This window comes from Pantoea sp. GW821-FHT03E06 (genome assembly GCF_059420725.1).
In genome coordinates, this window is the sequence record NZ_JBWKUG010000001.1 from 2,638,950 (window position 1) to 2,869,635 (window position 230,686).

189 protein-coding genes, 2 tRNA genes, 1 riboswitch and 1 other annotated feature (1 of these 193 running past the window's edge) are annotated in these 230,686 nt (G+C 53.0%); of the genes, 83 read left to right on the plus strand and 108 right to left on the minus strand.

Annotated features, from left to right (window positions below):
- Positions 1-50: 50 nt before the first annotated feature.
- Positions 51-2,147 carry an elongation factor G gene (fusA, locus tag AC07WB_RS12405; protein ID WP_345829096.1) on the minus strand — a complete coding sequence of 699 codons (2,097 nt, stop codon included), beginning with the start codon at positions 2,145-2,147 and terminating at the stop codon, positions 51-53.
- A 211-nt stretch (positions 2,148-2,358) separates the two neighbouring features.
- Here fusA and AC07WB_RS12410 point away from each other — a divergent pair, with 211 nt between their 5' ends.
- A complete protein-coding gene (locus tag AC07WB_RS12410) occupies positions 2,359-3,270 on the plus strand; it encodes a ketopantoate reductase family protein (RefSeq protein ID WP_494940594.1) in 912 nt (303 codons plus the stop codon).
- Positions 3,271-3,361: 91 nt separating this feature from the next.
- Here AC07WB_RS12410 and AC07WB_RS12415 read toward each other — a convergent pair whose 3' ends face one another.
- Positions 3,362-4,129 carry a YdcF family protein gene (locus AC07WB_RS12415; RefSeq protein WP_097096764.1) on the minus strand — a complete coding sequence of 256 codons (768 nt, stop codon included), beginning with the start codon at positions 4,127-4,129 and terminating at the stop codon, positions 3,362-3,364.
- 99 nt (positions 4,130-4,228) lie between these two features.
- On the opposite strand from AC07WB_RS12415, the gene AC07WB_RS12420 reads away from it, so the two are divergent.
- The gene (locus AC07WB_RS12420; protein ID WP_494940595.1) at positions 4,229-5,293 is read left to right on the plus strand and encodes a LacI family DNA-binding transcriptional regulator; all 1,065 of its coding nucleotides are present in this window, start codon (positions 4,229-4,231) and stop codon (positions 5,291-5,293) included.
- A 114-nt stretch (positions 5,294-5,407) separates the two neighbouring features.
- On the opposite strand, the gene tmaR is transcribed toward AC07WB_RS12420, so the two are convergent.
- From tmaR to dacD, 4 genes are all read right to left on the minus strand, one after another.
- On the minus strand, positions 5,408-5,728 hold the full coding sequence (gene tmaR / locus AC07WB_RS12425) for a PTS system regulator TmaR (protein WP_008110563.1): 321 nt from the start codon (positions 5,726-5,728) through the stop codon (positions 5,408-5,410).
- A 161-nt stretch (positions 5,729-5,889) separates the two neighbouring features.
- The gene (locus AC07WB_RS12430) at positions 5,890-6,948 is read right to left on the minus strand and encodes an FUSC family protein (RefSeq protein WP_097096762.1); all 1,059 of its coding nucleotides are present in this window, start codon (positions 6,946-6,948) and stop codon (positions 5,890-5,892) included.
- Between the two features lie 240 nt (positions 6,949-7,188).
- Complete coding sequence (locus AC07WB_RS12435) at positions 7,189-7,653, minus strand: GyrI-like domain-containing protein (protein ID WP_400456383.1); 465 nt, start codon at positions 7,651-7,653, stop codon at positions 7,189-7,191.
- 88 nt (positions 7,654-7,741) lie between these two features.
- Entirely contained in the window at positions 7,742-8,908 is a 1,167-nt protein-coding gene (dacD, locus tag AC07WB_RS12440; protein ID WP_176519162.1) for a serine-type D-Ala-D-Ala carboxypeptidase DacD, read from the minus strand.
- 202 nt (positions 8,909-9,110) lie between these two features.
- Between dacD and sbcB the strand changes: the two genes are divergently transcribed.
- The gene (gene sbcB / locus AC07WB_RS12445) at positions 9,111-10,532 is read left to right on the plus strand and encodes an exodeoxyribonuclease I (protein ID WP_494940596.1); all 1,422 of its coding nucleotides are present in this window, start codon (positions 9,111-9,113) and stop codon (positions 10,530-10,532) included.
- 146 nt (positions 10,533-10,678) lie between these two features.
- Here sbcB and AC07WB_RS12450 read toward each other — a convergent pair whose 3' ends face one another.
- From AC07WB_RS12450 to ltnD, 5 genes are all read right to left on the minus strand, one after another.
- Positions 10,679-12,031: a GntP family transporter gene (locus AC07WB_RS12450; protein WP_494940597.1), complete on the minus strand. Its 1,353-nt coding sequence runs from the start codon at positions 12,029-12,031 to the stop codon at positions 10,679-10,681.
- A 118-nt stretch (positions 12,032-12,149) separates the two neighbouring features.
- Positions 12,150-12,929: an HPr family phosphocarrier protein gene (locus AC07WB_RS12455; protein ID WP_494940598.1), complete on the minus strand. Its 780-nt coding sequence runs from the start codon at positions 12,927-12,929 to the stop codon at positions 12,150-12,152.
- Positions 12,929-13,555, minus strand: a complete 627-nt coding sequence (otnC, locus tag AC07WB_RS12460) for a 3-oxo-tetronate 4-phosphate decarboxylase (protein WP_400456390.1) — start codon at positions 13,553-13,555, stop codon at positions 12,929-12,931. The genes AC07WB_RS12455 and otnC overlap by 1 nt, the downstream gene beginning before the upstream one ends.
- The gene (otnK, locus tag AC07WB_RS12465) at positions 13,552-14,811 is read right to left on the minus strand and encodes a 3-oxo-tetronate kinase (RefSeq protein WP_494940599.1); all 1,260 of its coding nucleotides are present in this window, start codon (positions 14,809-14,811) and stop codon (positions 13,552-13,554) included. The genes otnC and otnK overlap by 4 nt, the downstream gene beginning before the upstream one ends.
- Positions 14,812-14,813: 2 nt before the next feature.
- Positions 14,814-15,722, minus strand: a complete 909-nt coding sequence (gene ltnD / locus AC07WB_RS12470; protein ID WP_494940600.1) for an L-threonate dehydrogenase — start codon at positions 15,720-15,722, stop codon at positions 14,814-14,816.
- Between the two features lie 258 nt (positions 15,723-15,980).
- Here ltnD and ygbI point away from each other — a divergent pair, with 258 nt between their 5' ends.
- The gene (gene ygbI / locus AC07WB_RS12475; protein WP_097096753.1) at positions 15,981-16,742 is read left to right on the plus strand and encodes a DNA-binding transcriptional repressor YgbI; all 762 of its coding nucleotides are present in this window, start codon (positions 15,981-15,983) and stop codon (positions 16,740-16,742) included.
- Positions 16,743-16,826: 84 nt separating this feature from the next.
- Here the strand turns inward: ygbI and AC07WB_RS12480 are convergent, their stop codons facing one another.
- Together AC07WB_RS12480 and AC07WB_RS12485 are read right to left on the minus strand one after the other, a co-directional pair.
- On the minus strand, positions 16,827-18,185 hold the full coding sequence (locus AC07WB_RS12480) for an APC family permease (protein ID WP_494940601.1): 1,359 nt from the start codon (positions 18,183-18,185) through the stop codon (positions 16,827-16,829).
- 373 nt (positions 18,186-18,558) lie between these two features.
- Positions 18,559-19,977, minus strand: a complete 1,419-nt coding sequence (locus AC07WB_RS12485; protein WP_176519214.1) for a glutamine synthetase — start codon at positions 19,975-19,977, stop codon at positions 18,559-18,561.
- A gap of 210 nt (positions 19,978-20,187) precedes the next feature.
- Here AC07WB_RS12485 and puuD point away from each other — a divergent pair, with 210 nt between their 5' ends.
- Both puuD and AC07WB_RS12495 read left to right on the plus strand, forming a co-directional pair.
- On the plus strand, positions 20,188-20,952 hold the full coding sequence (puuD, locus tag AC07WB_RS12490) for a gamma-glutamyl-gamma-aminobutyrate hydrolase (RefSeq protein ID WP_494940602.1): 765 nt from the start codon (positions 20,188-20,190) through the stop codon (positions 20,950-20,952).
- A gap of 74 nt (positions 20,953-21,026) precedes the next feature.
- Entirely contained in the window at positions 21,027-22,304 is a 1,278-nt protein-coding gene (locus AC07WB_RS12495) for an NAD(P)/FAD-dependent oxidoreductase (protein ID WP_494940603.1), read from the plus strand.
- Between the two features lie 62 nt (positions 22,305-22,366).
- On the opposite strand, the gene AC07WB_RS12500 is transcribed toward AC07WB_RS12495, so the two are convergent.
- Positions 22,367-23,194, minus strand: coding sequence for an SDR family oxidoreductase (locus AC07WB_RS12500; RefSeq protein WP_345829071.1), 828 nt, complete (start codon positions 23,192-23,194; stop codon positions 22,367-22,369).
- Between the two features lie 176 nt (positions 23,195-23,370).
- Here AC07WB_RS12500 and hisL point away from each other — a divergent pair, with 176 nt between their 5' ends.
- The 15 genes from hisL (at position 23,371) to AC07WB_RS12575 (ending at position 36,270) form a co-directional block, all read left to right on the plus strand.
- The gene (hisL, locus tag AC07WB_RS12505; protein WP_100396937.1) at positions 23,371-23,418 is read left to right on the plus strand and encodes a his operon leader peptide; all 48 of its coding nucleotides are present in this window, start codon (positions 23,371-23,373) and stop codon (positions 23,416-23,418) included.
- Positions 23,394-23,515: a sequence feature (His leader region), on the plus strand. Its footprint overlaps the gene before it by 25 nt.
- Before the next feature lie 53 nt (positions 23,516-23,568).
- On the plus strand, positions 23,569-24,468 hold the full coding sequence (gene hisG, locus AC07WB_RS12510) for an ATP phosphoribosyltransferase (protein ID WP_097096747.1): 900 nt from the start codon (positions 23,569-23,571) through the stop codon (positions 24,466-24,468).
- A 4-nt stretch (positions 24,469-24,472) separates the two neighbouring features.
- Complete coding sequence (hisD, locus tag AC07WB_RS12515; protein WP_494940604.1) at positions 24,473-25,780, plus strand: histidinol dehydrogenase; 1,308 nt, start codon at positions 24,473-24,475, stop codon at positions 25,778-25,780.
- Positions 25,777-26,853, plus strand: coding sequence for a histidinol-phosphate transaminase (hisC, locus tag AC07WB_RS12520; protein WP_345829067.1), 1,077 nt, complete (start codon positions 25,777-25,779; stop codon positions 26,851-26,853). The genes hisD and hisC overlap by 4 nt, the downstream gene beginning before the upstream one ends.
- Positions 26,850-27,917 carry a bifunctional histidinol-phosphatase/imidazoleglycerol-phosphate dehydratase HisB gene (hisB, locus tag AC07WB_RS12525; protein WP_494940605.1) on the plus strand — a complete coding sequence of 356 codons (1,068 nt, stop codon included), beginning with the start codon at positions 26,850-26,852 and terminating at the stop codon, positions 27,915-27,917. Before hisC ends, hisB begins: the two co-directional genes overlap by 4 nt.
- A complete protein-coding gene (gene hisH, locus AC07WB_RS12530) occupies positions 27,917-28,507 on the plus strand; it encodes an imidazole glycerol phosphate synthase subunit HisH (protein WP_494940606.1) in 591 nt (196 codons plus the stop codon). Before hisB ends, hisH begins: the two co-directional genes overlap by 1 nt.
- Positions 28,507-29,244, plus strand: coding sequence for a 1-(5-phosphoribosyl)-5-[(5-phosphoribosylamino)methylideneamino]imidazole-4-carboxamide isomerase (gene hisA, locus AC07WB_RS12535; RefSeq protein ID WP_494940607.1), 738 nt, complete (start codon positions 28,507-28,509; stop codon positions 29,242-29,244). The genes hisH and hisA overlap by 1 nt, the downstream gene beginning before the upstream one ends.
- Positions 29,226-30,002, plus strand: a complete 777-nt coding sequence (gene hisF, locus AC07WB_RS12540; protein WP_007888882.1) for an imidazole glycerol phosphate synthase subunit HisF — start codon at positions 29,226-29,228, stop codon at positions 30,000-30,002. Before hisA ends, hisF begins: the two co-directional genes overlap by 19 nt.
- Positions 29,996-30,607: a bifunctional phosphoribosyl-AMP cyclohydrolase/phosphoribosyl-ATP diphosphatase HisIE gene (gene hisIE / locus AC07WB_RS12545; protein WP_345829059.1), complete on the plus strand. Its 612-nt coding sequence runs from the start codon at positions 29,996-29,998 to the stop codon at positions 30,605-30,607. Before hisF ends, hisIE begins: the two co-directional genes overlap by 7 nt.
- 118 nt (positions 30,608-30,725) lie before the next feature.
- Positions 30,726-32,042 (plus strand): type II toxin-antitoxin system HipA family toxin, encoded by a 1,317-nt coding sequence (locus AC07WB_RS12550; protein ID WP_097096739.1) that lies wholly within the window; start codon positions 30,726-30,728, stop codon positions 32,040-32,042.
- Positions 32,039-32,374 (plus strand): helix-turn-helix domain-containing protein, encoded by a 336-nt coding sequence (locus AC07WB_RS12555; RefSeq protein WP_097096738.1) that lies wholly within the window; start codon positions 32,039-32,041, stop codon positions 32,372-32,374. The genes AC07WB_RS12550 and AC07WB_RS12555 overlap by 4 nt, the downstream gene beginning before the upstream one ends.
- A complete protein-coding gene (locus AC07WB_RS12560) occupies positions 32,361-32,837 on the plus strand; it encodes a YbaK/prolyl-tRNA synthetase associated domain-containing protein (RefSeq protein WP_097096737.1) in 477 nt (158 codons plus the stop codon). The genes AC07WB_RS12555 and AC07WB_RS12560 overlap by 14 nt, the downstream gene beginning before the upstream one ends.
- 157 nt (positions 32,838-32,994) lie before the next feature.
- Entirely contained in the window at positions 32,995-34,140 is a 1,146-nt protein-coding gene (locus AC07WB_RS12565; RefSeq protein WP_097096736.1) for an acyltransferase family protein, read from the plus strand.
- A 107-nt stretch (positions 34,141-34,247) separates the two neighbouring features.
- A complete protein-coding gene (locus AC07WB_RS12570) occupies positions 34,248-35,045 on the plus strand; it encodes an ABC transporter substrate-binding protein (protein ID WP_097096735.1) in 798 nt (265 codons plus the stop codon).
- 109 nt (positions 35,046-35,154) lie between these two features.
- On the plus strand, positions 35,155-36,270 hold the full coding sequence (locus AC07WB_RS12575; RefSeq protein WP_097096734.1) for a succinylglutamate desuccinylase/aspartoacylase family protein: 1,116 nt from the start codon (positions 35,155-35,157) through the stop codon (positions 36,268-36,270).
- 136 nt (positions 36,271-36,406) lie between these two features.
- Here the strand turns inward: AC07WB_RS12575 and AC07WB_RS12580 are convergent, their stop codons facing one another.
- The 28 genes from AC07WB_RS12580 to wbaP all read right to left on the minus strand — a co-directional run bounded on the left by AC07WB_RS12580 (position 36,407) and on the right by wbaP (position 71,438).
- A complete protein-coding gene (locus AC07WB_RS12580; protein ID WP_097096733.1) occupies positions 36,407-36,793 on the minus strand; it encodes a GtrA family protein in 387 nt (128 codons plus the stop codon).
- The gene (locus AC07WB_RS12585) at positions 36,793-37,734 is read right to left on the minus strand and encodes a glycosyltransferase family 2 protein (RefSeq protein ID WP_097096732.1); all 942 of its coding nucleotides are present in this window, start codon (positions 37,732-37,734) and stop codon (positions 36,793-36,795) included. The genes AC07WB_RS12580 and AC07WB_RS12585 overlap by 1 nt, the downstream gene beginning before the upstream one ends.
- Entirely contained in the window at positions 37,731-39,371 is a 1,641-nt protein-coding gene (locus AC07WB_RS12590; protein WP_141400247.1) for a DUF6311 domain-containing protein, read from the minus strand. The genes AC07WB_RS12585 and AC07WB_RS12590 overlap by 4 nt, the downstream gene beginning before the upstream one ends.
- 49 nt (positions 39,372-39,420) lie before the next feature.
- On the minus strand, positions 39,421-40,827 hold the full coding sequence (gene gnd, locus AC07WB_RS12595) for an NADP-dependent phosphogluconate dehydrogenase (protein ID WP_097096730.1): 1,407 nt from the start codon (positions 40,825-40,827) through the stop codon (positions 39,421-39,423).
- A gap of 134 nt (positions 40,828-40,961) precedes the next feature.
- Positions 40,962-42,077 carry a glycosyltransferase family 4 protein gene (locus tag AC07WB_RS12600; RefSeq protein ID WP_097096729.1) on the minus strand — a complete coding sequence of 372 codons (1,116 nt, stop codon included), beginning with the start codon at positions 42,075-42,077 and terminating at the stop codon, positions 40,962-40,964.
- Positions 42,074-43,240 carry a glycosyltransferase family 4 protein gene (locus tag AC07WB_RS12605; protein WP_494940608.1) on the minus strand — a complete coding sequence of 389 codons (1,167 nt, stop codon included), beginning with the start codon at positions 43,238-43,240 and terminating at the stop codon, positions 42,074-42,076. The genes AC07WB_RS12600 and AC07WB_RS12605 overlap by 4 nt, the downstream gene beginning before the upstream one ends.
- Positions 43,216-44,118, minus strand: a complete 903-nt coding sequence (locus AC07WB_RS12610) for a GDP-mannose 4,6-dehydratase (protein ID WP_097096727.1) — start codon at positions 44,116-44,118, stop codon at positions 43,216-43,218. The genes AC07WB_RS12605 and AC07WB_RS12610 overlap by 25 nt, the downstream gene beginning before the upstream one ends.
- 1 nt (position 44,119) lies before the next feature.
- Complete coding sequence (gene gmd / locus AC07WB_RS12615) at positions 44,120-45,160, minus strand: GDP-mannose 4,6-dehydratase (RefSeq protein ID WP_097096726.1); 1,041 nt, start codon at positions 45,158-45,160, stop codon at positions 44,120-44,122.
- Between the two features lie 42 nt (positions 45,161-45,202).
- A complete protein-coding gene (locus tag AC07WB_RS12620; RefSeq protein ID WP_097096725.1) occupies positions 45,203-46,585 on the minus strand; it encodes a glycosyltransferase family 4 protein in 1,383 nt (460 codons plus the stop codon).
- Positions 46,578-47,795 (minus strand): glycosyltransferase family protein, encoded by a 1,218-nt coding sequence (locus AC07WB_RS12625; RefSeq protein WP_097096724.1) that lies wholly within the window; start codon positions 47,793-47,795, stop codon positions 46,578-46,580. The genes AC07WB_RS12620 and AC07WB_RS12625 overlap by 8 nt, the downstream gene beginning before the upstream one ends.
- Positions 47,796-47,798: 3 nt before the next feature.
- Positions 47,799-48,722 carry an FkbM family methyltransferase gene (locus AC07WB_RS12630; RefSeq protein WP_097096723.1) on the minus strand — a complete coding sequence of 308 codons (924 nt, stop codon included), beginning with the start codon at positions 48,720-48,722 and terminating at the stop codon, positions 47,799-47,801.
- A complete protein-coding gene (locus tag AC07WB_RS12635; protein ID WP_097096722.1) occupies positions 48,719-49,948 on the minus strand; it encodes an ABC transporter ATP-binding protein in 1,230 nt (409 codons plus the stop codon). Before AC07WB_RS12635 ends, AC07WB_RS12630 begins: the two co-directional genes overlap by 4 nt.
- Complete coding sequence (locus AC07WB_RS12640; RefSeq protein WP_370659817.1) at positions 49,948-50,742, minus strand: ABC transporter permease; 795 nt, start codon at positions 50,740-50,742, stop codon at positions 49,948-49,950. Before AC07WB_RS12640 ends, AC07WB_RS12635 begins: the two co-directional genes overlap by 1 nt.
- Entirely contained in the window at positions 50,742-52,121 is a 1,380-nt protein-coding gene (cpsG, locus tag AC07WB_RS12645) for a phosphomannomutase CpsG (protein ID WP_097096720.1), read from the minus strand. The genes AC07WB_RS12640 and cpsG overlap by 1 nt, the downstream gene beginning before the upstream one ends.
- A gap of 9 nt (positions 52,122-52,130) precedes the next feature.
- The gene (locus AC07WB_RS12650) at positions 52,131-53,552 is read right to left on the minus strand and encodes a mannose-1-phosphate guanylyltransferase/mannose-6-phosphate isomerase (RefSeq protein ID WP_494940609.1); all 1,422 of its coding nucleotides are present in this window, start codon (positions 53,550-53,552) and stop codon (positions 52,131-52,133) included.
- Between the two features lie 537 nt (positions 53,553-54,089).
- The gene (gene galE, locus AC07WB_RS12655) at positions 54,090-55,103 is read right to left on the minus strand and encodes a UDP-glucose 4-epimerase GalE (protein ID WP_494940610.1); all 1,014 of its coding nucleotides are present in this window, start codon (positions 55,101-55,103) and stop codon (positions 54,090-54,092) included.
- A 49-nt stretch (positions 55,104-55,152) separates the two neighbouring features.
- Positions 55,153-56,046, minus strand: coding sequence for a UTP--glucose-1-phosphate uridylyltransferase GalF (gene galF, locus AC07WB_RS12660; RefSeq protein ID WP_345829032.1), 894 nt, complete (start codon positions 56,044-56,046; stop codon positions 55,153-55,155).
- 326 nt (positions 56,047-56,372) lie between these two features.
- Positions 56,373-57,713 carry an MOP flippase family protein gene (locus AC07WB_RS12665; protein WP_097096717.1) on the minus strand — a complete coding sequence of 447 codons (1,341 nt, stop codon included), beginning with the start codon at positions 57,711-57,713 and terminating at the stop codon, positions 56,373-56,375.
- Positions 57,710-58,933, minus strand: a complete 1,224-nt coding sequence (locus AC07WB_RS12670; protein WP_097097680.1) for a glycosyltransferase — start codon at positions 58,931-58,933, stop codon at positions 57,710-57,712. The genes AC07WB_RS12665 and AC07WB_RS12670 overlap by 4 nt, the downstream gene beginning before the upstream one ends.
- A gap of 4 nt (positions 58,934-58,937) precedes the next feature.
- Positions 58,938-60,200, minus strand: coding sequence for a colanic acid biosynthesis pyruvyl transferase WcaK (gene wcaK / locus AC07WB_RS12675; protein WP_097096716.1), 1,263 nt, complete (start codon positions 60,198-60,200; stop codon positions 58,938-58,940).
- A 226-nt stretch (positions 60,201-60,426) separates the two neighbouring features.
- The gene (locus AC07WB_RS12680; RefSeq protein WP_494940611.1) at positions 60,427-62,637 is read right to left on the minus strand and encodes a phage tailspike protein; all 2,211 of its coding nucleotides are present in this window, start codon (positions 62,635-62,637) and stop codon (positions 60,427-60,429) included.
- A gap of 57 nt (positions 62,638-62,694) precedes the next feature.
- A complete protein-coding gene (locus AC07WB_RS12685; protein ID WP_097096714.1) occupies positions 62,695-63,729 on the minus strand; it encodes a glycosyltransferase family 4 protein in 1,035 nt (344 codons plus the stop codon).
- A 156-nt stretch (positions 63,730-63,885) separates the two neighbouring features.
- Positions 63,886-64,638 (minus strand): glycosyltransferase family 2 protein, encoded by a 753-nt coding sequence (locus tag AC07WB_RS12690; protein ID WP_097096712.1) that lies wholly within the window; start codon positions 64,636-64,638, stop codon positions 63,886-63,888.
- Positions 64,639-64,710: 72 nt separating this feature from the next.
- Positions 64,711-65,628, minus strand: coding sequence for a glycosyltransferase family 2 protein (locus AC07WB_RS12695; RefSeq protein ID WP_400456416.1), 918 nt, complete (start codon positions 65,626-65,628; stop codon positions 64,711-64,713).
- A gap of 308 nt (positions 65,629-65,936) precedes the next feature.
- Positions 65,937-68,114: a tyrosine-protein kinase Wzc gene (wzc, locus tag AC07WB_RS12700; protein ID WP_345829025.1), complete on the minus strand. Its 2,178-nt coding sequence runs from the start codon at positions 68,112-68,114 to the stop codon at positions 65,937-65,939.
- 12 nt (positions 68,115-68,126) lie between these two features.
- Complete coding sequence (locus AC07WB_RS12705) at positions 68,127-68,561, minus strand: arsenate reductase/protein-tyrosine-phosphatase family protein (RefSeq protein WP_097096709.1); 435 nt, start codon at positions 68,559-68,561, stop codon at positions 68,127-68,129.
- 9 nt (positions 68,562-68,570) lie between these two features.
- Positions 68,571-69,701, minus strand: coding sequence for a polysaccharide export protein (locus tag AC07WB_RS12710; RefSeq protein ID WP_494940612.1), 1,131 nt, complete (start codon positions 69,699-69,701; stop codon positions 68,571-68,573).
- 303 nt (positions 69,702-70,004) lie between these two features.
- Positions 70,005-71,438, minus strand: coding sequence for an undecaprenyl-phosphate galactose phosphotransferase WbaP (wbaP, locus tag AC07WB_RS12715; protein WP_097096707.1), 1,434 nt, complete (start codon positions 71,436-71,438; stop codon positions 70,005-70,007).
- A 791-nt stretch (positions 71,439-72,229) separates the two neighbouring features.
- On the opposite strand from wbaP, the gene AC07WB_RS12720 reads away from it, so the two are divergent.
- Complete coding sequence (locus AC07WB_RS12720) at positions 72,230-73,789, plus strand: TerC family protein (protein WP_494940613.1); 1,560 nt, start codon at positions 72,230-72,232, stop codon at positions 73,787-73,789.
- Positions 73,790-74,000: 211 nt separating this feature from the next.
- Here AC07WB_RS12720 and asmA read toward each other — a convergent pair whose 3' ends face one another.
- The 3 genes from asmA to udk form a co-directional block, all read right to left on the minus strand.
- Positions 74,001-75,800, minus strand: coding sequence for an outer membrane assembly protein AsmA (gene asmA, locus AC07WB_RS12725; protein WP_494940614.1), 1,800 nt, complete (start codon positions 75,798-75,800; stop codon positions 74,001-74,003).
- 144 nt (positions 75,801-75,944) lie between these two features.
- Positions 75,945-76,526: a dCTP deaminase gene (dcd, locus tag AC07WB_RS12730; protein WP_007888946.1), complete on the minus strand. Its 582-nt coding sequence runs from the start codon at positions 76,524-76,526 to the stop codon at positions 75,945-75,947.
- Positions 76,527-76,598: 72 nt separating this feature from the next.
- Positions 76,599-77,237: a uridine kinase gene (udk, locus tag AC07WB_RS12735; RefSeq protein WP_007888949.1), complete on the minus strand. Its 639-nt coding sequence runs from the start codon at positions 77,235-77,237 to the stop codon at positions 76,599-76,601.
- A 229-nt stretch (positions 77,238-77,466) separates the two neighbouring features.
- Between udk and AC07WB_RS12740 the strand changes: the two genes are divergently transcribed.
- From AC07WB_RS12740 to yegD, 3 genes are all read left to right on the plus strand, one after another.
- Positions 77,467-78,081, plus strand: coding sequence for a phosphatase PAP2 family protein (locus AC07WB_RS12740; RefSeq protein ID WP_097096703.1), 615 nt, complete (start codon positions 77,467-77,469; stop codon positions 78,079-78,081).
- Positions 78,082-78,231: 150 nt separating this feature from the next.
- On the plus strand, positions 78,232-80,796 hold the full coding sequence (locus tag AC07WB_RS12745; RefSeq protein ID WP_494940615.1) for a diguanylate cyclase: 2,565 nt from the start codon (positions 78,232-78,234) through the stop codon (positions 80,794-80,796).
- Between the two features lie 77 nt (positions 80,797-80,873).
- Complete coding sequence (gene yegD / locus AC07WB_RS12750; protein ID WP_097096701.1) at positions 80,874-82,226, plus strand: molecular chaperone; 1,353 nt, start codon at positions 80,874-80,876, stop codon at positions 82,224-82,226.
- 74 nt (positions 82,227-82,300) lie between these two features.
- Here yegD and AC07WB_RS12755 read toward each other — a convergent pair whose 3' ends face one another.
- Both AC07WB_RS12755 and AC07WB_RS12760 read right to left on the minus strand, forming a co-directional pair.
- Positions 82,301-83,635, minus strand: a complete 1,335-nt coding sequence (locus AC07WB_RS12755; protein WP_345829016.1) for a carbohydrate porin — start codon at positions 83,633-83,635, stop codon at positions 82,301-82,303.
- Positions 83,636-83,851: 216 nt separating this feature from the next.
- Positions 83,852-84,814: an aldo/keto reductase gene (locus AC07WB_RS12760; RefSeq protein ID WP_097096700.1), complete on the minus strand. Its 963-nt coding sequence runs from the start codon at positions 84,812-84,814 to the stop codon at positions 83,852-83,854.
- A gap of 238 nt (positions 84,815-85,052) precedes the next feature.
- Here AC07WB_RS12760 and AC07WB_RS12765 point away from each other — a divergent pair, with 238 nt between their 5' ends.
- The 8 genes from AC07WB_RS12765 (at position 85,053) to yegS (ending at position 98,706) form a co-directional block, all read left to right on the plus strand.
- Positions 85,053-86,285, plus strand: a complete 1,233-nt coding sequence (locus tag AC07WB_RS12765; protein ID WP_494940616.1) for an MdtA/MuxA family multidrug efflux RND transporter periplasmic adaptor subunit — start codon at positions 85,053-85,055, stop codon at positions 86,283-86,285.
- On the plus strand, positions 86,285-89,407 hold the full coding sequence (locus AC07WB_RS12770) for an MdtB/MuxB family multidrug efflux RND transporter permease subunit (RefSeq protein WP_494940617.1): 3,123 nt from the start codon (positions 86,285-86,287) through the stop codon (positions 89,405-89,407). The genes AC07WB_RS12765 and AC07WB_RS12770 overlap by 1 nt, the downstream gene beginning before the upstream one ends.
- Positions 89,404-92,472 carry a multidrug efflux RND transporter permease subunit MdtC gene (gene mdtC / locus AC07WB_RS12775; protein WP_494940618.1) on the plus strand — a complete coding sequence of 1,023 codons (3,069 nt, stop codon included), beginning with the start codon at positions 89,404-89,406 and terminating at the stop codon, positions 92,470-92,472. The genes AC07WB_RS12770 and mdtC overlap by 4 nt, the downstream gene beginning before the upstream one ends.
- Before the next feature lie 84 nt (positions 92,473-92,556).
- Entirely contained in the window at positions 92,557-93,963 is a 1,407-nt protein-coding gene (gene mdtD, locus AC07WB_RS12780; protein WP_494940619.1) for a multidrug transporter subunit MdtD, read from the plus strand.
- Positions 93,960-95,345 carry an envelope stress sensor histidine kinase BaeS gene (gene baeS / locus AC07WB_RS12785; protein ID WP_400456432.1) on the plus strand — a complete coding sequence of 462 codons (1,386 nt, stop codon included), beginning with the start codon at positions 93,960-93,962 and terminating at the stop codon, positions 95,343-95,345. Before mdtD ends, baeS begins: the two co-directional genes overlap by 4 nt.
- 9 nt (positions 95,346-95,354) lie before the next feature.
- Positions 95,355-96,062, plus strand: a complete 708-nt coding sequence (gene baeR / locus AC07WB_RS12790) for an envelope stress response regulator BaeR (RefSeq protein ID WP_097096694.1) — start codon at positions 95,355-95,357, stop codon at positions 96,060-96,062.
- 145 nt (positions 96,063-96,207) lie between these two features.
- Positions 96,208-97,575 (plus strand): prephenate-dependent tRNA uridine(34) hydroxylase TrhP, encoded by a 1,368-nt coding sequence (gene trhP / locus AC07WB_RS12795; RefSeq protein ID WP_097096693.1) that lies wholly within the window; start codon positions 96,208-96,210, stop codon positions 97,573-97,575.
- A 231-nt stretch (positions 97,576-97,806) separates the two neighbouring features.
- Positions 97,807-98,706: a lipid kinase YegS gene (gene yegS, locus AC07WB_RS12800; protein WP_097096692.1), complete on the plus strand. Its 900-nt coding sequence runs from the start codon at positions 97,807-97,809 to the stop codon at positions 98,704-98,706.
- A gap of 205 nt (positions 98,707-98,911) precedes the next feature.
- Here yegS and AC07WB_RS12805 read toward each other — a convergent pair whose 3' ends face one another.
- Positions 98,912-100,033: a Gfo/Idh/MocA family protein gene (locus AC07WB_RS12805; protein WP_097096691.1), complete on the minus strand. Its 1,122-nt coding sequence runs from the start codon at positions 100,031-100,033 to the stop codon at positions 98,912-98,914.
- Between the two features lie 310 nt (positions 100,034-100,343).
- On the opposite strand from AC07WB_RS12805, the gene AC07WB_RS12810 reads away from it, so the two are divergent.
- From AC07WB_RS12810 to AC07WB_RS12830, 5 genes are all read left to right on the plus strand, one after another.
- Positions 100,344-100,419 (plus strand) — tRNA-Asn (locus tag AC07WB_RS12810).
- Between the two features lie 292 nt (positions 100,420-100,711).
- Positions 100,712-101,722, plus strand: coding sequence for a Zn-dependent oxidoreductase (locus tag AC07WB_RS12815; protein ID WP_400456437.1), 1,011 nt, complete (start codon positions 100,712-100,714; stop codon positions 101,720-101,722).
- A gap of 83 nt (positions 101,723-101,805) precedes the next feature.
- On the plus strand, positions 101,806-103,089 hold the full coding sequence (locus AC07WB_RS12820; protein ID WP_097096689.1) for an MFS transporter: 1,284 nt from the start codon (positions 101,806-101,808) through the stop codon (positions 103,087-103,089).
- Between the two features lie 44 nt (positions 103,090-103,133).
- Positions 103,134-104,594, plus strand: a complete 1,461-nt coding sequence (locus AC07WB_RS12825) for a mannitol dehydrogenase family protein (protein WP_097096688.1) — start codon at positions 103,134-103,136, stop codon at positions 104,592-104,594.
- Between the two features lie 98 nt (positions 104,595-104,692).
- On the plus strand, positions 104,693-105,379 hold the full coding sequence (locus AC07WB_RS12830; protein ID WP_097096687.1) for a GntR family transcriptional regulator: 687 nt from the start codon (positions 104,693-104,695) through the stop codon (positions 105,377-105,379).
- Positions 105,380-105,469: 90 nt separating this feature from the next.
- On the opposite strand, the gene fbaB is transcribed toward AC07WB_RS12830, so the two are convergent.
- From fbaB to thiM, 3 genes are all read right to left on the minus strand, one after another.
- Complete coding sequence (fbaB, locus tag AC07WB_RS12835) at positions 105,470-106,522, minus strand: class I fructose-bisphosphate aldolase (RefSeq protein ID WP_097096686.1); 1,053 nt, start codon at positions 106,520-106,522, stop codon at positions 105,470-105,472.
- 147 nt (positions 106,523-106,669) lie between these two features.
- Positions 106,670-107,470, minus strand: coding sequence for a bifunctional hydroxymethylpyrimidine kinase/phosphomethylpyrimidine kinase (thiD, locus tag AC07WB_RS12840; protein WP_494940620.1), 801 nt, complete (start codon positions 107,468-107,470; stop codon positions 106,670-106,672).
- Positions 107,467-108,252 carry a hydroxyethylthiazole kinase gene (thiM, locus tag AC07WB_RS12845; RefSeq protein WP_097096684.1) on the minus strand — a complete coding sequence of 262 codons (786 nt, stop codon included), beginning with the start codon at positions 108,250-108,252 and terminating at the stop codon, positions 107,467-107,469. The genes thiD and thiM overlap by 4 nt, the downstream gene beginning before the upstream one ends.
- 33 nt (positions 108,253-108,285) lie before the next feature.
- Positions 108,286-108,381, minus strand: a riboswitch (TPP riboswitch).
- A 235-nt stretch (positions 108,382-108,616) separates the two neighbouring features.
- Here thiM and AC07WB_RS12850 point away from each other — a divergent pair.
- A complete protein-coding gene (locus AC07WB_RS12850; RefSeq protein WP_097096670.1) occupies positions 108,617-108,820 on the plus strand; it encodes a hypothetical protein in 204 nt (67 codons plus the stop codon).
- A gap of 68 nt (positions 108,821-108,888) precedes the next feature.
- Here the strand turns inward: AC07WB_RS12850 and ahpF are convergent, their stop codons facing one another.
- Together ahpF and ahpC are read right to left on the minus strand one after the other, a co-directional pair.
- On the minus strand, positions 108,889-110,457 hold the full coding sequence (ahpF, locus tag AC07WB_RS12855) for an alkyl hydroperoxide reductase subunit F (protein WP_494940621.1): 1,569 nt from the start codon (positions 110,455-110,457) through the stop codon (positions 108,889-108,891).
- 71 nt (positions 110,458-110,528) lie between these two features.
- Positions 110,529-111,092, minus strand: a complete 564-nt coding sequence (ahpC, locus tag AC07WB_RS12860) for an alkyl hydroperoxide reductase subunit C (RefSeq protein ID WP_007889514.1) — start codon at positions 111,090-111,092, stop codon at positions 110,529-110,531.
- Between the two features lie 314 nt (positions 111,093-111,406).
- On the opposite strand from ahpC, the gene AC07WB_RS12865 reads away from it, so the two are divergent.
- Positions 111,407-111,859 (plus strand): GNAT family N-acetyltransferase, encoded by a 453-nt coding sequence (locus AC07WB_RS12865; RefSeq protein ID WP_494940622.1) that lies wholly within the window; start codon positions 111,407-111,409, stop codon positions 111,857-111,859.
- Here the strand turns inward: AC07WB_RS12865 and apbC are convergent.
- The gene (gene apbC, locus AC07WB_RS12870) at positions 111,856-112,968 is read right to left on the minus strand and encodes an iron-sulfur cluster carrier protein ApbC (protein ID WP_494940623.1); all 1,113 of its coding nucleotides are present in this window, start codon (positions 112,966-112,968) and stop codon (positions 111,856-111,858) included. The genes AC07WB_RS12865 and apbC overlap by 4 nt on opposite strands.
- A gap of 161 nt (positions 112,969-113,129) precedes the next feature.
- Between apbC and metG the strand changes: the two genes are divergently transcribed.
- From metG to sanA, 6 genes are all read left to right on the plus strand, one after another.
- The gene (gene metG / locus AC07WB_RS12875) at positions 113,130-115,163 is read left to right on the plus strand and encodes a methionine--tRNA ligase (protein WP_494940624.1); all 2,034 of its coding nucleotides are present in this window, start codon (positions 113,130-113,132) and stop codon (positions 115,161-115,163) included.
- A 162-nt stretch (positions 115,164-115,325) separates the two neighbouring features.
- Positions 115,326-115,709: a CidA/LrgA family protein gene (locus tag AC07WB_RS12880; protein ID WP_345828983.1), complete on the plus strand. Its 384-nt coding sequence runs from the start codon at positions 115,326-115,328 to the stop codon at positions 115,707-115,709.
- Positions 115,702-116,394, plus strand: a complete 693-nt coding sequence (locus tag AC07WB_RS12885; protein ID WP_097096664.1) for a CidB/LrgB family autolysis modulator — start codon at positions 115,702-115,704, stop codon at positions 116,392-116,394. Before AC07WB_RS12880 ends, AC07WB_RS12885 begins: the two co-directional genes overlap by 8 nt.
- A gap of 124 nt (positions 116,395-116,518) precedes the next feature.
- On the plus strand, positions 116,519-117,415 hold the full coding sequence (gene cdd, locus AC07WB_RS12890) for a cytidine deaminase (RefSeq protein WP_345828981.1): 897 nt from the start codon (positions 116,519-116,521) through the stop codon (positions 117,413-117,415).
- Between the two features lie 160 nt (positions 117,416-117,575).
- Complete coding sequence (locus tag AC07WB_RS12895) at positions 117,576-119,273, plus strand: NAD-dependent malic enzyme (protein ID WP_345828979.1); 1,698 nt, start codon at positions 117,576-117,578, stop codon at positions 119,271-119,273.
- A 135-nt stretch (positions 119,274-119,408) separates the two neighbouring features.
- Positions 119,409-120,128, plus strand: a complete 720-nt coding sequence (gene sanA, locus AC07WB_RS12900) for an outer membrane permeability protein SanA (protein WP_097097677.1) — start codon at positions 119,409-119,411, stop codon at positions 120,126-120,128.
- A gap of 41 nt (positions 120,129-120,169) precedes the next feature.
- Here sanA and mglC read toward each other — a convergent pair whose 3' ends face one another.
- The 8 genes from mglC to AC07WB_RS12940 form a co-directional block, all read right to left on the minus strand.
- The gene (mglC, locus tag AC07WB_RS12905; protein WP_097096661.1) at positions 120,170-121,180 is read right to left on the minus strand and encodes a galactose/methyl galactoside ABC transporter permease MglC; all 1,011 of its coding nucleotides are present in this window, start codon (positions 121,178-121,180) and stop codon (positions 120,170-120,172) included.
- 18 nt (positions 121,181-121,198) lie between these two features.
- On the minus strand, positions 121,199-122,719 hold the full coding sequence (gene mglA, locus AC07WB_RS12910; RefSeq protein WP_097096660.1) for a galactose/methyl galactoside ABC transporter ATP-binding protein MglA: 1,521 nt from the start codon (positions 122,717-122,719) through the stop codon (positions 121,199-121,201).
- A gap of 70 nt (positions 122,720-122,789) precedes the next feature.
- On the minus strand, positions 122,790-123,785 hold the full coding sequence (mglB, locus tag AC07WB_RS12915) for a galactose/glucose ABC transporter substrate-binding protein MglB (protein ID WP_097096659.1): 996 nt from the start codon (positions 123,783-123,785) through the stop codon (positions 122,790-122,792).
- A 305-nt stretch (positions 123,786-124,090) separates the two neighbouring features.
- Positions 124,091-125,131, minus strand: a complete 1,041-nt coding sequence (gene galS / locus AC07WB_RS12920) for an HTH-type transcriptional regulator GalS (protein ID WP_097096658.1) — start codon at positions 125,129-125,131, stop codon at positions 124,091-124,093.
- Between the two features lie 142 nt (positions 125,132-125,273).
- Positions 125,274-126,434, minus strand: a complete 1,161-nt coding sequence (gene yeiB / locus AC07WB_RS12925; protein WP_494940625.1) for a DUF418 domain-containing protein YeiB — start codon at positions 126,432-126,434, stop codon at positions 125,274-125,276.
- Between the two features lie 52 nt (positions 126,435-126,486).
- Positions 126,487-127,152 carry a GTP cyclohydrolase I FolE gene (gene folE / locus AC07WB_RS12930; protein ID WP_097096656.1) on the minus strand — a complete coding sequence of 222 codons (666 nt, stop codon included), beginning with the start codon at positions 127,150-127,152 and terminating at the stop codon, positions 126,487-126,489.
- 167 nt (positions 127,153-127,319) lie between these two features.
- Positions 127,320-127,637, minus strand: a complete 318-nt coding sequence (locus AC07WB_RS12935; RefSeq protein WP_494940626.1) for a hypothetical protein — start codon at positions 127,635-127,637, stop codon at positions 127,320-127,322.
- A gap of 59 nt (positions 127,638-127,696) precedes the next feature.
- Positions 127,697-128,827: a YbfB/YjiJ family MFS transporter gene (locus AC07WB_RS12940; protein WP_494940627.1), complete on the minus strand. Its 1,131-nt coding sequence runs from the start codon at positions 128,825-128,827 to the stop codon at positions 127,697-127,699.
- 100 nt (positions 128,828-128,927) lie between these two features.
- Between AC07WB_RS12940 and ptrR the strand changes: the two genes are divergently transcribed.
- The 3 genes from ptrR (at position 128,928) to fghA (ending at position 131,887) form a co-directional block, all read left to right on the plus strand.
- On the plus strand, positions 128,928-129,839 hold the full coding sequence (gene ptrR, locus AC07WB_RS12945) for a putrescine utilization regulator PtrR (RefSeq protein WP_494940628.1): 912 nt from the start codon (positions 128,928-128,930) through the stop codon (positions 129,837-129,839).
- A gap of 68 nt (positions 129,840-129,907) precedes the next feature.
- Entirely contained in the window at positions 129,908-131,032 is a 1,125-nt protein-coding gene (locus tag AC07WB_RS12950) for an S-(hydroxymethyl)glutathione dehydrogenase/class III alcohol dehydrogenase (RefSeq protein ID WP_097096653.1), read from the plus strand.
- Between the two features lie 12 nt (positions 131,033-131,044).
- Positions 131,045-131,887 (plus strand): S-formylglutathione hydrolase, encoded by an 843-nt coding sequence (gene fghA / locus AC07WB_RS12955; protein ID WP_400456493.1) that lies wholly within the window; start codon positions 131,045-131,047, stop codon positions 131,885-131,887.
- A 55-nt stretch (positions 131,888-131,942) separates the two neighbouring features.
- Here the strand turns inward: fghA and AC07WB_RS12960 are convergent, their stop codons facing one another.
- From AC07WB_RS12960 to yieE, 4 genes are all read right to left on the minus strand, one after another.
- Complete coding sequence (locus AC07WB_RS12960; protein ID WP_097096651.1) at positions 131,943-132,728, minus strand: ABC transporter ATP-binding protein; 786 nt, start codon at positions 132,726-132,728, stop codon at positions 131,943-131,945.
- On the minus strand, positions 132,728-133,753 hold the full coding sequence (locus AC07WB_RS12965) for a FecCD family ABC transporter permease (RefSeq protein ID WP_494941071.1): 1,026 nt from the start codon (positions 133,751-133,753) through the stop codon (positions 132,728-132,730). The genes AC07WB_RS12960 and AC07WB_RS12965 overlap by 1 nt, the downstream gene beginning before the upstream one ends.
- 197 nt (positions 133,754-133,950) lie before the next feature.
- The gene (locus AC07WB_RS12970; protein ID WP_097096649.1) at positions 133,951-135,417 is read right to left on the minus strand and encodes an amino acid permease; all 1,467 of its coding nucleotides are present in this window, start codon (positions 135,415-135,417) and stop codon (positions 133,951-133,953) included.
- A 136-nt stretch (positions 135,418-135,553) separates the two neighbouring features.
- Complete coding sequence (yieE, locus tag AC07WB_RS12975; RefSeq protein WP_097096648.1) at positions 135,554-136,420, minus strand: DNA-binding transcriptional regulator YeiE; 867 nt, start codon at positions 136,418-136,420, stop codon at positions 135,554-135,556.
- Positions 136,421-136,658: 238 nt separating this feature from the next.
- Between yieE and AC07WB_RS12980 the strand changes: the two genes are divergently transcribed.
- Together AC07WB_RS12980 and nfo are read left to right on the plus strand one after the other, a co-directional pair.
- Positions 136,659-137,705 carry a YeiH family putative sulfate export transporter gene (locus AC07WB_RS12980; RefSeq protein WP_494940629.1) on the plus strand — a complete coding sequence of 349 codons (1,047 nt, stop codon included), beginning with the start codon at positions 136,659-136,661 and terminating at the stop codon, positions 137,703-137,705.
- A gap of 56 nt (positions 137,706-137,761) precedes the next feature.
- The gene (gene nfo / locus AC07WB_RS12985; RefSeq protein ID WP_494941072.1) at positions 137,762-138,607 is read left to right on the plus strand and encodes a deoxyribonuclease IV; all 846 of its coding nucleotides are present in this window, start codon (positions 137,762-137,764) and stop codon (positions 138,605-138,607) included.
- A gap of 84 nt (positions 138,608-138,691) precedes the next feature.
- Here nfo and fruA read toward each other — a convergent pair whose 3' ends face one another.
- The 4 genes from fruA to AC07WB_RS13005 all read right to left on the minus strand — a co-directional run bounded on the left by fruA (position 138,692) and on the right by AC07WB_RS13005 (position 143,154).
- Positions 138,692-140,389, minus strand: a complete 1,698-nt coding sequence (gene fruA, locus AC07WB_RS12990; RefSeq protein ID WP_494940630.1) for a PTS fructose transporter subunit IIBC — start codon at positions 140,387-140,389, stop codon at positions 138,692-138,694.
- A 16-nt stretch (positions 140,390-140,405) separates the two neighbouring features.
- On the minus strand, positions 140,406-141,344 hold the full coding sequence (fruK, locus tag AC07WB_RS12995; protein WP_494940631.1) for a 1-phosphofructokinase: 939 nt from the start codon (positions 141,342-141,344) through the stop codon (positions 140,406-140,408).
- Entirely contained in the window at positions 141,341-142,471 is a 1,131-nt protein-coding gene (gene fruB, locus AC07WB_RS13000; protein ID WP_494940632.1) for a fused PTS fructose transporter subunit IIA/HPr protein, read from the minus strand. The genes fruK and fruB overlap by 4 nt, the downstream gene beginning before the upstream one ends.
- A 428-nt stretch (positions 142,472-142,899) precedes the next feature.
- Positions 142,900-143,154, minus strand: a complete 255-nt coding sequence (locus AC07WB_RS13005; RefSeq protein ID WP_097096643.1) for a YkgJ family cysteine cluster protein — start codon at positions 143,152-143,154, stop codon at positions 142,900-142,902.
- Between the two features lie 152 nt (positions 143,155-143,306).
- On the opposite strand from AC07WB_RS13005, the gene yeiP reads away from it, so the two are divergent.
- From yeiP to yejF, 9 genes are all read left to right on the plus strand, one after another.
- Positions 143,307-143,879: an elongation factor P-like protein YeiP gene (yeiP, locus tag AC07WB_RS13010; RefSeq protein WP_097096642.1), complete on the plus strand. Its 573-nt coding sequence runs from the start codon at positions 143,307-143,309 to the stop codon at positions 143,877-143,879.
- 108 nt (positions 143,880-143,987) lie between these two features.
- On the plus strand, positions 143,988-144,962 hold the full coding sequence (locus tag AC07WB_RS13015) for a CobW family GTP-binding protein (RefSeq protein WP_097096641.1): 975 nt from the start codon (positions 143,988-143,990) through the stop codon (positions 144,960-144,962).
- A 44-nt stretch (positions 144,963-145,006) separates the two neighbouring features.
- Positions 145,007-145,714, plus strand: coding sequence for a phosphatase PAP2 family protein (locus tag AC07WB_RS13020; protein ID WP_494940633.1), 708 nt, complete (start codon positions 145,007-145,009; stop codon positions 145,712-145,714).
- 514 nt (positions 145,715-146,228) lie between these two features.
- Positions 146,229-146,804 (plus strand): bifunctional murein DD-endopeptidase/murein LD-carboxypeptidase, encoded by a 576-nt coding sequence (gene mepS / locus AC07WB_RS13025; protein WP_097096639.1) that lies wholly within the window; start codon positions 146,229-146,231, stop codon positions 146,802-146,804.
- A gap of 284 nt (positions 146,805-147,088) precedes the next feature.
- Positions 147,089-148,654, plus strand: a complete 1,566-nt coding sequence (locus AC07WB_RS13030) for a cyclic di-GMP phosphodiesterase (RefSeq protein WP_494940634.1) — start codon at positions 147,089-147,091, stop codon at positions 148,652-148,654.
- 65 nt (positions 148,655-148,719) lie between these two features.
- Entirely contained in the window at positions 148,720-150,528 is a 1,809-nt protein-coding gene (locus AC07WB_RS13035) for an extracellular solute-binding protein (RefSeq protein WP_494940635.1), read from the plus strand.
- A 10-nt stretch (positions 150,529-150,538) separates the two neighbouring features.
- Positions 150,539-151,630 (plus strand): microcin C ABC transporter permease YejB, encoded by a 1,092-nt coding sequence (locus AC07WB_RS13040; RefSeq protein ID WP_097096636.1) that lies wholly within the window; start codon positions 150,539-150,541, stop codon positions 151,628-151,630.
- Positions 151,630-152,652, plus strand: coding sequence for an ABC transporter permease (locus tag AC07WB_RS13045; protein ID WP_097096635.1), 1,023 nt, complete (start codon positions 151,630-151,632; stop codon positions 152,650-152,652). The genes AC07WB_RS13040 and AC07WB_RS13045 overlap by 1 nt, the downstream gene beginning before the upstream one ends.
- Positions 152,653-154,239 (plus strand): microcin C ABC transporter ATP-binding protein YejF, encoded by a 1,587-nt coding sequence (gene yejF, locus AC07WB_RS13050; protein ID WP_494940636.1) that lies wholly within the window; start codon positions 152,653-152,655, stop codon positions 154,237-154,239.
- Here yejF and AC07WB_RS13055 read toward each other — a convergent pair.
- From AC07WB_RS13055 to rsuA, 3 genes are all read right to left on the minus strand, one after another.
- On the minus strand, positions 154,236-154,562 hold the full coding sequence (locus tag AC07WB_RS13055; protein ID WP_097096633.1) for a YejG family protein: 327 nt from the start codon (positions 154,560-154,562) through the stop codon (positions 154,236-154,238). The two genes, yejF and AC07WB_RS13055, sit on opposite strands and share 4 nt — an antisense overlap.
- Before the next feature lie 390 nt (positions 154,563-154,952).
- Positions 154,953-156,146 carry a Bcr/CflA family multidrug efflux MFS transporter gene (locus tag AC07WB_RS13060; protein ID WP_494940637.1) on the minus strand — a complete coding sequence of 398 codons (1,194 nt, stop codon included), beginning with the start codon at positions 156,144-156,146 and terminating at the stop codon, positions 154,953-154,955.
- Positions 156,147-156,158: 12 nt separating this feature from the next.
- Positions 156,159-156,881, minus strand: a complete 723-nt coding sequence (gene rsuA, locus AC07WB_RS13065) for a 16S rRNA pseudouridine(516) synthase RsuA (RefSeq protein WP_494940638.1) — start codon at positions 156,879-156,881, stop codon at positions 156,159-156,161.
- Positions 156,882-157,044: 163 nt separating this feature from the next.
- On the opposite strand from rsuA, the gene radD reads away from it, so the two are divergent.
- The 3 genes from radD to AC07WB_RS13080 all read left to right on the plus strand — a co-directional run bounded on the left by radD (position 157,045) and on the right by AC07WB_RS13080 (position 163,199).
- On the plus strand, positions 157,045-158,799 hold the full coding sequence (gene radD / locus AC07WB_RS13070; RefSeq protein ID WP_494940639.1) for a DNA repair helicase RadD: 1,755 nt from the start codon (positions 157,045-157,047) through the stop codon (positions 158,797-158,799).
- A gap of 131 nt (positions 158,800-158,930) precedes the next feature.
- Positions 158,931-159,215, plus strand: a complete 285-nt coding sequence (gene rplY / locus AC07WB_RS13075) for a 50S ribosomal protein L25 (RefSeq protein ID WP_097096629.1) — start codon at positions 158,931-158,933, stop codon at positions 159,213-159,215.
- Positions 159,216-159,416: 201 nt separating this feature from the next.
- Positions 159,417-163,199: a S6 family peptidase gene (locus AC07WB_RS13080; protein WP_494940640.1), complete on the plus strand. Its 3,783-nt coding sequence runs from the start codon at positions 159,417-159,419 to the stop codon at positions 163,197-163,199.
- 199 nt (positions 163,200-163,398) lie between these two features.
- Here the strand turns inward: AC07WB_RS13080 and yejK are convergent, their stop codons facing one another.
- Positions 163,399-164,403, minus strand: a complete 1,005-nt coding sequence (yejK, locus tag AC07WB_RS13085; protein ID WP_345828942.1) for a nucleoid-associated protein YejK — start codon at positions 164,401-164,403, stop codon at positions 163,399-163,401.
- 158 nt (positions 164,404-164,561) lie between these two features.
- Here yejK and AC07WB_RS13090 point away from each other — a divergent pair, with 158 nt between their 5' ends.
- From AC07WB_RS13090 to AC07WB_RS13110, 5 genes are all read left to right on the plus strand, one after another.
- A complete protein-coding gene (locus AC07WB_RS13090) occupies positions 164,562-164,789 on the plus strand; it encodes a YejL family protein (RefSeq protein ID WP_007889427.1) in 228 nt (75 codons plus the stop codon).
- A gap of 22 nt (positions 164,790-164,811) precedes the next feature.
- Positions 164,812-166,566, plus strand: a complete 1,755-nt coding sequence (yejM, locus tag AC07WB_RS13095; RefSeq protein ID WP_494940641.1) for an LPS biosynthesis-modulating metalloenzyme YejM — start codon at positions 164,812-164,814, stop codon at positions 166,564-166,566.
- Between the two features lie 70 nt (positions 166,567-166,636).
- Positions 166,637-166,713, plus strand: a tRNA-Pro gene (locus tag AC07WB_RS13100).
- A gap of 357 nt (positions 166,714-167,070) precedes the next feature.
- Positions 167,071-167,274 carry a hypothetical protein gene (locus tag AC07WB_RS13105; protein ID WP_097096619.1) on the plus strand — a complete coding sequence of 68 codons (204 nt, stop codon included), beginning with the start codon at positions 167,071-167,073 and terminating at the stop codon, positions 167,272-167,274.
- A 77-nt stretch (positions 167,275-167,351) separates the two neighbouring features.
- Positions 167,352-168,077, plus strand: coding sequence for a 4'-phosphopantetheinyl transferase family protein (locus AC07WB_RS13110; protein WP_494940642.1), 726 nt, complete (start codon positions 167,352-167,354; stop codon positions 168,075-168,077).
- Between the two features lie 153 nt (positions 168,078-168,230).
- Here AC07WB_RS13110 and AC07WB_RS13115 read toward each other — a convergent pair whose 3' ends face one another.
- From AC07WB_RS13115 to apbE, 3 genes are all read right to left on the minus strand, one after another.
- Positions 168,231-169,883 carry a multidrug ABC transporter permease/ATP-binding protein gene (locus AC07WB_RS13115; protein ID WP_494940643.1) on the minus strand — a complete coding sequence of 551 codons (1,653 nt, stop codon included), beginning with the start codon at positions 169,881-169,883 and terminating at the stop codon, positions 168,231-168,233.
- A 166-nt stretch (positions 169,884-170,049) separates the two neighbouring features.
- Positions 170,050-170,691 (minus strand): DNA oxidative demethylase AlkB, encoded by a 642-nt coding sequence (gene alkB, locus AC07WB_RS13120; protein ID WP_097096616.1) that lies wholly within the window; start codon positions 170,689-170,691, stop codon positions 170,050-170,052.
- Positions 170,692-170,705: 14 nt separating this feature from the next.
- Positions 170,706-171,743, minus strand: a complete 1,038-nt coding sequence (gene apbE / locus AC07WB_RS13125; protein ID WP_494940644.1) for an FAD:protein FMN transferase ApbE — start codon at positions 171,741-171,743, stop codon at positions 170,706-170,708.
- Positions 171,744-172,145: 402 nt separating this feature from the next.
- Between apbE and AC07WB_RS13130 the strand changes: the two genes are divergently transcribed.
- Entirely contained in the window at positions 172,146-172,298 is a 153-nt protein-coding gene (locus AC07WB_RS13130; RefSeq protein ID WP_345828932.1) for a hypothetical protein, read from the plus strand.
- A gap of 6 nt (positions 172,299-172,304) precedes the next feature.
- On the opposite strand, the gene AC07WB_RS13135 is transcribed toward AC07WB_RS13130, so the two are convergent.
- Positions 172,305-172,760: a nuclear transport factor 2 family protein gene (locus AC07WB_RS13135; protein ID WP_097096614.1), complete on the minus strand. Its 456-nt coding sequence runs from the start codon at positions 172,758-172,760 to the stop codon at positions 172,305-172,307.
- Between the two features lie 93 nt (positions 172,761-172,853).
- Here AC07WB_RS13135 and AC07WB_RS13140 point away from each other — a divergent pair, with 93 nt between their 5' ends.
- Positions 172,854-173,417 (plus strand): TetR/AcrR family transcriptional regulator, encoded by a 564-nt coding sequence (locus AC07WB_RS13140; RefSeq protein ID WP_345828928.1) that lies wholly within the window; start codon positions 172,854-172,856, stop codon positions 173,415-173,417.
- 23 nt (positions 173,418-173,440) lie between these two features.
- Here the strand turns inward: AC07WB_RS13140 and ompC are convergent, their stop codons facing one another.
- The 4 genes from ompC to AC07WB_RS13160 form a co-directional block, all read right to left on the minus strand.
- Positions 173,441-174,550, minus strand: a complete 1,110-nt coding sequence (gene ompC / locus AC07WB_RS13145) for a porin OmpC (protein ID WP_345828927.1) — start codon at positions 174,548-174,550, stop codon at positions 173,441-173,443.
- Between the two features lie 596 nt (positions 174,551-175,146).
- A complete protein-coding gene (locus AC07WB_RS13150; protein ID WP_097096611.1) occupies positions 175,147-176,316 on the minus strand; it encodes a beta-barrel domain-containing protein in 1,170 nt (389 codons plus the stop codon).
- On the minus strand, positions 176,313-178,445 hold the full coding sequence (locus AC07WB_RS13155) for a type I secretion system permease/ATPase (RefSeq protein WP_494940645.1): 2,133 nt from the start codon (positions 178,443-178,445) through the stop codon (positions 176,313-176,315). The genes AC07WB_RS13150 and AC07WB_RS13155 overlap by 4 nt, the downstream gene beginning before the upstream one ends.
- Positions 178,446-178,517: 72 nt before the next feature.
- Positions 178,518-180,323: an Ig-like domain-containing protein gene (locus AC07WB_RS13160; RefSeq protein WP_494940646.1), complete on the minus strand. Its 1,806-nt coding sequence runs from the start codon at positions 180,321-180,323 to the stop codon at positions 178,518-178,520.
- 562 nt (positions 180,324-180,885) lie between these two features.
- On the opposite strand from AC07WB_RS13160, the gene AC07WB_RS13165 reads away from it, so the two are divergent.
- From AC07WB_RS13165 to rcsB, 3 genes are read left to right on the plus strand one after another with little or no spacing between them, the layout of a single operon-like run.
- Positions 180,886-182,040 carry an MFS transporter gene (locus AC07WB_RS13165; protein ID WP_097096608.1) on the plus strand — a complete coding sequence of 385 codons (1,155 nt, stop codon included), beginning with the start codon at positions 180,886-180,888 and terminating at the stop codon, positions 182,038-182,040.
- A 20-nt stretch (positions 182,041-182,060) separates the two neighbouring features.
- Positions 182,061-184,724 carry a phosphotransferase RcsD gene (gene rcsD, locus AC07WB_RS13170; protein ID WP_097096607.1) on the plus strand — a complete coding sequence of 888 codons (2,664 nt, stop codon included), beginning with the start codon at positions 182,061-182,063 and terminating at the stop codon, positions 184,722-184,724.
- Between the two features lies 1 nt (position 184,725).
- Positions 184,726-185,376 (plus strand): response regulator transcription factor RcsB, encoded by a 651-nt coding sequence (rcsB, locus tag AC07WB_RS13175; protein ID WP_007889370.1) that lies wholly within the window; start codon positions 184,726-184,728, stop codon positions 185,374-185,376.
- Positions 185,377-185,415: 39 nt separating this feature from the next.
- On the opposite strand, the gene rcsC is transcribed toward rcsB, so the two are convergent.
- Together rcsC and gyrA are read right to left on the minus strand one after the other, a co-directional pair.
- Positions 185,416-188,271 (minus strand): two-component system sensor histidine kinase RcsC, encoded by a 2,856-nt coding sequence (gene rcsC / locus AC07WB_RS13180; RefSeq protein ID WP_097096606.1) that lies wholly within the window; start codon positions 188,269-188,271, stop codon positions 185,416-185,418.
- A gap of 164 nt (positions 188,272-188,435) precedes the next feature.
- Positions 188,436-191,075 carry a DNA topoisomerase (ATP-hydrolyzing) subunit A gene (gene gyrA, locus AC07WB_RS13185; protein ID WP_097096605.1) on the minus strand — a complete coding sequence of 880 codons (2,640 nt, stop codon included), beginning with the start codon at positions 191,073-191,075 and terminating at the stop codon, positions 188,436-188,438.
- Positions 191,076-191,251: 176 nt separating this feature from the next.
- Here gyrA and ubiG point away from each other — a divergent pair, with 176 nt between their 5' ends.
- The 4 genes from ubiG to yfaE all read left to right on the plus strand — a co-directional run bounded on the left by ubiG (position 191,252) and on the right by yfaE (position 196,241).
- A complete protein-coding gene (ubiG, locus tag AC07WB_RS13190; RefSeq protein WP_097096604.1) occupies positions 191,252-191,977 on the plus strand; it encodes a bifunctional 2-polyprenyl-6-hydroxyphenol methylase/3-demethylubiquinol 3-O-methyltransferase UbiG in 726 nt (241 codons plus the stop codon).
- Positions 191,978-192,508: 531 nt separating this feature from the next.
- Positions 192,509-194,794: a class 1a ribonucleoside-diphosphate reductase subunit alpha gene (gene nrdA / locus AC07WB_RS13195; protein ID WP_097096603.1), complete on the plus strand. Its 2,286-nt coding sequence runs from the start codon at positions 192,509-192,511 to the stop codon at positions 194,792-194,794.
- Positions 194,795-194,847: 53 nt separating this feature from the next.
- Positions 194,848-195,978, plus strand: a complete 1,131-nt coding sequence (gene nrdB, locus AC07WB_RS13200; RefSeq protein WP_007889356.1) for a class Ia ribonucleoside-diphosphate reductase subunit beta — start codon at positions 194,848-194,850, stop codon at positions 195,976-195,978.
- A 2-nt stretch (positions 195,979-195,980) separates the two neighbouring features.
- The gene (yfaE, locus tag AC07WB_RS13205; protein ID WP_061717835.1) at positions 195,981-196,241 is read left to right on the plus strand and encodes a class I ribonucleotide reductase maintenance protein YfaE; all 261 of its coding nucleotides are present in this window, start codon (positions 195,981-195,983) and stop codon (positions 196,239-196,241) included.
- Between the two features lie 54 nt (positions 196,242-196,295).
- Here the strand turns inward: yfaE and AC07WB_RS13210 are convergent, their stop codons facing one another.
- On the minus strand, positions 196,296-197,492 hold the full coding sequence (locus AC07WB_RS13210) for a nicotinamide mononucleotide deamidase-related protein YfaY (RefSeq protein ID WP_097096602.1): 1,197 nt from the start codon (positions 197,490-197,492) through the stop codon (positions 196,296-196,298).
- A 145-nt stretch (positions 197,493-197,637) separates the two neighbouring features.
- Positions 197,638-197,946 (minus strand): stress response protein ElaB, encoded by a 309-nt coding sequence (elaB, locus tag AC07WB_RS13215; protein ID WP_007889349.1) that lies wholly within the window; start codon positions 197,944-197,946, stop codon positions 197,638-197,640.
- A gap of 308 nt (positions 197,947-198,254) precedes the next feature.
- Here elaB and AC07WB_RS13220 point away from each other — a divergent pair, with 308 nt between their 5' ends.
- Entirely contained in the window at positions 198,255-199,913 is a 1,659-nt protein-coding gene (locus tag AC07WB_RS13220; RefSeq protein WP_097096601.1) for a glucan biosynthesis protein D, read from the plus strand.
- Positions 199,914-199,941: 28 nt separating this feature from the next.
- Here AC07WB_RS13220 and AC07WB_RS13225 read toward each other — a convergent pair whose 3' ends face one another.
- The 15 genes from AC07WB_RS13225 to lrhA form a co-directional block, all read right to left on the minus strand.
- Entirely contained in the window at positions 199,942-200,394 is a 453-nt protein-coding gene (locus tag AC07WB_RS13225) for a GNAT family N-acetyltransferase (RefSeq protein WP_345828913.1), read from the minus strand.
- A gap of 187 nt (positions 200,395-200,581) precedes the next feature.
- Complete coding sequence (nuoN, locus tag AC07WB_RS13230; protein WP_494940647.1) at positions 200,582-202,039, minus strand: NADH-quinone oxidoreductase subunit NuoN; 1,458 nt, start codon at positions 202,037-202,039, stop codon at positions 200,582-200,584.
- Positions 202,040-202,045: 6 nt separating this feature from the next.
- Positions 202,046-203,566 carry an NADH-quinone oxidoreductase subunit M gene (gene nuoM / locus AC07WB_RS13235; protein WP_097096598.1) on the minus strand — a complete coding sequence of 507 codons (1,521 nt, stop codon included), beginning with the start codon at positions 203,564-203,566 and terminating at the stop codon, positions 202,046-202,048.
- Positions 203,567-203,650: 84 nt separating this feature from the next.
- Positions 203,651-205,486: an NADH-quinone oxidoreductase subunit L gene (nuoL, locus tag AC07WB_RS13240; protein ID WP_345828911.1), complete on the minus strand. Its 1,836-nt coding sequence runs from the start codon at positions 205,484-205,486 to the stop codon at positions 203,651-203,653.
- Entirely contained in the window at positions 205,483-205,785 is a 303-nt protein-coding gene (nuoK, locus tag AC07WB_RS13245; protein WP_007889334.1) for an NADH-quinone oxidoreductase subunit NuoK, read from the minus strand. The genes nuoL and nuoK overlap by 4 nt, the downstream gene beginning before the upstream one ends.
- Positions 205,782-206,333 carry an NADH-quinone oxidoreductase subunit J gene (nuoJ, locus tag AC07WB_RS13250; RefSeq protein WP_494940648.1) on the minus strand — a complete coding sequence of 184 codons (552 nt, stop codon included), beginning with the start codon at positions 206,331-206,333 and terminating at the stop codon, positions 205,782-205,784. The genes nuoK and nuoJ overlap by 4 nt, the downstream gene beginning before the upstream one ends.
- 10 nt (positions 206,334-206,343) lie before the next feature.
- Positions 206,344-206,886 carry an NADH-quinone oxidoreductase subunit NuoI gene (gene nuoI, locus AC07WB_RS13255; protein WP_007889332.1) on the minus strand — a complete coding sequence of 181 codons (543 nt, stop codon included), beginning with the start codon at positions 206,884-206,886 and terminating at the stop codon, positions 206,344-206,346.
- Between the two features lie 11 nt (positions 206,887-206,897).
- A complete protein-coding gene (nuoH, locus tag AC07WB_RS13260) occupies positions 206,898-207,875 on the minus strand; it encodes an NADH-quinone oxidoreductase subunit NuoH (protein WP_007889331.1) in 978 nt (325 codons plus the stop codon).
- On the minus strand, positions 207,872-210,595 hold the full coding sequence (nuoG, locus tag AC07WB_RS13265) for an NADH-quinone oxidoreductase subunit NuoG (RefSeq protein ID WP_494940649.1): 2,724 nt from the start codon (positions 210,593-210,595) through the stop codon (positions 207,872-207,874). The genes nuoH and nuoG overlap by 4 nt, the downstream gene beginning before the upstream one ends.
- Before the next feature lie 102 nt (positions 210,596-210,697).
- Positions 210,698-212,038, minus strand: coding sequence for an NADH-quinone oxidoreductase subunit NuoF (gene nuoF, locus AC07WB_RS13270; protein WP_176519213.1), 1,341 nt, complete (start codon positions 212,036-212,038; stop codon positions 210,698-210,700).
- 2 nt (positions 212,039-212,040) lie between these two features.
- Positions 212,041-212,556: an NADH-quinone oxidoreductase subunit NuoE gene (gene nuoE / locus AC07WB_RS13275; protein ID WP_007889323.1), complete on the minus strand. Its 516-nt coding sequence runs from the start codon at positions 212,554-212,556 to the stop codon at positions 212,041-212,043.
- Positions 212,557-212,558: 2 nt separating this feature from the next.
- Complete coding sequence (nuoC, locus tag AC07WB_RS13280; protein WP_097096594.1) at positions 212,559-214,358, minus strand: NADH-quinone oxidoreductase subunit C/D; 1,800 nt, start codon at positions 214,356-214,358, stop codon at positions 212,559-212,561.
- A 116-nt stretch (positions 214,359-214,474) separates the two neighbouring features.
- Positions 214,475-215,155, minus strand: coding sequence for a NuoB/complex I 20 kDa subunit family protein (locus AC07WB_RS13285; RefSeq protein ID WP_007889318.1), 681 nt, complete (start codon positions 215,153-215,155; stop codon positions 214,475-214,477).
- A gap of 15 nt (positions 215,156-215,170) precedes the next feature.
- A complete protein-coding gene (locus AC07WB_RS13290; protein WP_007889316.1) occupies positions 215,171-215,614 on the minus strand; it encodes an NADH-quinone oxidoreductase subunit A in 444 nt (147 codons plus the stop codon).
- A gap of 658 nt (positions 215,615-216,272) precedes the next feature.
- Complete coding sequence (gene lrhA / locus AC07WB_RS13295; RefSeq protein ID WP_097096593.1) at positions 216,273-217,196, minus strand: transcriptional regulator LrhA; 924 nt, start codon at positions 217,194-217,196, stop codon at positions 216,273-216,275.
- A 969-nt stretch (positions 217,197-218,165) separates the two neighbouring features.
- On the opposite strand from lrhA, the gene AC07WB_RS13300 reads away from it, so the two are divergent.
- The gene (locus AC07WB_RS13300) at positions 218,166-219,383 is read left to right on the plus strand and encodes a pyridoxal phosphate-dependent aminotransferase (RefSeq protein ID WP_097096592.1); all 1,218 of its coding nucleotides are present in this window, start codon (positions 218,166-218,168) and stop codon (positions 219,381-219,383) included.
- 182 nt (positions 219,384-219,565) lie between these two features.
- A complete protein-coding gene (gene yfbR / locus AC07WB_RS13305) occupies positions 219,566-220,165 on the plus strand; it encodes a 5'-deoxynucleotidase (protein ID WP_064739333.1) in 600 nt (199 codons plus the stop codon).
- A 26-nt stretch (positions 220,166-220,191) separates the two neighbouring features.
- Here the strand turns inward: yfbR and AC07WB_RS13310 are convergent, their stop codons facing one another.
- The 3 genes from AC07WB_RS13310 to yfbV all read right to left on the minus strand — a co-directional run bounded on the left by AC07WB_RS13310 (position 220,192) and on the right by yfbV (position 221,963).
- Positions 220,192-220,851 carry a sugar phosphatase gene (locus AC07WB_RS13310; RefSeq protein WP_494940650.1) on the minus strand — a complete coding sequence of 220 codons (660 nt, stop codon included), beginning with the start codon at positions 220,849-220,851 and terminating at the stop codon, positions 220,192-220,194.
- Positions 220,852-220,865: 14 nt separating this feature from the next.
- Complete coding sequence (locus AC07WB_RS13315; protein WP_097096588.1) at positions 220,866-221,360, minus strand: YfbU family protein; 495 nt, start codon at positions 221,358-221,360, stop codon at positions 220,866-220,868.
- A 150-nt stretch (positions 221,361-221,510) separates the two neighbouring features.
- Entirely contained in the window at positions 221,511-221,963 is a 453-nt protein-coding gene (yfbV, locus tag AC07WB_RS13320) for a terminus macrodomain insulation protein YfbV (protein ID WP_097096587.1), read from the minus strand.
- 337 nt (positions 221,964-222,300) lie between these two features.
- On the opposite strand from yfbV, the gene ackA reads away from it, so the two are divergent.
- Both ackA and pta read left to right on the plus strand, forming a co-directional pair.
- Entirely contained in the window at positions 222,301-223,503 is a 1,203-nt protein-coding gene (ackA, locus tag AC07WB_RS13325; protein WP_345828902.1) for an acetate kinase, read from the plus strand.
- Positions 223,504-223,576: 73 nt separating this feature from the next.
- Positions 223,577-225,721, plus strand: coding sequence for a phosphate acetyltransferase (gene pta, locus AC07WB_RS13330; RefSeq protein ID WP_176519158.1), 2,145 nt, complete (start codon positions 223,577-223,579; stop codon positions 225,719-225,721).
- Positions 225,722-225,785: 64 nt separating this feature from the next.
- Here the strand turns inward: pta and yfcD are convergent, their stop codons facing one another.
- Together yfcD and yfcF are read right to left on the minus strand one after the other, a co-directional pair.
- Entirely contained in the window at positions 225,786-226,331 is a 546-nt protein-coding gene (gene yfcD / locus AC07WB_RS13335) for an NUDIX hydrolase YfcD (protein ID WP_097096584.1), read from the minus strand.
- A gap of 110 nt (positions 226,332-226,441) precedes the next feature.
- Positions 226,442-227,083: a glutathione transferase gene (gene yfcF / locus AC07WB_RS13340; RefSeq protein ID WP_097096583.1), complete on the minus strand. Its 642-nt coding sequence runs from the start codon at positions 227,081-227,083 to the stop codon at positions 226,442-226,444.
- Between the two features lie 204 nt (positions 227,084-227,287).
- Between yfcF and AC07WB_RS13345 the strand changes: the two genes are divergently transcribed.
- The gene (locus AC07WB_RS13345; protein ID WP_494940651.1) at positions 227,288-228,184 is read left to right on the plus strand and encodes a TIGR01777 family oxidoreductase; all 897 of its coding nucleotides are present in this window, start codon (positions 227,288-227,290) and stop codon (positions 228,182-228,184) included.
- Positions 228,185-228,218: 34 nt separating this feature from the next.
- On the opposite strand, the gene AC07WB_RS13350 is transcribed toward AC07WB_RS13345, so the two are convergent.
- Together AC07WB_RS13350 and xylB are read right to left on the minus strand one after the other, a co-directional pair.
- Entirely contained in the window at positions 228,219-229,499 is a 1,281-nt protein-coding gene (locus AC07WB_RS13350) for an MFS transporter (RefSeq protein WP_345828897.1), read from the minus strand.
- Between the two features lie 28 nt (positions 229,500-229,527).
- A protein-coding gene (gene xylB / locus AC07WB_RS13355) for a xylulokinase (protein WP_494940652.1) crosses the window boundary here: on the minus strand, positions 229,528-230,686 show its 3' portion. The gene runs 311 nt beyond the window's last position; the window shows 1,159 of its 1,470 coding nt (coding positions 312-1,470); its start codon lies beyond the right edge, outside the window — the gene reads right to left on this strand; it ends in the stop codon at positions 229,528-229,530.

Here is a 230,686-nt window from a genome sequence, read left to right on the forward strand (position 1 = left end):
TGGCGACCTTTATTTACCCGGTGCGCATTAATGCGCACCCTACGACATAATTACGTGCGAGCCGCGATGATGCTTTCGGCCACATTACGCGGCGCTTCGGCATAGTGCGCAAACTCCATGCTGTAGGTGGCGCGGCCTTGTGACATCGAACGCAGCGTCGTGGCGTAGCCAAACATCTCGGACAGCGGCACTTCGGCGCGAATAATGCGGGCGCCAAAGCGCTCATCCATGCCTTGCAAGGTCCCGCGCCGCGATGAGAGATCGCCCATCACGCCACCGGCATACTCTTCCGGCGTTTCCACTTCCACCTGCATCAGCGGTTCGAGGATCACCGGATCGGCCAGCTTCGCTGCGGCTTTAAAGCCAAAGATCGCCGCCATACGAAACGCCATTTCTGACGAATCGACGTCGTGATACGAGCCAAACGTCAGCGTGGCTTTGATGTCCACCACCGGATAACCGGCCAGCACGCCGCTGTTCAGCGCCTCACGAATCCCCTTCTCTACCGAAGGAATGAACTCGCGCGGTACCACGCCGCCTTTGGTGGCATCTTCAAAGGCAAAACCGGCACCCGCCGTTTGCGGCTCCAGCGTCAGCACCACGTGGCCATACTGGCCTTTACCGCCGGACTGACGCACAAACTTGCCTTCCACCTCGCGCACCGTTTTACGAATGGTTTCGCGATAAGTCACCTGCGGCCGACCAATGTTGGCTTCCACGCCGAACTCGCGCTTCATGCGATCAACGATAATCTCCAGATGCAACTCGCCCATACCAGAAATAATCGTCTGGCCGGATTCCTCATCGGTATGCAGGCGGAACGACGGATCTTCCGCCGCCAGCCGCTGCAGCGCCAGGCCCATTTTCTCCTGATCGCTCTTGGTCTTCGGCTCTATCGACAGCGAAATCACCGGGTCGGGGAACTCCATGCGCTCCAGCGTGATTACCGCGTTGGGATCGCACAGTGTTTCACCGGTAGTGACCTCTTTTAGGCCAACGCAGGCGGCGATATCGCCTGCGCGAATCTCTTCAATTTCAATGCGATCGTTAGCCTGCATCTGCACGATACGGCCGATGCGCTCTTTGCGCCCTTTCACCGCGTTCCACACGCTGTCGCCCTTACGCAGCACGCCGGAGTAGACGCGCACAAAGGTTAACTGGCCAACGTAGGGATCGCTCATCAGCTTGAACGCCAGCGCCGAGAACGGTTCGCTGTCATCGGCATGACGTTCGTCGTGTTCGCCCTGCTCATTGACGCCGCTCACCGCCGGTACGTCGAGCGGCGATGGCATCAGCTCAATCACCGCATCCAGCATGCGCTGCACGCCCTTGTTTTTGAACGCGCTGCCGCACAGCATTGGCTGAACTTCACCCTGCAGCGTGCGCTGGCGCAAACCGGCAATGACGTCGTCTTCGCTAAGATCGCCCAGCTCAAGATAGCGATCCATTAGCGCGTCGCTGGCTTCTGCCGCCGCCGCGACCATGTTCTCACGCCACTCGGCCGCTAGCGCCTGCAATTCAGCGGGGATCGGTGCATAGCTAAAGCTCATGCCCTGGCTGGCATCGTCCCAGTAAATCGCGCGCATTTTGTTGAGATCGACCACGCCGCTAAAATGCTCTTCGGCGCCGATAGGAATCACAATCGGCACCGGATTGGCGTGCAGGCGATCTTTCATCATCTGCACCACGCGGAAGAAATCTGCGCCCTGCCGATCCATCTTGTTAACGAAGGCGATGCGCGGCACACGGTATTTGTTGGCCTGGCGCCACACGGTTTCCGACTGCGGCTGCACGCCGCCAACCGCGTCATACACCATCACCGCGCCGTCCAGCACGCGCATTGAGCGCTCGACTTCAATGGTGAAGTCAACGTGCCCGGGGGTATCAATGATGTTGATGCGGTGCGGCGTAAAGCTGCCGTCCATACCCGGCCAGAAGCAGCTTACCGCCGCCGACGTGATGGTGATGCCACGCTCCTGCTCCTGCGCCATCCAGTCGGTGGTTGCCGCGCCATCGTGCACTTCACCTAACTTGTGGCTCATTCCGGTGTAAAACAGGATGCGCTCAGTGGTGGTGGTTTTACCGGCATCGATGTGCGCGGAGATGCCGATGTTGCGATAACGTTCGATGGGGAGGGTTCGGGGCATGATGCGTCCTTAGTCTTCTCGACTGGAAAGAGCGGCGCGCACCATTGCCCGCCGCTGCGCAACAGCCTAAACCCATTGTACGAATAAATACGAACAGTTTGAGCCTTTTTTACTCATCGTTAAAAACTTGCATGTGATTCAGCATTTACGGGCTGGAAAGCCATCGCCCGGCACTTTAAGGTAAGGCTTTCACTCTGACAGGGTTTGAATCATGCGCATTCTGGTGGTCGGTGCCGGTGCAACCGGCGGTTATTTCGGTGCGCGTCTGGCGCAAGCAGGACGTGATGTAACATTTCTGGTGCGCGAGCGCCGTTTTCAGCAGCTGCAGCAAACCGGGCTGGTGCTGAAAACGCCTGATGGCACAGAAGTTTTGCAACCTCAGCTGGCGCAGGCGGATTCGCTTAACAGCCATTTTGATCTGATTATTTTGACGGTGAAAAGCTTCGCCCTGGAACAGGCGATAAACGATATCGCCCCCGCCGTGGGTCCTGACACGCTGATCATGCCCATTCTTAACGGGATGCGTCATATCGACACGCTGCGGGCGCGCTTTGGTGACAAGGTGATTGGCGGCCTGTGTAAAATCAACGCCACGCTGGGTGAAAACGGCGAAGTGGTGCAGATGACGCCGCTGCATATGCTCTATTACGGCGCGCTGGATGGCAATAACGATGCGCGCCTGCAGCGAATAGATGAAACCCTGCGCGCGGCGCAGTTTGATACCCTTTTCTCCGACAACATTATCAGCGAACTGTGGGAAAAATGGCTGCTGCTGAGCACGCTCGGTGCGGTGTGCTGTATCGCGCGCGGCAATACGCAGCAGGTGTTGAGCGCACAAGGTGGCGAAGCGCTGCTGCAAACAATTTTTGGTGAAGTACTGGCGGTGTTAAGCGCCGAAGGTTATCAACAGCGCCCGGCGGTGACGGCGAAGATTTATGAGACGCTGAATAATCCCAAAGCGGCGATGACCTCATCGATGTACCGGGATTTAACCCAGGGCTACGAGATTGAGGCCGATCAAGTGATTGGTGATTTGCTGGTGCGTGGTGCGCGCAGTGGCGTGGTGACACCATTGCTGAACGCGGTGTATGTCAATTTGCAGGTGTATGTGCAGGGTCGTTAACGTGGGTCGCCATGAATGGCGACCCTACGGTTGTTTGGCGCGATTGGCGTGCGGTCGTGTCGTAAGGTCGCCATTGATGGCGACCGAAATATCATAAGCGAGACTGCACGCCCGGCAGCTGCTTCAACCGCTGCCAGCCCGCTTCCACCTCTTCCGGTATATCTACATGACCGAGGAAACCTTTGCCGCGTGGACCGTAGCCATTTTCGTCGTCGCGCAGGCGCTGGATTTCCCCCATCAGCAGCGACAGAAAACGTTCCATCGACCACAAGCCCTGCGGCGGCGCACCAATAATGCGTAACATGCCCGCATCCATCATCACCTGCGGCACAAACACCGGCCAGCTGATAAATTCCGGCGCATCGGCGCGGTCGCGCCACTGATAGCGGAAGGTTTCCCACGTGCGCCGCTGCATTAGCGGGTCTTGCACCAGCAGCACGCGCTGCGGCTGCCAGCTGTGCTCATCCAGTAATTTCTGACTGAAAGCGGCATTTTCGCCACAGTTGCGAGAGGCGGTTTCCAGCAGCAGCTGATCGTCCGGCAGCGCGGCAAACACGCGCGCTACGTCGCCCAGCAGTTCTGCTTCGCTTTTACCTTGGGTCTCAATCTGGCGATACAGCGGATGTGTGCTCAGCATCTCTGCTAATAACGATGTAGAGTGGCCAATGCCGCCGCTTACCAATAACGGCAGCTGATACTTTTTCGCCAGGGCGATGACCGCCTCCACGTTCGGCAGCACCGCGTGGCCGGCCAGAATGGCTAAATCGACGTCGAGCGTGCCCGTTTGCGGCATGTGATCCAGTGCCAGCCAGGTCGCCAGGGTATTGATATCCTGAATGTGATCGTTGTTAAGCTGCATGCCTTTCTCCTCATTTTCACTTTGGCAGTGTAGCGGCTTAAGGGCGCGTCGGCAGGGAAAAATTTGCTACACTCGCCGCTTAATCTTCAGGAGAGATCCATGACTGCGCGTTCCGTAACCCTTGATGATGTTGCCCATCTGGCGGGGGTTTCCTACCAAACCGTCTCCCGCGTTCTCAACCACTCCGAGCAGGTTTCGCCGCGCACCCGCGCCAAAGTAGAAGCGGCAATGCAGCAGCTCAACTATGTGCCGAATCGGGTCGCGCAGCAGCTGGCGGGTAAAAACACCCGCACGCTGGGTCTCGCCACCAGCAATCTCGCATTGATGGCGCCCGCACAAATTGCCTCGGCAATTCAGCAACGTGCGGCGGCGCAGGGTTATCACCTGGTGATTGCCATGGCGAATGCCAGCAGCGCGCCGCAGGACACGGTAAATGAACTGCTGGCGCAACGGGTTGATGCGCTGCTGATCAATCTGCCGCTGGATGCGCAGCAAGCCGAACAGATTCAGCTGCAGTGCGGTAATAAACCGACGCTGTTTCTGGATGTGGAGCGCAGCGCCACGGTGGCGCAGTGCCAATATCAGAGCGAATCGGGGGCGAAACAGGCCGTGGATCATCTGGTGGCGCTCGGCCATCAGCAGATTGGCGTGTTGAATGGGCCTGAACGCTCGGCATCGGCACGTGCGCGTTTCACCGCGTGGCAGCAGGCGCTGTCAGCACATCGGCTCACGCCGTTCTGCGTGCTGAGCGGTGACTGGAGCGCGGCATCGGGCTATCAGGCCGTGCTGGCGCAGTTGCCGGATAAGCTACCGCAGGCGCTACTGGTGGCCAACGATCAGATGGCGCTTGGCGCGATGCGGGCGCTGCATCAGCACGGCGTGAATATCCCCGCAGAGATTTCGCTGATTGGCTACGACGACACGGCAGAAAGCGCCTGGTATCAGCCGCCATTAACCACCGTGCGCCAGGATTTGCAGCAGTTGGGCGCGATAAGCGTCGATCGCTTAGTGGCACAGCTGGAAGGCGGCACGTTGGCGGATGAGAGGCTGGAAACCGAGCTGGTGTTGCGTGAAACCACGGCGGCACCGCAGCAAGGTCAGGTGAATGTAAGGGAGATTGCACAGCAGCTGCAGGCGCTGGCGCGCAGATTGAGCAGCACATAACTGCACATTTGGTAGCGGCGCGATGTTGAAACGGGCATAAAAATAGCGCAATCAATTGCGCCGCTGCAGGTTGGTGTTGCTTCCTGAAATTTGGGGCCTTTCGGCCCCTGAGAATTACTGCGCTTTAGGCTCGCCCATCGCTTTCAATTTTTTCGACAGCTCGCGACGCTCTTTGGAGAGATCAGCGTTTTTAATGATGTACTCATCCACGCGGTCTTCATAATCCACACGCATGCTGGCGATAATTTCCTGCACCGCCTCAATGCTCATGCCAGGTTTGATGTATTCGCTCAGGTTGTCCAGCAGCAACACACGTTTCTGGTTATCACGGACTTTCTTCTCGTTATCCACGATTTCGCGCTGCAGTTTGTTTTTACGACGGAACATACGCACAAACTCCAGTACGTCCTGAAATGATTGCTTGGCATTTTCCATGTTGGCACCTTTCTTAAGGCCTGCATCGGCAGGCGGAATAGTCATAACGTTTAGCTTAGCGGTTTGACCGCAAGGGTTGCAATTTTCACAGCTAAATTCGGACTGGCGCTTATCTTAGCGCAAAGAAAGCGTGATTCACATTAAGTCATTGCCTGAGAAAACTATTTGCGCAACGCCAGGCGCACTAAATCGGTCATCCGTTCCAGCTGACGCGCCTGCTCCAGGCTCAGCCAGACGTAACCGTAAATTGCCGTCGTTTCTGGACGTCCGCTGCGATTAGCGATGAGCTGCTCCAGCTCCTGGGTGATTTCCTCCAGTACGAGGCTGTTAGCGGTGATCTCTTCGGTTTCCCCTTTCACCACCAGCGTGGCCAGCGCATTAAGCGTGTCTTCCGTCATCTGCTGGGTGCGGCGCAGCGTTGGCGCATTGAGCATAATCAGATGACTTTCACGCGACGACCACCACGCATCAATTTGCATCTGCATGGTGTTTACCATATTGCGATTGATAGTTTGGATCGCTTCAAACACCGATTTCGGAATTCGCGTCTCTTTGCTTGACGGATCCAGCAGCGAACGCATTTTGATGACGGCACTTAGCAGCTTCTGGAAAGGTTTATTCAGGCGCGGTTTTTCCAGCAAATTGGCAGAAAAACCGGTGTGATGCAGTTTCGCCATGGCGATGAAAGCATCTGACAGCTGGATGCGCCAATGGGTGTAAGCGCGTTGAGCCCAGATGGCACTAAACAGCAGCGCCATCAGCGACCCCAGAATCACATCCCCGCCGCGCCACATGGCGATAGTGAAATCGCCGGCCGGTGCGCCCACCACCACGCCAAGCGTGATGCCGATCAGCAACGCCATATAGGGATGTTTTCCCAGCGTCAGGTAACCGCAAACCACCATCACGATGGCGCACCACACCAGCATCACTGGCAGGGAAAACAGCTCCAGCTTCAGGGCAATCAAGCCGGAAAGTAAACCGGCGAAGGTACCGCTGATGCGCTGGACTACGCGCGGCAGCACGTTGCCCCAGGTTGAAATTGGCCCCATCACTACCACCAGCGTAATCAGCGGCCAGGTGCCTTCGGGAATATCGGTGAGGCGTACAAACAGGAAGCACAGCACAAAGGCGATAGCGATGCGTACACCATGCATGATGCGATAGTGGCGGTAGAACCAGAACTCAATCGGCGAGATGGGCTTGTCGGCGCGTAACATGGTTGTCCGGGAACGGTAACGATTTGCGCGCTATGTTACCCTGGCAAGACGCGAACCATCAGGGTTGAACGCAATCTTTTTCGTCTTTACGTGAAATAAAACATGCATGTTACATCTGGTTTTCTCAATAGAAACATTGATGTAACGCATCGGGTTTTGTGCGGTGATTGAATCGGTCACCATAAATGGCGACCCTACGGGCGTGTTTTGTAGGGTCGCCATTTATGGTGACCGCGTATTTTATTCAGCCGCACGCACCGGAATGAACATATCCACCAGCCAGTTGCCGCTGTCGGATCCGTCGGAAAGGTACTGTTCGAAACAGGGACGATTATCGACTTGCCACTCACTCTGGGCGTTTAACTTATCGAACAAACTGCACCACGCCTCATAAAATTCGTTATTACGTACCTCAACGCGGGCATGGAAATAGCGTCCGCCGGGCAACAGGCCTTTTTCGATATCGTCACCGGGGGCGGGAATCACCGCTTCCGCCGCAGTAATCACCGTTTCAACCCGCAACTCTTCCGGCGACAGCTCTCGTGGATTACCGTAATAAATAGCCAGCCATTCACCTTTCGCATCATGCTCACTGACCCAACGTTTCAGTCGGTCAAAGCCACGCGGCACGGTCTCCTCCCACGGTCCTTGCAGGTGATAGCCAAGCCAGCTTTGCGAATGACGTTCAACAATCCATGCTTTCATACTTTGCCTCAGATCAGCAGCAGAAAGCTCGATTGTGCCATCACCGCCGTGTAGCGGCGATGACGGCAACGCTAAAATACGCGATGGATTACAGTTTCTTTTTCAGGTAATCACTGATGCGCGTGATGATGCCTGCCTGATCAACCGCTTGCAGCGTGTAGAGCGGATAGCTTGCCAGCTGCTTATCTTTGTCCATCACCTGGATTTCACCAATCTGCTCGCCCGCTTTTAACGGTGCTTCCAGGTCTTTGCGATCAATCACATACTTGGCCATCACATTGGAAACTTCAGTGCGCGGCAGTGACAGATAGATATCCTGGGTAGTGCCGACATCCACCTGGTGCGGATTGCCGTACCAGACGTTTTCCGTACCGATTTTCTTGCCCGCGTGGAACAGCTGCACGGTATCAAAGTTGTTTTGGCCCCACACCAGCAGTTTACGTGCCTGATCTTCACGCCCTTTCGGACTCTTGCCGCCCATAATCACCGCGATCAGGCGATGACGCCCTACCACATTCGACGCGATGATATTGAAGCCAGCGCTTTCGGTATGACCGGTTTTCAGGCCATCGACGTGCAGATTCTGGTCCCACAGCAAGCCGTTGCGGTTGTTTTGGGTGATACCGTTCCAGGTCAGGGTTTTCTCGCCGTACATGGCGTAGAAATCGGGCTCGCCGCTGATGATGGCACGTGACAGCACGGCTAAATCGCGTGCGGTAGTGTGTTGACCCGGCGCATCGAGGCCGTGCACGGTTTCGAAGTGGGTGTGCGTTAAACCAAGCTTCTGCACGTAGCTGTTCATCATGGTGACGAAGCTGGCTTCGCTACCGGCGACATGATCCGCCAGCGCCACACAGGCATCATTACCGGAATCGATAATCACGCCACGCATCAGATCGCGTACCGTAACCTGATCGCCCGGTTTAAGGAACATCAGTGAAGAGCCCTTGAACACCGGATTGCCTGCGCCCCACGCATCTTTACCGATGGTGACTTTGTCATCGCGGCTGACTTTATTCTGATCGATCGCGCGATCGACCACATAGCCGGTCATCAGTTTTGTCAAACTTGCCGGGTTGCGCTCTTCGTCCGGATTACCGGCGGTTAGAATCTGGCCGGTAGTGGCGTCCATTAGCACCCACGAAGCCGCATCAATCGGCGGTGGCGTCAGGGGAAACGGCATGCTGTCGTCGGCCTGCGCCAACGATGCCCAAACAATCATTCCAGATACAGTTACCAGCAGACGCCTTTTCAACACTTCTTCCTCGAAATCAAAAAAATGAATTTACCGCCGCACGTTTTACGGCAAATAGCGCTTACAGATCTGAATAAATTGAAAAAAAGTATGAACTGCGCCTAAATGCTGCGCGCCCGCTCGCAGCGAGGATGATCAAGGTTGTACTGCCACCCAGGGACGACTATCCTGTGCGTTGATTCTCCACAGCCAGGATAATGCCGTGCCCGCCTCTGAGTTCACCTTCTTATTTCACGATTATGAGACCTTCGGTAAAAGTCCTTCGCTGGACCGCCCGGCACAGTTTGCTGGCCTGCGTACCGATAAAGAATTCAATGCGGTAGGTGAACCGCAGGTGTTTTACTGCCAGCCCGCGGACGATTATTTGCCGCAGCCAGAAGCGGTGATGATCACCGGCATTACGCCGCAAACCGCCAAAGCGCGTGGCGTGACAGAAGCGGCATTTGCCGAGCGCATTCACGGCCTGTTTAGCGAGCCGCAAACCTGTGTGATTGGTTACAACAATGTGCGTTTTGACGATGAAGTGACGCGCAATATCTTCTATCGCAACTTCTTTGATCCTTATGGCTGGAGCTGGCAAAACGGCAATTCGCGCTGGGATCTGCTGGATGTGATGCGCGCCTGCTATGCGCTGCGTCCGGAAGGCATTGTCTGGCCGGAAAATGATGACGGCTTCCCGAGCTTTAAGCTGGAGCATCTCACTAAGGCCAACGGCGTGGCGCACGAACAGGCGCACGATGCGATGTCCGACGTTTACGCCACGCTGGCAATGGCGAAACTGGTGAAAGAGAAGCAGCCGAAGCTGTTTGAGTTTCTGTTTAGCCATCGCAACAAGCAGAAACTGATGACGCTAATTGATATCCCGCAGATGAAACCGCTGGTGCACGTTTCCGGCATGTTCGGCGCAGCGCGCGGCAACACCAGCTGGATTGTGCCGCTGGCGTGGCATCCGGATAACCGTAATGCGCTGATTGTTGCCGATCTGGCCGGTGAGATGTCGCCGCTGCTTGAGCTGGAATCTGACGAACTGCGCGAGCGTTTGTATACGCGTAGCAGCGAGTTAGGCGATCTTCCTGCCGTGCCGATCAAGCTGGTCCATATCAATAAATGTCCGGTGCTGGCGCCGGCAAGCACGCTGCGTCCGGAAGATGCTGCGCGCTTAGGTATCGATCGCCAACGCTGCCTCGCGAACCTAAAAGTGCTGCGCGAGCATGCGGAAGTGCGGGAAAAAGTGGTGGCGCTGTTTGCTGATGCTGAGCCGTTTACGCCTTCAGATGATGTAGATGCGCAGCTGTATGAGGGTTTCTTTAGCGATGCCGATCGCGCGGGTATGAACATTGTGCGCCAGACGCCACCGCAGAATTTGCCGGCGCTGGATTTAACCTTTGAAGATAAGCGCATTGCCAAACTGCTGTTCCGCTATCGGGCGCGTAATTTCCCCGGCACGCTGGATGATGCCGAGCAGCAACGCTGGTTGCAGCACCGCCGCGAAGCGCTCAATGCTGAGCGTGTGCAGGCGTTCCTGCTGGAGCTGGAGTCACTGGCGAATTTGCATGAGGGTAATGCAGAGAAGATGGCGCAGCTGAAGGCGCTGTATTTGTATGCGCAGGAGCTGGTGTCTTAGTCCTCTGCGGTCTGGTGAGAGGTCGCCATGAATGGCGACCCTACGCAATGCCCGCATGAATGGCGACCCTACGCAATGACCGCATAAATGGCGACCCTACGCAATGCCCGTTTGTAGGGTCGCCATTCATGGCGACCAGGGAACCCTTAAATCATTTCCCACACCAGCCACGTCAGCGCGAAACCGCTCAGGCCCATCACGGTTGTCAACACTGTCCAGGTCTTCAAACCGTCGGCGACGGATAAGCCCAGATAGCGCGTCACCACCCAGAAACCCGCATCATTGACGTGTGACAAACCTAATCCGCCGAAACAAGCTGCCAGCGTCACCAGTACGCGCTGCATATCCGTCACATCGCCCACCGCCTGACTCAGTAAGCCGCTGGTGGTGAGAATCGCTACCGTGGCCGAGCCCTGCGATGCACGCAGCGCCAGCGACAGAATAAAGGCTGCGGGCACCAGCGGCAGATGCAGTGTTTCCAGCGTCAGCGCCAGCGCTTTACCCACGCCGGACTCCACCAGCACTTTACCAAATGCCCCACCTGCGCCCGCTACCAGAATCACGCTGGCAGAACTGGGGATGGCGCGGCCAGTCAGATCTTCCAGCTTCTCTTTGCTCCAGCCGCGACGCACGCCCAGCAGCCACGCCGCTAGCCCAAGCGCAATCAGTAACGCAATCGCCGGCGTACCTATTACCGTCATTACCGAGCGCAGCACGCTGCCCTCTGCCAGCGTGGTGTGAGCCAATGTCCCCAGGACGATTAACAGGATCGGCACGATGATCAGCCCGGTAATGGTCAGCGCACCCGGCGGTGGCGCGTCGTTTTTCGCCGTGCCTTCCGGTTTCGCCAGCTGCAGTTGTTCCAGCACATCAACCGACAGATGATACTGACGCAGGTTCATCGCTTTCGCGACGAAGTAGCCGACAATACCAACCGGAATCGAAATCATAATCCCCAGCATCATCAGCCAGCCCATGTCGGTATGCAAAATACCGGCAGCCGCCGCTGCGCCTGGATGCGTCGGCAGCGCCACGTGCACCGTTAACATCACGCCCGCCATTGGCAAGCCAAACTTGAGCGGCGAGACGCGCGCCACTTTGGTGAAGCCATAAATCAGCGGAATCACGATGATAAAACCAACCTCAAAAAACACTGGAATGCCGAGGATAAAGGCTGCCATGGTCAGCGCCGCGACGGTGCGTTTGATACCCAGCGATTTACTAAAGCGCTGCGCCAGCGATTCCGCCCCGCCCGAGGCTTCAATCACCGCGCCGAGCATCGCACCCAGCACGATGATAATGGTGATATGCCCCAGCAAATTGCCCATCCCGCTAAAGATGGTTTCCATAATATTGTCCGCCGGAATGCCGGTGGCAATGGCGACCAGCAGGCTGACAATTATCAGCGCCACGAAGGGGTGCACTTTGGTTTTAATTACCAGCAACAGCAAGATCACGATGCTGGCGGTAGCAATGGCGAGTAACAACGCGGTAGACATGGTAACCCTCTATCTTATAAGTATTTTTTAGGTACAGATTTCTCTGGTATTAACGGATTAAGGTATGACTTGCCCAACACAGCGCACAAAAGCCCTGTGTTGAGCGGTAAAACCCGGGTTATTTTGCGTAGGGCGCGAACCAGCCAAGACCGGCTTCGGTGCAGCCGCGCGGGATATATTCACACCCCACCCAACCGTCGTAGCCCACTTCATCCAGCAGGTTGAACAGATACGAATAGTTGATTTCGCCTTCGTCAGGCTCGTGGCGATGCGGCGCCGAGGCAATTTGGATATGGCGATAACGCCCGGCGTATTCACGGATAAGATGGGTCAGATTGCCGTCCACCAGCTGCGCATGAAACAGATCGAGCTGGGTAAAAACGTTAGGACGATCGATACGCTCCATCATCAATAGCGTTTGATACTGGCTGGAGTAGAGGTAATTCGGCTTGGTCACGGGATTGAGCGCCTCAAGCAACAGGCGAATGCCGTGCGGCGCAAAACGCTCGGCAGCGTAGTGCATATTCTGCACAAAAGTCGCTTCATACTCTGCGCGATCGGCGCCGTTGGGTACCGTGGCTGCCATCACATGCACCTGCTGGCAATTCAAAGCCAGCGCGTACTCTAGCGCACGGTCAATATCGCCACGCGCTTGCTCTTCACGGCCCGGAATGGCGGAAACGCCCCATTCGCCCGCCTGCACGTTGCCCGCCGCGGTGTTGAACAGCACCAGCTCTAGCTGATGTTTTTCCAGCTCCGCTTTGATGATGTCTGCTGGGAAATCATACGGGAACAAAAACTCGACGGCGCGAAAACCGGCGTTAGCTGCGGCGGCAAAACGCGCGATAAACGGCTGTTCACCAAACTGCGTAGATAAATTGGCTGCAAACTTAGGCATTAGACATTCCTCAATTCCGCCACTTCGTTAGCGGTGAGATAACGAATTGAGCGGTCGCCGAGCGTAAACATCAGACGCGCGGTCTCTTCCAGTTCTTCGGTATTATTGGCGGCTTCGCGCAGTGATTTGCCCACCACCACCGGGCCATGATTCGCCAGCAGGAAGGCGTTATAGCGCGAGGCCAGATTAGCCAGATCGTCAGCTAAACGCGCATCACCCGGCTTGTAATATGGCACCACCGGCACATCTCCCACGCGCATCACCACGTACGGCGTGAACGGGCGAATGCAATTTTCATTGTCGAGATCGTTGAGGCAAGAGAGCGCGGTCAAATAGTGGCTGTGCAGATGCACCACCGCTTTGCACTCCGCATTGTTCAGATAAAGCGCGCGGTGAAACGCCACTTCTTTCGATGGCTTGTCGCCGGAAAGCCATTCGCCCTGCAGCGTCACTTTTGACAGACGATCGGCCTGCAGCTCGCCAAGACACGAACCGGTAGGCGTGGCCAGCAGATTGCCGTCCTCTAACAGCAGCGACAGATTGCCCGCCGATCCGGTGGCGTAGCCGCGCTGAAAGAAGGAGGCGCCGAGCTGCACCATCTCATCGCGTGCTTGTTGTTCGGTCATAGTGAAAACTCCGTTTGTGCGCGGGAAAAGAACTGTTCGTCACCAAAGTTGCCGGATTTCAACGCCAGCGACAGCGGCTGATAGATGTCACGCACCCAGGGCACGCCCGGCGAAATCATCGGTCCGATGTGGAATGCGGTAACGCCCAGGCTTTGCGCTACCACACCCGAGGTTTCGCCGCCGGCGACGATAAAGCGCTGCCAGCCGCGCGCTTTTAGTTCACGTGTTACCGCCGCAAACAACTGCTCGACCGCTTCGCTGCTGCGCGCGGCGCCGTACTGCTGCTGAATCGCCTGCAGCTGCTGCGCATCGGCGGTGGCGAACAGCAACGGTGCCAGCCCAGGCTGATGATGTGCTGCCACCCAATCGCACAGCGTTTGCGCATAACCTTCGGCGTCTTCCAAACAGCGTTCAACCAACACTTCATGCGATGGCGCTTGCTGGCGGTACGCCTGCACCTGGCGGTTGGTCATTTGCGAGCAAGAGCCAGAGATCACCACCGCGCGTTTGCCCTGCGGACGTCCCGCCTGCTCGGCATCGCGGTTCTGCTGCTGGGTCGTCCAGGCGCGGGCAATCCCGATCGCCAGTCCTGAACCGCCAGTCACCAGACGCATCGCTTTGAGCGCTTCGCCCTGCGTCAGCAGATGCTGCTCGTGCAGCGCGTCCAGCACCACATAGTTGATGCCCTGCGCTTTCAAGCTCTCCAGCTGCATACGCACCGCGTCGGCACCTTGATCAAGCAATGCTGCATTGATCACCGCCGCCTGACCTTTGGCCTGACGCGTCATCAGGCGCACCAGATTGCTGTCGGTCATCGGCGTTACCGGATGGTGGCGCATGCCGGATTCAGACAGCAGTTGGTCGGCGACAAACAGATAGCCCTGATACACGGTGCGGCCGTTGACCGGCAGCGACGGCGAGATCACCGTTTGCGTTTCACCTAACGCCGCCAACAGCGCATCGGTCACCGGGCCGATGTTGCCCTGCTCGGTGCTATCGAAGGTGGAACAATATTTGAAATAGAAACGATCGCAGCCCTGCTGCTGTAGCCACTCTAGCGCCGCCAGCGACTGTGCGATCGCCTGCTGCGGCGGGCACGATCGTGACTTCAGGCTGATCACAATTGCCTGCGCGCTTACTTCATCCTGACCTTGTGGCACGCCGTTAAATTGAATGGTCGGCAGGCCGTGCTGAACCAGGAAGCTGGCAATGTCGGTGGCACCGGTAAAGTCGTCCGCAATGACGCCTAAACGCATGATTACTGCTCCTTTGCCTGAGGCAGCGTGATGCCGCTGAAAATTTTGATCACCGCGCTGTCATCTTCGCGACCGTGCCCGGCATTGCTGGCCTCGGTGAACATGTTGAGCGCGGTGGAGGCCAGCGGCAGCGGGAAGTGCAGCGATTTAGCGGTATCCGCCACCAGATTGAGATCTTTCACGAAGATATCCACGGCGGATTTCGGCGAGTAATCGCCATCCACCACGTGACGCATGCGGTTTTCAAACATCCATGAGTTACCCGCCGCGTTGGTCACCACATCGTACATGGTGTCCAGCGGAATACCGGCGCGCGCGGCCAATGCCATCGCTTCGGCACCCACGGCAATGTGTACTCCCGCCAGCAGCTGGTGAATGATTTTGACGGTGGATCCCAGACCGATTTCGCTGCCAACGCGATAGACTTTCGTCGCCACCGCATCCAGCACCGGCTTGAGCCGCGCAAACGCCTCATCGCTACCGGAAGCCATGACCGTCATTTCCCCGACCGCGGCTTTGGCTGCCCCGCCGGAAACCGGCGCATCCAGCATTAAAAGTTGATGCTGTGCCAGCTGCTGTTCAATCGCCTGCGCATCCTGTGAAGAGATGGTAGAAGAGACCATCACCACCGTGCCCGGCTTGAGCTGCGCCGCCACACCGTTTTCACCGAACAGAATGGCCTTCACCTGCGCGGCGTTAACCACCAGCAGCAGCACCGCATCCAGTTCAGCCGCAAAGCGGGCGGCGGAGGTTTGGGCATCGCGTGCACCGGCCTGGCGTAGGGTTTCCAGCGCATGCGGATTGAGATCAACTCCCCAGGTATTTAATCCTGCACGGATGCAAGACTGCGCGGCGCCCATGCCCATGGAACCTAAACCAATCACGCCGATGTTATTCACGGTTGCTGACACAGCAGACCTCCATTGTTAATTTAAGTGATAATTTGTTCATTGGTGTTAAGTCTGCCGCAGATATCGGGCAATAAACGTGCGTAACATCACAAAAATTAACTTGCCTGCTTAAGGATTAACAGGGATTCACAACGTAATAATGGCGGAAGTAAATCCCGTCAGCCGCGCTTTTTACTGAAATTTCGGCAACATAAATTGTGCTGCGGGCTGTGAATCGATGATCTACAATGTGAAAAAATGATAATTCGGGAGAGGCGTGTGATTCCGGTAGAACGTCATCAGCAAATTTTAGCGTTGGTTGCCGAGCGCGGCGTTGTGAGCATTGCCGAGCTAACAGAACGATTGGGCGTGTCGCACATGACAATTCGTCGCGACGTACAGAAGCTGGAAGAGCAAGGCGCGGTGCTGTCGGTTTCGGGTGGTGTGCGCTCGGCGGATCGTTTAGCGGCCGAACCGTCGCATCTGGCAAAAACCAGCATGTACAGCAGCGAAAAGATGGCGATTGGGCAGTACGCCGCACGTCATATTCCGCGAAACAGCTGCATTTATCTGGATGCCGGCACCACGACACTGGCGCTGGCACGCGAACTGGCGGAACGTGACGATTTGCTGGTGGTGACCAATGATTTTGTGATTGCACGTTTGCTGATGGAGAGCAGCGGCTGCAAGCTGATCCACACTGGCGGCACGGTGTGCCGGGAGAATCGCTCGAGCGTTGGTGAAGCCGCGGCGCGCAATTTACGCCAGCTGGCGATCGATATCGCCTTTATCTCGGCCTCCTGCTGGGGTCCGCGCGGGCTGTATACGCCGGACGAGGATAAAGTGCCGGTAAAGCAGGCGGCGAGCGATGTCAGCAGCAAACGCGTGTTGCTCAGCGACAGCTCGAAGTACAACAAGATTGCGACGTATCTGGCGCTGCCGCTGGAGCGGTTTGATACTTTGATTACCGATGCGGAGTTGAGCAAAGCGGGACGTGAAGCGTTGAGTGCGGGGAAGTGGGAGTTGGTGATCGCGGGATGAGTTTGCTGGGATTATCGACCAGGTGCGCATGAATGGCGCCCCTACGTTGTAGGGTGCGCATGAATGCGCACCTGGTCATTTAAATCACACTTCTTCGCTGAACTGCGGAACCGGATTGCGGAAGGTACGGGTGACAAACGCGAGGTAAATAATACCAATCGCCGCCCATACCAGGCCGAGAACCATTGAGGTCTCTTCCAGGTTAATCCACAACGCACCTACCGTCAGAGCGCCCATGATTGGCAGCAACAGATAGTTGAGGTGATCTTTCAGCGTCTTATTACGCTTTTCACGGATCCAGAACTGGGCAATCACCGACAGGTTGACAAACGTAAATGCCACCAGCGCACCAAAGTTAATCAGCGCGGTCGCTGTCACCAGGTCGAAGTTGATTGCCAGCAGCGCCACGCCACCCACCAACAGCACGTTCAATGACGGCGTGCGGTATTTCGGATGCACGAAACCAAAGAAACGCTGCGGGAACACACCGTCGCGGCCCATCACGTACATCAGACGTGAAACACCGGCGTGTGCGGCCATACCGGAAGCCAATACCGTCACCACCGAGAAGATCAGAATGCCAATCTGCAGCGCTTTACCCGCCACGAACAGCATGATTTCTGGCTGTGAAGAGTCCGGATTCTGGAAACGCGAAATGTCCGGGAAGTACAGCTGCAGGAAGTAAGAAACCCCAATGAAGATCACACCACCAATCAGCGCGGTGAGGAAAATCGCGCGTGGGATAGTGCGTTCAGCATCTTTGGTCTCTTCCGACAGCGAGCTGATGCCGTCAAAGCCGAGGAACGAGAAGCAGAGAATCGTCGCACCGGTAATCATCGGCACCACGTGTGCATCCTGAGACCAGAATGGTTTGCTGCTGACCAATGTCCCTTCGCCCACACCGTGTGCCACACCGTAAACCACCATGCCGGTGATCACGACCATCACCACCACTTGCAGCACCACGATCACGCTGTTGAAGTTGGCAACGGTTTTGATTCCACGCAGGTTAGAGATGGTCATAAAGGCCACCAGCAGCACCACGAAAATCCACGACGGAATACCCGGCACCAGCGTTTCAAAATAGCTTTTCGCCAGCAGGATGTTGATCATCGGCATGAACAAGTAGTCCAGCAGTGATGACCAGCCAACCATAAAGCCGACGTGCGGACTGATTGCCTTCTGAGCATAGGTGTAAGCGGAGCCCGCAGATGGGAAGCGGCGTACCAGCTTGCCGTAGCTCACGGCAGTAAACAGAATCGCGATCAGGGCGAAAGCATAAGCGGTGGCGACGTGGCCGTCGGTTAATCCAGACACGATACCGAAAGTATCAAACAGGGTCATTGGCTGCATATACGCCAGGCCCATCATGACAACCGGGATCAAGGTCAGAGATTTTTTCAGGTGTGCACGCTGAGGTGCGGCAGAGGTGTTAAGCGACATTGTTCAGTCCCCCGCAAGCGACAACCGCGATCGGCTGGGCTACAGGGATACTGCGCAATTTGCTGCAGTGAGAAGTGATTTTTGTGTTTGCGATTGTCGCCGCGCCGTAATCATCACGAAAGCGAGAACCAGCCTGAGCTGGTGCAATGTTAAACAGTCCCATCTTTGTTTTCCTCAAATCTCACGCACAACGCGTGTTTGTCAGTATCTATCTATCCGGATGCGTGTCCGGCCTCGTTTAAATGTCAGTGAGTACATCATGCAAAAAAATAACCGACGTGGTTAACGTCGGTTAGTTTCTCATTTTGCAGGGCGCGTATTTTGCCCCAACTTATGCCATCGGCACAAGACGTTAGATCAATTCTTCAGGCGGTTAAGCATTCTTGAGCATCCAGTCGATCTCTGTGGCGGTGATCAGGCGCTCAAACTGCATCAATTCATACTGTTTGCAGCTGTGCCACACCCCGCTAAAACGCTCACCCAGCAGCTTTTGCAGCGGATAGCTATTCTCGAATTCGTACAGCGCATCGCTCTGCCGAATCGGTAACGCTAGCCCTTCTGCCTCATGTCCATTGCCCTGCACCGCATGCGGTAAGGGTAGCTGATTATCTAAACCGTGCAAAATTCCGGCAAGAATTGTTGACACCACCAGATAGGGATTTGCATCGGCTCCCGCCACGCGATACTCAATGCGGTGATTGTCCATATCCCCGCAGGGTACGCGCAGTGCTACGGTACGATTATTGTGCCCCCATGACGCTTGCAGCGGCACATAGGCTTCGGGCAGAAAACGGCGATAGGCGTTAACGTTTGGCGCCAGTAGCGCCATCGAAGCCGGCATCAGATCGATCATGCCCGCCAGCGCGCGTTTCATCAGCGGTGAATCGCTGCCGTCATCCAGCGCAAAGGCGTTGTGATCGGCGGCGTCCAGCATGCTGATGTGCACATGCATACCGCTGCCCGCATACTCTTCATAAGGCTTCGCCATAAAGGTGGCGGTCATGCCGTGATTTTCCGCCACCTGACGCACCAGGCGTTTAAGCTGGATGGCATGATCGCAGGCTTTGAGCACATCGCGCGTGTGATGCAGGTTGATTTCAAACTGCCCGGGCGACGCTTCCGCCAGTGCGCCGTCGGCGGGAATGCCCTGCAGCTTCGCCAGAGTGTCGATATCACGCAGCACGTCGGCGAAATGATCGAGATTATCTACCGAATAAACCTGGCTCTGCATGTTGCGCTCATCGCTGCCCGGTGAGCACGGCGGTTGAATAAATCCTTCCGCATCACGCTTCTTATCCACCAGATAGAACTCCAGCTCTACCGCTACCACCGGGAACAATCCTCGATTGCGCAGCTGTTGCCACAGCCGATTGAGGACATTACGGGGTTCAACGTCAAAGGGAGTGCCATCTTGGTTACACATGGTGAGCAGCAGCTGCGCAATGTGCGTGGGGTCGGCGGCTGAGGGGATTAAGGTTCCAGGAACCGGTATACAGAGGTGGTCGGGTTCGCCTAATGACTGTCCTAGTCCGGCTTCTTCGACGGTATTACCGAGAATATCCATGGCGAAGACCGAAGCAGGGAAATAACACCCTTTTTCCAGTTTTGCCAATGCGGCGATGGGAATGCGTTTACCGCGAAATACCCCATTTAAATCATTAAGAAGAATATCGACATACTGCGTTTCAGGATGGCGTTCCAGCCAGGTTTTTACCTCCAGCTGGAACGCGCTTGTTCGTTTCTCTTCACTATGTCGCGTGAAGTCTTCTACTTCTACGAGGTTCGTCATGATCCCACCCGCCCTTTACCGTTTAGAATTGGTGCGCGCAATGCTCAAAATAACAGCCATTCCTCTAACATAGCGCTAACGCAAAAAGTGTGCAAATGTAACAAATCTGTTTGAAGAACGAACAAGCGGTTGCTAGATTGACAAAACATTGCACACTTTTAACGCCAGCCGTGCCATTTCGGCGAAAATATTGAACAGCAGCGCGGAGACGTTATGGGCATTATTTTTGACAAGCCTTTGATTGGTGTAGTGATGTGCCAAAATGTTATTGGCAACCATTCAGCACAAACGGTTCACAACAAGTATCTCGACGCTGTCGTTTTGGCCGGTGGCGTGCCGCTGCCGTTGCCCCACCAACTGATGCATTCTCCACATCTATTAGAAAACAGTATGACGGTGCTGGATGGCATTTTGCTGACCGGCAGCCCCAGCAATATCGAACCCTGGCACTATGGCGAGGATGGCAAAGAGGCGCATGCCGATCCGGCGCGCGATCGTCTCGCTTTTGGGCTCATCACCCATGCGATCGGTAAAAAGATGCCGATGTTCGGTATCTGTCGCGGTTTGCAGGAGCTGGTGGTCGCTAATGGCGGTGCGCTGCATCGCCAATTGCATATGACACATCTTTTCCAGGAACACCGGGAAGACGACACGCTGTCGCTGGATGAGCAGTATGCGCCGGTGCATGAGGTGCAGCCAGAAATTGATGGCATGCTGAGCCAGCTGCTCGGCAGCAGCGAGGCGTTTGCTGTCAATTCATTACATGGTCAGGGCATTCGCGAGCCTGGTCCGCAATTGCGCGTCGAAGCACGTGCGCCCGACGGGCTGATTGAGGCGGTAAGCCTGCGCCAGCACCCTTTCGCGCTTGCCGTGCAGTGGCATCCGGAATGGCACTCCGATCGCGATCCGATTTCGCGCCAGTTGTTTGCGGCCTTTATCCACGCCGCTATCCATTATCACAACGAAAAACAGCCATGAATCGTGCCACTTTGGCATCTGGAAAAGTGCATACGTCTGCTCATTTCTAAGGTTGCGCGCTTAAGGAGGATGTTATGCAACACGTGGGAAGTTATTACGCTGCCACCGCCAACGCTCACGCGCCGTGGCCTGAACTGCAAGAATCGGTGCAGTGTGACGTCTGTATTATTGGTGGAGGCTTTACCGGCCTCTCTTCCGCCCTGTTTCTGACCGAGGCCGGTTACGATGTGGTGGTGTTAGAGGCGGCACAAATTGGCTTCGGCGCCAGCGGTCGTAACGGCGGCCAGGTGGTGAACTCCTACAGCCGGGATGTGGATGTGATTGAGCAGCGTTACGGTAAAGAGACCGCACAACTGCTCGGCAGCATGATGTTTGAAGGCGCGGAGATAATTCGCGATCGCATCGATCGTTATGCCATTGCCTGTGATTATCGTCCCGGCGGGATTTTTGCGGCGTTCAATCAGCGACAAATGGGCCACCTGCGCAGCCAGAAAGCCAGCTGGGCCCGCTATGGCAATCACGATTTGGAACTGCTGGATGAACGCGCTATTCGCCGCGAAGTCGCCACCGATCGTTATGTGGGTGGATTACTCGATAAGCGCGGCGGCCACCTGCATCCGCTGAATCTGGCGCTGGGTGAAGCGGAAGCCATTCGCCGCCATGGCGGACGCATCTATGAGCAATCGGCGGCCATTGAAGTGCAATATGGCGCACCGCATCGAATAAAAACCGCCAAAGGAGCAGTCTCCGCCACCTTTGTGATTTTTGCAGGCAATGCCTATTTACCAGCGCAGCTCGAACCGCGCCTGAGCCGCAAAAGTATGCCGTGCGGTTCGCAAATCGTCACCACCGAACCGTTAACGCGCGATCAGGCGCTAGGGTTGTTGCCAAACAATTACTGCGTGGAAGATTGTAACTATCTGCTCGATTACTTCCGTCTGACTGCCGACAACCGCCTGCTGTATGGCGGTGGCGTGGTGTACGGTGCGCGCGAGCCGGATGATATCGAAGCGCTGATTCGTCCCAAACTGTTGCGTACGTTCCCTCAGCTGCGCGATATCAAAATCAGCCATCGCTGGAGCGGCAATTTCCTGCTGACCTTATCGCGCATGCCGCAGTTCGGCCAGGTGGAGAAGAATGCCTTCTTTATGCAGGGTGACAGCGGCCACGGCGTTACCTGTATGCATCTCTCTGGGAAGTTGATTGCTGAAGTGCTGCGTGGGCATGCGGAGCGTTTTGATGCGTTCGCGAAACTGCCGCACCTGCCATTTCCGGGCGGACGAAGATTCAAAGTGCCGCTCACGGCGATGGGTGCGGCATGGTATGCGTTAAGGGATCGGTTTGGGGTGTGACCAGGTCGCCATGAATGGCAACCCTACATCGTAGGGTGCGCATTAATGCGCACCTGAAAAACCTACTCCAGCGGCATTTTCATCGGGTCATCGTAGGTGTACTCAAAGCCCAGCTCATTGGCGATTTTTGAGCCATCCACCACTTTACCGGCCGAGCGCTCCGGCTCCGCCACAAACGTTGGCGGCTCTAGCCCTAACTGCTTCGACACGCTGGGGTAAAAACTGTCGCGCGACGGATGTTTCGAGGCACACAGATTGTAAACATGCCCGCCTTTCGGCGTTTGCAGCAGCAGCACAATCGCATCCACTACGTCGTCGAGATGCACCAGATTCACCGCGTGGCCGCCATTTTCCAGCCCGGTTTTGCCCGCCAGGAAACGCCCCGGATGACGATTCGGCCCGACTAATCCCGCGAGGCGTACAATGTCCACGCTGGTGCCCGGCAGATCGTGCAACCAGTTTTCCAGTTCCACCAGCGTTTTACCGGCCACCGTTTCCGGCTGCAGCGGGCTGTTCTCTTTCATCACGCCCTCGCCACTGCCGTAAACTGACGATGAGCTGGTGAAGATGATGCGCGGCACTTTTTTCGCCAGCGCAGTATCCACCACGTTCTGTACTGCCTGCATGTAATCTTCCGCGCCTTTCACCGTGCGGCTGGCGGGCAAGGTCACCACCAGCGCATCCACCGCCATCAGCGTATCTAATTCTTCGGCTTCACACTCCAGTTCGGGCGTCAGCACCAGCTGAAACGCCTCAATGCCGCAGCGGCGTGCGGCATCCACGCCATCCGGCGAGGTTTTACTGCCGGTCACCTGCCAGCCGCGTGTCGTTAGCGCCATCGCCAGCGGCATACCCAGCCATCCCAGACCTACAATCGCGACCTTTTTCATATCGACTCCTGCTATGGGCTCAGACTTCATCTTAGTGCCGGTAGATGTGCCAAACCAGCGCAAACTGTTTCGGGAGATTCCGGAAATTGACGCTTAAAAAAGGGTTGCCAATTGTCACCATCTTCGTTAGGTTAATCAGCACGCAAATGAATACTCATTCAGCAACGGAATTTACTATGACACGCGTTCAGTTCAACCACCATCATCACCATCATCCTGACTAGTCTTTCAGGCGATGTGTGCTGGGAGACGATTAGGATCTTCCAGTGGTGCGAACGCAAAGAGAGCCCCCGGAAGATCTTCTTCCGGGGGTTTTTTTATGGGCGGACGCAACCCAATACGTTCAGACAGGATTGAATAAGAGGACAGGAACCATGTTAGATAACACCCGAATTCGCATAGCTATGCAGAAATCTGGCCGTTTAAGCGATGAATCACGCGAACTGCTGGCCCGCTGCGGTATCAAAATCAACCTTCAGCAGCAGCGTCTGATTGCGTTTGCGGAGAACATGCCCATCGATATCCTGCGCGTGCGTGATGACGATATTCCTGGCCTGGTGATGGATGGCGTAGTGGATCTCGGCATCGTCGGTGAGAACGTGCTGGAAGAAGAGCTGCTGAACCGCCGTGCTCAGGGCGAAGATCCGCGCTACTTCACGCTGCGTCGTCTGGATTTTGGCGGTTGTCGCCTGTCGCTGGCGATGCCGGTTGATGAAGAGTACACCGGCCCGCAATGCCTGAATAACGCCCGCATCGCCACCTCTTATCCACACCTGCTGAAGAAATATCTCGATAAACAAGGCGTCGCCTTCAAATCCTGTCTGCTGAACGGTTCTGTCGAAGTCGCACCACGTGCTGGCCTGGCCGATGCGATTTGTGACCTGGTGTCTACCGGCGCCACGCTGGAAGCCAACGGTCTGCGCGAAGTGGAAGTCATCTACCGCTCTAAAGCGGTGCTGATTCAGCGCGACGGCGAACTGCCTGCCGCCAAGCAGGAACTGGTTGATAAAATGATGACGCGCATTCAGGGCGTGATCAAAGCGCGTGAGTCTAAGTACATCATGCTGCACGCGCCAAGCGAGCGTCTGGAAGAAGTGATTGCCCTGCTGCCGGGCGCCGAGCGTCCAACCGTACTGCCGCTGGCCGGTGACGTGAGCCGCGTGGCGATGCACATGGTGAGCACCGAAACCCTGTTCTGGGAAACCATGGAAAAGCTGAAAGCGCTGGGCGCCAGCTCAATCCTCGTACTGCCAATTGAAAAAATGTTGGAGTAACACGATGAGCAACCTGATGACACCTATTGATTGGCAACAGTGCAGCGCAGAGCAGCAGCAAGCGCTGCTGATGCGTCCGGCGATGTCGGCTTCAGAAAGCATCAGCCACATCGTGCGCGACGTGCTGGTGAAAGTGAAAAATGAAGGCGATGCAGCGCTGCGCGAATTTAGCGCGCGCTTCGACAAGGCGCAGGTGGATAATTTGCGCGTCACGCCAGAAGAGATGCAAGCCGCCAGCGATCGCCTGAGCGACACGCTGAAGCAGGCAATGGCTGCCGCAATGGCTAATATTGAAACCTTCCATAACGCACAGATTCTTGCCGAAGTGGATGTCGAAACTCAGCCCGGCGTGCGCTGCCAGCAGATTACCCGGCCGGTGAAATCGGTGGGTTTGTACATTCCTGGCGGTTCCGCCCCGCTGTTCTCAACCGTGTTGATGCTGGCGACGCCAGCTCGTATCGCCGGTTGCGGCCGCGTGGTGTTGTGCTCGCCGCCGCCGATTGCCGATGAAATCCTTTACGCCGCGCAGCTGTGCGGTGTGAAAGAGGTGTTTCAGGTTGGCGGTTCACAAGCCATCGCCGCCCTCGCCTTCGGCACCGAAACTGTGCCGAAAGTGGACAAGATTTTTGGCCCAGGCAACGCGTATGTGACGGAAGCGAAACGTCAGGTCAGCCAACGTCTCGACGGTGCGGCAATTGATATGCCTGCCGGTCCATCGGAAGTGCTGGTGATTGCGGATGAAGGCGCAACGCCGGCATTCGTGGCATCCGATTTGCTGTCGCAGGCGGAGCACGGCCCGGATTCGCAGGTGATTTTGCTGACGCCGTCGCTGCAGCTGGCTGCAGGCGTGGCGCAAGCGGTTGAGGAACAGCTGGCACAGCTGCCGCGTGCCGCTACCGCGCGCCAGGCGTTGGAGAGCAGCCGTTTAATCGTGCTGCGCGACCTGGAACAGTGCATCGAAATCTCCAACCTGTACGGCCCGGAGCACCTGATTATTCAGACGCGTCAACCGCGCGATCTGGTAGACAGCATCACTAGCGCCGGTTCCGTGTTTCTTGGCGACTGGTCGCCGGAATCGGCAGGCGATTACGCGTCTGGCACCAATCATGTGCTGCCGACCTACGGTTACACCGCCACCTGTTCCAGCCTTGGACTGGCCGATTTCCAGAAACGTATGACGGTGCAAGAGTTAACGCCACAAGGTTTCCTTAATCTTGCCGCGACAATTGAAACCCTGGCCGCCGCCGAGCAGCTGGAAGCCCATAAAAATGCCGTTACCCTGCGTGTTGCCGCGCTGAAGGAGCAAGCATGAGCCTGAATATTGAAGAGTTAGCGCGCGCCAACGTGCGCGCGCTAACGCCGTATCAATCGGCGCGTCGTCTGGGTGGCAACGGTGATGTGTGGCTGAACGCCAACGAATTCCCGCTGCCGGTGCCGTTTGAGCTGTCGCAGCAGACGCTAAACCGCTATCCGGAATGCCAGCCGAAGTTGGTGATTGAGCGTTACGCCGCTTACGCCGGTTTAACACCGGAGCAGGTTCTGGTGAGCCGCGGTGCCGATGAAGGCATTGAGCTGCTGATGCGCGCTTTCTGCGAGCCGGGCAAAGATGCCATTCTGTTCTGCCCGCCAACCTACGGCATGTACAGCGTCAGTGCCGAAACCATCGGCATTGAATATCGCACCGTAGCCGCGCTCGACGACTGGCAGCTCAATCTGCCAGCGATTGCCGAGCAGATCGACGGCGTAAAAGTTGTCTATATGTGCAGCCCGAACAATCCCACCGGCAACCTGATCAATCAGGATGACATCCGCGAGCTGCTGGCGATGACCGCCGGTAAAGCGCTGGTGGTGGCTGATGAAGCCTATATCGAGTTCTGCCCGGAAGCGACGCTGGCGAGCTGGCTGCAGGATTATCCGCATTTAGTGATTCTGCGTACGCTGTCAAAAGCCTTTGCGCTGGCCGGTTTGCGCTGCGGCTTCACCCTGGCGAACAAGCCGGTGATCGATCTACTGATGAAGGTGATTGCGCCCTATCCACTCGCCACGCCGGTGGCCGATGTCGCCGGGCAAGCGCTGAGCGAGCAAGGCATCGCGCTGATGCGCCAGCACGTCGCCGAACTGAACGCCAATCGCGCCTGGCTGTTTGAGCAGTTACCGCAGATTGAGGTGGTGCAGCAAGTGTTCCCGAGTGAAACCAACTACATTCTGGCGCGCTTCACGGATTCACCAAAAGTGTTTAAAACGCTGTGGGATCAAGGCATTATTCTGCGCGACCAAAACAAAAACCCCGGCCTTGCGGGATGCCTGCGCATCTCCATCGGCACCCGTAAAGAGTGCGAGCGCCTGATCGCCGCGCTGCAAGCCTTATCAGTGGAGCAAGCATGAGTCAGAAGATCCTTTTTATCGACCGCGACGGCACCCTCATCTCTGAGCCACCAAGCGATTATCAGGTGGATCGTATGGAGAAGCTGGCGTTTGAGAAAAACGCCATTCCCGCACTGCTGGCGTTGCAGGCGGCGGGCTATCAGCTGGTGATGATCACTAATCAGGATGGCTTAGGCACCGACAGCTTCCCGCAGGCCGATTTTGATGGTCCGCACAACCTGATGATGCAGATCCTCAGCTCGCAAGGCGTGAACTTCAGCGACATCCTGATCTGCCCGCACATGCCGGAAGATAACTGCGACTGCCGTAAGCCGAAAACCAAAATGGTGGAAGCCTGGCTGGCCGCTGGCGCGCTGGACACGGCCAACAGCTATGTGATTGGCGATCGTCTCACCGACATTCAGCTGGCGCAGAACATGGGCATTCAGGGCCTGCGCTATGGCGCGGAAGGCGAAGATTGGGATGCAATTCAGGCGCGCCTGACCAAACGTGACCGCTACGCGCTGGTGCAACGCAACACCAAAGAGACGCAGATTAAAGTCGAAGTGTGGCTGGACCGCGAAGGCGGCAGCAAAATTAACACCGGCGTCGGTTTCTTTGATCACATGCTGGATCAGATTGCGGTGCACGGCGGCTTCCGCATGAACATTGATGTAAAAGGCGATCTCTATATCGACGATCACCACACGGTAGAAGATACCGGTTTGGCGCTCGGCGAAGCGCTGCTGAAAGCGCTGGGCGACAAACGTGGCATCGGCCGTTTCGGCTTCGTGCTGCCAATGGATGAGTGCCTGGCGCGCTGCGCGCTGGATATCTCCGGCCGCCCGCACATCGAATTCAAAGCCGAATTTAGCTATCAGCGCGTCGGCGATCTCAGCACCGAAATGGTTGAGCACTTCTTCAGCTCGCTCTCCTACGCCATGATGAGCACGCTGCACCTGAAAACCAAAGGCCGCAACGATCACCATCGCGTAGAGAGCCTGTTCAAAGCCTTTGGCCGCACGCTGCGCCAGGCAATTCGCGTGGAAGGCAACACCTTGCCGAGCTCGAAAGGAGTGCTGTGATGAACGTGGTGATCCTTGATACCGGCTGCGCCAACCTGTCGTCGGTGAAGTGGGCGATTGAGCGCCTTGGCTACACGCCGCAGGTTAGCCGCGATCCGGACGTAGTGCTGCATGCTGACAAACTGCTGTTGCCGGGCGTAGGTACCGCGCAGGCGGCGATGAATCAGCTGCAGGAGCGCGATCTCATCGACTTGATCAAAGCCTGTACCCAGCCGGTGCTGGGCATTTGCCTCGGTATGCAGCTACTCGGCCGCGGCAGCGATGAGAACGGTGGCGTGACCACGCTCGGTTTGATCGATGAACCGGTGTCGCTGATGGATACGCAAGGTTTACCGCTGCCGCACATGGGCTGGAACCAAATCACCGCCAAAGCGGGTCATCATCTGTTCCGCGATATTCCCGATGGCAGCTACTTCTATTTCGTGCACAGCTACGCCATGCCGGTGAATGCGGCGACCATCGCCCAGTGCGACTACGGCCATCCGTTCACCGCGGCCCTGCAGAAAGATAACTTCTTTGGCGTGCAGTTCCACCCCGAGCGTTCGGGTAAAGCCGGCGCGCAGCTGCTGAAAAATTTCCTGGAGATGTGATGATTATCCCCGCATTAGATTTAATCGACGGCAACGTGGTGCGCCTGCATCAGGGCGATTATGGCCAGCAGCGCGATTACGGTAGCGACCCGCTGCCACGCTTGCAGGATTACGAACGCCAGGGCGCCGAGGTGCTGCATCTGGTGGATTTAACCGGCGCGAAAGATCCGGCCAAACGCCAGATTCCCCTGCTCACCAGCTTACTGCGCGGCGTGAACGTGCCGGTGCAGGTGGGCGGCGGCATCCGCAACCGTGATGACGTGGCGGCGCTGCTGGCTGCCGGCGCTACGCGCGTGGTGGTCGGTTCCACCGCGGTGAAGCAACCGGAAGAGGTTAAAAGCTGGTTTAGCGAGTTTGGCGCGGACGCCATCGTGCTGGCATTAGATGTGCGCATTGATGCCAATAATCGCAAAGACGTGGCGATCAGCGGCTGGCAGGAAGCGGCGGGCGTCACGCTGGAAGAGGTGATTGGCTGGTATCAGCCGGTTGGCCTCAAGCATGTGCTGTGCACCGATATTTCGCGCGACGGCACGCTGAGCGGCTCCAACGTCGCGCTGTATAAAGAGGTGTCTGCGGCCTTCCCGGATATCGCTTTCCAGTCTTCCGGCGGCATCGGTTCGCTGGATGATATCGCGGCATTACGCGGCAGCGGCGCGCAGGGTGTGATCGTTGGTCGCGCTTTACTGGAAGATAAATTCACGGTGGCGGAGGCGATTGCATGCTGGCAAAACGGATAATTCCTTGTCTCGATGTGCGTGACGGGCAAGTGGTAAAAGGTGTTCAGTTCCGTAACCACGAAATCATCGGTGACATCGTGCCGCTGGCGCAGCGTTATGCGCAGGAAGGCGCGGACGAGTTGGTGTTCTACGATATCACCGCCTCATCGGATGGCCGCGTGGTGGACAAAAGTTGGGTATCGCGCGTAGCGGAAGTGATTGATATTCCTTTCTGCGTGGCGGGCGGCATCAAGAGTGAGGAAGACGCGGCGCGCATTCTGCAGTTCGGCGCTGACAAGATTTCTATCAACTCCCCGGCGCTGGCCGATCCTACACTGATTACGCGCCTGGCCGATCGCTTTGGCGTGCAGTGTATTGTGGTGGGCATTGATACCTGGTTCGACGAAGCGAGCGGTAAGTATCACGTTAATCAGTACACCGGCGACGAAGCGCGCACCAAAGTCACCACGTGGGAAACCCTCGATTGGGTGCAGGAAGTGCAGAAACTGGGCGCAGGTGAAATCGTCCTCAATATGATGAACCAGGATGGCGTGCGTAACGGCTACGATCTGGTGCAGCTGAAGAAAGTGCGCGACGTCTGTAAAGTGCCGCTGATCGCGTCCGGCGGCGCGGGCACCATGCCGCATTTCCTCGAGGCTTTTGAACAGGCGAACGTCGATGGCGCGCTGGCCGCTTCGGTGTTTCACAAACAAATTATCAATATCGGTGAGTTGAAAAACTTCCTGATCGACAACGGTGTGGAGATTCGCGCGTGTTAACTGCAGAACAACTGAGCAAGCTGGATTGGGTCAAAACTGCGGGCATGATGCCTGTTATCGTCCAGCACAATGTTTCCGGTGAAGTGCTGATGCACGGTTATATGAACGAGGAAGCGCTGCAAAAAACCCTCAGCGAGGGCAACGTGACGTTCTTCTCTCGCACCAAAAACCGTTTGTGGACCAAGGGCGAAACCTCGGGCCACTTCCTGCAAGTGGCGAGCATCACGCCGGATTGCGACAACGACACGCTGCTGGTGCTGGCGAATCCGATTGGCCCAACCTGCCATCTCGGCACCTCAAGCTGCTTCTCGCCGGCGGCGCCAGACTGGACTTTCCTCTACCAGCTGGAGCAGCTGCTGGCTTCACGCAAAACCGCCGATCCGGAGAGCTCGTATACCGCAAAGCTCTACGCCAGCGGTACCAAGCGCATTGCGCAGAAGGTGGGGGAAGAAGGCGTGGAAACCGCGCTGGCAGCCACGGTTAACGATCGTCACGAGTTGACCAATGAAGCGTCTGATCTGCTGTATCACTTGATGGTGCTGCTGCAGGACCAGGAGCTGGATTTGAGTACCATCATTAATAATCTGCGCGCGCGGCATAAATAACCGATTGTGCAATATGCTGCTCAAAATTGGCTGATGAAGCTAAAATTGAGCAGCATACTTCTCAAAAAAAGCAAAACAAACTAGAATTGAGCAACATACTGCTCAATTGAGGTTTGCCATGCTTACTCTACAGATCTATCTAGATGGATGCTGGCATGATGCTGCGGTGCTTGATTTTAAAGAGCCGTACAAAGGCCGCGACGGTGAAGCCCTGCTTGCATACGACTTCAACTATGCCGTTGAACATTTAGACCGCAACGATTTGGTCAGCTGTAGCATCAACTATCCGGTCATGCTGATTGGCAGCCATTTTGCTAAACCTTGGTTTGGTTTTCTTGATGACATCATTCCCGCTGGAGCCAGCAGACGTTACTGGATTACGCAGTTAGGTCTGCAAGGTAAAGCCGCTAACGAGCAGGATTACTTGCTACTTAAGGCCGGAACCATTGCGCCAGTCGGTAACTTAAGAATCAAAGAGTCCTTACCGCAACTGCCGCCTGACAGCCAGCTCAAAAGCCGCCGTTTTCCCGCAGAATGGGCGATTGAACGTGATACCGATTTTCTTGAGTACGCGCAGCAAATGGGTGCCGCAAGCGGCGGAGCAACGGGCGCAGGCGGTGAAGCGCCAAAATTATTGTTGCGTCTTAATAACAACAGCGAAGTGTGGATCGATACCTGGCAAGATGATCTGCTGAATCAAGACACACCTTATCTGGTCAAATATCCTCGCGGCGCACGCACGCCAATTGATTGCGACATCCTGCGAGCGGAATACCATTTCTATCACGAACTCACAGCGCTTGGGGTTGCAACCATCGACACGCAACACATGTTGCTGTGCGAAGGCGAGCGCTACCCTTCTCTCTGGCTGCCGCGTTTCGATATTGATTTTATCGCCGGTAAAAAAACCCTATACGGGCTGGAATCCGTTTACTCAATCATGCAAAAAGCGCCGGGTAGCTATCTCAACCATTTTGAGGTGATACGTTGTCTAGTGCGTGTGCTGAAATTGAATACCGAGCAAACGGCTGAAATGGTTATTGAGTGGGTGAAACGCGACATGCTGAATATCGCCTTTGGTAATTCCGATAATCACGGCCGCAATAGCGCCATTCTGAAGAAAATAGGCTGTATGTGGCTGGCGCCTGTTTATGATTTCGCCCCCATGAAAGCCGATCCAGAAGGTGTTGTGCGCACCACACAGTGGGGTTCACCCCATGAGGAGGGCGGCAATTATCAATGGCATCTTATTGCGCAGCAACTTAATGACCTGGTATCTGAAAGTGTTCTCCTGCAAGAGCTAAGCGTACTAGCGAATAAGCTGAAAGGATTGAAGGCTCGATTGGAGACTCGCGGCGTACCGGCATCGATATTGGAGATGCCTGGCATCGGCTTTAACCACCTGGATGAGCGCATTGCCGGATGGAAATTATGAATAAAAACCTGTCGCCATTTGAGCGAGAAGCCATGTTATTAGATTTGCTGCAGCAGTTTATAGAAGAGAAATTCACCCAAGGCGTGTTACTCATGCAACTGCGCAAAAAAGTGTTGGGGTTTTCCCAGGATCGCTATGCCGCACTCGCAGGGATTAGCCGCCGCACATTATCGGATATTGAGCAGGACAAAGAGAGTGTTACGTTAAGTACGTTGAATCGGGCATTTAAGCCGCTAGGTTTAAAACTCGGTTTACTGCCACGTCAAACGCATATGATGCGAGCCCTGCTCACCCAACTCACCCAACCCGGAGAAAGCCATGACCACGCATGAAAAACTGCTCGCCCTGCTCGACCAGCATCGGGCGCGTTATCGCGTGATGACGCATGAAGCGACTGGCAAATGTGAAGCGGTGGCGGAAATTCGCGGTACCGAAGTGGGACAAGGCGCGAAAGCGCTGGTGTGTCATGTGAAAGGTAACGGCATCAAACAGCATGTGCTGGCGGTGTTGCCCGCCGATCGACAAGCCGATCTCAGCAAAGTGGCAGCGGCAGTTGGCGGCCGTCGTGCGTCGCTGGCCTCGCCGGCGGAAGTGGATGCGCTAACCGGCTGCGTGTTTGGTGCCATTCCGCCGTTTAGTTTCCATCCGGATTTACAATTAGTGGTGGATCCGCTGCTGTTCGAACGCTATGACGAAATCGCCTTTAATGCAGGCTTGCTGGAGCAGTCGGTGGTGCTGAATATCGCGGATTATCAGGCGCTGCATAATGGTAACGTGATGAAAATAATCCTATAAATGGTTTACGATAAGGTGAGCAGCAGTTATTGTCTTTAATAATTACTCGACACACGTTAAGCGCTTCACCTTTAGAAGTGAAAATTCACTTCAATGACTAAATGATTTGTTACGTCAAATCAAATTAAAAAATTGAAAATCGCATAAATGGGCTGATATGCAATCTTACAAAGCAAGTACTAAAGATGAAGCTGCGGATGGACTTAGAGGAGTTGCTTCATTATCTGTTTTTTTATGTCATTTCCTAATTTCATTTTACCCTTTAGGGTTTGACAAAATTTACCCAAACTCCGCTTTCGATTATGCAAATGATGGCATCATTTCAAAAATCCTACGCCTCCCTTTATTGTCAGTATTCTGGAACGGCACCTTAGCTGTGAGTATATTTTTCGTACTAAGTGGATACGTATTAACCAAATCTTTTTACGAAACAAACGAATCTTCCATTTTAAAATCGAGAATAGCTAAGCGCTATTTTCGATTTTGCATTCCAGTTTTAATGAGTGTTTTATTATCATGGGTAATAATTGAATCAGGCGCAGGATACTGGAAGGATGCAGCCCAAATTAGTGGTTCAAAATGGCTAGGAAGTTTTTGGAACTTCGAACCATCCCTTATTTATGCTTTAAAAGATGGTTTGTTTGATTCAATATTTTTAGGACATTCGATATACACTCCCACTTTGTGGACTATGAGAATAGAAATAATCGGCTCTTTTATTGTTTTGTCTTATGTTGGGTTAATTAACAAGGGGATAGCCGAAGTCATTTTTCTTATAATATCATCCTTATTTATTTGCGTTATCGCTTCTGATTCTGCACCATATTATCTTGCTTTCATTGCGGGTTTTTATATTAACAAATGTAGAATGGAAATATCAGGCTCAGTAAAAATAATAATTATCCTTATTTCCATTTACCTTGGGTCATATGATCACACAAACAATTACAGTTGGATCAGGTCTCTTTTTGGTGACAGTATTTTCACCCGAAACCTAATGTCCGTAGTGAGTGGGTTTCTGATAGTTTTCTTGATGGCAAACGGTGTTATGCGTACTTTTTTTGAAAGCAAGCCAATGAAATATTTAGGGAGAATATCATTTTCAATATATCTTGTTCATTTTCCAATAATACTAAGCTTATCGTCTTTTTTATATGTTAAATCACATTTTATAGATAAAACTCCATTACTTATTTTCGGCATTTTCATTATTACACTTGTAGCGGTAATCTTTTTTGCCCATATATTTATGAAATTATTTGACGAAAGCAGTACGAAACTTGCAAGTATTCTTATGAAATAAATGTAATTATCAACTGTAACATAATGCAAATAATCCTCTAATTGCCATGCCCGACGGTGAGCGGTACTCTTCGTGATTCAACATCACAACACAAGAAGACCGATATTATGGCAAGTTCTCGTTTTACCGCCCGCCTGCGTCAGACGCTGGCGCTGGCTGTGCTGGCAGGTTGCGCATTCGGCGCACAGGCGAAAATTGATCAGGTGCGTTTCGCGGTTGATCCAACCTATCCCCCATTCGAATCCAAAACGCCGCAGGGCAAGCTGGTCGGTTTTGATATCGATCTCGGCAATGCGCTGTGCGAACAGATGCAAACCAAATGCGTCTGGGTAGAGAGCCAGTTCGATGGCATGATCCCGGCGCTAAAAGCGCGTAAGTTTGATGCCATTCTGTCTGATATGGGCATCACCGAAGAGCGCCTAAAGCAGATTGATTTCACCGTGCCGCTGTATGACACCCATACTCAACTGATTGCGCGTAAAGGTTCCGGCCTGCTGCCAACCGCCGAATCACTGAAAGGCAAAACCGTGGGCGTCGAGCAAGGCACGGTGCAGGAGCGTTATGCGCTCGCTAAATGGCAACCACACGGCGTGCAGGTGGTGCCTTACGGCGATCAGGCGCAGGTTGAGAGCGACTTGATTTCAGGCCGACTTGACGTGGTGTTCACCGATGCGGCACAGGCGGCCAATGGCTTCCTGAAGCATCCGCAGGGTAAAGATTTCGAACTGGCGGGCCCGATTGTGCAGGATCCGATTATCGGTCCAGGCACCGCCATTGGTTTGCGTAAAGGTGATACCGAACTGAAAACCGCGCTGGATAATGCTTTCGCGGAAATCAAAAAGAATGGTACCTTCGATAAGATTCAGAAAAAGTACTTCGCCACCGATATCTCCATTCAGCAGTAATCTTTTGGGCGGCTTTTTGCCGCCCTTTTCACAGCAGCACTTATAATTCCAATCATGAAATTTGCAGGTGCGATGGCAACCTGCCTTAAAACAGGACATCGATAGCGTTATGCAACAACAACATCATCCACTCTTGAGCGCCTCGCTGGGCACGCAACGCGAAATTGTTAGTTTCCACTTTGGTACTGATTCGCAGCAGCGCGTTTATATTCAGGCCGCTCTGCACGGCGATGAACTGCCAGGTATGGCGGTGGCATGGTATTTGAAGCAAAAGCTATTAGCGCTGGAATCTGCTGGCAAGCTCAAATCCAAAATTACACTGGTGCCGGTGGCTAATCCTCTGGCGATGGGCCAACACTGGCACGGCAGCCATCTGGGCCGTTTTCATACTTTATCGGGTCAGGACTTCAATCGCCGCTTCCCGGCACTGGGAGAAGCCCTGATTGATGAGCTGGCAGACTCGCTCACGCAGAGTGAATACGAAAACAAACGTCTGATACGCGAGGCGATCGATCGTCACTATCGCAGCCTGATGGCGCGCACCGAGCTCGATTCTCAGCGCTTTACGCTGATGCGCATGGCCAGCCAGGCAGATTTGATGATTGACCTGCACTGCGATTGGGACGCGCTGCCGCATCTGTACACCACGCCGCATGCGTGGCCGGATATCGAACCGCTGGCGCGCTGGCTGGGAAGTGAAGTGCAGCTGCTGGCGCAGATATCAGGTGGTGAGCCGTTTGATGAAGCCTGCTGTGAGCCGTGGCTAACCCTGGCTGAGCGCTTTGGCGACGAGTACCCTATGCCGCGCGGATTGCTGCCGGTAACGCTGGAGCTGCGCGGTTTGGCAGATGTATCGCCAGAGCAGGCGGAAAAGGATGCCGACGCGATCATCAATGCGCTGATTGAAGGCGGCTATATCACCGGTGAATTGGGCGATTCCCCTGCCCTGCTCCATCCAGCGACTCAGCTGGCAGGCTGTGAGTATATCCATGCGGCGCATTCGGGGCTGGTGCTTTATCGACGCAAGCTGGGTGAATGGATTAAAGCTGGTGAAGTTGTCGCGGAGGTCGTAGATCCGATTACCGACCAGGTAACACCGCTGGTGGCTGAGTTTGGTGGCGTGCTGTATGCAAGGAATCTGACTAAGTTTGTCACGGCTGGGATGCTGGTGGTGCGGCTGGCTGGGGAGAATGCGGGGAGACGGGGGGAGCTGTTGGTGGGTTAATATTTTACTGAAATAATCATACTAAAATGTTAAAAAAACAACAGGGTATTTCCCTTACCCTGTTGTTATGATTGTTAATAGTTATAGTTAATCAATTTCTTTAAATTGAAAATAAAAAATCTCATAATAGCTGGAATTAATTTCTAAAAGCCCATAGCTTCATCATAAAATAAGAAATTACTGGAACTAACAAAATAACGAATAAAAAACCTATTAAGTAATGATAGCCCATATATCCAACTAAGGCAGATATAGCTAGTGTAAGAATCAATGCCAAAAGCGATGACGATAGAAACTTCGCATAACCTCTCAACCCAGGTCTAACTTTGAAAGTGAAATTGCAATTCATAAAATATGAAAAAACATTAGCTATTAAGAAGGCGAAGAAATTAGCAAAAACAACATTTATGAATACCGACTCCATAAGACATGTTAAAATTATAGCATGTAGAAGTGTATTTACCCCCCCTACTAAAGCAAAACGTAAAAACTCACTGCTAATAACCGCCTTGAGCAACTTCATTAGAATATATCTTTAATAATATAAATTGGCCTATTACGAACTTCATTAGAAATCCTGGCAATATATTCACCTAGAATACCTATCCCAATCAGTTGGACACCCGAAAAGAACAGAATTGCGACCATTAGAGAGGCATATCCCGGCGTAGGATTTCCAAAAAACATAGTTTTGACAACAAGAAAAACAGCATAAACCATTGAGAAAATGGAAATAATAACACCTATATAAGACCATATCCTCAAGGGAATTGTACTGAAGCTCGTGATAGCCTCAAGTGCAAAATTCCATAATTTCCATGTATTAAAACTAGTTTTACCGTGTTGTCTTGGTTCAACATTATATTCAACATATGTGGTTTTAAAGCCAACCCATGCAAACAAACCCTTCATAAATCGATTTGTTTCTCTGAGCTTTCTCAATTCCAACGCAACAGATTTATCAAACAACCTGAAATCACCAACATCTGCAGGAATATTAGTATGCGAAATTTTACTTGATAAACTATAGAATAAATTCGCAGTTACTCTTTGTATTTTTCTGTCTGTAGCCCTGCTTTTCCTTTTGGCTAAGATAACATCAAACCCACTCTCCCATTTATTTATCATTTCTAAAATTAATTCAGGAGGATGTTGCAGATCAGAGTCAATCGGGATAAAAGCATCTCCATCGGCAAAATCAATGCCCGCAGTAACAGCAGCTTCTTTACCAAAGTTTCTTGAGAAGTTGATTATTTTCAACATTGGGAATGATTCATTCTTTAATCTTATCAATTCATTTAGCGTGTTATCATTACTTCCATCATTAATGCACACAACTTCATAATTATATTTCTCTTTAATATTTTCGAAAACTTTATCTACACGTTCAAAAAAAAGATGTGCATTTTTTTCTTCGTTATAGAAAGGTGCTATTAAGGAAATTTTTTTCTTTGAAACGCTCATTGTTTTTCTGCTCCTTTCGTTAAACGACATATGTATGCAAAATCTCTTCTGTTACAGGATAGCGCTGGCTCATTAGCAACAAATTCAGCAACATCTTTTTGATTGTATGCATTGCTATCGAATACGTAGAGACTATTTTCTTTTGAGGAATTCTTAATTTCAGTACTGATATTGCCACAATCGGGCATATATCTAGCTATATAACCGGTGTTAAGCTTAACATTATATTTTGAGGATAGGTTCATTATTGGTAAAAGAGCTTTCATAGGATCTCCACCACAACGGAACTTAGGATAAAAATAAATAAACTTAATATTATTATTTTTAATATCTTCTGACCAGATCTTATAATTTATCTGCTCAAGCTGTTCCCTCTTTGATCTATCTTTGAATAAAGATATTTGATTTTGAAGATCAGCTCCTTGAACAATCACTACAAATGCCAATAACAAGTAGCGATATCTTTTTGACTCAATTTTAAAAAGCTTATAGACACCATAAATAACCAAGCAATAGCCTACGGGCCAGAAGAATCTCCCGCTAGCTCTAAACTGTGATGTAACGGCTTCGGTAATAGCTGGATAGTATAATTTCAACACTAATACATTTGAGAAATATACATCTCCAGATAGCGAGTAAATTGTTAGCAAGCATAAGGTAGAAAAAAGGTAAATATTTTCTTTGATAGATATTTTAATTGTATCTCTGAAGAAAATTATGCATGAGGCTAATAAAAAAATGACACCAAGCCCAAGATAGTTAAATCCTTCATATTGTCCAGACATAACAGGAAGGCGTATATCAAAAAGTGTTCCACCTACGAATGGAGAAAGCAGATTCATTGAATAAAAACCAAACCCACTATCTCTAGCCCCTCCACCGGGAGGTAGAGGGAATAAAAATATCAACATAGATATTAGTACAAAGAAAAATGGTAACACTGACAACAATATTTTTTTTAATGAGTAACATCTTGATAGCATCATCATAATAGAAGATGCATATATTAATGATGCCATAACAAATAAATAAATATTAATATAAAAAGATACAAATAATAATATAGTAATCCCTGCAATGGATAAGGACCCAGTTCTTTTTGCCCTAAAATAAAACGCTAATGAAAACAATAAAATCCAATGAGACATTAAGGAAATATGTCCCAACCTAAATAACAACGCAGGAAAAGAAGTGAGCAGAGCAGATAATGCTAAAGAAGTAAAAAGGCAATTAATTTTAAGTTCTTTTGCGATAAACCAGGCTCCAACACCTTGCATAATAAAACAAAATGCAACCCAATAGCCAAAAGGATTAAAAGGATATAAGGAGTTGGGTAAAAAAACTTTCAATAAAAATGAATATAATGGAATAACATCAACGAATGTTGCTCTTGTACCGTCTGGATAGTTTAATGAATCAAATGCTAGCAGTGGGAAATGCCAATCCGATATAAAATAATAATTAAATCCAGCAATATATTGCGTTACATCTTCAGCATCGGTATGCCAATAAGAAGAAGTCCCAAGAATAAACCCTTTAGGAGTTAATAGGAGTATAATTAAAAACGAAAGGCAAGCACTAAATAATAGGGTAAGTAAATTACCACTTCCATTTTTATTGTATAACGGATATTTCATTTTTTTATCCTAAAAAAAAGCCCCATCCAAGGGGCTAATTTGGAAAATTTTACAACCATTCTGTGTGGTACACGCCATCTTTATCGATGCGCTTATAAGTATGCGCCCCGAAGTAGTCACGCTGAGCCTGGATCAGGTTAGCTGGCAGAACTTCTGAACGGTAGCTATCGTAATAAGCGATCGCCGCTGAGAAGGTTGGCGTCGGGATACCATTCTGAATTGCATAAGAAACAACATCACGCAACGCCTGCTGGTATTCATCAGCGATATTCTTGAAGTATGGATCCAGCAGCAGGTTAGCGATGTCTGCATCGTTCGCGTAAGCATCAGTGATTTTCTGCAGGAACTGAGCACGGATGATGCAACCCGCACGGAAGATTTTAGCAATCTCACCGTAATGCAGATCCCAGTTGTTCTCTTCCGATGCAGCGCGGAGCTGAGAGAAGCCCTGAGCGTAAGAAACGATTTTGCCCAGATACAAAGCGCGACGCACTTTTTCTACGAACTCAGCTTTATCACCAGTGAAGGCTTTCGCCTGCGGGCCGCTCAATACTTTGGAAGCCGCAACGCGCTGGGTTTTCAGGGAAGATAAATAACGGGCAAATACAGATTCAGTGATCAGTGAAAGCGGCTCACCAAGATCCAGTGAGCTCTGGCTGGTCCATTTACCGGTACCTTTATTCGCTGCTTCATCAAGAATCACATCAACCAAATATTTACCGTCTTCGTCTTTCTTGGTGAAGATATCTTTAGTGATGTCGATCAGGTAGCTGCTCAGCTCGCCGTTGTTCCACTCGGTGAAGGTTTCAGCCAGCTCTTCGTTGTTCAGACCGAGCGCGCCTTTCAACAGCGCATAGGCTTCTGCAATCAGCTGCATGTCTCCGTATTCGATGCCGTTATGCACCATCTTCACATAGTGACCAGCGCCATTCGGGCCGATGTAAGCCACACAAGCTTCGCCATCTTCCGCACGCGCAGCGATCTTATCCAGAATAGGCGCAACCAGTTCATATGCTTCTTTCTGGCCACCAGGCATGATAGATGGCCCTTTCAGTGCGCCCTCTTCACCACCGGAAACGCCGGTACCGATGAAGTTGAAGCCCTGGTCAGAAAGCTCTTTGTTGCGACGAATGGTGTCTTTATAGAAGGTGTTACCGCCATCGATCAGGATATCGCCCTTATCCAGGTGCGGAGTCAGGGAAGCGATAGTTTTATCAGTTGCTTCACCAGCCTGTACCATCAGCAGGATACGACGTGGTTTTTCCAGCGATTCAACAAACTCTTCAACAGTATAGAAAGGAGCGAGTTTCTTACCGTGGTTCTCAGCGATGACTTCATCAGTCTTTTCGCGTGAACGGTTGAAGATTGAAACAGTGTAACCGCGGCTCTCAATGTTAAGAGCCAGGTTGCGCCCCATCACTGCCATACCTACAACGCCGATCTGTTGCTTGGACATTACATACTCCTGTCTGTGGTCTCGCACAGTGTTACCAGTAACACCATACAGTTAGTGACCGATATGTTAACTCAGGATAGCCGATAAGAGGTAATGATTGGTGCGATTGCGGCCAGAAACAATCTGAAAAAAATCTATATATTTAATAATGACTTATAAAGATTTGTGTAACTTTCAATCATTCTATCAGCAGTAAACAATGATTCAAACCGCTCATGGGCAGCTTCGCCGTATGTTTTGGCTTGCTCTGGATGGTTCCAAATCCTATCCATAGCCTCTCTTAATGCTTTTGGATTAGACGGTGGCACGACCAATCCAGTAACGCGATCGATATTGATATACGTCGTCCCTGTCCCTATCTCACTTGATATAAGCGGCTTAGAGTACAAAGCGCCTTCTAATAACGAAATACCAAAAGCTTCAGAACGTAGGTGCGAGGGGAATACCAGGCAAGTGCAGAGCTGTAACAGTGCCGACTTATCGCTATCTTCTAAGGCACCAAGGAAATAGATATTATCCACTTTCAAATGCTGAGCTTGCGCCTTGAGTTCAGCCTCAATAGGGCCAGCGCCTACTATAACAATAGGGTAGCGGCTATTTTGTGCCGCTTCGATGAGAATATGTAATCCTTTATAATAACGAAACGTACCAATAAAAAGGAAAAATCCATCAGGGAAACGTGCTAGCCACTTTGCAACTATGGCTGGTTCATTATTATGATAGAAATTCTTTTCTAATCCGTAAGGAATCACTTCGACTTTACTTTTAAATTGCTGAAGGATCGGACTACTTTCTACATAGTTTGGAGACGCAGCAATGATACGGTCAACACTTTTCAGAAAACGATTCATCAGTGGAGTATAAAGTTTTAGTAAAGCTTTTTGTTTTACTATATCCGAATGATAGCTCACCACTGACGGTTTTCTAATTCCAGCTGCAAAATGCATAAAATCCATATAAGGGTACGGGAAATGGTAATGAATGATATCTGCTTGCTTAGCAAGTTCTTTAAATTCTTTTATTGCGGAAAACGAGAAGGGTGTGGATGCTAATTCACAAAGTGCTTTTACTCGATAAATAGAGTGACTTGCATGCTTGGTAATTTTATGATCAAAATTAGGGCTATGGGTAAAAACGGTTGATTGAATTCCTTCTTTTACCCCACCCTCAGCAAGTTGATAAATAACTTGTTCGATACCACCAAAAGTATCCGGATAGTAGGTCTTGTAACAATGTAGAACCTTAATCATATAAATTCAGCAACCTTTTTATAGGCTTCGATCGTTTTATCTGCGCATGCAGACCAAGAGAAATGCTTCGCTTGTACGAGCCCTGCATCTATCATTAACTGCTTTTTTAAAACATCATCTATCATCATTTGAAGATAGGTAGTCAAGACATCAACATCCTCAGGATCATGCATTAGCGCAGTATCACCTACAACTTCGGGAAGCGAAGTTGCGTTAGAACAGATCACCGGCGTGCCTGATGCCATTGCTTCAAGGGCAGGCAAACCGAAACCTTCATAGATTGAAGGAAACACAAAGCTAGTCGCAGCACTATAGAGAATTGGCAAATGTTTGCCGGGAACGAATCCGAGGTATTTCAACCACCCTTCTCGTTCTCCCTTAGAGAACAGTTTAAAGAGTTCAGCATTCTCCCACCCTTTATAACCACTAATAACTAGAGGGAAGTTGTTTTTAGCAATCATTGGTAAGCGGTCATAAGCTCGCAGCAAAGTGATAATATTCTTTCTAGGCTCGATTGTACCTGTATACAAAAAGAAGCTACGCCACTCAAGCTGGTATTCATTTAACACATGCTTAACGTCGAAAGCGCTTCGCGGATGGAATTGTTCGTTGTAAGCAAGTGGGGCAACCGTAACATTTTGCTCTTCAAGCCCAAAAAACTCGACCAACTCACGTTTGGTATATTGCGAATCGGTAATGAGCATTTTTGCGCGAATAACCGTATTCCGTAACTCTTTTTGCATCAGATGTACACGACCAGCAGGATGGAACTGTGGCCAATGAAACACGGAAAGATCATGAAATGTTGCGACGCAGTGTGGGACTCTTGGAGGTAAGTAATAATTAGGACTATGGAAAATATGTTCTTTGAATTTGCGTAATGCTAAAGACTTCATGACAGGAAAAGTGAGTCGGTAAATTTCGCTAGCAGTTTTACTATTTTGTAGTTTACGTTTAAAAGATTGAACTGATTGAGCTGACTCACTGGCAACTGCCAGTGAGTCTCGTACTTTAGTTCCATGAAGAAAAGTTAGCTTTATCTTATCGTCACGCTGCTGGAGTTGCTTTGCAAGCTCGTATGCATAACGTCCAATTCCCGTTAGTGGATATTTAATACAATCCGTAGAAAAAATGACGTTTAGCTTTGTATTTCCAGCATCCATTTCAGAGTATCTCTTAGTGGTATTTTTGTTGTCTGTTCTTCCGTCAAAATATTCAACAAGCTAACATCACCACATAGCTCTTTGATCTCATTAGCTCTAACGAAATGAGGATTGACTTCGATGCGAATTTTATGATCAGTTAACTCTTCACAAATTTCTATTACTTCTCGTAAAGAATACATTACGCCAGATGCAACATTAACAGTTTTACCAAATGCGGCAGAGTTTAGAAGCATGGCATAGTTTTTAACCAGAAATCGCACATCAGAAAAATCGCGCCATACATCTATGTTTCCGAGCTCAATAATTGCTTTGCGTTCCCTGAAATGCTTGACAATTTTCGGAATAAGGAAATTATCAGCCTGTCCCACCCCGGTATAGTTAAAGGGCCGTGTAATAACAATGGGCAGTTTATCCATAAACAATTTGGCAACATACTCCATCGCTAATTTACTGACTGCATAATCATTGGCAGGATTAGCTGGTGTTATTTCACTTAGTTTTCCGGGTGTATTGTTACCATATATATTAGCACTACTGGCGATTAATACTGCCTCAGCCTTTACAGCTGTATCCGCCAATGCCTGAAGTAAATTTCTCGTTCCGGAAAGATTCACTTCATAAAATGCGGTTGGATCAGCATGACCAACAAAGGCAATAGCAGCAAGGTGTACCACGATATGAGGGGAAATAGCATCAATAGCGAGTTTTACTTTCTTCGCATCCGTAAGGTCAACTTGAATATAATTATCAACATATTGATCAGGCGTTGAGCCTAGGCCATAAACTTCATATCCGGCAGCGGATAATTCCGCTGCCATATAATGGCCAGTAAAGCCCTTGATACCAGTGATCAATGCTTTTTTGCCATTAGTCATATTAGAATGAAAACCCTTGTTTATTACGACGCAGATCTTCTTCAACCATCATTGCGCACAGCTCTTCCAATGTGGTTTTGGGTTCCCAACCGAGAATATCTTTAGCGCGCTGGGGATTACCAATCAGTAATTCAACTTCAGCTGGACGGTAGAATTTAGGATTGACCTTCACAACAACTTTGTTGGTAGCAACATCAATTGCTACTTCTTGGTCGTCTTTCCCTTCGAAGCGTAACTCAATGCCTGCAGCTTTAAACGCCATGGAGACGAAATCACGTACTGTCTCGGTACGATTAGTTGCTAAAACAAAGGTGTCTGGCTCATCAGCTTGTAGCATCAGCCACATACCTTCTACGTATTCTTTAGCGAAGCCCCAATCACGCTTAGCATCCATGTTACCCAGCTCAAGAACATCAAGCTTACCGAGCTTAATTTTGGCAACAGAATCGGTAATTTTACGTGTAACGAACTCTTGACCACGCAGTGGAGATTCATGGTTAAACAAAATGCCACTAGAGGCAAAGATGTTGTAACTTTCACGATAGTTAATCGTCATCCAGTGCGCATATAGCTTTGCCACACCATATGGGCTACGCGGATAGAAGGGAGTGTCTTCTTTCTGAGGGATAGCCTGGACTTTACCAAACATCTCTGATGTTGAAGCCTGATAGAAGCGGATCTTCGGGTTAACGATGCGGATGGCTTCAAGTAAGTTCACCGGGCCAATACCGGTAATTTCTGCTGTAGTCAAAGGCTGCTCGAACGAGACACCTACAAAGCTTTGAGCAGCTAAGTTGTAAACTTCCGTTGCTCCGCTTTGTTGCAGGAGACGAATGCTTGCAGAAAGGTCAGTAAGGTCATATTCCACTAAATGCAGGTTAGGATTGTTTTTAACACCCAATTCTTCAATGCGCCAAAAGTTAACTGAGCTTGTACGGCGATATGTACCATAAACGACATAATTTTTGTTCAGGAGTAGCTCAGCAAGATAGGCTCCATCCTGCCCAGTTATACCAGTAACAATTGCAATTTTAGAGCTCATAAATAATTCCACTTTCTATTAGTTTAAAGAAAAAAATTTTTGCTATTTAAAAATTGAGGCAGCAGTATCAGACCACTTGGTAGATTTATACTCAAATTTAATTCGTTCTTCACGTTCATGTATTGCACTTGGATTCTCAATAAAATATTTTATCTTATCTGCCCATCCAAGCACATCCCAAGGGTCAATGTAATCCAAAAGATCTCCAGCGACTTCAGGAACTGATGCAGCTGAAGAAGCTAAGCAATATTTACCAAAAGCTAAGCTTTCAGCTACAGGCAATCCCCACCCCTCATATAATGAAGGATAAACGGTAAACCAACATCTTCTATATAGCTGAGTTAACTCAGGATCTGATACATTGTTCAACTGTATGATCTTGCCCTTAACTCTGGGATCAAGGTGTAAATCAGTAATAAAGTCATTCATTCCCCAACCAGGCATACCGACAAATACTAATGTAGGGATGTTATCAACTTTTTGGTCTATCAGCCTTGTATACGCCTTATATAAAACCTCATGATTTTTACGTCTTTCTATTGTTGAAACAAACAATATATATCTTTCTTCTAATAAATTTTTAACATCATTTGAAATTTCAGAATCATTTTCAATTTCAGGAAGTTCGCAGCCTAACTTAACAATAGTCAGTTTGGGAACAGGTGTTCCTAGCTGTTTAAGTAATTCATTTAAATCATCGCGTGAGCATTTTGAAATACAAAATATTTCATTAGCACACCAGGCCACATTCGAAAAATAATGAGCAAATTTCCCAGCAACATCCCCTACGCAAAGATGTGGTAATTTTACAGGTATTACATCATAGCAGAAAAGCTTAACTTTTAAGTTTAATTCTTTTTTTAACTCATATAAGTATTGAAAGTCTTTTTGATCCCAATCCAGTCCAAGAGAAATATATTCATCATTTTGACAAAAAGGATATTTAGCACCATCACTTACCGTGCTTCCAACATTCTGAAAATGAGGAACTGATACATTTGGTTTGAAAAATTGCTTAAAAGCTAATTTACCATGTCTTAAAGAAGTTAATAAGCTATTAGCAGCAACCCGACGTGGTAAAAGGTAGTTTATAACTTTACGCTGCATTCGGGTTGGCAGCAGCCTTATACATTTTAAGACCGATGTTTTGCATTTAGTCTTAAAATCAACTTGTTGGACTACGATATTTTGCGAATCAATTTCTTTTTTCTTAACATGCCCATTAATTCTTTCAATAGTCTGTTCAACAAGTAATCTGTTAATTTCATAATACCCTTTTGAAGGGGTATACGCACAGAATTTAATACAATTCGATGAGTGCATTTTTAAAGCAAATGTAGCACATTCAACCTCTGTTCTAACAATACCAACAGCAGATCGTTGCCAGCCTAAAATTGTTGTGACATCAATCCAAGTATTATGCATTTACAGAGGCCTCATAATAATTCTGAACATCAGAATACAACTTGTCTAATGTTTTATCCCAAGTTAAGTTTTCTAAATTGACACGTTCTTGTTGTTCTAAAACTGGCTGCGGATTAGAAAGTACTTTTCTTGTTACCTCGAAAAATTCCTCTGGTGTTCGAATCACATTCACGCGTGGGCTGTCAGAGTATTTTTCGAAGCCTCTAAAGGAAGAAATCGTACCAATGATTGGTTTTCCTGAATAGAGGGCTTCAGCTGTTTTAAGATTTGAACCACCGCCATGTTCAATGGGCAGAAAATAGGCATACGCTCTATTTTTTACCTCTGCAAGATCAGCATCATCAAGTACATATAAAAATTCAAGACGACTCATATTAATGCTGGCCCACTTAGATTTTAATACTTCTTTGTAAATATGTTCACATACACTTCCAGCGATTACAAGCTTACTATCAGGCGGAATGCAAGCTAAGCTTTCGCCAATAATTTTATTAAAACTAGTAAAGTTTGGTGGATGAGCACTGGCTATATAGAGTAGCCAAGGTGCTTTGGGTAATCTCTTTTCCCACTTATCGGTTAAGATATTTGATTCCCAAGGTTCAATACCGTTTGCAGCGAGTTTTATTTCTCTACGATGCCATTCCCTCATGAATTCAACATCACATTCAGTGACAGCTGCTACAATATCGGCTTCAAGCACAGCTTTCAGTTCAAGAGCTTTAATATCCTGAATAACGTCATCCCTATCGTTGACATGATACTGTTCTAAAATTTCATCTTTTAATATGTATTCAATATTTTGCGAGCCAAACACTACAATTACATTCTTATACTTTGGCAGTGATTTTATTTTTCCAACTAATGGCCAAAGCCAACACTGTTCCACATGTATTATATCTATCTGCGGTGGAAGGTTAGCAATTATTTTATCTAAACCATCATCCTCTGATATTGCAAACTGTCCTGTTAACAGATCATTAATTAGTGGGACATACTTCCCTTTATACATTCTATATTTTGAGTCAACTGGGAATGGAACATCATAAGCTCCAAGCTCATCACCTAAATAGCTTTCTTGTTCATATACTGCAATTGAACGAGTTGTCCAACCATTTCTCTCAAATTTTTTAACAAGTTGATGAAGTCTAATCTGTCCACCGTGCCTTGGCTTAGAAAATGGATATGTACTTAAAAAAAGAATACTCTTCATTTCTTATTTCCTTCTAAGAAAAAACTTCTTAAGTTTCACATTTATTTTCCAAGCAAAACTAGTTTCAAACTTTTTCATTTCCATACGCAACTTGTTAAAATTTATTTTAGTTGCATCCAACTCATTTTGCAAAGTAGTATGAATTACATTTAACTCTAGAAGCTTTTTATCCAAGTTCGCCACTGTATCCTTGAATGAATTAACCTCATTTTCTAAAGATTTTATTTTTCCATCCTTTATTATTTCTTTATTTTGAATGAAATTATCGAAAACATTTGGAGGAAATCGAAAGTGGTGTTTGAGTTCATTGTGCTCTTTCGCAAGATAGAACCTGTTAAGACCGTCATAATAAACACATGCATAATCATTATTACTAAGCATATATTCCCAATCAACAAAGTTTTCCTCCTGAGATAGCGGTACTGTAGATTCTACTACAATTATCCACGGCCTGACCCCCTCCCAGTTCATACCTAGTAATACATTTTTCTCGAGGCCTTCAACATCAATTTTTAAGAAATGAATTTCTTGTCCTTTGTGAACATACCTTTGCATTACTTCAGCCAGTTTTTTTACTACTACTCTTTCGGAAAAACTTTCGAAACCTAATTCAGTATGTTTTTTAGCAATATCATCCTTTAATGTTGATAAACCAGTATCATTAATAAAGTTAATCTCACTAAATCCATCAAAGTCCGAAATTGCGATCTGCAAATTAATATCACGCTTACGTTCTTTTAAATATAGCTCGGCAAATGAAGGATTAGGCTCAATATTGATACCAGTCCATCCCGAATCATAAAAATGTTTAGTAACTGAATCATGCTCAGGCCACGCTGCCCCAACATCAATATAAAAACCATTCTCAATGTGCTTAAGAGCACGCCATAACATCACATCTTCATAGTTCTGAGCATAGCTAATCACAATATTATTGCCTTAATTTTAATCTCAGGATCAATCCAAGCACAACCTGTAAATTGGGTTTTATTAATATTTAAAACATTAAAAACAAGGGCTAAATCTCGCCATTCATAGTTATTTACCAAATGCGTATCAGTACTTACTAACGCTGTTTGTATAGAATAACTACCCGGGCCTAGGTTTGCATCAAAATGTATAGTCAATATATATTTAGACCCTTTCTCAGCGTTATCAATCGGCATTTTTTTGAGTTCAGTATTTGTCCCATAAATAACCTGCCCTAGCCGGTCCTTTATACCATACCCAAAGATCAGCCTTGGAATATATTCATTAACTCTAACCGTTACCTTCAAGCAGACTTTTTCACCAACGTTTAAGAACTCGATGGTTTCACCTTGTTCATTAAGAATTCGAATATCTTCAACAACCGCTTCACCATTTCCAGAAATAGTTTGGATTGAACCATCACTTAATTCTACTTGCTCAATTTTTTGATTTTGTTTGTCTGCAAGAAGAGCATTATAATAATCCATCACAGATTCAGGATCACCTTCCATTTCAAGTTTTCCCTTATTTAACAAAATGGCTCTATCACAAATACTCTGAATCGATTGTTTATCATGTGATACAATAAGAAGTGTCGTCCCTGCCCTACTAAACTCTCTAATTCGGTTAAAGCTTTTATGCTGAAAATAAGCATCTCCAACAGATAATGCCTCATCCACTATCAAAATATCGGGCCTAACGGCGGTTGCAACTGAAAAAGCTAATCTCATTTGCATGCCGCTAGAATAAACTCTTACTGGTTGATCTATATATGTTCCTATCTCTGCAAATTCTTCAATAGCTGGCATTAATCGGGATATATCTTCTAAACTATACCCTAACAGCTGCCCTGACATAATAGCATTTTGCCTACCAGTAAAATCAGGATGGAATCCCATTCCTAATTCCAGCATCGCCGCTACGCGCCCTTCTAGTTTGATATTTCCTGTAGTTGGCTGAGTGGTACCAGTAATCATTTTTAATAACGTACTTTTACCAGCACCGTTAATACCTATTATACCAAGAGCCTCTCCAGCATTCACTTCAAAAGATATATCTTCTAAAACCCATTTTAATTTATGAAAATTTCTTTTACCTGGCAAAAACCACTCAGCCAATCTACTCCAGCGAGTAGGATACTGTTTATATGCTTTTCCTACATTTTTTACTGATATCTTTCCCATTATAATTCATCCACCATCTCACCAGAATGCTTTCGGAACAACTTCAACCCGATAACACACAAGAGCAATCCAATAATAAAAGCAGGTAAAAGTTGATAATATTGAGGGATAATTCCCTTAACAAGGATATTTTGAGCTGCAGTAATTACTCCAAACATTGGATTAAACGATAAATAGTGTTGAACTTTAGCTGGCAAAATTTGTGCGGGATAGATAATCGGGGTTAGCCAAAACCAGAACTGTAATACTATTCCAAAAAATTGCCCAACATCACGAAAAAACACATTAAGTACACCCAAAGTGATCCCTAATCCTATGGCAAATACCATCATTACAGCAAGCACAGGTACTAAAGCAAAGTAGCTAAACCCAGGGAAATTACCTGAGAATATGAGAAATATTGTAAACAAGCCAAATACGATTGAAAAATTTAGCAGTGCATTACATATAATCGTTACTGGGAGACATAATCGAGGAAAACTAACTTTTTTGAGGAGATTAGCATATTCTAAAAAGACATTTTGGCCGCGCCCCACTACTTCAGCGAAAAGACCCCAAGTTAAAATCCCAGAACATAGATAGATGCTGTATCCAAAACTATTTGAAACGCCGGGCATTCTTGAATGCATCACCTGAGAAAAAATAACAGTATAAACCACTATCATTGATAGTGGGTTCAATACATTCCATACTGCACCTAGGAGTGAATTTTGATATTTAGACTGGAACTCTCGCTTGACGTTGCCTAACACAAATCCACGATAACTCCACAATGACTTAAACAGGGAGGAAATCATTCACAAGCCTCAATTAAATATGAAATGGTTTTTAATTTATCACTAACCAATTCTAAATCTGACTTTGATTCAATATTCAATCTCAATAGAGGTTCAGTATTAGATGCTCTAACATTGAGTCTCCAGTTATCGAATTCGAAACTTAAGCCATCTATATCATCCGACTTAATGGCACTGTTTCCTATTTCATTTTTTAATTCAGAAAGCACACTATTAGAGTCACTCACTTTGTAGTTAATCTCACCACTACAAGGAAACGCCTTCATTCTTTCCTCAACTTGCTGAGATAATGTCTGTCCTTTAACAGCCAACAATTCAGCCACCAGCAACCACGGAATCATGCCGCTATCACAATAGGCAAAGTCACGGAAATAATGGTGCGCGCTCATTTCACCGCCATAAATCGCATCTTCTTCACGCATACGTTCCTTAATAAACGCATGGCCTGTCTTAGACATAACAGGAATCCCGCCGGCTTTAGTCACGACATCAATAGTGTTCCAGGTCAAACGCGGATCGTGAATAATTTTTGCGCCCTGCTCTTTCTTGAGGAATGCTTCAGCAAGTAAGCCTACGATGTAATAGCCTTCAATAAATTCCGCATTTTCATCAAACAGGAAGCAGCGATCAAAATCACCATCAAAGGCAATACCCATATCTGCTGTATGCTCACGCACTGCATCAGACGTATCTTTGCGGCATTCAGGTAACAGAGGATTAGGAATACCGTTCGGGAAGTGACCATCTGCCTGATGATGAACCTTGAAGAAACTAACCGGAGCATTAGCCTGCTGGAAGCGCTTTTCAATCTCGTCAATCACATGACCAGCGGCACCGTTACCTGAGTTAATCACCAGCTTCATTGGCTTTTTAAAATTAGCCAAATCAATGTAACCCATCAAATGATCAACATAGGCATCCAGAACGGAAATCTGCTTATAACTACCACGCTTGGCAGGATCAATTTCTGCAAATTGATTAGCTTCCGCGAGGCGCTGAACATCACGCAAACCAGTGTCACCGCTTATAGGGCGTGCACCTTCACGAACTAATTTCATTCCGTTGTAATTCATAGGATTATGGCTGGCCGTTACTTCAATGCCACCATCAATTCCCAGATGGAAAGTGGCAAAGTAGATCTCTTCTGTGCCACTCATACCAATATCCAGCACATCGGTGCCGGCATCCATTAAGCCATTTGCCAGCGCCATTTTAAGCGGTTCGCTTGTCAGGCGGACATCGCCTCCAACCACAATGGTTTTGGGTTTGATAAATTCGCCGTAAGCGCGGCCAATACGATAAGCGATATCTTCATTGAGCTCTTTACCGAGCTCACCGCGAATGTCATACGCTTTGAAACAAGTCAGTGATTCCATTTTTTCTTATTATCCTTCTTTGCGAGCAAACTGTTCTTTAATCAAGATAAGATCATCATCACCAAGGTAAGAACCAGACTGGATTTCGAGGAGTTCTAATGGAATTTTGCCCGGATTCTCTAACGTATGCTGGTGGCCAATCGGGATGAAGGTCGATTGGTTTTCCGTCAGCAGCAAGGTTTTATCCTGAATAGTAACTTTGGCCGTTCCGGAAAGAATGACCCAGTGCTCAGTTCGGTGGTAATGCATCTGCAGATCAAATGCTTCACCTGGTTTCACCGTAATACGGTTTACGTTAAATCGACCGGTATTTACGATTAAATCGCAGCGTCCCCAAGGCCAATACGTTTCGCGGTGGCGGCGATATTCGCTACGACATTCACGCTTCAGGAATTCGACCACGCGTTTAACGTCTTGTACCTGATCCTTACGCGCAACCAGCACTGCGTCTTTGGTATTAACGATGACCAAATCTTCCACGCCAATAGCAGCGACTAATTGATCTTCGCTATTGATGTAACAATTTTTGGTGTTATGCAGGAAAGTGTCACCTTTGAGCGAGTTGCCTGCAGCATCTTTCTCGTTTACTTCCCACAGCGCTGACCATGAGCCGACATCGCTCCACCCTGCATCAAGTGGCACAACCACCGCAGCATCAGTTTTTTCCATCACGGCATAATCAACCGATTCATCTGGACAGGCAGTGAAGTCTTCTTTATCAATGCTGATGAAGTCGCTGCCTTCATTAACATTAGCCATTGCTCGATGGCAGGCTTCCAGAATATCGGGACGGAACTTCTCAAGCTCTTGCAGATAGCGCTTGGCACGGAACATAAACATACCGCTGTTCCAGTAATATTCACCGGACGCTAAATAATCTTCTGCGGTTTTTAAATTTGGTTTCTCAACAAAGCGCTGCACGCCAAATGGCGCATCTTCGGAACCGGCAATCTGTGCACCACGATGGATATAACCGTAACCGGTTTCGGGGCCTGTTGGCACAATGCCAAAAGTAACTAAATGCCCCTGTTTGGCATATTTAGTAGCCGTTGAAATAGCTTGATGAAATGCCTCGCAGTTTTCGATCACATGATCAGCAGCCAGAACCAGCAGCACAGGATCATCACCCTGCTCAATCGCATTAATGGCCGCGAGAGCTATCGCCGGAGCGGTATTACGGCCGACCGGTTCGAGAATAATGTTGTGTGAAAGTTTGTTGATTTGACGCAGCTGCTCTGCAACCAGAAAACGGTGCTCTTCATTACAAATCACCAGCGGAGCACGGGCTTCCACGCCGTTAAGGCGATTTACCGTTTCCTGCAGCATTGAGTGCTGTCCATGCAAGCTGATGAACTGCTTGGGATAGAGTTCGCGTGAAAGGGGCCACAAACGACTGCCGGTTCCTCCGGCCATGATTACGGGAAGTAACATTCCACAACCTCTAATGTGTCTCTTTTAGACTGCTATATCATTTATCAGCGGGTTATTTTTTCATCAAAAATAAAAAACAGCCACGCTACCGCCCTTGGCTTGCAGCAACCACTTTGCTGTGTAACAAGTCAATCCTGTGCTTTTTATCTCAGACTGTTAAGCGCTCAATTATTCTGCAAAAACTGACTCAGTCTGAGACCACCGCAAATAATACATTTTGTGCTGCCGAATTAACATGGTTATTGTCTCATGGATTAGCCTGGAATCTTCACATTGGCTTATCGGATGAGCTGAACCCAACCAAATGATTCAAAAGAATATAGTCTATTTTTCAGACAATTAAAGCCTCGATAATTTTCATGCTAAAACAGCAAGATGGATAGCGCTGCTGGATATTTTATACTGATTTGCGTTTAGGAGTTTTCCTGCTATCAAAATGATTTTGGCGAATAAATTTCAATCAATTTAGATGCAGGATAAATTATTCAGACGTAAAAAAACCCGGCATTTGCCGGGCTTCTAATTATACATTCAGCTTTACTTAAATCCATTTGGATTCTTCGACTGCCAGTTCCACGTATCGCGCATCATGGCATCAATCCCGCGCGTCACGCGCCAGTCCAGCTCTGTATTGGCGAGACTTGCATCCGCCCAGAACGCCGGCAAATCACCATCACGGCGTGGCTTGAACTCGTACGGAATCGGCTTACCAGACGCCTTCTCGAACGCCTTGATCATCTCCAGCACGGAGAAGCCCACGCCGCCGCCGAGGTTGTAAGCTTTGTAGCCTTCAACCTTCGTCAGATGGTCCAGCGCCTTCAGGTGCCCTTCCGCCAAATCGACAACGTGAATGTAGTCACGCTGTGCGGTGCCGTCTGGGGTGTCATAATCGTTACCGAATACGCCCAGCTTATCCAAACGTCCAATCGCGACCTGTGCGATATACGGCAGCAGGTTGTTAGGAATGCCGCTTGGATCTTCACCGATTTCGCCAGATTCATGTGCGCCAACCGGGTTGAAGTAGCGCAGCGCGATGGCTTTGAAATTCGGGTCGGCTTTCGCGAAATCGCGCATCACGAATTCAACCATCAGCTTAGAGGTGCCGTACGGGCTGGTGGTACCGCCGATTGGTGTGGTTTCCACATACGGCACCGGCGCATCTGCACCATAAACGGTGGCGGATGAGCTGAAGATAAAGTTCCACACGCCAGCAGCGCGCATCTCTTCCAACAGCACCACGGTACCGGCGACGTTGTTCTCATAGTATTCCAGCGGCATGCGCGTGGATTCGCCAACGGCTTTCAGCGCGGCGAAGTGAATCACGGCGCTGATATCGTTGGTGGCAAACAGGTCACGCAGGCAGGCGCGATCGCGGATGTCGCCTTCAACGAAGACGACTTTTTTACCGGAGAGCTTCTCTACGCGATTGATAGCTTCGCGTGAGGCATTGCAAAGATTATCCAGCACCACCACGTCGTCGCCGCGCTCTAACAGCGCCAGCACCGTATGGGAGCCGATATAGCCTGCCCCGCCCGTTACCAAAATAGCCATGTGTACTCCTTTAAAACCGCGCGATGGGCGCGGTAGAGAATGAGAAAGCTTATTTCGCCAGGATTTTCTGGATGGATTCGCGGAAATCACGACCCTGTGCGTTGTTACGCAAGCCGTAAGAGACGAATGCCTGCATGTAACCCAGTTTACGGCCGCAGTCGTAGCTGGTACCGGTTAGCAGTTGCACGTCCACAGGCTTCTTCTTGCTGAGGGAGGCGATAGCATCGGTCAGCTGAATGCGGCCCCATGCGCCTGGCTCAGTACGCTCAAGCTCTTCCCAGATATCCGCAGAAAGCACGTAGCGGCCAACCGCGGTCAGATCGGAATCGGTTGAGCCCGCTTCTGGCTTCTCAACAAAGCTGGTAATGGTACTGATATCGCCTGGATTATCAATCGGCTCTTCGGTGGTCAGCACGCCGTATTCGGTCAGATCTTCGCCCGGCATGTGTTTTGCCAGTACCTGGCTGTGGCCAGTATCTTCGAAACGCGCAACCATGGAAGCGAGGTTGTAACGCAGGTGGTCAGCGGTGGAATCATCCAGCAGCACGTCTGGCAGCACAACCACAAACGGGTTATCGCCAATCATCGGACGCGCGCACAATACGGAGTGGCCCAGACCCAGCGGGTTAGCCTGACGCACGTTCATAATGGTCACGCCTGGCGGGCAGATTGACTGCACTTCGCTCAGCAACTGGCGCTTAACGCGTGCTTCAAGCAGCGCTTCCAGCTCGTAGGTGGTATCGAAGTGGTTTTCCACTGCATTTTTGGAAGCATGCGTGACCAGCACAATCTCCTTGATGCCAGCCGCGACGCATTCGTCAACAATGTATTGAATCATTGGCTTGTCGACGATTGGCAGCATCTCTTTCGGAATGGCTTTCGTCGCCGGAAGCATATGCATACCGAGACCTGCAACGGGGATTACTGCTTTAAGCTTGGTCATATTTATTCCATTTCATGAAGTGAATGCGTGAGGTCGATTATGCAGGATCGGCCGGTCGAGCAAGTATAATCTTAATCTGAAAATCCGACACTAACTCTCTGTCACACCATCAAAAATCGCCATTTTGGCCGGTAAAAACGCCGCAGTCCCAATGGGAAACGGATGCCCTAAACCGCTGAAAAATCGTGAAAGGATTTGTGATGATGAGACCAGAGATTGATAGAAAGGTGTGCCAACATCGCGCCATAAATGGCGCCGCTACGGGCCGTGAAAATGTTGCGTCAGCTGTAGCGGCGCGATTCATCGCGCGTGTTTGAAGTTGATGACTACAACATGCCTTCAAACCACTCCGGCATAATAAACAGATTGAAGTGGTTCACCAGCATCATCAGGCCAACGAACACCACCGATACCGATACCCACTGGCGCGCATAAGGCAAAAAGCGAATGCCAATCACCGGCTTGATGAAGAACGGATGCGCGAAGGCAGAGATCAGCACCTGCGAAATCGACAGCGTCAGCGCCACGTACAGCACATTCGGCCAGATATAGGTCGTCGCAAGAACGGCTACCACCACCAGGCTCGCCACAATGTTCCAGTAAAACTCAACGTTGGTGCGCCCGTTCGCCTGCGAAATCGCGCCGGTTAAGCCGCCCATCGGACGCAGCATGCCAAACAGCAGCATCAGCGGAATCAGATGGTAAACCTGCTCGTGCGAAGCGCCGTACAGCACGCGCACAATCACCGGTGAAAGGATACCAATCGCCAGATACATCGCGCTGCTGAACAGCATGATGACGAAGGTGCCTTTCAGGAACAGCTTTTTCAGCTGCTCGGGATCCTGCTGCTTCTCCGCAAAGCGCGGCAGAGCCAGACGGTTAATCACCGGCGAAACCAGCTTCAGCGGCTGCAGAATCAGCTCTTTTGCCAGCGAGTAAATCCCCAGCATCTCCGCACCCATCACTTTACCGACGATCAGCGCATCCGCCTGAGTACGCAGCTGGTTAATGGTCTGCGAACCGAGCTGATAGATGCCGTAACGCACGGCGCTAACAAAGGTTTTGCCGTCGAATTCCCAGGTGGGACGCCACGATTTCTCGCCGAAGTAGATCATGCAAAGAATGCGCGTAAAGGCATTGATAAAGAGGCCAAGAATCGCTGCGGCGACCGTCAGAGAGGTGAAATACAGCATCGCTACGGTGCACAGGAACGCAAACAGCTTGGTGGCCATCTCAATCTTCGCCAGCGTTACCATGCGTTTGGTTTTCACATAGTGCGCCTGATACTGCGACAAATGTCCCAGCACCAGGAAGTTGAGGCTAGTGAGCATAATCAGCCCCACCAGTTCCGGCAGGTGATAGAACCACGCCACCGGATAGGCAATCGCCAGCATAATCAGGCCAGTACAAAAACTGAGCGAGACGTTCACCCAGTAAATGGTGCTTTGTTCACGGCGATTGATATCCTGACGGTGCACGATGTAGCTGCTCATGCCCATATCCTGCAGCACGGTCGCTACCGCCAGAATCGCATTGATGATCGCCAGTAACCCCAGCTCGTGGGTTTCCAGTTTGCGCGCCAGTACGGCGAGCTGTAACACCTGAAGCAATGCGGCAAAACAGGTACTACCAAACAGCCAAACGGCCTGTTTTTTTAATCCGCTCACACCATGCGCTCCAGAATTTTCGCCAGCTCACCGTAAGCGATGTGCTGATTGAACTCAGTTTCCACTTTCTGCCGCGCTGCCGCGACCACCGGTGCCACATCGACATCACCGCGTGACAAACGCAGCAGCGTCGCCGCCAGCTCGTCCGGATCGTTTTCCGCCACCAGCCAGCCGCTCACGTCATTCTCAATCAGCTCGGGAATGCCGCTGTGATAGGTGGACACCACCGGCAAGCCAACCGCCATCGCTTCCATCAGTGCCACCGGGATGCCTTCCATATCGCCATCCGCCGCGGTTTTGGACGGCAGCAGGAAGATGTCTGCTTCGTTCAACGCCTGACGAATCTCATCCTGCGGTTTAAAGCCCGGCATGGTGACGAACTCCTGCAGTCCGGCGCGCGCAATATGCTCGCGCATCATGCCATCCTGCTCGCCGTTACCGATGATGGTGAACTGGAACTGGCCGCCGTTATTGCGCAGAATTTCACTGGCTTTCACCGCCACATCCAACCCTTTTTTCTCGGTCAGACGCGCCACCGAAACGATACGCAGCGGCTGATGGAACGCGTCGCGCGGTCGGAAGTTAAATTTCTCCGGCTCGATGCCCATACGCGTCACGCGCACTTTTTCCCGCGGGCAGCCCATCTCAATCAGCTTGTTTTCCCACAGGTGGCTGATGGGCAGCATCAGTTCGCTCTGTTTGAACAGGTTGATGTAGTCGAGCTTATGCTCCTCAAGAATATGACGACGTGAAATGTCCGCGCCGTGGAACACTGTCGCCTGTTTGCCTTTCAGCACGCCGAGTTCGCGCAGCTTATTAGCCAGCGCGCCGGCATAGCCAAAGTGCACCAGGAAAACATCGGCGGTGTAAGGCTGCTTAGTGTTGGCGACAATCGCCGGCAGCAGTAATTTGCTGGCCTGTGCGCCATAGCGGCGCACGTTTAGCGACTTAAGTAACGCGCCCTTGGTGATTTTCGGCAGTATCAAACCGATACGCTGCGTCAGCTTATCAAGGTTGGATACCTTCTCTTCCGGCAGTAAATAGTGGGTTTTCGCTGCCAAATTGTAGTCATCGAACGCGGCGTGGCGATTGATCATATCGCCTGGAAACACGGAGATAATCTCCACGTCGTAGCCTGCGTCGATGAAATGCGTCACCTGATTGAGCACAAACGTCTCAGAGGCAACAGGAAAACGCATGGTGAAAAAGGTCAGCTTCATCACTTCACCCCAGGACGTTGAGAATTTCTGCTGTAATGCGGTTGCCAATCTCACGCTCCTGCGCCACCGCGGTATCAACTTTGCGTTTCACATTGTCGTAGTCGGCCAGCACCGTCTGCACTTTATCGATGAGCGATCCATCCATTAGGCTCTGCACATCGGTGGCCATCTGCGGCAGGCCGAGCTGCTTCATTACACCAAGCGACTTGTGCTCATAATTGATAGCCACGGCCGGCGTACCGAAGTTCATGGAGATGATGGCAGAGTGCAGGCGGGTACCAATCGTCAGATGACAATGGCTCAGCAGGATGCCGAGTTCGAGGTCGTTGAATTCGTCCATGATGACATGGTAATGCTCAGGATGCTCGACATGATCGCGCAGCGTCAGCGCCACCATGCGGTCATCTTTGGCGTAGCTGTCGATACCGGTGCAGGTTGAAAATGCAACCACCTGATAACCCTCAGCAATCATCGCATTGATGACGCGCCCAAAGGCAGCTTCATACTCTTTCTGCGTCACGCCAAGACGTTTATCGAACGGCGCCAGTTCACGAACGGTGATGGCAATGGTTTTGCGCGCGCTGATAATTGCCTGCCAGTGCAGCAGATTGTGGCTGGGATTCTCCACTTCGCGAGCCTGCACCAGGAAGGCGGTATCGACGCCCTTCTTCACTTTGCTGGTGGTAACGCCGTCTTGTTTCAGACGATCGTGGCTCACCTCCTCGCGCAGCACCAGGCTATCGACGCGATCGAACACGAAGTTGGCCAGCGCGTTGACGCGTGGGTTTTCAAACGGCCCCACCGAGTGGCCTACCATATGCAGCGGCTTTTTCGCCATCAACGCACAGAGCGCGTGGTCGAACTGCGTGACGCCATACAGATCGACGAAGAACGAGCCGCCAACCTGAATGATCGCGTCATATTGCGCCAGACTTTTAGTGAACGCCGCCAAATGCGGTGGCACCGAAAATGATTTGTACAGGCCGCCTTTTCCCAGATGCGCCATCATGATGTCGGGCATCAGACGGTTCGCCACTTTGCGTTTCAGGCTGCCCACCAAACCCTTGCCAGATTTGCTGTTATGCAGGAACAGGGAATCCTGCTGAATATCCTGCTGCAATAAATAGCCAGAGCTTGTCGGATAACGGCTGATGACATCGATCTGCAAATCCGCGCGCGCAGAGTTGAGTGAATCAATCAGCCCACGTAAAATCGCGCCATCCCCACGATTTCCACAGGTATGGTTTCCTACCAATAAAATTTTCATAAAAAAACTCCGGAAAAATTTTTGTAATTTTTACAAGCCGCCAACTATCGAACTGGCAAAGTGAACTCTGTGTTAAATGACTGCAATGGGATCAAAACCCAAAAAGTAGTGCTAAACAGCGGTACTGCTATCCGGTGCGCATCAATGCGCACCCTACAAAACCATCATCAAATGCTGAGTCAAGGTAGGGTCGCCGTTAATGGCGACCGGTTTTATCCATTACTGATTACGATTTAATGGCGAAATACGGCATAGCCACCTGCTCACCATTAATGACGACGGAAATAAATCCCTTCGGCTCACGCGTATCCACCTGTTCCGGCTTCAGCGCGCGCGATGCCAGCAGCAAATCGCCCTGCTCGTTGCCACCGACGCCCGCTTTACCATTGTGCAGGCTAAAGCGCTGCGGAGCCTGCTGGGTGCCGCTCCCCGGTGCGCCTTTGTCCATCACGGCATCCACACGCGCACAGCGACCGGTCAGGAAGCGATCCTTGGCGGTACTTTTAATCAGCACCGCGGTGGTCGGCGTCCAGCCCGCCAGCTTGACGAATACTTTGGTGTCGGTCTCGGTGCGTGGCTCAATACGCACCTCAACCACAGGCGAGCTGCCTTCGGCTGACCAGCTGGCTTCAGCTTTGCTCTTCTTGCGCTGCAGATGGATTACCGCGCGTCCACCCGTGCCTTTGCCGTCGATAACATCCATCAGCGGCTGATTAGTGGTGCCGTTGCTGAACTGCGACTGGCCAAATACTTCGATTTCCCAGCTATCGCCCACCGTCGGCGAATAGAAGTTGCCCAACTCAAACCAGGTTTCCTGATTGGTGTTGTTGGTCAGACGGAATCGCGAAGTGATGTAGTTGTATTTCAGGCTGCCATCAATCGCCACGCCGTAAGATTCAACGCGCGTCGAGCCCATCTCCCAGATGTTCAGCCAGCGATCGCCTTCAAGCGAGTTATCAATCCAGCTGCCCGACTGCAAGTTGGTCTGACGCATATTCAGGCGCGAGTTGCGTGCATTAAGCGGGTTCTTACAATCCTCGATGCTCAGCGCATCAATAATCCACTGTCCGTTCGAGATATCGCCAGGGAAATCACTGTGCTCAATCCAGCCGTTATGAATGATCGATTGGCTGCAGCGCGGCAGATTCAGCACCATGCCGCCTTTACAGTGCTGAGCATTGAAGTTAGAGAGCTCAATCGCGGTGCTGTGATCCCAGGCTCCCGCCTTTTGTCCTGACCAGCTGGCTTTAATCACATCACCCGTACAGGCGTTGGCGTACCACTGATCGATTTTGCAATCCAGCGTATCCAGCAGGCTGAGCGAAACACCGCCGACCTGATTGAAGCGCAGGCAGGCACCGCGGAAGAACTGGCCACCCGGGCAGGTATTGCGGAACAAGCCCTGCTTGTTGGGACGCTTATCGTTGTTACCGTTGAAGTTGAGGTTGGAGATTTCGGTCCAGCGCGCATTCACCTGGAACAAAAATTCAGAACGTCCATCCGAGACCAGCGTGGTCGCCGGGAAGTATCCGAAGTTGACCATGGCGCCGGAAATGCGGAAAAAGCGACGTCCTTCGTCACCAAAATCACATTCGGTGACGAAGAAGGTCCCCGCCGGGAACTGCACGCAGATTTGCTGGCTGGCATCAATCGACCATTGGTACATGGCTTTAATTGCTGGTGCCGTATCGGTTTTGCCATCGGCAATCGCACCGAAATCAAACAGCGTCAGGCGGTTAAAATCTTCTACCACGCGGCGCCAGGTAAACCCGTTGCCGCTGAAGTTCACGCCGCCATCATCTTTGCCATCGCCGAAGGTGCCAACGAATTCGCCGCCGCCCACTTCCAGCCCTTCGTGCCAGCTTTTCAGCTTAATTTTGGCACCGGCGAACAGCGGACGCGTTTTGCGCAGCTCTTCGACCGACGGGATTTCACCAATCAGCTGATAGCCGTTCGGCTGCGCCAGACGCTGGCTGAAGTTGCTCTGATTAGGGCGTGAGACATCGCTGATGGAAAACAGCGTATTGCCCTGATTATCTTCCACCACCATTGAGTGAGCAGGATCGGCAATTAACGCGGCGTTATCATGAATAAATTGCGCAAAGTTGCCCTTATTCAGTGCGATAGGCTGGCTGATTTGTGACACTTTGCCATTGGCGTCGCGCAGGAAAACCGGGATTTGATTACCGGACTGACTGGCATCGCTACCCGCCTTACCAATCCACAGTTTGCCTTCAAAGTTCTGCCAGAACTGTGGCGGCATGGTGTAAACGTTTTCTGGCGTTAAAATCGGTACATCGCCCGGCGGTACGCTAGAGGGATCGACCGCTTTTAAGGCCGGTTGGCCGCTTTTTGCGGCGTAGCTGGAAAACGCACTCACCGAGAGCGCGGCAACAATGGAGGAGGCTGCGGTCTGCAAGACTTCTCTTCTTTTCATGCTTCAATTCCCGTGGTTATACGGCCAAAAAGGATTCCCGAGGCACGATAGTTGTCGCTAAACAAGCGCGAGCCAGCTCTGTTTGATCTGGTTACCGTCAAACTTGAGCGCGGTTTCTTTGGTTTTTTCACTCATCGCGTAGAACAGAGCATCATCACTGGCCAACTGTTCCATGCGCTTTAAGAACTGGGTTTTGTCATTCATCGGCACCAGGAAACCATCTTCACCATGATTGATGATCTCCTGCGGGCCGGTTGGGCAATCGTATGCCACCACCGGCAGCGACCAGGATTTCGCTTCCAGCAGCACCAGCGGCAAGCCTTCGTAGCGCGAGGTCATCAGCGCCATGTCGCTTTCGCGATAGTAATCGTTGATATTGCTGACTTTGCCAACAAAGTTGACGCTGTTGGTGATCCCCAACGCCGCAGCCTGGTCGTGCAGCTGCTGACGCAGTTCACCGTCACCGGCAATCACCAGCGTCCACTCTGGATGTTTCTTGCTGAAATCCGCCCAGATATCCAGCAGCAGGTCGAATCCTTTCTGGTTATCAAGACGCCCCACCGCTAATGCCTGGCGGCTGCGCGTCTGGCGCTGAAACGCCTTATAAACCACAGGATTGGGGATTTGCTGGCTGGCGATGTTCCAGCGATTAAACACCTGATGATCTTTGTCGGTTAAGACGATCACCTGGTCGTAATAGCGCAGCATCAGCCATTTCAGCAACTTGATTGGCTTGCTGAAGGAGTTAATCGCGATATGTTCGCAGGCATAGGCTTTAAAACGCTTTTTCTTCAGCGCCATCAGGTTCCAGAACGCAAACATCACGCTCAGGCGGCCCATACTGATCAGAAATACGCTGTCGAAGCCTTCCTGATGAATACTAGCGACGGCGCTTTTAATCGGGTTGCTGTGGCCTTCAAAGCTGACAATCTTCTTCACCCGTTCAAACGGATAAAAGGTTTTGCCGCTGCCTTCCAGCGAGTAAATGGTGACGTCATGCTGTTCGCCGAGGCACTCAGACATAAAGTTGCAGATGTTTTCCGTGCCCGCATACGAGTAGGCATCTTTAATCACCAAAACGATCTTTTTCATTAATCCTTTCCACCTCAAACGACTGTTTAATTGAGACCCAAATCATTCGTGCTGCAACAAGGCGGCAAGTGCGACCATCCCCCGGAGCTTACTTCAGTAAGTGACTGGGGTGGACGTGCGCGGCCAACGCAGTTGCAGCGTGAAGGATGCCGGGTATCAACGATGCTTCAGAGCGAAAAGAACCCCGTTCACCATGTACCACGTGTAATAGTAATATACTTTTAACGGATTGTTTTTATAGATAATTCTTAATAGTTCGAGGTGCCACTTCGCCGCTTTATTCTTGTTACGTGATAGGGAATCACCCAGCTCGTAATAGTTGACCAGGATGTTCTGGATCACGCGGGCTTGTTTGTAGCGCTGGAACAATTCATAGAGGAACAGGAAATCTTCGTGACCTTTACGCTGGAAGAAGATGCCCTGAGGAGGACGGCGGAAACACACCGATGAGAAGCACACGCGATACTGCTTCTTCACGAAGTTTTCCTGCTGCAGGTAGGGTTTGCTGTAAGTAATGTCGTGATCGGCGGTTTTGGTTTTGTAGTGATAGTGCGTAATCACAAAATCGTCGCCAGCGGCGATGGCCGCAGCCTGCTCCGCCAGCTTTTCCACGTGCCATTCATCATCGCTGTCAAGAAACGCGATGATCTCTTCTTTTGCCGCGCGCAGCCCAACGTTACGGGTCTCGGCGGCACCAAGATTCATCTCATTATCCAGGATGGTGATACGCGTGTCCTGACAGTGTTCACGCACCAGAGCAAGTGAATCATCGGTCGATTTGTCGTTGATCAGGTAAAGATGCCAGTCGCTGTAGGTCTGGTTGCTGATCGACTCAACCGCGCGCAATACGGTATTCCGCGCGTTATACATCGGCATCACAATACCGATGGTGCCAACATGATTTGTCATTTATCTACCCGGAGTTTCAGGAACCAAAAAATTGCCCCCGTTATGGGAGCAAGTGAAAGTCAAATAAGTGAATCAGGAAACGGCTCTTCTACCCGTGAAGCGTGACTTGACCTTATCGAGCAGGCGATTCATGAAGTAAGCGCGATTGTCACGATTGGTCAGAAAGAAGTAGCGCGCGAAACTGAGGCTGGCCTGCAGCGATTTGCCATCCATCTTGTAGCGCAGCGGTAGCTTGAATGCCTTATAAGTATGGATATCGCGCGTGGTCAGATGCGGCTTCATGGTATCGAGCCAGAAGAACGAGTATTTCACCGACTCGCCTTTGTGCTTGGAACCAAATTTGGTCACCAGATGGTACGTTGCCAGCGGCTTGTCGATCATCACGAAGTCATAACCCATGCGGTCGGCACGAATACAGAAATCGTAATCCTGATGGCGGATATAACGCGCATCAAACTGGATTTTCGCTGCATCCTCACGCTTCAACACAATGGTGCTGGTCTGGATAAAGCCATAACAGCCAAACAGATACTCAGCCACGGTTTCGTTTTTACCGGGCGGTTGCATCGGCATCACCTTGAGGAAGCTGCCATCCTGATGGATGTTCACCTGACTAAAGATGACGTAGCGTGACTTGCCCTGCGCCTCGAGCCTGGCGATGGTTTCACTGACTACCCGCAGTTTATCGGGATGCCACTCATCATCGGCATCAAGGAAGCTGATAAAATCGCCCGTTGCCAATTCGATGCCTTTATTACGGGCACCCGCGCCGTTGAGTTTCACCTCAGACAGCTCAAGTTTGATATCCAGATCCTGATAACGCTCGCCGCGTACTACCTGCGCCAGTTCGGCTGCATCAGCCGATTTGTCATCCACAATGATGACTTCAAAATTGCGATAGGTTTGCGCTTTGACGCAATCAAGCGTCGTAACAATCGATTTCGACGCGTTATACGCGGGAATTACAATTGAGAAGCGGATGTCCTGCATTGCCAGCACCTCTTAAACAGCTGTTCCAGATTCAACGGTATCGCGTTCGGCCCCGAGAAAGGAATCGGCTTTGCTCTGAAAAATCATGCCGTTAGTATCTTTTCTCATTAGGACTTTACGTACCATCACGGGAATACCTAAGACTGTGCTGTGTGTATGTGTTTGGGCACAAAATGCACCCGATAAAAATTGCACCGGTCGCCCTGTATGGCGCCTCTACAAGACGTAGAGTGCGCATTATTGCGCACCTGGCGTAAAGCGTCTTTGCCATAAAAAAGGGGCGGTAAACCGCCCCCTTTGTTTACTGCTTAGCTTTTGGTTTCTTTGCCGTATTCGTAGTTGTAGTAGTCGTAGCCATAACCATAGGCATTCGACGCTTTACGTACGACGGCGTTAAGGATGACGCCTTTGATCTCGATGCCATTCTGCGCAAAGCGCTTGTAGCTGACATCCAGTTCTTTACTGGTGTTGGTTTCGAAACGCGCCACCATCAGCGAAGTGCCGGCCAGCTTACCGATGATAGAGGCATCGGTGACGGCCAGAATCGGCGGCGTATCAATCAATACCAGGTCATAGTTTTTGCTCGCCCAATCCAGCAGCTCACTCATACGACGGTGCATCAACAGCTCAGACGGGTTCGGCGGTACCTGACCACGCGGCAGGAAGTCGAAGCCGTAAACGCCTTTCTGAATCATCGCAGGCGAGAACTCGCTTTTACCTGACAGCACGTTTGACAGACCCGATTTGTTATCCGCACCCAGCAGTTCGTGGGTATAGCCGCGGCGCATATCACCATCAATGAACAGCACGCGCTGACCCGCTTTTGATACCAGCGTTGCCAGGTTGGCACAGATAAAGGTTTTACCAATACCTGGGCTTGCACCGGTGATCATCAGGATGTTGTTTTTCGCTTCCATCATGGCGAAGTGCAGGCTGGTACGCAGGCTACGAATCGCTTCAATTGACAGATCGGTGGGATTACCCAACGCCAGCAGCGTATTGTGCGGGTCACTTTTCTCTTTATGACCGCGACGCGCCAACGCTTCGGTATCTTTCTTACGTTGCCATTCAGAGAGCGGTACGCTGGCATAGACGTTCATGCCCAGCTCTTCCAGCTGCTCTGGATTTTCGATGCCGTGGTGGAACAGCGCTTTCAGCAGAATCAGACCTACAGAGAGCATCAAGCCGAGAATCAAGCTAGCAGCGATGATCAGCGGCTTCTTCGGTGCCACCGGGCTACCGGCCGTTTCGGCGCCATCGATAATACGCACATCACCGACGGTGCTGGCTTTACTGATGCCCAGCTCCTGCTGACGATTCAGCAGCTGCATGTAGATTTCCTGACCTGACTGCACATCACGCGTCAGACGCAGAATCTCTTGCTGAGTTTGTGGCATACCTGAAATGCGTTTATTCAGTTTTGCCTGCTCATCTTCCAGCGTTTTGCGTTTTTCCAGCAGGGCGCGGTACGTTGGGTGATCTTTGGTGAACAGCTGGGAAACTTCCGCTTCTTTGAAGGTCAGTTCGTTCAGCTGGCTCTGCACGCTCACAGAAGAGTCGAGTGCCGATTTGGCTTCCAGCGACATATCCACTGACTCATTCTGACGACGGAACGTATTCAGCTTATCTTCAGCCTCATCCAGGTTGCTACGCACCTGTGGCAGCTGAGTGCGCAGGAACTCAAGGCTCTTCTCTGCCTGCTCTGATTTGCGCTCAACGTTCTGCAGCAGATAGTTGTTAACGATCTGGTTCAGTACGCGGCTAGCCTGCTCTGGATCTTCATCCTGATACTCCAGACCAAGGACGCCGGTGGTTTTGCCTTTATCCGCCACGGTCAGTGCACCCAGAACGTTTTTAATCGCCTGCAGTTCGCTGAGTTTCGTTACGTTGAAGCTGGTGCCTTCGTCCGCCTGAATACCACTGACCAACATGGTTACGTCGCCGTGGTTTTCCAGTTGTCCAACCCGACCTTTAAACAGCTCGTCGCCATTGTTGGTGACGGTGTAGGTTTCTGGGCCAGTCACTTCCAGCTGCACGGTGCGTTTGTCGATAGACTGCGGAATTTCCAGACGTGAGATAGCGATTTGCGCCGGTTTGTTGCCCATCAGGCGCGACATACCTTTACCAATCACCGGGAAGTACTTTTGCTGCACCACCGTGTCCAGACCGAGGTCGGCAACCGTTTTACCAATTACCATGCGGGATTCAACAATCTGAATCTCGGTATCGGAAGCTGGCGTCGTCGGCAATACATCCTGCAGCTCGTTCAGAACCGAGGCGGTGTTCTTCTGCTCAACCTGCACCATGGCATCGGCGCTGTAGATTGGCGTGGCAAACAGTGTGTAGAGGGTCGCCACCAACATAAAGAATGCGGTAACGGCAACAATGATCCAGCGATGATCAATCAGCTGTCCCACAAGATGCGCCAGATCCCATCCATTCGAATCTTCCTTTGGCGCGGTCATAACCTTGTTTTTGATATTCATGGATAATCCCAACTATCGGCTTAATACGTTGACCCATTTCTGGGTAGCGTTTTCCAGTAACCCGTAGACCTCTTCAAAGGCCTCGCGACTTTTTTTGTACGGATCCGCAATTTCCTGTTGGTTGAGCCAGTGCCCAAGCAGCATGGTTTTTCCGCGTGCGGCTGGATCGATGCGATTCACCTGCTCAACATGACGCTTTTCCATCACCAGAATCAGGTCAAAGTCACGGCACATGCTGGCCGTTAACTGTTGTGCCTGATGGCCCTCGAGCGACACGCCGTGTTCGGCGGCCACATCAAGCGCGGTCTGATCGGCCGGATAACCTTTCAGAGCGCCCAGCCCTGCAGAAGCAACCCGGATATTCGGAAGTGCGCGTTTGAACAGACGCTCCCCGGTAGGGGAGCGGCAAATGTTGCCGACGCAGACGACTAACACGGACTTAATCATGGCGAAACCTTAGTTACCCCAGGTGCGGAAACGGAGTGCCGCGGAGCTGGCGTCGTCTACACCGACGATGGTCGGCAGCAGACCTGAAATCACACGGTTCCAACGGGTAATTGGGGTGGCGGTGACGTAGACGATGTCGTACGGCTCCAGTTGGAATTCGGTACCCATCACCATGGATGCCGCATCTTTCGTGTTCAGCTGATAGATGTTGGCAATCTTAGTGCGATTGGCGCCGCGAATCGGACGAATTACGAACACGCCGGTAGCATCAGAGGTGGTCTGATCCATACCCTGCGAGTTGCCCAGTGCTTCAGCCAGCGTCATGCCGCTGCGGTCCATCTTCAGCGTTGACTGCTGCTTCACTTCACCCATCACGAAGACTTTCAGGTCATCGTTACGAGGTACGTAAAGGATATCGCCCGGATAAAGCAGGTGGTTCTGGCTCAGGTCGCCGTTTTGCATCAGCGCCTGCAGCGAAATACGTTGTTCTTTACCGTTGTGCGTCAGCACCACGTTGCGCCAGTCAGCGTCGGCGGCTAAGCCACCTGCGGCGTTCACGGCATCCAGTACGGTCAGCGGTACGTTGGTGATCGGCTGTTGTCCCGACGTCGTCACAGAACCGGTGATGTAGGCTTTCTGCGAACGGAACGAGGCGACGTTGACGTCAACCTGCGGGCTCTCGATGAACTGTGCCAGACGGCGCGCCATCTCGGTGCGGACCTCTGTCACGGTACGACCGGCTACGCGCACTTTACCGATATACGGGTAGAAGATGCTGCCATCGGCCTGTACCCAGTTACCGGTGTCGCTGGCGCTACGGTACTGACCGGCTGGGGTGGTCAGCTCGGGGTGATCCCAAACGGTGACGTTAAGCACGTCGCCCACACCGATGCGATATTCATAGCTTTGGATTTCATTTTGCAGCAGCGGGTTAGCCTGCGCGACCAACGGCTTCGGACGCATCTGCTCAACCAGACGCGGCGTGAGCGGGAAGACGTTTACATATTTGTCGATGTCATAGTTGCTATCCTGTTGCTCAATGACATCTTTTCCACTGGTGGAAAGGTGAGAACCCGGCTCAATGGTACATCCGGAGAGAAAAGTCGCGGATACCAGTAAAGGTATCAATTTAGTTTTCATTATCATCTGATTCTTCGCTATCAGTTAATGATTGATAGAGGCGAAATCGCCCGCTGTGTAAGCGTCTTACAAAAAATTAATGTGACGGGTTAAACACTGAAACTGTGGGTCATTATTATGCGCTCCCTTGGTTTTATGTTGTCACCGTGCCATAAGACGACATCAATTAAAGTGGGTAATTCATCAGCCGGCAAATAACCCGTTTGATCAGGCGCATTGACGGCAGTTGTTTTTATAACGACACGCCCAGCGCCGGCAGTTTATAGGCGAGGACGCCACATCCGTCCCCTGCCCCGCTGTCTATCAATAGGCGCCATCGCGTTTGAGTACTACGCCAACCGTCTTGAACAGAATCGCAATATCGTTCCACAGCGACCAGTTCTTGACATACCACGAGTCGAAATAGACGCGCGTTTCATAGTCAACGTCGTTACGACCGCTAACCTGCCACAATCCCGTCATGCCTGGTTTCGCCATCAGGTAATAATCGACATCACCGGCATAACGGCAGAGTTCATCTTCAATCACCGGGCGAGGGCCGACCAGGCTCATATCGCCACGTACCACGTTCCACAGCTGCGGCAGCTCATCCAGGCTGGTTTTACGGATGAAATGGCCGACTTTGGTAATGCGCGGATCGTTCTTCAGTTTGAAGTCTTTATCCCACTCGGCGCGCGCCACCGGATCGGTACGCAGTACCTCTTCCAGCACCTCTTTCGAGTTGATCACCATTGAGCGGAATTTCAGGCATTTGAATTTGCGGCCGTTGAGCCCCACACGTTCGTGACCATAGATAGGCGGTCCACCATCGCGACCCACCATAAAGCCAAGCACCAGTAACGCCGGGGACAACGCCAGGATGATGCTCAGCGCGCCAACGATATCGAAAGTGCGCTTGAGGAAACGCGAGGTGCGCTTCGCCAGGTTGTTATTCACACGCAGAATCATCACTTCATGGCTGAAGATATAGGCCATGTCAGTACCGTAAAGCGGGACACCGCGCAGCGTGGGGATCACCGATACGGAACGGCAATTATGCATGGCTAAGGTTTTCAGCCAGTGATCGCGATGTTGGCTCTGCTCAAACTCCACCGCGACGATGAATTGGGTTTCACTGTTGGTCAGCTGCCACAGCTCTTGCTCGTTGTGCAGCACCGGCACGCCCGAAATGCTGGCTTGTGGGCAGCTTTTGTCCACGTCGAAAAAGGCAATGACATCAAAGCCCATCACTTCTTCGCTCTGCAGTGCCTGCCAGGCTTCCTGTGCATTGCGGCTGCTACCGATAATGATGGTCTGCTTCTTCCACATGCCGTAATGATTCAGCACGCGCTTGGAGATGGCACGCGCCAGCGGCAGGAGAATCAGCGCCAGGATCCAGGTAGTGACCCAGACGAAGCGAGACATTTGCCATTGTGAAAGTGCTGAAATTGACAAATCAATGACAGAAAATATAAGAATGGTACGAAAGATCTCTTTAAGCTCGAACCAGAATGGCTTGCGGTAGGTATAATGACGCAGGCGAACCCAGAACCAGCCTACACAAATAACCGACAGCGCAATGTGCGTGGCTATTTTTAACTGCAGATATTTTTCAGATATATCTGCCAATGGTGAGTCGGTGAACGAATTAATCAGCGCCATAGCAATAAACAACGCCGCGTTGAAACAAATTAAATCCGAGCACGCCAGTAAAATTTTGGTCAGAAGACTTTTATATGTAATTTCGTTATCGCGCATATTTAACTCTTTTATATTATTTCTCTAATCCCTAACGCCTCAATGCTGTTTAATAAATGAGCGATATATTCACTGCATTCGTTGAGGCAATCTGCGGCAAATTCTCTGAGGCCAAACCAATTCTTACTTTAGTAAGCAAGAGAATTATGATTAATACCAACAGATTAGTCTGACTTCCCTTGCCACAGTGACAGACTTTATTACCGAGTAAAAACGCGCTTCAGGCACGCTACCGCCCTTGGCTGTCGCTGCCAATGCCGCTTTCATCATCCTATTTACAGCCTGTTTTATGCGGCATTTATGCGCTAATTACTGGCCGTGGTCCGCGTGCGATCACAATTCACAACATTAGGAGGCTGAAGAGCACGCTATTAACAACATTGGCGCAGACATTTACTAACACGTTGCTATACTAGTTATTACTGGCTTGTTTACAAGTAGGCCCCGTCTTCCCTGCACTATTTTAGGAAAAAGACTACCAGCGATAAGTATTGGTGCCAGCGCTTTCAGGCCATTCCCCGCTAAAATTCAGATTAATTCGATACTCCCCGCATCATTATTTTGCATTAAAAATGCACGTGCTTAGCTGCGGATAAGAAATAATAGTGGCCTTCACTTTGCTGCGTTGTTTATCCATACTTTCGTCTTATCTTTCGCGGACAACCAACATGAATATTGTGCATGCTTGACCTGTTGCGCGAATCCAACGCGCTGGCAGGTATTTGTGCCCTCTTCGACGATTCACTATCATCAGATAAAGCTCAACCCCTAGACATTAAGGTGATTAACACATGTTGGAGTGGATCGTTGATCCATCGCTCTGGGCTGGATTAGTAACGCTAATCGTTCTGGAGTTGGTATTGGGCATTGATAACCTGGTTTTCATTGCCATCCTCGTAGAAAAGTTGCCGCCGACGCTGCGCGATCGGGCGCGCATATTTGGCCTGCTGCTTGCGCTGATCTCGCGTTTAGCGCTCCTCGCCTCACTTTCCTGGCTGGTTACGCTGACTCAACCGCTGTTAACGCTGTGGCAACACGACTTCAGCGCGCGCGATCTGCTGCTGCTCGCCGGAGGATTCTTTCTTCTTTATAAAGCCACTACTGAGCTGAACAGCCGCCTTGAAGGCGGTGATGAAGAAACTGGTCAAAATAAGAACGGTGCTAAATTCTGGCCGGTGGTGGCGCAAATAGTGGTGCTGGATGCCATTTTCTCGCTGGATTCGGTGATCACGGCCGTTGGCATGGTGAATGAGCTGCCGGTGATGATGGCCGCCGTCACCGTCGCGATATTGCTGATGTTGCTGGCGAGCAAGCCGTTAACGCGTTTCATCAATGGCCATCCCACCATTGTGATTCTCTGCCTGAGTTTCCTGCTGATGATTGGTTTCAGCCTGGTGGCAGAAGGTGTGGGTTTCATTATTCCCAAGGGCTATCTCTACGCCGCTATCGGCTTCTCAATATTGATAGAGATCCTTAACCAGCTGGCAATTTTCAATCGCCGTCGTTATCTCTCTGCAGGCCGCCCGCTGCGCCAACGCACATCGGAAGCGGTGTTGCGCATTCTGCGTGGCGAGGCACAGCGCGCAGAACTGGATGCCGATACCGCTTCATTAGTGGGCGACAGCGAAGAAGGCGCGCTGTTTAATCGTCAGGAGCGGCGCATGATTGCGCGCGTGCTGGGACTGGGCCAGCGGCAGATTAATAGCATCATGACCTCGCGCCATGACGTTGAACACATCGACCTCAGCGAAGATCCCGCGGAGATTATGGCCAAGCTCGATCGTAATCAACATACGCGCATTCTTATTACCGAGCAGGGACGCGACCCGCTTGGCGTGGTACACGTCATTGATCTGCTTCATCAATCACTGCATAGCAAATCACTGGATTTACGCGCGTTGGTTCGCCAACCGTTGATCTTCCCTGAGCGCGTTACGCTGCTGCAAGCGCTGGAGCAGTTCCGCAATGCTCGTACTCATTTTGCCTTCGTGGTCGATGAGTTTGGATCGGTCGAAGGGGTGGTTACGCTGAGCGATCTCATGGAAACCATTGCGGGTAATCTGCCTATTGCAGGTGAAAAAGTGGACGCGCGCTACGATATACAGCCGCTGCCAGATGGGGGTTGGGTGGCGAATGGACATATGCCGCTGGAGGATTTAGCGGTTTATGTGCGCCTGCCGCTGGATGAGAAACGTAATTATCACACGCTGGCGGGATTACTGATGGATAGCCTGCAGCATGTGCCGCAGGAAGGGGAAGAGTTACAGATTGGCGATTATTTGCTGCGGACGCTGCAGGTGGAAAACCACCGCGTGCAGAAGGTAGAGATTGTGCCGGTGGCATCGATATAACAAGGTTGAATATTAGGTAGGGTGCGCATTAATGCGCACCAGGTCGCTACGAATGGCGCCCCTACAACATTCGCACCGGCCCGTTGTAGGGTGCGCATTAATGCGCACCAGGTCGCCATGAATGGCGCCCCTACAACATTCGCACCGGCCCATTGCAGGGTGCGCATTAATGCGCACCAGGTCGCCATGAATGGCAACTCTACGAATATTGTTACGGCTGCTTCGGCGGTTGCTGGCGATCCAGCCATTCATTCAGGCGGGATTTAGCTTGGTTCTGCAGCTGCTGACGCACCACATCATCCACCGGTAACGAATACTGCAAATTATTCCATCCGCCATACATGCGCAGCGGAATGGTTTGCTGATTCAACAAATTGGCGAGCTTATCGTCACCCTTCCAGCCGCGCAGCATCATATTGACGGTGACATCCAGCTGCTGTTTTACCAGATCGACACTGCCTTTAGTTTGTACCGCCAGGCGACTGTTGCCGCCTTGCAAGTCCGGCATGGAGATAATGCCCTGCTTAAGGCTGACTCTTCCGCTCAACTGCTGAATGCCCTGATCGTCAGGCTGATCGTTAGTTACGCGATTACTGACGCGCGCCACCGCACGACGCACCATCTGCTGCAGATTCAGCTGTGCCAGTTGTAGATTGGCCGCTTCCAGATCTGCACTGCCCTGCCAGTTGCGTTTGCCCTCTTCAATGCTCAAGCCTGCTCCGCTGAGATCGCCCTGCAGAGAAATGGTACCCTGCAAGGTTTCCGGCAACTCTAACGCTTTGAGCAATGGCGCAATCGCGATGTTCTCCAGTTCTGGTTGCAGCGTGACTTGCGTCACCGGATTGCGGATGTCGACCGTTCCCGGCAGAGAGAAATGGCCTTCACCGAATTTCCCCTGCAGCTTACTCAGCGTCATTAACCCCTGCTGATTGCTGGCGTCGATCTGTAAACTGGTGAGCGTTAAGCCGCGCCACACGCTGCTATCTGCGGTGAGGTTGAGCATCAGATCCATTTGATTAAGCGGCGAGTCACTGTTATCGCGCATGCGCGGCTCGGCGATCACCGGGGTCCGCATGACGCTGGCGTGCTGTGTGGCGCTGCTGTCAGTCGCGGGCGCGCTGGCCATCAAATTATCGAGATTTAACGTGGTGGCATGCAGCGCCAGATTGAGCTGCTGCGGTAATGCCAAACGCCCCTCAGCGTTGCCGTCTAGCGCACTGTCATTGGCGGTAAGCTGCATGTTTTGCAGTGAGAAGTGCTGGTTATCGCCGTTCCATTCGCCCTGAGCGCTCAAGGTCCCTTTAATCCCCTGCGGCGGTAGATTGGCACCGTCCAGCGCATAGTTCAGCTCACTCAACTGTCCAACCAGACGATGTGGATACTGCGCCACATTCATTTGCCCTTTGAGATTTACGCTGAAGTTGCGCTGGTTGCGCGAGACACGCGTAGCGAGTTCGATATTCGCCTGCTTGCTGGCATCCTGATCGAGGTTGAGATTGAGGTCGCGGAAGTTGTACTCATCGCCGCCCTGCTGTTGCCAAATCAGCAGGCTGTCTGCCAGACGCAGTTTGCCGATATTGAATGACCAGCCATTATTAACGCTACTGACCGGTTCCGCGTCGCTCGGCCCCACCGGCGCACCGCTTGGCTTCTGCGCGTCGCTTTCGGGCGTCACACGGATAATGGCATTTTTTAACATCACCTGGCTGACGCTGAGCTGATGTGATAACAGCGGCCAAAGATTGACATCCAGCCGCATATTATCGGCTGTCACCATTGGCTGTGTGGCACCGGGTGCGGTTAAGCTCATGCGCCCAGCAAGGATGCTCAGCTGCGGCCAGACATGCCAGCGCAGATCGCCGCTCACCTGAAGCTGATAACCACTGCGCTGCTCAACCTGCTGCACCATATAGGTACGAAAGTCGTTGGGATTGACCAGCAACACCAGTGCCGTCATGCCCGCTACGACCACCACTAACAGGATGGCCAGTGTTGTTATCACTCTTCTCATCAAATCCTCATTGCCTTGATACTTCAAGTTGCAGCAGCCTTGGCTGCGCTCGCTCATCCCAGTCACTTACTGATGTAAGCTCCCGGAGATTGACTCGCTTGCCGCCTTGCTGCACCTCGACGTATTTTGGCAAGCCTTTTTTAGTCAGTCTTTGTCGATGCGGCTGGCATCCGCGCCCTGCTGACCACGATATTTCGCATCTTCGCGGCGGTTATACGGGCGTGCCGCCGGGCCTGATAATGGCTCAAAGCTCAAAGCACCAATTAACATGCCCGGACGCAGCGCCAGCGGCAGTTTGCCCGAGTTGTAGAATTCCAACACGATACGGCCTTGCCAGCCAGGGTCGATGCGGTGTGCCGTCACGTGCACCATCAGACCAAGACGCGCCAGCGAAGAGCGTCCATCCAGCCAGCCGACCAAATCGTCTGGAATGGTCACCGATTCCAGCGTCACCGCCAGCGCCAGTTCGCCCGGATGCAGGAAAAAGGCTTCGCCTTCCGGCAGCACAATCTCATCGCTCATGACGCGGTCCAGCGCGGCACTGACTTCGTGCTTCGGACCACTCAAATCGATAAAAGCTGCCGTGTGGCCGCTAAACGTACGGAACTGATTGCCAAGACGGACATCTACCGTCGCGCCGTTAATACGTTCCACTGGCGGGCGCGGCTCAATCGCCAACTTTCCGTTGTCCAGCCAGGCTTCAATATCGCGATCGCATAATCTCATCGCTGGTACTCCCTGATTTAAGTGTAGCGAAAGGCTACGACAGCGCGTCACGCTCATCCGGACGCCGTGTCGTTAAAGATACTGATTAATCTTGGCCTTAAGGATATCAATCGCGATACGGTTTTTCCCGCCGCGTGGCACAATGATGTCAGCGTACTGCTTAGAAGGTTCAATAAATTGCAGGAACATAGGGCGCACCGTCTTCTGATACTGACTCATCACTGAATCCATCGAACGTCCGCGCTCATTCACATCGCGTTTCATGCGGCGCATCAGGCAAATATCCAGCGGCGTATCGACGAAGATGGAGAAATTCATCTCCTGGCGCAGGCGCGCATCGGTTAACAGCAGAATGCCCTCAAGGATAATTACTTTCTTGGGTTTGAGATGAATGCAATCGCTGGTGCGGGTGTGTTCGACGTAGCTGTAAACCGGTAACTCAATATCCTGTCCTGCCTTGATCGCACGCAGATGCTGCAACAGCAAATCGTGATCCATCGCACTCGGATGGTCGTAATTGGTTTTTACCCTCTCTTCCATGGTGAGGTGGCTCTGATCTTTATAGTAGGCATCTTCGGGGATCACACCGATATGCTCGTCACCGACCTGGTCACGGATTTCACGATAGAGCGTGCTGGCGATAAGACTTTTTCCGGATGCGGATGCACCTGCGATGCCAACGATCACGCACTGATGAGACTTGTCAGTCATACTTTTTTAAGACCTGATAACTGGAGCCTGCCTAAGCCGAAGCTGCAACGGGCCGAATGAGAGGGTTAGTTGGCGGCAATTATAGGTATTTCACCGGTTTGATGCCAGAGAAATGGGCCAGCGGCTTTTCAGAATATCCCCTTTTGCAGCCAGACGCTTAATCGATACACTGTTCATCTGCCAATACTGTAACCGTATTGGCTATCGAATAAGAGCCGCAAGGAAAAGTATGAGCTGGAAAACCCTGACCTATTTTGGCGACAGCATGTTGCTGATCCCCACTGCGGTGATTATCGCACTCGTTTTACCCTGGAAAAGCGACAACCGCCAAACCGTTTGGTATTGGGTGTTAGCCTTTGGTCTCGCCGGCCTGCTGGTGAGCATCTCGAAAATTATGTTCCTTGGCTTTGGCATTGGTAGCGCCAGATTCAACTTTACCGGTTTTAGCGGCCACAGCGCCATGTCTGCCACGCTGTGGCCGGTCATGATGTGGCTGGTCTCCGGGCGCTGGTCGCCGCGCTGGCGAGTGGTCACTATTGGCATTGGCTACCTGATCCCGCTGATGGTCGGTTTATCTCGCCTGGTGATTCATGCCCACTCTAAAAGCGAAGTGCTGGCTGGACTGATGTTGGGCTTCATGCTCAGCACGGCTTTCTTACTGAGCCAGCGCCACACTGCGCTAAAAGGCTTCAGCCTGGCGCAGATCAGCGTGGCATTATTGGTGCCGCTGTTACTGCTCGGTCATGGGCGTGTAGCAACCACACAACAGTTTCTTGAACGTTTCTCGGCCAACCTTGCAGGTTTGGAAAAACCTTACACCCGCGCCGATCTTTTTCGCCATTAATCATTTGGCCCTTGGTGCGCAAAGGGCCAATTAATTCAGGGAATAAGCCGTAAAATAGATTTCCCCACAGAGATCTTAAACAGATGTGCTAGCATGAAAAATAGAGATTAGATTGGCGCATTTTCCAATGTGGCGCAGCTGGATTCCTGCATGACCCTCGAAATATTAACCTCACAGGATCGACCGCAAAATACCTGGCTTCATGCGCTAATTTTTGGCGCGCTGGCTTTTCTGCTGACGCTGTTTTGTCTGGAACTGATTGTCATTAGCGGACGTATTTCCCCGCTGTGGTACTCCACCGCGCTGATGACCGTCATTGTGTTTCGGGCACCTTTAAAATATGTGCCGTTATTGCTTATCGCGTGCGTGATTGGCACTGCGTTAGCGAGTCTCATCATTATTGGCCCCGCCCTCAGCAACATTAAATTTGCCATCTTAAATATGTGTCAGGCCATCCTGGGTGGCCTGATGCTGCGCGCGCTGCTCGATCGCCGCGCGCCGCTCAATTCGCTGCTGGACTGGGTGCGTTTTGCGTTATGCGCTGGCCTGCTTGCGCCGCTGCTCGGTGGGTTGCTGGCGTTATGGATGTTGCATGTCGAAGGTCACGCTTCCCTGCCCTTTTTCTCAACGTGGGTTATTTCGGAAGTGATTGGCGTACTGGCTTTTGGCCCCGTTTTGCTGCTCTGGCCCAACAAACCGCTGCGCCAGTTGATTACGCCCGGCCGCCAGCTGGAAACATGCCTGACCTTGTTCGGCACCCTGCTGGCAAGCTATTTATCGCTGCGCTTTCTGCCCTGGCCCTTTACCTTTATCGTAGTGATCCTGTTCTGGTGTTCGGTACGCCTGCCGAAATTTGAAGCTTTCCTGCTGTTCTTCCTGAATGCCAGTTTCATCTCGATACTGCTCGCCTTTAACTGGGTGAATCTGACGCAAAATGGCCTGCTGCTGGGCCAGGTCAGCACCTGGCTACCGTTCCTGCTGGTGCTGCTGCCCAGTCATGCTATGGCGCTGGTGATGGATGCTTTCCAGCGTGAAAAGCGCCATATCAGCGAGAGTGAAACGCGCTTTCGCAATGCCATGGAGTATTCGGCCATTGGCATGGCGTTGGTCTCTCCCAACGGTGGGTGGCAGCAGGTTAATCAGTCGCTGTGCCGGACGCTGGGCTTCCCGGCGGATGAGTTAAAAAAGCTGACCTTTCAGCAAATTACGCATCCTGACGATCTCAACAGCGACCTGCAGCAGCTGGAACGTTTGGTGGCCGGTGACATCATGACGTACACCATGGAGAAGCGCTATTTCCGCAAAGATGGCGAGATCGTCTGGGCGCGGCTGACCGTCTCTATGGTGCGCGACGCTGCGCTGCAGCCGCATTATTTCATCGCGCAGATTATCGATATTTCCGAACTGAAGCAGAGCGAGCAGATAAATCGCCGCCTGATGGAGCGCATCACGCTGGCGAACGAAGCCGGCGGCATTGGCGTCTGGGAATGGAATTTGCTAACCGGCGAAATGCTGTGGGATAAACGCATGTATGAGCTGTTTGCGCTGGCTCCTCACCAAACGCCAACCTATGATTTGTGGCTGCATCTGCTCGACCCGGCAGAGCGCGAAAGCGCAGCGTTGATTGTTCAGCAGGCCATTGAGCGCCGCAGCGCCTTCCAGATTGAATACCGTATTAATTTGCCCGAAGGCCCGCGCTATGTGCGCTCTGAGGCCAACCGCATTCTGAGTCAGGATGGACAGATTGAACGTATGTTGGGCATCTGTCAGGACATCACGCCGCTGCGCGCGCTGAACGAAGCGCTATTCCAGGAAAAAGAGCGCATGGCAATCACCCTGGATTCTATCGGTGAAGCGGTCATCAGTACCGATGATGAAATGCGCGTTACCTTTATGAATCCGGTGGCAGAAACGCTCAGCGGTTGGTCACAAGAGAAAGCCGCAGGCGTGCCGATTACCGAACTCCTTAATATTACCCGCGGCGAAACCGGGCCACGCGTGGATAATCTGCTGCTGTGCCAGCTGCCCGGTGAAAAAATCTCACCCGATCTTGATGAAGAGCTGGTGCTGCACACGCCGGATGGCGCATTAGTGGAGATCCACTACAGCATTACGCCGCTGAAAACCTTAGCGGGTAGCAGCATCGGCGCGGTGATGGTTATTCAGGACGTCAGCGAATCCCGCAGAGTGATGAAGCGCCTGAGCTATAGCGCTTCACACGACATGCTGACGCGCCTGCCGAATCGTCATAGCTTTGAGCAGCGGCTGAAACGCCTGGTCAACGATGCCGCGACCCACCACACCCAGCATGTCCTGGTGTTTATCGATCTCGATAAATTTAAAGCGGTCAATGATACCGCCGGACACGCCGCGGGTGATGCGCTACTGCGCGAGCTCGCAGAACTGATGCCACATTATTTACGCTCCAGCGATATGCTGGCGCGCTTAGGTGGCGATGAATTTGGCCTGCTCTTACCGAACTGTGAAGTGGATCAGGTGCGGGATGTGGTACAGCAGATAGTTGCGGCGGTGAGCGAACACCGTTTTATATGGCACGATACACCTTATTACGTCGGCGCAAGTGCAGGCATTACGCAAATCGATGAAAACAATTGCATCAGCACCGTAGTGATGTCACAGGCGGATGTTGCCTGCTATAGCGCAAAACATGCCGGCCGTGGTCAGTATCACGTTTATCAGGAAGTGCAGATGTAATCTGCCACGTCTACCCATTGCCAGCCCGCGCTGGCTGCGCTAAAGTCGCCCCCTTTTTTCCGGCATGGGGGATAAATATGTTTATCGGATTCGATTACGGCACGGCCAACTGTTCAATTGCAGTCAGTGATAATGGCACGCCGCGTCTGCTGACGCTGGAGAATGGTCAGCGACTGCTTCCCTCCATGATTTGTGCGCCAACGCGCGAAGCGATCAGTGAATGGCTACATCGCCATCATCAGGTGCCAACGCCAGACAGTGAAGGCACGGCATTATTGCAGCGTGCGCTGCGCTTTAACCGCGAAGAAGATATTGATGTCACGCCGGGTAGCGTGCAGTTTGGCTTAACCGCCTTGCAGCAATATATGGTCGATCCCGAAGAAGTGTGGTTCGTGAAATCACCAAAATCCTTCCTCGGCGCCAACGGCCTGAAACCTCAGCAAATCGCCTTCTTTGAAGATCTGGTGTGCGCCATGATGCTGCACATCCGCCAGCAGGGTGAAACCCAGCTCGATCGCCCGATTGAGCAAGCGGTGATTGGTCGCCCGATTAACTTCCAGGGATTAGGTGGCGAAGACGCCAACCAGCAGGCGCAAGGCATTTTGCTGCGCGCGGCACAGCGTGCGGGTTTCCGTGATGTGGAGTTTCAGTTTGAACCGGTGGCAGCGGGTCTGGATTTCGAAGCCACGCTGGAGAAAGAGACACGCGTGCTGGTGGTGGATATCGGCGGCGGCACCACCGACTGCTCAATGTTGCTGATGGGTCCGGAGTGGCGCAATAAAACCGATCGCCGGGAAAGTTTACTGGGACACAGCGGCTGCCGCGTGGGCGGTAACGATCTCGACATCATGCTGGCGTTCAAAACCCTGATGCCACTGCTTGGTCTGGGAGGCAACACCCAGAAAGGGACCGCGCTACCTGCGTTGCCATGGTGGAACGCGGTGGCCATTAACGATGTGCCAGCGCAAAGTGATTTCTACTCCGCCGCCAGCGGCAAGCTGCTGCGTGATTTAATTCGTGATGCCGAGCAAGGCGACAAGGTGGCGCATCTGCTGAAGGTGTGGCAGCAGAAGCTGAGCTATCGTTTGGTGCGCGCGGCTGAGGAGAGCAAAATTGCGCTGTCGGAAGTCACCGAAAGCGATGCCTCACTGGCGTTTATCGCCGCCCAGTTACAGGCCCAAATCAGCGCGACACAGCTGGAAGAAGCCATTAATCAGCCGCTGGAGCGTATCCTTGAACAGGTGCATCTGGCCCTTGCCACCTGCGAAACCCAACCCGAAGTGATCTACCTCACCGGCGGCAGTGCACGTTCTCCAGTCATTCGCGCCGCATTACAGCAGGCGCTTCCCGATACGCCGATCGCCGGTGGCGATGATTTCGGATCGGTCACAGCCGGTTTGGCGCGCTGGGCGGAAGTGATGTTCGGTTAAGCTAATTGGGCGGCATAAATGACGCCCCTACGATCGGATGTAGGGTCGTCATTGATGGCGACCCACATTAAACATCAGAAATTCACGTTCGCACTAATCCCACCAACAAACGCATCTTTCACTTCGCTGACGGCGCCCGGCGCCACCACATACTGCAGGTTCGGACGCAGCTGCAGCCATTTGGTCAGCTGAGCGTTGTAGTAAATCTCATAGTTGTACTCCGAGCCATCCTGAATCGGCAGATAGGTTGGGCTATCGAAGTTGGTTTCACCGTTGGCATCGTTCTGGTCACGCAGCGAACGCGTATAGGCGCTGTTGACGTGAATACGCGCCGCACCCACGCCAATCTCATCCTGTGGACGTGCATCGAACGGCCCTTTCCAGGTAAAGCTAACGGACTGATAGTTGTCTGTTTTTGAGGTTTTGTGGTCATTCATCACCGCTTGCACGGTTACGCCCAGGCCGCGGCTGACATCGCCGCCTTGCGCGGTCAGCTGTTGTTGCAACAGCACGTAACCGCCGTAGGCGTGATCCTTACTCTGGTACGCACCATCACGCCAGCTGCCGTAGTTATCGCCGTTAGCTGACGAGTAGTAATAACCAATACGGTAATTACCCGGCAGCTTGTCTGCGCCTAAGGTCGGTTTCCAGCCCAACTCCACCGGCACCAGATTCCCTTCAGAGTTACTGGTGTCGAGACGGAAGCCATCGCCGCGATCGTAGTTCGCGCGGTTTTGGTTATAGAAGCCTACCTGGAAGAACACTTCCGGCGTGAAGTTCACTTTCACACGGCCGCCCCACTGGGAAACGGGCCAGTTAAACCAGCGATCGCCACGCCAGTTACCGGCCTGGCCGCTACCAAATGCCAGGTTCTGGAACTTACTGTCAAAGTTATCGAAGTCTTCACCGACGGTCACGCGACCACCTTTCAGGTTCACGGTGTTATCAAACAAACCTTTGCTCAACCAAAACTGGGTTAAGCGCCAGGTTTGTCCACGTCCGTAAACTTCCTGGGTGGAAGAGAGCATACCGGTACGACGATCGGCAACCTGATCGGAGATGTTCTGACCGTTACGATCGGTAATCGTTACCTGGAACTGCGCATCCTGCCAGTCAAGTAGCTTTTGCAGATCGAAGTTCGCGCCAAACGCCCACTGATCGCTATAACGCATGGAGGTATTAGTATCGGCACCACCGCCGAGGTTAGAGGCGCTTTCCATGGTGTAGTTGACGTCAAATTTAATGCCGTCATTTTCCAGCTGCGATCGGTATCCGCCCCAATCGCCAAACATGTAGGGTGAGTCGTAACTGAATGCATCAGCTGCCATCGCTGAGGCACTCAGCATCGCAAACATCAGGGTTCCCGCTGCCAGGCGAGGTAATTGCTGCACTGCTTCTTTTCTGTTCATGATGATTTTTCTTATATGAGTGACTGAAAGGGATCGAACAGAGGATAGTGCTGGGGATATGTCAGTTTTTGCAAATATGTGCGCAGTAAGGGTAATGTTGCCAGTGGGTTAGCGCAATTGTGACGACGATCGATGAATGGAAATTTTTTAGCAGGAATGGCATTTTTTGCGTGGCAAAAAATGAAAATAAAGGGACGCCGTAACGCCCCTTAATCATTACAGTTTACTGGCGCTCGCCAGTTCTTCGATTTCTTGCTTACTCAACTCAAGCTGAGTTGCTTTTACCAGCTCATCCAGTTGCGCCAGCGACGTGGCGCTAACAATCGGCGCGGTAATGCTGGGACGCGCGATTTGCCACGCCAGCGCGACCTGCGTTGCCGAAACATCGTGTGAGGCAGCAACATCTTCTAAAGCTTCAATAATACGCTTGCCGCGTTCGTTCAGATATTTATCCACGATGCCCTGCCCGCGCTTACTTTTGCTGGCGTCTTCCGGTTTTTTGTATTTGCCACTGAGAAAACCACTAGCCAGCGAATAGTAGTTAATCACACCCAGGCCATTTTTCACCGCCACCTGTTCCAGTCCGCTCTCGTACTCCTGACGATCGTACAGATTGTACTCCGGCTGCAGAGTTTCATAACGCGCTAGCCCGTGTTGTTTGCTCACATCCAACGCTTCCTGCAGACGGTTGGCGCTGTAGTTAGAGGCACCAATAGCGCGCACTTTGCCCTCTTTGATCAGCGAATCGAATGCTTTAAGCGTATCCAGCAGCGGCGTGGTGTCATCATCGCGGTGCGCCTGATAGAGATCGATGACGTCAGTTTGCAGACGACGCAACGAATCTTCTACCGCCTGGCGAATGTAGGCAGGCTTCAGCCCGGTTTTCTCGGGTGACAACTCCATGCCCACTTTGGTCGCCAGCACGATGCGGTCGCGCTTGCCGCTTTTCTTCAGCCATTTACCGATAATCGTTTCCGACTCACCGCCTTCATTGCCCGGTGCCCAGCGCGAATAGACATCGGCGGTATCAATGAAGAACAAGCCTTTCTCCACCAGCGCGTCCAGTAGTGAAAATGAGGTCTTTTCATCTACCGTCCAGCCAAATACATTGCCGCCAAACGTAAGACGGGGAACCTCAATACCACTGTCGCCAAGCTGGCGGAGTTTTTGTTGACTCATTTTGTTCTCCTTTATTCAAACGAGACATGCCTGTTATTGAGCTTAGCAAAGTAAATCGATGCGCTTATGCGTATTACTGCCAGAATATTTACAGAATATGAATACTTAGCCTCGCCGGGGCGATATTCTTATTTCCTTCAAATTTTGCCCGATTCGGGCGACTACAATCATTTCGTTTGCGAAACGGCTTTTTTGTTTTCGCATTTGGGGAAAACGAAACCGCTGGAGAGCACACACATTGAGCAATCGTCGACTAAAAACAACCTTGCTAGCCATCACTGTTATCGCCGTGCTGGCAGGAGGATATTTCTGGTGGCAGCATCCAGCAGAGCCAAATAAACAGGCGCAGGCGGAAGGCCAGCAGCATCGGGGACGCGGGGCTGGCGGCGGCTCAGCTCGTCGTCCGTTAGCACCGGTGCAGGCAGCCACGGCCACCACCCAAAGCGTGCCCTATTATCTGAGCGGCCTTGGCACGGTGACCGCCGCGAATACCGTGACGGTGCGCAGCCGGGTTGATGGGCAGCTGATGGCGCTGCATTTCCAGGAAGGTCAACAGGTCGCCGCCGGCGCGCTGCTGGCGGAAATCGATCCCCGTCCCTACCAGGTAGCGTTAACGCAAGCGCAGGGTCAGCTGGCAAAAGACCAGGCCACGCTTGCCAATGCGCGTCGCGATCTCAGCCGCTATGAAAAACTGGCGAAAACGTCACTGGTTTCGCAGCAGGAGCTTGATACGCAGCGCTCGCTGGTCAGCGAAACCCTCGGCACCATCAAAGCCGATGAAGGCAATGTTGCTAGCGCCCAGCTTAATCTCACCTATAGCCGTATTACTGCGCCAATCGGCGGACGCGTCGGGTTGAAACAGGTTGATGTCGGCAACTACATCACCTCTGGCGACACCACCGGTTTAGTGGTGATCACTGAAACGCACCCGATCGACGTGGTATTCAGCGTCGCAGAGAACAACATCAGCCAAATTCTCAAGGCGCAGAAAAGCGGCCACCCGCTCATCGTCGAAGCCTGGGATCGCAGCAATAAAACGTTACTGACCACGGGCGCATTGTTGAGTCTGGATAACCAGATTGATGCCACCACCGGCACCATCAAGCTTAAAGCGCGCTTCAGCAACGAAGATGACACGCTGTTTCCCAACCAGTTTGTTAACGCCCGTTTGAAAGTCGACACCTTGCAAGATGCGGTAGTGATTCCGACCGCTGCGCTGCAAATGAGTAACGATGGCCACTTTGTCTGGGTAGTGAACAGCGACAATAAAGTGAGCAAAAAACGCGTCACGGCCGGGTTGCAGGATAGCCAGAAAGTGGTGATTAGCGCCGGACTTGAAGCGGGCGATCGCGTGGTGACCGACGGCCTCGATCGTCTGACCGAAGGCTCAACGGTAGAAGTGGTCGCCCCGCAAAGCACCGCAACGCACAGCACGCGCGCCGCGCAGCCGGCACGTGGAGAGCGTCAATAATGCAGGTCATGCCTCCAGACGCCAGCGGCGGCCCATCACGCCTATTTATTCTGCGCCCGGTTGCCACCACGCTATTAATGATCGCCATTCTTTTGGCAGGCGTACTCGGCTACCGTTTTCTGCCGGTCTCCGCGCTGCCGGAAGTGGATTATCCGACGATTCAGGTGGTAACGCTCTATCCTGGCGCCAGCCCGGATGTGGTGACCTCATCCATCACCGCCCCGCTGGAACGCCAGTTTGGCCAGATGTCCGGCCTGAAACAGATGGCATCGCAGAGTTCAGGCGGTGCTTCGGTGGTGACGTTACAGTTTCAATTGACGCTGCCACTGGATGTGGCCGAGCAGGAAGTCCAGGCGGCGATCAACTCCGCTACCAATCTGCTGCCGAGCGATCTGCCTAATCCGCCGGTTTACAGCAAAGTAAACCCGGCAGATCCGCCGATCATGACGTTAGCGGTGACGACCACCAGCATGCCGCTTACGCAGGTGCAGGATATGGTGGAAACCCGCGTAGCGCAGAAAATCTCGCAGGTGTCTGGCGTCGGTTTAGTGACGCTCTCGGGCGGACAACGCCCAGCGGTACGGGTGAAAATGAACACCCAGGCGCTGGCCGCACTCGGTTTGACCAGCGAATCCGTGCGAACTGCCATCACCAACGCCAACGTGAACTCGGCGAAAGGCAGCCTTGACGGTCCAACCCGCTCAATTACGCTGTCGGCCAACGACCAGATGACCTCGGCGGAGGACTATCGCAAGCTGATCATCAGCTACAACAACGGCGCGCCGGTGCGGCTTGGCGATGTCGCGACCATTGAACAAGGGGCGGAGAACAGCTGGCTTGGCGCCTGGGCTAACCGCCAGCAGGCAATCGTACTCAACGTGCAGCGCCAGCCGGGCGCCAATATCATCGCCACCGCCGATAACATTCGCGCGATGCTGCCAACGTTGACCGCCACGCTGCCGAAATCGGTGGATGTGAAGCTGCTCACCGACCGCACCACCAACATCCGCGCCTCAGTCAGCGATACGCAGCACGAGCTGATGCTGGCGATGGGTTTGGTGGTGATGATCATCTATCTGTTCCTGCGTAACGTGCCGGCGACCATTATTCCTGCGGTCGCCGTGCCGTTATCGCTGGTCGGCACCTTCGCCGCGATGTATTTCCTCGGTTTCTCGATCAACAACCTGACGCTGATGGCGCTGACCATCGCCACCGGTTTTGTGGTCGATGACGCCATCGTGGTCATTGAGAACATTTCGCGCTATATCGAAAAAGGCGAAAAACCGCTCACCGCGGCGCTTAAAGGTGCGGGGGAAATAGGCTTTACCATTATCTCCCTCACCTTCTCGCTGATTGCCGTGCTGATTCCGCTGCTGTTTATGGGCGATGTGATTGGTCGCCTGTTCCGTGAATTTGCCGTGACGCTGGCGGTGGCGATTTTGATCTCTGCCGTGGTGTCGCTGACGCTGACGCCGATGATGTGCGCCCGCATGCTGAGCGTCGAATCGCTGCGCAAACAGAACCGTTTCTCCCGGGCGAGCGAAGCGCTGTTTGATCGCGTGATCGCCAGCTATGGCCGCGGATTAACGCGCGTGCTGCGTCATCCGTGGCTCACCCTTTCCGTTGCGCTGGGCACCTTGGTGATCACCGTGCTGCTGTGGGTGGTGATCCCCAAGGGCTTCTTCCCGCAGCAGGATAACAGCATCATTCAGGGCACGTTGCAGGCACCGCAGTCGGTCTCTTATGCCAGCATGTCTGAACGCACGCGCGATGTTGCCTCAATCATCATGAAAGATCCGGCAGTACAAAGCATGACGTCATTCGTCGGCGTCGATGGTACCAACGCTGCGCTCAACAGCGCACGGCTGCAAATCAACCTCAAACCGCTCAACCAACGTGACGATCGTATTCCAGCGGTACAGCAGCGCCTGCAGCAGGCGTTAGCGCAGGTGCCGGGCGTCTCGCTGTGGCTGCAGCCGGTGCAGGATTTGACCATTGACACTCAGGCCAGCCGCACGCCTTACCAGTTCACCTTGCAATCCGGATCGCTGGATTCGCTCAGCACCTGGGTGCCGAAGCTGCTGGAACAGCTCAACACGCTGCCGCAGCTGCGTGATGTCAGTAGCGACTGGCAGGATCAAGGCCTGGAAGCCTTTGTGCGCGTCGATCGCGACAGCGCCAGCCGGCTAGGCATTAGCATGGCCGACGTCGATAACGCACTGTACAACGCCTTTGGCCAGCGGCTGATCTCTACCATTTACACCCAAGCCAACCAATATCGCGTGGTGCTGGAGCAGAACAACGATGCCACGCCAGGGCTGGCAAGCCTCGACGGTATTCGGCTCAACAGCAGCGATGGCGGCAGTGTACCGCTGAGCGCCATTGCGCAGATCGAGCAACGTCACGCGGCGTTAAGCATTAATCATCTCGACCAGTTCCCCTCCGCCACCTTCTCGTTTGATGTCGCGGAGGGCTATTCGCTGGGTGATGCGGTGAAAGCGGTGAGCGCGGCGGAAGATCAGGTCGGCATGCCCGCAGAAATGATGACGCAGTTCCAGGGCAGCACGCTGGCATTTGAAGCCGCGTTGTCCAGCACCGTGTGGCTGATTGTGGCCGCGGTGGTGGCGATGTATATCGTGCTTGGCGTGCTGTATGAGAGTTTTATCCATCCGATTACCATTCTCTCGACGCTGCCGACGGCGGGCGTGGGTGCACTGCTGGCGCTGATGCTGAACGGCAACGAGCTGGATATCATCGCCATCATCGGCATTATCCTGCTCATCGGCATTGTGAAGAAAAACGCCATCATGATGATCGACTTCGCCCTGGCGGCGGAACGTGAGCAAGGCATGCCGCCGCGCGAGGCAATTTATCAGGCGTGCTTACTGCGTTTCCGCCCGATCCTGATGACCACCCTGGCGGCACTGCTCGGTGCGCTGCCGCTGATGCTGAGTACTGGCGTGGGTGCCGAACTGCGGCGTCCGCTGGGGATTGCGATGGTTGGCGGCCTGGTTGTCAGCCAGGTATTAACGCTGTTCACCACACCGGTGATCTATCTGCTGTTCGATCGTCTCGCCCACGCTACGCGCCGTCGCTTTAAGCGCTCGGAGGCGGCATCGTGAAGTTTTTCGCCCTGTTTATCCATCGTCCCGTTGCCACGACGCTGCTGACGCTGGCGATAGCGCTGGCCGGTATTCTGGGCTTTCGCCTGCTGCCGGTCGCGCCGCTGCCACAGCTGGATTTCCCGGTGATTTTGATCTCCGCCTCCCTGCCCGGCGCTTCGCCGGAAACCATGGCGGCCTCGGTGGCGACGCCGCTGGAACGTTCGCTCGGCCGCATTGCTGGCGTAAGCGAAATGACCTCGACCAGCTCGCTCGGCAGTACGCGCATCATTCTGGTCTTCGATTTTGATCGCGACATTAACGGCGCAGCGCGCGACGTGCAGGCGGCAATCAACGCGGCACAAAGCCTGTTGCCCACCGGTATGCCGAGCCGTCCCAGCTATCGCAAAGCCAACCCGTCCGATGCGCCGATCATGATTCTGACACTGACCTCGGATATTTATAATCCCGGTCAGCTGTATGATTACGCCTCAACGCAGCTGGCGCAGAAGCTCTCGCAGATTGAGGGTGTCGGCGACGTCACGGTGGGCGGCAGCTCGTTGCCGGCGGTGCGCGTCGACCTGAATCCGCAGGCGCTGTTCAACCAGGGCGTGTCGCTCGATGCGGTGCGCACCGCCATCAGCAATGCCAATCAGCGCCGTCCGCAGGGGGCGATTGATGATGTGCAGCAGCGCTGGCAAGTGCGCACCAACGATGAGCTGCAAACGGCGAGCGAATATCAGCCGCTGGTGGTGCACTACAATAACGGTGCAGCGGTACGGCTCAGCGATGTCGCCAACGTGCAGGATTCGGTGCAGGACGTACGCAACGCCGGTATGACCCAAGGTAAACCGGCGGTGTTACTGGTGGTGCGGAAATCGCCGGAAGCCAACATCATCGATACCGTCGACCGCATTCGCAGCGAGCTGCCGATGTTGCATGAGGTTATTCCCGCCGCCATCGATCTGCAAATCGCCCAGGATCGCTCACCGACTATTCGCGCCTCGCTGCATGAGGTGGAGCAGTCGCTGATTATCGCCGTGGCGCTAGTGATTCTGGTGGTGTTTGCCTTTCTGCGCGACTGGCGCGCCACGCTGATCCCCGCCGCTGCGGTGCCGGTGTCGCTGATTGGCACCTTCGCCGCCATGTATCTGTGCGGCTTCAGCCTGAATAACCTGTCGTTGATGGCGCTGACTATTGCCACCGGCTTTGTGGTGGATGACGCTATCGTGGTGCTGGAAAATATTGCGCGCCACGTTGAAGCGGGGATGAAACCGTTGCAGGCAGCCTTAACCGGCGTGCGCGAAGTGGGTTTTACCGTGCTGTCGATGAGCCTGTCGCTGATTGCCGTGTTCCTGCCGTTGCTGATGATAGGCGGGATTATCGGCCGCTTCTTCTCTGAATTTGCCATTACGCTGTCGGTGGCCATTCTTATCTCGCTGTTTATCTCGGTCACGCTGACGCCGATGATGTGCGCCTACGTGCTGAAGCCGCAGGAAAAGCGCAGCCAGCCGCGCACGCGCGGTTTTGGCAAACTGCTGCTCAAGGTACAAAACGGCTACGCGCGATCGCTCGGCTGGGTGCTGAATCACGCCATTTGGGTATTAATGCTGCTGCTTGGCACCGTGGCGCTCACCGTCTGGCTGTTTATCGCGATCCCGAAAACCTTTATGCCGGAACAAGATACCGGCCGCCTGCAAGGCTTTATTTCGGCGGATCAGAGTATTTCGTTCCAGGCGATGCGCGGCAAGCTGCAGGATTTCATGAACATCATCAAGGCCGATCCGGCGGTGGATAACGTCACCGGCTTTACCGGCGGATCGCGCACCAACAGCGGCTCGATGTTTGTCTCGCTGAAACCGCTCTCTGAGCGCAGCGAAAGCGCACAGCAGGTGATTGCGCGACTGCGCATCAAGCTGGCGAAAGAACCCGGCGCGAACCTCTATCTTAACGCGGTGCAGGACATTCGCATCGGCGGCCGCGAATCAAATGCCAGCTATCAGTACAGTTTACTGTCCGATAACCTGAATGATTTACGTGAATGGGAACCGAAAATACGCCAGGTCTTTGCCGCGTTGCCGGAGCTGGCCGACGTCAATTCGGATCAGCAGGATAACGGCAGCGAAATGAATCTGACTTACGATCGCGAAAGCATGGCGCGGCTAGGCATTGATGTCTCGGCAGCCAATGCCTTACTGAATAACGCCTTTGGTCAGCGTCAGATTTCCACCATTTACCAGCCGCTTAATCAGTACAAAGTGGTGATGGAAGTCGATCCGCGCTACACCCAGGACATCAGCTCGCTGGATCAGATGTTCGTGATCAATAGCGACGGTAAAGCGATTCCGCTCAGCTGGTTTGCTAAGTGGCAACCGGCCAATGCGCCGCTTTCGGTGAACCATGAAGGCTTGTCGGCCGCCTCCACCATCTCGTTTAACCTGCCGGAAGGCGTATCGCTGTCGCAGGCGTCCGAGGCAATTGATCGCGCGGTGACGGCGATTGGCGTGCCCTCCACCGTACGCGGCAGCTTTGCCGGTACTGCGCAGGTGTTCCAGCAGTCGCAATCCAACCAGCTCTACCTGATGCTGGCGGCGATTGCGGCGGTGTATATCGTGCTGGGCATCCTGTATGAGAGCTACGTGCATCCGCTGACCATTCTCTCTACCCTGCCGTCGGCGGGCGTTGGTGCACTGCTGGCGCTGGAGCTGTTCAGCACGCCGTTCAGCCTGATTGCCTTGATCGGTATTTTGCTGCTGATCGGTATCGTGAAGAAAAACGCCATCATGATGGTCGACTTTGCGCTTGAGGCCGAGCGCAACGGCAATCTGTCGGCGCGCGACGCCATTTTCCAGGCATGTCTCTTGCGCTTCCGCCCGATTCTGATGACGACGCTGGCCGCCCTGTTTGGTGCTTTGCCACTGGTGTTAACCAGCGGTGACGGCGCTGAACTGCGCCAGCCGCTCGGTATCACCATCGCGGGCGGTTTGGTGATGAGCCAGCTGCTGACGCTCTATACCACGCCGGTGGTGTATTTGATGATGGATAAGCTGCGGCGGAAGAAGAAGAGGGTATTGGTGACGGATTAAGGGAGGTCGCCATGAATGGCGCCCCTACGCCCCCCACATTTGTAGGGCCGCCATTTATGCTGACCGTATAACAGAGGAGATTCAGTGGACACCAAAAACGCTACCGTGCGCTGGCAGCTGTGGATCGTCGCGTTTGGCTTCTTTATGCAGGCGCTGGACACCACCATCGTAAATACCGCCATCCCCTCGATGGCGCGCGATCTCAACGTCAGCCCGCTAAATATGCATTCGGTCATCGTCTCCTACGTGCTGACGGTCGCAGTGACGCTGCCCATCAGCGGCTGGCTGGCCGACCGCTTTGGCGTGCGCAATATTTTCTTCTGCGCCATCGTGCTGTTCAGTATTGGTTCGCTGCTGTGTGCCTTCTCCAGCACGCTTGATGAGCTGATCATGGCGCGCGTGGTGCAAGGCATTGGCGGCGCAATTATGGTGCCGGTTGGGCGATTAACAGTGATGAAAATCGTGCCGCGTGAGCAATACATGTCGGCGATGACTTTTGTCACCACGCCGGGACAGATTGGTCCGCTACTCGGTCCGGCGCTGGGCGGCATTCTGGTGCAGTACGCCAGCTGGCACTGGATCTTCCTGATTAACATCCCGGTTGGCATCATTGGCGCAATTGCCACGTTGACGCTGATGCCCAATTACACCATGCAAACGCGGCGCTTCGATTTTCTCGGCTTTGTGCTGCTGGCGGTAGGCATGGCAACGCTGACGCTGGCGCTCGACGGGCAGCGCAGTTCGGGCGGTTCCCCACTGCTGCTCGGCTTACTGATTTTAGTTGGCGTGTTTTCCCTGCTGTTCTATCTGATGCATGGCCGCAACAATGACAACGCACTCTTCAGCCTGAAACTGTTCGATAACCGCATCTATTCCATTGGGCTGCTCGGCAGTTTTACCGGGCGCATCGGTAGCGGCATGCTGCCGTTTATGACGCCGATTTTCCTGCAGGTTGGCCTTGGCTACAGCCCTTTCCACGCCGGTTTAATGATGATTCCGATGGTGCTCGGCAATATGGGGACGAAACGCGTAGTGGTCCGCATTGTGAATATATTCGGCTATCGCCATGCGCTGGTGGGTGCCACGATCGCGCTGGCGTTGGTGGTGCTGCTGTTCCCGCTGGTGGCGCTGCTCGGCTGGATCTGGCTGCTGCCGGTGGTGCTGTTACTCCAGGGTATGGTCAATGCCATCCGCTTCTCCTCCATGAATACTCTGACGCTGAAAGAGCTGCCGGACGATCTCGCCTCCAGCGGCAACAGTTTGCTTTCAATGATTATGCAGCTATCGATGAGTATTGGCGTGACCGTTGCCGGTTTACTGCTCGGGGCCTTCGGCCATGGCGTCATTACCGATAGCGCGGCCGCCCATCAGACCTTCATCTACACCTATCTGTGCATGGCGCTGGTGATTGTGCTGCCTGCGCTGGTGTTCTGGCGGGTGCCAAAAGATGTCAGTAAAAACGTTGATTTAAGAAGCAGGAGTAAAGGATGAAACGGCCGGTAAAACTGGGCATTGGCGCCAAACTGTTTGCGGCGATTTTCTCTACCTGCATGCTGGTGATCATCACTATGCACTGGGGCGTACGTCTCAGCTTTGAACATGGTTTTGTGGATTACATCAAAAAAGGCAACGAGCAGCGCTTAACCTTGCTGAGCGATGCGCTGGCCGATCAATATGAGCAGCACGGCAACTGGGATTTTCTGCGCACCAATGATCGGCTGGTGTTCTCGATTCTGCGCTCATTAGAGCAAAATCCCGGCAGCAGCAATCAGCTACCGCCACACGGCTGGCGCACACAATTCTGGATTATCGATCAGCAATATAAAGTATTATCCGGCCCGCGCCAGCCGGTGCCGCCGGAAGGCACGCGGCGTAATATCACCCTCAGTAACGGTAAGATTGTCGGCTGGGTGATTGCCTCGCCTGCCGAGCGGTTGACGCGCAGCACCGATATTAATTTTGATCAGCAACAGCGGCGCACCAGCTGGATGATTGTCGCGCTTACGGGATTATTGGCGGCGCTGGTCACCTGGCTCTTAGCACGCGGCCTGCTGGCGCCGGTGAAACGTCTGGTGGATGGCACGCATCATCTGGCGGCGGGCAATTTCGCCACGCGCGTGGAAGTGGGCAGCAGTGATGAGTTGGGCCAGTTAGGGCGCGATTTTAATCAGCTCGCCAGCTCGCTGGAAAAGAACGAAAGCAACCGCCGCGCCTTTATGGCTGACATTTCCCACGAGCTGCGTACCCCGCTGGCGATCCTGCGCGGTGAACTGGAAGCGATGCAGGATGGCGTACGCAAACTCACGCCCGATGCTATTAGCTCGCTGCAAAGTGAAGTTTCGCTACTCACCAAGCTGGTGGACGATCTGCATCAGCTGTCGCTCTCCGACGCGGGCGCTCTTGCTTATCGCAAGCAGCCAGTGGATTTAGTGAATCTGCTGGAAGTGGTGGCGGGCAGCTTTGGCGAACGCTATCGCAGCCGCGGTTTAACCCTCAATCTGGCCATTCCTCCTCAGGCGGAGAGTTTTGGCGACCCCGACCGCCTGATGCAGCTGTTCACTAATCTGCTGGAAAACAGCCTGCGCTATACCGATGCCGGCGGCGTGGTCCAGCTCAGCATGCAGCAGGTGGGCGATTACTGGCAGCTGACCTGCGCGGATAGCGCACCGGGTGTTGATCCTGCTCATCAGGAAAAACTGTTTGAGCGTTTTTTCCGTGCCGAAAGTTCACGCAATCGCGCCAGCGGCGGCTCTGGGCTTGGCCTGGCGATATGTAAAAATATCGCTGAAGCGCATAACGGCAGCATCAGTGCAGATCACTCTGATTTAGGTGGACTGCAAATCAGGCTAAACTTGCCGTATGTTCCTCACTAGACGCAACTTATGAGCCCGGAAAATAGCGATCCTCTGATCCTTGTCGTAGAAGATGAGCCCAAACTGGCGCAGCTGATGATTGATTATCTGCAGGCGTCCAACTACCGCACGCACCATATTGCTGATGGCAACGAGGTGCTGAACTATGTACAGCAAACGCCACCTGACCTGATGCTGCTGGATTTGATGCTGCCAGGCCGCGATGGCTTGACGCTGTGCCGTGAAATTCGCCGCTTCTCTGAGCTACCGATCATCATGGTTACCGCGCGTACCGAAGAGATCGACCGCCTGCTTGGGCTGGAAATTGGCGCCGATGACTATGTCTGCAAGCCGTTTAGCCCGCGTGAAGTGGTGGCTCGCGTTAAAACCATTCTGCGCCGGGTCAAACGCTCGCCGGAGGAGGCGCAACAGGCATCGCCTCTGCACATTGATGAAAGTCGTTTCCAGGCCAGCTGGCGCGAACAGCAACTGGAACTGACGCCCGCCGAGTTTCGTCTGCTGAAAACCCTGGCGCTGGAGCCGGGAAAAGTCTTTTCGCGCGAGCAACTGCTAAATAACCTCTATGATGATTATCGCGTGGTCACCGATCGCACCATCGATAGCCATATTAAAAACCTGCGCCGTAAGCTGGAAAATCTGGATGCGGAACAGCCGTTTATCCGCGCGGTGTACGGTATGGGTTATCGCTGGGAAGCGGACGTTTGCCGCTTGTTGTAGCCCGTAACGGGTTACATTGATCCAGGTCAATTTACATCGGGTGTGGCCCTGCCTACAATTCCCCACCTTTTGCAGGGCCGCCTGACGCGGCCGCTGCACCTGCCATCCACGATGGCATGCTGACCTGACATCAGTGAGACATTCCATGTTTAAACCTGAACTGCTTTCTCCAGCGGGATCGCTGAAGAATATGCGTTACGCCTTTGCCTATGGCGCTGACGCGGTCTATGCCGGGCAACCCCGTTACAGCCTGCGCGTACGTAATAATGAATTCACCCATGAGGTACTGGCTGCGGGCATTCATGAAGCTCATGAGCTGGGTAAGAAATTCTACGTGGTGGTCAATATCGCCCCGCATAACGCCAAACTTAAAACGTTTATCCGCGATTTAACGCCGGTGGTGGCGATGCAGCCGGATGCGCTGATCATGTCCGATCCTGGGCTGATTATGCTAGTGCGTGAAGCCTTCCCGGAAATGCCGATCCATCTGTCAGTGCAGGCCAACGCGGTGAACTGGGCGACGGTGAAGTTTTGGCAGCAAATGGGTTTAACCCGCGTCATTCTGTCACGTGAACTGTCGCTGGATGAGATCGCCGAAATTCGCCAGCAGGTGCCGGAAATGGAGATTGAAATCTTCGTGCACGGTGCGTTGTGCATGGCTTATTCCGGCCGCTGCCTGCTCTCCGGTTACCTCAATAAGCGCGACCCGAACCAGGGTACCTGCACCAACGCCTGCCGCTGGGAATACAAAGTGGAAGAAGGTAAGCAGGATGAGGTCGGTAATATTGTCAGCTTCCATGAGCCGGTCAACGTGCAGGCACCAACGCTCGGCCTCGGCGCTAATACCGATCGCGTATTCATGCTGGAAGAGAAGAAAAACCCGGGTGAAATGATGAGTGCCTTCGAGGACGAACACGGCACCTATATCATGAACTCCAAAGATCTGCGCGCCGTGGCACACGTTGAACGGCTAAGCCAAATGGGCGTGCACTCATTAAAAATTGAAGGCCGCACCAAATCCTTCTACTACTGTGCACGTACCGCCCAGGTTTATCGGCGTGCCATTGATGATGCCGCCGCGGGTAAACCTTTTGATCCCGCTCTGCTGGAGACGCTGGAAGGTCTGGCGCATCGCGGTTACACCGAAGGTTTTCTGCGTCGTCACACCCATGACAGTTATCAGAACTACGAAAACGGATTTTCTATCTCAGAGCGCCAGCAGTTTGTTGGTGAATTTACCGGTGAACGTCGCGGTGACTGGGCGCAGATTGCGGTAAAAAACAAGTTTATGCTGGGGGATTCCGTGGAGATCATGACGCCGGAAGGCAATCTCAACTGCCGACTCGAAAGCATGCAGAATGATAAAGGCGCGGCGGTTGACGTTGCTCCGGGCGATGGGCATCGCGTTTGGATCCCGGTGCCAGAATCGGTCAATCTGTCCTTTGCCCTGTTGCTGCGTAACTTCACCGACGGCAACAGCACTTACGATCCGCACGGCAAAAATCGCACATAATGAAAAGAAAGCGGTGAAGTTAGAACAGGATCACAGACCGCCGCATCGTCCCGCTTTAAAATCCCGCCTGCTGCTAACGAGTAACAATAATCAGCAGGTTGTAACAGGAACCACCTCATTCACCCGCCCGGCTCCCCCGTGCGGGTTTTCTTTTTTCATCGCCCGCCGATAAAGTTCTCGCCGCAGCTATGCTATAACCACTTCTCTTTCTCTGGCATCAAGGAACTGATAATGCAAAATAAACCGCTGGCGCTGTTGATCCTCAATGGGAAAGGCGCAGGTAATGAAGATTTGCGCGCTGCGGTGCAAACGCTGCGTGACGAAGGCTTTAATCTGGCGGTGCGCGTCACGTTCGAAAAGGGTGATGGCGATCGCTATGTGCAGGAAGCGGTCGATTTGCAGGCAGAAACCGTGGTGGCGGGCGGCGGCGATGGTACGATTAATGAAGTCGCGACGGCGCTGGCACAGCTGCCGGAACCGCAGCGCCCGGCGCTGGGTATTTTACCGCTCGGTACCGCCAATGATTTCGCCACCAGCGTGGGTATTCCGGAAGGTATGGAGCCGGCGCTGCGGCTGGCGCTGGTAGGAAAAGCTACCGCGATTGATTTGGCGCGCGTCAACGGCAATCGCTATTTTATCAATATGGCGACCGGCGGTTTTGGCACCCGTATTACCACCGAAACGCCCGAAAAGCTGAAATCAGCGTTGGGCGGCGTGTCGTACTTTATTCACGGTTTGATGCGTGTGGATGCCCTGAAGCCGGACAGCTGTGAAATTAGCGGCCCCGGTTTCAACTGGCAGGGCGATGCGCTGGTGATTGGGATTGGTAATGGGCGTCAGGCGGGTGGCGGCCAAAGGCTTTGCCCGGATGCGCTGATTAATGACGGGCAACTGAATTTGAGCATCGTCACCGCGCAAGAGTTATTGCCGACGTTGCTGCATTCGCTGACGCGCGATGATGAAAACCCGAATATCGTTTCAGCGCAGCTGCAGTCATTGACCATTCGCTCACCGCATGAAATGACGTTTAATCTGGATGGCGAACCGCTCAGCGGCAGCGCGTTTGACATAGAAGTGATGCCGGGTGCGCTGAGCTGTCGTTTACCACCGCAGTGCCCGTTGCTGGCTTAACGCACATTACCGTAGCGGCGCAATAAATACGTAATGCCGCTCACGTAAGCAAAAAAGCCTTTTTATGCAGGTGCGCATGAATGCGCACCCTACGAAAAGCCGGTTATATCCATGTAGGGTCACTATTCATGGTGACCCATTCACGCCTAACTGACGAGCATTACGCAATAAATTGCGCCGCTACGATTTGGTATAAATCTCGTCATTACACCTTCATCCAGCGGCGTTCCAGCGCTGAAACAGCCACGGCTTCCAACACTTTCTGCACCTGCAATCCTTCGGCGAAATCGGGCCACATACGATCGCCTGCCGCAATCCCGTTAATTAAATCGCGAATCTCAACGGTCTTCTGATCGTTAAATCCGATACCGTGCCCGGCTGAGACGCAGAAATTGGCGTAGTCCGGATGCGCAGGACCGGTCAAAATGGTTTTGAATCCCTGGCGCCCTGCCGGTTCATCATGGATATACAGCTCCAGCTCGGCCATGCGTTCCTGGGTATAGCGCAGCGTGCCTTTGGTGCCGGTAACCACATAGGTCAGGCCCATTTTACTGCCACAGGCGATGCGCGATGTTTCAAACACACCGTGCGCACCGTTTTTGAAACGCAGCAGCGCGCTAGCCTGATCTTCGTTTTCCACCGGCAACAGGCGCGAAGTATCTTTCGGATCCGGGCGCTGCTGAATTACCGTCATCATATCGCCACTGACTTCATCGATATCGCCAACCAGGTAGTGCGCCATGTTGACAATGTGTGCGGCCAAATCGCCAAGCGCGCCCAATCCTGCCAGCGCTTTCTGGCAGTGCCAGTCGAGCGGGGTTTCCGGACGCGCCAGATAATCTTCATTGTGCGTGCCATAGAAGTGCACCACATCGCCGATTTCACCGCGAGCAATAATCTCGCGCGCGAGCTGGCTGGTGGGATTCTTCATGTAGTTGAAGCCGACCAGCGTTTTCACACCGGCCTGCTGCGCCGCCTGAACCATCTCTTCCGCATCCGCCACCGACAGCGACAGCGGTTTCTCGGAATAGACGTGCTTGCCGTTGCGGATTGCTTCCAGCGCCATCTCTTTATGCAGGAAATTCGGCGCGCAGATATCAACAACATCGATGTTGGGATCGCGTACCAGCTCGCGCCAGTCGCCGGTAGATCGCGCAAAGCCAAAGGTAGCCGCCTGTTTCGCGGCCAGGTCTGGACTCACTTCCGCCAGCATTTCACGCACGATTTCTCCTTTCAGGGCAAAAACCGTGGGGGCCTGCGCATAGGCTATCGCGTGACAACGACCAATATATCCACTGCCAATCATACCGATTCTGACTTTGTTCATGATGATTCCTGCGTTCGTTCGAGTATCAAGTGATATGGAATATATGTTTCGCTTTTTGGCCCGACAACGACGAAATGAAATATCTGTGATCATGCATGCGAGGTATCTGACAAAAACGACAAATCAGAATGTAATTTTGCATAACATTGGTGATAACCATCACAAATACGGCTGCGGCTGGCGCTATTTTTCGCCTTTAAAGCAGCATCAACACTGGAATTGACGCTTTATTCAGCAGTCAGAAAAAATTGTGAAAAAGAGTTTTGACAAGGTGCAGCCTGCTCGTTAATATGCGCCCCGTTCAAACGATTCCTCTGTAGTTCAGTCGGTAGAACGGCGGACTGTTAATCCGTATGTCACTGGTTCGAGTCCAGTCAGAGGAGCCAAATTTAAAAACCCGCTCAGGGAAACCTGAGCGGGTTTTGTCTTTTTCAACGGCACCATTTAGCCTGCCTTGATATCACGATCGCCATTAATGGCGTCCCTGTAAAAGAGTTCCTGAGTGATGGAACAACTTACGCACTGCAATCATCTCTCCCTGTTTCACGCTCTGTGACTTTCTTCACAACTCTGCAACGCCGACTTGTATGGTAGTATTGGTGCGCGTATTTTTTCAGCATTGCTTTCCCATTGATGCCGGCTTCACAACTTAGGTTGGCAGCAGGCAAGGAGTAAATGATGAAAAGTGTGGTGATTGAACAACCCGGTGAATTGGTTTTGGCAGAGCGCCCGCTGCCGCAGCCCGCTGCAGGTGAAGTACGCGTTAAAGTGCAATATGCCAGCATCTGCGGTTCCGATGTGCATATCTGGCATGGGCATAATCCTTTTGCGAAATATCCGCGCGTGATTGGTCACGAATTCTTTGGCCTGATTGATGCCGTAGGTGATGGCGTGGCAAACAATCGCATTGGTGAACGTGTGGCTGTCGATCCGGTGGTGAGCTGTGGTCACTGCTATCCCTGCTCTATTGGCCGCCCTAATGTGTGCAAAGAGCTGCAGGTGATTGGGGTACATCGCGACGGTGGCTTTAGTGAGTATGCGGTGGCACCGGCGAAAAATGCCTACCGTCTGCCCGATAGCGTTCCCGATAAACTTGCCAGCATGGTTGAGCCTTTCACCATTGCCGCCAACATTACCGCCTTTCTCAAACCACAGCCGAACGACGTGGCGCTGATCTACGGTGCCGGCCCGATGGGCCTTACCGCTATTCAGGTGCTGAAAGGCGTTTACGACGTCGAGCAGGTGCTGGTGGTCGATCGTCTGCCGGAGCGTCTGGCGCTAGCGCAGGAAAACGGTGCCGATGGCGTGTTTAACAACAGCGAAATCCCGTTAGCAGCCCAGCTTGAAGGTGTGCAACCCACGTTGATTATTGATGCCGCCTGCCATCCGTCTATTCTCGCTGAAGCCGCGGCTCTCGCCTCACCTGCGGCGCGCATCGGTCTGCTCGGCTTCTCCGGCGAACCTTGCAGCATTACGCAGCAAAGTCTCACCAGTAAAGAGCTGTCGCTGTTCACCTCTCGCCTCAACAGCAATCGCTTTCCACAGGTGATTGAGTGGATTGAGCAAGGCCAGATCCAGCCGGAAAAGCTGGTAACACACTATTTCCCGCTGGCGGACGTTGAGCAAGCCATGACGCTGTTCGAAAAAGATCCCCGCACCTGCTGCAAAGTGATCCTACAAATGGGTTAAGTTAACCCGCACACCAGGTGTCCCCATGCCGGTCATAACCCGCCGGCATTATTACTATAAAAAATGACGATGACGGAGTTTCTATGTTTAAGAACCTGCGCTGGACCCTCGTACTGCTGTTGTTCCTGGTGTTTATGATCAATTACCTCGATCGTATCGCCCTCTCGCTGACCGTACCTTTGGTGGAAAAAGACCTGACGATTAACGCCGAACAGTTCGGCATGATTTTCGGCAGCTTCTTCTTTGGTTACGCCCTTTTCAACTTTATCGGTGGCTTAGCGACCGATAAATTCGGCCCGACCATCGTACTCGGCACCGCCGTCGGCATGTGGTCACTGTTCTGCGGCCTGACGGCGATGGCAACCGGCTTCTGGTCAATGATGATTCTGCGCGTGCTGTTTGGCATGGCGGAAGGGCCGATTTCTGCCTCGGCGAACAAGGCCATTAACGGCTGGTTCCCGAAAAAACAAGCCGCGACGGCGATGGGTTTACTGAGTTCGGGTTCACCGCTGGGCGGCGCTGTTGCTGGGCCGATTGTCGGCTATCTGGCGCTGTCGTTCGGCTGGCGTCCGGCGTTTGTCGTCATCGCCGCAATTGGTTTCGTGTGGCTGGCGCTGTGGTTCTTCTTTGCTGCAGATAACCCGGCGAAAAGTAAACGCGTATCCCCAGAAGAGCGTGCGCTGGTGGAAAAACTGAAAGCCGAAGAACCGGCTGACGTTATCGACCCGAGCGGCAACGCGCACGGACTGGGTTTCTACCTGCGCCAGCCGATCATTCTGGTCACCGCGTTTGCCTTCTTCTGCTACAACTACATTCTGTTCTTCTTCCTGAGCTGGTTCCCGGCGTATCTGGTGCAGGCGCATGGCCTCGATATCAAAGCGATGAGCATCACCACCATGATCCCGTGGATTGTCGGTTTCGTGGGACTGGCGCTGGGTGGCTGGATTTCCGATAAGATTTTCAACCTCACCGGTAAACTGCTGCTATCACGCAAAATTGTGCTGGTGGTTTCACTTACTGCCGCCGCTATTTGCGTAGCGCTGGCAGGTACGATAAAAGAGGTCAACTCGGCGGTGATCATGATGTCGATCTCCATCTTCTTCCTCTACATCACCGGCGCGATTTACTGGGCAATCGTGCAGGACGTGGTGCACAAAAGCCGTGTCGGCAGTATCAGCGGCTTTATCCATCTGATTGGTAGCTTGTCAGGCGTTATCGGCCCTGTCGTCACCGGTTTCATCGTACAACACTCGGGTAAATTCGACAGTGCGTTTATCCTGGCAGGTGCAGTGGCGGGTGTCGGTGCCCTGCTGGTGCTGCTGGTGATTCGTGAACCCAAGGCCAACAACAAACCAGTTTCGGTGTAATTCTCGTGGGGCGCTCAGCGCCCCATTTGCTAAAAGGAATGATTATGTTAGAGCTTGAACGCCTCCCCGCTGATGTACAACGCCCTTCTTACGATCGCACACAACTCAAAACCCGTATGGTGCACATTGGCTTTGGTGCGTTTCATCGTGCGCATCAGGCGCTTGCGACCGATAAACTGGCCGCACAGGGCAGCGACTGGGGCTATTGTGAAGTGAATCTCAACAGCGGCGAGCTGATTCAGGCGCTGCGTCAGCAGGATTTGCTCTACACGCTGACGGAAATGGCCGATGAGACGTTGCACACGCGCGTGATTGGCGTGGTGACGCAGGCGCTGCACGGCAAAAGTGACGGCATTGAGGCGGTGATTGAAGCCATGAGCCAGCCGGAAGTGGCAATTGTCTCGATGACGGTGACCGAGAAAGGCTATTGCTATATGCCCTCCAGCGGCAAGCTGAATCCCGATCATCCGGATATCGTGCATGACCTCGCACATCCAACGGCACCACGTTCGTTACCGGGGCTGATTCTGGCGGCGATTATTCGCCGTCGTGAACGTAATCTACCGCCGTTTAGCGTGATGTCATGCGACAACATGCCGGAAAACGGCCACGTCACGCGCAATGTGGTGACTCAGCTGGCGGAGCGCCATAGCCCGGCACTGGCGGCCTACATCCAGACGCACATCACGTTCCCTTCAACCATGGTGGATCGCATCGTTCCGGCCATGACCGATGCGGCATTCGACACGCTGAGCGCACGTTTAGGCAGCCGCGATCCAGTGGCGGTGGAAGCCGAACCGTTCTTTCAATGGGTGATTGAGGACAACTTCGTAAACGGTCGCCCGGCCTGGGAAAACGCCGGCGCGGAGCTGGTCAGCGACGTATTACCGTTTGAGGAGATGAAGCTGCGCATGCTGAACGGTAGCCATTCGTTCCTCGCCTATCTTGGCTTTCTTGCCGGTTACGACCACATCAGCGATTGCATGGCTGATGCCAGCTATCGCCAGGCGGCACGTGCATTGATGTTGCAGGATCAGGCACCTACGCTGCGTACGCAAGGCGTCGATCTCGAGGCCTATGCCAACTCACTGATTGCACGCTACGAAAATCGCGCCATTAAGCATCGCACTTATCAGATCGCCACCGACGGCACGCAAAAACTGCCGCAGCGTTTGCTCGATAGCGTGCGCTGGCATCTGCGCAACGGCACCTCATGCGATTATCTGCTGCTGGGTGTAGCTGGCTGGATGCGCTATGTCAGCGGTGTGGACGAGCAAGGCGCGCCGATTGAGATCCGTGATCCGCTGAAAGATCGGTTGGCGGACATCGTGGCCAACAGTGAGGAAGGCGCAGCGCGCGTCAAAGCGCTGTTGGGGCTGAAGGCGGTGTTCGGCGACGATCTGCTGCAGCACACCGCCTTTGTCACCCGTGTGACCGAGCTCTATCAGCAGTTAGTGAATCAGGGCGCGCGCGCCACGGTGCATGCCCTTGTCACACAAGGCTAAGCGCCTTCATAAATGAGTAGCGCAGACGCAGCGTGCTGATTAGACTGAACCTTTCTCATCGGGCTGGCACATGCCAGCCGTAATACGGATATTGCTGCATGTCGACTGCCTATACCATAACCACCAGCGAACCGGTAAATCAGCAGATCTATCGTTACCTGCGTAAAGATATCGTGACCTGTGTCATTCATCCGGGCTCGCTGCTGTCGGAGAAGGAAGTGTCGGCGCGCTTTAACGTTTCCCGTCAGCCGGTACGAGAAGCTTTTATTAAACTGGCCGAAGCTGGATTGGTACAGGTTTTACCGCAGCGCGGCACTTTCGTGCGCAAGATTTCCGCTCAGCGCGTGGCCGACGGCCGTTTTATCCGTGAAGCGGTAGAGATTGCTGTCGTCCGCCGCGCCGCGCAGGAGATTGATGCAGCGGGACTGATGGCGCTGGAGCACAATCTGCAGCTGCAGCGTTTGGCCGCTGAACGGCATGACAGTCAGGCTTTTTTAGCGCTGGACGATGAGTTCCATCGCTTAATTGCCGAAGGGATCCATTGCCTGCTGGCATGGGAAACGGTGGAAAATATTAAAGCCACCATGGATCGCGTACGCTTTCTGACGCTGAGTGAAGTCTCACCGCCGGAACGGTTGATTCAGCAGCACGAAGATATTTTCAATGCGTTGAAAGCGCATGATGTTGAAGCCGCTGAAAGCGCGATGCGCCGCCATTTACAGGAAATGATTTTGACCATCACGCCCATCGCCGAGCGCAACAGCGAGTGGTTTGAGGCGCCTTAATGCTAAGAGGTCGCCATGAATGGCGACCCTACGATATGCATAATATTCAATGTGTTGTAGGGTCAGCATTTATGCTGACCTTTCACGCAATCACGCAATCGACACATCTTTCGACAAATAGACATCTTGCACCGCATTAATCAACTGCACGCCCTCTTTCAGCGACTTCTTAAACGCTTTACGGCCAAGGATCAGCCCCATACCGCCCGCACGCTTATTGATCACCGCCGTACGCACCGATTCAGCGATATCGGTTTCACCGGCAGAAGCACCGCCTGAGTTAATCAAACCTGCGCGCCCCATATAGCAGTTCGCCAACTGATAACGTACCAAATCAATCGGATTTTCCGTGGTCAGTTTGCTGTACACGCGCTCATCGGTGTGACCAAATTTCACGGCGTTATAGCCACCATTATTCTCAGCCATCTTCTGCTTAACGATATCCGCACCGATGGTGGCCGCCAGATGATTGGCCTGGCCGGTCAGATCGGCGCTGGCGTGATAATCTACCCCCTCCTTCTTGAATGCATCATTACGCAGATAGGCCCACAGTACCGTTACCATTCCCAGCTCGTGTGCGCGTTCAAACGCCGCAGAGATCTCTTCAATCTGCCGACGTGATTGTTCAGAGCCAAAATAGATGGTGGCGCCAACGGCTACCGCACCTAAATTAAACGCCTGCTCCACGCTGGCATACAGCGTTTGGTCGTATTGCGTTGGATAGCTCAGGGTTTCGTTATGGTTCAGCTTCACCATAAACGGGATACGGTGCGCGTAGCGACGCGAAACCGAAGCCAAAACGCCATATGTGGACGCCACGCAGTTGCAACCGGCTTCAATCGCCAGTTCAACGATGTTTTTCGGATCGAAATAGGCAGGATTGGCAGCAAACGATGCGCCCGCCGAGTGCTCCACGCCCTGATCGACCGGTAGAATGGATAAATAGCCGGTGCCCGCCAGACGTCCGGTGTTGTACAGGGTTTGCATGTTGCGTAATACGGTAGGAGAACGATTGTTGTCGATCATCACACGATCAACATAATCCGCGCCGGGTAAATAGAGGCTGTCCGCTGGAATGGTCATGCAGCGATGTTGAAGAAGGCTATCCGCCTCTTTGCCCAATAACTGTACGATGTCCGTCATGTTCGCTCCTGATAAATGGCTGGATTGGAACCGACACCTGTCGATTCCCCCCCAACAGCCTGGACCGGAATGCCGCAGGCTGGCAAATTGCTGACTCCATTTTTCAGACGGATTCGCAGTGAAAAAGCGGCAATCTGGCGTTACGCCCTACCACCACTGATGGAAATGGTGCACTGGCCCAATGCCTTTGCCCACTTCCAGCGAATCGGCATGCAGCAGCGCCTGCTGCAGCCAGGCTTTGGCTTCAGCCACCGTCGCCGCCCAATCATTATGCCGTGGCCGCAGTGCGGCCAGCGCCGCTGAGAGTGAACAACCGGTGCCGTGCGTGTGTTGGGTATTGACGCGCGGCGCGGTAAAACGCTGGCGTCCCGCGCGGGTGATCAGCCAATCCGGGCTCTCGGCATCACTAAGATGTCCCCCTTTCATCAGCACCGCCTCACAGCCAAGATCCAGCAGCGCATCGCCCTGCTGCAGCATGGTTTTTTCATCCTGCGCCATAGCGCACCCCAACAGTGCTGCGGCTTCCGGCAGGTTCGGCGTGATCAACGAGACCTGCGGTAGCAGCAGTTCGCGTACGCTGGCTACCGCATCCGGCGACAGCAGCGCATCGCCACTTTTGGCAATCATTACCGTATCCAGCACCACAAACGGCAGGCTGGCGCGTTTCAGCCGCTCGGCCACCACTTCAACGATCGCCGTTTCTGCCAACATGCCGATCTTTGCGCTATCAATGCGCACATCGTCCAGCACCGAATCGAGCTGCGCGGCAACAAAATCGGGTTCGATACGATAAACCGACTGCACGCCGCAGGTATTCTGCGCCACCAGCGCAGTGATGACGCTGGTGCCATACGCGCCCAGCGCGGAGAAGGCTTTCAAATCGGCCTGGATACCGGCGCCGCCACTTGGATCGGTACCGGCGATGGTTAATGCGTTGATGCGTTTCATACTGTCATCTCCAGCGTCCAGAGCGCATCAAGAAAAGCCGACGCAAAACTGCCCGGCCCCTCGACTTGACGCGCCGTGATTTCACCGGCTAGCGACATCACACGACAGGCAGCGGCCACATGCAGCAGACGCTCGCCCGGTAAGCTGGTGAAAGCCGCCACCACCGCCGACAACGCGCAACCGGTGCCGACCACCCGCGTCATCAGCGGACTCCCGCCGGGGATCGCCAACGTTTGAGTGCCATCGGTAACGTAATCCACTTCGCCGGTTACGGCGACGACAGTGTCATAGTCACGCGCCAGCTGTTGCGCAGCGCTCAGCGCGGCATCGGCCTGATGCAGACTATCCACGCCACGACCGCCCGTTGCCTGATTAGCCAGGGCGAGAATTTCTGAAGCGTTACCACGAATCGCCGCCGGATGCAGACCAAGCAGCTGCTGGCAGAATTCGGTGCGCAGAGTTAATGCGCCGACCGCAACTGGATCCAGCGTCCACGGCGTGCCGGCTTTTTGCGCGGCCTGCACCGCCGCTAACATCGCGTCTCGACGATCGCGCGTTAGCGTGCCGACGTTTATCAATAACGCATCGGCAAACCCGGCAAACTGCGCGGCCTCTTCAGCATCAATCACCATCGCCGGAGAAGCGTGCAGCGCCAGCAATACATTGGCGGTAAAGGTTTGCACCACGTCGTTGGTCATACAGTGCACCAGTGGCGCTTGCTGTCGCAGGAGGAGCAAGGATTGCGCGAGTTGCGCAGTGGAGAGAAGGTTAGGCTGTGTCATAAAGCTCCCAACCGGCGATCAAGAAGGCGAATGCGGTCAGGCATCTGACTTCCCTACGCTGGCATTATCCAGATCAGGTCAGCGGGTGTATCTCAGCCCTGTGTTACAGGGGCACCCCGAGTCATAGCATGAATGTATTGCTTCATGCCGCAGACAGGATAATGGCAGCATCAGAGCTTGTAAATCAGTGAATGCCTCGTTCATTCATCCTGAGCAAACGAGGACGTTCCACGCCGCACCACCTTAAAATCGAGACCTGTCTGAATAACGCTTGATAAATATCAAGCCCATCTCGCTTGAAAATCGGCCTAATGGCATCCCGGATTTAAAGACAGACACCGCCCACCCCAATCCGGTAGCGATAATGAAATTAAAATTCTTCAGCTTTATTCCGCATGCACATCGATGGCGCAACGTCCAAATATCCCGTAAAGGCGCAATTTCGCCAGCGGGTCGCCACTATTTTTCTACTCATGTAGAAGCACAATGCAAAAGCTGCGGTGAACGACTGCATAAAGTCTATTACCGCGATATCAGCGATGCCGAAGCAAAACGCTGGTTAGGCTAAGGACGTATAAAGATAAAAAAAAGCCCCGCAACACAGGTTACGGGGCTATTGCGTGGCTATCGCAAAAATTATTCAGCCGGTTTAGTACGAATCAGATAATCAAAGGCGCTGAGTGAGGCTTTCGCACCTTCACCGCTGGCGATGATGATCTGCTTATATGGCACCGTGGTGCAGTCGCCGGCGGCGAATACGCCTTTCAGGCTGGTTTCGCACTTGGCATCAATAATGATTTCGCCCATTTTAGTGCGCTCAACCGCACCTTCCAGCCAGGTGGTGTTTGGCAGCAGGCCAATTTGCACGAAGATACCGCTCAGCGCGATTTCATGGCTGGTTTGGTTATTACGATCGATGTAGGTCAGGCTGGTAACCTTACTACCGTCACCTTTCACTTCCGTGGTCTGCGCATTCAGAATTACGTCGACGTTTTTCAGGCTGCGCAGTTTGTCCTGCAGCACTTTATCGGCGCGCATTTCGCTGGCAAATTCCAGCAGCGTGACGTGCTCAACAATGCCGGCCAGATCGATCGCCGCTTCAACTCCTGAGTTACCGCCGCCGATCACCGCCGTGCGTTTACCTTTGAACAGCGGACCGTCGCAGTGCGGGCAATAGGTGACGCCCTTGGTGCGATACTGCTCTTCGCCCGGTACGCCCATGTTGCGCCAGCGCGCCCCGGTGGCAATGATAATGCTGCGAGATTTCAGTACCGCGCCGGATGCGGTTTCAATCGCGTGCAGACCGCCCTCTTTCGCCGCAGGAATCAGCTTAATGGCGCTCTGGGTATCAATCACATCCACGTCGTAATCATCAACGTGAGCGCGCAATGAACCAGCCAGCTTGGCGCCTTCGGTTTTCGGCACGGAGATGTAGTTTTCAATGTCGACGGTGTCGAGCACCTGGCCACCAAAGCGTTCGCCCATCAGGCCAGTACGAATACCTTTACGTGCCGAGTAGATGGCCGCTGCTGCGCCCGCTGGGCCGCTGCCGACGATCAGCACTTCATAGGCATCACGTTTGTTCAGCTCTTCCGCCGCGCGTTTATCGGCGTTGGTGTCCACTTTACCGACGATTTCCGCCAGGCTCAGACGGCCCTGACCGAACTCTTTGCCATTCAGAAATACCGCTGGCACGCCCATCACGTTGCGTTCGGTGATTTCGTTCTGGAACATACCGCCATCAATCGCGGTATGGCTGATGCGCGGATTCAGTACCGCCATCAGGTTCAGCGCCTGTACCACGTCAGGACAGTTGTGGCACGACAGTGAATAATAGGTTTCGAAATGGAAGTCACCTTCCAGCGCTACCACTTGATCCAGCAGGCTCTGCGCTTCTTTCGAAGGGTGTCCACCGGTTTGCAGCAGGGCTAAAACCAGTGAAGTGAATTCATGGCCCATTGGCGAACCGGCAAAGCGCGGACCGCTCTGGCTGCCTGGGTTAGTAATCAGGAAAGAGGGTTTACGCACCGGACGATCGTTCTCTTCACGGAAGCTGACTTTATCTGACAAGCTCGCGATATCGACCAGCAGAGTACGGATCTCTGCCGATTTAACGCCATCATCCAATGTGGCAATCAACTCAACCGGTTTCGTTAATTTCTCAAGGTAAGCCTTGAGCTGGGTTTTTAAATTGGTGTCGAGCATAGTGAGTTCCTGTCATGAAAATCGGGTGCCGTAGCACCCGATAGAGAAAGATCGAATGGCGTGATGTTGGCTTAGATTTTGCCAACCAGGTCCAGTGATGGAGCCAGCGTTGCTTCGCCTTCTTTCCATTTTGCCGGGCAAACTTCGCCTGGGTGAGAAGCCACGTACTGTGCTGCTTTCACTTTGCGGATCAGGTCAGATGCATCACGGCCAATGCCTTCTGCAGTGATTTCGATCGCCTGAATGATGCCTTCCGGGTCAACGATGAAGGTACCGCGGTCTGCCAGACCTTCGTCTTCACGCATGATTTCGAAGTTACGGGTCAGCGCGCCAGTTGGGTCACCGATCATCGCGTATTTGATTTTTGCGATGGTGTCAGAAGAACCGTGCCAGGCTTTGTGGGTAAAGTGCGTGTCGGTAGAAACAGAGTAGATATCTACGCCCAGTTTCTGGAACTCTTCATGATGGTCTGCAACGTCACCCAGTTCGGTTGGGCATACGAAGGTGAAGTCAGCCGGGTAGAAGAAGAAAACACTCCATTTACCTTCAACGTCTTTCTCGGTGACTTCGATGAATTCGCCGTTTTTGAACGCTGCGTTTTTAAATGGTTTGATCTTGGTATTAATGATGGACATGGTGACCTCCGTTAAAAGATGTGATGCAAGTTACAGAATTTTCGGGCCAACTTCTAATATGCAGACGTTATCAATCAGATAACCAAAAGCTATCAAAGCGCCGACGCCAGATTTCATGCGGCTCGCGCGGGCATTCTACACAAAAAAGCCGTTGTTCTGACAGGCTTTATCTTTTCGGCGTGAAACTGCTACTTTTGACTGATGGCTTAATCATTAACTGGTCGCCATGAATGGCGCCCCTACATTTGACCCGTGAGGATTTCGTAGGGTGCGCATTTATGCGCACCTGCAAATCACGAGAATGGAGTTGTTGAGTGCAAATACGTTCTTTTGAAGAAGCCGATCGCCCTTTTCTGCGCACGCTATATCTGGCCGCGCGTCGCCATAACTGGACGTGGCTGGCTGGCGATGATTGGCAATTAGAAGATTTTGATGCGGTGATTTTGGGTGAAACCGTATTGGTGGCCGAACTGGACGGGCATCGCGTGGGGTTTGCGGCGGTGCTGGATAACGACAACTTCCTGCATAGCCTGTATGTCGATCCGGATGCGCAAGGGCGAGGCGTTGGCAGCGCATTACTGCAAAAAGTACAGTCGCGATTTAGCTCAACGGGCGCGCTGAAATGCCTGCAACAGAATCAGGTAGCATTGGATTTTTATCTCAAACACGGCTGGCGGCGTGAAGCGGTTGGCGAAAGTGAGCAGGGAAAATATGTGCTGATGCATTTTCCGCTGGCGGCTCGCGCCAGCGAAAGTGGACGGCGTTAAACCGCGCGGAAAGCAATATCGCCCGGGATGATTTCACCCTGCCAATAGAGCTGCGCCGCGACGCGTCCTGCCAGCTGGCGATACAGCGCGGTAAAATCACTGTCAGGACGACGCACCACGGTTGGTTCACCATCATCCAGATCTTCACGCAGCGTAATGTGCAGCGGCAGCTGTGCCAGCAGGCGGGTGTGGTAATCCTCCACCAGCTTCTGCGCGCCGCCGCTGCCGAAAATCGGTTCGTGGTGGCCACATTGGCTACAGATGTGCATGCTCATGTTCTCGACCACGCCCAGTACCGGTACGCTCACTTTCTCAAACATCACCATGCCTTTGCGTGCATCGATTAACGCGATGTCCTGCGGCGTCGTCACCACTAACGCGCCGGTCACCGGCACGTTCTGCGCCAGCGTGAGCTGAATATCGCCGGTGCCTGGCGGCATATCGAGAATCAAATAGTCGAGATCCGGCCACATGGTTTCGTTCAGCAGCTGCATCAAGGCTTTGCTGGCCATCGGGCCGCGCCACACCATGGCGTTATCGTCGGTTACCAGATAGCCGATGGAGTTGGTTGCCAGGCCGTGCGCCATAATCGGCGCCATGTGCGTGCCATCCGGTGAAGTGGGACGCTGATTTTCGGTGCCGAGCATGTTAGGAATCGACGGGCCGTAAATATCCGCATCAAGAATCCCCACGCGCGCACCTTCCGCAATCAACGCCAGCGCCATATTCACGGCGGTACTGGATTTACCCACGCCACCTTTGCCAGAGCTCACCGCGATGATATTTTTCACACCGGTCGCACCTGGATGGTTTTTCACGCGCTTCAGCGTGGCAATATCGTGGCGCAGCCGCCAGTCGATGGCGCTGGCATCGGTTAAGCGCAGCAATTCTGCACTGGTTTGCGCTTTCAAAACTTCAAAGGCGCTGGCCCACGCAAACGGCATCACCAGCTCGATATGCAGCTTGTCATCCAGCAGCGCCACGTGGCGCAAAGCTTTCAGCGTGGTGAGGTTGTGTTGCAGCGTCGGATGTTCAAAGTCACTCAGCACGCCGCTGACCAGGGCCCGCAGCGCTTCAGGTGAATGATGTTGCTGGGATTGTGAAGTCATCCCTACTCCTTGTTTTTTCATCTCGCCAGATTGCGGCGGTGTCTGTTCAATAATATCAGATAGGCGCTAAAAGTGACGCGGATGTCCTGTCGTGTTTACGCCAGAGAGTGCTTCGGTTAACATCTAAACCCGATTTTTCTTCAACGGAACGCTACGCAAACATGACTCAAGTCGCTAAAAAAATTCTGGTAACGTGCGCACTGCCGTACGCAAACGGTTCAATCCATCTCGGTCACATGCTTGAACACATTCAGGCTGACATTTGGGTCCGTTACCAGCGAATGCGTGGCAACCAGGTTCACTTCATCTGTGCTGACGATGCCCATGGCACGCCAATCATGCTGAAAGCGCAGCAGTTGGGTGTGGCACCAGAGCAGATGATTGCCGAAATGAAGCAAGAGCACGAGACCGATTTCGCCGGCTTCAACATCGGCTACGACAACTATCACTCGACGCACAGCGATGAGAACCGTCAGCTGTCCGAGCTGATTTATGGTCGTCTGAAAGAGAATGGTTTTATTAAGAACCGTACCATTTCGCAGCTGTACGATCCGGAGAAAGGCATGTTTCTGCCAGACCGTTTCGTCAAAGGCACCTGCCCGAAATGTAAATCACCGGATCAATATGGCGACAACTGCGAAGTGTGCAGCGCGACCTACAGCCCAACCGAGCTGATCGACCCGAAATCGGTGGTTTCTGGCGCTACGCCGGTGCTGCGTGATTCCGAACACTTCTTCTTCGATCTGCCGTCCTTCAGCGCCATGCTGCAGGCGTGGACGCGTTCAGGCGCGCTGCAGGAGCAGGTGGCGAATAAAATGCAGGAGTGGTTCGAATCGGGGTTACAGCAGTGGGATATCTCTCGCGATGCGCCTTACTTTGGCTTCGAAATTCCAGGCGCGCCGGGTAAATACTTCTACGTTTGGCTGGATGCGCCAATCGGCTACATGGGTTCATTTAAAAACCTGTGCGATAAGCGCGGCAATATCGATTTCGACGAGTTCTGGAAGAAAGATTCGACCACCGAGCTGTATCACTTTATCGGTAAAGATATCGTCTATTTCCACAGCCTGTTCTGGCCGGCAATGCTGGAAGGCAGCAACTTCCGCAAGCCAACCAACCTGTTCGTGCATGGTTATGTAACGGTAAACGGCGCGAAGATGTCGAAATCGCGCGGCACCTTTATTAAAGCCAGCACCTGGCTGCAGCATCTGGATGCCGACAGCCTGCGTTATTACTACGCGGCCAAGCTCTCCTCACGCATCGACGATATCGACCTGAATCTGGAAGATTTCGTGCAGCGCGTGAATGCGGATGTGGTGAACAAAGTGGTTAACCTGGCATCGCGTAACGCGGGCTTCCTGACCAAACGCTTTGGCGGCAAACTGGCGAGCGAGCTGGCCGATCCGGCGCTGTATCAGACCTTTGTTGATGCCTCTGAAAGGATTGGCGAAGCCTGGGCCAGCCGCGAATTTAACCGTGCGATTCGTGAAATCATGGCGCTGGCCGATCTGGCTAACCGCTATGTCGATGAGCAGGCGCCATGGGTGGTGGCGAAACAAGAAGGTCGTGATGCCGATCTGCAAGCCATCTGCTCAATGGGCATCAACCTGTTCCGCGTGCTGATGACCTGGCTGAAGCCGGTGCTGCCATCATTGAGTGAGCGTACTGAAGCCTTCCTGCAGAGCGAACTGAGCTGGGATGCGATTGCGCAACCGCTGCTCGATCACGACGTAGCACCGTTCAAAGCGCTGTATGGCCGTATCGAGATGAGCAAAGTTGAGGCGCTGGTTGAAGCCTCAAAAGAGGATGCGGCGGCGGCAAATAAGCCTGCAGCAACCGGGCCGCTGGCCGATGCGCCAATTGGTGACACCATCACCATTGATGATTTCGCCAAGGTCGATATGCGTGTGGCGCTGATTGAGAAAGCCGAGCTGGTGGAAGGCTCCGACAAGCTGCTGCGTCTGGAGCTGGATGTGGGCGGCGAGAAACGTCAGATTTTCTCTGGTATTCGCGCGGCGTATCCGGACCCTTCCGTGCTGGTTGGCAAAATGACCATCATCGTCGCCAACCTCGCGCCGCGTAAAATGCGCTTCGGTATTTCAGAAGGCATGGTGCTGTCAGCCGGTCCGGGCGGAAAAGACCTGTTCGTGCTGTCGGTCGATAGCGGCGCAGTACCGGGAATGCCGGTTAAGTAAGCTAACAAGCCGCCTTAGGGCGGCTTTTTTGTCACTGTTTATCCCTTAGCCTGCGCGTAGTAGGGTCGCCATTCATGGCGACCGGTACAGACATTCTTGTGATCGCTAGCACGCTAAGCGCTTAATGCGTATGATGAAGCGCTATGAAAACAGGAGCCTGACATGCCCTCCGTGCTATCTGCCTGCTGGCGCTATCTGCGCGCCTTCATCATTATTTATGCGGCGCTTTACGCCGGAATGGGGATATCTGCCCTGCTCCCAATCACTATTCCCGGTAGCATTATCGGCATGCTGCTGCTGTTCCTACTGCTGGCGCTGCAAATTCTGCCGGTTGACTGGGTCAAACCCGGCTGTCATTTGCTGATTCGCTACATGGCATTGCTGTTTGTTCCCATTAGCGTAGGCGTAATGGGTTATACCGACATTCTCACCGCCCAGTTTGGGCCGATTGTGGTGTCGTGCATGGTCAGCACTTTCCTGGTTTTGCTGATTGTCGGCCTGAGCGCAGAACGAATGCAGCGTCCGCGGGAGAAAAACCATGACTGATGCCTGGTGGTCGCTACCGCTGACCGTGATCGCCTATCTGCTGGCGCGCAAGCTGGCGGCGAAAATCAATATTTCCATCGTCAATCCCTTGCTGGTCGCGATGGCGATTGTCATTCCGCTCCTATTGATCACCCACATGCCCTATGCCCGCTATTTTGCTGGCAGCAGCCTGCTGAATCAGCTACTGCAACCCGCCGTGGTCGCGCTGGCCCTGCCGCTGTACGAGCAGATGCATCAAATTCGCGCACGCTGGAAAACCATTATCAGCGTGTGTTTCATTGGCAGCATTACAGCGATGGTGTCAGGCACTGCCATTGCCCTGTGGATGGGCGCGACGCCAGAAATCGCCGCCACTATCATGCCAAAATCGGTTACCACGCCGATTGCGATGGCTGTGTCTGCTTCATTACACGGTATTCCCGCGATTAGTGCGATCTGCGTGCTGATCGCCGGGGTGCTGGGCGCGGTATTTGGTCATATGTTGCTGAATCTGTTTAAGGTGAAGAGCAAATCCTCGCGAGGTTTGGCGATTGGTAACGCTTCGCATGCGTTAGGTACGGCGCGTGCTGCAGAGATCGATTATCAGGAAGGCGCATTCAGCTCTTTAGCGCTGGTGATCTGCGGCATCATTACGTCGTTACTGGCACCCTTTCTTTTTCCCCTGTTAATGCATTGGTTTGGCTAAAACTTGCGAGAGATCTCGCAAAGTTGAAACAACCCAATCAGCTTGCATTGTCAGAGCGACTTGGATCACATATAAAACGTCAGGCGGCGCATTGCCGCTAACGCGAAACTGAGGTCATCACATCATGCATCCACGATTCTCTACTGCTTTTTCTGCCCTGCCCGCAGCGCTACAAACGGCGATCCAGCCGCTGCTGGATGCGGCTGATTTCCATGGCGTATTGCGTCCTCAGGATATCGCGCAATTGAAACAGCTTACCGGTCTGGATGATGATGCGCTGGCGCTGGCACTGTTGCCGCTGGCAGCAAGTTGCGCTGTGGCTACCGTTTCGAATTTCAACGTCGGCGCCATTTCTCGCGGCGTTAGCGGCCATTGGTATTTCGGGGCCAATATGGAGTTCCTGCACGCGCCGCTGCAGCAGACGGTACATGCCGAGCAAAGTGCGATTACCCATGCCTGGCTACGCGGTGAAGAGAAATTAGCGGCAATTACCGTCAACTACACGCCGTGCGGCCATTGCCGCCAGTTCATGAATGAGCTTAATAGCGGCACCGCAATTCGCATTAGCTTGCCGGGACGCGCCGTGAGCACGCTCGGTGATTATCTGCCGGATGCGTTTGGCCCCGCTGATTTGAACATCACCGAACGTTTGTTAACGCCGGTCAATCATGGTTTTGCCGTAAAGGGTGATGCATTGCAACAAGCGGCCATTGAGGCCGCAAATCACAGTCACGCACCTTACAGCCAGAGCTACAGCGGCGTAGCACTTCGCAGCCAGAGTGGTAAAACCTTTACGGGCCGCTATGCGGAAAATGCCGCTTTTAACCCAAGCTTGCCACCGTTACAGGCCGCGTTGATTTTAATGAACATGAGCAATGAAGCGCTCGATACTATTCAGCAGGCCGTGCTGGCCGAATCTCAGGGCAGCACGCTAAGTCAGTCGGATGCCACACGCGCGACGCTGGCAGCCTTGGGATGTGAAGATTTCTCAATTACTTTAGTTTCGAAAACATCAGTTTAGTGATCCTTTTACCGCTTTTGTGACCTTCTGTTAACAAAAGCTGTACATCTGCAGGAATTTTCATAGGATCGGGCGCCAGACCCTCTTCACATCCAGATGGACTGGCGTTACCTTTTCTCGGCGATACGTCAGAAAACACTGCAACCGGAGCAAGCACTGCATGGAACTCGACTACGAAAGTAAACGTCCGCTGTATATTCCTTACGCGGGTCCGATCCTGCTGGAATTTCCGCTGTTGAACAAAGGCAGCGCCTTCAGCCTTGAAGAACGTAACGAATTTAACCTAAACGGTCTGCTGCCTGAAGCAGTTGAATCCATCGAAGAGCAGGCAGAACGAGCCTGGCGCCAGTTCCTGGATTTCAAAAACAATAACGACAAGCATGTTTACCTGCGCAACATCCAGGACACCAACGAAACCCTCTTCTACCGACTGCTCGATAATCATCTGGAAGAGATGATGCCGATTATCTACACCCCAACCGTCGGCGCCGCCTGTGAGCACTTCTCAGAAATCTACCGCCGCGCACGTGGTGTATTCATCTCTTATAACAACCGCGATCGCATTGAAGACATGCTGCAAAACGCCACCAAACAGAATGTGAAGGTGATTGTGGTGACCGATGGCGAGCGTATTCTTGGCCTCGGCGATCTGGGTATTGGCGGCATGGGCATCCCAATCGGTAAGCTGTCGCTGTATACCGCGTGCGGTGGCATCAGCCCGGCTTATACCTTGCCGGTTGTGCTGGACGTGGGTACCAATAACCAGCAGCTGCTGAACGACCCGCTCTACATGGGCTGGCGCCATCCGCGTATCACTGGTGAAGAATACGAAGAATTCGTTAACGAATTCATTCAGGCGGTTAATCGCCGCTGGCCAAATGTGCTGTTGCAGTTTGAAGACTTTGCACAGAAAAACGCCATGCCGCTGCTGGAACGCTATCGTGATGAGATCTGCTGCTTTAACGACGACATTCAGGGCACCGCCGCCGTTACCGTTGGCACCCTAATCGCTGCCAGCCGCGCTGCGGGCAGCCGCCTGTGTGAGCAGAAAGTGGTATTCCTGGGTGCCGGTTCTGCCGGTTGTGGTATCGCCGAGCAGATTATCGCGCAGATGAAGTCTGAAGGCTTAAGTGATGATGAAGCCCGCAGCCGGGTGATGATGGTTGACCGTTTTGGCCTGCTGACCGACAAGCTGCCTAATCTGCTTAATTTCCAGAGCAAGCTGGTGCAGAAGAGCGACAGCTTGAAAGAGTGGGACACCAGCAGCGACTCAATTTCTCTGCTGGACGTGGTGCGCAATGCCAAACCGGATATTCTGATCGGCGTGTCTGGCCAGCCTGGCCTGTTCACCGAAGAGATTATCCGCGAGATGCACAAACACACGAAGCGGCCGATCGTTATGCCGTTGTCGAACCCGACGTCTCGCGTGGAAGCAACGCCAGCCGACATCATCGCCTGGACCGACGGTGCAGCGCTGGTTGCCACCGGCAGCCCATTCTCACCGGTGACGTGGAAAGGGAAAACCTATCCAATCGCCCAGTGCAATAACTCCTATATCTTCCCTGGGATTGGTTTGGGCGTTATCGCTTCTGGCGCCAGCCGCGTAACGGATTCGATGCTGATGACCGCCAGCCGCGCTTTGGCTGACTGTTCACCGCTGGCGAATGATGGTGAAGGACCGGTTCTCCCGGAAATCAAAGATATTCAGGGCGTTTCGAAGCTGATTGCCATCGAAGTAGGTAAAGCGGCGCAGCTGGCTGGTGTGGCGGTTGTCACTTCAGAAGATGTCTTGTCGAAAGCCGTGAGCAACAACTTCTGGCTGCCGCAGTATCGTCACTATCGCCGTACCTCGATTTAAGTCGCAGCACGATCGGACTTTGCAGGTCCGATCGTGTTTAAAAAAACGCCGGCCAACTGGCGTTTACTTGCTTCCCCCGTCCGCCTCAAGTAGCCTTTAGCCATTCTGAATTCTGCCAACCGAGTGCCCGCGCGCATGATTAAACGCGTATTGTTTGGTCTGTTTTTCATCATCTTATTGGTGGTGGCGACCGCGCTCGGCCTGGATCGCTGGATCAGCTGGAAAACCGCCCCCTTTATTTATGAAGATGTCACCTCGCTGCCGCATCGTCAGGTCGGCGTGGTCTTGGGCACGGCTAAGTATTACCGCACCGGCGTTATCAATCAGTATTACCTCTACCGTATTCAGGGGGCATTGAACGCCTACAATAGCGGCAAGGTAAATTATCTGCTGCTGAGCGGCGATAATGCGCAGCAAAGCTATAACGAGCCAATGACCATGCGTCGCGATTTGATCAAAGCCGGCGTAGCGCCGGCAGATATCGTGCTGGATTATGCCGGTTTTCGCACGCTGGATTCGATTGTGCGCACGCGCAAAGTGTTCGATACCAACGATTTCATCATTATTACCCAGCGTTTTCACTGTGAGCGTGCGTTGTATATTGCGCTGCATTTAGGCATTCAGGCGCAGTGTTATGCGGTGCCATCGCCGAAGAATATGTTGTCGGTGCGTTTCCGTGAAGTGGGGGCGCGTTTAGGCGCGCTGGCGGACTTATATTTGATGAAACGTGAACCGCGCTTCCTTGGGCCGTTAGTGCCAATTCCGGCGGTGCATGAAGTCCCTGAGGACGCGCAGAGTTATCCGGCGGTCACGCCAGAGCAGCTGTTAGAGCTGGAAGAGAAGTTACAGAAATAAAAAAGGGTCGCCTGAAGATGACCCTTTTTTGATGACGTTTGTTACTTCTTACGCGCGTATTTCAACGAATCCAGCGCCACGGCGAAGATGATGATGCCGCCCTTAATAATGTACTGCCAGTAAGGGTTCACGCCGATGTAGGTCAAACCGTAGTTGATGACGGTAAAGATGATTACACCGGTTACCACACCCGCCACTGAACCCACACCCCCGGCAAACGACACGCCGCCGACGACACACGCCGCAATCGCATCCAGCTCATACATAAAACCGAGGTTGTTGGTGGCGCTGCCGATACGGCCCGCTTCCAGCATCCCACCGAACGCGTAGAACACACCCGACAAGGCATAAATCAGAATCAGGTTGAATGGAACGTTTACGCCTGACACTTTTGCGGCTTCCGGGTTACCGCCGATGGCAAAGATGTTGCGACCGAAGCGGGTTTTATTCCACAGCACCCAAACAAAGACGATGGCAATGACGGCGTAGAAGGTGATAAATGACAGTTTAAAATCACCGAAACGCAGGAAGCCCTGGGCAAATTTGGAGAAGCCCGGATCGAAACCGGCAATCGGCGAGGCACCCACAAAGTCGTAATAGAGTGAGTTGATACCGTAAACGATGATCATGGTGCCCAAGGTGGTGATAAATGGCGTTACCTTGAGGTAAGCAATAATCACACCGTTCACCAAACCAATTACACCGCCGATGATGCAAACAGTCAGAATAACTAACGGGATTGGCACGGTATCCAGATGCGGGAACACTTTGTTGGCGTTATCCATGGCCTGCAGCAATGTGGCAGCAACCACCGCCGCTAAGCCCACCTGACGTCCTGCCGAAAGATCGGTACCTTGCGTAACAATCAAGCCGGCAACACCCAGCGCGATAATGATACGCACAGAGGATTGGGTCAGGATATTACTCAGGTTCATTAAACTTAAAAAAGTGGGATCCTGGAAAATAATAATTGCCAGCAGTACAAACAGGACAACATAAATGCCACCCTCTTTTAACCAGGTTAGCGCATTCTTTTTAGTAGTCGCTTTCATGTTAAAGCCCTTGCTTCATTAAAGGTGTAATGACGCTAAACGCAGGATTTCATTCTGCGAGGTCGTTTTGGTATCAACAATGCCCGCTACCTGGCCATTACTCATCACTAAAATACGATCGGTAATACCCAACAGTTCTGGCATTTCAGAAGAGATAATAATGATGCCCTTCTCTTTCTTCGCCAACTCAGCAATCAGTTGGTAAATTTCGAATTTTGCACCCACGTCAATGCCACGCGTTGGCTCATCAAGCATCAATATTTCCGGCTGCGTTAATAACCAGCGACCAATAATCACTTTTTGTTGGTTACCACCGGAAAGCGAGCCAATTTGCGTATGATGACCCGGCGTTTTCACGCGCATTGAATCAATTACCCATTGGGTATCACTCTTCATGCGTTTATTATCGAGCAATCCCATACTGGATTTATACTTTTTAATATTGGAGATAAGCGAGTTAAAGCCAATATCCAGATAAGCATAAATACCGGTGGAACGACGCTCTTCCGTCACCAGCGCAAAACCGTGATTAATCGCTTCATTGGCGCTGTGGTTATTAATACTTTTCCCGTGCAGCTTAATAGTGCCACCCGACTTTTCGCGAATACCAAACAGGGTTTCGACGATGTCAGTTCGCTTCGCCCCCACCAAACCTGCAATGCCGAGAATCTCCCCTTTATGCAGATCAAATGAGATGTCGCGAATGGAAGGCTGACGCAACGAGGTTAAGTGGCGCACCTCTAGAATGACTTCACCCGGTACGTTCGATTTGTCTGGGAAACGCTGGTTCAATGAACGGCCAACCATCATTGAGATGATTTTGTCCATATCCAACCCTTCCAGCGGCTGAGTAGCAATCCACTGTCCATCACGCAAAATGGTGATCTCATCGCACAGCTGGAAGATCTCTTCCATCTTGTGTGAGATATACACGATGCCGCAGCCACGGTCTTTTAGCTTACGGATGATGGTAAACAGATGGTTTACTTCTTTTTCGGTCAGCGACGAGGTCGGCTCATCCATAATAACGATTTTGGCGTTATACGAGAAAGCTTTGGCGATCTCAATCATCTGCATTTGCGAAACAGATAAGGTGGCGACTTTATCGCGCGGATCGATATCAATATCTAATTCATCAAAGATCGCTTTGGTATCGCGATACATTTTATCCTGATCGACAAACACACCTTTACGCGGATAACGGCCAAGCCACATGTTATCCATTACGTTGCGTTGCAAAACCAGGTTTAATTCCTGATGCACCATCGACACGCCATTTTCCAGCGCCTCTTTGGAGCTTTTGTAATCAATTTCCTCACCCTGAAACAGGATGCTCCCCGTATCCTTTTTATAAATCCCAAACAGACATTTTAATAATGTAGATTTCCCGGCACCGTTTTCTCCCATTAATGCATGAACGGAGTGCGGCCGCACTTTTAAATTCACATTATCTAAGGCTTTAACCCCTGGAAATGATTTCGAGACATTCGTCATCTCCAGCAGATATTCACGCTGTGTGGTCGGATTCTCACTGGCCATAATTTACCTGGCTAAATAAAGCGTTGGTCAGATGCAATAAGGCGCGGCGAAGTGCCGCGCCCAGGATGAATTACTTCACAAACTGCGACAGATTTTCTTTATCTACTGGTACGTAAGGAACACGTACGATTTTATTTTCCATCTTGAAGTTAGTGCCTGCGGTGGCTTCTTTGCCATTGGCCAGGTTATTGGCAATATCCAAAGTGGCTTTTGCCTGGTTTTCCGCATCATTCAGCACGGTACCCGCCAGCGCACCAGATTTCACCAGCGCCAGCGCTTCTGGCAGTGCATCCACGCCAAACACCGGAATATTGGTTTTGTTGTGGGCTTTCAGCGCTTCAACCGCACCCATCGCCATCGCATCGTTGTTGGCGATGATCACTTCAATTTTGTCGGCGTTCGGGCCAGACAGCCAGGCATCCACTTTGTCTTTTGCCTGCGCGGTATCCCACATCGCTGTATCCATCATCAGCTGCTGCGTTTTCAGGCCGTCTTTGTTCAGGGTATCAATCACGTATTTAGTACGCGCTTCAGCGTCCGGGTGGCCCGGCTCACCTTTCAGCAGCGCGAACTGAATTTGACCATCTTTGTTCAGATCCCAGGCTGGCGTCGCCTTCCAGTGCTTCTCAATCAGCTGACCCTGGATAATGCCTGACTCTTTAGAATCGGTACCAACGTAATAGGCCTTCGGATAGCTGGCCAGCACTTTGGCGTTTGGTTCTTTGTTGAAGAACACCACTGGCACATCGTTGGCTTTCGCTTTATCGATCACCACTGCCGCAGCAGCCGGATCCACCAGGTTGATCGCCAGCGCTTTCACGCCTTTCGCCATCAACACGTCGATCTGGTCATTTTGCTTGGATTGGTCGTTCTGCGAGTCATTCATCAGCAGCTGGATGCCACCGACGGTTTTGGCTTCTTTCTCAATGTCCTTACGCACCATCGACATGAAGTTATCGTCGTATTTGTAAATGGTCACGCCAATGCGAGTATCGGCGGCGTGCGCAGTTGCACCAAACATCATGCTGGCAACCAGTGCTGTGAGCGTGAAAACCTTCTTATTCATGGTATCTCCGGTTTTTATGTAGGGCATTTCATTGCGCCGTAATGCCTGCGGGCAGACAGCGCCGTCGGTTTTAATTTGAATCCATGGGGCGGACGCGTAACGCAAAGCCGGGCCACCATCGCAATCCTGACTTCCCTGTACGTAAACGCTTCCTGAAGAGTGTTGTGAACTATTTCAATCGGCTACTGAAACCTGCTGAGAGAAGGATTACCCAGCGTTACATGATGTTTCAGTCCGGTAAGACGCTGCCATCATAGTGAGCGGCATGTTAATTAACTGTGAATACAATCACAGATTGGAAACGGTTACACAGGGCTATCGCCTGAATTAGTGACCGACTCCACAATTTGCCGCTGCGCCACCGAATGACGACGCACTAGCGTCGGCATAAAGCAGTGTGTGGCATGTTGATCCAGCTCGCCTGCAGCTCCCTTCAGCGCCAGTTCTGTAGCAAGTTTAGCCATGGAAACAATAGGATAGCGGACGGTAGTTAATTGCGGATCGGTGTATCTTGAGATGGGAATATCATCAAAACCAATGACTGAAAAATGCTGTGGAACCTGGATGCCGTTGTCCTTAAGCGCCGTCAATGCCCCCGCCGCCATGCCGTCATTGTAGGAAAACACGGCGGTTAAATGTAAATTGCGCCCAAGCAGTTCCACCATCGCCGCTTCCCCCCCTTGCATATCGGGCTCGGCATGCGCAATCCACGCCTCCTGCGGGCGAATACCCTGCTCTGCCAGGGCTTGCAGCCAGCCATCACGCCGCTGCGTCACATCTTCAATTGGGTGACTGGAGCTGAGAAAACCAATGCGTTGATGGCCCTGCTGTAACAGCATGCGCGTGGCAACCTGTGCGCCTGTAACGTTATCAAGGCACACACAGCGATGCTCATAACCAGGAATTGTGCGATTAATCAGTACCATGCCAGGAACGTGATCCATAAATTGCATCAGCTCTGCGTCTGAAAGCGTTTTCGCATGCACCACTAATGCATTGCAGCGTTGACGTATCAGCACCTCAATCGCGTGGCGTTCTTTCTCTTCCAGGTGCCATGAGTTGCTGATGAGCACGTGTTTATGTACGCGCTGCGCCACGGTATCCACCGCTTTAACTAATGCGCCGAAGAAGGGGTCGGAGACGTCCATCACCACCACACCAATGGTATCGCTGACTTGCGTTGCTAAGGCTTGCGCATTGGCGTTAGGGCGATAGTCGAGTGCATCAACCGCGGCCAACACGGCTTCTCGGGTATCGGCGGTGACTGCACTGCTGTTATTGAGCACACGTGACACGGTGGCAACTGACACACCGGCCTGACGAGCGACATCACGAATCGTTATCATGCAGCTGTTCCACAGGGGCTGAAAATGCGCGACAAGCGCGTAACGGCGCTATTCTGGCAGGGCACAGGGAACGACTACGTGAATTACGTCACACCAATGAAAGCGGTTACATACAATTCTGCAACCTTTGTGATGAATATCATTATCTGGTGGAGGAAGAAGGTGTGGTTTTTCCGGCGGCAAGACGCGTCAATTTACGCCACAGCCACTCCAGCGGCCCCTGTGGGAAAAATCGCAGCCACAGCACAGAAAACAAGATGTTAATTAGCCAGATTACCGGGACAAAGGCCAGCAGATGCAGGCGATCAAACTTGAGGAAGAGATTGAAACGATAGAAGAGCGTGGTGCAAATGAGCGTCTGTAACAGATAATTGCTCAATGCCATGCGGCCAACGCATTGAATGGCATAGCTTAATCGCGTTGAAGCAATTTGTGGCCAGAAGCCGAGGCAAAGTGCGGCATAGCCAAGGCTGATGAACGGGCTGGCGAGGTCGCGCGGTATTTGCAGAAAAAAGCCGGTCCAGCGGAACTCCCAGCCTATCATCCACTGCGCTGCAATGCCTGGAATCGCAATCAGCCAGCCAATCGTCAGCAGTAATGCTGCAGAGCGTCGATAGTGCTGCACGCTAAATTGCCCGCTAAGCCAGCCGCTACGCATCAGGGCAGCGCCAATCAGCATCAGCCCCGCCAGCTGCCAGCCATATTGGGAGGCCAGCGCCATCAACCCCGATGACAAGTGGTCAAGCCGGTTCTGCACCGCTTCCCAACCACCAAGCATTTTCCAATAGCTTTCATATTCCAGATCGGCCGCGCCAGGCAGCCAGGAGCGCGTGGGATTCGGGCTCGAAATGGCACCAAACACCAGCAAAACGCCGCAGCCAACGAGATAAAGCAGCGCGCCAGTTTGTAGCAGTGCGCGGTCAGACGGCACGTCGCGCAGCATGCGCCAGATAATCAGCCCGATCAGGCCGTAATCCAGCAGAATGTCGCCTTCCCAGAAAAATAGTGCGTGAATAAAGCCGATGAACACCAGCAACGTCAGGCGCGCTGACATCCAGCGGCTGCCGCGCGGCGCTTGCAAATAAAGCCCGGCGCCAAACAGCAAAGCAAACAGCGTAAGAAACTTGAGCTGCGCCAGACCATCCATGACCGCCCAGGTCCAGGCGTCAGATGTGGAAGCCTGCCCTTGCCACGCCGGATTTAGATAGGCTGCCGCGGGCAGCGCAAAACCGACGATATTCAACAGCAATATGCCGAGAATGGCGCAGCCACGAATGAAATCCAGCGCGAGATAGCGTTGCATCGAGTGCCTTGACGGAGACAGGAAATCGGGCGACAAACCGCCGCCCCAAAGATTAGCTGTGGCGAACCGCGCGCAGGAATTCCTGACGCGTGTTCTGGCTGGATTTAAACAAGCCACCCAGCGAGGTAGTGGTTGTCGCGCTGGTCGCATCCTTCACGCCACGCGCTTTCACGCAGTAGTGCACGGCATCAATCGACACGGCAACGTTATTGGTGCCGAGCAGCGTTTGCAGGGCGACCAACACTTGTTGCGTCAGGCGCTCTTGCACCTGCGGACGCTGGGCGAAGAACTGCACAATGCGGTTAATTTTCGACAGGCCAATCACTTTATCTTTCGGGATGTAGGCCACGGTGGCTTTGCCGTCGATGATCACAAAATGATGCTCGCAGGTGCTGGTCAGCGTGATATCACGCACGGTCACCATCTCATCAACCTTCATCTTGTTTTCGATGACGGTGATCTTCGGGAAGTTGGCGTAATCGAGACCCGAAAAAATTTCATCCACATACATTTTGGCGATGCGGTTGGGCGTCTCCATCAGGCTGTCATCTTCCAGATCCAGATTCAGCAGCTGCATAATTTGGGTCATGTGACCGGCGATTTCACGCTTGCGCGCGGCATCATCCATATCACGTATCGGCGCGCGTAATGGCGTTTCCAGACCACGCGCCAACAGCGCTTCGTGAACCAGGGCGGCTTCCTGACTTAAGGTGCTCATCTTACTCTTCTCCGGCAGGTGATGCGCCCGCGGGTCTTCGCCCACGGGGGAAATTCTGAGCGCGTATTGTGAAACACTCCGCGCCTGTAATCCAGCAATCAATCTGAGAGGCTTGAGAGTCAATCGCACAAAAAAGAGGCTTTCGACCTAATGTCTCACTGATCCAGTTAAGAACCGGCCACCCTTTTTCGTAAGCGCCAGCACTTATATGCCAGTCTTGAAGGCGTTAAATACCAGATGAAAGGCAATACGATTAACAGTGTGGCTAGAAGCGTAATGCTGGTAGCTTCTGATGCCAGCATTAGCGTGAAAACCAGGATGGTCAAAGCAACGATAGTAATCCACTTAGATGCATTAAAGCGATTTGCAAGGTGATGAGTGACGGAATCTAGCGATCCCCCATAATTAGCAATATTAGTCTTCAGTTTTTCTAAATCACTTTGGTTGAATCCAGATTTTAAAATCATCTCATCGCTAATCTTCATTGTTTTTCGTCCCTAAAAAAACTGCAAACTTTCATAGTTGAGTAGAAGATGAAAGCTTTTCATGCTGTACGGCGGCGTAAAACCAGTATACCTGCAAGGATTAAGCTGAGGCCGGCGACCCACAGCGCGGGTTCCAGTCGATGCCACAGCACGCTGGAAATCCACGACAGCAGCGGACCGCCCAACTGCCCTACCGCATAACCGGTGGTCAACAATCCGGCTAAATAACGCGTATGCTGCGGCGCCAGCTCGCGGCCATATTGCAATGCCAGTTGCACCACGCACAGGAAGCCGCCACCAATCAGCAGCGCACCGAGCATCAGGCCGTTCAGACCGGGCATCACAATCGCCGCTATCACGCCTAGTGCCTGCGCCCACAGCACGATAGCGAGACGGAGATGGCTGCTGCCCCAATGCCGCGTGATGATCCCTAGCACAATGCCGATCACCGCAGCGCCGCCGAATACCGGCCAGACAAACTGGGCGAATGCGCTATCAGGGAAACGCGCTGCCGCCATTTGCGACATAAACGTGGCGGGCAGAATGTAGCCGAACCCGGCAAGACTGTAGCTCAACACTAATCGCTTCAGATCGCCATTCAGCACCAGCGGATCAGCTGCTTGATCGGGCCGATGCAGTTGCCCCGTGCGCGGGAGGAAACGCGCAATGGCAGCAATGAGCAACAGCGCCAGCACACCATACGCCGCCCAGGCAAACGCCGCACTGACGCCGCTGGCGTGCAGCAGCACAGCCAGCATGCCGCTGAGAAAAATCCCGGTGCCAGGACCGGCAAACACCGCGGCCAATAAACCCGAACGTCCATGCAAGTGCAGCTGCTCGCTGGCCCAGGCAGCCAGCAACACCATTGCCCAACCGCTGGCCCAGCCAATCAGGAAACGAATCACGCCGTGTAACCATGGCCCGCTGACGCACGCTGAAAGCAGCGTCAATATGACTGCGCCCCAAACGCCCGCCTGCAGACGCCACTCAACGCGTTTGTGCGCGCGCATGGCATCAAAAGATCCAAACAGATAGCCCAGATAGTTGAGTGCCGCCACCAAACTGGCGCTGGTAAGCGTCAACTGACCATCATGAATCATCAATGGAACCTGGGGAGTAAAAGCAAACCGCCCAATCCCCATCGCAACCACTAAACTTAAGAACGCGCTGAGCGCGACGCGAAACGCCATACCGACCTCAGGATGTTTTTATCACTTGTCACTAGCATGCATGACGTTTAAACTCACGAAAAGTGAATAATACTAACGAAGTTGTTTACGAGAAGAGAATATGGATTTAGTACAACTCCGCATGTTCTGCTCCGTCGCCGAGTCTGGCTCACTGGCCCGCGCGGCCGAGCAGCTCCATCGCGTGCCTTCCAATCTCACCACGCGCCTGCGTCAGCTTGAAGAAGAAATTGGCGTGGACTTGTTTATTCGTGAGAAGCAGCGCATTCGCCTGTCGCCGATGGGCCACAATTTTCTCAATTATGCGCAACGTATTCTGGCACTCAGCGATGAAGCGCTGAATATGGCGCGCGCCGGTGAGCCAGGCGGCAATTTCGCGCTGGGCTCGATGGAAAGCACGGCGGCGACGCGTCTGCCTGCGCTGTTGGCGGCCTATCACCAGCGCTTTCCGGCGGTTGAGCTTTCGCTCATCACTAATACTTCTGGCGAAATCATCGACAAAGTGCGCGAAGGGACGCTGGCGGCCGCGCTGGTCGATGGTCCGGTAGCGCACGATGATCTCAACGGCTGTATCGCCTTTAACGAGCAGATGGTGCTGATTACCAGCCCGGAGCATGCGCCGATAAACAGCGCGCGCGATGTCCAGGGCGATACGCTGTTTGCCTTTCGTAACAGTTGTTCTTACCGCACTAAGCTGGAAGCCTGGTATCGCGAGAGCCAAACCGCGCCGAGCAGCGTGATGGAAATTCAGTCCTATCACGCGATGGTCGCCTGCGTGGCCGGTGGCGCGGGCGTGGCGATGATTCCCGCCTCGGTGCTGACGCAGATGCCTGCCCGTGCGCGCGTCCAGGAACATGCGTTGCCGCCCGCCTACCGCGATACCGCCACCTGGCTAATGTGGCGGCGCGATGCGTTTACCCCCAACGTGGAAGCGCTGAAGTATTTGATTATTGAATTATTTGACGACCGCCCGGTTAACGACGAACTGCGGCATCCGCTGCACGTTGCTGAGTGAGTTTCTTTGTTATCGACATCACGACCATCGGGGCTACTTACCCCCGCATCTACAGGAAGAGGGATTGCATGAACATGATTAAAACCCGCGCCGCCGTTGCCTGGGCAGCTGGCGAACCGCTGAAAATTGAAGAAGTGGATCTGATGCCACCGCAAAAAGGTGAAGTGCTGGTGCGCATCGTGGCCACCGGCGTGTGCCACACCGATGCTTACACCTTGTCTGGGCAAGATCCAGAAGGCGTATTCCCGGCGATCCTTGGTCACGAAGGCGGCGGCGTAGTAGAAGCAATTGGTGAAGGCGTAACCAGCGTGGCGGTAGGCGACCACGTGATTCCGCTTTATACGCCAGAGTGCGGCAAATGTAAGTTCTGTCTCTCCGGCAAAACCAACCTGTGTCAGGCGATTCGCGCCACCCAGGGCAAAGGTTTAATGCCTGACGGCACGACCCGCTTCTTTAAAGACGGCAAGCCGATTTTCCACTACATGGGCACTTCAACTTTCTCTGAATACACCGTGGTGCCGGAAATCTCGCTGGCGGTGATCAGCAAAGAAGCGCCGCTGGAAGAAGTGTGCCTGCTGGGCTGCGGCGTCACCACCGGCATGGGTGCGGTGATGAACACCGCGAAAGTGAAAGAAGGCGATACCGTGGCGATCTTCGGCTTGGGCGGCATTGGTTTATCCGCGATTATCGGCGCGAAAATGGCGAAGGCCGGTCGCATCATCGGTATCGATCTCAACACCAGCAAATTCGATCTGGCGCGCAAGCTGGGTGCAACCGATCTGATTAACCCGAAAGATCACGACAAGCCGATTCAGGATGTGATTGTTGAACTGACCGATGGCGGTGTCGATTTCTCCTTCGAATGTATCGGTAACGTCAACGTGATGCGCTCGGCGCTGGAGTGCTGTCATAAAGGCTGGGGCGAATCCGTCATCATCGGCGTAGCGGGTGCCGGACAGGAAATCTCCACGCGTCCGTTCCAGTTGGTAACCGGACGCGTCTGGCGCGGTTCTGCTTTTGGTGGTGTCAAAGGCCGTTCGCAGCTGCCGGGCATCGTGCAGGATTACCTCGACGGTAAGTTCGCATTAAATGATTTCATCACCCACAATCTTCCGCTGGAAGAGATTAATGACGCGTTTGATTTGATGCATGAAGGGAAATCGATCCGAACAGTGGTGCACTTTACCAAATAATCAGGAGACGTTATGGCATCCACTTTGGAGCTATTAGAAGAGCATCGCATTTTTGGTGGCTGGCAGCAGCGCTGGCGCCATCAGTCGGAGGTGCTGAACTGCCCAATGACCTTCAGCATTTTTCTGCCGCCGCCGCAGAGCGATGCGCCACCGCCAGTGGTGTGGTTCCTCGCGGGATTAACCTGCAGCGATGAGAACTTCACCACCAAAGCCGGTGCGCAGCGCGTGGCGGCGGAGCTGGGGTTGGTGCTGATCATGCCTGACACCAGCCCGCGCGGTGACGATGTGGCCAACGACAGCGGCTACGATCTCGGTCAGGGCGCAGGTTTCTACCTCAATGCGACGCAGCAGCCGTGGGCAGCGAACTTCCGCATGTTCGACTACCTCAGCGAAGAGTTACCGGAGCTGGTAGCGGATAACTTTAAGCTGAGCGATCGTCAATCGGTAATGGGTCATTCGATGGGCGGACACGGCGCGCTGGTGCTGGCGCTGCGTCTTGGCGGACGTTTTGCTTCAGCTTCCGCATTTGCGCCCATCGTCAATCCCACTGAAGTGCCGTGGGGGCAGAAAGCCTTTGCCGCCTATTTGGGAGAGGATCGTCAGACGTGGCGCGAATGGGATAGCTGTCTGTTGATGAAGCAAGTCGAGCAGCGTTTGCCGATTCTGATCGATCAAGGTGATAGCGATCAGTTCCTCGCCGATCAGCTGCGTCCGGAACGGCTGGAAGCGGTGGCGCGTGAGCAAGGTTTCCCGCTGGAGTTACGCATTCAGCCGGGATATGACCACAGCTACTTCTTTATCGCCAGCTTCGTAGAAGATCATCTGCGTTTTCATGCGAAGCATTTGTTGGTGTAACGAGGTCGCCAGAAATGGCGACCCTACGTAGGGTGCGCATTCATGCGCACCTTATTTAAACCAGCGTCTCCGCCAATCCATCGATCATCACCTGCGGCATGCCGCGCGAGCAGTGTTCGATACGCCCCCGCACGCCATACACCTGCGCCAACGTCTCTGGCGTTATTACCTTTGATGGTTCGCCGTCAGCCAACAGATTACCCTCTTTGAGCATCAGGGCATGGTCAGCATGACGTAGCGCGATGTTGATATCATGCACCACCACCACCGTGACAATGTTGCGCAGACGGGTTTCACGGCGCACCAAATCCATCACGTGGAACTGGTAGTTAAGATCGAGCGCGCTCAGCGGCTCATCCAGCAGCAGCAGCTCCGGACGGCGGATCAGCGATTGCGCCAGGCCAACTAACTGTTTTTGCCCGCCAGAAAGCTGATCGAGATAGCGCATGGCTAAATGCGCGATGCCGAGCTGATCCAGCAGATGCATGATCTCCGCTTCGCTCGAGGCGCTGTGCAAGCCACCTGACGCGCGCTGCGCCACAATAATTGATTCCAGCACGTGCAAATGCACGCCCGCTGGCAAGCTTTGCGGCAGATAAACCACGCGCTGCGCCCGCCGGGCAAACGGCTGGCCCATTAGCTCTTCACCATTGAGCCACAGCTCACCCTGCCCTTTGCTCAAACCGGCCAGCGCGCGCAGCAGCGTTGATTTGCCACAGCCGTTCGGTCCCAGCAGCACGGTGATTTTTCCGCGCGGCAGTGCGGGTACGTTGAGGTCTTCAATCACCTTGCGCTTTGGATAACCGGCGTAGAAATGGCTAAGACGTAATCCCTGTTCCATTACACCGTCCCCCGATGACGCAGAATAATACTGAGGAAGAACGGCACGCCGACTAGCGACGTCACAATCCCCACCGGGATGATTACGCCAGGAATCAGGTTTTTCGAGGCTACCGACGCCAGCGACAGTACCAGCGCACCAACCAGCGCACTGGCGGGCAGATAATAACGGTGATCTTCACCAAACATCATGCGGGCAATGTGCGGCGCGACCAGACCAATAAAACCAATCGGCCCAACGAAGGCCACCGCCAGCGCGGAGAGAATGCTGATGCGCAGCAGCGTCGCCAGACGCAGACGGCGCACATCAATGCCAAAGCTCACGGCACGATCTTCGCCGAGGCGCAGCGCGGTCAGTTTCCAGCTGCTGAACATGGAGAACGGGATCAGGATGGCAAACGCGGCGGTTAATACACCGAGCTTCTCCCACGAGGCACGCGCCAGGCTGCCCATGGTCCAGAACACTAAGCCTTGCAGCGTATCTTCGCTGGCGATGAACTGCATCATTGAGACCAGCGCGTTAAAGGTGAACACCAGCGCGATACCAAACAGCACCACGCCAGAGGTCGAAACTTTAGTCCAGCGCGTTACGCCATCCAGCATCAGCGCGGCAAACAGCGCAAACACGAAGGCATTAGCGGAAATAAACCACTGATCGGGAATGCCGGGAATACCGATACCGAGGATGATGGCCAGCGCGGCGCCAAAGGCCGCCGCCGACGAAACGCCAAGCGTAAACGGGCTGGCGAGCGGGTTATTCAGGATGGTTTGCATCTCTGCACCGGCGAGACCAAGCGAAAACCCCACCACCACTGCCATCAGCGCGTAGGGCAAGCGAATGTCCCATACAATCACGCGCGTGCCCGCATCAACCGCATCGGGATGCGTCAGCGTTTGCCACAAGGTGTCGAGGGAGAGCCCAGCCGGGCCGAGAGTGAAATCCAGCATCACCGATGCCAGTATCGCCAGCACCAACACGCCAATCAACAATAGTCGCTGACGCAGTACCTGGCGATAACGTGTCATGGTGTCGGCTTGATGGCCGTTTTCCGCCACCAGCGTGGCGTCCGTGGTACGCATTGTTCTACCTGTTTCTTGTCGAAATCATAACGGCAGCCACAATAGTGCAGGTGATAATAATTATCAATTATATCCAGGTAACAAATGTTAAAAAAGCGCGCATCATGCGCGCTCTGTGTCGTAGGATCGCCATTCATGGCGACTCACTCTTTAAACGTTGGGAACTCCATCTCGCTGTACTTCACGAAGCGTGAGCCGCGTGCCAGCTTATAACCCAACCAAATAATCAGGAACAGCGGGATGCCGATATAGGTTGCCGCTACGCCGTACCAATCAATACGATCGGCAAGGAAGGCCTGATAGTTCTGCCCCAGCGTAATGATCAGACACAGAATAAAGGCAAAAATCGGTCCCAGCGGGAAGAAGCCGGAGCGGTACGGCAGATCGGCCAGGCTATGCCCCTGCGCCACATAGCCACGACGGAAGCGGTAATGGCTGATGGCGATGCCCAACCAGGCAATAAAGCCTGTCATGCCTGAAGTGTTCAGCAACCACAGATACACTTCCTGGTTACCAAATTTCGAACTCAGGAAGCACAATCCCGCCACCACGGTAGTGGCGATCAGCGCGTTGCGCGGCACGCCGCCCTTCGACAGCTTGCCGAAAATGCGTGGCGCTTTGCCTTCGCGAGCCAGGTTAAACAGCATACGCGTTGAGGCGTACATGCCCGAGTTACCTGCAGATAATACCGCCGTCAGAATAACGGCATTCATCACCGCCGCCGCAGACAGCAGACCGGCGTTCTGGAACACCAGCGTGAACGGGCTTACGGCGATGTCAGTGACATCGTTATGCAGCAATTTAGGATCGGTGTACGGCAGAATCAGGCTGATAATCAGAATCGCGAAGATATAGAACAGCAGAATACGCCAGAATACCTGACGGACCGCACGCGGGATGTTCTTCGCCGGATCCTGTGATTCACCGGCGGCGATGCCGATCAATTCGGTGCCCTGGAAGGAGAAGCCGACGATCATCGCCACGCCTATCATCGCAGCAAAACCACCGGCAAACGGTGCTTCGCCGACCGTCCAGTTATGCCAGCCGGCATTTTCAGCGCCGCGCATGATGCCAGTAATCATCAACACGCCAACCGCAATAAAGATGATGACGGTGGTCACTTTGATCAGCGAGAACCAGTATTCCGCTTCGCCAAAGCCTTTAACCGAGATGTAGTTGAGCAGGAACATCAGGCCAAGGAACAGCGCGCTCCAGATCCAGCCGGGCGTATCCGGAAACCAGTAATTCATGACGAGCTGCGAGGCGACGAGGTCAACGGCGATGGTCACCGCCCAGTTGTACCAGTAGTTCCAGCCCAGTGCGAAGCCGAAACCTTCTTCGACATATTTGGCGCCGTAGGTGGCGAAGGAGCCCGAAACCGGCATAAAGGCCGCGAGTTCGCCAAGGCTGGTCATCAGGAAGTAAACCATCAGGCCAATCAGCGCATAAGAAAGCAGCGCACCGCCCGGTCCTGCCTGAGAGATGGTGGCACCCGAGGCGACAAACAGGCCGGTACCGATGGAACCGCCAATGGCGATCATAGTGAGATGACGCGCTTTTAATTCACGGCGCAATCCAGGTTGTTGTGTTGTTTTTGAGTCATTATGCATGTGTAAACGCTATGCTGGATAAAAATAAGGCGCGATTGTAGCACCAAGACCCAAGCTGTATAGCATTCACGTCGGGTTATTAGTTACCTTCATGATCGGCCGGAAATTATTAGCCGCAGCGTAATAAAAGCCGCAATTATTCACGGCAATACGATAGAAACCGACTTAACGCTTTCGACACATGCTTCTGACGATGGTGGATGCGATAGAGCGTACGCGTCAGGCGCGGCAGCGGAACAACAACTTCCACCAGCGTGCCCGCCTCAAGCAGATCGGCAATCACACGCCGCGATAAACAGCTAATGCCCATGCCATGACGCACCGCGTGTTTAATCGCTTCCGAATTGCCTAATTCCATGCCGAGCTGAAACTGTGGCAAGTGCGACAGCAGCAGATAATCAACGATTTCACGCGTACCCGACCCGCGCTCGCGCAGAATCCACGGTGCGGCGGCGAGCGCTGCCAGCGTAATCGGCTGCTGCAGGATTGCGGCATCGGGCGCGGCAAATACCACCAGCTCATCCTCCAGCCACGGTTCGCTGATAATATCCAGCTCGTGACACGGACCTTCGATCAGGCCAATATCCACGCGGAAATCCGCCACGGCATTAATCGCATCCTGGCTATTGCCGACGCTGAGCTCCAGCGGCAGCGTGGGGAAGTCACGGCGATAGGCGGCGATCATGCCCGGTAACAAATAGTTGCCGATGGTGCTGCTGGCAAACAGGCGAATCGCCCCGTTATCTTCTTTAAATAGTTGCTCAATCTCACCCGCCTGCTCCATCAAGCCAACGGCGCGCGGATAGAGTAAACGTCCATGCTCATTGACCACCAAACGCTTGCCGACCCGATCAAACAGCTGCACGCCAAGTTGATTCTCCAAATCCGCCAGCGCCGCACTGACCGCCGACTGCGACAGCGCCAGCACCTGTGATGCCTGCGTGGTTGAACCGCTTTTCAGCACCTCGGTAAACACTTCAATTTGACGCAGCGTGATGTGCATGCGCCCTCCTCATCTATTACTTATTCCGATTAATTATAAATATATTATCAATTTTACTTTTAAACCAGCGCAGCGCAGGATTTAGGCATAGGAAAAACGTTAGACAAACTCACGGCATAAATCATCGCAGATCCTGTAGCGGCGCGATTTATCGCGCAATGAATTGCGCCGCTACGGAATGTGCGCTTCTAATTTTGGTTTTCATCCGCATGAATGCCGCCCCTACGAGGAGAAAGATATGGCTGAGCTAAGCGTCAATAAAACCCCGTTTCATCTACATCACTGGCTGCCGGGTTTACTGCTGACCGCGGCCATTGCCGGTGGTGCGGCGTGGTTAGCCAATCAGCCGTGGCTGGCGGGTGCCGGATTCGGCGCGCTAACCTTAGCGATAATCCTGGGCATCGTGCTGGGCAATACCCTTTATCCACACATCACCGAACACTGCGACAGTGGTGTGCTGCTGGCGAAGCAGCGCTTGCTGCGCCTCGGTATCATCCTTTATGGCTTTCGTATTACCGTGCAGCAGATTGCCGATGTGGGTATCAACGGCGTGCTGATTGATGCGCTAGTGCTCAGCTCAACGTTTCTGCTGACCTGTTTTATCGGCATTCGTTTGCTGAAGATGGATCGCGAAACCGTATGGCTAATTGGCGCGGGCAGCAGCATTTGCGGCGCAGCGGCGGTGCTAGCGAGCGAGCCTATCGTTAAAGCGCCACCGTCAAAAGTGGCGGTGGCCGTGGCGACGGTGGTGCTGTTTGGCACGATAGGCATCGTGATTTATCCGCTGCTATGGACGCTGCTGCCTAACGTCAGCGCAGCCCATTACGGCATCTTCACCGGTTCTACGCTGCATGAAGTGGCGCAGGTCGTCGCGGCCGGACACGCGATGGGTGCCGAGGCGGAAAACACCGCGGTCATCGCTAAAATGCTGCGCGTGATGATGCTGGCGCCGTTCTTGCTGATTCTGGGTAGCTGGTTGAAGCGCCAGCGTAGCCAGCAGGCTGCACAGCCGACATCCGCCAGCTTCCCGTGGTTTGCGCTGCTGTTTATTGTCGTTGCGCTGTTTAACTCGCTGCATCTACTGCCTGCCCAGGTGGTTGGCACGCTCAATCAGCTGGCAAATTTGCTACTGGCAATGGCGATGGCCGCGCTGGGTTTGACCACCCGCTTTAGCGCATTAAAGCAGGCTGGCTTTAAACCGCTGCTGCTCGGACTGGTGATGTTTGGCTGGTTGATTCTGGGCGGCGGCGCACTCAATGTGCTGGTGCAACATTTCATGGCTTAACGGCATCCGCTATGATGGGCGCTTTGCAGCAGCAATCGCCCAATCAGGAGAGCGGCATGAAATATATCGGCGCACACGTCAGTGCATCCGGCGGCGTGGACCAGGCAGTGATCCGTGCCCACGAACTTGAAGCCACAGCCTTTGCGCTGTTCACTAAAAACCAGCGCCAGTGGCGTGCGGCGCCGCTCTCGGGTGAAGTCATTGATGCCTTCAAGACCGCCTGCGACCAGTACAACTTTACCTCCGCGCAGATTCTGCCACACGATAGCTATCTGATTAACCTCGGCCATCCGGTGATGGAAGCGCTGGAAAAATCACGTGATGCGTTTCTCGATGAGATGCAACGTGCCGAACAGCTGGGCTTAACGTTGCTGAATTTCCATCCAGGCAGCCATCTTAAGCAGATTGAAGAAGAAGCCTGTCTGAAGCGTATCGCCGAATCGATTAACATCGCGCTGGATAAAACCAGCAGCGTGGTCGCTGTCATCGAAAACACCGCCGGCCAGGGCAGCAACCTTGGTTTCCGCTTCGAACATCTCGCCACCATTATTGAGCATGTAGAAGATAAATCGCGCGTTGGCGTGTGTATTGATACCTGCCACGCCTTTGCCGGTGGATACGATCTGCGCAGCGAAGAAGCCTGTGTGGAGACCTTTAGCGAATTTGAACGCATCGTTGGTTTCCAGTATCTGCGCGGCATGCACCTGAATGATGCCAAAAGCACGCTGGGCAGCCGCGTTGACCGCCATCACAGCTTAGGTGAAGGCAATATCGGCAAAACGGCGTTTAGCTGGCTGATGAAGGATAAACGTTTTGACGGCATTCCGATGATTCTGGAAACCATCAATCCGGATATCTGGAAGGATGAGATTGCGTGGTTGAAGGCAGAGCAACAGGGATAATGTGATAACCAGGTCGCCATGAATGGCGCCCCTACAGGAAACAAAAAAGGGAGCCAAGGCTCCCTTTTTCACGTCTGGCGAATGTTACGCTGCTTTCGCCAGCTCTTCTTCCGGACGTTTCAGAATCGCGTAGCCGAGACCCGCTACTGCGGTACCGATCACAATCGCCATCAGGTAACCCAGCACTGGCGTAATCGCGCCTGGGATCAGCAGCACGAACAGTCCACCGTGCGGTGCCATCAGTTTGGCACCAATCGCCATCGAAATTGCGCCTGTTACCGCGCCACCCACGATACAGCATGGCAGCACACGCATTGGGTCACGTGCAGCAAATGGAATCGCACCTTCAGAGATGAAGCATAAGCCGAGCACCAGCGCCGCTTTGCCGCCCTCTTGCTGACCTTTATTAAACTTACGACGCGCAACCATCGTCGCCAGGCCCATCGCCAGCGGTGGCACCATACCGGCCGCCATAATCGCCGCCATTGGCGCGTAGGTTTGCGAACTCAGCAGGCCAACGCCAAATGCATAGGCGACTTTGTTCACCGGGCCGCCCATATCGGTACACATCATGCCACCAAGGATCGCCCCCAGCAGGACCGCGTTAGCCGTCCCCATGTTGGCCAGCCAGTGAGTCAGGCCGCTCATGATGCCAGCCACTGGCTTACCAACCACGTAAATCATCAGCAGACCGGTAATTAAGCTCGCCACCAGCGGGATGATCAGAATCGGCTTCAACGCTTCCATACTCTGCGGCAGTTTCACTTTGCTGCTGAGCATTTTAGCGGCATAACCGGCAATGAAACCGGCGATGATACCGCCAAGGAAACCGGCGTTAATGCTGGTGGCGATCATGCCGCCGATGAGACCTGGTGTCAGACCCGGACGGTCCGCAATCGAGAAGGCAATAAAGCCGGCCAAAACTGGAACCATCAGGGCGAAGGCGCTGCCGCCGCCAATTTGCATCAGTGCAGCGGCCAGGGTGCCCTGCTCTTTAAAGGCGGTAATACCGAAGGCAAAAGAGAGCGCGATGCTCAAACCACCCGCCACCACCATCGGCAGCATATAGGAAACGCCTGTCAGCAGATGACGGTACGCACCGGCTTTCTCTTTGCTGTCGCTCTGCGCGCTAGCCGTCTGATTGCCGCTCGGCTGATAGGTTTTCGCTTCAGCCTGCGCTTTATCCAGCTCTTGAGCCGTCTTTTTCAATGCCAGGCTGGTTGAGGTGCGGTACATCGGCTTACCGGCAAATTTCGCCAGATCCACGTCGATATCCGCCGCGACGATCACCAGATCGGCTGCGGCCACTTCTTCTGGCGTGATGGCGTTGCCCGCGCCGACTGAACCACGGGTTTCAACTTTCACCCACCAGCCACGCTTGGTTGCTTCGGCCTGAATGGCTTCGGCAGCCATAAAGGTATGCGCCACGCCGGTTGGGCACGCGGTCACCGCGACAATACGTTTCTGGCCACTGCTCTGCGCTGCAACCGGTACAGCAGCTGCCGACGTCGCAGGTTGCCAGGTTTTGGCGCTTGCTTTGGCTTGATTGATCGCCGCCAGCGGATCGCGCAGCGCCTGCTGCACATCCACCCGCGCCACAGATTTGCCTGCCAACTGCGCATCATCAGGCACGTTATGGCCCGCAACCAGCACCAGCTCTGCTTCAGCGGCATTATCTGTGAGTGTTAATCCGGCCTGCGTCGCAGTGGCGCGTAAGCGTTCCAGCGCCAGATGTCCTGATGCCAGTCCCAGTGAAGAATCTTTTATCAGCAGCGTTTTCATTATCGCTCTCCTGCTGTTAGTTAACGGGTTGTAAGTCGACGCGCGCCATCATCGCGGCCAACTGGGTACGATCGGTAACGCCAACGTTACTTTGGCTGACGGCCATCGCCGCCACTGCCGTTGCCAGACGCAGCGTGTGCTCGCTGGATTCACGCATCAGCAGGCCGTAAATCAGGCCGCCGACCATAGAGTCGCCTGCACCCACGGTGCTGACCACTTCACAGGCGGGCGGTTTGGCAATCCATTCGCCGGAAGCGTTAACCCATAGCGCGCCCTCTGCGCCGAGAGAAATCACCACGTGCGCGATGCCCTGTTCGCGCAGTTCATGCGCGGCATCAATCACGTCCTGCAGCGCAGGCAGCTTGCGTCCGGCCCAAATTTCCAGCTCGCGACGATTCGGTTTAACCAACCAGGGCGCGGCTTTCAGACCGGCGACCAGCGCTTCACGGCTGCTGTCGAAGATGATGCAAGGACAGAGCGTGCGCAGATCGCTCATCCATTTGGTAAATGCTTCTGGCGCAACGCCCGCTGGCAAGCTGCCGCTGACGCATACCATGTCGAACTGGCCGAGCCAGGTTACCGAGTCCGCCGTGAAACGATCCCAATCCTGCGCCGTAACCTCAAATCCGGAGAAATTGAGATCGGTCACATCGCCATCTTTTTCCGTCAGCTTGACGTTAATGCGCGTGCGGCCCTGCACCACCTGAAAGCGGTTGGCAATGCCCAGTTCGCTGAACAGCTGCTGAAAACCATCCTGATTCTCTTTACCGAGAAAACCGCCGACGGTGACATCGATGCCTAAATCCTTCAGTACCTTGGCAACGTTAATGCCTTTACCCGCTGCATGCAGACCGGTGGTTTTTACCAGGTTAACTTCACCGCGCTCAATCTCAGGCGTGTATCCGACCAGATCGTAAGCGGGATTTAATGTAATTGTTGCGACACGACGGCTCATGCAACCCCCTCGCCTAAACCAGAATTAATGGCTTCTTCAATTGCGTTCAGCGCCTGCTGTGCGTCTTCGCCGCTGGCGGTAAAGCGCAGGCGATGGCCTTTTTTCACGCCCAGCGCGACCACTTTCATCAGACTACGGCCGTTGGCGGGTTTGCCGCTACCGTCAAGGTTTGTAACGGTGATGTCACTATTGAACTGTTTGATTACGCTCACCAGCGCGGTACCCGGACGCGCATGCAGGCCGTGCTCATTGCGGATAGTGAATTCCGCGGTCAGCGACTCGGCGGCTTCATCCACTTCGCTGGTTAGCAACGCCAAAATGCCGGCGGCATCCGCCTTCAGCAGCCGTTCAGCTTTGTTGGCCAGCAGCAGATTGCTGAGATAGCCCAACACTTCCAGCGGCCGCTGATCGTTAGCCGCAACGGTGAGGAGCAGCGCGACATTTTCGCCCTGATGCTGGAAAGGTGCAGCAGCACGGCTTACCGCCACGGCGCTGCCGAGATTGCCCTGAGCGCTATCACTGAGCCAAATGCCCTGCCCGAGACTCAACGGCGTACGCGAAACCACATCGGTAATAAATGACGTATCCACTGCGCCTGCCGCTTGCAGACGACCAGCGTTCAGCGCCTGCAAGGTGATTAAATCGCTGGCCGCAACATCTATGGCTATCAGCGAGGTATCGAATTTGAACTCAGCCGCCTGATTTTCGCCCATCAGCAACGCGCGCAGCTCTTCTGCCGAGGCGCTTTTCAGCTGTTCAGCAATACTGTCATCGCTTAATACATGGGTAAGCTGGCGCAGCAGCGCGAGGTGTTCATCAGATTTCGCGGCAATACCGATGGCCACATACGCCGTTTGCCCTTCACCCCAATCAACGCCCTGCGGAAACTGATAAACCTGTACGCCGGTTTTCAGTACCAGATCGCGGGTGTCGGTGGTGCCGTGTGGAATGGCGATGCCATTACCCAGGAAGGTCGTAGTTTGCTGTTCGCGCGCCAGCATGCCGTTAACGTAGCCTTCGGCCACATTTCCCGCAGCCGTTAACGCAGCGGCAACCTGGCGAATGGCCTCTTCTTTATTCTGTGCATTAGCACCGGTATGAATAGCCTGAACTTCGAGCTGGAACATATCTCTCCTCGCTTGCTGTATTGAATCGTTTCAGCTATCGGATAAAAAAAGGCGCCACGCATCACGGACTTGGCCGTCATCGCAACGCTGAAACGTTTCAGGGAATATGGTACAGCAATGTCCTTCAGGCAAGAAAATGCGCGATCTGAGTAGCAGATTTTTGATGCTACGCACACTTCATGCTGAATTTAAGATTTTTACCCTCAGGCAAGCTGATGCATTTGCTGTAACAGCTGGGCACATTAAGGTAAATCGTTCAGCACCGCGTCAGCTGGCCATTTATGGCGTAAGGCTCGTCAGTTAAGTGTGAATCGGTCACCATGAATGGTGACCCTACGCGGATAAAGCCGGGTTTTTGTAGGGTGCGCATTCATGCGCACCTGCATAAAAAGGCATTTTTTTTGCTTAAGTGAGCGATATTCCGCCATTTAAGGCGCCGTTTCGGCTTCCAGTTTGAGCAGGAAAGTCATGGCGCTATCGCGGCTGTTGCCGCACATTTCTGCGCTTGGCTGTAAACCGGCACATACCGCAGGGCGCAGTGGCGAGCCAAAGATTTTGCAGCGCTGCTGTTCGTCGAGCTGAACGCAGCGCGTGTTTGCTGGCTTGCCGTGCGGCATCCCTGGAATGGGAGAAGAGATTGAGGGGGCTGTGCAACAGGCACCGCACTGGTCACGACAAAACATCATGCGCTCCTGTAGAGAATTCGCCGCGACAATAACAGGCTGATGCAGTGAATGCCATGCCCGCGCAACAATTTTACACCGCCTCACTTGCCAGTTTTTCGTCGCGCGAGTAACGTGACGCGCATTAACCTTCAGTCAGCGAGAAAAGCACAATGCCAAAGGCAAATGAGATAAAAAAAGGGATGGCTGTCACCTGGAACGGCAAACTGTTGCTGGTGAAAGACATTGATGTGCAAAGCCCCAGTGCGCGCGGTGCCGCTACGCTCTATAAGATGCGTTTTACCGATGTCCGCACCGGCTTGAAAGTGGAAGAGCGTTTTAAGGGCGACGATATTATTGATGCCATTTCGCTCAGCCGCCGCGCCGTCACCTTCTCTTATATAGACGGTGATGAATACGTATTTATGGATGATGAAGACTACACGCCTTACAACTTCAAGAAAGACCAAATCGAAGAAGAGCTGCTGTTTATTCCTGAAGGCGGTATTCCGGGCATTCAGGTGCTGACGATGGACGGCCAGGTTCTGGCACTGGAATTACCTCAAACGGTTGATATGGAAATTGTCGATACGTCGCCGGGCATCAAAGGCGCCTCCGCCAGTGCCCGCTCCAAACCTGCTGTTATGAGTACGGGTTTGTCTATTCAGGTGCCTGAATACCTCAGCAACGGCGAACGCATCCGCATCCATATTGCAGAACGACGCTATATGGGCCGCGCTGACTGATATCGTACTTCCTTCCGGCCGTCGGTGATTGTTATAGTATAACAACGCCGTGCGCGCCGGATCCCCCACTTCCGCGCGCCTATTATCTCTTTCTTTGGGAGCCCCTTTGTGACGCGCGTAAACCTCATCACTGGATTTCTCGGCAGCGGAAAAACCACCACCCTGCTGCACCTGTTAGCCACTAAACCTGCCAATGAAAACTGGGCGATTCTGGTCAATGAATTTGGCGAGATTGGTATCGATGGCGCGCTGCTGGCCGATCGCGGTGCAACGTTGAAAGAGATTCCCGGTGGCTGCATGTGCTGCGTCAATGGCTTGCCGTTGCAGGTGGGGCTAAACATGCTGCTGAAACAGGCGAAACCCGATCGCCTGATTATCGAACCTACCGGCCTTGGTCATCCAAAGCAGCTGCTGAATATGCTGCGCGCTGCCGTGTATCAGCCCTGGATTCAGGTTGATGCAACTTTAACGCTGCTCGACCCACGCCAGCTGGCGGATCCACGTGTGGTGGCGAACGAGAATTTTCGCGACCAGCTGGTGGCAGCAGATATTATTGTCGCCAATAAAAGCGATCGCTGGAGCGATGAAGATCGCCAGCGTTTACAGGATTGGCAGCAGCAGTTTTTAGGCGATCGTCAAATAGTGGAAGCGGCGTGGGGAGAGATTGCGCCCGAGCTCCTTACCCAACCCGCTTTGGCGGATCGTGCGGTACCTGATGCGGCGCATCATCATGCTTCTGCCCGTCCACAAGGGCTGGCGGCATTAAAACTGGATGGTCAGGCGCGCTGGCGACGTGCGTTAAATGAAGGCCAGGGCTATGCTTCTTGTGGCTGGATTTTTGATGGTGATACGGTGTTCGATACGATCCAGGCGCTAGAGTGGGCAAGGCTTGCACCGGTTGATCGGGTGAAAGGCGTGTTACGTACACCGGACGGTTTGGTTAACATCAACCGCCAGGGTGAGGACCTCTTTATTGAAACCCGGCCCACCACACCACCGGATAGCCGTATCGAATTGATCCATCATCAGCCAGCAGACTGGAATCTTTTGCAGACGGGCTTGTTGAAGATTCGTTTAAATTAGATGCGTTAGGTTGCCACGTTGTTTTCACTTTGAGTCTATTTTTTATGCGCGCTTCTCGATTAATCACCATTCTGCTGCTTAATGCATTGGGGGTGATGCTGTTCCTTTCATGGTACTTACCACCCGATCACGGGTTCTGGTTTGGTATCGATAAGGCCATTTTTTATGGCTTTAATAATCAGATGGTTGACCATCACGGCTTCGCTGTCTTAGTGGCTATCACTAACTTCCGCGGTTTTGATGTGGTTTCACTACTGGCGATGGGTTTGCTTTATCTGTGGTTCTGGCGTCGTGAGACACCGCAAGGCCGCCGTCGCATGCTGGCTATCGGCGTCACCATGCTGCTAAGCGCGGTGATTCTTAACCAGCTCGGCCATTTGCTGCCGGTGCAACACTCCAGCCCAACGCTCTTCTTTGAAAACGTGCATCGCGTAAGTGAATTAACCGGAATTCCGGCGAAAGATGCTTCGAAAGATAGCTTCCCTGGCGATCACGGCATGATGCTAATTATTTTTACCTGCTTTATGTGGCGCTATTTCGGCTTCCGCGCCTTCCTGGCGGGTTTGATTATTACCGTTGTGTTCGCTCTGCCGCGCGTTATGGCCGGGGCGCATTGGTTCACCGATATCGCTGTGGGTTCATTATCCGTGGTTCTGGTGGGCATGAGCTGGTGTTTATTAACACCGTTCAGCGACAAGGTAGTGAATTGGTTGAATCGTTCACTTCCGGGCAAATATAAGCCACACGCGTAATTGTTAAGCGCGAGCGATCATAAAAGATAAAGTCACTCGCTCGCGCTTAATGAAAACTTAATTAGATTATTAGCAAACTAACCTTATTCTGATAAAAGAAAACATTATGATAAAAAACGCGTAACAATAGCCTTTTTCCGAGTTTGTCCAGCCCCACTCCTCTCAAAATCGGCCTTAGCGCCAGAATTACCCCCTGATTGCACCGCTATTTGGCTATTAAATCGCTGCGAATTGCTGATAAAATAGCCTTTGTGTTACAGATTGATTTCACATCGAAAAAAGCTATAAAAATTTATATAAAAGCACTCGCCACGCGGTCTGTAATCGGTTAACCTCAAATCCGATTAGTAAGCAACAGCATAAAATGCGGTGCCAAAAACAACAAAAATGTGTTCATTAACACATTTTAGTAATTAAGGAATTGTCTTAGACGGTTGTACTTATTAATCTCTATCCGTTTTGTCATCTGGCTGACGACATTCTGTCGTAAGGAAATCGAAGGAAAACACCTATAATGGTCAAGTCTCAACCAATACTGAGATACCTCAGGCGGATCATTCCCGCAGTAGCACTCGCAACACTTTTATCAGCATGTAGCAGTACCCATAACGGTCAGAACGCGAATAACGAGAATCATGAAGTTAACAACCAGAATGGTTTTTTACTTCAAGCGTCTCAGGACGAATTTGAACAAATGGTGCAGAACGTGGACGTTAAGTCCCGCATCATGGAACAGTACAGTGACTGGAAAGGTGTACGTTATCGCTTAGGCGGCGACACCAAACGCGGCATTGATTGTTCTGCTTTTGTTCAGCGCACCTTTCGCGAGCAGTTCGGTTTAGATTTGCCACGTTCAACGTCAGAACAGCAAGACACCGGTAAAGAAATTTCACGCAATAAGTTGCGTGCAGGTGACTTAGTGTTGTTCCGCGCGGGTTCAACCGGTCGTCACGTTGGCATCTATCTCGGTAACGATAATTTCGTTCACGCGTCTACCAGCAGTGGCGTCATGATTTCCAGTTTAAACGACAGTTATTGGAAAGCACGTTACCGCGAAGCGCGTCGGGTTTTAGCTAAAAACCCGAGCTAACGAACACCTTTGAAGATCCTCTCAGCCAGAGAATCAGAAAACGCTGCCACGGCAGCGTTTTTTTTTGCCTAACGCTTTTTAACTCAAATCCAACGCATAAAAAGTAATTGAGAATCAAAAATATAACGAGACTTTATTTGCTGACTCGTTATATTCTCGTTGACTTCCTGATACCCAAACATCGCGCTGCAAACGCCGTTTTTACCACGGCCGCAAGAAGAAAAATGGGTCGCGACTAAAGCGAAAAACATAATAAAAATGGCAAGACAAGGGGAATGCACTCCATGCCACTGTCGGGGACGCTGAAACGTCATGCAAGCTATTCACGCCGCATCGCCTGGAGTAGCGCGATCGTAGGCGCGGTATTTTTTCTTCTTTTCGTTACTGTGCTGTTAACTCTGACCTGGCAGAAGCGCACCCAGCAACATGAACAACTGTTAGCGCAAAGCCGGGACGATTTACAACAGGTCATCTCAACGCTATCGGATACGCTTTATCCCCTGCAGCAATACACACAATTTGGTTGCAACAGCGTTGGTCGCGAGCTGACATCACGGGCTGCGTTCGCTGGGAATATTCGCGCTATATTGCTGGTTCGCGACAGCTACGCGTACTGCTCCTCGGCAACCGGTGCCTTCCTGCTGGCCGCCAACGATATTTCTCCTGAATCTGAACTGGAACGCGATCGCGATATGCGTTTGCTGGAAGGTACACCTTTGCAGCCGACCAAACCGGCGCTGGCGTTATGGGTGAAGCATCCCGGAGCGGAGGAAACCGGCATTCTCGCCACCATGAATATCACGCTCACGCCTTATCAGCTGCTGGCTTCCTACCATCCGGAAATCACCGGAATGGCGTTGGTAATGGGCAACAAGGCGCTGCTGAGCAACAGCAATCAAGTGGTAAACCGCAGTGATCTACCTGTTCCGCTGCGTGAGATCGCCTTTAACAATAGCCCTCTGCATTTTTTACTGTTTGGCACCACCTTAGCGCCACGCGATTATCTCCTTACTCTGCTAACCGGTCTGCTGTTCTCGTTATTCGTCACGGCATTGAGTTGGCTCTTGCTAACAAGACATCAGCGGCCGGGCAAAGAGATCATGCTGGCCATTAAACAGGGCCAGTTCCACGTTGAGTATCAGCCGTTAGTCACCGCGCATGACGGCCAGCCATACGGCGTTGAAGCCCTCCTCCGCTGGACACATCCGACGGAAGGCATGATCCCACCCGATGTTTTTATCGGTTATGCGGAGACACAGAATCTGATTATTCCGCTCACTCAGCACCTTTTTACGCTGGTCGCGCGCGATGCTCAGTTTCTCCATCAACAGCTACCGCAGGGCACACGTCTTAGCCTTAATCTTTCACCGCTACACCTGGCCTCAGAAAGTTTTCGCCGCGATGTAGAGGAGTGGATGAACACCATGCCCGCCGGGCATTTCAACTATGTTTTTGAAATCACTGAACGCACCATGGTGAGAGAAAAAAACGCGGGAGAAATCTTCGCCTGGCTGCACGCAAACAACGTTAAGATCGCCATTGATGATTTTGGTACCGGTCACAGTGCGCTGATTTATCTGGAAAAATACCCGTTCGATTATCTAAAAATCGACAGAGGTTTTGTGCAAAGCATTGGCACTGAAACCGTCACCTCTCCGGTTTTGGATACCGTGTTGCTGCTGGCAAAAAAGCTTAATCTGAAAACCGTGGCGGAAGGCGTAGAGACGGGCGATCAAGCGGCGTGGCTGGTGAATCGCGGCGTAACCCATTTGCAAGGTTACCTGTTTAGCCGCCCGTTAAGGCCGGAAAATCTCATCAGCTATTATCAACGCCAGCGGGCGCTGAGTTAACATCACGCGAACCCCATGAAACTGCTACCATAACGTGCGGATTACCACAGGAGATCGCCTCACTTATGCTGCTGCGTCTTATCACAGCGTTGTTGGTTTGTAGTGCTATTGCGCCGCTGCAGGCCGCGACCATCAACGAAAGCTATGCCTTCGCTAAGCTGGGCGACCCCAAATATGCGGTGAATTTCACTCATTACGATTACGCCAATCCCGCAGCGCCTAAGGGCGGCAAAATCACGCTGGCCGTGGTCGGTACTTACGACAACTTCAACCGTTTCGCCTCGCGTGGTAATCCAGGCATTGGCACCGATACGCTCTACGACGGTCTGTTTACCACTTCTGACGATGAACCGGGCAGCTACTATCCGCTGATTGCCGAATCAGCGCGCTACCCAAGCGATTATCGCTGGATGGAAGTGTCGATTAACCCCCATGCGCAATTTCAGGATGGCACCCCCATCACCGCGCAGGATGTGGCGTTTACGTTTCAGAAGTTTATGACCGAAGGCGTGCCGCAGTTTCGCGTGGCGTTTCGTGGCGTAGAAGTTAAAGCCCTGAACCGTCTTACCGTGCGCATCGACATGCCCAAAGCGGATAAAGATCGGGTGTTGAGCTGGCTGACGCTACCGGTCTTGCCGGAGAAGTTCTGGCAAAACAAAAAGTTCAATGAACCCATTGGCTATCCGCCGCTTGCCAGCGGCCCCTATCGCGTGACGTCTTACAAATCGGGTCAATTTATCCAATACAGCCGGGTAAAGGATTACTGGGCCGCCAACCTGCCGGTTAACCGCGGGCGTTTCAATTTCGACACGCTGCGCTACGACTATTATCTGGATGACAACGTCGCCTTTGAGGCTTTCAAAGCTGGCGCTTATGATTTGCGCGAGGAGAGCTCGGCAAAAAAATGGGCCACGCAATATCGCGGCCGCAATTTTGCCAGTCACGCTATCGTTAAATCGACGATCCCAAACACCGTCTCTACCGATACCCGCTGGCTGGCATTTAATAATGAAAAACCGCTGTTCGCCGACCGCCGCGTACGTGAAGCCATCACGCTAGCGTTCGATTTTGAGTGGATGAACAAAGCGTTATTTTATGGCGCCTATAAACGGACTGACAGCTATTTCCAGAACACCATCTACGCGGCAAAAGGTTATCCAAAAGCCGAAGCGTTAATATTGCTGGCACCGTACAAAACGCAATTGCCGCCGCAAATCTTCACTAATGAATATGCCCCGCCGCGCTCTGATGGCAGCGGGTTCGATCGTGGAAACTTACTCAAAGCCATGAACCTGTTGAAAGAGGCTGGCTGGCAGATTAAAAATCAGCAGTTGGTGAACGTCAAAACGGGCCAGCCGTTCCGCTTCGAATTGCTGATGCGCAGCGGCACGCAAAATGACTGGGCGCTGCCCTTCCAGCACAGCCTCGAACGGCTGGGCATTCAGGTTTCGCTGCGCCAGATTGACAGCTCGCAATATTTACGGCGTTTACGTGAAGGTGATTACGACATGATCCCGTCACTCTATTACGCGATGCCGTGGCCCTCGACCAGCTTGCGGACTATCTGGCAATCGGAGTTCATTGATTCTTCATGGAATACACCGCGGGTGAAAGATCCCATCGTTGACCACTTTGTACAGCAGATCGTTGATCATCAGGGCGATGAGAAAGCGCTGCTGCCGCTTGGTCAGGCACTGGATCGCATCCTGCTGTGGAATGCCTATATGATTCCGATGTGGTACAGCGCCGAAGATCGTATGGCTTACTGGGACAAATTCTCCCATCCCGAGATTAAACCTGCGTTTGCTACCGGTCTGGAAAACTGGTGGTACGATGTGAACAAAGCCGGACGATTGCCGGCTGATCGACGCTGAGGAGCGCAGTTTGGCAGCCTATTTTTTACGCAGGTTACTGCTGATCATCCCCACCTTATGGGCGATTATCACCCTAAACTTCTTTATTGTGCAGATCGCACCGGGCGGCCCGGTAGATCAGGCATTGGCCAACGTGCAGTTTGGTCACAGCACCGGCATTCCCGGCTCTGGCGGCAGTGATAGCGGCACGCGCGGGGCCTTGCTACGCGATAATCCCGGCGATAGCCAGTACCGCGGCGCGCGCGGCCTCGATCCGGAAGTGATTGCAGAGATTAAACATCGCTACGGCTTCGATAAACCGCTCTTGCAGCGTTACGGTGAAATGCTGTGGAACTACATTCGCTTTGATTTTGGCGACAGTCTGTTCCGCAGCGCCTCGGTGCTGCAGCTGATCAAAGAGAGCTTGCCGGTCTCGATAAGTCTTGGGTTGTGGAGCACGATAATTATTTATCTGGTATCGATTCCGCTCGGCATTAAAAAGGCGGTACGCAACGGCAGCCCCTTCGATATCTGGAGCAGCATCTTTATTATCATCGGTAATTCTATTCCAGCATTTCTGTTCGGCATCATGCTGATTGTCCTGTTCGCGGGCGGCAGCTATTTCGACTGGTTCCCACTGCGCGGCCTGACCTCTCCGCAGTTTGATACGCTGCCCTGGTATAGCAAAATCACCGACTATCTCTGGCACATCACGCTGCCGGTGCTGGCCACGGTGATTGGCGGTTTCGCCACGCTGACCATGCTGACCAAAAACTCGTTTCTCGATGAGATTCGTAAACAATATGTGGTTACCGCGCGTGCAAAAGGGTTGGATGAAAAGCGGGTGCTGTACGGTCACGTGTTCCGTAATGCCATGCTGCTGGTGATTGCCGGCTTCCCCGCCACCTTTATCAGCATGTTTTTCACCAGTTCGGTGTTGATTGAGGTGATGTTCTCACTCAACGGTATGGGCCTGCTCGGCTATGACGCCACCATTCAGCGCGATTATCCGGTGATGTTCGGCACGCTGTATATTTTCACGCTAATTGGTCTGCTCATGAACATTCTCAGCGATCTCACCTACACGCTGGTCGATCCGCGCATTGATTTTGAGGGACGCTGATGCGTTTATCTCCTGTAAACCAGCAGCGCTGGCAGCGTTTTCGTCATAACCGCCGTGGTTACTGGTCGCTGTGGATTTTCCTGATCATTTTTGTTCTGTCATTGGGTGCCGAGTTGCTGGCCAACGACAAACCGCTGCTGGTGCACTATCAGCAACGCTGGTATATGCCGCTGTTGTTCAACTACAGCGAAAGTGATTACGGCGGCGATTTCGCCACCCCCGCTGACTATCAGGATCCGTGGCTGAAACAGCGTATTGCTCAGCAAGGTTGGGCGATTTGGGCACCGATTCGCTTTGGCGATAGCACCATCAATTTCGCCACCGATGTGCCCTTCCCTTCCCCGCCTTCCATGCAAAACTGGCTGGGTACCGATGCCAACGGCGGTGATGTGCTGGCGCGTTTGCTGTATGGCACGCGCATCTCACTGCTATTTGGCATTCTGTTAACGCTGTTTTCCAGTGTGATTGGCATCGTGGTGGGGGCAGTACAGGGCTATTTTGGTGGACTCATTGATCTGATTGGCCAGCGCCTGATTGAAGTGTGGTCCGGCATGCCTTCGCTGTTCTTGCTGATTCTACTATCCAGCGTGATTCAGCCCAATTTCTGGTGGCTGCTGCTGGTCACGGTGGTGTTTGGCTGGATGAGTCTGGTAAGCGTGGTGCGCGCCGAATTTCTGCGCACGCGTAATTATGATTATATTCGTGCCGCACGTGCGCTTGGCGTTAGCGACAGCCGCATTATGCTGCGTCACATGTTGCCCAACGCCATGGTGGCAACGCTGACGTTTCTACCTTTTATTCTCTGCGCTTCAATCACCACCCTGACATCGCTGGATTTCCTCGGCTTTGGTTTGCCGATCGGGTCGCCGTCACTGGGTGAGCTGCTGCTGCAGGGAAAAAATAATTTACAGGCACCGTGGTTAGGCCTTGCCGGCTTTTTTGCCCTCGCCCTGCTACTGTCGCTGCTGATTTTTATTGGTGAAGCAGTACGCGATGCTTTTGACCCGAGTCGAGGACGCTAAATGAGCCTGTTAACGGTTAATCATCTGGCGGTGGCATTTGGCGATCGCCGCGTAGTGGACGATATCTCGCTGCGTATCGATGCGGGCGAAACGTTGGCGCTGGTAGGGGAATCCGGCTCAGGGAAAAGCGTCACTGCGCTGTCGATCATGCGCTTATTGCCGCAGCCGCCGGTCAACTATCCGCAGGGTGAAATTCTGTTCAACGGACAGGATATTTTGCAGGCCAGCGAGCGCACGATGCGTGGAGTGCGTGGCAACCAGATGGCGATGATCTTTCAAGAACCCATGGTATCGCTCAATCCGTTGCACAACGTGGAAAAGCAGCTGTACGAAGTGCTTTCTGTGCATCGTGGCATGCGGCGCGAAGCGGCGCGCGGAGAGATGCTGAGCTGCCTCGATCGCGTTGGCATCCACAATGCGGCATCGCGCCTGCAGGATTTTCCGCACCAGCTATCAGGCGGCGAACGCCAGCGTGTGATGATCGCCATGGCGTTACTTACCCAGCCGAAGCTGCTGATTGCGGATGAACCGACCACCGCGCTGGATGTCACGGTTCAGGCTCAGATTTTGCAGCTGCTACGCGAACTGCAGCGTGAACTGAATATGGGCATGCTATTCATTACGCACAACCTCAACATTGTGCGCCAGCTGGCGCATAGCGTTACGGTGATGCGCAATGGGCGCACCATCGAACACAACCGCTGCGATTTACTGTTAAGTCAGCCGCAGCAGGCCTATACCCGCGAGCTCCTGGCCGCAGAACCGGATGGTAGACCGGTGCCGCTGAACAATGCGCAACCGCTGCTGCAGGTGAAAAACCTGCAGGTTGGCTTCCCTATCCGTCGTGGCCTGCTGCGGCGTACCGTAGCGGAAAAAATGGCGCTGCAAGATCTTAGCTTTACGCTACGCCGGGGTGAAAGTCTTGGATTAGTAGGAGAATCAGGATCCGGCAAAAGTACCACCGGTCTGGCTCTGCTGCGTTTGATTACCGCACGCGGAGAGATTTGGTTTGAGGATCAGCCGCTGCATCAGCTCTCGCCGAAACAATTGCTGCCGCTGCGCCAGCGCATCCAGGTGGTGTTCCAGGATCCTAATTCATCGCTCAATCCGCGTATGACGGTGCAGCAAGTGATTGCCGAAGGGTTAGCGGTGCATCGTCCTGAACTCAGCGCGGCCGCACAGGAAGAAAAGGTGATTGCGGTGATGCAGGAGGTCGGGCTGGATACCGATAGCCGTAACCGCTATCCCGCCGAGTTTTCGGGTGGCCAGCGTCAGCGTATTGCCATCGCCCGGGCGCTGATTCTTGAACCCCAGCTTATTGTGTTAGATGAACCGACTTCTTCACTCGATCGTTCAGTGCAGAAACAGATCCTGACCTTGCTGCGCCGCTTACAGCAGCAGCATCAGCTGGCTTACCTGTTTATTAGCCATGATTTGCAGGTAGTACGCGCACTCTGCCATCAGCTCATTGTGCTGCGGCAGGGCGAGGTGGTGGAACAAGGTGACTGCGATACGCTGTTCAATGCACCAACGGCTGAATACACACGCCAGCTATTGGCTTCCGCACAGGGTAAAGACATCAATTAATGACCATCGAAGGTTTCAGCAATGGCCACGCCCTGATTTTTCAGGCAGCAATTGGTCGCGCTTTCATCATCACGCCGAATCAGTAGACACGGCTGCCCTTCACACTCGGCGATTTTGCACTCGACCTGAATTTGCGCCAGCGTTTCTTGCAGCTGGTGCAGAATTTCCAACGCCGGATGACCATCGTGGCTGAGCAGACGCAGCACCACTAAATCCCCGGCATGCACGCCATCCGCCGTTTCCTGACGCTCTATTTCACCTACATGATCAACCGACCAGCGATAATGTTGTGGCAAGCGATGCACAACAGAAAGTTGCAGCATAGTTATATGGCCCCCAGAGACGTTTACTTTATTCACAACGACGGCATAACGCGGTGAATCCCAACCTGGTTAGCTCAGAATGCGGACTTGGTTTGCCTTCTTGTTTTAAGCACAAAGCGTGTAGCTAATAGATAATTTGCGAGGCTTCTCACATTTAGGCCTATGTTTACCCTGTTCAGCCGCCGTTAACAATCATTTTAGACGCAATGTCGTTACTTTTTTATCTATAAATTTTCACATTATGGAAACATTAAGCATAACGAATGAATGGGGATTCGCGAGCGGTGAGATGAGATTTGAAGAAATACCAGGTCGTCATAAATGACGACCCTACGGAAAAGCTTGGGATTTCAGGCATGTAGGGTCGCCATTCATGGCGACCGCAATAACTTAAACCGGATGATGCGGTCTTGATGCGTAGGTAAACAGCACAATTGAAACGGTGGCACACAGCGCAATGGTAGCCACCATTGGCCAGGCGCTGTTAATACTCACCAACGACAGCAGTGCCCCGACTAATGCGCCCACGCCAAAGCGCAGCGTACCGGCCAGTGATGAAGCGGTGCCGGCCATATGCGGGAACTCATCAAGAATCACCGCCATCGCATTCGACGATACCGTCGATACGCAGCCGATGAACATCGCTACCCCAAACACCAGCGAGAGGAAACCTAAATCCAGCGCGCTAGAGATAAGCAGCCAAACGCCCATGGCGAACTGAATCACTAGCCCAAGGCGAAACATTTTCAGCGGACCAAAGCGGCGCACCGCGCGGCTGTTGATCAATGTCATCACGAATAAGAACACCACGTTCAGCCCGAAGTAATAGCCGAAGTTTTGTGGCGAAACGTGATTCACTTCGATGTACACGAAGGGGCCGGCGTTGAGGAAGGTAAACAGACCGGCAAAAGAAAATCCGCTTGCCAGCATATAGCTAAACGCGCGCTTATGGCGCACTAACGCCACGAAGTTGCTCATCGTCGTCCGCAGATGAAAACGCTGGCGCTGCTCGGGCTTCAGCGTTTCACGGATCTGTGTCACCACCAGCACCGTCGTAATCAGTGCCGCACCTGCCAGCGTCCAGAAGATCGCGTGCCAGTTCCACAGCAGTAGCAGCCAGCCACCGATGATCGGCGCCAGCAGCGGCGCGATGGTGGTGACCAACATGACAAACGACATCATGCGCGAGAAGTCCTCTTTCGAGTAGGTATCACGCATCAGTGCATTGATCACCACGCTGGCTGCGGCAGCAGATAAGCCGTGCAGGAAACGCATAAAGATCAGCTGATCGATGGTTTGTGATAACGCGCAAGCCGCTGCGGCGCAGGCAAAGATCAGCGTTCCCAGCACGATCACCGGCTTACGTCCATAGCTGTCCGCCAAAGGCCCGTATACTAACTGGCCGATGGCAAACCCGAGGATGTAAAGGTTGAGCGTCATCTGTACGCTGCCAGCCGATACCGCGAATTCGCGGGCGATTTGCGGCATTGCTGGCAGATACATATCGATAGAGAGCGGCATCAACATCGCCAGCAATCCGAGAATGACCACTAAGCCAACCGGTGAATTCTTTTCCTTACGCACCGCGTTCTCCTGCTATTTACGTTGTTTAAGCTCTTCAGGCAGGCCGATGCTATCAACCTCTTCCTGGGTCAGCTCGCGATATTCACCTTCACCGAGATCGTCATCCAGTTCAATGTCACCGATGCGTTCACGATGCAGCGCTGAAACGTGATTACCCATCGCAGCAAACATGCGTTTGACCTGATGATAGCGCCCTTCACTGATCGTCAGACGCGCGGCCTTCTCATCAAGAATCTCCAGCACCGCCGGTTTGGTGAGATCTTTTTCATTGTGCAGCTGTACGCCCACCGCAAATTTCTCCACCAGGGAAGGATCGATCGGCTCTTCCACTTCCACCAGATAGGTTTTTTCAAGGTGATGCTTTGGTGAAGTAATACGGTGCGACCATTGCCCATCATCGGTTAACAGTACTAAACCGGTGGTATCGATATCCAGGCGCCCTGCCGCATGCAGCTTGAACGCCGCCGGCTCTTCAATGAAGAACAGCACGGTAGGATGATCGGGATCGTCGGTTGAACAGACGTAACCCTGCGGCTTGTTCAGCATGAAATAGCGCGGGCCTTGCTGTACCACCAGCGGATTGCCGTCATATTCGACTTCATCGTCTGGCAATACTTTGTAAGCCGCATCGCGGACCACTTCGCCGTTGATCGTGACTTTTTTGGCGCGGATTTCGCGTCCAGCGATAGCACGGCTGACTTCCAGCTGCTGAGATATGAATTTTTCGAGTCGCATGAATTCGTTTTGCCTGTTACTGCGGGGAAACTGAAACGGTGTTTTGTCCCTGAATAAGGTGTGGGCAGTATAACGGGAACCCGCTGCGGCTAACAGAGGCGATCCTGCGTTTCAGCTGCTTTCATGACATAATGCGCGCCCGTTCCAAAAAAAGTTTGCCCCGATGTCATTCACTCTACGCCCATACCAACAAGAGGCGGTTGACGCCACCCTCAACCATTTCCGCCGTCATACCACGCCTGCGGTGATTGTGCTGCCGACCGGTGCGGGAAAAAGCCTGGTAATTGCTGAGCTGGCAAGGCTGGCGCGCGGACGTGTACTGGTGTTGGCCCATGTCAAAGAATTGGTGGAGCAGAACCACAGCAAATATCAGGCATATGGCCTGCAAGCGGATATCTTCGCTGCCGGTTTACAACGCAAACAAAGTGAAAGCAAAGTGGTATTTGGCAGCGTGCAATCGGTAGCACGTAATCTTGATCGCTTCGACAGCGCCTTTTCACTGGTGATTGTTGATGAATGTCATCGCATTAGTGATAACGAAGAGAGCCAGTATCAGCAGCTGTTCGCTCATCTGCGTCAGCACAATCCCAGCCTACGTTTGCTGGGATTAACCGCCACGCCCTTCCGCCTCGGTAAAGGCTGGATTTATCAGTTCCACTATCACGGCATGGTGCGCGGTGATGAGAAAGCGCTGTTCCGCGACTGCATTTATGAGCTGCCGTTACGCTACATGATTAAACACGGTTTTCTGGTGCCGCCGGAGCGGTTGGATATGCCGGTGGTGCAGTATGATTTCAGCCGGTTGATTCCACAAAATAACGGCTTATTTAGTGAGGCCGATCTTAACCGCGAGCTGAAACAGCAGCATCGCGTGACGCCACATATTATCCGCCAGATCGTGGAGTTTGCTGAGGACAGGCACGGCGTAATGGTGTTTGCTTCCACTGTGGAACATGCGCGAGAAATCCTGATGCTGTTGCCAGAGAACAGTGCGCTGGTGTCGGCGGAAACCGCGGTGAAAGATCGCGATCGGTTGATTGGCGAGTTCAAAGCGCAACAGCTGAAGTTTCTGGTCAACGTGGCGGTCCTGACTACCGGATTTGATGCACCGCATGTCGATCTGATCGCGATTTTGCGCCCCACCGAATCGGTAAGTTTGTATCAGCAAATTGTTGGGCGCGGCCTGCGGCTCTCGCCCGGCAAAACTGATTGTCTGGTGCTCGATTACGCCGGTAATCCGCACGATCTTTTCACGCCGGAAGTGGGCGCGCCAAAAGGCGCCAGCGATAATCAGCCGGTGCAGGTTTTTTGTCCCGCCTGCGGTTTCGCCAATACTTTCTGGGGCAAAGCAACGGAAGATGGCCACATCATCGAGCATTTTGGTCGCCGCTGTCAGGGCGTGCTGGAAGATGATGAAGGCCAGCGCGAACAGTGTGACTATCGTTTTCGTTTTAAAAGCTGTCCGGATTGCGGTGCTGAGAATGACATCGCCGCCCGCCGCTGCCAGCAGTGCGACAAAATTTTGGTCGATCCTGACGATATGCTGAAAGCCGCGTTGAAGTTGAAAGATGCGCGCGTACTGCGCTGTGCCGGCATGACGCTGGAACAAGGACGCGACGACAAAGGCGAATGGCTTAAGGCCAGCTATTTTGATGAAGATGGCACCAGCGTAAGCGAGCGTTTTCGCCTGCAAACGCCGGCGCAGCGTAAAGCTTTTGAGCAAGTGTTTATGCGTCCGCATCAGCGCGCGCCAGGCGTGGAACTTGGATGGCAAACCGCTGCCGATGTCATTGCGCTGCAACCCTTGCTGCGCCATCCCGATTTTGTGGTAGCACGTGCGAAAGGCCATTTCTGGCAGATTCGTGAAAAAATGTTTGATTATCAAGGACGTTATCGTCGCGCCAACGAACTGCGCTGAGCGGCGGAATCATTTGCCCCTGCCCCCGCTTTGGGGCTATAATGCCGCCCGCTTTTGCATCCGTAAAAGCAGTTTGAATAACCGTCCTGTTGCTGGGTCGCCTGTAGCAGGAATTATTGAAGAGATATCAAATGTTCACTATTAACGCTGAAGTACGTAAAGACCAGGGTAAGGGTGCGAGCCGCCGCCTGCGTGTAGCAAACAAATTCCCAGCCATCATCTATGGCGGTAATGAAGCACCAGTTGCTATCGAACTGGACCACGACGCCGTAATGAACGTGCAGGTTAAACCTGAGTTCTACAGCGAAGTGCTGACCATCGTTGTTGATGGTAAAGAAGTGAAAGTTAAAGCTCAGGCGGTACAGCGTCATCCGTTCAAGCCAAAACTGCACCACATCGACTTCGTTCGCGCTTAATCGCTGAATGAGTTGTTGGTAGAAGGGTCGGTTGCGAAACCGGCCCTTTTATTTTGTCTAAAATCCTGCGTTAAAACCCCCGCGCTTACCCCTCCTGCCCGCTTAATTCTTTGAGACGTTTCTGCGTAAGTTTTGCGCGATTACATGAAACTATGACGCCTTTCTTCGTGACTTTAGGGAATTATGAGAAAGGGAATTCATGTGAAAAAAGCCATCATCATCTCTTACGGCACGCTGTTTATCTGCCTGTCTTCCTCTGCAGGCGTTATGCGGCATGACACCAATGTGCAGGACTATCGCGACTTTGCGGAAAATATGGGCAAATACCGCATTGGTGTCAGCAATATTCCGGTTTATAAGAAAACAGGGGAGCTGGATGCTTATCTGAATTTTCCCATGCCAGATATGAGCAGTGTTTCTAGCTTGGGCTACACCGCATTGGTATCGCCATCCTATGTGATGACCGCACGTCATCTGGGTGGAGTTGATGCCGTCTCATTTGGTGGAAAATCTGAATTTTCTCCTACGTATATAGCGATAAGACGTAATGCCATACCTGATGCGATCGACCAGGACTTTATGACTCCGCGTTTGAATAAGGTCGTTACGGATGTCGTTCCCGTTAGCCATGTAGAAAATAGCGAGTTAAAAAACGGACATAATTCTCGCTACACCGCTTATGTGCGCGTTGGGTCCGGTTATCAACGGCAGGTTAACGATGAACAAACAGAACTTATTTCGGTAGCATCATTTTATAAATGGCTGTCAGGCGGAACAATCAATCCTGAAGGTGTACATTTTACAAAAAATTATTTTTACTGGACGCAATATGCCCCCGGGCATGAACTCTCATCCCCACTTTCGATTGCTCCAATATCCGGTGATAGCGGCAGCCCCTATTATGTCTATGATTCTGTCGATAAACAGTGGAAGCTTGCTGCTGTATTTTCTGCATTCTACAGAAGCAGTACCGGATATGGATATGAAGCTGTTGCAACACTAATTCCAGACAATTATTTCGCCAGCATTATTGCTGCTAATACCTCCCCTGACGTTACCGACACTGCTGGTGCGGGAAATCTTTTCTGGAATGCATCCACGATTGAGCAAAACAATAAACAGTGGAGCTGGCAGGGTCTGGACGAAAAATATCGTCATCTTGCTCCGGTTAATGCCAGTTTTGATGAGCTTGATGCCAGCAAAGATATCCGCTTCAACGGCGCGGGCGGTGACATCATCCTGAGCGATGCCGTTAATCTCGGTGCTGGCAAGCTACAGTTCTCAAATAACTACACCGTGAAATCAGCGGAGGGCGCTACTGCCACCTGGGTTGGCGGCGGTATTGAAGTCGACGCGGACAAAAAGGTGCTGTGGCAGGTCAATGGCCTTGCCGATGATGACCTGCATAAAATCGGCGCTGGTACGCTGCACGTCAACGCCAAAGGCAAAAACCAGGGCGGCCTCAACGTCGGCGACGGCACCGTCATTCTCGATCAGCAGGCCGACGATCAGGGCAATCAGCAGGCTTTCTCACGAGTGATGATCGTCAGCGGCCGCCCGACGGTCGTTCTCAATGGCGATAACCAGGTTGCAGGCGATGATATTTTCTTCGGCTATCGCGGCGGCAGGCTCGATCTGAACGGCCACGACCTGACGATGAAGCGGATTAATCATACCGACGGCGGCGCCACGCTGTTGAACCAGAGCAGCGATCTCACCTCCAGCCTGACGCTGACCGGTTATGCTGCCAGTGATTTCAATATCAACGTCTGGAGTGGCACGCACACTGGCAAGGTTGGCGATATTTACGCCTATCAGAACTCACGCTTAGGTGGAACCGATTATTTCCAGTTAAAAAAAGAGAGTTATTGGTACTTCCCTACCGATAGAACGGACAATGAGTATTGGAAATTCATTGGTAACGATGAAACGGAAGCCAAAGAGTACCGCGCCATGCAGTTTAATGACATGGTGTTTCGCGGCTATATCGGCTCTTACGATCCGGACGGCGTCAACGGCCAGTTTAACTTTGATTTCTCACCGGAAATGTCTGCTGCCAGGCTGGCGCTGACCGGCGGCAGTAATATCAACGGCAACATTAACGTGAATAACGGCACGCTGCTGCTCTCCGGCCAGCCGGTGCCGCACGCCGGCGGCCTGATCATCGATGACGACTGGTACACCTCAACCTTTATTGCCGATAACATCGTCGCCGCCAGTAACACGCGGCTGCAGGTGGGCGAATACGCGCAGGTGAAAGCCAACATTCAGGCCGGTGACAACAGCCAGGTGCTGCTGGGTTACCAGCCCGGAGCGGACGATCAACACCAGATTTTACGCTGCGTTTCGCCGGTACAGAGCACTGCAACCTCCTGCGAAACCGCAGCGCGTGATGCAGCAGCGTTACGCGCCCTGCCCGCCAGTACGGTACACGGCGATATCACTCTGGGCGACCAGGCTGAACTTCATCTCGGTAAGGTCGACTTACGTGGCCGCATCACCGACCGGAATGCCGCGCGGGTTACGATGTCGGGTGAAACCTTCTGGAACCTGACGGGCGACAGCCGCATGCAGCGCCTCAGCGCGCCGCAGGGCGGCATTATCTCGACGCTCGCCGAAGACGATAAAACCTGGCAGCCTAAACAGCTGTGGGTAGAAGATCTGTATGCCAACAACCTGCAGCTGGGTTTTGGTATTGCCCCGCAAACCGGCATCAGCGACAGCCTGTACATTGATAAATCGGCGCAGGGCGCTGGCAACACGCTTGATCTCGGCTTTATGCTCGGCGAAACCTTCCCGGATAAGGTTCCGAACCAGATCGTATTGCTGGATGCGCCGGCCGGCACCGCGCATGACTACTTCACCCTGCCGCCGATCGGACGGGGATTCTCCCTCTACACCCCGGACTATCAGGTCATTGAGGACGCGGGCCGCGTGAAGTGGATCATCGCGAAAACGCCGGTGCCGGTGATTGATCCCGTTCCGGTGCCGACGCCGGATCCAGTGGTCGACCCGACTCCGGATCCAAAACCTGAACCGGTTATCGATCCCGCACCCGAGCCGGGTAAGCCGGAAGACTGGTTTATCATCAGCGATAATAACGGCCTGCTGCACAACACCCGCGCGCTGCTGGCGTCACGACAGTATCTGTTCAGTGAAATTACCGCTTCACTTAACGATCGCGCGCAAACGCTGCATGGCGATGCGCAGATGCACGGCGTCTGGGGCGGTTATCGCTATAACCACGGCGGCGTAGCGGGCGTTAACATTCAGCAGCAGGCGTTTGAACTGGGCGCAGATAAACAGGACGGCGCGTGGCGGTATGGCCTGATGGCCAGCCATGGTTTGGGTAGCGCGAAAGGTGCGGGCTCGATTAAAAATCAGCTCAGTACTTTCGGCACCTATGCCACCTGGCTGGCAGATAGCGGCTGGTTTACCGACCTGGCGGCACGCTATATCCACCTGCGTCAGGATTTAAAGCTGGATCCGGCGCTGGAGGTACAAGGCACGCAGCGCACCAGCCAGATGCTGGCGGCAAGCGCAAAAGCAGGGCGTGAAATCGCGCTGTTCGATGATTCCTTCACCTTCTCACCTTACCTGGAAACCCGCGTCGGCTATCTGCCGGGCTATCAGCTGCAGGGTTACGATGCCGATATCGCGTTAAGCAGCGCCACGCCGTGGTCGGTATCACCCGGCATTGCACTGAGAAAGCGTGGTCTGGGTTCTGTGCTGCCAGAGGTGTCAATGTTCGCTGATATCAGCAAGCAATATTCGCCGGGCAGCAGCGGCTCAACGCTGACGCTTGCAGACAGCCACGCCAGCCGCGTCTACAACGCGTGGAGCGACAACCGCTATCGCCTGCATGTAGGATTTGAGGGGCCGATCAGCGATAACTGGTCATTGCAGGTAGGGGCGAAGCACAGTGCAGGCGGAAAGTATCAGACCGACACCGCACTCAACGGTTCGCTGAACTATTCTTTCTGATCAGGAAGTCTTATATAAAAAAGCCGGGCAACTCTCTGCCTAATGCTCGTCAGTTAAGCGTGAATCGGTCACCATGAATGGTGACCCTACGAGGATATAGCCGGGTTTTCGTAGGGTGCGCATTCATGCGCACCTGCATAAAAAGGCCTTTTTTGCTTAAGTGAGCGGCACTACGCAACTCTCTGCCCGGCTTTTTCATTTATTTGCTGCTGGTTCGACGCTGCAACTGATCGCGCAGATTCGGCGGCGTACCTTTGATCGTCAGCGTATCGGTCGTTGGGTCCCAGAAAATACGTTCGCCAAGTAACATCGCGTCAAAGTTCAATGTTAATCCACCGCCGCTGCCCGCAAATTTGGTCAACTGGCGCAGCGTGCTGCGATCGGCTGGGAAGGTTTCTTCCAGCTCATACCCTTGTTCCTGGGTGAAGGCCTGGAAAGTTTTTTCGCCGAGCGGCGGTAATTCACTGGATAGGTCTTCCAGTGCAATCTCTTCGCCCGCCTGCAGCTGCTCATTGCAGTAGCTGTAAACCTGCTGACGGTAATTCTGACGCTCATTTTTATCGAGGTCCGATTCCGCGCAATAATCATCCACCGCTTGCAGCAAGCCGCGGTTTTGCGCTTTGGTATCCAGACCTACACTCGCGCCAAGGAAATCCATAAAGAAATCGGCTACTTTGCGCCCCACGCGGCCGCGCAGGAAGGTTAAATAGCGGGTAGATTCCGGATTGGTTTCCCATTCGGTAAGGTCGATACGCGCCACGATATCCGCATGGTTGATATCGAGATAATGGGTGCTGCTGATATCAAGCTGCTCGTTCACGCGCATGCTCGACTGGCTGTTTAATACCGCGACCAGCAAATACTCCACGGCGAGATAGCGATAGTGCAGGAACAGCACCACGCCACCTTCCGCAAAGGGGTATTTACTCAGCTCATCGCGCAAGCGACCGGTGGCCGCACGGCTAAATGCCAGAAAGTCATCCTCCCCTTTGCGGCAGTTACGCAGCGCATCCGCCAGCTCGCTATCTTGGTTAAACAGGCCGTAAGCTTTGCTTTTGGCGCTGTAAACCCGATGCAGCTCTTCCGCCATCTCTTCAACCGCGCGGGTAGCTGGCAGTAAGGTGTCGCGCAGTACCAGTTCCAGCTGGTTTTCATCACGTTTAACTAACTGATGCAGGGCAATCTGGTCGATATCCAGACTCATGGTAGACTCTCCTTTTAGCTCAGGCGCGTATTCAAACACCGCCCGCTGCTGCTTTCAACTACCAGCACAAACTGATCGCTCTGCTTGCGATAAAATTGCGGAAAAAAGTGCGTTGTTACGGTAATATACCGCCTTTTCACCCTTGATTAGACGACGATATGCCACAATCATCCCGTTACAGTGACGAACGCGTGGAAAAGCTCCTCGCAGAGATGGCGCAGATTCTTGAGAAAGATAAAGCGCCAACCGACCTTTCCCTTATGGTATTGGGTAACATGGTAACTAATTTGATCAATACCAGCGTTTCACCGGCTCAACGCCGCACCCTGGCACGATCTTTCGCGGAAGCATTACAGTCTTCCGTACGCGACGACAACGCTCATTAATATGCAGATTTGACCTCGTAATATGGTAACCAACCGGCAGCGCTACCGCGAAAAAGTCTCCCAGATGATCGGCTGGGGGCATTGGTTTGCCCTGTTTAATATTATCTTCGCGTTTATTTTAGGCAGCCGCTATCTGTTGGTTGCCGACTGGCCCGCGTCGCTTGCGGGCCGCATCTATGCCTATACCAGTTGGATCGGCCACTTTAGCTTCATCGTCTTCGCCGGTTATCTGCTGATCATTTTCCCGCTCACCTTTGTGGTGATGTCACAGCGCTTGCTTAGGGTGCTATCGGCGATTATCGCTACCGCCGGATTAACGCTGATTATGGTCGACAGCGCGGTCTTCAGCCGCTTCCACCTGCACCTTAATCCGGTGGTGTGGGAGTTGGTGATCAACCCCGACCAAAGCGAGATGGCGCGCGACTGGCAGCTGATGTTTATCAGCGTGCCGCTGATTTTTCTCGTGGAGATGCTGTTCGCCACCTGGAGCTGGCAAAAGCTGCGCAGCCTCAATCGGCGTTCTTTCGGTAAGCCGCTGGCCGCTCTGTTTATCAGCGCCTTCTTCGCCAGCCATTTGCTGTATATCTGGGCCGACGCCAATTTCTATCGTCCCATTACCATGCAGCGCGCCAATCTGCCGCTCTCCTATCCGATGACCGCGCGTCGCTTCCTTGAGCGTCACGGCTTGCTGGATGCGCAAGAGTATCAGCGCCGTCTGGTGCAACAGGGCGATCCGGAAGCGCTGTCGGTGCAGTATCCGCTCAGCGACATTACTTTCCGTGATGCTGGCACGCGCCATAACCTGCTGGTGCTAACCGTTGACGGTCTGAATAACGGCACGCCGGACAAAGCGCTGCCATCACTCAATCAATTTGCTAGCGAAAATGTGCGCTTTACGCAGCATTACAGCGCCGGGTTGCAGCCGGAAAAAGGCCTGTTTGGCCTGTTCTACGGCATCTCTTCCAGCTACATGGATGGCGTACTGGCATCGCGTATGCCCTCCGCTCTGCTGAATGCTTTGAATGCACAAGGTTATCAGTTCGGCTTGTTCTCTTCGGATGGCTTTAGCCAGCCGCTTTATCGTCAGGCGTTGTTAGCGGATTATTCGCTACCGCAGGCCGACACGCAGCCGAACAGCACCACGGTAACGCAGTGGCAAAACTGGCTTAACGGTCAGAAAGCGAACGGTACGCCGTGGTTCTCATGGATTGCCCTGAACGGTGTCACCATCAACGGCGATAACGTGAAGGCGCGTCAGCGCAGCTATCTACGTCAGGCTGGCGGTGTTGATGAGCAAATCAATGCCGTGCTGCAAACGCTACAACAGCGTGATTTGTTGAAAAATACTGTGGTCGTGATTACCGCGCAACGTGCCGTCAATCCGGATAGCAACGATGACAATCCAGGCAATCGTGCCACGCTACAGGTGCCGCTGGTGGTGCACTGGCCGAATACGCCCGCACAAACCATCGATCGTTTAACCGATCAGCAAGACGTCATGACCACGCTGATGCAGCGTCTGCTGCATGTGCGCACTAACCCGTCCAACTATTCGCAGGGTGAAGATCTGTTTGCCGCGCAACGCAGCCATGATTGGGTTGCCAGCAGCGAAGACGGCAAGCTGGTGGTGACCACGCCGACGGTAACGTTAGTGCTGAATAATAATGGCAGCTATAGCGCATACGATATCCACGGCAAACGGCTGAAAGATCATAAGCCACAGCTGGCGCTGCTGTTACAGGTATTGACTGAAGAGAAGCGATTCATCGCAAACTGATTAATAATGAGTCAGTTAAATGCTGCTCATATTGCAATCGTGCGAAGAAACAGTAATATTCCATCACGTTCGGCACGTAGCGCAGCCTGGTAGCGCACGGTCATGGGGTGTCCGGGGTCGGAGGTTCAAATCCTCTCGTGCCGACCAAAATCCCGAAGAAAGCAGCCTTTATGGCTGCTTTTTTTTGCCTGAATTTCACAGAGCGGCAGGTCGTAACCAGCACTTTCAAAAGCTGTTTTCTAAATGATGACGTAACCCTTTATCCTTGTGAGTTCACCACTCGGCCTCATCCCCTTCTAACACCCTTCATATCACGTCGAAACAATCAGAATTACGCCAACAAAATCATCATTCTCATCAAAAAAATCAGTAACTTACCGAAAGCAACCGAGCCGAGCCAGATCACATTTTTGGAGAATTGTGACAGCACTTCATCAAACTGAAACAAAAATGTCACAGACTTCTCTTACTCTTAGGACTCCTGTTTTTTCGATGGAAACCATTATGGTCATCAAAGCAAAAAACCTGCAGGATGCGGAAGAGCTGCTGCACTCGGGTATCAATAAAGTGGAACTGGCTTACGATATCGGCAGCGACGACTTCTTCCGTCTGGCCACGCGCTGGTGCGATCGGGGCGCGCGCATCACCAAAGGTCATCAGCACTTTGTGGTGCAGATTAAAGGTATGGCAATTCCCCCGAATAACTAAAAGTGAGCGAGCCCCTTTAGCTTGCTCTCCATCCGGCTGACTGGTAAAACTACGTTTTCCGTCAGCCGTGATTTTTTATGTTTCCCTCTCAAACATCCCTTGCGCTGCCCTCTTCTGCCTTTATCCGCGCCGCCGGTATTACGCGGGATAGCTTGCCGATCGCCTGGTGTGAATTCGATCAAAATCATTGGCATAGCGATCTGCATCAGGCGTGGCATTTGCCGCTGCCCGAATCGCTACAAGGTGCCGTGAAAAAGCGTAAAGCCGAACATCTGGCGAGCCGCTGGCTGGTTCAGCAAAGCGTGGCGCAACTCGGTTTACCAGGCTTTGTCTTGCGCAATGCGCCCGATCGTTCACCGCTGTGGCCAGCCGGCATGCAGGGATCACTATCGCATACGCATAACATTGCGGTGGTAGCCGCAACGCGTGAGCCGCTGAGTCTTGGAGTGGATGTGGAGCAGGTGATGGCAGAGGAAACCGCAGAGGAGACGGCCGATTTGCTGATGAGCAAGCATGAAAAGCGGCGACTATTGGCGCAACCTTTGCCCTTTGCACAGGCGGCTACGCTGCTATTTTCGCTGAAAGAGAGTTTGTATAAAGCACTGTGGCCGCAGCTGCACCAGCCAATGGATTTTCTGCAGGCGGAACTCGTAGGCCTGGACATCACGCAAGGCATCGCTCAGCTGCGGCTAACGCATGATTTCTCTACAGCTTTTGCCAGCAATACCCGCTTACAGGCGCGCTTCTGGCTCCACGCAGCGCACGTTACGACGCTGCTTATCCATCCGTTGCCGACAAAATAAAAAACCGGCTCAGAAATTCCCCTGAGCCGGTGACAACACAAGACGACAGAAATGTTTAGGGACGCAGAAACGAGGATTTCTGCTGCGAGTGACTTTACTCCCTGCGCAACGCCTTGCCCAATAAGGGTTTTCGCTAAGCTTTCCCGGCTAACATCAATGCCCGGTATCGGTACGTTGCACCGCATCCAGCGTGGCCATGTCGCGTTCATTGCCAGTCAACTCGCTCAGCTGCCCTTCGCGCATCTCCAGCAGACGATCGGCATGAATAAAGTAGTGATCGTCGTGGCTGATGGCGAACACCGTTTTGCCTGAAGCTTGTAACCACGGCAATAGCTCGCGGTAGAAGATGCGCCGGAAATGCGGATCCTGATCCGCCGCCCATTCGTCGAGCAGCAAAATATCACGCTCCTCCGCGGCCGCCAGCAGCAGCGCCAGACGCTTGCTCTGTCCTTTCGACAACTGCAGATTCAGCACCTTGTTGCCTTCCAGCTTGAGTTTATCCTGCATCTTTAAACGTTCCAGCCACTGCTGCACCAGCGCCGGATTAGCCGGTTGACCTTGATGGCCGATTAACCGGTCAAACAGGTGCACATCGGTGAACACCGCCGAGAAGTGTTTGCGATAGGCTTCGAGGTTATGCCAGTCAACCACCTTGCCATCAAGTAACAAACTGCCCGATTGCGGTTGATAAAGGCCGGTGAGCAGCATGGCTAATGTGGATTTTCCGCTGCCGTTGCCGCCAATCAGAAACACCAATTCCCCGCGACGCAGCGTCAGGTTAATGGGTCCAACCTGGAAGCCGCGCTCGCCATAATGGAAGCAGACATCGCGTAGCTCTAACGTTTGCCAGTCGCTGACGTTAGGCAATGCTTTGAACGCTTCATTATACGGCGCCAGTTCAAAAGTATTGAGCTTACGGAACGCCACCTGTGCGCTCAGCAGCGTCGGCAAGGCGCCAACCGCCGCCAGCAGCGGCGTGCGCAGGAAGAGCAGCGTCAGTGAATAGGTTGCCGCGACGGCGGTGTTGGCCCAGCCAAGGCCATTAGCCATAAAGAACACAATGCCAATGGCGCCCAGCATCATAATATTCGACCAATTCACCGCGCTAAGATGGAAGGTATCGGCACGTACAATGTGATGGCGATAGCTTTTGGCATTTTCCTGATACACGCTTTCGTAAATCAGCTGCGCGCGTTCACGGTTGAGCTGCAGCTCTTTGCGTCCTTCAATAATGGTTTGGAAGTCACGGTACAGCTCATCTTCAACCTCGCGCAGCTTAGCCATGTGCTGATAAACCCGTGACACCAGCAGCCAGCCGCCAACCAGCGTTACCACCAGCCACAGGCTGGTGATCAGCAGCATCTTCGGCGAGAGCCAGGCGAGATAAAGAGCCGACCCCAGGGTAATAATGATGCCCTGAATCAGCTCCGGTAAACGCACAAAGGCAATGGTGATGGCGCGTACATCGCTGGTGAGGCCGGCCAACAGCTGAGCATTACCAATCTGTTCAATGCGCTCTACGCGCGTATCGAGAATACGTTTAATGAATTCGCCGCGCAGACGCCAGACAAAATGGTGGCCGAGCATGGTCAGCGCCAGCTGTGAGCCAAGCGTAACCGCCATCAGCAAGAACAGCTGGCCAAGGAAACTCGGCAGGACAGAAATCGAGGTATTTACCGCAACGATCAGTTCGTTGTTGATATAGGCAATCAGGCCGATACCGAGCACGGCACTCAGCAGCGTGAGAAGAATGACACCAATAAAAGGCCAGCGGTACTGGCGATAAACTACATGCAGCAATGCCATTAAAAAATTCCAGCGGTCAATAAAGCAGCCTGCAGTTTAATGTCGCCCCCGCTGATAGCAAGAATAATTCTCATCCCGTATTTCCCTTAGCAAAACGCTTTTCATCGCACCTTTACAGCGGCGCGATTTATCGCGCAATAAATTGCGCCGCGACAAAAATAAAAGTCTAAAACGCACGGCGGAATGTGAGGTTGTAGCGGAAAGCACCCGCCTGCGGATGAATGCCCGGTTTAAGTGGCAGAATGCCGTGATAACGCAGGCGTGAAGGGCCACCCCACACCACGATATCGCCATGTTCCAGCAGTACGCGTTGCGTGGCGTCACCACGCTCAAAGCCGCCGAACTGAAACACCGCTGGCAAACCCAGCGAAACAGAGACGATCGGTTGGCGCAGATCCTTCTCATCTTTATCCTGGTGTAGCGTCAATTTGGCACCAGGCTCATAGCGGTTAATCAAGCAGGCGTCGGGATTGAAAGCGGCAAAACCGGCTTCTTCTGCCGTCTGCTGCGCCAGTTCGCGGAACAGCGCAGGCATCGGCGGCCACAGATGCCCGCTGCTGGCATCCTGTTCGGTATATTGGTAGCCGCGCGAATCGGTTGACCAGCCAAAATTGCCGCAGTTTGTCATCGCCACCGACATACGATGGCCGCCAGGCGTAATGCGATGAGCAAACGGATTTTGCCCGGCAATGTGGTGAATCGCCGCCAGCAACGCGTCGGCACTGTCGCGTGCACGACGCCGCAGAATCACGGCACCCTCGGCCAGCGGCTCTTGCCACGGGGCTTCGTCGCTAAATAAATCCAACATTTACGCCTCCTTTACTACTGCGATTTCTGATCGATCAGGAAGGATTTGAACTGTGGCGACATCCAGTGCGTAAAGCCATCGCCCTGTTTGCTAATCAAATAGACTGCCAGATGCTCTTTAAGCGCCAGCGCCTGGGCGCGCTCGCTGCCAAGCACCATTAAGCCAGTATCCCAGCCGTCCGCTTCCAGTGCGGTGGTCGCTATCACGGTTGCTGAAACCAGCTTGTGCTCTATCGGCCTGCCTGTTGCGGGATCGATGACGTGCGAAATGCGTTTGCCGTCCAGTTCATAATAGTTGCGATAGCTGCCTGAGGTACTGATGCCGTGCCCCTGCAGATCGACACGTGCTTCCACCGCATTTTCACGATCGGTTGGTTTCTGAATGGCCACGCGCCACGGTTGCTGGTTAGCGTTAACGCCACGACTCAGCACCGCGCCCCCTACCGAAACCAGATAGTTGGTAATGCCCTGCTGCTCCATCAGACGTGCCAGATGATCGGTGGCATAGCCCTCGCCCATGGTGGAGAGATCCACGTACAGGCCGGGCAGATCTTTCTGCAGCCATTGTCCCTCAACGCCCTGAATTACGTGCAGATGCTGCAAACCGGTGAGCGCTTTAGCCGCAGCGATTTCGGCCTCCGTCGGCGTGTGCGCCGGTTGCTTCGTTGGGCCGAAACCCCACAAATTAACCAGCGGACCAACGGTGATGTCCATTGCTCCTCCGGTCATTTTGCCAATACGCAGCGCCATGGTGACAATGTCCGCCATATCGCTGCTTACCGCCTGCGGTGCGCTGCCCTGATACTGATTGAAGCGTGACAAGACCGAATCGTGTTTCCACGTCGATAATTCTCCGTCATCGCGATCCAACTGCTGCTGAATCAATTGCTGCAATGCAGCATGACGTGATGACGCCACGCCCGCTACGCTGACGCGCCAGACCGTGCCCATGGTTTTACCTTCCAGCACCATTGCTGGCTGGCTATCATTTTTTTCACAACCGCTCAGGGCAAAAGCCACCAGCCCTATCAGCAGAATATTCTGAAAATGCATCTCTTCCTCATCTATTAACTGTTGCTACAGCCGGTTACAAAGCATAAATCGCTTGTAAATCCATCTAAAGCTGCTTGATGTTCGCTGAACCCTAAGACAGGATAACGCGTTCCTGCACCGTTTTTACCTACAGGAGCTAAGATGGTTTATTTCATTATTGCAGTGACCACTGGACTGTTTATTTTCGGCAGCTACAGATGCTGGGAACGCTATCGCCACCGTCTGATTCAACATTATCCTTCACGCAGACGTTAAATTTTTGCACCAGAAAATCCCCCTTCTGCACCGCTTCAGCGCCGGCGCAGTGTAGCAAAGTGCTGACGCTGCGCGTGGCGCTGCGAGCGGTGGTCTGGCATGAATTCTGCATCGTTGAGGATGAGTTGAACATCAGCGAGGTGCAGAATGGAAAAGAGCAAAACGCAAAACAGTAAATGGCAGCATTGGCTGAGTTTCTCGGCCTTTACGTTGGCGGGCGTGGCAATGGAAGGCAGTATGGCCACCACGCCGCCACTACAACCGGCACCTAAAGCAAAAAAATGGCGCGGGATGCAGTAATCTTCTTCATAGCCCCAGTTCACTTAAGCCCGGATGCGCGTCCGGGCGCGTTCCAGCAGGCCAGTGGAACAGACGATCCTCTGCGGCGATGGGGAGATCATTGATACAAGCGAAGCGCTGAATCATCAAGCCATCGGCACCAAAGTGCCAGTTCTCATTGCCATAGCTGCGGAACCAGTTGCCGCTGTCATCATGCCATTCATAGGCAAATCGCACCGCCAGCTTATCGTTGTGCCACGCCCACAGCTCTTTGATCAGCCGGTAATCCAACTCTTTTACCCATTTACGTTGCAGAAATGTCACGACTTCCGCACGTCCATTGACGAATTCACTGCGATTACGCCAGCGCGTATCTTCACTGTAAACCAATGAAACCCGCTGAGCGTCGCAGCTGTTCCACGCATCTTCCGCCATGCGGACTTTCTTTAACGCCGTTTCCTGATTAAACGGTGGCACCAACATATTTTCTCTCCTGAACATGTAGACAGGTCTGTCTACTTGATTCATCCTGCCGGATGTAGACAATTCTGTCTACATGTTTGAACAGGATTAGTTATGCTTGAACCTCTGATATTTGATGCCGCAGCCTCTGCCCGCGATCGCATCTTGTTGTGCGCACAACAATTGTTTTACCAGCAGGGTATTCGCGCTACGGGTGTGGATAGAGTGATCGCGGAGGCCGGCGTGACGAAAGTGACTTTCTATCGTCATTTTCCGGCAAAAAATATGCTGGTTTTAGCGTTTTTACAGCAGCGCCATCAGCGTTGGATGGCGGCATTTCGCGCTGCACTGAATCAGCACGTTACGCTGGACGATGCCCTGCCCGCGGCACTTCTGAGTTGGTTTAACGATGCCGATTTTCGCGGCTGCGCCTTTATTAACACAGCGGCGGAATTAGGCAGCAGCTTAGCTGAAGCCAGCGAACTGATTCGCCAGCATAAGCACGAGATGGCGCAGGCAATCAAAGAAAAGCTGGCGCCCGAGCAGCAGATGAAAACGGCGCAGATTGTGTTGCTGGTTGAAGGTGCCATTGTACAGGTGCAGATTGGGGAAGAGGCAAAACAGATAGTTGAGATATTGCGAGGCGCGCTAAGCGCACTGCTGAAAACGGGAGCGTGACGCGCTGTCACGCTCCATCACGATTAGAACTGGTAAACCAGGCCTACCGCTACGACGTCATCGGTATTGATACCGGCGGCATCGGTGAAGTTATTGTCATCCAGCAGGTTGATTTGGTAATCAACATAGGTCGACATGTTTTTGTTGAAGTAGTAGGTCGCGCCCACATCAACATATTTTTTCAGGTTCTGGCTGCCGTACCCTTCGATATCGGAACCGCGAGAAGACACGAAGGCCAGTGAAGGACGCAGGCCGAAGTCGAACTGGTACTGCGCCACCAATTCCCAGTTATCCGCGGTATTCGCGTAACCGTAAGCGGTTGCGCTGCTTGAACCAAAGCGCGTGGCATTGTACGAACGGCTGTACATCGCGGCCAGGTAGATGTTGTTGGCGTCATACTTCAGCGCGCCGCTATAAGCTTCGGCTTTATCACCACGGCCCAGAATACCTGGCGCATTGCCATTCTGATTATTGGTGCGGTCAGACTGGAACATTGCCGCACCGATACCGAAACCGGAACCCAGATCATAGGTGGTGCTCAGACCGTAGCCGTCGCCATTTTCGCCCAGCACATCACGGCCGGATGAGGATTCGGTAGGGTTGTCGTTTTTGCCTTGATACTGAACCGCGAAGTTCCAGCCATCCACCAAACCGAAGAAGTTGGTATTACGATAGGTGGCAAGACCGTTGCTACGCTGGAACAGGAAATTGTCCGCACCGTAGGTATCGCCGCCGAACTCTGGCAGTACGTCAGTCCAGGCGCCCAGGTCGTACATCACGCCGTAGTTACGGCCATAATCGAATGAACCTGCATCACCAAATTTCAGACCCGCAAAGCCGACACGGGTGAAGCTGTTAGCGGTACCTTCGCTTTCTGCAGTGTTCAATGCAGCCTGGTATTCCCACTGGCCGTAACCGGTCAGCTGATCGGTCACCTGAGTTTCACCTTTGAAGCCAAAACGCAGGTAAGACTGGTCACCGTCTGAGCCAGAGTTGTCGGAGAAATAGTGCAGACCGTCAACTTTGCCGTAGAGATCTAATTTGTTGCCATCTTTATTGTAAATTTCAGCTGCGCTTGCTGAACCTGCTACCAGCAATGCAGGAATCATCAGGGAGAGAACGCGACGTTTCATTTTATTACCCTCTTTAATGTGCCTTTATTTATGCCACTGCGAACTGAACGATTAAAAATTCAGCCGGCAAGCCATTGTTATTTTATGTTGGGCAATAATCTATCACGAAAATGCTACTAAATTTCCAAAAGTGTTTCAGTGTATTTATTAGTTATTTCAGGATGTAAATTCAGCGGAACTAATAACCAGCACAGATAGGTAAAAAATATAGCACTTAATGACAACAAACATTTTAATCAATTAAAATCAATAAATTACATGAATTACATTTTCGCACTGAATGACAAAAATCATTTTCAGCCAGAGCATACAATTATCCCGCTATCATCATTTATTTCATTATTACCTTCATTCACCCCGAATGATTTGATTTACCCTAATTTCCCGCCGGACATGATTGTCCGGCATTTTTTTGTCTACTCTCCAGCGCCCACCCTTATTTTCTGTAAAGTTAATTATCAGGGTTAAATTAACCCATAAGAGTTAGCGCATTATTTGCCTATTTTCGCACATATTGTTCAATCGATAGCCTAAATGCAGAAATGTTAATTTCCGTGGACAACAAAGATCGCTGGATGAATATACGGCGCTTATTGCTAGCGCTCACGTAACGATTCTTTGGCTTTATTCAGAGGCTTGAGCAAATAATCCATGACGCTTTTCTGACCCGTTTTAATCTCAACATTCGCCACCATGCCCGGCATAATGGCAAATTTACGCCCGTGCTTATTCACTAACTCCGCCTTGTTAGTGCGTACATAGACGCGATAATAAAATTCATCATGCTTGACTTCATCTTGCAGCGTGTCCGGCGATACCGTTTCCACCTCCCCACGGAGATCGCCGTAGATGGCGGCATCAAAGGCGGTGATCTTGACCACCGCAGGCAACCCGGGACGAATGTAGCCAATGTCACGCGGATTGATACGCGTCTCAATCAGCAGCTGATCCTCCAGCGGCACAATCTCCATAAGTTTGCCGCCCGGCTCCAATACGCCGCCAACCGTAGAGACGCGAATATCTTTCACTATGCCTCGCACCGGCGAGAGTAACGTCGTACGTGCAAGGAGATCCTGTTTTCCCGCGGCAACCTGCAGCTGCGCATCCAGTTCACCGTTGTTCTTCACCTGCTCTTCATGCGCGCGCACATAATAGTCGTTACGTGCCTCGTCGATTTTGCCACGCAAATCGCTTACCTGCCGTTGCAGACGGATAACGTCCACCTTCCCGGCCGCGCCGCGAAGCATCAGCGGCTCTGTCAAATTGAGTTCCGCCTGCACCAACGTGAGGGATTGCCGTAGATTGCCAACCGTTTCGACAAAATTTTGCCGGCGAGCCTGATATAGCTGGGTTTCACGCGCGATCAGATCGGGATATTGCTGGATCTCTGCGCTAAAGTTCAGCGGTCGATCGCTGAGCTCGGCCTGTAACCGCTCAGCCGAAGCGCGCAATGTGCGGACGCGCGCAATCGCTTCACCAAAATTGGTTTGAAAGCGCGTGGGATCAAGCGTGGCCAGCACCTGCCCGCGCTGCACGATAGTCCCCTCGTGCACGTTCAGCTGTTTGACGATGCCGCCATCCAGACTCTCGATCATTTGCGCATGGGTTGATGGCGTAACTTTGCCGATGCCTACCGTTACTTCATCCAACACCGCAAAGTGCGCCCACAGCAGAAACAGCAGCAGCGTCAACACGCACAGCCAGATAATGGCCGACGTGCGACGCTCGCGCCGCGCCAGATCTTTATCGACGATCACCATGCTCATGCTGCATCTCCCTTATTCGCCGCGGCGTGGCGCAGAATCTCGTCGCGCGCGCCGTCAGCCACAATGCGTCCGTTATCCATTACCACGATGCGGTCCACCATACGCAGTAAGGCAGGACGATGCGTTACCAACACCAGCGTGCGGCCCGTCACCCATTGTGCCAGCTGCCGAATGACCTGAGCTTCCAGCTGTTCATCCATGGCTGCGGTGGGTTCATCCAGCAGCACCACCTGCGGCTGGCGCAGAATCAACCGGCTAAGCAATACCATTTGCCGTTGACCGCCGGACAATCCCCGTCCCCCTTCGTGAATAATGCGATCGAGGCTGGCAGCATCCTGCTGTATCAACGCCAGCGCGCCGCTAATGCGCAGTGCCTGCAACATCCCCTGCTCGCTGGCATGCGGATTACCGAGCAACAGGTTCTGCCGCAGCGTGCCAAAGAACAGCCTGGAATCCTGCGACAGCCAGCCAAGCTGGCGGCGCAGATCGACCGGATCGATACAGGTGATATCCACGCCATCCACCAACACTTTTCCCTGGCTGGCGCGCGCTTGTCCGGCAAGCATTTTCAGCAGCGTTGATTTGCCCGCGCCGACTTTGCCAAGAATTGCCACGCGCTCGCCAGGCGTAATCTGCAATTGCGGAAGGTTAAGCACACTGTTCCCGCTCTCTTCGTCATAGCGATAGTGCACGTTTTGCAGCTGAAAATGGCCGGTAAGCACCGGGCAATGCGCCAACGTAGCACGGTCGGGCTGATCGAGCGGCTTTTTCAGTAATTCATCCAGCCCTTTCATGGCCGATTTTGCATGCTGCCAGCGCGAGAACACCATGGTGAGCTGCATGAGCGGTGCAATAGTGCGCGCAGAGAGCAAGCTACAGGCCACCAGCGTGCCGGTGGTGATTTGATTATCAAGTACCAGATACACGCCAAATACCAGCATACCGGCATAGGTGAGCTGCTGGACGCTTCCTGACCAACCGGTAAGACGCGCGCCCCACAAGCGTTGCTGGTTGCTGATAGTGGCGCTGACGTCGTGGGTTTGCTCCCACTGGCGCTGAAAATAGGGTTCGGCCTGCAGCGCTTTGATGTCTTCCACCCCTTCAAGGGTTTCCACCAGCACCGCCTGGCGCAGTGCGCTCTCGCGTAGCCCTTCCCGCGCCAGCCGCGCCATGGGGATCTGTACCAGCAACCCCGGAATAACGATCAGCGGAATCGCCAGCAGCGGAATCAACACCAGCCAGCCGCCAATCGATGCCATGATCAATAAAAACAGCAGCACGAATGGCAGATCGGCCGCGGCATTCACCGTGGTGGAGGTCAGCAGTTCGCGTACCTGATCGATCTCGCGCAGCTGGGCAATAAAGGATCCGGTAGAGCGTGGCCGCGCTTCATTACGAATGTTCATGGCACGCGCGAACAGCATGGCTGAAATTTTTAGGTCGATGCGCTTGCCCATCAGATCGGAAACCTGAGTGCGCATCAGGCGGATCAGATATTCAAGCGCAGCCGCCAGCAACACGCCGGTAAACAGCACCCATAGCGTCGGCTGTGACTGCGCGGGAATGACGCGATCGTACACCTGCATCGAAAACAGAATTCCCGCCAGCGCCAGCACGTTGCCTACCAGCGATGCCAGACTGATTTCAGCCATGCGTCGCTTCATGCCGCGAAAATTATGCCAAAACCAGTGTGGCTCATAGGGTTGCACAAACTCATCAATGCGCGCATCTCGCCCGCGCGCCGCCACGCCAATCACGCCGACATTGGCCTGTGCCTGCGCTAACAAATCGCTCAGCAAGGCTGAACGCATCACGTCGCCACCTTCGCTCAGCCAATAGCGTACGCCGCCATCGCGATCTACCTCTTCAATCAAGGCAAGGCTGCCGTTTTCCAGCAGTAGCAACACCGGAACAATTTCCTGACGCCAGCGGAGTTTATCGTGAGGAATCAGCATGAAATGCAATCCCAGTAGTTCAGCCAGACGTGCTAATTGTTGCGCGGGAGCCAGATGTTGAAACCAACGCATCTGCTGATGCAGCGTACTGCCATCCGCTGGTTTGCCGAAACGTGCCGCCACACGCAGCATCGCCGCGATGCCGTTGTCGCTGTTAAAGGGTTGTGCAGTCATCCCTGTGGTCTCATAAGCAATGGAAAGAGGCTGGCAACCGCTAGCTGAGAGCGCTAGCGGTTGGTATGTGGGTTAAACGACTGTCTGCACCGGGTGTTGCTGCTGCAGATGATCGGCGAGGGTATAGCTGCTGTCGCTGGCGTTGTAATGCGTTTCACTGCCGCGGAGGATCGACGCATCGCCATGTTGATCGCTATGGTCGAGGCTGCCTGCACTGACATTCGCGAGCAGCGTGCCTGCCGGCTCACTGCTGGCACTGACAACCGCCTCGTGGCTGTCGATCGTCACCGGCTGCGTTGCCGTCGCCACGTTGCCCGCTTTATCCTGTGCGCTGACCTTCATCTGATAGCTGCCGTCATCAAGGGGAGCGAGCTGACCGGCTAAAATTGTCAGCGACCAATTACCATCGGCTTTTACCGTGGCGCTGTAGCTCTGATCGCCGAGCGTCAAGGTGACTACACTGCCCTGCTCAAGATGAGTGCTGCTGCCCTGAATCAGATGCCAGTTATTAACCTCCACCGCATCCAACACGCCATCACCAAAAGGTTGATTCAGCGTCATTGTCGGCAATTGATGGATAGCAACGTTGAACAGATTCTCGATGATCTGCGTGTCATGGTTGCCGTACTCATCTCCGCGCGTGGCAAGCGCTGATACTTCACCATCCGGCAGCGCCTGTAAATCTGCGGCACTGATGGTCACCGTGCCATCGACCGGCGTGTAGTTTTTACCGTTAATCGTCAATTCCCTGACGCCTTCCAGATAGAAACTGAGATCGTGCTGCGCTTCCTGCTGGTTGAGTGTGGTATCACCACCGATATTGATTTCGTAATAGATGTCGGGCAGCTTGGTTACCACGTTCAGTTCCAGCATCGCGTCGGTGCTGTTGCCTGCACCATCCAGCGCATAAACGCGAACTTCGCCCAGCGCAATAAAACTCGCCACGTCGCTGGCTGGAATGGTGACCTGCCAATGCCCATCGCTGCCAATCTGCGCGTGATAGACTGCATCGCCGCTGCACAGCAACAGTTGCTGGCCCGGCACCACCACGGAGAGATCGCCGCTAAAGGTGAGATCGTTTTGGCTCTCCTCTTTATTGATGACGTTATCGGCTGTCACTTTGTCAAAACTGATGTGCGGCAAGCTGCTGACATGGGTGATCAGCGTGACATCCTGATGTGTGGTAGTGGTCTTGCCATTGGGATCGGTGGCGCTGACTTTTAGGCTATAAACACCATCCTGTAGCCCCTGCAGATCCTGTTCCTGGATTGTGGCCGTCCATTCGCCCTGTCCATTAACGCTACCGGTATAAGTTTTACCGGCTAACGTCAGCGTGACGTGGCTGTTATTCGGCATATGCGTGGCGCTTCCGTGCACGTCCACGCCGTAAATCCCTTCCACAACGTTAACAGCGTTATCACCGCTGATGGGATCGACGGTGAGCATGGGTTTGATGGTTTTATCGACGTAAACCCCAAATTCAACCTGAGTATCGGTGCTGTTACCGGCTTTATCGGTAATGGTGAGCGTCAACGAATAGGCGCCATCAGCCAATCCGTGGAGTACTGATGGCGGCATCGATGCATTCCAGTAGCCCCATTGATTCACCGTGCTGTGCCAGCTTTCACCGTTAAAGGTCAAAGTAACCGTCGCGCCGGGCTCAGATTCAGCGCGTCCGCGCAGGTGAATATTTTTGCCCGCCTCCCATGCGGCAATGATGCCATCCTGGGCTATCGGTTCATAAGGATGCAGCGCTGCGGGCGGCGTGGTATCTATGCTGCGAAGTTGCAGACTTGCTGAGTTATCATCCACCGGATAAAGGCTGACTGCCGATTGTAAAATTGCTGCTAATTGATGTTCGGATTGACGTGAAGACATAGGTAACCTCGTTACAGGGAATGATTTGCCACAGTCATTATGCTTATTAATGTTTTAAGCGGACCGGTGCGCCATACAGGCCGTTAATAAACGGCCCGCTTCGCCTGATGAAAAGGGGTTACCTGCCGGTAACAAGGATGAAATTAAGACACAGCAAATTTTCTCCCAAAGGGGAGAAATAATATCGATCTCGCTCTATTCCGCACCGGGAGCCGATGGGATAGCTAACATATCGGGTTTACGTGGTCGCTGCCTATTGGCGAAAATCCGGAAATGTGCGCTTTGCGACAGCGCCAAAAGAATCGTGTGTCAGCCGCGTGCCGCGCGGTATATCTCATCAGTATACTGCAACAATCAGTAGGGAAAATTTTACTTAAGTCACTCCAGTTTTGCCTGGCACAGCCCAGGAAAGTTCTGGAAAAGCGCGGCGCCTGGTAAAAAATCGGTAATATGCCTGTTTCTGGCGTTGATAACTTGTGATCGGATATCCTCTGATGCGCGGTGCGACGCTGCCTTTAATGCTAAACTTCGTCGCTTTATACGCTAATGAAAAATAACATTTATGACAGCACTGGACGCCGCACAGCAGAATAAATTGCATCATCGTGTCAACCTGGGGACACGTATCGTTTTCCTTATCGCTGGATTGGGCATGTCAGCCTGGGCACCGTTAGTGCCTTTTGCCAGCCAGCGTCTAGCGCTGAGCGGTGCATCGCTTGGTGGCCTGCTGCTGTGCCTGGGCATCGGTTCACTGGCCGCGATGCCGGTTACCGGCGGTCTGATCGCGCGCTTCGGTGGTCGTCGGGTGATGCTCTGTTCCACGCTGGTGGTGCTGGTTGCCCTGCCGCTGCTGGCTACGCTTGATGAAATGTGGCTGATGGCCGCGACTTTAATGGTTTTTGGCGCCGGGCTCGGCATGCTGGATGTCGCCATGAACGTACAGGCCGTTGAAGTGGAAAAAGCGGCGCGTAAACCGATGATGTCCGGCTTTCACGGTTTCTTCAGTCTTGGCGGCATTATTGGCGCGGGTTCCGTCAGCTTACTGCTGGGCAGCGGCCTGACGCCGTTGCAAGCCGTCGGCGTGGTGATGGTGCTCATCGTACTGCTGCTGGTGTGGAGCCTGCCGACGTTAATGAAGGAACGTCTGCATCAGCCCGATCAGCCGTGGCTGGTTATCCCGCGGGGCTGGGTGGCTTTCCTTGGCCTGCTCTGTTTTATCCTGTTTCTTGCCGAGGGTGCCGTACTCGACTGGGGCGCGCTACTGCTGTTGCAGAGCCCTGCTATGAGCCCTGCACATGCTGGCTTGGGCTACGCGGTATTCTCGGTGGCGATGACGATCGGCCGTCTGACGGGCGACAAGGTGATTCAACGCTTTGGCCGCTATCCGGTGATGTTAACCGGCGCATTAGCCGCTGCAGCCGGCATGACGCTGGCGGTTTTACTGCCATGGCCGCAAATTGCCCTTCTGGCATTCCTGCTGGTTGGTTTTGGCCTGGCTAATACGGTACCGATGCTGTTCAATGCCGCGGGGAATCAACACGATATGCCGTCAAATCTGGCGATTTCGGCCATGACAACCTTAGGCTATGCGGGTATTCTTTCAGGTCCGGCTTTAATCGGATTGATATCCCAGTGGATCAGCCTGAGTGGCGCATTTTTACTGATCGCTCTGCTACTGCTGGCCGTTGCGGCCAGTGCCCGACGGGTTGCGCGCTAATTCCATGGTCCTGAGACACTATGCTTTATAAATTTCCTCTGACATCCGGCAACGTTACGCGCTTTTTCGTGGTGTTTAACCTGGTGCTTTTTCTGGCGCTGGGCGCGATGGTGCACAATAGCGTCAATGCCTGGATTACGGAAAAGCGCTATGCGATGACCGATTTGGCGCGTGCCATGCAGAAACGCATTGATGCATCGCGCTTTGCCACCTGGCAGATCTATGAAAATCTTGCCACCAGCGCCGCCGGCTCAACGCCGAATAGCAATCTGCAGGAAACGCGTCTGCGCCCGGATGTCTATTATCTGGAAAAAACCCGCCGTAAAACCGAAGCGCTGATTTTTGGATCGCACGATAGCAGCACGTTGGATATGACCATGCGCATGTCCAACTATCTTGATACGCTGTGGGGCGCGGAGAATCCAACCTGGTCGATGTATTTTCTGAATGGTCAGGATAATAGCCTGATCATGATCTCCACCCTGCCGCTGAAAGATATGGCGACACGTTACAAAGAGAGCGCGATCAATACGCTGGTCGATAGCCGCCGCGCCGAAATGTTGCAGCAGGCCAATGCGCTGGATGAGCGTGAAAGCTTCTCACCGCTACGCCACTTTGCCTGGCAGAACGATCACTACTTTACCCTGCGCACCACCTTCAACCAGCCGGGCCATTTAGCCACCGTCGTGGCCTTTGATTTGCCGGTTAACGATCTGATTCCGCGCAATATGCCGCTGGAGAATTTCCAGCTGCGTCAGGATGCCACGCAAACCAGCAGCACCCCCACCAGCAACGACGATAGCAGCAGTGAAAGCACCCATGTGGCGCTGGTTAACCCTAACCTGGAAATTGCTGCCTCACTGCCAAGTACGTCGTTGCAGTTAGTGTACCGCGTGCCGCTCACGAGCCTGGCGATGGATACGTTGCATAATCTGATGTGGCCGCTGTTGATCAACCTTGTGCTGTTTTTGCTGTCGATTGCCGGTATCACCCTGCTGCGTCAGCAATCGCTGCGCCCTAACGAGAACCAGAGCGCCGAACTCGATTCCCTGCGGATGCTGAACGAAGAGATTGTTGCCAGTCTGCCCGTGGGTTTGCTGGTGTATGACTTCGCGACTAACCGCACGCTGCTCAGCAATAAAATCGCTGAACACCTGCTGCCGCATCTGAATCTGCAGAAAATCATCAATATGTCCGATCAGCATCAGGGCGTATTGCAAGCGACCATCAATAACGAAGTGTATGAAATTCGCCATGCGCGCAGCGTGCTGTCGCCGCATACGCAGCTATTTATGATGCGCGATCAGGACCGAGAATTACTGGTCAATAAGAAGCTGCAGAAGGCGCAACAGGTGCTGGATCGTAATCACCAAATGCGTCAGCAGCTGATGCAAAATCTGGGACATGCGCTGAATCGCCCCTTGCAAAGCATGGTGACGCAGCTGGTGCAGCTCAGCCAGCGGGACGATGATGAAAGCGTGCTCGATCTGCTCGACGAAAGTCAGGCATTGGCACGGCTGGTGGATGACATTGTGCTGCTTAATCGCCTCGAAGCGCATGACTGGTCGCCGGATGCCAGCGTATTCAATCTGCAGGATATGCTGGACGAAATCGCGCTGGAAAGCCTGCCGTTGCTGCGTCGTAAAGGTCTGGCGCTGGTGGTGAATAATCATCTTGCCAATGATGAAATGCGCTTTGGCGATCGTCGCGCCCTGCGCAAAGTGTTGACCACGTTAATGCACTATTCGCTGACCACCACACGCTGGGGCAAGATTTCGCTGGAGATTAAAACCAGCGAGGAAAAACCCAATCAGGTATTGCTGCAGCTGGTGGATACCGGCTCCGGCCTGAGCATCGATGAACTGGCGAATGTCGATTTCCCCTACCTTGGCGATACTACGCAAGATCGCTTCGGCCAGGCATCGGGCATGGCATTTTTCCTGTGTAAACAGCTGTGTAAACAGATGGGTGGCCAGCTTGAGATCATCGCTAAACCCGATATCGGAACGCGCTATAACATTCAGCTGCCGCTGGCGCTGGAACAGCAGGGCGAACAGGAAGAGAAGCTGCTGGAAGGCGTGACCGCTCTGGTCGATATCGCCGTTGAAGACGTGCATAAAATTGTTTGCCGCCATCTGGAAAACTGGGGAGCGAAATGCCTGACTTCCGACGAACGTTTGACCGGCCAGGATCATGATGTCCTGGTAACCGACGATCCCGCCCGCATGACGGGCTGGGCGCTGCTGCTGGCCGGTGACGAAATCGGTCATCACGCACTGAATGATAAGCAATTCAGGGTCAACTTCAATCTCAGCAACGCGCTGCTTGATGCGTTGCTGGCCCTGATCGAGAAGCAACTTGCCCATGATTTAATGGAGGAGAGTAGCGAAGATGAAGCAGCCTCACCGCTGTTAAGCGGTGGCTATTTCCAGCTGTTTACCGAGACAGTACCGCCAGATGTGAAGAGACTGTATACTGAAGCGGCGGAAAAGGATTATCCCTCGCTTGCTCAGACAGCACATCGCCTGAAAGGCGTGTTTGCCATGCTCAATCTGGGGTCAGGTAAACAGCTTTGTGAAGCGTTAGAACAACACATAAAAGTATGTGACGATTTGACCATTAAAAATACCACCAGTGAAATTGACGCGTACGTCAGCCAACTGCTGCAGCAAGGTAACCAATAAGATGAATAACTTGAACGTAATTATTGCCGATGACCATCCGATCGTTCTGTTCGGTATCCGTAAGTCGCTGGAACAGATCGAATGGGTTAACGTTGTAGGTGAGTTTGAAGACTCAACAGCACTGGTAAACAGCCTGCCCAAACTGGACGCCAATGTCCTGATTACCGATCTCTCAATGCCGGGCGAGAAGTATGGCGACGGTATCACCCTGATCAAATACATTAAACGTCACTATCCGGATCTCTCGATTATCGTTCTTACCATGAACAATAACCCAGCGATCCTGAGCGCGGTGTTGGATCTGGATATTGAAGGGATTGTCCTGAAACAAGGCGCACCAACCGATCTGCCTAAAGCCCTGGCTGCTTTACAGAAAGGTAAAAAATATACGCCGGAAAGCGTGGCAAAACTGCTGGAGCGCATCAGCGCCGGTGGCTACGGTGACAAGCGTCTGTCGCCGAAAGAGAGCGAAGTGCTGCGTCTGTTCGCAGAAGGCTTCCTGGTGACGGAGATTGCCAAGAAGCTGAACCGCAGTATCAAAACCATCAGTAGCCAGAAGAAATCAGCGATGATGAAACTGGGCGTGGAAAACGATATTGCGCTTTTGAACTATCTCTCTTCCGTTAGCGCCACTCAGGTCGACAAAGAGTAATACTTGCGGGCGGTGTTGCACACACCGCCCGTACTTTCACTAGGTCCCTTCCCTGCCCTTCCTGACGCGTTCTGCATACATCGCTAGCGTGGTTTTTAGCACATCCAGCGTCACCGGTTTCGACAGACAGTTATCCATGCCCGCATCCATACAACGCTGCTTCTCTTCTGCCAGCGCATTCGCCGTAACGCCAATCACCGGGAACGTGTGCCCTAACTGGCGTAAACGTTGCGTTAGGCGATAACCATCCATATTTGGCATGTTGACGTCGCTCAGCACAATATCGATATGGTTACGACTCAGCACGTTCAATGCATCAACGCCATCCTGTGCCGTTTTGGTTTGATAACCGACGGTACCAAGCTGCTCTGACAGCAGCATGCGGTTGATTGGATGGTCATCGACGATCAGCACCATAATATCGTCGTAATTGGCGGTTTCCTGCGGTGTAGCCAGCGGCAGCGGCGTGGCGGTTTCACTATTGATATTGATACGGTAAATACGGCCAAGCAGCTGCGGTAAATCGTGCAGCATGGCGCTGCTCTGAATCCACTGCCCCGGCGAGGTTTCCTGCGGCATATCAATGTGCTCACCGCAGATACGAATACACGCACGCCCGCTTTGTGCGGGAAGTTCGTCATGATCGCTGATAATGACATCATCACTCGCCGCCTGGCCCTGATAATACGCCGCCTGAATGCCCTGCTGTTGCAGCAAACGCAGCAGGAAGCTGGCGAGATACTCATTGCGCATATCCAGCCAGATGGCTTTTTCCTGTAAACCGTCCAGCAGCGGTGGCGCTGCCAGCTGACCAGAATAGATCGGAATGCGCACGATAAACTGGCTGCCCATGCCTGGCTCGGAATCGACTTCGATATCGCCATCCATCATGTTGATCAGCTTTTCGCAGATCGCCAGACCCAATCCGGTTCCCTGGAAGTTGCGCTGCACGCCAGAACCCACCTGGAAGAAGGGATCGAACAGGCGCGTTACCTCTTTGGCCGGAATGCCGACGCCGGTATCGCGCACGCGGAACGCCAGATACCCCTCTTTAACATAGGCATGCAGAATGATGCAGCCGGTGTGGGTAAACTTGATGGCGTTGTTCAGCAAGTTTGAAATGACCTGCTGCAAACGCATCGCATCGCCATCCAGCGCCAGCGGCACATCATTTTCGATAAATACATACAGCGTCAGGCGCTTGCGAACCACCAATGATAAATAATTGCTGGCGATGTGATTGACCACTTCTCGCGGCGAGAACGGATGTGGTTCGATTTTCAGCTGTTCAGATTCGATTTTAGAGAAGTCGAGAATGTCGCTGATGATCTTCAGCAACAGGCTCGAGGAGTTGTTCATAGCGGTAACCAGCGAATCGACGCCTTTCGGCAGCGTTTTGGTTTGTAGCAGATCGAGGTTACCGATAATACCGTAAAGCGGCGTACGCAACTCATGGCTAACCGTAGCCAGGAACATTGATTTTGACTGGCTGGCCTGCTCGGCCGAGTGCGCCATCTCCTGCAGCGATTGCTCCATGCGCACGCGCGCCGAAACATCCACCAGCACGCAAATCGCGACGTTTTCATTGCGATAGCGGGAGTGCACAAAGCTGATCTGCAGGTTGGTATTACTTCCCGTGAGCACATCAACGAAATTGACCTGCTGACCGCCGATAATCTCATTCAGCCGCTGGCGATCTTCCTGTGTGAGAAGCGTCAGATAGTTGTGCGCCAGCTCATTACTTAGAATATTGGTACCGTCGCTGGTACGCAAAATACAGATACCGACCGGCGCAGAAGCGACAATCTTACGGTTAAACTGCTCGTGCTCCTCAAGCCGATGCGCATTCTCCTCCGCCGGCAGGAACATACGCCGCTCGAATATCCACGCCAGCGTGAACAAAATTACCGCCGTGAAGATGTTGAGTAACAGCGCGTTAATGAGCATCAGTTTGAGCTGATCCATTAACACATCGGTGGAAAGCGACCACACCACATTAAGATTGGTTGGCGGCAGCGGCTTTTTCAACACCAGCTGGCGATAGCTATCGAGATAACCAAACCAGGTACTGTTGTCCGGCAGGTCGTCCAGCGAGTAACCCGGACCACCGCGACGCGAGCTGATCAGCGGCCGATAGTTTTCATCGGTGATGGTGGCCACCAGCGGCAAACCGCCCGGCTGAATAAACTCATCCAGGCGAATATTCTGCTCTACGCCGAGCAGTGCCTGCAGTTTGTTTGCCACATACACCGGCATCACCATATAGAAGTTGCCGACGCCTGGCTGCGCGCTGCTGGTGATCCAGTACATCGGATTGCGGCGCTCTTCTTCATTACCATTCCGATAGTGCAGGACACGCTCGCGCAGTGCTTTCAGGCTGCGTTCACGATCGACTGAATTGTTGGTGCCGATGGTGAAATCTGCCAGACACTGATTTTCGCCACTGACGAAAAACACCCGGTTCAATTCATAGGCCGAGGCAAAGTTACTTTTCCAGTAATTAATGTAATCGCTGAGCGAATCCAGCGAATTGCGCCAGGTGTTGCTCATTGAGGTGCAGTCACCGTCGGAAAATAGCGGCGTGAACTGCGGCAGCGTGCCTTTGCCCGGCGGTAAACCGTTCAACACGTCCAGACCGTTAGCGCTACTGCTCAGGCGATTTTCGGTGATGTATTTCAGTTCGCGCATCACATCAGCAGAGTGACGGATGTACCATTCCGCCTGGCCGTAATTCGTTGCAAACTCCTGACGAACCGCATTCTCTTTCTCGTGCAGCACATTGATGATGTAAAAAGTCGTCAGTAGCGCACCCAGCGCCCAGAGCAGCAACGCCAGCGCACGAAAAAGGTAGCGCGAGATACGGAGCGTGGTGCGAAAGGAGACAAGATATTTCAAAAGAGGCTCACTGGCGGTAAGGGGTTATCAGGATGTTGGAAAGCTCCCATACACTAGCTTTATCGGCCCTAAAAAGCCAGTTGGCGTGCGCCGTTAGCGTAAAACTCAGATAAAAAAACGGCAGGTCAATTTAATGACCTGCCGTTTATCAACCACCTTACGGATTACTCTTCGTCGTCGGCTTCCGGCGCTTCGTCATCGCTTTCCACTTCCGGCGCGATATCTTCTTCGCCTTCCGCTACGCTGCCGTCAATGGCGTCGAGTTCTTCCTCTTCCACCGGCTCAGCAACACGTTGCAGACCCACGACATTTTCATCTTCCGCAGTACGGATCAGAATCACGCCTTGAGTGTTACGGCCAACCACGCTGACTTCCGACACGCGGGTACGTACCAGCGTTCCGGCATCGGTGATCATCATGATCTGATCGCCATCCACCACCTGTACCGCGCCAATAACTGGCCCGTTTCGATCGGTGACTTTAATCGAGATCACGCCCTGCGTTGCACGCGATTTGGTTGGATACTCGCTATTAGCAGTACGTTTACCGTAACCGTTCTGCGTCACGGTGAGGATCGCGCCCTCTTCGCGTGGCACAATCAGCGACACCACTTTGTCTTTCTCAGCCAGCTTGATACCGCGAACGCCTGAGGCAGAACGGCCCATCGCACGCACGGCGGTTTCGGCAAAGCGCACCACTTTACCGGCGGCAGAGAACAGCATCGCTTCGTCGCTACCGTTGGTCAGCGCCACACCAATCAGCTCATCATCCTCACGCAGGTTGATGGCGATGATGCCCGCACTACGTGGACGGCTGAACTCTTGCAGAGCGGTTTTCTTCACGGTGCCGCTCGCGGTTGCCATGAAGATGTTGAAGCCTTCGGTATATTCACGCACCGGCAGGATAGCGGTGATACGTTCGTTGGCTTCCAGCGGCAACAGGTTAACGATGGGACGACCACGCGCACCACGGCTGGCTTCTGGCAGCTGATAGACCTTCATCCAGTAGAGACGGCCACGGCTGGAGAAGCACAGAATGGTGTCGTGGGTGTTGGCCACCAGCAGACGATCGATAAAGTCTTCTTCTTTAATACGTGCGGCTGATTTGCCTTTGCCACCGCGGCGCTGGGCTTCATAGTCGGTCAACGGTTGATATTTGACATAACCCTGATGCGACAGCGTAACCACCACGTCTTCCTGATTGATCAGGTCTTCGATGTTGATGTCAGCACTATTGGCGGTGATTTCCGTACGACGGGCATCGCCGAACTGATCGCGCATCTGCTCCAGCTCTTCACGAATCACTTCCATCAAGCGCTCAGCGCTCTGCAGGATGTAAAGCAGTTCAGCAATCTGGTCCAGCAGCTCTTTGTACTCGTCGAGCAGTTTTTCGTGCTCAAGGCCGGTCAGTTTCTGCAGACGCAAATCCAGAATCGCCTGCGCTTGCTGCTCGGTCAGATAATATTGACCATCGCGAATACCAAACTCGGCTTCCAGCCACTCCGGACGCGCGGCATCATTACCGGCACGTTCCAGCATGGCAGCCACATTGCCGAGATCCCACGACTGCGCCAAAAGGCCCAGTTTCGCTTCTGCAGGTGTTGGTGCACGACGAATCAGTTCGATGATCGGATCGATGTTCGCCAATGCAATCGCCAAGCCTTCAAGGATGTGGGCACGATCGCGCGCTTTACGCAGTTCGAAAATGGTACGACGCGTCACCACTTCGCGGCGATGGCGCACGAAGGCTTCAATGATGCCTTTCAGCGTCATGATCTTCGGCTGGCCCTGATGCAGCGCCACCATGTTGATGCCGAAAGAAACCTGCAGCTGCGTCAGTGAGTAGAGGTTGTTGAGAACCACTTCACCCACCGCATCGCGTTTGATCTCAATGACAATACGCATGCCGTCTTTGTCAGATTCATCACGCAGTGCGCTGATACCTTCAACGCGCTTCTCTTTCACCAGCTCAGCAATCTTCTCGATCAGACGCGCTTTGTTCACCTGATACGGCAGTTCGTGAACGATGATGGTTTCACGCCCGGTCTTGGCATCGGTTTCCACTTCGCCACGCGCGCGGATATAAATCTTGCCGCGCCCGGTGCGATAGGCTTCTTCGATACCGCGGCGGCCATTGATAAACGCAGCAGTCGGGAAATCTGGCCCGGTGATGTGCTCCATCAAGCCTTCAACGGTAATGTCTTCATCTTCGATGAAAGCCAGGCAGCCGTTAATCACTTCCGTGAGGTTGTGCGGTGGAATATTGGTGGCCATACCTACCGCGATACCGGAAGAACCGTTTACCAGCAGGTTAGGAATTTTGGTTGGCAGGACTTCAGGAATCTGCTCGGTGCCGTCATAGTTCGGCACGAAATCGACGGTTTCCTTTTCCAGGTCAGCCAGCAGCTCCGAGGAAATCTTTGCCATACGGACTTCGGTATAACGCATCGCTGCAGCGGAGTCGCCGTCGACTGAACCAAAGTTACCCTGACCGTCAACCAGCATATAGCGCAGGGAGAACGGCTGGGCCATACGCACGATACTTTCATATACCGCGGAATCGCCGTGCGGGTGATATTTACCGATGACGTCACCGACCACACGGGCGGATTTTTTATAGGGTTTATTCCAGTCGTTACCCAGTTCGCTCATGGCAAAAAGCACACGGCGGTGTACCGGCTTCAAACCATCACGCACATCGGGTAAGGCTCGGCCAACAATGACCGACATGGCGTAATCGAGGTAAGAGTTCTTTAACTCTTCTTCGATATTGACCGGTGTAATTTCTCTCGCAAGGTCGCTCATGGAGCCGCTATCCCTCTACATAATCCCGGATTTAAAGGTGCGAAAGTATATCACATCGCTTCCCTTCGGTGAACGTAAACCAGGGCTTAATGCCGCTTTTCCTTCGCTGCCAGAGATGCGCTCACCGCGCTTAAGCGTTTATACTGAGGGAATATTTTGTCTGGAGTGATGATTCAATGAGTGAACAACCGCAGGAAAGCCGCCAGAACGTTGACCACGCCGAGATCGCCAAGTTTGAGGCGGTGGCATCGCGCTGGTGGGATTTAGAAGGTGAATTTAAGCCTCTACACCGCATCAATCCCCTGCGACTTGGCTGGATTGCGCAGCACAGCCATGGCCTGTTCGGTAAGAAAGTCCTCGATGTTGGCTGCGGTGGCGGCATTCTGGCCGAAAGCATGGCGCGCGAAGGCGCTGAGGTTACTGGCCTGGATATGGGTGCGGAGCCGCTGGAAGTGGCGCGTCTGCACGCGCTGGAGAGCGGCGTCAGCGTTAATTACGTACAGCAAACCGTGGAAGATCACGCCGCCAGCCATGCTGGTCAATATGATGTGGTGACCTGTATGGAGATGCTGGAGCATGTGCCCGATCCACGTTCCGTGGTGCTAGCCTGCGCACAACTGGTGAAGCCGGGCGGCGAAGTGTTCTTCTCCACTATTAACCGTAATCCCAAAGCCTGGCTGCTGGCGGTATTTGGTGCAGAGTATGTGCTACGCATGGTGCCGCGCGGCACCCATGACGTGAAGAAGTTTATCCGTCCGGCCGAGTTGTTGAATTGGGTGGATGAAACGCCGCTGCGCGAAAGAAATATGATTGGCCTGCACTACAATCCGCTGAGTAATCAGTTCCGACTCGGCCGCGGCGTTGACGTGAACTATATGATTCATACCCACCGCCAGGATTGATCAACCCGGTGCGCATGAATGCGCACACTACAATATTCTGCCCGCAGGGTCGCCATTCATGGCGACCCGCTATCCAGATCAATTTCCTTTTAGACGCGTGCCTGCCTTTTTTATAGGCTTAGCAAGTCACAAAAAATTCATAAGCAATTTTAGATAAGTTCGCTGCTGGCGGCCTTGTCAGGGCTTATTTGACCTCAGATAATTCTCGAATCGTATCAGTTGAGCAAGAAACACGCGCTCGATCATAAAGTGAAAAAAAAGTACTGAGCGGTTGACACGATGTGCAGGCCTTGCGGCATGGGGATCCAGGATTTTAGCCACCCTCTAAGGACGATTTTTTAGTGAAAATCAACTCTTGTTAAGAAGAGATTGCTGACTAGAATACTCACCATATTGTTGTTCAAACTTCCCGCACCCCCTATATATAGTGTTTATTCACAGGCTTACTCACAACGAGCGGCTTGTGCATAGACCTTGTGCATAGATGGGGGATAAATACGTCATTCATGCATGGACAGGTAAAAACGCGACATGAACCAAAGTCTGCTCGTTACTAAACGCGATGGCCGCCAGGAGCGCATTGATCTCGACAAAATTCACCGTGTACTGGATTGGGCAGCCGAAGGGCTGAACAACGTTTCCGTTTCACAGGTTGAACTGCGCTCACACATTCAGTTCTATGATGGCATCAGAACCTCTGATATTCATGAGACCATCATCAAGGCTGCCGCAGACCTGATCTCACGTGATGCGCCAGATTACCAATACCTGGCCGCGCGCCTGGCGATCTTCCACCTGCGTAAAAAAGCTTACGGCCAGTTTGAACCGCCGAAGTTGTACGACCAGGTGGTGAAGATGGTTGAGATGGGCAAATATGACCGTCACCTGCTGGAAGATTACAGCACCGAAGAGTTCGCGCAGATGGACGAGTTCATCGACCATTGGCGCGACATGAACTTCTCCTACGCCGCGGTTAAGCAGCTGGAAGGAAAGTATCTGGTGCAGAACCGCGTCAGCGGTGAAATCTACGAAAGCGCTCAATTCCTCTACATTCTGGTGGCGGCTTGCCTGTTCTCTGGCTACCCGCGCGAAACCCGTATGGATTACGTGAAGCGCTTCTACGATGCGATCTCTACCTTCAAGATCTCATTGCCGACGCCGATTATGTCCGGCGTGCGTACCCCAACCCGTCAGTTCAGCTCTTGCGTGCTGATCGAGTGCGGCGATAGCCTTGACTCGATCAATGCTACCTCCAGCGCCATTGTGAAATACGTTTCACAGCGCGCCGGTATCGGCATCAACGCCGGCCGCATCCGTGCGCTGGGTAGCCCAATTCGCGGTGGTGAAGCGTTCCATACCGGCTGTATTCCATTCTACAAACATTTCCAGACCGCGGTGAAGTCCTGCTCACAGGGCGGCGTGCGTGGTGGTGCAGCAACGCTGTTCTATCCAATGTGGCATCTGGAAGTGGAAAGCCTGCTGGTGCTGAAAAACAACCGTGGTGTTGAAGGCAACCGCGTGCGCCACATGGATTACGGTGTGCAGATTAACAAGTTGATGTACACCCGCTTGCTGAAGGGTGAAGACATCACGCTGTTCAGCCCGTCTGACGTACCGGGCCTGTACGATGCGTTCTTCGCCGATCAGGACGAGTTCGAGCGTCTGTACACCAAATACGAGAAAGACGACAGCATCCGCAAGCAGCGCGTGAAAGCGGTTGAACTGTTCTCACTGATGATGCAGGAACGTGCTTCGACTGGCCGTATCTACATTCAGAACGTCGATCACTGCAACACCCACAGCCCGTTTGATCCGAGCATCGCGCCGGTTCGCCAATCGAATCTGTGTCTGGAAATTGCCCTGCCAACCAAACCGCTTAACGATGTGAATGACGAAAGCGGCGAAATCGCCCTGTGTACGCTGTCGGCCTTTAACCTGGGCGCGATTAACAGCCTCGACGATTTGGAAGAGCTGGCAACCCTCGCAGTGCGTGCACTTGATGCGCTGCTGGATTATCAGGATTACCCCATCCCCGCGGCACAACGCGGTGCAATGGGCCGTCGTACCTTGGGCATCGGCGTGATCAACTACGCCTATTACCTGGCGAAAAACGGCGTGCGTTATTCTGATGGCAGCGCCAACAACCTGACGCACAAAACCTTCGAAGCGATTCAGTTCTACCTGCTGAAAGCCTCGAACGAACTGGCGAAAGAGCAAGGTGCCTGCCCGTGGTTCAAAGAGACCACTTACTCGCAGGGCATTCTGCCGATCGACACCTATAAAAAGGATCTCGATGCGGTATGCAACGAGCCGCTGCATCTGGATTGGGAAGGTCTGCGTGAGTCGATCACCACGCACGGTCTGCGCAACTCTACGCTCTCGGCGCTGATGCCATCTGAAACCTCTTCGCAGATTTCGAACGCGACTAACGGTATCGAACCACCGCGTGGTCACATCAGCATCAAAGCATCCAAAGACGGCATTCTGCGTCAGGTGGTGCCAGAGTATGAGCGTCTGAAAGATCAGTACGAACTGCTGTGGGAAATGCCGTCCAACGACGGTTATCTGCAGCTGGTTGGCGTGATGCAGAAGTTTATCGATCAGGCGATTTCGTCGAACACCAACTACGATCCGAGCCGTTTTGCCAATGGCAAAGTACCGATGAAACAGCTGCTGAAAGACCTGCTGACCGCTTACAAATTTGGCGTGAAAACCCTGTACTATCAAAACACCCGTGATGGTGCAGAAGATGCACAGGACGATCTGGCGCCTTCTATTCAGGATGATGGCTGCGAAAGCGGCGCATGTAAGATCTAATCTCATCTTGTCAGGGCCGGCAACGGTCGGCCCTCTTCACATTTGGACTCAAAATGGCTTACACCACATTCTCGCAGAACAAAAATGACCAGCTGAAAGAGCCCATGTTCTTCGGCCAGTCAGTGAACGTTGCCCGCTTCGATCAGCAGAAATATGACATCTTTGAAAAGCTGATTGAGAAGCAGCTCTCCTTCTTCTGGCGTCCGGAAGAAGTCGACGTCTCGCGCGATCGTATCGATTACCAGGCGCTGCCAGAGCATGAAAAACACATCTTCATCAGCAACCTGAAGTATCAAACGCTGCTGGATTCGATTCAGGGACGTAGCCCGAACGTGGCGCTGCTGCCGCTGATTTCCATTCCTGAGCTGGAAACCTGGATTGAAACCTGGGCGTTTTCCGAGACCATCCACTCGCGCTCTTACACCCACATCATCCGTAATATCGTTAACGATCCGGCGGTGGTGTTTGACGATATCGTCACCAACGAACAAATTCTGGCGCGCGCGGAAGATATCTCGAAGTACTACGATGATCTGATCGAGATGACCAGCTACTGGCATCTGCTGGGCGAAGGCACGCATCAGGTGAACGGTAAAACCGTCACCGTTAACCTGCGCGATCTGAAAAAACAGCTATATATCTGCCTGATGAGCGTCAACGCGCTGGAAGCAATTCGCTTCTACGTCAGCTTCGCCTGTTCATTTGCTTTCGCCGAGCGCGAGCTAATGGAAGGTAACGCTAAAATCATCAAGCTGATTGCTCGCGACGAAGCGCTGCACCTGACTGGCACCCAGCATATGCTGAACCTGCTGCGCACCGGTGAAGACGATCCAGAGATGAAAGCGATTGCCGCCGAGTGCCGCGATGAATGCTACGACCTGTTCAAGAAAGCGGCCGAGCAGGAGAAAGAGTGGGCAGAATATCTGTTCAGCGGCGGTTCGATGATCGGTCTGAACAAAGACATTCTGTGCCAGTACATCGAGTACATTACCAACATCCGCATGCAGGCTGTTGGCCTCGATTTGCCGTTCCAGACGCGTTCGAACCCGATTCCATGGATCAATTCGTGGCTGGTGTCAGATAACGTGCAGGTTGCACCGCAGGAAGTGGAAGTGAGCTCGTATTTGGTCGGTCAGATTGATTCTGAAGTGGGCGAAGACGATTTCGACGGCTTCCAGCTGTAATTATGAGTCGTTCTGTTGTTATTCTGCGTAGTTCCGGCTCCCGGCTGGAGTGCGCAGAAGATCACCCTAATCTGCTGGCCACGCTTGAAGCAAACAATCTGTGCGTGGAATTTCAGTGTCGCGAAGGTTACTGCGGCTCTTGCCGCATGCGCTTACTGAAAGGCGAAGTGGATTATGCGGAAACCCCGTTGGCGTTTGTGCAGCAAGGCGAGATTTTGCCCTGCTGCTGTCGCGCCAAAGGGGAAATTGAGATCGAGCTGTGATTGAGATCGAGCCATGATTGAGAAGGTCGCCATGAATGGCGACCTTACGGCGCGCTAGTTTTTGACTGTTTCAAGAATATCAATCCAGCCGTGACCGGTGCTGACCTCGCTGCCGTGCAGCCAGCGACGCAGCATGTTCATCGCCATCATCGCCACCACTTTCTGCCGCGTTTCCACATTATGACGACCATGCATAAACTTCACACGCTGGCCCCAGCTCGCTTCCGGCGTGTGCAGCGCAATCGATACCTCGCCCTCTTCCAGATTGCCGACGGATAACGCCAGCGCGGTACTCTGCTGCTGCGCCCAATCACGCGTGCGCGCAACCAATGATTCCAGATCTTCATCCTGCGCCGGCAAGATCTCCGCTTTACTGAGGGCAACGTTTGCGGCAGCCAGCTGCCAGTGAAGTAAACCGGCGGTGAACTGCTCACTCAGCGCCAGACGTAAGCCACGATGCTGCAGTTCGCGCGCCAGCAGCGCCGGTAATCCTTCGGTGCCCTCAAAGATAGTGCATTCAGCCAGCAACAGTTTTACCTGCTGCCACACTTGCTCCATCGCCACGCGCTGCTCGGCGGGTCCGGTGAGTTTGATCTCGATGATCGGCATTGACGAGCGATAACCCATCACCACGCCTGCCGGCAGCGGTAGTGGCTCGAGCTCGGCGGCAATATCACTTTCGCCGCGGCCAAAGGTGGTGAGGCGTAAACACAGCGGCGGTTCTGGCAACGCAAAGCGCGCTTTGAGACGTGGAATGATCTCCTGCTCGACCATGACTTTAAATTCCGACGGCACGCCTGGCGTGAAGAAAATCCAGCAACGGTTGAGCTGCAACGCAAAGCCACATGCGGTGCCGACCGGGTTATCCAGCATCTCAGCATTTGCCGGGATTTCCGCCTGCTTGCGATTGCTCGGCGCCATAACCCGCCCACGGCTGGCGAACCAGGCTTCCATTTTTTCCAGCCAGGCTTGCTGAATCACTAATTCGCTACCGCTGGCAGTGGCGGCGGCCTGTGCGCTGAGATCGTCACTGGTCGGTCCTAAACCGCCATTCACAATCAGCACATCGGCAATCTGGCTGCGGCTCTGCAAGGCTTCAACCAATGAGGTCATCGCATCGCCCACGGTGCTGCGGCTGGTCATCGGTAAGCCGTGCTGGAAAAGCACATCGGCGAGCCAGGCGGCGTTAGTATCGACAATCTGCCCATGTAACACTTCATCGCCCGTTGAGAGCATTTCTACACGTATCACGTTGTGTTCTCCTTATCCCTGTTGCCTTACTGTAGAAAGCGCGCAGGCGAAACACAATCGCGGATGATGCGAAACAGAGATTTGATGGGAATGAATGAGAGGAGAAGCAGGAAGCGGGCGCGAAGCGTGTCGCGCCCGTTGGAACTTAACGTCGTGCCAGCAGTAAACCGACAAACAGGCCAGCGGCGGCACCGATGCCAATCCCCTGCCACGGTTTTTCATGCACATAATCATCGGCGCGGTAAGCCGCATTTTTGGCACGATAATAATAGCTGTCGGACGCCTGGCTAACGCGTGACTTTACGTCCTCCAGCGCTTGTTCAGCCTTGAGTTTCAGCTCGATGTATTTCTGATCGGCCGGGTCGCCCGAAGCGCGTAATACTTCTTCCAACGTTTCGGTTAGCAGCGCCAGATCGTCGTCAAGGCGGGTTTCAAATTGGTCTGATGATGACACTATATAGTTCCTCCATGTTCCTAACTAGTTGTGGTTTAACTATAGTCCTAAATTCCATTTTTGCTGGCGGCAAGCCTCCAGGAATTTACCGAGTTTCACCGCTCTCAATGCAAAGTTATGTTATCAGCGGCGTAGCGGCGCGAAATCTGCTTCGCTTATTTGATTAATCTGATAAATTTTCTGCGGACTGAATTTTTTAATTTCGCCACTGTCGTAACCCCCTGTAGCCTGACGCTCAGCGTCACACATGTGTGAAGCACGCACGACAGTCACAATACACCCGAGCAGCTAAGGATTAGATTTCCGGCATGAATCGTAGAAAATTTATGAAAGCGTCCATGGCCCTCTCCGCTGTTAGCGGCATGACGGGTCTCTCCACGCTGTTTGCACAATCCGCCTGGGCCGATGATGGCATCGCCGACGGTACCGCGGTTCGCTTCGATTTCGACTCACTGAAAAAGAAAGCCTCCGCACTGGCAAAACAGCCCTGGGGTGGCGCACCCGGCCCCCTGCCCGATACGTTGGCCAATTTAACGCCTCAGGCCTATAACGAAATTCAGTATGATGCCAATCACTCGCTGTGGAATAACATTCCCGATCGCGAACTCGATGTGCAATTCTTCCACGTTGGTATGGGTTTTAAACGCCGCATTCGCATGTTTTCGGTCGATGCCGCTAGCCGCGAAGCACGCGAGATCCACTTCCGTCCAGAACTGTTCAATTACCACGATGCCAACGTGGATACCAAACAATTGGTAGGTAAAACCGACCTCGGCTTTGCCGGTTTCCGTGCGTTTAAGAAACCGGAGCTGGCGCGCCGCGATATCGTCTCGTTCCTCGGCGCCAGCTATTTCCGCGCCGTCGATGAGACCTTCCAGTACGGCTTGTCCGCGCGCGGCGTGGCGGTTAATACCTTTAGCAATGGCAAAGAGGAGTTCCCGGACTTCACCGCCTTCTGGTTTGAAACGCCGAAAGCCGATGACACCACGTTTGTGGTGTATGCGCTGCTTGATGGTGCCAGCATTACCGGAGCCTACAAGTTCACCATTCACTGCGAAGAAAAACGCGTGGTGATGGAGGTTGAGAACCATCTGTTTGCGCGTAACGAAATCCGCCAGCTCGGCATCGCGCCAATGACCAGCATGTTCAGCTGCGGTACCAACGAACGCCGCATGTGCAACACTTACCATCCGCAAATTCACGACTCCGATCGTTTGGCGATGTGGACCGGTGAAGGTGAATGGATTGCGCGCCCGCTTAACAACCCGCAGCGCTTGCAGTTCAACGCCTATCAAGACGAGAACCCGCGTGGATTCGGCCTGCTGCAGCTCGATCATGACTTTAAAAATTACCAGGATGTGATTGGCTGGTACGACAAACGCCCAAGCCTGTGGGTGGAACCAATTGGCAAATGGGGCAAAGGCGCCATTAATGTGATGGAGATTCCTACCACCGGTGAAACGCTGGATAACATTGTTTGCTTCTGGCAGCCATCAGAACCGGTGAAAGCCGGCAGCGAATTCAACTTCCAGTACAAGCTCTACTGGAGCCAGTTGCCGCCAGTGCGCAGTGGTTTAGCGCGTGTCGATGCCACCCGTACCGGAATTGGTGGCTTCCCGGAAGGTTGGGCGCCAGGCGAACACTTCCCGGATCAGTGGTGCCGCCGCTTTGCCATTGATTTTGTCGGGGGTGATTTGAAAGCCGCTGCACCTAAGGGTATTGAGCCGGTGATTACCGTTTCTGACGGGACGTTTAAGCAGGTCGAGATACTTTATGTCGAACCGCTGAACGGTTACCGCATTCTGTTTGACTGGTATCCGAGCAGCGCTTCTACCAAGCCGGTAGATATGCGTCTGTTCCTGCGCACCAAGGATGAGACGTTAAGTGAAACCTGGCTTTATCAGTACTTCCCGCCGCCGCCAGACCAGCGTAAATATGTTGATGATCGGCAGATGACGCCGGGCTGATGATAGCGGCGAGGGGCGATCCTCGCCGCTATGCTTTCTGCATGCCGATATGAGGAATATCGTCTTCCATGTAGACTTCCGTGACCGCTTTAAAGCCCAACCTTCCGTAGAAACCTTCCAGATGTGCCTGTGCAGAGAGATAAACCGCTTGCTGTGGCCAGTATTTCTCGCAGCTTTCCAGCGCCTTCTCCATCAGGCGATAGCCTAATTTCAAACCGCGCGCCTCTTCAGAAACGATGACTCGGCCGATGAGCACCGGCGCTCCCTCTTGCGATGGTGTTAGCACCCGCGCGTACGCTAGCAGTTTACCGTCAAGAAACCCGAGAATATGGCGATTGTCTGCCGCCAAATCCTGGCCATCAATATCCTGATAAGGGCACTTTTGTTCCACGATGAAGACGTGATTACGTAGCGCGAGCAGCGTATAGAGTTGCTTTGCGGTCAGTTCGCTGTGGTGACAATCTAGCCAAAGCATTTCCATGGCGATTCCTTTTCTTAGCGTAAAAATGATGCTGCAAGAGTACCACAGCGCTAATGCGCACCGCATTGAACAGCTTTACACGCCTCAGACCTTATCTGTGCAATGTGTGCAAACTCTCATTCCGGCCTCCTTTAGGCAAAAAAAATCGGACCCGTGGGCCCGATTTCAGTTGTCGCATCAATTTGGATTACATCAGTGGCTGAGCCATCTGCACCAGCGAGATAAGCGGCTGCGGATAAACGCCAAGCAGCAGCACCAGAATTGCGGAGATCAGCACCACCACACCACCCGCTGTAAATGCCCAGTTGGCTTGTGTATCGCGGTTATGCAGTTCTGGTGGGCTGAGATACAGACTCACCGTCACGCGCAGATAGTAGTAAAGACCAATCGCACTACCGGCAACCACGGCACCACTCAACCACCACAGATGTGCATTCACACTCGAAGCGATAACGTAGAACTTACCAATGAAGCCGAGCGTCATCGGGATACCCGCCAGTGACAGCATCATTACGGTCATAACGGCTGACAAAATCGGACGGTGCCAGAACAGACCACGATATGAGTAAAGTGTATCCGCATCCGGACCTCGGTATGGGCTCGACATCAGGCTCACCACACCGAACGCACCAAGGCTGCTGAACAGATAGCCGGCCAGATAAACTCCGGCGGTTTCCAGCGACAGCTGATGGGTTTTCACCGCGATCAGCGCCACCAGCAGATAACCTAAATGCGCGATTGATGAGTAACCCAACAGACGCTTGATGTTGCTCTGGGAAATCGCCATCAGGTTACCGAACAGGATAGAGGCAAAGGCAATGATGCCCAGCACGGTTCGAACGGCTTCGCTATCAGTGACGGGCGCGTACATGAACAGGCGCATAATCACGGCGAATATAGCGATCTTGCTGGCGGTAGCCAGGAAGGTTGAAACCGGCGCAGGCGCACCCTGATAAACGTCTGGCGTCCACAGATGGAACGGCACCAAGGAAAGCTTAAAGCCCAGACCGATAATCATCATACCCAGACCCAGCAGCAACAGTGGCTCCTGAATCATGCTGTCGCTCAGGCTTTTACCCAACTGCACAAAGCTCAAGCTGCCGGAATCGGCATAGATCAGCGCGATACCGAACAGCAGGAATGATGAAGCCGCAGCTGACAGAATGGTGTATTTCAGCGACGCTTCCAGCGAACGTTTCTGGCGGAAGGCGTAACCAATCAAACCAAACAGCGGCAGAGATAGCAGTTCAATACCGATGAACAGCGCTGCCAGATGATTAGCACTCGCCAGCACAATGCCACCGAGAGCCGCAATCAGCACCAGCAGATAGAATTCATCTTTATTGTCCGGGAATCCGGCTAACCATGGATAAGCAAAGGTGCAGGTAGCCAGACTCGCTAATACCACCAACGCGGTATAGAACATTGAATAGCCATCTACGCGCAGCAGCGGCGTGACATCCATCGCCCCCGCCTGGCCGACAAACCACAGAGAAAACAGCGCAATGTTAAGTCCGATCACCGTCAACGTGGCATTAACAAAGTGATTGCGTCGCCGCGCAATGGACAGCATCACCACCACCACCGTCAATCCGACGATCAACAGCGGCAGTAATGCGATCAGATGTTGAGGAGTTATTGTCATGGCGAATTACGGCCTTGTAGTTGAAATTGAAGCGGTAAACCACTGCTGAATATTGCTCATCGCAGCATGGGACGTGTCGAGGATCGGCTGTGGATAAATCCCCAGCAGCACCAACAGCACCACCAATACGCCGATAGTCATAAACTCACGCGGTGACATGCCCGGCAGCGGATCTTTCGATTTCGCTTCACCGAAATAAGCGCGTTGCATCATGATCAAGGAGTAAACCGAAGCAAACACCAGACCAAAGGTCGCTATTACGATAATCACCGGCACCACCTGGAAGCTGCCGGTCAGAATCATGAATTCGCCAACGAAGTTACCGGTACCCGGCATACCCAGGTTAGCGACTGCGAAGAACAGCGACAGACCCGGAATCCACTTAATTCGCGACCACAAACCACCCATCTGACGCATATCACGCGTATGGAGACGTTCATACAGTTGGCCACACAAGATAAACAGCGCCGCCGCAGACAGGCCATGGGCAATCATCTGGATAACCGCGCCCTGGAATGCCAACTGGCTGCCGGTGTAGATGGCAATCAGCACGAAGCCCATGTGCGAAATCGAGGTGTAGGCAATCAGACGTTTGATATCAGTCTGTGAGAAGGCCATCCACGCCCCGTAGAAGATGCCGATAATACCCAGCCACATCGCAATGGGTGCGAATTCCGCAGACGCGTTCGGGAACAGTGGCAGGCTAAAGCGCAACAGGCCGTAGGCGGCGGTTTTTAGCAAAATACCGGCGAGGTCAACTGAACCCGCGGTCGGTGCCTGGCTATGCGCATCAGGCAGCCAACCGTGCAGTGGCACCACCGGCATTTTCACCGCAAAGGCGATGAAGAAGCCCAGCATCAGCAGATATTCAACGGTGTGTGACATCGGGGTTTTCAGCAACTCTTCATAGCTGAAGGTCCACACGCCGGTTGCGTTGTAGTGTACAAATACCAGCGCCAGAATCGCGACCAGCATAATCAGACCGGAAGCCTGGGTATAGATGAAGAACTTGGTCGCCGCACTGATGCGCGTTTTACCGTCAGAAGCTTTATGCCCCCAAAGCGCGATGAGGAAGTACATCGGCACCAGCATCATTTCCCAGAAGAAGAAGAACAGGAACATGTCGATGGAGAGGAACACGCCAATCACACCGCCAAGAATCCACATCAGATTGAGGTGGAAGAAGCCCTGATACTTCTCAATTTCGTTCCAGGAACACAGTACTGCCATCAGGCCGAGCAGGCCGGTCAACACCACCATCAGCAGCGACAGACCATCAATCGCCAGATGGAAGTTGATACCAAAACGCGGAATCCACGGCACGGAGAACGTCGATTGCCATTGCGGAATACCCGCAGCCTGCGTCAGTGAATAGCCTCCCTGCAACCAGAGCTGCAGGCCAAGCGCCAGCGTCAGGCCCATGGTGATCATGGCAATCCAGCGCGGAACTTTCGCGCCAAGGCGCTCCGCCAGCCAGCAGAGCAAGCCACCGACAAAAGGTATGATTATTAGCCAAGGTAATAACACGGCAAACTTCCCTTTTTATTGCCTTACTTCAGGCAATTTTTGACATTCTAATTGGGCGAGCGAACCCGCCCCGCTCATCAATCTTTACATCACCAGCAGCAGCGCCAGCACCACCACGGCGCCAACGCTCATCGAAGCCACGTACCAGCGCAGATAACCGTTTTCGCTCACCACCAATCCTTTATTACCGATACGCGACAGCAGCGCAGGCAGGTTCATCAGTGAGTTAAGCGGATCGCGTTTCAGTAGCCAGGCGATGCCGAGATAAGGTTTTACGAACACCTTGTCATACAGCCAGTCGAAGCCCCAGGCCGCGAACCACCAGGTGCCGAAGAAACGACCCGGCGCGCTGTTGGCGATGCTGGTCACTAGCTGACGTTTACCCAGCCACAGCGCTGCAGCGATCAGGATTCCGACGATAGCCACTACGCCTGAGGTGATTTCCAGCATCACTTTGCCGCCTTCACCAAACTCGTTCTGTGGCAATACACCCGCCAAAGGAGGTGTAATCAGCGCACCAATAAAGGTGGAGAGCACCATCAGCACAATCAGCGGCAGATGATGCGTAATACCTTTGCCGGCGTGCGCATGGATTTTCTCTTCGCCGTGGAACACGATAAAGATCATGCGGAAGGTGTAGATCGAGGTGAGGAATGCACCCACCAGACCCGCAACCATCAGATTGATGTGGCCATTTGCCAGCGCACCAAACAGGATTTCATCTTTACTGTAGAAGCCTGCGGTGATCAGCGGCAGTGCCGCCAGCGCCGCGCCACCCACCAGGAAGCAGATGTAGACCAGCGGAATACTCTTACGCAGGCCGCCCATCTTGAAGATGTTTTGCTCATGGTGGCAGGCAAGAATGACCGAGCCTGAAGAGAGGAACAGCAAGGCTTTAAAGAACGCATGCGTCATCAGGTGGAAAATTGCCGCGTCCCATGCCTGCACACCAAGCGCGAGGAACATGTAGCCGATCTGACTCATGGTGGAGTAGGCCAGCACGCGTTTGATGTCGGTTTGCACCAGCGCAGCAAAACCTGCCAGCACCAGCGTAACCGCACCCACAATGCCCACCAGATGCAGGACTTCCGGCGTCAACAGGAACAAACCATGCGTACGCGCAATCAGGTAGACACCGGCGGTAACCATGGTGGCGGCGTGAATCAGCGCCGAAACCGGAGTGGGGCCCGCCATCGCATCCGCCAGCCAGGTTTGTAGCGGCAGCTGTGCAGATTTACCGACCGCACCACCCAACAGCATCAGCGTTGCCCACTGCAGCATGTGATTGTCAGCAGCGAAGTGCGCTGGCGCCAGCTCAACCAGTTCGCGGAAGTTCAGCGTACCGAGTTCGTTGTAAAGGATGAACAACGCGAAAGCGAGGAACACGTCACCGACGCGGGTGATGATGAAGGCTTTCATCGCCGCTTTGCCGTTTTCTGGATTGCTGTAGTAGAAGCCAATCAGCAGATAGGAGCACAGGCCCACGCCTTCCCAGCCGAGATACATCAGCATCAGGTTATCGGCCAGCACCAACACCACCATGCTCGCAATGAACAGGTTGGTGTATGCGAAGAAGCGCGAATAACCTTCTTCGCCACGCATGTACCATGAAGCGAACATGTGGATGAAGAAACCAACGCCGGTTACGACTGACAGCATGGTCAGCGATAAGCCATCCAGCACCAGGTTTACTTTGATATTGAAATTGCCAACGTGAATCCAGGTCCACAGCGCCTGAGTGAACGGCTGCTGGCCCTGGTTGAAGAAGTCAAAACCGGCATAAATAGTGGTCAATGCTGCCAGACCAACAGAACCCATGCCAACGGCAGCCGACAGGTTTTCCGACCAGCGACCGCGTGAAAACGCTAACAGCAAGAAGCCAATCAGCGGAAATAATACGGTTAAATAGAGAAGATTCATCCGCGCATCTCGCTCACTGTGTCAATGTTCAGCGTCTGACGACGACGATAGAGCTGGAGCAACAGCGCCAGACCAATACTCGCTTCCGCCGCCGCAAGGCTGATGGCCAGAATGTACATCACCTGGCCGTCAGCTTGTCCCCAATAGCTGCCCGCCACCACCAGCGCTAACGCCGAGGCATTGATCATGATTTCCAGACCAATCAGCATAAACAGGATATTACGACGCAGCACCACGGAGGTCAGGCCGAGAACAAACAGCACAGCGGCCAACATCAGACCGTGTTGTAACGGGATCATGCGTGATCCTCCTTATTCGCTTGCGCATCCGCTTGACGATTGCTCAGCACTTCGCCGTGACGCTCTTCACGCCCAATATGGAAGGCCACCACCAGACCGGCCAGCAGCAGCATGGATGCCAGTTCCACTGCCAGAACGTACGAACCAAATAGGCTGATACCTACGGCTTTGGCGTCGATGATGGTGCCATCAATGCCCTGATCGTGCGCAGTGCTGATAGCGTAAATCATCACCACCAACAGCAGCAAAGAGACGATGCCTGGACCAATCCACAGTGAAGGCTTCAGCCACTCACGCTCTTGATCCTGCTGGGTTTTACCCAGGTTCAGCATCATCACCACGAAGACGAACAGCACCATAATGGCGCCGGCGTAGACGATGATTTCCAGGGCGCCAGCAAAGTAAGCACCCATCGAGAAGAACACACCAGCAATCGACAGCAGCGAGACAATCAGGTACAGCAGCGCATGTACCGGATTGGTATGCGTGATGACGCGCAACGTCGTCAGCACCGCCACCAGTCCGCAAAGATAAAACGCAAATTCCATACCTGGCTCCTTAAGGTAACAACCCTTTGACGTCGATCGGCTTGGCTTCGTTTTCCGCTTCGCCCTTCTCTTTTCCGTCGATCGCCATACCAGCCATACGATAGAAGTTGTATTCCGGGTATTTACCCGGACCGGAAATCAGCAGATCTTCCTTCTCATAAACCAGATCCTGACGCTTGAACTCACCCAGTTCGAAATCTGGCGTCAGCTGAATCGCGGTGGTTGGGCAAGCTTCTTCGCACAGACCACAGAAGATGCAGCGTGAGAAGTTGATACGGAAAAATTCCGGATACCAGCGTCCATCCTGCGTTTCGGCTTTCTGCAGCGAGATACAGCCCACAGGGCACGCTACCGCACATAAGTTACAGGCAACGCAACGCTCGGCACCATCCGGATCGCGCGTCAGCACAATACGTCCACGATAGCGCGGCGGCAGATAAACCGGCTCTTCCGGATACATTTGAGTTTCGCGCTTGGCGAAGGCATGCATGCCTATCATCCAGATACTGCGCACTGTCGTGCCGAAGCCAACGACAATATCTTTTAAAGTCATTTCATTGTCCCTTACTGCGCGGTGGACAGAATCACTGCGGCGGTTGCCAGCAGGTTCAACAGCGTCAACGGCAGACACACTTTCCAGCCGAACGACAGCACCTGGTCATAGCGTGGACGCGGCAGCGCAGCACGAATCAGGATAAACATCACCATAAAGAACGCTGTTTTCAGAGCGAACCAGATGAATGGCGGCAGGAACGGACCGTGCCAGCCACCGAAGAACAGCGTAACAATCAGCGCTGACACGGTGGTGATCGCAACGTATTCACCGACGAAGAACAAGCCGAACTTCATACCGGCATATTCAATGTGATAACCGTCCGCCAGTTCCTGCTCGGCTTCTGGCTGGTCAAATGGGTGGCGGTGACAGACCGCTACGCCCGCGATACAGAACGTCAGGAAGCCGAAGAATTGTGGAATGATGTTCCACAGATGCGCCTGGCTTTCGACGATGGCGTTCATGTTGAATGAACCGGCTTGCGCCACCACACCCATCAGTGACAAACCAAGGAACACTTCGTAGCTCAGCGTCTGCGCTGAGGCACGCATCGCACCCAGCAGTGAGTATTTGTTGTTACTTGACCAGCCGGCGAACAGCACCGCATAAACCGCCAGACCCGCCATCATCAGGAAGAACAGCAAACCGATGTTCAGGTCAGTGACCATCCACGTTGGCGAAACCGGCACAATGGCAAACGCTAGCAGCAGCGATACGAAGGCAATAACCGGTGCCAGCGTAAAGATGAAGCGATCGGTAAACGGCGGAACCCAGTCCTCTTTGAAGAACATTTTGATCATGTCAGCAGCCAGCTGCAGCGAGCCGCCCCAACCGACACGGTTCGGTCCGTAACGGTTCTGCCATAAACCGAGCAGACGACGTTCAGCGAAACTCATAAAGGCGCCGCAACCTACCACTACCAGCAAGATAACCAGCGCTTTGCCGATGTTGATCAGGATTTCAATAACATCCGGTGTCAGCCAGCTCATTGCGCGGCCTCCTGCAGTTTGTCAATTTGCGCACCTGAGAGGAACGGCGGCACGCCCGGCATACCGAGCGGTAAACCTACCTGCCCTGCTTGCAGTGACGCAGAGAAACGTACTGGCAAACGCAGCGTTTCACCGGCGCATACCAGCTCCACAGAGGAACCGTTATTCACGCCCAGTTTCTCAGCATCGGCAGGGTTGATCACCAGCGTGGCCGGAGACATGCGTTTCTGGAATGTCGGTGAACGCTGCGTCATCTCCTCACTACCAAACAGCTGGTAGTAAGGTGCGACACGCCACTGGCTGCCTTCAACGAAGCTTTCTGGAATAGCGGTGAACCATGGCAATGTGCGATCGCTCGCTTCGAACAATCGCACGCCCGGATCGCCATGACGCAGTTTGCCGCCCACTTCAGCCTGGAATTTGTTCCATGCTTGCGGCGAGTTCCAGCCTGGCGCCCAGGCAAATGGAATTTGCGAACGTGGTGCACCCGGCTGGTTGTTACCTTCCATCGAGAAGGCAAACATGGTGTCTTTATCCTGCGGCTGACGCGGTTCATGCACACTGATATCGGCGCGCATCGCGGTACGGCCGCTGCTGCGGTGCGGTGAACGGGCCAGTTTTTGTCCGCGAATACGGAAGCTCGCATCTGGCGCGGCATCCTTAATGCCTTTCAGCTGCGGAAGAGCCGCAACGGTGGCATCAATGACGTGGTCTAACTGCGTCCAATCGATATGACGACTTTCAATGGCGCTATGCAGCGAGCGCAGCCAGCGCCAGCTTTCCAGCATCACTACGCTGTTATCGTAATAAGAAGGATCATAAACTTGGAAGAAGCGCTGAGCGCGACCTTCGTGGTTAATCGATGTGCCATCGCTCTCAGCGAAGCTGGCGGTAGAAAGCACTAAACCGGCTTTCTCCAACGTTGCAGTACGCTGATGATCGACCACAATCACATTCGCTGTAGTATCCAGCGCCGCATCCACCTTGGCTTTTGGCGCATGACGATAGAGATCGTTTTCCAGCACCACTAACGCATCGGCTTCGCCTTTGCTCAGCTGCTCCAGTGCGCTATCCAGCGATTGCCCGCCCATCAGGCCGAGGCCAAAGCTGTTCGCCGCACCGGCCAGCAAAGTGATACCGACATCCGCTCCACGCGCTTTCAAGGCTTTCGCCACGTTCGCGGCGGCTTCAATCATTGCGATGCTACCGGAATGCGTACCAGAGATGATCAGCGGTTTTTTCGCACCCGCCAGCGCCTGAACCACGACATCTAATTTGCCGTTCAGTTTGCTGTCGAAGCCGCTTACTGCCGGAGCGCTTTCATCAAGCGCATTGGCAATGGCGAAACCGAGGCGTGCCTGATCTTCCACCGGCGCACGATAGCTCCATGCCGCGATATCATCCAGTCGGGTTTCGTCAACGTTGGTCACGAACAGCGGATGTTTGGCATGCTGACCGATATTCAGGATTGCCGCGATTTGCCAGTCAGCCACTTTCTGTGCGGCTGCCATCTCACGTGCTTTACCTTTTACCGCCTGGCGTACAGACAGCGCCACGCGCGCGCCAACCTGAGTCAAATCTTCACCCAGCACCAACACCGCATCGTAACTTTCAATTTCGCGCAGCGATGGCGTGTAAACGCCGCCGTCCTGCAGCACTTTCAGCATCAGCTCCACGCGCGCCTGCTCACCTGCCGGCATACCGGTAGAGAAGTTTTCTGCGCCCACCAGCTCACGCAACGCAAAGTTGCTTTCGATGCTGGCACGAGGTGAACCGATACCGATCACTTTCTTCGCTCGACGCAGAACATCCGCCGCCGCATTCACCGCTTGTTCAGCATTCAGGCTGACCGCATCGTTGCCGCGCTGTTGCACCGGATGACGAGGACGATCTTTGCGATTAACGTAGCCATAACCAAAACGGCCGCGATCGCAGAGGAAATAGTGGTTTACGCTGCCGTTGTAGCGGTTTTCAATACGACGCAATTCACCGTAGCGCTCGCCAGGGCTGGTATTACAACCCACGCTGCACTGCTGGCAGATGCTTGGCGCGAACTGCATGTCCCATTTACGGTTATAACGTTCAGAGTGGGTTTTATCGGTAAATACGCCGGTCGGGCAAATTTCTACCAGGTTACCGGAGAATTCGCTTTCCAGCGTGCCATCTTCCGGACGACCGAAGTAGACGTTGTCATGTGCACCGTAAACGCCAAGATCTTTGCCGTCGGCATAATCTTTGTAGTAACGCACGCAGCGATAACAGGCGATACAGCGGTTCATCTCGTGTGAAATGAACGGGCCGAGATCCTGATTCTGGTGCGTGCGCTTAGTGAAGCGGTAGCGACGGAAACTGTGTCCGGTCATTACCGTCATATCTTGCAGGTGGCAGTTACCGCCCTCTTCGCACACTGGGCAGTCGTGCGGATGGTTGGTCATCAGCCATTCCACCACGCTTTCACGAAACTCTTTCGCTTCGCCATCGTCGATGGAAATAAAGGTGCCGTCCGACGCCGGCGTCATGCAGGACATGACGAGGCGACCGCGGGTATCTTCGGCATTCTGGAATTGCTTCACCGCGCACTGGCGGCAGGCCCCTACGCTTCCCAGCGCCGGATGCCAGCAAAAATAAGGAATATCAAGGCCCAGAGAGAGACACGCCTGCAGCAGGTTGTCCGCTCCGTTCACATCATATTCTTTACCGTCTACATGGATTGTAGCCATAGTGAACATGCTTCCGTAAGGCTCGCCCTAAGACGAGCGTTAAACATCTAATTCTTTCCCTTCGCCATTTCGGCCAGGGTGAGCTCCGTGTACGGCGGCTGATTACCAGCGCGCTTTCAGCAGGTTCGGCTGAATACCGCCGATGGCTCGGGTATTGCCAAACACCTGCGGCGCAATGCCAGCTTCAAACTCTTCACGGAAATATTTGATCGCGCTCTGCAATGGCTCGACGGCGCCCGGTGCGTGGGCACAGAAGGTTTTACCTGGGCCAAGCTGACGGCAGAGTTGCTGCAGAGTTTCAATATCACCCGGCTGGCCTTTCTTCTGCTCCAGCGCACGCAGGATCTTCACGCTCCACGGCAATCCATCACGGCATGGCGTACACCAGCCGCAGGATTCGCGTGCAAAGAACTCTTCCAGATTGCGCACCAGCGAAACCATATTGATTTCGTGATCGACTGCCATTGCCAAGGCGGTACCTAAACGGCTACCGGCTTTACCGATGCTGGCAAATTCCATGGGCAGATCGAGATGCTGATCGGTGAGGAAGTCGGTTCCTGCGCCGCCTGGCTGCCAGGCTTTGAATTTCAAGCCATCGCGCATGCCGCCAGCATAATCCTCAAGGATTTCACGTGCGGTGGTACCGAACGGCAGTTCCCACACGCCAGGATTTTTCACGCGACCGGAGAAGCCCATCATCTTGGTGCCAGTGTCTTCACTGGTAGAGATGTTTTTGTACCAATCAACGCCGTTAAGGAAGATAGCCGGCACGTTCGACAGCGTTTCCACGTTGTTCACGCAGGTCGGCTTGCCCCATACGCCGGCACTCGCCGGGAACGGTGGCTTGGAACGCGGATTGGCACGACGGCCTTCCAGCGAGTTGATTAGCGCAGTCTCTTCACCGCAGATATAACGACCTGCGCCGGTGTGAACAATCAGCTCAAAATCAAAACCGGTGCCAAGAATGTTTTTACCGAGATAACCTGCTTCAGTGGCTTCGGCAATCGCACGACGCAGGTTAACCGCCGCTTCAATGTACTCGCCACGTAAGAAGATGTAGCCACGATAGGCTTTCAGCGCGAACGCACTGATTAACATCCCTTCAACTAACTGATGTGGCAATTGCTCCATCAGTAAGCGGTCTTTATAAGTGCCTGGCTCCATTTCATCGGCGTTACACAGCAGGTAACGAATGTTCATGGATTCGTCTTTCGGCATCAGGCTCCACTTCAGGCCAGTGTTAAAGCCGGCGCCACCGCGGCCTTTCAGGCCCGAGTCTTTTACCGCCGCGACAATTTCGTCCTGACTGAAATCTTTCAGCGCTTTTTCAGCACCGACGTAACCGTTTTTACTGCGGTATTCATCAATCCAAATTGGCTGCTTGTCGTCACGGAGACGCCAGGTCAATGGATGCGTTTCGGCAGTACGAATGATCTGTTTAATGGTCATTGATACTGCTCCAGCAGGTTGGCGATGCCTTCAGGCGTCAGATGAACATGCGTATCTTCGTCCACCATCATGGTTGGCCCTTTATCGCAATTACCGAGGCAGCAGGTAGGCAAGAGCGTAAAGCGACCATCCGCCGTGGTTTGACCAGGCTTAATATTCAGCTTCTGCTCAAGTGCGTCCTGAATGCCCTGATAACCGGTGATATGGCACACTACGCTGTCGCAGTAGCGAATCACGTGACGGCCAACCGGCGTGCGGTAGATCTGGCTATAGAAAGTGGCAACACCTTCCACATCACTGGCGGGAATTCCGAGTACTTCTGCGATAGCGTTAATCGCGCCATCCGGCACCCAACCGCGCTGTTTCTGCACGATCTTCAACGCTTCAATCGAAGCCGCACGCGCATCTTCGTAATGGTGCTTTTCGTGCTCGATAGCGTGGTGCTCGGCCTCGCTCAGCACGAAGACCTCAGTCGGGTCGATGGTGTGAATAGCAATTTTTTGATCGTGCATAATTAGCGGTCCACGTCTGACATAACAAAATCGATACTACCGAGGTAAACGATCAAGTCGGATACCAGGCTGCCGCGGATCACGGACGGGATCTGCTGCAGGTGCGGGAAGCTCGGCGTACGCACGCGGGTGCGATAGCTCATGGTGCTGCCATCGCTGGTCAGGTAGTAACTGTTGATCCCTTTAGTCGCCTCAATCATCTGGAAGGATTCGTTGGCCGGCATTACCGGTCCCCACGAAACCTGCAGGAAGTGAGTGATCAGGGTTTCAATGTGCTGCAGCGTGCGCTCTTTCGGTGGCGGCGTGGTCAGCGGATGATCCGCTTTGAACGGGCCTTCAGGCATGTTGTTCAGGCATTGCTCAAGGATACGCAGTGACTGCCACATCTCTTCCATTTTCAGCTGAACGCGGGTGTACGCATCACTGATGCCGGCGCCAACGGGAATTTCGAAATCGAAGTTTTCGTAGCCTGAATACGGACGCCATTTACGCACGTCAAAATCTAAGCCGGTAGCACGTAGACCGGCACCGGTGGTGCCCCACGCCAGCGCTTCATCCATGTTGTACGCCGCCACACCCTGCGAACGGCCCATCAACACGGTATTGCGCAGCGCAGCTTTGTCGTACTCTTTCAGACGCTTCGGCATCCAGTCGAGGAAGTCGCGCAGCAAGCGCTCCCAGCCTTTCGGCAGATCATGCGCAACGCCACCAATGCGGAACCACGCTGGGTGCATACGGAAACCGGTGATCGCTTCAACCACGTCATAAATTTTCTGACGGTCGGTAAAGGCGAAGAACACCGGCGTCATGGCGCCGACGTCCTGAATAAAGGTGGAGATATAGAGCAGATGGCTATTGATGCGGAACAGCTCGGACAGCATCACGCGAATCACGTTGACGCGATCCGGTACGGTGATGCCCGCCAGTTTTTCTACTGCCAGCACATACGGCATTTCGTTGACACAGCCGCCGAGATACTCGATACGGTCGGTGTACGGAATGTAGCTGTGCCAGGATTGGCGCTCGCCCATCTTTTCAGCGCCACGATGGTGGTAGCCAACATCGGGAACGCAATCGACGATCTCTTCGCCATCCAACTGCAAAATGATGCGGAAAGCACCGTGCGCAGACGGGTGGTTAGGGCCAAGGTTGAGGAACATGAAGTCTTCATTGGCGGTGCTACGCTTCATGCCCCAATCTTCCGGCTTGAAGGTTAGCGCCTCCATCTCCAGATCTTCTTTCTGCTTGGTCAGCTCAAAGGGATCGAATTCGGTGGCACGCGCGGGGTAATCTTTACGCAGCGGATGGCCTTCCCAGGTCTGTGGCATCATGATGCGCGTCAGGTGCGGGTGACCATTGAAGGTGATACCAAACATCTCCCAGGTTTCGCGCTCATACCAGTTGGCATTGGCAAAAATTTTGGTGATGGTTGGCACATTTAAATCGTTTTCTGACAGCGCCACCTTGAGCATGATGTCACGGTTGCGTTCAATCGACAGCAGGTGATAGAAAACGGAAAAATCCGCAGCGGGCAAACCGGCACGGTTAGTGCGTAGGCGCTCATCAAAACCATGTAAGTCATACAGCATGACATACGGTTTTGGCAGCTTGCGCAGGAACTCAACAATTTCCAATAGCTGTTCACGCTTCACCCATACCACCGGAATTCCGGTACGGGTGGCCTGAACGGTAAAGGCATCCGGCCCAAAACGGTTACGCAGCTCGCCGACCACTGGGTCATCCAGGTGATCGCGGGTTTGCCATGAAGGCTGTGCGAGATCTTGCGTGGTTAAATCAGTCATACGTTACTCACCATTCCGGCCTGTAATCAGGCGCTCAAAAGAAGGCGTCAGGATGGCGGCGCACATTAAATTGTGGTGTTCTGCTGCGGCCGTGGCTCCATCCGTGTACGGGAAGCTTATACTTCGTCAGGCGTTCTCAGGTTGGTGACGGCAATACGCTCGCCACGTTTTCTTTCACGCTCTGGCTGCATATTGGCGCGATAAACCCCTTGATCCCCTACCACCCATGAGAGTGGGCGACGCTCTTTGCCAATCGACTCACGCAACAGCAGTAAAGCCTGCATGTAGGCTTCTGGACGCGGTGGGCAGCCAGGAATATAAACGTCAACCGGCAGGAATTTATCGACACCTTGCACCACTGAGTAGATGTCATACATGCCACCCGAATTAGCGCAAGCGCCCATAGAAATCACCCACTTCGGCTCCAGCATCTGATCATATAAACGCTGAATAACCGGCGCCATTTTAGTAAATGGCGTTCCGGCAATCACCATGAAGTCAGCCTGACGTGGCGAGGCGCGCATAACTTCCGCGCCAAAACGTGCCACATCATGCACCGCCGTGAAGGACGTGGTCATTTCTACGTAGCAGCAGGAAAGGCCGAAGTTATAAGGCCAGAGTGAGTTTTTACGCCCCCAGTTCACCATGTCATGCAGGGCATGTTCAAGCTTGCCCATATAGACGCTGCGATGAACGTGTTGCTCCAGCGGATCGGTAACAATTTCCTGTTTCTGCAGAGGATAACGATCGTTATCGCCGCCCCCGTTCGGGTCTACGCGTGTCAGCGTGTAGTCCATCTTATTGCCTCGCTTTTACTGCTTATGAGGGTTGGTGTGGCTGTGACTGACCGGGACAGATTTGACTACTACGCGACGACGCGCAGGAGCCCAATCCAGCGCACCGATGCGCACCAGATAAACCAGGCCTGCCAAGAGCACCAAAATGAAAATTGCGGCTTCGACAAAGCCGACCCAGCCACTTTCGCGGATGGACGTCGACCATGCGTATAAATAGAGGGCTTCGACGTCGAAAATGACGAAGAACATCGCAACCAGATAGAATTTTGCAGAGAGGCGAATATGAGTATCACCGACAGACTCAATACCCGATTCAAATGGGGTGTCTTTGTGTCGTGCACGCGCACGTCCACCTAACAGCCAGCCACCGGTCAACATGAAGGCACACAGGCCAAACGCAATAACGATAAAAACAATAAATGCCCAGTGATGAGCGATCACTTCTGTAGTTGTCGACATACTCTTTGCTTACTCATCAAAAGTGGTGATGGCATCCTGCACTGTTGCAGCAAACACACCACATCGATTCAAGGGAAGGATAAAAAACCTTATAAACTTTGCTGTCATTAGCATTAAAGCAGCAATTTTATAGGGGTTTTTACTCCTTTCTATAACCTTTTGTCAACTTTGACAAAAGTATCCAAACATTATTTTACACCTGCATCATATTATTAACATCCAACCTCGTCAGCGCCAGCTTAATCGCTTCAGTTTGTGAGGTTAATTTTAGTGTAGCGGGTATTCACATGCATGGATCGTGCATTTAACAATCATATTTTGACAGGTCTTGCCTGAGATTCCCCCCCCTTATCAGGGGTATTTTTTTGATCCAAAGCACATAAATGGGTTTTATGAGGAAAAAAACAGCGAAGAGCGAGGGTAATAGCACATGAAAGTTGGCACGAATTGATAAAAGCATTCCAGATTGGAGCAAAATGGAACACATTTCATTATTTGTAATCGCAGAAAAATTATCATTGATAAAATGGATAAAAAAACGCTTTTAAAACACCATAAAAAAAGCCCTAGCAGGAAATTACCACGCTAAGGCTTATTTTTATCACTTTTAACAATTAGCAGGCATTCCATTTGCGAGGAATTACCAGCAGTCTACTCTCTACTCTTCATCATCCAGCAATAAGGTACCGTCTGGATTGGCGCTCAGATTATAAGGATCATTGGTTGACTGCATCGCATTGAAAATGGCCAAAGCCAGTTCATTGTCGCTATCAGTGTTACGGCACAGCAAGTATTGGGTATCAGGTAATACCGGTAAACCCTCTGCCGCGCCCATTACGCGCAATTCTGGGCTCATCATCTCAACGGGACGCGCCGTTACACCCAAACCAGCCTTTACGGCCGCACGCACAGCAGCCAGCGTTGACGCGACGTACGAGATACGCCACGGAATGCCCGCTTCATTGAGATGATCAATTGCCATATCGCGATAAGGACTTGGCTCATCCAGCAGAACCAAAGGAATGGCTTCACCACGCTGGAAGATATAATCTGCCGCGCAATACCATAACGTTGGTGAGGTACGCAGTACCTGGTGGGTGAAATTGCCCGGGCTGGACGTGGTCACAACCAGATCAACTTCACCTTGATTCAGCATTTCCATCATGAACGGGTTGCGCTTAACACGAACATCAATGGCCAGCTTCGGATAAACCGACGTTACGCGATTAAGCAGGAACGGCAGAATGGTATCGGAGGTATCATCTGAAGCGCCAATGGTCAGTACGCCCTGGATGTTGCTGTACATTAAAGAGGTGCAAGCTTCGTCGTTAAAACGAAGGATCTTTCTGGCGTAACCCAGCAGTTGAATGCCATGCTCCGTCAGCAGTTTATTACGTCCATGTCTGGCAAACAGCTCTTTACCAACCAATTGTTCCAGACGTTGCATCTGCTGACTTACTGCTGACTGCGTTCTGCAAACTGCTGCAGCCGCTGCTGCAAAAGTATTCAGATCGGCAACGGCAACAAAGGTACGCAGCAGATCGAGGTCGAGATTCAGTATCGGACGATTTGCATTAGTCATGTTTTTTCTTCACTTATAAGATTTTTTAAAACTACTACCCTGGTGTATTACCTGTCTTATCAAATAGATAAGAGGTAATGGTGCTTAATGACAGCCCCTGTGTGGAGGCTGCCATGAAAAAAATTGTCAGGCGGATGCCGACGATCGCACCACTCTGAGTTCAGAGCAGTGGCGTCATTATAGACAGCAGAACTTCTGGGCCGAAGACGTATGTCGTACAGGTGCTGGAAGCTGCGTAGTTGTCTATGCGCCCCGCGAAAAAATCCCTGCGGGTTCAAAAGAGATAACATCATGTTATGTCGATGCGAAGCTATAATGTGCATCAAATAATAAATTATACTTAATCATTTTTACGCTATAAATGGAAATGTTTTTGTTCAAAACATCGCAATTTTTGACCAAAAGGCTTTTCAAACACATCCTGCCATAACACTGCTCTTTTTTTAAGCCCTCCTGGTTCTGAATCCTGTGCACTTACGTGAAAGTTACAGCCCAAATGCTATTTTACGGGTGTTTTGCACGGTGTTAGCCCGTTTAATAGCGGTTAATCCCGCAGATAAAAAGTGAATGAGAATGAACTGTATTTGGTAACGCCAACCAGTGCTTAATCATTACTGAAGGTTTTTTCATCATCTAACAAGATTCGTTTAACTATTTCACCAGGTCGCTAATATTTTTTTAAGCCAATTGTGACTGAAAAATTTCTGAATAGATGCCTTTCCCTATGGAAGAAGGCATTTACACCGCAACGAAGTCACCTCAGTATTTAATCTCATTTTTTTTAGAATTACTGGATTAATGAACCAGATTAATCGATTTTCAATGACTTTTTCGCCACCTGTACAATGAATCAGTGCCAAAGACGCCAAAACCCAGCGCTCCCCTTCTTTTGTTAAGTTGAGAAGAGTAAATTGGGCTGGTTTGATTTTGGTGGCAGGTTAAAGGACTCTGCCCGTAAAGGCGGTAATAATGAATTTTCAAATTGATAAATCCGGCAAGCTAGAAAATGTCTGTTATGACATCCGTGGGCCGGTACTGAAAGAAGCGAAACGTCTCGAAGAAGAAGGCAACAAAGTTCTCAAACTTAATATCGGCAACCCTGCTCCGTTTGGTTTTGAAGCGCCAGATGAAATTCTGGTGGATGTGATTCGTAACCTGCCCAGCGCTCAAGGCTATTGTGACTCGAAAGGACTATATTCGGCCCGAAAAGCCATCATGCAGCACTATCAAGCGCGCGACATCCGCGATGTAACAGTTGAAGACATTTATATTGGCAATGGCGTATCGGAACTGATTGTGCAGGCAATGCAGGCTTTGCTGAACAGCGGCGATGAGATGCTGGTTCCCGCACCGGATTATCCGCTGTGGACCGCAGCGGTTTCATTGTCGAGCGGTAAAGCCGTACATTATCTGTGTGATGAATCGGCGGGTTGGTTCCCTGACCTGGATGACATTCGCAGCAAGATCACACCGCGTACGCGCGGCATTGTCATTATTAACCCGAACAATCCCACCGGCGCGGTTTATAGCAAAGAGTTGCTGCTCGAAATCGTCGAAATCGCGCGTCAGCATAACCTGATCATTTTCGCTGACGAAATCTACGACAAAATTCTGTACGACGAAGCACAGCATCACTCCATTGCTGCACTGGCGCCGGACCTGCTGACGGTTACCTTTAATGGCTTGTCCAAAACCTATCGGGTAGCAGGCTTCCGTCAGGGTTGGATGGTATTGAACGGCCCTAAGAAACATGCCAAAGGTTATATCGAAGGTTTAGAAATGCTGGCGTCAATGCGCCTGTGTGCCAACGTACCGGCTCAGCACGCGATTCAAACAGCGCTTGGCGGCTATCAAAGTATCAGTGAATTCATTACACCGGGCGGGCGATTGTACGAACAACGTCAGCGAGCGTGGGAATTGATTAACGATATCCCTGGCGTCAGCTGTGTGAAACCACAAGGTGCCCTTTACATGTTCCCGCGCATTGATGCGAAGAAATTCAATATCTTTGACGATCAGAAAATGGTGCTGGACTTCCTGCTGCAGGAGAAAGTATTGCTGGTTCAGGGTACGGCATTCAACTGGCCATGGCCAGATCACGTGCGCATCGTTACGTTGCCGCGCGTGGACGATCTGGAAATGGCCGTCAGCAAGTTTGGTCGTTTCCTGCAAGGGTATCGCCAGTAATATATCCTTTATACTTCGAATTGCAGCGGGGTTGGCTGCGTGTGGTCACCGCAATGACTTACTTTTGTAAGCGACTGGGGAGTTTCACACCTGCCGCCTTCCTGCATCTCAAATTATTTAGGGTATAGTTATCGTATTTCGGGGAAGGTCAACCTTCCCCGCCGTGCGAACAGGAATAGTCCATGACCCGTAGCCATTTTTTCGCCCATCTCTCCCGCCTCAAACTGATCAATCGCTGGCCGCTGATGCGCAATGTGCGTACTGAAAACGTCTCAGAACATAGTTTGCAAGTGGCGATGGTGGCGCATGCGCTCGCTATCATCAAAAACAAAAAATTCAATGGCAACCTCAATGCCGAGCGTATTGCAATGCTGGCGTTATATCACGACGCCAGCGAAGTCCTGACCGGTGACTTGCCCACCCCGGTGAAGTACTACAACGCGCAGATCGCTCACGAATATAAAAAAATTGAAAAGATTGCTCAGCAGAAACTGATCGATATGCTGCCACCAGAATTACAGGATGCCTATCGCCCCTTAATCGATGAACATTTACATACGGAAAGTGAGCAGTCGGTGGTGAAGCAAGCGGATGCGTTGTGCGCATACGTGAAGTGTCTGGAAGAGTTATCAGCGGGTAATAACGAGTTTCTGCTGGCTAAGGCGCGACTGGAAAAGACGCTCTCACAGCGTCGCTCGCCGGAGATGGACTATTTCGTTGAGGTGTTTATCCCCAGCTTTAGCCTTTCATTGGATGAGATTTCGCAAGATACCCCATTATAAAAAACGGGCCGCTCAGGCCCGTTTCATTATGCATTAATTGAGAGCGTAAACTCGCCGCTACGCTCTTTCGTCACCTTTACAGGTTCCAGCGTCGTAACGCGAAACGCCACGTCGTTGAGACGCGGCGAATCTGCTGGTGCGTTTACAGCAATGACCGCGCTGCCCGCCTCTAAACCTGAAATGATGCCCGCTGGTGCATCCTCAACGACAACGCAGTGTCTCGCCGAAAGCCCTAAACGTTCAGCGCCCAGCAAATAAGGCTCTGGATTCGGCTTGCCGTGCTTAATATTCTCAGCGGTGATAAAGACTTCTGGCATCGGTAGATTTGCCGCTTTATGGCGCGCGTGCGCAACTGGAATCGAACCTGATGTCACAATTGCCCAGGGAATCTGTAACTCGTTCAGCGTGGCGAGTAACGTTAACGCACCCGGAATGGCTTGCACCCCTTGCGTATCCTCAGCCTCTAAGCGTTCAAGCCACAGAAATTCCGCCTGTATTGCCGCTTCCGATTGCCCGGCCATGAAATGGCGCAACGAATTAATGGCCGGTTTTCCGTGTATATAGCTCAGGACCTCTTCCGCCGGCAAACCGTGGCGCTCGCCCCACAGTGACCATGAACGAATCACTGCGGGCAGTGAATCCACCAATGTGCCGTCTAAATCAAACAGAAAACCCCTGTACTTCACACGTCGCTCCTTATTCAGGCATTAATAATCTGCGCAATTTCATTCGCGCTGAGATGATACTGACGCGGACAAGTGTGCCACACCGCCAGCATACGTTGGTATTTTTCCCACATAGGTATTTGCGCATTAAACCCGTGCGTACCGGAATCAAAGTGGGTATAGCGTCCTTCAACATTCACCATAAAGCGCACATAGCCTAAATAACGCGCCTCTGTCGCGGCGTCAAAACCAAGAAAAGCCAGGCGACGCTCGTCGATGGCGCTGGCGTCTTTCAGATTTGACCATGAAACATGCAATGCATGATGCATTTCCATAATATCGATGAGTAAGCGGCAGGTCGCTTCCGTTAATTCCCCAAACTCCTTATCCAGTTCACGTAATTGCAAGCCGTAACCGCGTTCAATGATGGTCTGATAACGACGATAGCGCTCTGCATTATCTGGTTCCAGCATCGCCATCATTTGGTATTGATTGGAGAGAATGAGTCGTTGTGCATGGGTCATTTCCATGGTTTGCTCCAGGGCCCGACGGCCGCTTAAGATTTAAACAATGAAGAAATGATTACATAAGGAAAGTGATGCGTGTATCTCCACACCACTTTTCTTTGATTTAAACCGGGATTTGTCGCAATTTCTTTGGCGGGTAGAAGCGTAAGTGGATCAAAGATCGTCAAGGAAGGTACGATCGAGCTGTTTAAATGCGCGTTTTAAAACATCGGCAAGCGCCTGGTAAGTAGGTTTACCATCGACGGGAGCGATAGCCTGCCCTGCTTCTTCAAGCTTAGTACGTACCTCATGAAACCATTGCAGGAGCGTTGGCGGCAGGGGCGTAACGGAGCGTTTACCCAACCACCATAAACCTTGCATCGGCAGGCTACAGGCAAATAGCGCGGTGGCAATCGCCGGACCGAGCTGTCCATTCATCGCGATTTGCCACGTCAACGTAAAAATAGCCAGCGGCGGCATAAAGCGAATAGCGAAACGCGTTGCATTAACTACGCGGTTTTCAGGAAACACCGGAGCCAGGCGTTTATCCGTTGGCCAGGTCTTCATGTATCGCTGCCCGCGCTGGAACAAGCCGAACCAGCCGGGATTGTCTGTCTCATTCGCCATGATAGACCTCAACTAAATATGCAATATTTAAAATAAATAGATAACTACACAACTTTACGTGACATCCTTCAAAAGTTTTTGTCTTTGCAGGGCGCAGTGAGTATTCTGACGCCGTTTTAGCAACATTACCGGAAGCTTCCGCTCAATAAAAGCACAGTCTGAGCCATGTTTCGCTAAGCGCTTATCAACAATTAGCGTAAAATCACCAAAATTTTTTGCATGTCAGCGATTTTTTGACTAGCACATGATGTTTATCATTAACCTACCAGCTTTCCTGGGCTACGCTGTTAGTCTGATTGCGTTATTTTTAGCCACTATTTAACAAATAGGTACTTCCATGTCGACGAAGTTAGTCCTGGTTCTGAACTGCGGCAGCTCCTCTCTGAAGTTTGCCATCCTTAACCCAGCCACTGGCGATGAATATTTGTCGGGTTTGGCTGAATGTTTCCATTTACCTGAAGCTCGCATTAAATGGAAGCTGGAAGGAAGCAAACAAGAAGCCCCATTGGGTGCGGGCGCTGCACATAGCGAAGCGCTCAACTTCATCGTTAAAACTATTCTGGCACAAAAACCAGAGCTTTCGGCACAAATCGCTGCAATCGGCCATCGCATTGTTCATGGCGGCGAGCAGTTAACCAAATCAGTCATTATCGACGAGTCCGTTATTCAGGGCATTAAAGATGCGTCTTCATTCGCCCCGTTGCACAATCCTGCACACCTTATCGGTATAGATGAAGCGCTAAAAAACTTCCCGCATCTTTCCGATAAAAATGTGGCGGTTTTTGATACAGCATTCCATCAGACAATGCCGGAAGAGTCTTATCTCTATGCGCTTCCGTACAAATTGTATAAAGAGCATGGTGTTCGTCGCTATGGCGCACACGGTACCAGTCACTACTATGTGACGCAGGAAGCCGCAAAAATGCTCAACAAGCCGGTGAACGAGCTGAATATTATCACTTGCCATCTCGGTAATGGCGGCTCTGTTTCCGCTATCCGTAACGGCCTGTGTGTTGATACCTCAATGGGACTTACCCCACTGGAAGGTTTGGTGATGGGCACCCGCAGCGGTGATATCGACCCTGCGATCATCTTCTTCCTGCATGATGCGTTGGGCATGAGCGTTGATGCTATCAACAAACTGTTGACCAAAGAGTCTGGTCTATTGGGTCTGACAGAAGTCACCAGCGACTGCCGTTATGTGGAAGATAACTACGCCACTAAAGAAGATGCCAAACGTGCGATGGATGTGTTCTGTCACCGCCTGGCGAAATACATCGGTAGCTACACCTCACTGATGGAAGGCCGCCTGGATGCCGTGGTATTTACTGGCGGTATCGGTGAAAACGCCGCAATGGTACGTGAGCTCTCCTTGCAGAAACTGGGCCTGCTGGGCTTCGAAGTCGATCACGAGCGTAATCTGGCAGCGCGCTTCGGTAAATCAGGCTTCATCAATAAAGAAGGCACTCGCCCGGCAGTGGTGATCCCTACCAACGAAGAGTTGGTCATTGCCCAGGATGCCGCGCGTCTCACCGCCTAACATCACTTCTCTCCGTCAGCCCAGGCTGACGGAGTTGTTTTAGACAGTCTGCAACACCTGAGAGGTTTCTATCGTGTCACGTACAATCATGCTCATCCCTACCGGCACCAGCGTCGGCCTGACCAGCGTCAGCCTCGGCGTGATCCGTGCCATGGAGCGCAAAGGCGTGCGCCTGAGCGTATTCAAGCCCATTGCCCAACCACGTGCAGGCGGCGATGCGCCAGACCAAACCACCAGCATTATTCGTAAAAGCTCCGCGATTCCTGCCGCTGAACCGCTGCAGATGTCACGCGTTGAGTCGCTGCTGGGGTCTAACCAGCAAGACGTGCTGATGGAAGAGATCATTGCTAACTACCACGCGAACGCAAAAGACGCTGAAGTGGTGTTGGTTGAAGGTCTGGTGCCAACGCGTAAACATCAGTTCGCCTCGGCACTGAACTATGAAATCGCCAAAACTCTGAACGCTGAAATCGTCTTCGTGATGGCGCTGGGTAACGACTCTCCGGCCCAGCTGAAAGAGCGTATCGAACTGACGCAAAGCAGCTTCGGCGGCAGCAAGAATAAAAACATCACAGGCGTGATCATTAATAAACTGAACGCACCGGTTGATGAGCAAGGCCGCACGCGCCCGGATTTGTCAGAGATTTTCGATGACTCCACCAAGGCCAGCATCGCCAACATCGATCCAAAGCAGCTCTTCGCCAACAGCCCGCTGCCGGTACTGGGCTGTGTGCCATGGAGTTTTGATCTGATCGCCACGCGCGCTATCGACATGTGTCGCCATCTGAATGCCGATATCATCAACGAAGGTGAAATCCAGACCCGCCGCGTGAAATCAGTAACCTTTTGTGCGCGCAGCATTCCGCACATGCTCGAGCATTTCCGCCCGGGTTCACTGCTGGTTACCTCTGCCGATCGTCCGGATGTGCTGGTGGCCGCGTGTCTAGCCGCGATGAACGGCGTGGAAATCGGTGCGGTCTTGCTGACCGGCGGTTATCAGATTGAAGCGCCTATCGCGCGTCTATGCGAACGTGCGTTCCAAACCGGCCTGCCGGTATTTATGGTGAAAACCAACACCTGGCAGACCTCACTCAGCCTGCAGAGCTTCAACCTGGAAGTGCCAACCGACGATACTCAGCGCATTGAGAAAGTGCAGGAGTATGTAGCGAGCTTCATCAATGAAGATTGGGTTGAATCACTCACCGCCACCTCTGAACGCAGCCGTCGCCTGTCGCCGCCAGCGTTCCGCTATCAGCTGACCGAGCTGGCGCGCAAAGCCGGCAAGCGCATTGTTCTGCCTGAAGGCGATGAACCACGTACCGTGAAAGCGGCGGCGATTTGTGCCGAGCGCGGCATCGCTACCTGCGTGCTGCTGGGCAACCCGGAAGAGATTCAGCGCGTGGCTGCCGCTCAGGGCGTTGAGCTGGGCAAAGGCATCGTGATCGTTGATCCGGAAGTGGTACGTGAAAACTACGTACCGCGCCTGGTTGAGCTGCGTAAGAGCAAAGGCATGACAGAAGTTGTCGCGCAAGAGCAGCTGGAAGATAACGTGGTTCTGGGCACCATGATGCTGGAAAGCGGCGAAGTTGATGGTCTGGTATCAGGCGCGGTTCACACCACCGCTAACACCATTCGTCCACCGCTTCAGCTGATTAAAACCGCGCCAAACAGCTCGCTGGTTTCTTCCGTATTCTTCATGCTGCTGCCAGAGCAGGTTTTGGTCTATGGCGACTGCGCTATCAACCCGGATCCTAACCCAGAGCAGCTGGCCGAAATCGCGATTCAGTCTGCTGATTCCGCTAAAGCCTTTGGTATCGATCCACGCGTAGCGATGATCTCCTACTCAACCGGCAACTCAGGTGCCGGTAGCGACGTTGAGAAAGTACGTGAAGCAACACGCATTGCGCAGGAAAAACGTCCGGACCTGGTGATTGATGGTCCACTGCAGTATGACGCCGCGATTATGGAAGACGTGGCTAAATCCAAAGCGCCAAACTCTGCGGTTGCTGGTCGCGCTACTGTGTTCATCTTCCCGGATTTGAACACCGGCAACACCACTTATAAAGCGGTACAGCGTTCAGCCGACCTGATTTCCATTGGACCGATGCTGCAAGGCATGCGTAAGCCGGTGAATGATCTGTCGCGTGGCGCACTGGTCGATGACATTGTTTACACCATTGCCTTGACGGCGATTCAGTCCCAGCAAGCCGAAGGCTAATCCCCTTCCCCGCTCGCTAAAAAGCAAAAAGGCGCCGATAGGCGCCTTTTTTACGTCTGCGGAATTACGCTTCGCTGCTCTGCTTGCGACGTGCAGCATCGCTGTTACGGCTCAGCCATAGCGACAGCGCTTTCAGCGAATCATCAGTGAATTCATCACAGCGCGCGGTGATTTCTTCTGGCGTCATCCAGAAAATTTCATCCACTTCTTCTTCCTGCATCGCGAAGGGACCATGCGAAACGCAGCTAAACAGCGCGCCCCAGACGCGACAATGCTGATCTTCAAAGTAGAATTGTCCGTGTTCAGCGAACGGGACGGCAGCGATACCGAGTTCCTCTTCCGCTTCACGACGCGCAGATTCCAGCAGGTCTTCCCCGCTCTGCACCACACCACCGGCAGTGGCATCGAGCATACCCGGCATGAAGTCTTTGATTTCAGTGCGACGCTGCACCAGAATTTTGCCCATGCCATCATGCACCACAATATAAGTGGCGCGATGACGCAGACATTGCGCACGCATCTGCGCACGGCTGGCCTGCGCAATGACTTCGTTCTCTTCGCTAACAATATCAACCCACTCGATACCGTCACCTGCCGTTTGATCCACCATCCGTAACCCTTTTCTGTTTTCGGCGTGCCCAGCACGCGCCTGTTGTCATGCTTTATTAGAATCTGCCGTAAGGTAAAGCGTTCTTTTCGCCTCCGCAAGGCGCATCGTGCTTAGCGGGTTTTACCGGATTCCGCTAACCATAGCTGCACTGAAGCACGCTGCCACTGGAACTCGGCATAGTGCTGCAGCTTCACCGGCAATGCATCGCCGTGCAGCGCCAGGCGATTGATCATCACCGCCAAATCCGTGTCAGCAATTGACCATTCACCAAACAAATTTTGCTGACCATCGGGCAGAAGACGCTGTACGGCGGAGATCAGTTTGCTGGCGGCCCGTTCACCTGCCTGCGTCAGGGGAGCAAAACGCTCACCGGCAAACAGCACTTCAGTAGGACGTTCGGCACGCAACGCCATCAGATCGCTACGTAACCACGCCTGTACTTCACGCGCATGCGCCCGTTTTTCGCGATCGCGCGGATAGAGTCGTTCAAACTCTGGCGCAGGAAAACGCTCTTCCAGATACTCAGCAATCGCGGAAGACTCCGTCAGGACAACATCATCAATTTGCAGCGTCGGTACCCGACAGGTCAGAGACAGAGCACGATACTCTTCATCCCATTGCGCGTTCTGCGATAAATCGACGCGCTTGAGAGTGAAGGGAATGCCCTTCTCGGTTAGCGCAACATAAACCGACATGGCGTAGGGGCTGAAAAAAGAAGAATCGGACCACAAAGTAATGGTTGGATAATTCATTGGCTGCCTCGGGTAAGGGTCAGGTGTGCTTCATGTTTACCGATTTTTATTTGCTAAGGCAATGGTGTGCTGGTCGGATCTTTACTCGCTAAGGCCAGCGCTAACTTTCCCTTTTTCTTCATAACCGTAAGCCCAGTCACGCCGCGCGTGCGCTTCTCTTCTATGCTGAATCTGAGCAGAGAAAAAATTACAAGGAGGCTCAACATGCATTTACTGATTACGGGCGGCACCGGGCTAGTTGGCCGTCACCTGATTCCGCGCTTATTACAAATTGGTCATCAGGTAAGCGTGGTGACGCGCGATGTCGCCGCCGCACGTGAAAAACTCGATCCTCGGGTGGCACTGTGGTCCGGTATCAATCAGCAGTCTGATTTAAACGGCATTGATGGCGTTATCAATCTTGCAGGAGAACCCATTGCGGACAAGCGCTGGACTGAACAACAAAAGCAGCGACTGTGTGAAAGCCGCTGGCAGATCACCGAGCAGCTGGTTTCGCTGATAAACGCCAGCAGCAACCCACCTCAGTTTTTAATTTCTGGTTCTGCTACCGGCTTTTACGGGGATACCGGCGATCTGGTGCTCACCGAAGAAGACCCTGGACACAATGAATTTACCCATGCGCTGTGCGCGCGCTGGGAGCAACTCGCCTTAGCAGCGCAGAGCGGTCGCACCCGCGTGTGCTTGCTGCGTACCGGCGTGGTGCTGGCCAAAGAAGGTGGCGCACTGGCGAAGATGAAGCTGCCGTTTAAGCTCGGCGTGGGCGGCCCAATAGGCAGCGGTAAACAGTATTTGCCATGGATCCATATCGACGATTTGGTCAACGCCATGCTGTGGTTGATCGATCACCCTGAACTGCGCGGACCGTTTAATATGGTTGCGCCTTACGCCGTACGTAATGAACAATTCGCCGCCACGCTCGGCCATGTGATGCATCGCCCCGCCTTTATGCGTACGCCAGCCAGCGCCATCAAGTTGATGATGGGGGAATCATCGGTGTTGGTGCTGGGAGGACAACATGTGTTGCCGAAGCGGCTGGAGGAATCAGGCTTTGGTTTTCGCTGGTACGATTTAGAGCAAGCGCTGCAGGATGTCGCCGGTTGAATAATCAGGGCGGCACGTCGGCCGCCCTGAGGTATTAACTGCGCTGTTGCGCGACACGAGATTTCAACGCCACAGGTTCACGGGTATGTCCCGGCTGAGGCACGCGAATGATAAAGGTCAGCACGCCGGCGAACACATACAGCACGGTGTAAGCCCACACCACACCAACGATATCGAAGAACGGCAGCAGTATCGAGGCAATGGCAGGCGCAACGAAATTACTTAATCCGGCCGACAGGTTATAAATCGAAACTGCAGCCCCTTTGTGATGGGGTTCGAGTGTCGGGAACACCGCTGTCATAGGCACGAAGGCCGCGACAAAAATACCCAACATTACCGCCGGAATCAGCGCCACCCAGAAGTTATGACCGGCATACAGCGGCAGGTAATAAAACGCCAGGCTGGAGATCGCCATACCGAGACAACCAAACCAGCGCACCTGACGGATCCAGCCCAGTTTCTCACCGGTAATGCCCCAGAAGATATTGGTGAAAATGGTGACGAAGAAGAATACGGCCCAAATTTGCAGCCACTCTGAGATGCTGAAGCCGAGGCGATCAACAAACAGCAGCGGCATAACGATGGCAAAGCCAAACAGCGACAGCGTATTGATGATGCGAATCAGACAGGCATAAAACACGTGCTGATTGGTAAACAGAATGGTCACCGCCCGCGACATCTCGGTCATTTTGTCACGCATCGGCAGATTAACGCGCGACCGGTCAACCGGCACATTGCGCAGGCTGAAGTAGGCCAGTACGCCACCGCACGCCACCCAAACGATCGCCAGCCACAGCGTACCGGTTTCACCGAGCATCGGGATCGTAAGGCTCGGCAAATAGCTGCCCACCACGCCGATACCCACCGAATACATCGCCCAGAACCAACCGGTAGCGGCCGCCAGTTTTTCACGCGGCAGCACCTGCACCAGCATCATCATGAATGAGTAGATAAACAGCGGATAGGCCAGACCGCGAATGCCGTAAAACAGCACCATTAGCGGATAGTTACGCATCCCCAAACCAAGCGACATAAACAGCGTGTGCATGACGATCCACAGCACAAACCCAATCATCATAGCGCGCTGTGGAGTAATCAATTCAGCCACCACGCCCGATGCCCATGCCGCCAGCGCGGCGGCCAGGCCGTAGAACGTGAACACCACGGCCGACTGCGCCGGGGAGAAGCCCATGTCAGTGATATGACGCGACAGGAACGCCATCTCAAAACCGTCACCCGCCATAAAAATCGCAATGGCGAGGAAGCCCCAAAACATCTTTTTCGGTAAGCCAAACCAGTATTCGTTCGATTGCATCACAATCATCCTCTGTTCGGTAATCCGGTTAATCAGGCAGTAACGTACGCGCCTGCTGCTGTTGTGCGTAGAGTGTGCGGAACACCTGCAGTCGCTGTTGCAGTACGCTGCCGCGCGCGGCATCCGGCTGATAACGCGCCTGTTCCAATGGTTTAAGACAGACCTCGCTCTCCAGGCCGCCGTCGGCCAGCCACGCCAGGCGCGCTGCGCCTAATGCGCCGGACGCGCTGGCGGGATGCGTGACAATCGGCAGTTGCAGCACATCAGCAATCAACTGCGCCCATAGCGTGCTGCGAGCGCCGCCGCCGGTAAGGCTGCATTGATGAATCTGCCGCTTCGCATCGCCGAGCACGGCGAATCCATCTGCCAACCCAAACGCCACCCCTTCAATCACGGCGTAGCCCAGCAGCGCGCGAGGTGTTTCATGTCGCAGATTGAAGAAAGAACCCGAAGCATCGGGATCGTTATGCGGCGTGCGTTCGCCGGAGAGATAAGGCAGGAAAACCGGGGCGTGACACCGTTGTTCATCGCTGAGTTGTGCCATCTCGTCCATCAACTGGCTTTCGGTAACCGACAGCAGATTGCATAACCAGCGCAGGCAGCTGGCGGCACTAAGCATCACGCTCATTTGATGCCAACGGCACGGCAAGGCGTGACAGAATGCGTGTACGCCAGATTGCGGATCGGCGAGTAAGCGATCGTTGACCACGAAAATCACACCTGAAGTCCCGAGCGAAATAAAAGCATCCCCAGGATTGACCGCGCCCACGCCCACCGCTGACGCGGCGTTATCTCCGCCGCCGCCCGCGACGCTAACCGAGGCCGATAAACCCCACTCACTTGCCAGATTGGCCTGTAGCGTGGCGCTAACCGCGCTCCCCTCCACCAAATCTGGCATCTGCGCGCGCGTTAACCCCGTGATCGCCAGCAGTTCATCAGACCAATCGCGCTGTGCCACATCGAGCCAAAGCGTGCCCGCCGCATCTGAGGGTTCACTGACAAAACGTCCCGTCATGCGCCAGCGCAGATAATCTTTTGGCAGCAGCACTTTGTCGATGCGGCGGAAAATCTCTGGCTCATTTTCCGCCACCCAGCGTAGTTTTGGCGCGGTGAAGCCCGGCATGATCATGTTGCCGCTCAACTGCATCATCTCCGGATGCTGCACGCGCAGTGCTTCGCATTGTGGC

What these genes read in the sequence shown, in the direction of transcription:
- hisB (WP_494940605.1), top strand. Translation starts at nt 26,850, where the DNA reads ATGAGTCAGAAGATCCTTTTTATCGACCGCGACGGCACCCTCATCTCT.
- AC07WB_RS13135 (WP_097096614.1), bottom strand. Translation starts at nt 172,760, where the DNA reads ATGTTGGTGCCACCGTTTAATCAGGAAACGGCGTTAAAGAAAGTCCGC.
- yejF (WP_494940636.1), top strand. Translation starts at nt 152,653, where the DNA reads ATGAGCCTGTTAACGGTTAATCATCTGGCGGTGGCATTTGGCGATCGC.
- nuoG (WP_494940649.1), bottom strand. Translation starts at nt 210,595, where the DNA reads ATGGCTACAATCCATGTAGACGGTAAAGAATATGATGTGAACGGAGCG.
- nuoJ (WP_494940648.1), bottom strand. Translation starts at nt 206,333, where the DNA reads ATGGAATTTGCGTTTTATCTTTGCGGACTGGTGGCGGTGCTGACGACG.
- mglA (WP_097096660.1), bottom strand. Translation starts at nt 122,719, where the DNA reads ATGGCCAGTGAGAATCCGACCACACAGCGTGAATATCTGCTGGAGATG.
- AC07WB_RS12635 (WP_097096722.1), bottom strand. Translation starts at nt 49,948, where the DNA reads ATGGGAAAGATATCAGTAAAAAATGTAGGAAAAGCATATAAACAGTAT.
- tmaR (WP_008110563.1), bottom strand. Translation starts at nt 5,728, where the DNA reads ATGGAAAATGCCAAGCAATCATTTCAGGACGTACTGGAGTTTGTGCGT.
- AC07WB_RS12625 (WP_097096724.1), bottom strand. Translation starts at nt 47,795, where the DNA reads ATGAAGAGTATTCTTTTTTTAAGTACATATCCATTTTCTAAGCCAAGG.
- AC07WB_RS12740 (WP_097096703.1), top strand. Translation starts at nt 77,467, where the DNA reads ATGAGCTGGAAAACCCTGACCTATTTTGGCGACAGCATGTTGCTGATC.
- AC07WB_RS12620 (WP_097096725.1), bottom strand. Translation starts at nt 46,585, where the DNA reads ATGCATAATACTTGGATTGATGTCACAACAATTTTAGGCTGGCAACGA.
- AC07WB_RS13285 (WP_007889318.1), bottom strand. Translation starts at nt 215,155, where the DNA reads ATGGACTACACGCTGACACGCGTAGACCCGAACGGGGGCGGCGATAAC.
- AC07WB_RS12950 (WP_097096653.1), top strand. Translation starts at nt 129,908, where the DNA reads ATGAACATGATTAAAACCCGCGCCGCCGTTGCCTGGGCAGCTGGCGAA.
- AC07WB_RS13005 (WP_097096643.1), bottom strand. Translation starts at nt 143,154, where the DNA reads ATGTTTTGTCGTGACCAGTGCGGTGCCTGTTGCACAGCCCCCTCAATC.
- AC07WB_RS12755 (WP_345829016.1), bottom strand. Translation starts at nt 83,635, where the DNA reads ATGAACAGAAAAGAAGCAGTGCAGCAATTACCTCGCCTGGCAGCGGGA.
- AC07WB_RS13350 (WP_345828897.1), bottom strand. Translation starts at nt 229,499, where the DNA reads ATGCAATCGAACGAATACTGGTTTGGCTTACCGAAAAAGATGTTTTGG.
- AC07WB_RS13155 (WP_494940645.1), bottom strand. Translation starts at nt 178,445, where the DNA reads ATGACTGCACAACCCTTTAACAGCGACAACGGCATCGCGGCGATGCTG.
- hisC (WP_345829067.1), top strand. Translation starts at nt 25,777, where the DNA reads ATGAGCCTGAATATTGAAGAGTTAGCGCGCGCCAACGTGCGCGCGCTA.
- galE (WP_494940610.1), bottom strand. Translation starts at nt 55,103, where the DNA reads ATGGCTATTTTGGTAACGGGCGGGGCAGGCTATATCGGCTCCCATACG.
- yeiP (WP_097096642.1), top strand. Translation starts at nt 143,307, where the DNA reads ATGCCAAAGGCAAATGAGATAAAAAAAGGGATGGCTGTCACCTGGAAC.
- AC07WB_RS12690 (WP_097096712.1), bottom strand. Translation starts at nt 64,638, where the DNA reads ATGACAAATCATGTTGGCACCATCGGTATTGTGATGCCGATGTATAAC.
- yeiB (WP_494940625.1), bottom strand. Translation starts at nt 126,434, where the DNA reads ATGCAACGCTATCTCGCGCTGGATTTCATTCGTGGCTGCGCCATTCTC.
- otnK (WP_494940599.1), bottom strand. Translation starts at nt 14,811, where the DNA reads ATGCGTTTAGGCGTCATTGCGGACGACTTTACCGGTGCCACCGACATT.
- AC07WB_RS12880 (WP_345828983.1), top strand. Translation starts at nt 115,326, where the DNA reads ATGCCCTCCGTGCTATCTGCCTGCTGGCGCTATCTGCGCGCCTTCATC.
- AC07WB_RS12885 (WP_097096664.1), top strand. Translation starts at nt 115,702, where the DNA reads ATGACTGATGCCTGGTGGTCGCTACCGCTGACCGTGATCGCCTATCTG.
- apbC (WP_494940623.1), bottom strand. Translation starts at nt 112,968, where the DNA reads ATGACTTCACAATCCCAGCAACATCATTCACCTGAAGCGCTGCGGGCC.
- gnd (WP_097096730.1), bottom strand. Translation starts at nt 40,827, where the DNA reads ATGTCCAAGCAACAGATCGGCGTTGTAGGTATGGCAGTGATGGGGCGC.
- wcaK (WP_097096716.1), bottom strand. Translation starts at nt 60,200, where the DNA reads ATGAAAATTTTATTGGTAGGAAACCATACCTGTGGAAATCGTGGGGAT.
- fusA (WP_345829096.1), bottom strand. Translation starts at nt 2,147, where the DNA reads ATGCCCCGAACCCTCCCCATCGAACGTTATCGCAACATCGGCATCTCC.
- AC07WB_RS13300 (WP_097096592.1), top strand. Translation starts at nt 218,166, where the DNA reads ATGAATTTTCAAATTGATAAATCCGGCAAGCTAGAAAATGTCTGTTAT.
- cpsG (WP_097096720.1), bottom strand. Translation starts at nt 52,121, where the DNA reads ATGGAATCACTGACTTGTTTCAAAGCGTATGACATTCGCGGTGAGCTC.
- nuoH (WP_007889331.1), bottom strand. Translation starts at nt 207,875, where the DNA reads ATGAGCTGGCTGACACCGGATGTTATTGAAATCCTGATCAACATCGGC.
- AC07WB_RS13110 (WP_494940642.1), top strand. Translation starts at nt 167,352, where the DNA reads ATGTTTCCCTCTCAAACATCCCTTGCGCTGCCCTCTTCTGCCTTTATC.
- alkB (WP_097096616.1), bottom strand. Translation starts at nt 170,691, where the DNA reads ATGTTGGATTTATTTAGCGACGAAGCCCCGTGGCAAGAGCCGCTGGCC.
- thiD (WP_494940620.1), bottom strand. Translation starts at nt 107,470, where the DNA reads ATGAAACGCATCAACGCATTAACCATCGCCGGTACCGATCCAAGTGGC.
- mglB (WP_097096659.1), bottom strand. Translation starts at nt 123,785, where the DNA reads ATGAATAAGAAGGTTTTCACGCTCACAGCACTGGTTGCCAGCATGATG.
- AC07WB_RS12415 (WP_097096764.1), bottom strand. Translation starts at nt 4,129, where the DNA reads ATGCAGCTTAACAACGATCACATTCAGGATATCAATACCCTGGCGACC.
- AC07WB_RS13130 (WP_345828932.1), top strand. Translation starts at nt 172,146, where the DNA reads ATGGAAAAGAGCAAAACGCAAAACAGTAAATGGCAGCATTGGCTGAGT.
- thiM (WP_097096684.1), bottom strand. Translation starts at nt 108,252, where the DNA reads ATGACACAGCCTAACCTTCTCTCCACTGCGCAACTCGCGCAATCCTTG.
- AC07WB_RS12970 (WP_097096649.1), bottom strand. Translation starts at nt 135,417, where the DNA reads ATGCATAATGACTCAAAAACAACACAACAACCTGGATTGCGCCGTGAA.
- AC07WB_RS12825 (WP_097096688.1), top strand. Translation starts at nt 103,134, where the DNA reads ATGTTAGAGCTTGAACGCCTCCCCGCTGATGTACAACGCCCTTCTTAC.
- AC07WB_RS12650 (WP_494940609.1), bottom strand. Translation starts at nt 53,552, where the DNA reads ATGTTACTTCCCGTAATCATGGCCGGAGGAACCGGCAGTCGTTTGTGG.
- yfcF (WP_097096583.1), bottom strand. Translation starts at nt 227,083, where the DNA reads ATGAATTATCCAACCATTACTTTGTGGTCCGATTCTTCTTTTTTCAGC.
- AC07WB_RS12500 (WP_345829071.1), bottom strand. Translation starts at nt 23,194, where the DNA reads ATGAAAAAGGTCGCGATTGTAGGTCTGGGATGGCTGGGTATGCCGCTG.
- AC07WB_RS13090 (WP_007889427.1), top strand. Translation starts at nt 164,562, where the DNA reads ATGCCACAATCATCCCGTTACAGTGACGAACGCGTGGAAAAGCTCCTC.
- fghA (WP_400456493.1), top strand. Translation starts at nt 131,045, where the DNA reads ATGGCATCCACTTTGGAGCTATTAGAAGAGCATCGCATTTTTGGTGGC.
- AC07WB_RS13115 (WP_494940643.1), bottom strand. Translation starts at nt 169,883, where the DNA reads ATGGCATTGCTGCATGTAGTTTATCGCCAGTACCGCTGGCCTTTTATT.
- AC07WB_RS12600 (WP_097096729.1), bottom strand. Translation starts at nt 42,077, where the DNA reads ATGATTAAGGTTCTACATTGTTACAAGACCTACTATCCGGATACTTTT.
- AC07WB_RS12575 (WP_097096734.1), top strand. Translation starts at nt 35,155, where the DNA reads ATGCAACAACAACATCATCCACTCTTGAGCGCCTCGCTGGGCACGCAA.
- ahpC (WP_007889514.1), bottom strand. Translation starts at nt 111,092, where the DNA reads ATGTCCATCATTAATACCAAGATCAAACCATTTAAAAACGCAGCGTTC.
- AC07WB_RS13030 (WP_494940634.1), top strand. Translation starts at nt 147,089, where the DNA reads ATGCCACTGTCGGGGACGCTGAAACGTCATGCAAGCTATTCACGCCGC.
- AC07WB_RS13160 (WP_494940646.1), bottom strand. Translation starts at nt 180,323, where the DNA reads ATGTCTTCACGTCAATCCGAACATCAATTAGCAGCAATTTTACAATCG.
- ubiG (WP_097096604.1), top strand. Translation starts at nt 191,252, where the DNA reads ATGAGTGAACAACCGCAGGAAAGCCGCCAGAACGTTGACCACGCCGAG.
- hisH (WP_494940606.1), top strand. Translation starts at nt 27,917, where the DNA reads ATGAACGTGGTGATCCTTGATACCGGCTGCGCCAACCTGTCGTCGGTG.
- radD (WP_494940639.1), top strand. Translation starts at nt 157,045, where the DNA reads ATGTCATTCACTCTACGCCCATACCAACAAGAGGCGGTTGACGCCACC.
- nrdA (WP_097096603.1), top strand. Translation starts at nt 192,509, where the DNA reads ATGAACCAAAGTCTGCTCGTTACTAAACGCGATGGCCGCCAGGAGCGC.
- ahpF (WP_494940621.1), bottom strand. Translation starts at nt 110,457, where the DNA reads ATGCTCGACACCAATTTAAAAACCCAGCTCAAGGCTTACCTTGAGAAA.
- lrhA (WP_097096593.1), bottom strand. Translation starts at nt 217,196, where the DNA reads ATGACTAATGCAAATCGTCCGATACTGAATCTCGACCTCGATCTGCTG.
- mglC (WP_097096661.1), bottom strand. Translation starts at nt 121,180, where the DNA reads ATGAAAGCGACTACTAAAAAGAATGCGCTAACCTGGTTAAAAGAGGGT.
- apbE (WP_494940644.1), bottom strand. Translation starts at nt 171,743, where the DNA reads ATGCATTTTCAGAATATTCTGCTGATAGGGCTGGTGGCTTTTGCCCTG.
- fruB (WP_494940632.1), bottom strand. Translation starts at nt 142,471, where the DNA reads ATGTTCCAGCTCGAAGTTCAGGCTATTCATACCGGTGCTAATGCACAG.
- AC07WB_RS12850 (WP_097096670.1), top strand. Translation starts at nt 108,617, where the DNA reads ATGAAATTAAAATTCTTCAGCTTTATTCCGCATGCACATCGATGGCGC.
- udk (WP_007888949.1), bottom strand. Translation starts at nt 77,237, where the DNA reads ATGACTGACAAGTCTCATCAGTGCGTGATCGTTGGCATCGCAGGTGCA.
- AC07WB_RS12770 (WP_494940617.1), top strand. Translation starts at nt 86,285, where the DNA reads ATGCAGGTCATGCCTCCAGACGCCAGCGGCGGCCCATCACGCCTATTT.
- AC07WB_RS12895 (WP_345828979.1), top strand. Translation starts at nt 117,576, where the DNA reads ATGGAACTCGACTACGAAAGTAAACGTCCGCTGTATATTCCTTACGCG.
- AC07WB_RS12980 (WP_494940629.1), top strand. Translation starts at nt 136,659, where the DNA reads ATGGCTGAGCTAAGCGTCAATAAAACCCCGTTTCATCTACATCACTGG.
- AC07WB_RS12565 (WP_097096736.1), top strand. Translation starts at nt 32,995, where the DNA reads ATGCAATCTTACAAAGCAAGTACTAAAGATGAAGCTGCGGATGGACTT.
- hisA (WP_494940607.1), top strand. Translation starts at nt 28,507, where the DNA reads ATGATTATCCCCGCATTAGATTTAATCGACGGCAACGTGGTGCGCCTG.
- AC07WB_RS12960 (WP_097096651.1), bottom strand. Translation starts at nt 132,728, where the DNA reads ATGGAACAGGGATTACGTCTTAGCCATTTCTACGCCGGTTATCCAAAG.
- ptrR (WP_494940628.1), top strand. Translation starts at nt 128,928, where the DNA reads ATGGATTTAGTACAACTCCGCATGTTCTGCTCCGTCGCCGAGTCTGGC.
- gmd (WP_097096726.1), bottom strand. Translation starts at nt 45,160, where the DNA reads ATGAGCTCTAAAATTGCAATTGTTACTGGTATAACTGGGCAGGATGGA.
- dcd (WP_007888946.1), bottom strand. Translation starts at nt 76,526, where the DNA reads ATGAGATTATGCGATCGCGATATTGAAGCCTGGCTGGACAACGGAAAG.
- AC07WB_RS12605 (WP_494940608.1), bottom strand. Translation starts at nt 43,240, where the DNA reads ATGGATGCTGGAAATACAAAGCTAAACGTCATTTTTTCTACGGATTGT.
- AC07WB_RS12685 (WP_097096714.1), bottom strand. Translation starts at nt 63,729, where the DNA reads ATGAAAAAGATCGTTTTGGTGATTAAAGATGCCTACTCGTATGCGGGC.
- AC07WB_RS13140 (WP_345828928.1), top strand. Translation starts at nt 172,854, where the DNA reads ATGCTTGAACCTCTGATATTTGATGCCGCAGCCTCTGCCCGCGATCGC.
- AC07WB_RS12455 (WP_494940598.1), bottom strand. Translation starts at nt 12,929, where the DNA reads ATGCCTAAGTTTGCAGCCAATTTATCTACGCAGTTTGGTGAACAGCCG.
- yfbV (WP_097096587.1), bottom strand. Translation starts at nt 221,963, where the DNA reads ATGGCGAATGAGACAGACAATCCCGGCTGGTTCGGCTTGTTCCAGCGC.
- AC07WB_RS13345 (WP_494940651.1), top strand. Translation starts at nt 227,288, where the DNA reads ATGCATTTACTGATTACGGGCGGCACCGGGCTAGTTGGCCGTCACCTG.
- AC07WB_RS12435 (WP_400456383.1), bottom strand. Translation starts at nt 7,653, where the DNA reads ATGAAAGCATGGATTGTTGAACGTCATTCGCAAAGCTGGCTTGGCTAT.
- AC07WB_RS13055 (WP_097096633.1), bottom strand. Translation starts at nt 154,562, where the DNA reads ATGCTGCAACTTTCTGTTGTGCATCGCTTGCCACAACATTATCGCTGG.
- AC07WB_RS12590 (WP_141400247.1), bottom strand. Translation starts at nt 39,371, where the DNA reads ATGAAATATCCGTTATACAATAAAAATGGAAGTGGTAATTTACTTACC.
- AC07WB_RS12965 (WP_494941071.1), bottom strand. Translation starts at nt 133,753, where the DNA reads ATGACACGTTATCGCCAGGTACTGCGTCAGCGACTATTGTTGATTGGC.
- AC07WB_RS12720 (WP_494940613.1), top strand. Translation starts at nt 72,230, where the DNA reads ATGTTGGAGTGGATCGTTGATCCATCGCTCTGGGCTGGATTAGTAACG.
- wzc (WP_345829025.1), bottom strand. Translation starts at nt 68,114, where the DNA reads ATGAATATCAAAAACAAGGTTATGACCGCGCCAAAGGAAGATTCGAAT.
- yfbR (WP_064739333.1), top strand. Translation starts at nt 219,566, where the DNA reads ATGACCCGTAGCCATTTTTTCGCCCATCTCTCCCGCCTCAAACTGATC.
- AC07WB_RS12745 (WP_494940615.1), top strand. Translation starts at nt 78,232, where the DNA reads ATGACCCTCGAAATATTAACCTCACAGGATCGACCGCAAAATACCTGG.
- fruA (WP_494940630.1), bottom strand. Translation starts at nt 140,389, where the DNA reads ATGAAAACGCTGCTGATAAAAGATTCTTCACTGGGACTGGCATCAGGA.
- trhP (WP_097096693.1), top strand. Translation starts at nt 96,208, where the DNA reads ATGTTTAAACCTGAACTGCTTTCTCCAGCGGGATCGCTGAAGAATATG.
- metG (WP_494940624.1), top strand. Translation starts at nt 113,130, where the DNA reads ATGACTCAAGTCGCTAAAAAAATTCTGGTAACGTGCGCACTGCCGTAC.
- baeS (WP_400456432.1), top strand. Translation starts at nt 93,960, where the DNA reads ATGAAACGGCCGGTAAAACTGGGCATTGGCGCCAAACTGTTTGCGGCG.
- yfcD (WP_097096584.1), bottom strand. Translation starts at nt 226,331, where the DNA reads ATGGTGGATCAAACGGCAGGTGACGGTATCGAGTGGGTTGATATTGTT.
- mepS (WP_097096639.1), top strand. Translation starts at nt 146,229, where the DNA reads ATGGTCAAGTCTCAACCAATACTGAGATACCTCAGGCGGATCATTCCC.
- nuoK (WP_007889334.1), bottom strand. Translation starts at nt 205,785, where the DNA reads ATGATCCCGTTACAACACGGTCTGATGTTGGCCGCTGTGCTGTTTGTT.
- rsuA (WP_494940638.1), bottom strand. Translation starts at nt 156,881, where the DNA reads ATGCGACTCGAAAAATTCATATCTCAGCAGCTGGAAGTCAGCCGTGCT.
- AC07WB_RS13020 (WP_494940633.1), top strand. Translation starts at nt 145,007, where the DNA reads ATGCGCGCTTCTCGATTAATCACCATTCTGCTGCTTAATGCATTGGGG.
- nuoL (WP_345828911.1), bottom strand. Translation starts at nt 205,486, where the DNA reads ATGAATCTTCTCTATTTAACCGTATTATTTCCGCTGATTGGCTTCTTG.
- AC07WB_RS12450 (WP_494940597.1), bottom strand. Translation starts at nt 12,031, where the DNA reads ATGTCTACCGCGTTGTTACTCGCCATTGCTACCGCCAGCATCGTGATC.
- AC07WB_RS12940 (WP_494940627.1), bottom strand. Translation starts at nt 128,827, where the DNA reads ATGGCGTTTCGCGTCGCGCTCAGCGCGTTCTTAAGTTTAGTGGTTGCG.
- AC07WB_RS13315 (WP_097096588.1), bottom strand. Translation starts at nt 221,360, where the DNA reads ATGGAAATGACCCATGCACAACGACTCATTCTCTCCAATCAATACCAA.
- AC07WB_RS12830 (WP_097096687.1), top strand. Translation starts at nt 104,693, where the DNA reads ATGTCGACTGCCTATACCATAACCACCAGCGAACCGGTAAATCAGCAG.
- yieE (WP_097096648.1), bottom strand. Translation starts at nt 136,420, where the DNA reads ATGCACATCACGCTGCGTCAAATTGAAGTGTTTACCGAGGTGCTGAAA.
- AC07WB_RS12410 (WP_494940594.1), top strand. Translation starts at nt 2,359, where the DNA reads ATGCGCATTCTGGTGGTCGGTGCCGGTGCAACCGGCGGTTATTTCGGT.
- AC07WB_RS13225 (WP_345828913.1), bottom strand. Translation starts at nt 200,394, where the DNA reads ATGGAAATGCTTTGGCTAGATTGTCACCACAGCGAACTGACCGCAAAG.
- baeR (WP_097096694.1), top strand. Translation starts at nt 95,355, where the DNA reads ATGAGCCCGGAAAATAGCGATCCTCTGATCCTTGTCGTAGAAGATGAG.
- hisF (WP_007888882.1), top strand. Translation starts at nt 29,226, where the DNA reads ATGCTGGCAAAACGGATAATTCCTTGTCTCGATGTGCGTGACGGGCAA.
- yegD (WP_097096701.1), top strand. Translation starts at nt 80,874, where the DNA reads ATGTTTATCGGATTCGATTACGGCACGGCCAACTGTTCAATTGCAGTC.
- AC07WB_RS12480 (WP_494940601.1), bottom strand. Translation starts at nt 18,185, where the DNA reads ATGTCGCTTAACACCTCTGCCGCACCTCAGCGTGCACACCTGAAAAAA.
- AC07WB_RS13220 (WP_097096601.1), top strand. Translation starts at nt 198,255, where the DNA reads ATGAATCGTAGAAAATTTATGAAAGCGTCCATGGCCCTCTCCGCTGTT.
- yegS (WP_097096692.1), top strand. Translation starts at nt 97,807, where the DNA reads ATGCAAAATAAACCGCTGGCGCTGTTGATCCTCAATGGGAAAGGCGCA.
- AC07WB_RS12610 (WP_097096727.1), bottom strand. Translation starts at nt 44,118, where the DNA reads ATGACTAATGGCAAAAAAGCATTGATCACTGGTATCAAGGGCTTTACT.
- AC07WB_RS12555 (WP_097096738.1), top strand. Translation starts at nt 32,039, where the DNA reads ATGAATAAAAACCTGTCGCCATTTGAGCGAGAAGCCATGTTATTAGAT.
- yfaE (WP_061717835.1), top strand. Translation starts at nt 195,981, where the DNA reads ATGAGTCGTTCTGTTGTTATTCTGCGTAGTTCCGGCTCCCGGCTGGAG.
- AC07WB_RS12705 (WP_097096709.1), bottom strand. Translation starts at nt 68,561, where the DNA reads ATGATTAAGTCCGTGTTAGTCGTCTGCGTCGGCAACATTTGCCGCTCC.
- fruK (WP_494940631.1), bottom strand. Translation starts at nt 141,344, where the DNA reads ATGAGCCGTCGTGTCGCAACAATTACATTAAATCCCGCTTACGATCTG.
- nuoN (WP_494940647.1), bottom strand. Translation starts at nt 202,039, where the DNA reads ATGACAATAACTCCTCAACATCTGATCGCATTACTGCCGCTGTTGATC.
- AC07WB_RS13165 (WP_097096608.1), top strand. Translation starts at nt 180,886, where the DNA reads ATGACAGCACTGGACGCCGCACAGCAGAATAAATTGCATCATCGTGTC.
- AC07WB_RS12430 (WP_097096762.1), bottom strand. Translation starts at nt 6,948, where the DNA reads ATGTTACGCGCCGACAAGCCCATCTCGCCGATTGAGTTCTGGTTCTAC.
- yejK (WP_345828942.1), bottom strand. Translation starts at nt 164,403, where the DNA reads ATGAGTCTGGATATCGACCAGATTGCCCTGCATCAGTTAGTTAAACGT.
- nuoI (WP_007889332.1), bottom strand. Translation starts at nt 206,886, where the DNA reads ATGACTTTAAAAGATATTGTCGTTGGCTTCGGCACGACAGTGCGCAGT.
- hisD (WP_494940604.1), top strand. Translation starts at nt 24,473, where the DNA reads ATGAGCAACCTGATGACACCTATTGATTGGCAACAGTGCAGCGCAGAG.
- asmA (WP_494940614.1), bottom strand. Translation starts at nt 75,800, where the DNA reads ATGAGAAGAGTGATAACAACACTGGCCATCCTGTTAGTGGTGGTCGTA.
- hisG (WP_097096747.1), top strand. Translation starts at nt 23,569, where the DNA reads ATGTTAGATAACACCCGAATTCGCATAGCTATGCAGAAATCTGGCCGT.
- AC07WB_RS12550 (WP_097096739.1), top strand. Translation starts at nt 30,726, where the DNA reads ATGCTTACTCTACAGATCTATCTAGATGGATGCTGGCATGATGCTGCG.
- rcsD (WP_097096607.1), top strand. Translation starts at nt 182,061, where the DNA reads ATGCTTTATAAATTTCCTCTGACATCCGGCAACGTTACGCGCTTTTTC.
- nrdB (WP_007889356.1), top strand. Translation starts at nt 194,848, where the DNA reads ATGGCTTACACCACATTCTCGCAGAACAAAAATGACCAGCTGAAAGAG.
- otnC (WP_400456390.1), bottom strand. Translation starts at nt 13,555, where the DNA reads ATGACCGAACAACAAGCACGCGATGAGATGGTGCAGCTCGGCGCCTCC.
- AC07WB_RS12695 (WP_400456416.1), bottom strand. Translation starts at nt 65,628, where the DNA reads ATGCAGGACATCCGCTTCTCAATTGTAATTCCCGCGTATAACGCGTCG.
- fbaB (WP_097096686.1), bottom strand. Translation starts at nt 106,522, where the DNA reads ATGACGGACATCGTACAGTTATTGGGCAAAGAGGCGGATAGCCTTCTT.
- nuoC (WP_097096594.1), bottom strand. Translation starts at nt 214,358, where the DNA reads ATGACTGATTTAACCACGCAAGATCTCGCACAGCCTTCATGGCAAACC.
- AC07WB_RS13150 (WP_097096611.1), bottom strand. Translation starts at nt 176,316, where the DNA reads ATGAGCATGGTGATCGTCGATAAAGATCTGGCGCGGCGCGAGCGTCGC.
- AC07WB_RS12760 (WP_097096700.1), bottom strand. Translation starts at nt 84,814, where the DNA reads ATGAGTCAACAAAAACTCCGCCAGCTTGGCGACAGTGGTATTGAGGTT.
- rplY (WP_097096629.1), top strand. Translation starts at nt 158,931, where the DNA reads ATGTTCACTATTAACGCTGAAGTACGTAAAGACCAGGGTAAGGGTGCG.
- AC07WB_RS13045 (WP_097096635.1), top strand. Translation starts at nt 151,630, where the DNA reads ATGCGTTTATCTCCTGTAAACCAGCAGCGCTGGCAGCGTTTTCGTCAT.
- AC07WB_RS12560 (WP_097096737.1), top strand. Translation starts at nt 32,361, where the DNA reads ATGACCACGCATGAAAAACTGCTCGCCCTGCTCGACCAGCATCGGGCG.
- AC07WB_RS12670 (WP_097097680.1), bottom strand. Translation starts at nt 58,933, where the DNA reads ATGAAGCTGACCTTTTTCACCATGCGTTTTCCTGTTGCCTCTGAGACG.
- galS (WP_097096658.1), bottom strand. Translation starts at nt 125,131, where the DNA reads ATGATAACGATTCGTGATGTCGCTCGTCAGGCCGGTGTGTCAGTTGCC.
- rcsB (WP_007889370.1), top strand. Translation starts at nt 184,726, where the DNA reads ATGAATAACTTGAACGTAATTATTGCCGATGACCATCCGATCGTTCTG.
- AC07WB_RS12710 (WP_494940612.1), bottom strand. Translation starts at nt 69,701, where the DNA reads ATGAAAACTAAATTGATACCTTTACTGGTATCCGCGACTTTTCTCTCC.
- AC07WB_RS12420 (WP_494940595.1), top strand. Translation starts at nt 4,229, where the DNA reads ATGACTGCGCGTTCCGTAACCCTTGATGATGTTGCCCATCTGGCGGGG.
- AC07WB_RS12805 (WP_097096691.1), bottom strand. Translation starts at nt 100,033, where the DNA reads ATGAACAAAGTCAGAATCGGTATGATTGGCAGTGGATATATTGGTCGT.
- gyrA (WP_097096605.1), bottom strand. Translation starts at nt 191,075, where the DNA reads ATGAGCGACCTTGCGAGAGAAATTACACCGGTCAATATCGAAGAAGAG.
- AC07WB_RS12495 (WP_494940603.1), top strand. Translation starts at nt 21,027, where the DNA reads ATGCAACACGTGGGAAGTTATTACGCTGCCACCGCCAACGCTCACGCG.
- AC07WB_RS12820 (WP_097096689.1), top strand. Translation starts at nt 101,806, where the DNA reads ATGTTTAAGAACCTGCGCTGGACCCTCGTACTGCTGTTGTTCCTGGTG.
- galF (WP_345829032.1), bottom strand. Translation starts at nt 56,046, where the DNA reads ATGACCAAGCTTAAAGCAGTAATCCCCGTTGCAGGTCTCGGTATGCAT.
- AC07WB_RS12935 (WP_494940626.1), bottom strand. Translation starts at nt 127,637, where the DNA reads ATGAAGATTAGCGATGAGATGATTTTAAAATCTGGATTCAACCAAAGT.
- cdd (WP_345828981.1), top strand. Translation starts at nt 116,519, where the DNA reads ATGCATCCACGATTCTCTACTGCTTTTTCTGCCCTGCCCGCAGCGCTA.
- AC07WB_RS13290 (WP_007889316.1), bottom strand. Translation starts at nt 215,614, where the DNA reads ATGTCGACAACTACAGAAGTGATCGCTCATCACTGGGCATTTATTGTT.
- folE (WP_097096656.1), bottom strand. Translation starts at nt 127,152, where the DNA reads ATGAGCACCTTAAGTCAGGAAGCCGCCCTGGTTCACGAAGCGCTGTTG.
- AC07WB_RS12570 (WP_097096735.1), top strand. Translation starts at nt 34,248, where the DNA reads ATGGCAAGTTCTCGTTTTACCGCCCGCCTGCGTCAGACGCTGGCGCTG.
- wbaP (WP_097096707.1), bottom strand. Translation starts at nt 71,438, where the DNA reads ATGCGCGATAACGAAATTACATATAAAAGTCTTCTGACCAAAATTTTA.
- nuoE (WP_007889323.1), bottom strand. Translation starts at nt 212,556, where the DNA reads ATGCACGATCAAAAAATTGCTATTCACACCATCGACCCGACTGAGGTC.
- AC07WB_RS13105 (WP_097096619.1), top strand. Translation starts at nt 167,071, where the DNA reads ATGGTCATCAAAGCAAAAAACCTGCAGGATGCGGAAGAGCTGCTGCAC.
- sanA (WP_097097677.1), top strand. Translation starts at nt 119,409, where the DNA reads ATGATTAAACGCGTATTGTTTGGTCTGTTTTTCATCATCTTATTGGTG.
- yejM (WP_494940641.1), top strand. Translation starts at nt 164,812, where the DNA reads ATGGTAACCAACCGGCAGCGCTACCGCGAAAAAGTCTCCCAGATGATC.
- AC07WB_RS12580 (WP_097096733.1), bottom strand. Translation starts at nt 36,793, where the DNA reads ATGAAGTTGCTCAAGGCGGTTATTAGCAGTGAGTTTTTACGTTTTGCT.
- AC07WB_RS13035 (WP_494940635.1), top strand. Translation starts at nt 148,720, where the DNA reads ATGCTGCTGCGTCTTATCACAGCGTTGTTGGTTTGTAGTGCTATTGCG.
- ompC (WP_345828927.1), bottom strand. Translation starts at nt 174,550, where the DNA reads ATGAAACGTCGCGTTCTCTCCCTGATGATTCCTGCATTGCTGGTAGCA.
- AC07WB_RS12585 (WP_097096732.1), bottom strand. Translation starts at nt 37,734, where the DNA reads ATGAGCGTTTCAAAGAAAAAAATTTCCTTAATAGCACCTTTCTATAAC.
- nfo (WP_494941072.1), top strand. Translation starts at nt 137,762, where the DNA reads ATGAAATATATCGGCGCACACGTCAGTGCATCCGGCGGCGTGGACCAG.
- ackA (WP_345828902.1), top strand. Translation starts at nt 222,301, where the DNA reads ATGTCGACGAAGTTAGTCCTGGTTCTGAACTGCGGCAGCTCCTCTCTG.
- AC07WB_RS12680 (WP_494940611.1), bottom strand. Translation starts at nt 62,637, where the DNA reads ATGAAAAGAAGAGAAGTCTTGCAGACCGCAGCCTCCTCCATTGTTGCC.
- puuD (WP_494940602.1), top strand. Translation starts at nt 20,188, where the DNA reads ATGGGCATTATTTTTGACAAGCCTTTGATTGGTGTAGTGATGTGCCAA.
- AC07WB_RS12815 (WP_400456437.1), top strand. Translation starts at nt 100,712, where the DNA reads ATGAAAAGTGTGGTGATTGAACAACCCGGTGAATTGGTTTTGGCAGAG.